This is a genomic window from Alphaproteobacteria bacterium (assembly GCA_040220875.1).
Taxonomy (GTDB): domain Bacteria; phylum Pseudomonadota; class Alphaproteobacteria; order JAVJVX01; family JAVJVX01; genus JAVJVX01.
On sequence record JAVJVX010000006.1, the window covers coordinates 286257 to 514563 of the forward strand.

Sequence of the window (228307 nt, forward strand, 5' to 3'; positions counted from 1 at the left end):
GAGAATTCGCCCGCGATAAAGGGATTCTCGGTTAATTCGCGCTCCAGCATCTCCATCCTGTACGCGTACTTTTGCCGCGCTGCTTTCTGCGCTTCAGGACTGTCTTTTGTGCCAACGATGACGGTCGGAAAGGCGGTTGGATCAGTCGCAGCCTCTGTCGCATTCAGATAAAAGAGGTTGATCATGTCCGAGTTGTAATCTTCTGCCTCCCAACTGAGCCATTGCTGGACCAGCGCCTTTTCCCTGGGATCCTCCGGAAATATTTTTCCCCGTGTGTCGCCGAGATACCGGAGAATCGCGACCGAGTCCCAAAGGACGAAGCCATCGTCGTCAATCGCCGGGACAAGCCCATTTGGATTTATGGTTTTCCTGTACCACGAGTCCTTGGGCCGCAGATCTTTCTCTCTATCAAGATCAACCCGTTCGCGCTGTTCGCCCAGTTCCGACAGCGCGATTTCGATTTTCGCTGCGTTTCTGGCGCCGCCGACCGGATCGGTCTCGGCCGGGACGTAATAGAGCTTCAACATTTCTCGGTATCCCTCAGCAACCAGCATCTCTCCCGTGACATCAGTCTATGCCGGATGATTTGGGCCGGTTGTCGTAGAACGACCTCTTGCTTATGAAGCGCCGTGGGTCCCCGGCCTCGGGGAGCGTGACCGTGCGCCATTTCGAAACGGGGTCATCGACCTCACACATGGCGAGCGCCGCATTCGCCAGCTTCTCGTACCGGGCGGGAATTTCGTCGAGCCTGTACTGGTTGAGGAACTGAATTATCTCCTCGAGCCGGGGCATCATGGCCGCATGAAAACTCTCCAGCTCCTCGAACGTGCTGTTGAGGCGCTTGCGCATGCGGTCTTCCGTAGTCGGCAGGCCCCATTCCTCGACGAACGGTGCAAGATCTGAAAAATCCGGGTCGCCCGTTCTTTTGGCAGATTGCCGTTTCATTCGGTTGCCCCCGTGCCCGGTGCCGCGCCGGTCAAGCCGGAGCGCTGCTTGTAGCTCTCCACCGCCTCGAAAACACGGTTCTGGAACCCGCGGACCGAGGTTTCGACCGCCGAAAGGATCTGGCCGTCCACGGCGCCCGAAAGATAGGTGCGCTGCATGCCCTCGACGGTGCTTACGTCCTCGGTCGTGATGTTTCGCAGGGTCAGATAGGCCTGCTCCCATGAAAACCTTTCACCGAAATTTTCCGGTGGCTTGGAGCAGAACCACCAGTCCCACTCCCAGGCGGTTTCATGAGCGGATAAAGGCCAGACCCGCTGGATCCACATATGGTCGCGCTGCGGGAATATGACCGTGTTGGGAAAGAGAGACCAATCGTCGAAGATCCAGTCGGAACGACCCTTGCGATTGAGTGCGCCAGGATACTTGTCGGCCGCCACTTTGTGACTGCTGGCCTTGTCTTTATCCGTGTATGGCGCGTCCTTGCCGTATTTCACCGCCAGTTCGGCGACGGGGGTTTGCTTGATGCGGCCCGCCTCATCAGAGGGCATGCACCATTCCAGCTTCCCGCCAACGCCAAGACTGTTCGGGAAAGCCAGGGTTTGCATGTCGCCCGGCGAAAATACCCCCGTAATGGTCGGGCGGTGCAGGGAGTTCACGTGATAGCCTTCGATCTGGTTATCGACCAGAATTTTCCAGTTGCACTTGAAGATCTCTTTGTACCCGGCGCGCCAGTACCAGGTTTCGTTCGCGAAATATTCCCGCAGGGCGGCCGGCAACGGTTCCAGCCATTCATCCAGCGAGTATTCGGGGGACGGGTTGAAATTGATGAAAACCCATCCGCCCCAGATACCCAGCCGGACCTCCTTCAGGCCAAGGCAGGACTTGTCCAGATTCTCGAACTGTTCCTCGAGAGGCACGTTTACGAGCGTGCCATCCAGGTCATAGACCCAGCCGTGGAAGGAGCACCGCAGATATTTGCGAGATCCCTCATTTTCGAAGAGAACGGGCGAGCCCCGGTGCCGGCAGGAGTTATGAAAGGCGCGGACCTGACCATCCTTGCCCCGGATGACGATGACAGCGCTATGCAGAAGGTCGAATTCGAAGACAAAGAAGTTGCCTGGTTCCGGTATGTCGCTGGCGCGCCCGACCCAGAGCCATGAGTCTTTCCAGATCGCCTCCTTCTCCAGCTCGAAGAAGTTTTCAGAGACGTAATGGTCCACCGGGATCGTTTGCGATCCGAGATCATGTCCCGTCACGAATTGAGATCTGTCTTTGGAAACCAGTTTCATTGCTTCAGACATTTCTGCCACCCGGGTTCAGAATTTGGGTTGTCAGGAGGCCGCCGCCGAAGTTGATGTTTTCCCCGCCCGGCCGTCGACCCCTTCCAGGGGGAGCCCCAGTTGCCGGTACTGCCCGGCGATATCCATATAGATGGATTCGCTCTCGATTTTTTCCGATACGAAACGGAAGACAACGACGATCCGGCATTTGAATTTCCGGTTTGTCGGTGCGTGTCCATTGAGCGGCCCCTTGTGGGTCCCCGTATAATCCGCCTCGATCATCACGGTATTGTCACCCTCGATCATCAGGGTTGGACTGACGTTGAAATCGGGGAAGGCAGTCCATAACTCGGCGTAGCGCGCGGCGACTTCGTTCTGTCCACGATAGACCTTGCCGCTGATCTCGTCACGGACCGGGTTTTCGTCGGCCAACGTCGCAAGCATGGCTTCCATGTCGTGATGATTTTCGACGGTCAGGTGTTCTTTGACCATTTCTAGGCGTGGTGACATTCGCCCGCTCTCTTTCGATTCTCATGGGGTTTGCCAAGGGGACTGTCCGTGCCCCCGTCTCGAGGTACTGGCCCGGAGGGACCATAGAAAGGGCCATTTTTTTGTCACATAACTGGTCCGCTCTATTTTTCTTTGTATTCCCAATAGGTTAATTCGTGTTTTCGCGCCTCTTTACTTCAGCCACTTCGAAGTCGACGGGTTCTCTTCTAAGATCGTCCGGGACGGCGATCGACACCGCACCGGGCCGGCCGAGAACTGAGAGGTTTTGATGGGCGAAAGCGCCAGAAAGATCGGGTCTGCCGGACAGCAGGCGGCCCATTACGGCGCCCCGGAGGCGGCGGATGGCCTGCCCCGGTACCAGCAGATTTTCCGGGCCCTGCAGAAACAGATCCTCAACGGAGAGTTGAAGGCCGGCGCACGCTTGCCGTCGACCCGGGCGCTGGCCGAACAACTCGGCGTCGCGCGCAATACTGTCGTGGTGGCGTATGACCGCCTTCTGGCCGAGGGGTATCTCGAGACGCGGACGGGCTCCGGGACCTATGTTGCAGAGCAGTTCCTGTCCCTTACCGAACACGGCTTTTCACGGTCCGGCGAGAAGGATGGGGGCGAGAATTTTCAGCCCCGGCTTTCGGCATATATCCGCCGGGCCTTGTCTATTTCCCTTCACCCGCCCCCCATACCCGGAAAATCGCACCCGCAGCGAAAGATCGATTTCCGTTACGGTCATCCAGATATCGATCATTTTCCGAGGGAGATCTGGAGGCGGCTGACTTCGAGACACTTGCGCTACGATGCGCGCGCCAGCTTCGTTTATGGAGAGCCCGAAGGCCTGCCGGAGCTGCGTGAAGCGATTTCGGCATACATCTACCGCAATCGGGCCGTTTCCTGCGACCCAAGCCAGGTCATCATCGTGAACGGGTCGCAGCAGGGAATCGATCTGACCTTGCGGACCCTGATCGATCCCGGTGACCGGGTCGCCATCGAGGAACCTCATTACCCCGGGACGCGCCTGCCGATCGAGGCCCTGGGCGCCCGGGTTTTCGGCGTTCCGGTGGACGATGACGGCTTGCAGGTGGAATCTCTCCCCTCCTTTGCGGACGCGCCCCGGCTGGTCTGCGTCACGCCATCCCACCAGTACCCGACGGGTGTGGTGATGTCCCTGGCGCGGCGGCTGGGGCTGATTTCATGGGCTGACAAGAACGATGCCTTCATTCTCGAGGACGATTATGACGGCGAATTCAATTATCAGGCGCGGCCCATGGAGGCGCTGCAGGCGCTCGATCATCGCGACCGGGTGATCTATCTGGGAACTTTCTCGAAGGTTCTGGCACCGGCGCTGCGAATTGGCTATGTGGTCGTGCCGCGGAGCCTTGCCCTGCCGACGGCCACCGCGAAGTGGCTTGCGGACCGGCATTCTCCCACGCTTGAACAGGCGGTGCTCGCGGATTTCATCCGCGAGGGGCATTTTGAACGGCATCTGAGGCGCAGCCGGGTCAGGAACGCTCGCAAGCGCAAGATACTGATCCAGGCCCTGAAGAAGGCCTTTGGCACCACCGCCGAGATTCAGGGAATCAGCGCCGGTGTCCACCTTCTGCTGAAACTGAAGGACCTGACCTGGGGCAATGTGCAGGAGCTTCTGTCGCTGGCGGCGGCGGAGAATATATCTCTTTACACCACGGAGGGCTGCTATCTGAGGCGCCCGGACCAGCCCCATCTCGTGATGGGGTATGCGGGCCTGTCGGAAGAGGCGATCAGGACGGGCGTGAGATCGCTGAGGAGAATCTACGGGCGGATCGCCTGAACGCCCCGGGCGACGATCGGGCCGGACACCCACCCTTGGCCAGCCCGCGAGGAACTCGTTCTCGAGATATCGGGACGCCCCCGCATCCGGCCCCCTTGTCGCGGCCAGGGCAGCGATTTACGCTTCTGCCTCCCCCGCTCCCATTGTCGCCTGTAAACCAGAGGGCGGCCGTGCGTAGGCCGGGTTAGGGTTAACCCCTTCCCGTCCACCGGGGGAACCTTCCCCGGACTTGGGGAACTTCCTGCCGCCGGTGATCACCCGGGTTGCTCGCTCGCTGCCCACCGGGGAGGGCGCGGGCAGCCGGGTGGCGGAGGGAGGGGGATTCGAACCCCCGACACCTTTCGGTGAACACGCTTTCCAGGCGTGCGCCTTAAGCCGCTCGGCCATCCCTCCACGGCGGCCGACCTTACTCAACCGGCCCCGGCCGGGCAACCTGCCAGCACAGCGGTAAACCAATGGTTTCCCCGGCCCGGTGAGCCGGACCCCCTGCCCTAATTTTGCCCCACCAAAGCCTAGGATCGGGAGAGAGGGAGGCGCCGCCATGAAGATCATCCGCTTTCTCGGCTGGCTCGTTCTCGTCCTGGGCATGAGCCTTCTCGTCTACCAGGCGACGCTTTACCTCGGGAGCGGTGTCTGGCGGCCCATCGCCATCGGCCAGCTCTGGTACGATCTCTCGCCCGCCAGCCTCAACCTCAGCCAGGCCGTCGTGCAACGCCACCTGCATCCCGATCTGTGGACCGACTGGCTCGCTCCGGTGCTGCGCTGGAACGCGGTCCGCGCCACGCTGATCCTGGGCGCGCTTCTGGTGATCGTCTCGTATTTTTCGGGCCGCCGGAAGCCGCGCCCGCCCGCGGGCTGACCCGCCGGAGGCGATGCGCTAGTCTCGCAGGCGGGGCGAAAGAAGACGGGAGGACAGGACATGCTGACGCTGTATGGCAAGGCGGGCTCGCGCGCGCTGCGCTGCCTGTGGGCCCTGGACGAGGTCGGGGCGGCCTATCGACACGTACCGACGGATTATGCCGATGGCGGCACGAAGACGGCCGAGTTCCTTGCCCTCAACCCGACCGGCACCATCCCCACCCTGACCGATGGCGATGTCACGGTCTGGGAAGCGTCGGCCATCACCTTCTATATCGCGGCCAAATTCGGAGACGCCGATTTCTGGCCGCGCGAGACGGGCCGGCAGGCGCGCATCCTGCAATGGACGTCCTGGGCGCAATGGTCGATCGAGCGTCCGATCGACCCCCTCATCGTCGAAGCGTTTTTCGGCCCGGATCACCCGATGACCAGTGCCGATCTCCGCGCCCGCGGGCGCGACGAATTGCGCCGGGCCTGCGCGATCCTCGATGGCGAGTTGCGCAAGAATCCTTGGCTCGCGGGCGAGAAGTTTTCCCTGGCCGACCTCAATGTCGGCTTCAACGTCCTCTTCGGCCGGAATTACGGACTCGACGTCGCGGGCTGGCCCGCGCTCGAGGACTGGACGGCCCGGCTCGAGGCGCGCCCCCACTGGCAGGCGCAGCTCACCCGGCTGGGGTGAGGCACGCGGCCTATTCCTGGTCCGTCTTGAGGGCGGCGAGAAAGGCCGATTGCGGGATTTCCACGCTGCCGAACTGGCGCATGCGCTTCTTGCCCTTCTTCTGTTTCTCGAGCAGCTTGCGCTTGCGCGAGATGTCGCCGCCATAACACTTGGAAAGAACATCCTTGCGCATGGCCGAGATGGTCTCGCGCGCCACCACCTTGCCGCCAATCGCTGCCTGCAGCGGAATCTTGAAAAGATGGCGCGGGATAAGGTCCTTGAGCTTCGTGATGATCGAACGCCCCCGGATTTCCGCCTGGCTGCGGTGGACGATGATGGAGAGCGCGTCCACCGCCTCGCCATTGACGAGGATGGAGAGTTTCACCAGATCGCCCGAGATGTAATCGTCCATCTGGTAATCGAAGCTGGCGTAGCCCCGCGTGACCGATTTGAGCCGGTCGTAAAAATCGAACACCACCTCGTTCAGCGGCAAGCGATAGGCAACCAGGGCCCGGTTGCCGAGATACGTCAGATCAATCTGCTCGCCCCGCCGCTCCTCGCACAGCGCCAGCACGCCCCCCAGATACTCGTCGGGCGTCATGATCGTGGCCTTGATCCAGGGCTCCTCCATCCGGTCGATATGCACGGAATCCGGCATGTCGGCCGGATTGTGCAACTCGATCACCGACCCGTCGGTCTTGTGGATCCGATAGACGACGCTGGGCGCGGTGGTGACGAGATCGAGATCGAATTCCCGCTCGAGGCGTTCCTGCACGATTTCGAGATGCAGCAGACCGAGGAAACCGCAGCGAAACCCGAAGCCCAGCGCGGCCGAGGTTTCGGGCTCGAACTCGAAGCTGGCGTCGTTCAGCCGAAGCTTGGCCATGCTCTCGCGCAGTTGCGGATAGTCGGCCGCGTCCTGCGGGAAAATGCCGCAAAACACGACCGGCACGCTGGGCTTGAAGCCGGGCAGCGGCGCGTCCGTCGGTTTGGCGGGCGTGGTCAGCGTGTCACCCACCTGACAGTCCGAGACCGATTTGATGGAGGCGGTGATGAAACCCACCTCGCCGAGGCCGAGCCGATCCACCAGCGCCCCCTTGGGCAGCATGACACCCACGCGATCGATTTCGTGTTCGGCGCCGGTGGCCATCATGCGGATCTTCAGACCCTTCCTGAGGGTCCCGTCGATCACGCGCACCAGGATCACGACGCCGAGATAGGCGTCATACCAGGAATCAACCAGAAGCGCCTTGAGCGGGCGCGCGGCCTCCCCCCGGGGCGGCGGCAGGCGGTGGACGAGGGCCTCGAGAACGTCCCCGATCCCGAGCCCCGTCTTGGCCGAGATCAACACCGCGTCCGAGGCATCCAGCCCGATCACCTCCTCGATCTGGGCAGAGACCTGTGCGGGCTCGGCCGCGGGCAGATCTATCTTGTTGAGCACGGGAATGATCTCGTGACCCGCATCGATCGCGAGATAAGCGTTCGCCAGCGTCTGGGCCTCCACGCCCTGGGTCGCATCCACAACCAGAAGCGAGCCCTCGCAGGCGGCGAGCGACCGGCTGACTTCGTAGGTGAAATCGACATGGCCGGGCGTATCCATCAGATTGAGGATATAGGTCTCGCCGTTCTTTGCCTTGTAGGTGAGCCGGGCCGTCTGGGCCTTGATGGTGATGCCGCGCTCGCGCTCGATATCCATGGAATCGAGAATCTGGTCGCGCATCTCGCGCTGTTCCACGCCGCCGCAAAGCTGGATCAGGCGATCGGCGAGGGTCGACTTGCCGTGATCGATGTGAGCGATGATCGCGAAATTACGGATATGGGAGATGTCGGTCATGATGCGCGGCCGCGGCCTATCCTCGCAACACGCCACCCGTCGCCTTGGCGACGGCGGCGGTAATCCGGGCGGAAATCTCCTCGATCTCCTCGTCGCGGAACGTACGGCTTTCGGGCTGCAACGTCACGGCAATCGCCAGCGATTTCTTGCCCTCCGGCACGTGCTCGCCCTCGTAGACGTCGAAGACCTCGACCTGGCGGACCAGCCTCTTCTCGGCACTTGTCGCCGCGCGCACGACATCGGCCGCGGCCACCTCGCGATCGACCACGAAGGCGAAGTCGCGCCCAACCGCCTGCAGGTTGGACGGGTGAAAGGGCGGACGCGCCTTGCCCGATTTTGCTTTGGGCGCCGGGATGGCATCGAGATGGATCTCGAAAGCCACGACCGGTCCCGCGACGTCAAGCCGTAGCAGAACACCCGGATGCAGTTCGCCAAAGCTGGCCAGAACCTGTTTCGGACCACGACGCAACAGGCCCGAGCGGCCAGGATGGTAATAGGGCGGCGCGTCGCGCGTCGCCTGGACGCTGTCCGCCGGAATCCCTGCGGCCTCCAGCGCCGCCAGCGCGTCGGCCTTGGCATCAAAACAATCCACTTGCCGCCGCGCCTCGCTCCAGTGGCGCGGGACGGCCGCACCCGCGCGCAGCCCCGCCGCCGCCAGCGACTGGCCTGTCGGCGTGTCATCGGCATAGACGGGGCCGACCTCGAAAAGCCCGAACCCGTCGGCACCGCGCGCCAGGTTGCGTCCGGCTGCGAGGATCAGGTTAGGCAAGATCGAGGGCCGCATCTGATCGAGATCGGCGCTGATGGGATTGGCGAGCGTCAGGGTCGCTGGCGCATCGGCGAACAGCCGGGCCGCGCCTTTTTCCATGAAGGACCAGGTGACGGCTTCCATCAGGCCGCGCGTCGCAAGAAGCCGGCGCACGAGATCGGCCCTGAGATGCCCGGCCGACCAGGCCGCGGCAGGCAGACTCGATTCGCGCCTGAGTGGCGTTTCGGGTATCGCGTCATAGCCGACGACGCGCACCACCTCCTCCACGAGATCCGCCTCGCCCGCCACGTCGTGACGCCAGCTTGGCACAGATACCCGCCAGGCCTCGCCCGCTTCCTCGATGGCGAAACCGAGATCAGCCAGAATCCGGCGCTGGTCCGCCGGCGGTACGGTGACGCCCGCCAGGCTCTCGACGCGTTGGCAGTGGAAGACGATGGTCCGCTCCGCCAGTGGCGGCGCGCCCGCGACGGTCACCGGCCCCGCCTCGCCGCCGCAAAGTTCGAGGATCAGCCGGGTTGCAAGCTCCATGCCCGGCCGCGCAAAGGCAGGATCGACGCCGCGCTCGAAGCGGTAGCGGGCGTCGCTGTCGATCCCAAGCCGCCGGCCGGTCTCGGCCGTGCGCACGGGATCGAACAGTGCGACCTCGAGAACGACGTCCACCGTCGCCATTCCGCAGCCGCTGGCCTCACCCCCCATGATGCCGGCGAGGCTTAGCGGTCCTGTATCGTCGGCGATCACCGTCATGCCGTCGGCCAGGGTGTATTCGCGCCCGTCGAGCGCCTGCAGCGTTTCGCCCGGCCGGGCGAACCGCACTGTCAATCCGCCGCCGTTTTCCGCGCGGATCTTCGCCAGATCGAAAACATGCAGCGGCCGGGCGCGGTCGAGCGTGAGGAAATTTGTGATGTCCACCAGCGCCGAAATCGGACGGAGCCCCACGGCCCTGAGCCGGTTCTGCAGCCAGGCCGGACTTTCGGCATTACGCACCCCCCTGATCACCCGAGCGAGGAAAAGAGGGCAGGCGTCTTCATTCTCTGCCGGAAAGTCGAGCGCGATCCCAATGGCTGCATCCGTTGTCGGCGCGACTTCGGTAATTTCGCGGTGCATGTGCCGGCCAAGTCCGGCGGCCGCCAGATCGCGCGCGATGCCGTCGACCCCAAGACAATCCGCGCGATCGGGTGTGATTCCAATATCGATCACCGGATCGTCGAGCCCCATCAGGGCGGCAAAGGGGGTCCCTGTCGGCGCGTCCGGCGCGAGTTCGATGATGCCCTCATGATCGTCGGAAAGCCCCATCTCCCGTTCGGAGCAAAGCATTCCCGCACTCTCGACGCCCCGGATCACGCCCTTGCGCAATTCGTCACCCGTGCCGGGAATGATGCTGCCCGCCGGCGCGAAAACACCCTTCATGCCCTCGTGCGCATTGGGCGCGCCGCAGACCACCTGAACCCGCTCGTCCCCCGTATCGACAACACAGACCTTGAGCCGGTCGGCGTCCGGATGTTTCTTGCAACTCACCACGTGACCCACGATGAAATCGCGAAACGTGTCGGCCGGCGCACGCACGCTTTCCACCTCGAGGCCAAGCATGGTCAGTCGATGGGAAATCTGCTCGAGAGAGGCGTCGGTCTCGAGATGCTCCTTGAGCCAGGACAGCGTGAACTTCATGGCGTGCCCCGGACGAGGGACGGCACGTCGAGCGCGACAAAACCGTAATGACGCAACCAGCGCAGATCAGCCTCGAAAAAGGTGCGCAGGTCGGGGATACCGTATTTCAGCATCGCGATGCGCTCGATTCCCATGCCGAAGGCGAAGCCCTGGTATTGATCACCGTCGATACCGCACGCCGCGAGCACCTTGGGATGCACCATGCCGCAGCCGAGAATCTCGAGCCAGTCGGCGCCGGCACCGATCCTGAGCCCGTCCGCGTCGCGCGCGCAGCCGATATCCATTTCGGCCGAGGGTTCGGTGAACGGAAAGAAACTGGGCCGGAACCGGGTCGGCAAGTCATCCACCTCGAAATATGTGCGGCAGAATTCCACCAGGCACCCCTTGAGGTGCCCCATATGGGTCGTCCGGTCGACGATCAAGCCTTCCACCTGATGAAACATCGGCGTGTGGGTGATGTCGGAGTCCGAGCGATAGGTGCGCCCGGGCGCGATGATCCTGAGCGGCGGCTTGCGGGTCTGCATCGCCCGGATCTGAACCGGTGAGGTATGAGTGCGCAGGACCGGCCGCGAGCCATCGGGTTTTTCCGGCAGGTAGAAAGTGTCGTGCATCTGCCGGGCCGGATGCTCGGGCGGGATGTTGAGCGCCTCGAAATTGTGGAAATCGTCCTCGATATCGGGGCCCTCGGCGACCTCGAAGCCCATCTCGCCGAAGATTGCGAGGATTTCCGACAGGGTCTGGCTGATCGGGTGAAGCCGCCCCCCTGTCGCAGGGCTGCCGGGGCGAACCGGCAGGGTGATGTCCACCGTCTCGTGCGCAAGGCGGGCATCGAGCTCTGCTGCCTCGAGCGTCTGGCGGGCCTCGTCAAGCATCCGGGCCAGGCGATCCCTGACCTGGTTGAGGGCCGCGCCCGCCGCCTTGCGTTCCTCGGCCGGCAGCGCACCGATCCCCTTCATGCGTTCGGTGATCAGCCCTTTCCGGCCGAGCGCCGCGACGCGGATTTCCTCGAGCTCGGCAAGGGTTGTGGCCTCCGACACGCGGGCCAGGAGGTCTTGCTCCAGTGTTTCCGGACTTTCTGCCATCTCACGCCCAAAGCCGGGCCGGCCGGACCCTCGCGGCACCCGGCTGGCGGCCCCTTTTTGCAAACGGGCCCATCCGTCCGCCGGTGCTCTAGGACAGCGCCGACTGGGCCTTGGTCACGATATCCTTGAACGCGGCCGGTTCGCGGACGGCGATATCGGCCAGCACCTTGCGGTCCACTTCCAGCCCGGCCAGTTGCAGGCCGTTGATCAACTGGGAGTAGGTCATGCCATGCTCGCGGGCGGCGGCATTGATCCGCTGTATCCACAGACTGCGGAAATTACGCTTGCGAACCCGACGGTCGCGATAGGCGTATTCCATCGCCCGCTCGGTCCGCTCCACGGCGATCCGGTAGACGTTCTTGGCGCGGCCCCGGTAGCCCTTGGCACGGTCGGTCACCTTTTGGTGCCGGGCGCGGGCGGTGACCCCTCGCTTGATTCTTGCCATCTCAGATCCCTCCTACAAATACGGCAGGAAACGCCGCACGATCGCCTGATCGCTCGGGTCCATGACCTTGCTGCCACGGGCGCTCCGCTTCATTTTCTGCGGGCGTTTTCTGAGATTGTGACGCTTGAAGGCGTAGTTGTGGCGAAGCTTGCCACTGCCGGTCACGCGGAAGCGCTTCTTCGCTCCGCTCTTGGTCTTCATCTTGGGCATTTTCCATCCTTTCAGTCGGAATTTTCGGAGTCTGGCGGGTCGGCATGCCCTCGGACCTGGTCCGGCCTGGCCACCACGAAGTTGGCGGAGTTATACCGGGGGCCTCGCCCGCCCGCAAGGGGCGGGGTGCCAACGGTTTATCCGGTTATTTCAACAGCTTGTTACGAGCGCGCCGCGCTAATCGGTGCCCTCCGCCCGGGCCTCGGCCGCTGGCGTCTCCGGTGCGACCGTTTGCTGCTCCGAATCCGGTTGCTTGGCCTGGGTCTTTTTCCCGCCGGATTTCTGCTGCGTCACGGATTTGGCGGGGATCACCACCATCATCAACTGGCGCCCTTCCATCTTGGGCAGCTGCTGGATCTTGGCGGTCTCGCCGAGATCGTCCCGGACCCGGTCGAGCACATCCATGCCCTTTTCCCGGTGCATCATTTCACGGCCCCTGAAACGCAGGGTGACTTTCACCCAGTCCCCCTCCTCCAGGAACTCCCGCACGCGGCGCATCTTGATGTCGTAGTCATTGGTATCGATGCCGGGTCGCATCTTGATTTCCTTGACCTCGACGGTTTTTTGTTTCTTGCGCGCGTCGGCCTTCTTTTTCTGCTCGATATACTTGTACTTGCCGTAATCGAGGATTTTGCAGACCGGCGGATCCGCATTGGGCGAGACCTCCACGAGGTCGAGCCCCGCGTCCTCGGCACGCCGGATCGCGTCTCCGGTTGCAGTGATTCCGATCATGTTCCCTTCCTCGTCCACCAGGCGGACTGAGGGAACGCGGATCATGTCGTTAACACGCGGGCCCTCTTTCCCGGGCGGCGCGGTATTCTGATTTCTGGCTATCTATTCACTCCTTCTGTCTGGTTTGGACGACGCCTCGGTCCGGTCTTCCGGCTCCGGCCCGCCCCTCGAACGGATGACCCCGGGTCGACCTCGGTCGACCCCGCATCCCGGCACCCGCAGCATTCACGGCTTTGGCCATGCGCCGCGTGGCACATCTAATCCTGTATCTTGGCGCAAATCGCGCCCGTTTTGGACTCCTTCACCACAAATTTGGGTATTTTTCCCCGGATTTCCATCCCGGAACGCACGGCCGGCCGGCTAGGCCGGCGGCGCGGCCTCGGCGGCGAGGCTCCGGAGCCCCTCCTCAAGCGTCACGAGCTCCTGTGTCTCGCCGCCAAGACGGCGCAGCGCCAGGGTCTCTTCCGCCGCTTCGCGCTTACCAACCACGGCGATGACCGGGATCTTGGCGTGGCTGTGCTCGCGCACCTTGTAGTTGATTTTTTCGTTGCGTGTATCAGTCTCTGCCCTGAGCCCGACGGCGCGCAATCGGGCCGCGACCTCCGCGGCATAGGCATCGGCGTCGCTGGTGATGGTCGCCACCACGACCTGGAGTGGTGCCAGCCAGAGCGGAAAGCGCCCCGCATAATGCTCGATCAGGACACCAATAAACCGCTCGAGCGAACCCAGGATCGCGCGGTGGAGCATGACCGGGCGATGGCGCTCGCCATCCTCGCCCACATACTGGGCATCCAGTCGCTCGGGCAGAACGAAGTCCACCTGCAGTGTACCGCATTGCCAGTCGCGGCCGATGGCATCGCGCAGAACGAATTCCAGCTTGGGCCCATAAAAGGCGCCCTCGCCAGGATTGAGCGCGTAATCCAGGCCGGCCGCATCGACGGCCGCCTTGAGCGCCTCTTCCGCCTGGTCCCAGACCGCGTTCGAGCCGGCGCGCAACTCGGGCCGGTCCGAGAACTTGACCGCCACCTCCTCGAACCCGAAATCCTTATAGACCGCCAGCAGCAGATCGCAGAACGCCCTGGTCTCTGCCGTGATCTGGTCCTCGGTACAAAAGATATGGGCGTCGTCCTGCGTGAAGGCGCGCACGCGCATGAGACCGTGCAACGCGCCCGAAGGCTCGTAACGATGACAGGAGCCGAATTCAGCCATGCGCAGCGGCAGGTCGCGGTAGCTTTTCATTCCCTGACGGAAAATCTGCACGTGGCAGGGGCAGTTCATCGGCTTGAGAGCAAGAACGCGCTCGTCCTCCGTACGGGCCGTGAACATGTGCTCGCGGAACTTTTCCCAATGGCCCGATTTCTCCCAGAGCTCGCGATCCACGAGCTGGGGGGTGCGGACCTCGAAATAGCCGGCCTGATCCAGCCGGTTGCGGATATAGGTTTCGAGCGTGCGGTAAAGCGTCCATCCCTTGGCGTGCCAGAACACACTGCCGACCGCCTCTTCCTGCATGTGAAACAGGTCCATCTCTCGCCCGAGGCGGCGATGGTCACGCTTTTCAGCCTCTTCCAGGCGATGAAGGTAGGCCTTGAGCTCTTTTTCCGTTGCCCAGGCGGTGCCGTAAACGCGCTGCAGCATGGCGTTCTTCGCGTCGCCCCGCCAGTAGGCGCCCGCCACCTTCATCAACTTGAAGGCCTCGCCCAGCTTGCCCGTGGACGGCAGATGCGGCCCGCGGCAGAGATCGACGAAATCTCCCTGGCGATAGAGGCTGATCTGCTCTTGGCCCGGGATCGCCTCGATGATCTCGGCCTTGTAGTGCTCTCCCAGATCGTGGAAGAACTGGATCGCCTTCTGTCTGTCCCACACTTCGCGCGCCACCGGCTCGTCGCGCTTGACGATCTCGCGCATCCGCGCCTCGAGCTTTTCGAGATCGTCGGGCGTGAACGGCTCGTCGCGGGCGAAGTCGTAGTAAAACCCGTCCTCGATGGTGGGGCCGATCGTGACCTGGGTCTCGGGGAAGAGTTCCTTCACGGCTTCAGCCAGCACATGGGCCGCATCGTGGCGCAGGATTTCGATCCCGTCGGGGCTGTCGCGGGTGATGATCTCGACCCGGGCATCGCGCTCGATCTCGCGCGAAAGATCGCGCAATTCGTCGTCCACCCGTACGGCCACGGCGGCCTTTGCGAGGCCCTTGCCGATATCGGCTGCCAACGCGGCCCCGGATACGGGGCCGTCAAACTCACGCCGGGAGCCGTCTGGAAGGGTCAGAGAAATCATGAAAACGCGCCTTTCGGCGGCAGAATGGAGCCAAATTGGAAAGCGAGACTTAAGAAGCTGGCGGGGTGCTGTCAAGCGAGGGCGCAAGGCCGTCAAGCGCGGACACCACCTTGTCGAGCGGCAGATGGCCGAGATCGGCTACTCGGCAAATGCGCGTTTCAGCCCCCCGGGGCGCGCAAAGGGCCGGGTCCGATTCATGGGAATACAGGATCACCGCCGGGCAGCCCGACGCCGTGATCAGGTGCATGGGGCCGGTGTCGTTGCCACAGGCGAGGACGGCCCGGCGGGCGAGAGCGGCGATAGCGCCCAGGGTGGTTTCCCCCGTCAGATCGTGAAGACCTGGCGCGGCGGCCGCGATTTCCCGCCCGAGCGCTTTTTCCGCCGGGCCGCCAATAACCGCGACGGCATAGCCCCGGCCCAGGAGCCGGGCCGCCAGCGCGCCATACCGCCCGGCCGGCCAGCGCTTCTGCGGCCGGTGCGCGGCGCCGCCCGGCACCAGAAGGACGAGCGGCCGGTCCTTATCCAATTCGAAGGTCGACAAGTCGCCATCAAGCCAGGAAAGGTCCGGGCCGGGCACGTCCGCGATCCCCGCCAGGGCAAGCTGGGCACGCTGGCGCTCCACCGTATGCAGGCGAACGCGATCCGGCCCCGTATGACGATGGGACGCGCCGCGGGCGATGCCCGACCATTCGGGCCGGGGCCCCGGCCCCATCAGGCGGAAATACCAGCCCGAGCGATCCGAGGTCTGCAGATCATAGACCCGCGCGAAATTTCCCCGGCGCAACCGTCGTCGCAGCGCCAGCACGCGGCCGGGCTGCCAAAGGCGCGGGCGCGAATCGACCCACACCTCGTCGAAGAATGGCGCCGTGCGCGCCATTTCAGCGTAGGGCGCGGTGGTGAGCAGGACGATACGGGCACCCGGATGGGCCTGGCGGATGGCCTTGAAGGGGCCGGTGGCGAGAACGAAATCGCCCAACGCGCCCAGCTTGATGACGAGAATACGCTCAACCGCTGCCATAACGGCGGACCATAAGTTCGTCATAGACGGACAGGGTGGCCGTCCGCATCCGCGCCAGGCTGAACGTCTCGCGAATGAACTGCATCGCGGCCCCGGCAATACGGCCGCGCGCGGCCTCATCGAGGGAGAGCGCCGTTTCGAGCGCGGCAGCAAGCGCGTCACTGTCGCCCGGCCGGACGAGCCAGCCCGTCCTGTCGGGCAGCACGGTTTCGCGGGCGCCCCCATGGTCGGTCGCGATCACCGGCCGGCCCATGGCCTGGGCCTCGGCCGCAACGCGGCCAAAGGCTTCAGGATCGGTCGAGGCCGAAACCACAACGTCACTAAGCATGTAGGCTGCCGCCATGTCCCGGCAATGCCCGGCAATCTGCACCTGCGCCGCGACGCCGAGCCGCCGGGCGGTTTCTTCCAATTCACGCCTGTAGGCATGCCGTCCCTGATCGGACCCGACCAGCACGCAGCGCACATCGCCGCGCCCAAGCTTGGCGAGGGCCTCGATCAGGACAAGCTGGCCCTTCCAGCGCGTGAGCCGGCCGGGCAGCATTACCACCGGCACATCGTCCGGCAATCGCCAGGCGCGGGAAAGCTGGATCACGCGCTCTGCCGAGACATGCGCCGGATCGAACACCTCGAGGTCCACCCCGCGCGGAACAACGCGAATGCGAGCCGGATCGACGGCGTAGACCTGATACATGTGGCCGGCGATGAAGTTGGAAATTGCGATGATCAGCTCGCCCCTTGTCATCACCGAATTATAGGTGCGTTTGACCCGGTTGCCGGCGCCGTAAGTGCCATGAAACGTGGTCAGGAAAGCGCAGCCGGTCTGTCGCGCCGCGCCCAGGGCGCTCCAGGCCGGCGCGCGTGAGCGGGCATGGATGATGTCCGCGCCGCATTCCTGTATGACCTGCGCCAGTCGCGTCACATTACGATAGATGGTTGCGGGATTCTTGCTGTCGACGGGCAGCGTGATGTGCCGGGCGCCGGCACGCTCGACATCGCGGACCAGGAGGCCGCCGGCGGACACCACGACCGGCCGCGCCCCGGCCGCAGACAGGGCGGCGGCGATCTCGACCGTCCCGCGCTCCACCCCGCCCGTTTCCAGCGCAGGCAGCACCTGAAGCACCACGGGCGGGCGCACGGTCCAGGCGATGCCGGTTTTTTCGGCGGGCGCGGCGGCGGAAGGTTCCACGATGCGAGACAATCCGGTAAGGCTAAGCGGGTCAGGTGGATAGCACATATCATGCCCCCTGAAACCCATATTGCGAACCGTTTGCGGACCGGCCTGCCGGCCGGTCCCGTCATTCTTCCCGCCCCGCCTCGAGGTGAGTTTCATGGCCGATGACAATCTCCGTTTTCTGAAACGCGACGGCGGGCCGGACATCGCCTATCACCGGCATGCCGGCGACGGCGCTCGGCCGGGGGTGGTATTTCTTGGCGGCTACGCGTCCGACATGACCGGCACCAAGGCGATGGCGCTCGAAGCATTCTGCCGCGCGCGCGGGCAGGGTTTCCTGCGCTTCGACTATCAGGCGCACGGCGCGACGGGCGGCAGTTTCGAGGCCTGCACGATCGGCACCTGGCTGGACGATGCGCTGGCCGCCTTCGATGCGCTGACCGAGGGACCGCAGGTGGTTGTGGGCTCGAGCATGGGGGGCTGGATCATGGTGCTGCTCGCCCTCGCCCGGCGCGCCCGCATCCGGGGGCTGGTCGGGATTGCGGCTGCGCCGGATTTCACGGAAGACCTGATCTGGGAGACCCTGCCGGCCCCGGCGCGCGAAACCCTTGAACGGACCGGACGAATAAGCCGGCCCAACCAGTACAGCGACGAGCCCTACATCATTACCCGCAAGCTGATCGAGGACGGACGCAAGCGCCTGGTCCTGCGCGAGACGATCGACCTCGACTGTCCCGTCAGACTGATCCACGGCGTCCGGGACGCGGACGTGCCCTGGCAGGTATCGCTGAAACTGGCAGGCAAGCTCGCAGGCGACGATGTGCGGCTGACGCTGATCAAGGATGGCGAGCACCGTCTGTCGCGCGAGGGCGACCTTGCGCTCATTCAGGACTCCATCGCGGAACTTTGCGCCAACTGATATCTCCGCACCCGGCCTCGGCGTCTCAGATGAGCGAGGCCGGAAAGAGCGGCTCGATCGCCTGTCCGGTCCGGGCCGTCACGTGGCGCGCGACGAGCCGCCGGTGACATTGGGCGGGATCGCGCTCGAGACACATGAGCGCAGCCGGGCGGGCCGTCGCCAGCGCCGCCACCCGGTCGAGCGCGGCGCGCCCGGCGGGTGTGGCCATGTGCGCGTCGAAAATCTCGAGGAACTTTTCCGGTGCCCCCGCCCGGGCCGCGCCCCGGCCCGCCTCGGGGTTGCCGAGCGCCCGTTCCCACCGGTACTCGATCCCTGCCTCAGAGAGGCTCGCAGCAAGGCGCTGGCCGATAAATTCGGGGCGACGCGAATAGGGATTGGTCCGCACATCGATCAGATCGGCCACGCCGGCGCGGCGGAGCGTGGCGATCAGATCATCCATGACGGCCCCCTCATAACCGATCGTGTAAAGCGGGTGGCGCTTCGTCATCGTGCACCCCCCGCCTCACCCGCCTCACCCGCGTCAAACAGCGCTTTCAGCCCCGTGCGATAGTCGGGATAGGCCAGCGCGATCCCGAGCTCGGCCTTGATTCGCGCGTTCGAGACGCGCTTGCTGTCCTGGTAGAAACTCCGCGCCATGTGGGAGAGATCGGCCTCCTCGAACGGCACCTCGGGCGGCGGGTCGATGCCCATGAGCTCTGCCGCGTAAGTGATCACGTCGCTTTGCGGCGCCGGGGCGTCATCGGCCAGATTATAGACCCGCCCGGGATGGGGACGCGCCATCGAGGCGATCAGAACCGTCACGATATCCGCGACGTGAATACGCGAAAATATCTGCCCCGGCTTGCGGATGCGCTGGGCCTCGCCCGCGCGCAGCCGGGTGAACGCGTTCCGACCGGGGCCGTAAATCCCGGCGAGGCGAAAAACATGAACCGCCAGCCCTGCCTGCCGATGAAGGCGCAGCCAGCCAGCCTCCGCATCGAGGCGGCGGCGGCCGCGTTCGCCCGTCGGGTTAAGCGGCGAGTCCTCGTCCACCAGCGCGCCATCCCGATCGCCATAGACGCCGGTCGTCGAGAGATAGCCGATCCAGCGCAGCGGCCCGGCTTTGGCGAGCTCGGCCCCATGGCAGTCGAGGACCGGGTCGCCCGCCTCGTCGGGCGGCACGGAGGACAGGACATGGGTCACGCCGTCAAGGGCGGCGGCGAGATTGGCGAGCGGATGCGCGCGGTCGAAGACATGGGCGCTCGCACCCGCCTCGCCAATGCGCGCGAGCGAACGGGCGGACCGGCCGGTCCCGCTCACCCGCCAGCCCTGGGCCAGAAGCCGGGGGGCGAGGGCGCGGGCGGTAAAGCCGAAGCCAAAGCAGAAGAGATGTGGCGCTGCTGTCATATTCGGGGGTCGGATATTCGCTTCCTTGCACCGCGGGGCCGGTTACCTCGACCGCGCCCCACATGGTAGAACGCTCCCATGAAACGGCGATTGAATCCAGTTTTCGCGATGTTCGTTTCGATCCTCGCCCTCGGCGCGACCTCGCCGGCGGTGATGGGCCAGACGGGCGAGGACGCGAGCCCGAGCTACGCGCGCTGTATCGATCTCGTGAAAACGGCACCGGGCGCGGCCATGGATATGGGGCTTGCCCTTGACCGGAGCGGGGCCAAACTGGGATCGCGACATTGCCAGGCCATGGCGTTGATCCGGTTGCAGCAATACGCGACGGCCGCCGGCCTGCTGGAATCCCTGGCGCGCTCTGACGATCCGGCGATTGGAGACAGGCGCGCCGGCCTCTGGGCGCAAACGGGCCAGGCACTGTCCCTGGCGGGGCAGCCGGGCCGCGCCATCGCTGCCTTCAGCGAGGCCCTGCGCCTCAATCCGGCAGACCGGGAGCTTTTCATCGATCGCGCCATTGCCCGGTTCGATGCCGGCCAGTACCAGGCCTCTGCCGATGATCTGGGTCAGGCGATCGCCGCCTTTCCGACCCGGAGTCAGCCCTATCTTCTGCGCGCCCGGGCGCTGCGCAAGCTTGGCGAGATGGCGGCGGCCCTCGTTGATGTGGAGGAGGTTCTCGTCATGGAGCCGATGAACGCCCAGGCGTTTTTCGAGCGCGGCCTGATCCGCGAATTATCGGACGCCCACGAGGCCTCGCGCCTGGACTGGCAGCACGTGATCGAAATCGCACCGGCAAGCCGCTGGGCCGAGCTGGCGCGCGAGAACCTTCGCCGGAGCGACGCCGCAGAGATCACTCCGGTGGAATAGGGCCGGTGGATTAGGGCCGGTGGATTAGGGCCGGGCGCGAGGAGTCAAAAATCCAGGTCGGCGTAATGCTTGGGCGGTGGCGCGCCCGGAATGTGATCCGAGAGAAGGCTGCGAAAGCTCCGCCGCGACTTGATCCGGGTGTACCAGTCGCGCGCCTCGGGATGGTCGTCCCAGGGCACGTCGCCGATATAATCGACGCAGGACAGATGAGCCGCCGCCGCCATGTCCGCCACGGAGAACTCGGGCCCCGCCAGCCAGTTCCGCCGCTCGGCCAGATAGCCGATATAGTCGAGGTGATAGTGAATGTTGGCGAGGCCGGCGCGGATCGCGTCCGAGCTGGGCTGGCCCAGACCGAGGAAGCGCTTGTCGATCTTTTCACCCACCAGGTTGCTCGTGACCTCGGTGCGGAACTTATGATCAAACCAGGCACAAAGCCGGCGGATTTCCGCCCGCGCCGCGGGGCCGCCCGACAAGAGGGGCGGATCCGGCCTGGTCTCCTCTAGAAATTCGATGATGGCGCCACTATCGGCGATGACGAGTCCGTCGGGCTCGATCAAAACCGGCACATCCCCGGCGGGATTGAGCGCGAGGAAGTCGGTCCGCCGCTCCCAGATCTTTTCGACGCGCATCTCGAAATCGAGGCCCTTTTCGCTGAGCGCGAGACGCACCTTCCGGCTCTCGGGAGACAGCCAAAGGTGGTAGAGTACGCGCGGCGGCTGGGGTTCGGTCGAATCCATCGGCATTCCGCGACAACCGGTCGGAGGGTGGGATTATCTCCGATACGCGCCTATATTGCACCCGGTTTCCCCGCACCCGGAAAGACCGGAGAAAACGCCGGGGCGCCGCGCGGACAGATCATGGAGGTAGCCTTGCTGACCCTGCACCAGTTTCCCTACGCCAACGGCGTGCAGCCCTCGCCGCCCTGCGGAAAGGTCGCCGCCTATCTCGGCTTCGCCGGCATACCCTTCGAGGAAAATCTGAGCTGGGACCTCAAGAAGGCGCCCAAGGGCAAACTGCCCTGGATCGACGATAACGGGACCGTCGTCGCCGATAGCTGGTTTATCCTGCGTCACCTGCAGAACACCTATGGCCACCGGCTCAACGGCGATTTGACGCCCGCCCAGCAGGGGCTGGCCCATTTCATCGAGCGCACGCTTGATGAAAGCCTGTATTTTTCCGCGACCTATTCGCGCTGGATCGACCCCGAGGGTTTCGCGATCGCAGGCCGGCTGATGTTCGGCGCCATGCCGGCCGCGAAGGGCTGGATCCTGCAACGGATGCTCCGTCGCTACGTGCGCAAAATGCTCTACTTTCAAGGTATCGGCCGGCACAACGACGGCGAGATCTACGAACTGGCGGCGGCCGACTTCAAGGCGCTGGCTGATGTCCTCGGCGACAAACCCTTCCTGCTGGGCGACAGCCCGTCGACCGCCGACGCCACGGCCTATGGCCATCTGGCCGCGATCTACAAGGGGCCCGTCTCGACCCGCATGAAGGGGCTGATGACCGGACACGACAATCTGGTTGCATATACCGAGCGCATGCACGAGATGATCCGGCAGGACAGCGGCCCCGCCGGCCAGGCTTAAGCGGGGCGGGCGGCCGCCTCCTCGGTAACGGGATGCTCGAGCTTGTCGAGCATTTCCTTCGGCACGATCTGCCAGAAATGACCCATTTCGAGGCGCCAGTCGGCCAGGATCTGCTCGGCGAATTTCGACTGGGTTTCCTTGATGTGTTCGGCCAGAAGGTCGCGCACGACGCCTTCCCAGTAATCGGTGTGAATGCGCTGATAGATCACCGACTCGTCATTGACATAGACGCCAAGCTGATCGTCCGGATCGTAGACAAACGCGATACCGCCGGTCATGCCGGCTGCGAAGTTGTCGCCGACCGGTCCCAGGATCACGACCGTGCCGCCGGTCATGTATTCGCAGCCGTTCGAACCACAGCCTTCCACCACAGTGCTTGCGCCTGAATTGCGGACAGCAAAGCGTTCCGCTGCCTGACCGGCCGCGAACAGCTTGCCGGAAGTGGCCCCGTACAGCACCGTGTTGCCCACGATCGTGTTCTCGTTGGAGCGCAGCGGACTTGCGGTCATCGGGCGAATCACGATGGTCCCGCCCGAGAGGCCCTTGCCGACATAATCGTTGGCGTCGCCGAAAACCTCGATCTTCAGTCCCTGAACCGCGAAGGCGCCCAGCGACTGCCCGGCCGAGCCGCGCAAACGTACCGTGATGTGGCCGGGCTGCAGGCCCCGCGCGCCATATTCGCGGGCAATCAGGGCGGACAGGCGGGTGCCGACGGCGCGCTGGGTGTTGCGCACCGAATAGGTGAACTGCATTTTCTCGCCCGAACCCAGCGCCGGCAGCGCCTCGTCGATGATCTGCGCATCCAGCGTGTCGGGCACCTCGTTCCGGCCCTCGACGGTGCAATAGCCGGGCGCGTCGCCGGAATCCGCCTTGGTCAGAAGCGAGTTGAGATCGAGATCGTCGAGATGCGAGCTCCCGCGACTGACCTGATGCAGAAGATCGGTCCGCCCGACAACCTCGTTGAGCGAACTGTAGCCGAGCTCAGCCAGGATCTCGCGCGCTTCCTCGGCGATGAACGAGAAAAGGTTGACGACCTTTTCCGGTGTGCCGGTGAACTTCTGGCGCAGCTTTTCATCCTGCGTGCACACGCCGACGGGGCAGGTGTTGCTATGGCACTGGCGCACCATGATGCACCCGACCGAGACGAGCGAAAGCGTGCCCGCGTTGAACTCTTCGGCCCCCAGCATGGCCGCCACAACCACATCGCGGCCCGTCTTGATCCCGCCGTCGACGCGCAGCGTGACCGAATTGCGCAGCTTGTTGAGGGTCAGGACCTGATGGACTTCCGAAAGCCCCATCTCCCAGGGCAGGCCGGCATACTTGATGCTGGATTGCGGGCTGGCGCCGGTGCCGCCGTTATGGCCCGAGATCAGGATGACATCGGCCTTGGCCTTTGCGACGCCGGCCGCGATGGTGCCGATGCCGGAGCGCGAGACCAGCTTCACGCAGACCCGCGCCTTCGGATTGATCTGCTTCAGATCATAGATGAGCTGGGCGAGATCCTCGATCGAGTAGATATCATGATGAGGCGGCGGCGAGATCAGCGTGACGCCCGGGGTTGAATGGCGCAACCAGGCGATCTCGGCCGTGACCTTGAAGCCGGGCAATTGCCCGCCCTCGCCGGGCTTGGCGCCCTGGGCGATCTTGATCTCGATTTCCTTGCAGTTGTTGAGATATTCGGCTGTCACGCCGAACCGGGCCGAGGCGACCTGCTTGATGACCGAGTTGGCGTTATCCCCGTTGGCGCGTGGCTTGGCCCGCTCCGGGTCTTCGCCCCCTTCGCCGCTGCACGAGGAACCGCCGATCCGGTTCATGGCAATGGCAAGCGCCTCGTGCGCTTCACGTGACAGTGCCCCATGGGACATGCTGCCGGTGCCGAAACGCTTGCGCAACTGCGTGATCGATTCCACCTCGTCCACCGAGATGGGGTCTCGATCCGAGCGGAAATCCAGAAGGTCGCGCAAGTGGATCGGCGGCAGACGATAAATCATCTGCGCGTATTTCTTGAAAGTAGCAAAGGAATCGGTCGCCACCGCCGCCTGCAGCGTATGGATTGCATTGCCCGTCAGACCGTGTGCCTCGCCACTGCGCCGGTACTTGTAAAACCCGCCAACGGGCAGCGTGGTCACATTTTCGCGGTACGCCTTCTTGAACTGAGCCACGACATTGCGCTGGATGCCAGGCAGGCCAATGCCTGAAATCCGCGAAATCATGCCGGGGAAAAATTCGCTCACCAGCGCACGAGACAGACCCACGGCCTCGAAATTAAGGCCGCCCCGATAGGAGCTGAGGACCGAGATCCCCATCTTGGACATGATTTTCAGAAGCCCGGCGTCGACGGCTTTCTTGTAATTCGCGAGGCAATCCTCCAGCGACTTGCCGGGGAACAGCCCCCTGGCGTGACGATAGGCGATCGCTTCCTGCGCGAGGTAGGCGTTGACCGTCGTGGCCCCGAGACCGATCAGCACCGCGTAGTAGTGCACGTCCATGCATTCGCCGCAGCGCACGTTGAGCGACGTGAAGGTGCGCAGGCTCTGGCGCACGAGATGGGTGTGCACGGCGCCGGTCGCCAGGATCATCGGGATCGGCGCCCGGTCGGGGCCGCTGCTCTTGTCGCTCAGGATCACATGGACGGCGCCGCCGCGCACCGCATCCTCGGCCTGCCGCTGAATCCGGTCGATTGCCTCCCGAAGGGCGTGATTGCCGCTGTCGGGATCGAAAGTGCAGTCGATCTCGACCACCGCATCGCCCATGTGACGGCGCATGCGCTCGAACTCGCCGTTGGTAAGGACCGGCGACTTGAGCTGCAGCAGCCGGCACTGGGACTCGTCCTCGTCGAGGATATTGCCCAGGTTGCCGAGCCGCGTCGTCAACGTCATGACCCGCCATTCGCGCAGGGAATCGATGGGCGGGTTGGTGACCTGGCTGAAATTCTGCCGGAAGAAATTATGAAGGCCCCGATAATAGCCCGACAGCACCGCCGTCGGCGTGTCGTCCCCCATGGAGCCGGTGGCTTCCTTGCCGTCCTCGGCCATGGGGTGGAGGATCATCTCGATCTCCTCCATGGTCCAGCCAACCTGGATCTGGCGCCGGCGCAATTCGTCCGGATCGAGCTGCGAGCCGCTATCGGCCGCCTGTTCCGGGCCTTCCTGGATGATCTCGTCGATCGGCTTTATGTTCTTGACCCACTCGCCGTACGGCTTGCGGGCGGCGAGGAGGTCCTTGATCTCGCGGTCGTGAAAGAGCCGCCCCTCGCGCAGGTCGACCGCGATCATCTGGCCCGGACCGATGCGGCCCTTCTCGCGCACATGTGCCTCGTTCACCGGCACCATGCCCGTCTCCGACCCGACGAACAGCAGGTCGTCGCCGGTAATCGTGTAACGCATCGGCCGCAGGCCGTTACGATCCATCCCGGCGACGACCCACTTGCCGTCCGTGGCCGCGATCGCGGCCGGACCGTCCCAGGGCTCCATCACCGAGTTGCAATAGCTGTAAAAATCGCGGTGATGCTGGGGTACGGTGCGCGACTTTCCCCAGGCTTCCGGAATGAGCATGCTCTTGACGAGCGGCAGCGGATGGCCACCCTGCGCCATCACCTCGAACGCGGCATCAAGGGCAGCGGAGTCCGAGCTGCCATCCTGGATGATGGGCTTGATGTCCTCGATGTATTCGCCGAAAACCGGCGAGGACAGGCGCGTCTCGTGGCTGCGCATCCAGTTGACATTGCCGCTGAGCGTGTTGATCTCGCCATTATGGGCGAGTTTGCGAAACGGCTGTGCCAGCCACCATTGCGGAAAGGTGTTGGTGGAATAACGCTGGTGGAAGACCGCAAAACTTGAGACGAAGCGTTCGTCCAGAAGATCGGGATAAAAGGCGGTGAGCTGCTCGGCCAGGAACATGCCCTTGTAGATGAGCGACCGGCATGACAGCGAGCAGATGTAAAAACCGGTGATATGCGCCGACAGGACCGCCTTCTCGATGCGCCGGCGGATGATGTAGAGATCGCGCTCGAAGGAATCCTCGTCCGTGCCCTTGGTGTTCTCCACCATGATCTGCTCGATCTCGGGGCGCGTTGCATTCGCCTTTTCACCAATGACGCCGGTATTCACCGGCACCTGCCGCCAGCCGTAGATCCCGTAGCCGAAGCGCAGGATTTCGCTTTCCACGATCGTACGGCAGCGCTCCTGCGCGGCCATATCCACACGCGGCAGGAAGATCTGGCCGACGGCGAAACGCATCTCGCTCGGCTCGTGCCCCGTCGCCGCCACATGCTCGCGGAAAAAATCGTGAGGGATCTCGACATGAATACCCGCGCCGTCGCCGGTTTTCCCATCGGCATCCACGGCCCCCCGGTGCCAGACCGCCTTCAGCGCATTGATCCCGGCCACGACAACCGAGCGGCGCGGCATCCCGTCCAGTGCAGCGACCAGCCCGACGCCACAGGCATCGTGTTCCTGGGAGGGGTGATACGCACCGCTGGCCTGGAGGCGGGCCGAGTTGCGGATCCAGTCCGCGACGAATGTCGCACCAGCATCCTTGGTGACTTCGGTCATGCTTGCACTTCCCTGCGTTCGGGCGTCGTCAGGACGCCGTCGCCATGTCGTCACGCCGGGACTGTCCCGCCCCCGCGTGCGCGCTCAGATATGTGTGAATGTTTCGCGCCGCATCGCGTCCGTCGCGGATGGCCCAGACAACCAGCGAGGCGCCCCGGACGATATCGCCGGCGGCGAACACGCCGTCCACCTCGGTCATCATGGTGCGGTGGTTGATCTTGATGGTGCCCCACCGGCTGACCGCAAGCTCCGGCGCGCCGAACAGGGTGGGCACGTCTTCAGGATCGAAGCCGAGAGCCTTGATGACCATGTCCGCGTCGACCGTGAAGCTCGAACCCTCGATGATCTTGGGCGACTGCCGGCCGGAACTGTCGGGAACGCCAAGATGCACCCGGGCGGCGCGTACGCCGGTCACGACCTCGTCACCGAGGAAAGCCTCGGGCGCCGACAGCCAGAGGAATTCGACACCTTCCTCCTCGGCGTGCTGCACTTCCCGCAGCGAGCCCGGCATGTTGGCGCGGTCCCGGCGGTACAGGCATTGCACCGATTTGGCGCCCTGACGCACCGAGGTGCGGACGCAGTCCATCGCCGTATCCCCGCCCCCGATCACCACCACGCGCTTGCCTGCGGCATCGAGCGCGCCATTGTCGAACTCCGGCACCTTGTCACCCAGCCCCTTGCGGTTGGAGGCGATGAGAAAATCAAGTGCGGGGAAAATGTTGCCAAGCCCGACACCCGGCGCCTTGATGTCGCGGGCCTTGTAGACGCCCGTCGCAATCAAAATCGCATCGTGCCGATCACGCAACTCCTCGAGCGTGGCATTGCGGCCGACCTCGAACTCGCACCTGAACTTGACGCCGGCCTCCGCGAGAAGGTCGACCCGCCGTTCGACAACGTATTTCTCCAGCTTGAAATTCGGGATGCCGTAGATCATCAGGCCGCCCATCCGGTCATAGCGGTCGTAGACCGTGACCTGATAGCCTTGCTTGCGCAATTCTTCCGCCGCCGCGAGCCCGCCCGGGCCGCCGCCGATGATGCCGACGGTCTCTTCACGCTCCTGCGCCGGCTTCACCGGTTTGACCCAGCCCTTTTCCCACGCGGTGTCGGTGATGTATTTCTCGACTGAACCGATCGTCACCGTGCCGTGGGTCGATTGCTCGAGCACGCAACTGCCCTCACAAAGCCGGTCCTGCGGACAGATGCGGCCGCAGATCTCGGGAAAATTGTTGGTCGCCTGGGAAACCTCGTAAGCTTCCTCCAGCCGGCCATTGGCGGTCAGCATCAGCCAGTCGGGAATGTTGTTCGATACCGGGCAATGCACCTGGCAGAACGGGATCCCGCACTGCTCGCAGCGCGAGGACTGGGCCGCCGCCTCGTCGGCGGAGAACTCCTCGTAGATCTCGCCGAAATCGGCGCGCCGTGTCTCGGCCGCCCGCTTGTCCGGCATCCGCGACGGGAGATCGACGAATTTGAGCATCTTTTCGGCCATCGGATCGGGTCCTCCGGTCTGTCGTTCCTGCGCGCCGGCTCACCGGCGCCACAGTCGACGGTATCGGTCTCGGTTGGGTTGCGTTGAGTTTCGCTTCTCGGTCTTGCTTTATCGGTTCCAGCCGCGTTGCCTGTCCCGGCGGCAAGCCCCGCTGCCATCCGCGCCAGGCACGCCGGCCGCCTTGCTTTCCGGGCCCGCTTTCGGGGGCCGGGGCCGCGTTTCGCCCCCATGCTGGATCGGTATCATCATTTGCTGCCGCCCCGCTTGCGCCCCAATCTAGCTTTCCAGGGCGGCGGACGCTATCTAAAACCAGATGATAGGTCAAGGTTTCTGACTTATTTCAGAGTCTTCACAGCAATTCGGTATTTCAGAGGCGGTTTCATGCCGTTTTTTAGAAGATACCCCATCTTGATAGTCCTGTTTCGAGACTATCAAGATGGCCGGTCGCATGGGAACATCGAACCGTCCGGACTATGGCCGGCGCGGCGGGGGTGCTAAAAGGCGACCGCGCCGGTTGCGGGAGACGGGAAACCGGGGCTGCGGAAAAGGGGGGACATGTCGGATCTTCAACTCGCCGTGCTGGCGCTGGTCCAGGGGATAACGGAATTCCTGCCGATCAGCTCCTCGGGGCATCTCGTGCTGGTGCCGGTCTTCATGCGCTGGCCCGATCAGGGGCTGACCATCGATGTTGCGGTTCATGTCGGGACCCTCGCGGCGGTGGTGCTCTATTTCCGGCGGGATGTGGCCCGGCTTTTCCTTGGCGCCTGGACGGCCGTGCGCGGCCGGCGGGGGCCGGAGGCCCGTCTTCTCGGGTTCTGGCTTCTGGCCAGCCTGCCGGTGATGGTGGCGGGCTTCTTCCTCGCCAAATATGCCGGCGAGATTCTCCGCAGCGCCGCCCTGATTGGCTGGACCACCCTGATCTTCGGACTGGTCCTATACCTGGCCGACCGGTTCACGCTGCGTATCCGGCGCCTCGAACACCTGACGATGGCTCATGCCCTGGTGATCGGCCTGCTGCAATGCCTGGCCCTGGTGCCGGGGACCAGTCGGGCGGGCATCACCATCACGGCGGCCCGGCTTCTGGGTTACGAGCGCACCGAGGCGGCACGATTTTCGATGCTGCTTTCCATACCGGCCATTCTGGGGGCGGGCGTTCTCCTGGGCGAGAGGATCGTCGCCTCGGGCGACGTTGCCCTCGGGCTGGACGCTCTCGTGGCGGCCGCGCTCGCGGGCGTGGCGGCGCTGGTCGCGATATCGCTGATGATGGCCTGGCTGCGCCGGGCGAGTTACACGCCCTTTGTCCTCTATCGTATCGCCCTGGGCGGGGTCATCCTGTGGTTTGTATACGGTGGCGCCCTCTAGGTGACCGGCGCGCGGGTCAGTCGGCCGCCCGGCCGAGACGCTCCGCATTGCCCCCGCCCCGCCGGTAGCGCGCGAGATAGGCCGGCACAAACCCCTCGATGGCATTCGCGGTCAGTCCAAGCTCTTTCAGGCCCGGGCTGCCGGGGCTGGCCACATTGTCCGATTTGAGCAACTCCACCTGATCGCGGGTTAGCGGCGGCACGGGCAGGAATTCAGCGAAAAACGCCATGATGCGGGCGAGACGGTACGGAACCGGCACGAGAAACCGGCGCCGGCGCGTCCATCTCAGAACGAGCCGCATGAGCTCGGTGAAGGTGTAGGTGTTGGGGCCGCCGAGTTCATAAATACGTCCCCGGGCCGCCGGGTCCGCGAGCGCCGCCGACACCGCATCGGCCACATCGCCCACATAGACAGGCTGAAATTTGGTGTGGCCGCCACCGATCAGGGGCAGGGCCGGAAGGAACTGCGCCATCAGCGCGAAGCGATTAAAGAAATCGTCTTCCGGCCCGACCAGGATGCTGGGTCGCAGGATGGTGGCTTCGGGAAAAGCTTCCCGGATCGCTCGCTCGCCGCCCGCCTTGCTGCGGGCATACGCGGCGGGCGAGCGCAAATCCGCGCCGATGGCGGAGACGTGCACGAGCCGCCGGACATTGGCCCGGGCCGCCGCCTCGGCGACATGGGCCGCTCCGTCACGCTGGACGGCATCAAACCCGTACCTGCCCGTCTCATAGAGAATTCCCACCAGGTTCACGACCTCGTCCGCGCCGGCCAGGGCGGCGGCGACCGATCCCGGATGGAGCAGATCGGTCCGGCGCAACACCACCTGACCGACATTGCCGGCGGTTTTCAGATAGAGCCCTTCCTCGGGATGGCGCACGGCCACGGTCACCACCTTCCCCTCGGCCGCGAGCTGGCGGACGACGTAGCGCCCGAGAAAGCCCGTACCGCCGAAAACCGTGACCTTTGTGGCTGACCCGACCATACCCTGCACCCTATCAGAAAAAGCCCCGGCCAGGCTGCCGGGCCGTGGTTGGCATCCGGGAAACCGGGTCCCGTGACGGTTCAGGGTTATATAAGGGTTCCGGCGCGAGGTGAGAACCGTCGATTGACAGGCCAGCCGCGGCGGCCTACCACCCGCCGGACCCGGGCGGCGCGGCAAGTCTGTCGTCTGCCCGGATTTAGCCATATCATCGGGCTAGTTCATACCCGACGGTCAGGAAAGCGCGGTCAGGACAGCGCGCGTAGGAAAGCCATGTCGAAGCCAAGCGGACAATACACCCTGCATCGGGGCGACCTGCCGGCCGGGCTGGTTTTCGGTGCCAGCGTCGCGGTCGATACCGAGACCCTCGGGCTCAACCTGGCGCGGGACAAGCTGTGCCTGGTTCAGCTTTCCTCGGGCGACGGCACAGCCCACCTCGTCCAGCTCGACCGCGCCACCTATGACGCGCCGCGCCTCCGGGCCCTGATGGCCGACCCCGATGTGACCAAGATATTCCATTTCGCCCGGTTCGACATGGCCGCCTTCGCCCATTATCTCGACGTGATGCCCGCGCCCGTCTTTTGCACCAAGATCGCCTCGCGCCTCGTCCGCACCTATACGGACCGTCACGGGCTGAAGGATCTTTGCCGCGAGATCCTTGGCCAGGAGATTTCCAAGCAGCAGCAATCCTCCGATTGGGGAGCCGACCAGCTTACGGATGAACAGATGCGCTATGCGGCGAGCGATGTGCTCTTTCTTCACAAACTGAAGAGCTGGCTGGAGGACCGTCTCGCGCGCGAGGGGCGGAGCGAGCTGGCGGCGGCGTGTTTCGATTTCCTGCCGGCGCGGGTCCGGCTTGACCTGACGGGCTGGCCGGAAGAGGACATTTTCGCCCATTGATCCGGGCAGAACCGGGCGACGGGCCGATTGACGCCGAGGGATGAGGGGGGCAGATTGAGCGCGGGCCCGCCACGTGACCGAGCGGCCCGCCACACGAAAGGTGGCAGCGACCTTATGAGGGGCAGAAGCACAACCAACCCATCGGCCGGGGCGCAGTCTGCGGCACCGGCATCGCCGGATGCGGACATCGCGGCCGGCGCCCGCGTGCTCATGCTCGAAGCCTCGGCCCTCACCCGCCTTGCCGAAACGCTGGGCGACAGCTTTGTCGCGGCGCTCGACCGGCTTGGCGCCGTCAAGGGGCGCGTGGTCATCACCGGAATCGGAAAGAGCGGTCATGTCGGGCGCAAGATCGCGGCCACCCTGGCATCCACCGGCACGCCGGCAATGTTCGTTCACACCGCCGAGGCCAATCACGGTGATCTGGGCATGATCACGGCCGGGGACGCGGTTCTCGTTCTGTCGAACAGTGGCGAGACGGAGGAGTTGCAACCCCTGATGGCCTTCACGCGCCGCTTCAAGATTCCGCTGATCGCCATCACAAGCCGCCCCGACAGCTCGCTGGCCCGCTATGCCGACACGGTCCTGGCCCTGCCCGACGCGGCGGAGGCCTGCCCCATGGGGCTGGCTCCAACCACATCGACGACCCTGATGCTCGCGCTGGGCGACGCGATCGCCATCAGCCTGCTGGAACGCAAACTGGCGCGCAACGAATTCTCGCCAAACAAATTCCGCATTTTTCACCCCGGTGGCAAGCTGGGCCGCAGCCTCCTGCCGGTGTGCGATCTGATGCACGGCGCGGACGAATTGCCCCTCGTCACCGACGAGCAGGCCATGTCCGACACACTTCTCGTGATGACGCAAAAGAGGTTCGGATGTGCCGGCGTGGTGGACGGCGCCGGCCGGCTTATCGGCATCATCACCGACGGTGACCTCCGGCGCCACATGGACAACCGCCTGCTGGATCTCGGCGTGCGCGAAGTCATGACCCCCTCTCCCAAGACCATCGCCCCGGATGCGCTCGCGGCTGAAGCACTCGGCCTGATGAATGAAAGCGCCATCACCAGCCTGTTTGTGGTCGAGAGTGAAAAACCCGTGGGCATCCTGCACATCCATGACTGCCTCAGGGCCGGCGTCGCCTGATATGTCCAAGACGACTGAACGCGAGAGGTCCGGCGAAGGCAGGCCACCCTCGCGGCGCCCGGGCGCACGGGGACTTCTCGTCTACAGCCGGTTCGTCGGCGCCATGCGGTGGCTGTTACCGGTCGTCGCCCTCGGCCTCATTCTCCTTGTCGCACTCTGGCCGCAACTGAAGATGGACGAGGACGAGTTCCGGATCGGGTTTGCCGCGCTCGACATGATGGATGTCACCCGCGACGAAATGTTAAACCCGCGCTACACGGGCGTGGACGAGGAGGACCAGCCTTTTTCCGTCACAGCCAGCAAAGCCATTCGGGCGCAGAACGACGCGAGCCTGATCGAACTGGACAAACCGCAGGCGGACATGACGCTGGACAATCAGGCCTGGGTCTCGGTCACGGCGCGGGAAGGCATCTACAATCAGGACAGCCAGGTTCTGGACCTGTCTGGAGAAGTCGCGATCTTTCATGACGGCGGCTACCAGTTCCACACGGAAAGCGCGCGTCTCGACCTGAACCGGAAGACCGCCAGAGGCGAGGACCCGGTCACCGGACACGGCCCGCTGGGTCAGATCGTCTCGGACGGGTTTTTTATCGACCACAACAAGAGTCGGGTCCATTTTACCGGGCAGGCGAAGCTGATCGGCCGCTTTGGCCAGTCCCGCAGCAACAAGAGTTGACGTCAGGATGACCGACATGCGACCGCGAAACCGCCGCTTGCTGCCGGCCCTGTTCCTGGGCCTGGGGCTGGCCCTGGCCTGGACACCCGGCGCGACTCCCACGCGGCCCGCCCTGGCCCAGGGTGTCGGGCTGGAGGCGCTCGGCAGCGCGGACGCGCCCATCGAGATCAACGCGGAAAACGGCATCGAATGGCACCGCGACCAGAAGGCCTATTTCGCCCGCGGCAATGCATCGGCGAAACGGGGCGAGGTCACGGTGTTTGGCGATACGCTGACGGCGCATTATCGCGAGCTCGCTTCGGGCGATACGGAAATCTGGCGCCTCGAGGCGGACGGCAATGTGCGAATCACTTCCCCCGACGAGACCGCCTATGGCGACCACGCGATCTATGACGTCGACACCAGCGTCCTTGTGCTGACGGGCGACGGGCTGAAGCTGGTTTCCGCCGATTCCGTCGTCACGGCGGAAGATTCGCTGGAATACTGGCAGGCCCGCCAGATGGCGGTCGCGCGGGGCGACGGGACGGCGGTTCGCGACGGCCGGACCCTGTCGGCGGAAGTGCTGGTTTCATTCTTCCGAAAGACCGAGGCGGGCGAGACGGTACTCGAGCGGATCGAAGCCTTTGACAATGTGGTCGTCAACACGGACCAGGACCGGGCCGCCGGCAACCGGGGTGTTTATGACACTGCCTCGGGCGTGGCCCATCTTTATGGCGATGTGGTTCTCACCCGAGGCAAGAGCCGGCTAAGCGGCGAATACGGGACAATCGACCTCGATAGCGGCGTGAGTCGCCTGCTGCCCGCCCCGGATCAGGCCGGCGGGAACCGGGTCACGGGGGTCATCGTCCCCCCGCCCCGCAAGGCGCCGGACGCCGCGCCCGCGGCCGAAGCCGCTGAATAGGGCCACGACTCGGCGAGACCAAGCTTGATCCCGGGCGCAAAGCCTTGCAAAGATGCTGTTAACCGCTTCTCTGCAAACTTGGTGCCAACCTGCGCTATACCCCTTTTTAGGGACAAGGACGCCGATCGCATGACATCTGGACCGCCATGCCGGATTTAGCCGCAACGCCGCCCGCAGCAGCCTCGGGCGCGGACCAGGGGCCTCATCTGGTGCGCGAGAACCTCGGACTCGTCGCCCATAACCTGGGCAAGTCTTTCAAGAAACGGCCCGTGGTGCGCGGTGTCAGCTATTCGGTCCAGCGCGGCGAGGCGGTGGGGCTTCTCGGCCCCAACGGCGCGGGCAAGACCACCTCGTTCTACATGATCACCGGCCTGATCTCTCCCGATTACGGGACCGTCACCCTGGACGGCTACGATATCACCCGGCTGCCGATGTACCGCCGCGCCCGGCTGGGCATCGGGTATCTGCCCCAGGAGGCCTCCATCTTCCGTGGCCTGACGGTGGAACAGAACATCCGTGCCGTTCTCGAGCTGACCGAGCCCCTGCCTGAACGCCGCGAGGGGCTGCTCGACCAGTTGCTCGGCGAATTTTCCATCACCCATCTCCGGCGCACGCCGGCGCTGGCCCTGTCGGGCGGTGAGCGGCGGCGCGTGGAGATCGCCCGCGCCCTCGCCGCGCAGCCGCGTTTCATCCTTCTCGATGAGCCGCTGGCCGGCATCGACCCTATTGCCGTCGCCGAAATCCGGGATCTGGTCTCGCATCTCAAGGACCGGGGCATCGGCGTGCTGATCACGGATCACAATGTGCGCGAAACACTCGACATCGTCGATCGGGCCTACATCATGTTCGAGGGGGCCGTGCTGATGGAGGGGGAACCGTCCGAGATCGTCGCCCATCAGGACGTGCGCCGCGTCTATCTCGGCGAAAAATTCAGTCTTTGACGGCGGTGTAACGCACATGGCGATCACCACTCGCTTGGACCTGAGGCAAAGCCAGTCGCTGGTGATGACGCCGCAACTGCAGCAGGCGATCAAGCTGCTGCAGCTTTCAAACATCGAGCTGGCCGCGTATGTCGAGCAGCAGCTCGAGGAAAACCCTCTGCTGGAACGCCAGGGCGATGACGGCGACCGCCAGGACCGAGGCGATGGACCCGAGGCCGGGGCCGTGCGGGAAACGGAGCGGGACGGCCCCGATGAGGGGGTGATGGCTACCACTTCCGATTTCGAAAGCACCGAGACGGCGGGCGATAATCTGTGGAGCGGCGACAACGATGCCGCGAGTTTCCGCGAGGAAGACTCGTTCCTTTCCCTCGCGAACTGGGGCCCGGCCGGGGCCGCCGGTCCCGGCGGCGGGCGAATGGATTTCTCCGCGCCGACGGGTGGCCTCGAGGACAATCTCACTGAAGGCCTTTCGCTTCGCGACCACCTGATGGCCCAGGTAAATATGGACCTCACCGATCCGGTCGATCGCCTGATCGCGGCCGATCTGGTCGAGCGGCTGGACGAGGCCGGCTATCTGACGGGAGAGCTTGAGGCGACCGCGGAGCGCCTGGGCTGCCCCGTCGCGCGGGTCGCGGAAACCCTGGAGAGGCTGCAGCGCTTCGACCCGCCCGGCATTTTCGCGCGCAACCTCGCCGAATGCCTGGCGATCCAGCTCAAGGACCGGGACAGGTTCGATCCGGCAATGGCCGCCCTGGTCGCGCATCTCGACCTCCTGGGCAAGCGGGACAAAAAAGCACTCATGAAATGCTGCGGCGTGGATGCGGAGGATTTCGCCGACATGGTCGCCGAAATCCGGGCACTCAACCCCAAGCCGGCGCTCGCTTTCGACACGATCAGCGCCGAGCCGGTCACGCCGGATATCCTGATGCGTCCGCGCCAGGATGGTGGCTGGCACATCGAACTCAATACGGACACGCTGCCGCGCGTTCTCGTCAACAATCGCTATTATTCCCAGATAAGCAACAGCACGAGCGACAGGAAAGCCAAGCAATACATTACCGAACAGCTTCATTCGGCAAATTGGCTCGTCAAGGCGCTGCACCAACGGGCCAAGACGGTCTTGCGCGTGGCCGAGGAAATCGTGCGCCAGCAGGAAAAGTTTTTCACAAATGGCGTCGGTGGCCTCAAGCCGCTCGTGCTGCGGGACATCGCGGAAGCGATCGAAATGCACGAAAGCACAGTCAGCCGCGTTACCACGAACAAGTATATCGAAACACCGCGCGGCATTTACGAGCTTAAATATTTCTTTACCACGGCAATTCCGGGCGCGGCGGGCGAGAGCGCCCATTCGGCTGAAGCAATCCGCCACCGGATCAAGATGCTGATCGATAAAGAGACCGCCGAGACCGTCCTGTCCGACGATCGCATCGTGGCGATCCTCAGGGGGGAAGGGGTCGAGATCGCCCGGCGGACGGTGGCCAAATATCGCGAGGCCCTGCGGATTCCCTCGTCGGTGGCCCGGCGGCGCGAGAAAATGTCTGCATTCTGAATGAGTTAGGCAAAGCCAAGCGAGAGTTGACTCCCCCTCGCCCCGCACCTATGGTCGCGCCGCCCTGGCCAGGGGCCCCCTGGCGGCACCCGGCCTGTCGAGCCAATCTTCGAGCAAGTCATCCATGCAGGTTTCTGTCAAAGGCAAGCAGCTTGACGTCGGGGACGCTTTGCGCACCCACATCACCGAGGCGGTCGAAGCCGTCACGGCGAAATACTTCGAGAACCCGATGGAATGCACCGTGGTGCTCTCCAAGGAGGCGCACCTCTTCCGATCGGACATTCAAGCGCATATCGGGCGAGGAATCCTGATTCAAGCCCACGGCGAGGCGGCCGATCCCTATGCAGCGTTCGACGCGGGGGCAAGCCGCATCGCGAAGCAGCTCAGGCGGTACAAGCGCCGCCTGCGCGACCATCACAGAAACCACGGCGACGTGGTGGGGCTGCCCGCACAGCAACGCGTGATCGCGCCACACCAGGACGAAGACGAAAACGAAACGGCGGAAGAGGCCGGCAACGACGGACCGGTCATCGTGGCCGACATGGAAACGGCCGTGGAGACGTTGAGCGTGAGCGAAGCCGTGATGCGGATGGAACTCGCAGATCTGCCGGCAATGATGTTCCGCAATAAGCAAACCGGGGGGATCGGTATGGTCTTCCACCGGCCTGACGGCAATATCGGCTGGGTCGAGACGGACCTCGCAAAACTGTCGTAGCGGAAAACCGGAAAGGTTTTATCCTTGGATATGCACGACCTGATTACGCCCGATGGCGTCATCTCGGACCTGAAGGCAGGCAGCAAGAAGCAGGCCCTGCAAGAGCTCGCCCGCAAGGGGGCCGACCTGACGGGGCTCGATGAGCGCGAAATTTTCGAGGTCCTGCTGGAGCGCGAGAGGCTGGGGACAACCGGCATCGGTTCCGGCGTGGCGATCCCGCACGGGAAGCTGAAAGGGCTGGACAGGATCTATGCCATCTTCGCGCGGCTGGAACGGCCGATCGACTTCGATTCGATCGACGATCAGCCGGTCGACGTCATCTTTCTTCTGCTGGCGCCGGAAACCGCGAGCGCCGATCACCTCAAGGCGCTGGCGCGAATCTCCCGCCTGCTGCGCAATCAGGGCATCTGCGACAAGCTGCGCGGATCGAGTGGCGGGGATGCGCTCTATGCCGTGCTGACGAGCGAGGCGACCAGCAACGCCGCCTGACCCGCGCCAGGAACTGGCGCGGGCGGCGAGCCCTCTAGTCTCGTTTTTTCCGGAACCGCTAGTGGACGCTCACGGGATCGAGCCCGTGCTGCTTGACAGCGGCGAATGCGAGGTCGCGGCTTTCAGCCATCCCCACAGCGTTCCCGTCGGCCGTGTGAATGACGAACTGGATCCGGCCATCCACCATCTGCGGCGCCACGTAGGCGAGGCTTTCCATGCCCAGGGCAGCGAAATCCTGGGCCGTCAGACCCTTCAATGCGTCGGTCGTATTCAACATATCGTGCTCCTTTCAGGCCCTGTTACAGCGGCCTCTCTTTGCCGGCCCGCCCACGCGGCGCCGGCCTTCACTTTCGCCTCCCCATTTCGTTCGATTTGACGGCGTACGGTTTTGCTTCCCCCGGCGCTCAGCGCCGGACGCCGCCCTCGTTTGTCACGTTGAGCGCACGGCCCCGGCCGTCACCCGCGGCCGCGCCGGCCCGGATATGGATCGAGCGCGGCGCCTTTTCCACCACCGGCCGCACCAGCGTCACGTTCAAGAGACCGTCGGAGAGATCCGCGCTTTCCACCTCGATCCCGTCGGCCAGCACGAAGGCGCGCTTGAACTGCCGCGCCGCGATGCCGCGATGGATATAGACGCGGTCAGGCTCCTCGGCCTGCTGCCCGGCGATCACAAGCTGGTTGTCAACCACGGTCACCGCCAGGTCGTCCGCCCCGAACCCCGCCACGGCCAGCGTGATCCTGAGATGTTCGGGACCCACCTGTTCGACGTTGTAGGGCGGGTAGCCGTCGCTGGACGCCTTGCTCACCCTGTCCAGGGCGCGTTCGAACTGGTCGAACCCAAGAAGAAAGGGGCTATCGAATAAAGACATCCGCGCCATGCACCCGTTCCTCGATCATTGTCGTCGCTCGGCATTACATTTGGGAAAGAATGGCGCGTTTTCAAGTACCTATAAGGCACTGATTTATAATCTCTATTCCACGTTTCGCGTGAAACCGTGTCCTGAGCCCGGGCTTTCCGGCGGGCGGGATCCGGCAAGCCGCGCCGCCTCATCCAGGAGCCGGCGCACCTCGTCATCCCCGACCTGCGGGAAATTCTCGTAGAACATGCTGATCGCACCGAAACGCGATGGCTGTTCGAGACATTCAATCCGGTCCGCCTCGGATTCGAGTGCCGCTACGGTTTCGGGCGGCGCGACGGGAATGGCGAGGATGATTTCGCGCGGGCCCGCGGCTCGCACGCTTTGCAGCACCGCGCGCGTCGTTGCGCCGGTCGCGATGCCGTCGTCGGCGACGATGACGGTCCGGCCGGCCAGGGGAATACGCACCCGGCCGGCCAGATAGGCCCGGCGGCGACGTTCGATTTCCGCCAGTTTTTGTCGCTTTTCCATTTCGAGCCAAGTCTCGTCGATGTCCAGCAGGCGCGCGACATCCACGTTCACGATCATCTGCGGATTGTCCCCGTCCGCCACCGCCGCCACGGCGAGTTCCGGCTGCGCGGGGGCGCCGATCTTGCGCACCAGGACGAGGTCGAGCGGTGCGGCGAGGGCACGGGCGATCTCAAGGCCGATCGGCACACCGCCGCGCGGCACCGCCAGCACCACCGGCGATTTCGCGGCAAGCGGACGCAGGCGCTCGCCCAGCTCCCGGCCTGCTTCCTCCCGGTCCCTGAACATGTGCTAAACCTCCGTCGCCAGAACGAGATGGGCGCGAGACCCCGCGCCGGCCAGGCTCACGACCTCGTCCAGGGCGCCTGGCTTCGCAAAAAGATGGGGCGCACCGACCACGATCTCGAGCCGGCGGGCGCCATCTTTTTCCCTGCACGGCGGGGTGGGATGGATGCTCAACCCATGACAGCCGGCGGCACGTTCCGGAATGACCCAGATCATTTCGCTCCCCCGCGCCCCATGGCGAAGATGGCCCATGGCGAAGGTGGCCCATGGCGAAGGTGGCCCATGACGAAGACGGCGACGACATCGGCCCGGCCTGCCATCCCGGCCAGAGGGTCGATCAGGCCATCTCCTACGGTCGGGCGCATGGGAACGGATGAAGCGGCCCTGTTCGCGCTGAGCGAAAGCCGGGCCTTCGGCGAGGCGATGGCCGCACATCTCGGCCTCGGCCTCGCACGCCATGAAGAGCGGCACTTCGACGACGGCGAACACAAGATCCGGCCGCTCGAAACGGTCCGTGGCCGGGACGCCTACATCGTGCAGTCGCTCCATGGCGACCCGTGCCTGAGCGGTAATGACAAGCTTTGCCGGCTTTTGTTTTTCGCAGCCACGCTCAGGGATGCCGGCGCCCGACAGGTGACCCTCGTCACCCCCTATCTGTGCTATGCGCGCAAGGACCGCAGGACCAAGAGCCGTGATCCGGTGACGACGCGCTACGTCGCCCAGCTCGCGGAGGCGATGGGGGCGGACGCGATCGTGACGATCGATGTCCACAATCTTGCCGCCTTTCAGAACGCCTTCCGCTGCCCGACCGTGCATCTCGAGGCGGCCGGTCTGTTCGCGCGCCATTTCGCGGCACGCGAGTCAGATGCGCCCCTTGTCGTGGCCTCCCCCGATATCGGCGGCATCAAGCGCGCCGAATCCTTCCGCCTTGTTCTGGAGGCGGCAAGCGGGCAGCCCTGCGGCAGTGCCTTCATGGAAAAACGCCGCAGCGCGGGCGTGGTCAGCGGCGAGCGGCTCACCGGCGACGTCCGGAATGGGACGGTCATCATTCTCGACGATCTCATCAGCACCGGCGGCACGATGCTGCGCGCGGCCCGTGCCTGCCGCGACGGCGGCGCACGGCGCGTTTTCGCGGTCGCCACGCACGGGCTCTTCATGCCAGGCGCGACCGAGGTGGTCGCGGACCCGGCCTTTGACGGTTTTGTGATTACCGATACCGTTCCCCCCTTCCGGCTCGATCCAGCGCTCGGGCAGCGCAAGGTGACGGTCCTGACCGCCGCGCCGCTTTTTGCCGAGGCCATCGGGCGGATGCACGCCGGCGGGTCGGTGACCGCGTTGTTCGAACCCTGAGCGCAGCCGTTCGCCCGCAGGGGGTGAGCCGGGCGGTCAGGCCGCACCCTGGGCGAGCGCCATATCACGCCCGGCCAAAGTCAGGTAACGCCCGGCCAGACAGGACCATTTTGCGGGGTCGGGACCCGAGGCGTCATCGAGATGCCAGACCGAGATCTTGGCCCGGATGCCGGCCCGCACACTCTTGTGAAAATGGATCAGCGCGGGCGGGGGCCGGTCGCCGGTCTCGGCGCCGTAAGTCTCGAAAAGCCAGGGGCCGATTTCGGCCGCGCCCAGAAACGCGCATTCCATCGCCAGATAGGCAAGCTCGTCGGCCGGATCGATGATGCGGAACGCGCGATTGAATTCGAGACAATCGGTCACGAGCGGCCGGCGGCCGAGATAGACGTGCTCGGGACGCAGGTCGCCATGGCCCTCGACGATGCGCCCGGCCGCGACGCGGATGCGAAAGAGCTCCGCCGCGCCAGCGAGAAACGCCTGCTGCGCCGCCAGAACCGGCCTCGCCAGCTCGGCGCTTACGCCGTAGCGCCGGTCCGAGAGGACAGCCAGGTTCTCCTCGATCGTGTCATGAATCCGGCCCACATACACCTCGGCCGCGATCGGCTCGACCGGCGCCTTTTGATAGAACCCGGCAAGGAGACGGGCCAGGGCGACGATGTCGGGCCTGCGCACCTGCCCCGCACCGATCCGGCTTTTCAGCGTTCCCGCCTCAGGCAGCCGGCGCATCCGCACGAGCCAGTCCACGGCCACCCCCGGGCCGTCGAGCGCCAGCCCGCGGGGGCCCTCATCCGTCAGGGCAGCCACGCCCAGATAAACATCGGGCGCGAGCCGGCGATTGAGACGGACCTCCTCCTCGCAAAAGAACCGCCGTGCGGCGCTGGTCCCGAAATCCAGAAACGACCATGTGACCGGCTTCTTGAGCTTGTAGGCGTAATCGTCGGTAAGAAAGACCCAGGACATATGGGTTTCGACCACGTCGATCCGGCGGGGGTGGTCGGGATAGGCGCCGGGATCGCGCAGGAAGGCCACCTTTCGCGCCACCGGCACGGTTTCGCGGGCGGGATCACGCGCCGGCCCCGTCGGCTCAGGCATGCACCTGGATTTCGTTCAGCACCTTATCAACGCCAAAGACATACCAGGCATCGAATCCCGCCATATCGCGCTCCGAATCGGTCGGCACCAGCCCGGTCAGCCGCGCGACCCCGTGACGCGCGGCAATCCGGATCTGGGAAGCATCGACGAACGGGTCCTTCTCGAGAACGATGCGGACGGCCTCGACAATCGCATGATCCGAATCGGTCTCCTCCGGCTCGACGGCGATGCCGTTGATCACATCCCGGCTGCCCGGCACCCACCAGGCCAGCACCCCCGCGAGGCGCTTGCGGACGAGGCCGGGCAGGGCGCCGTTCAGCGTAACGACGCCGTCGGCAACGGCGATCTCGAGGTGGCCCCGGGGCGCAACGGGCGCGCGGGCCATCTCCCTCTCGCCGTTGCCAAGGATGCCTATGGCGCACTCGCCGAAGGCAGACTCCTGCAAAAAGGCGTCGCAGACATGCCGGGCGATTTCCCGGTCCCCCATCGGGGCCGCCGGGCGCACGTGGAGGCGGTCGAGGATGCCCTCGACCCCGGCCGTGCCAGCCGCCGCTTCGAGGGCCAGCTTCTTGACACTGATGTCGGCCACCTCGCCGGTCATGGTGAGGGTGCCGCCATCGAGCGCGAGCCGGATCGACGAGGCCCTGGCGCCGATCGCCGCTTCGCTCGCAAGCGCGTGGCGCACCCGATCGAGAATTTCCTGCCGTTCCACCACGCCTGGCCTTTCCGCGCACCCTGTTTTCAAGGATGAGCCGGCCGAGCCGATGTCGCGCTGATCTGCGTCAAAGGACGGGCGTCAGGCGTCAAATGCGGTTTGTCGAAGAATATTGAGGAGGAGGATGGAGGAGGATGGTGGTGGAGGAGGGGGATGGTGGAGCCAAGGGGATTCGAACCCCTGACCTCTACACTGCCAGTGTAGCGCTCTCCCAACTGAGCTATGGCCCCGTCCGCAATATCCGCCCCGACTTTAGCGGTTTTTTCCCCGGGCGGCTATTTTTCGTGATCGTGGACGCTGGGCTTGACCCCGACGCCGACATCGTCATCTTCGCCGAAGTCTGAGGTGTCTTCCATAACCGACTCTTCCTCGTCATCGTCCTGATCGTCGATATCGGCCTCCTCGAGATCGATATCGATACCGTCGTCACTATCGTCACTGTCCGCTTCCGGACGAGCCTTCTTGGGCTCCGCCTTTTCCACCGGCTTCGGCTTCTTCGGTTTGACGGCCTTGAACTTGAACTCCGCGCCGCATTTGGGACAGAGCGGCGGAACTTTGTTCAGGTCATAAAACGGAGCGCCGCAGGCCTGGCAACCGCGCTTCGTGCCTAGCTTGTCCTTGCCCAAAAGGTCCTCTCCAACTGTTTCCGGACAGAAGATTCCGGGCCAATCGAGTCCGGTAAGCCAATTGCCATGATCCGCCGCAAGTGTCAAAAGTAAAATCCGGGGCGCCGGCAAGCCGTCTGTTGGGCCATCTTGCCTGAACGTGAAAGGAGCGTTTCCCTGACTGCTCAGCCACTCACCGCCGCGCCGTCGGGCCCGCTTTCGGGCGATGCCGCCGTGCCGGGCGACAAGTCCATTTCGCACCGGGCGCTCATCATGGGCGCCCTCGCCATTGGCGACAGCGAGATCACGGGCCTGCTCGAGGGTGATGACGTGCGCCGGACCGCGCGCGCACTGGAAGCCTTCGGCGCGCGCATCGCGCGCGACCCGGATGGCGCCACGTGGCGGATCCGCGGTGTCGGCATAGGCGGGCTTCGCGAGCCGGCGGATGTACTCGATCTCGGTAATTCCGGTACCGGCGCGCGCCTGCTGATGGGTCTCGTCGCGAGCCATCCGATACAGGCGGTCTTTACTGGTGACCAGTCGTTGCGCCAGCGCCCGATGGGGCGCGTGACCGCACCGCTCGAGAAAATCGGCGCCGTTGCGATGACGCGCCAGGACGGGCGCATGCCGGTCACGATTCGGGGCACATCCAGCCCCGTGCCGATTGCCTACGCGAGCCCCGTCGCGTCTGCGCAGGTCAAATCGGCGGTGCTCCTGGCCGGTCTCAACATCCGCGGCCGCACCACGGTGATAGAGTCGATACCGACACGCGATCATACCGAACTGATGTTCCGTCATTTCGGCGTCGAGGTGACGACCGAGCCGGCGCCCGAAGCCGGCGACGCAGCGCTCGCGGTCACCGTAACGGGGCAGCCCGAGATCACCGGTCGGACGGTGACGGTGCCGGCCGATCCCAGCTCGGCCGCTTTCCCGATCGTTGCCGGGCTGGTGGTGCCGGGATCGTCGGTCCGGCTCGCCAATATCGGCCTCAACCCGCTGCGCACCGGCTTTCTGGATACGCTCGAGGAGATGGGCGCCCATATCGTCGTCGAGAACGACCGGCGGGCGGCGGGCGAGCCTGTGGGCGATTTGCACGTCAGCTTCGGGGAACTGCGCGGTGTCGATGTGCCGGCGAGCCAGGCCGCGCGCATGATCGACGAGTATCCCGTCCTCGCCGTCGCCGCCGCCTATGCGCGGGGGACGACGCGCTTCAACGGGATCGGCGAATTGCGGGTCAAGGAAAGCGACCGGATCGCCGCCATGATGAAGGGGCTGGTCGCCGCCGGTGTCCGGGCCGAGGCGGGCGAGGATTGGATGGAGATTCACGGCACCGGCCAGCCGCCGCGTGGCATTGCGGAAGGCGCTCCGCCCATCGAGACCCGCCACGACCACCGGATCGCGATGGCCTTCCTCACGCTGGGGCTGGGCGCCGAAAACGCCGTCACCGTCGATGACGGGGCAATGATCGAAACCAGTTTTCCCGGTTTCCAGGCGGTCATGCGCGGGCTGGGGGCGAAGATCACCGACGGCCGGAAGGAACCCTAGGCCATGGGGACAACAGACGGCCAGGAGCCGCCCCTGGTGATCGCCATCGACGGCCCCTCGGCCGCGGGCAAGGGCACGGTGGCGCGAAAGCTCGCGGCTCATTACCGGCTCGCCTATCTCGACACGGGCAGCCTGTACCGCGCCACGGCCCTCAGGCTGCGCCGCGCGGGGCACCCGGCCGGGTCCGACCCCGCCCCGGCCGAGGCGGCCCTGGCGGCCAGGTGCGTCGAGCCGGCTGATCTGGTGGATCCGGAACTCCGCCACGAGGATACGGGCCGGCTGGCCTCGCGGGTGGCCGCGATCCCCGAGGTGCGCGCGGCGTTGCGCGATTATCAGCGGGATTTCGCCCGAAACCCGCCGAAATCAGCCCTTTTGCCGGCGGAAGCGGGAAACGGCCCGTCCGGCCGGCCCCGGGGCGCGGTGCTGGACGGGCGCGATATCGGCACCGTGGTCTGGCCCGAGGCGTCCATCAAACTGTTCGTGACGGCGCGCCCGGAAGTTCGGGCGGACCGGCGGCTCAAGGAGTTGCAGGACCGCGGGGTCGCCGCTATAAAGGCCCGCGTTCTGGCGGACCTCGTGGACCGCGACAGTCGGGATAGCGAGCGGGCCGTATCGCCCCTCAAGCCCGCGGAAGACGCGTTCGTTCTCGACACCAGCGAGATGGACGCAAACCAAGTCTTCGACATGGCTGTGCAGCATATCTCCGCCACGCTGGACCAGGACATCTGATCCCCTCTTTGCTCCGGATCACACCTGCCGCCCGACAGGCGCGCCGGTCGCCCGACTGGCGAGAGGGAGACAACCGCAACCCAAGACCCCCGGAGACAACCGGGTGGCCCGAATAGAAACGAACAAAGGAAATTTTATGTCTGACAGTTCCACCATTCCCGCCGAGGCGCCCAAGCCTTCGGAAAGTTTTGAAGACCTTCTCAACGAATCGCTCGATGACAGCGGCAGCTTCGAGGGCCAGGTCGTCGCCGGCCGGATCATTTCGGTCGAGAACGACGCCGTTCTCGTCGATGTCGGCCTCAAGTCGGAAGGCCGCGTGCCGCTCCGCGAGTTCGGACCGCCCGCGATCCGCCCCGAACTGAAACCGGGCGACGAAGTCGAAGTCTTTATCGAGCGTATGGAAGACCGCAACGGTGAAGCCGTGCTCAGCCGCGAACGCGCGCGTCGCGAAGAGGCCTGGACCGTGCTGGAAAAAGCCTTCGCCGACAGTGAACGCGTCACCGGCACGATTTTCGGCCGCGTCAAGGGCGGGTTCACCGTGGACCTGTCAGGGGCCGTGGCCTTCCTGCCTGGCAGCCAGGTGGATATCAGGCCGATCCGCGACATCACACCCCTGCTGGGTCAGCCTCAGCCGTTCCAGATTCTCAAGATGGATCGCCAGCGCGGCAATATCGTCGTCTCCCGCCGCGTGGTTCTGGAAGAATCGCGCGCGGAGGAGCGCTCCAAGCTGGTCGCAGATCTGCGCGAGGGCGACGTGCTCAAGGGCGTGGTCAAGAATATCACCGATTATGGCGCCTTCATCGATCTGGGCGGCGTCGACGGACTGTTGCACGTGACCGACATCGCCTGGAAACGGGTCAATCATCCGACCGAAGTCCTCAATGTCGGCGAGACGGTGGAAGTAAAGGTCATTCGCTTCAACCCCGAGACCGAGCGGATCAGCCTTGGCATGAAGCAGCTTCAGCCCGACCCCTGGGACGGCGTGGCCGCGAAATATGTCATTGGCGGACGCTACACCGGCCGGGTGACGAACATCACGGACTACGGCGCGTTCGTCGAGCTGGAGCCCGGCGTCGAGGGCCTTGTCCATGTTTCCGAGATGAGCTGGACGAAGAAAAACATTCATCCGGGCAAGATCGTGTCGACCAGCCAGGAAGTCGAAGTGATGGTGCTGGACATCGATCCGGAGAAGCGGCGCATCAGCCTCGGCCTCAAGCAGACCCAGGAAAACCCCTGGACCGATTTCGAGAAGAAGTACCAGGTCGATTCGATCATCGAGGGCGAAATCAAGAACATCACCGAATTCGGTCTCTTCGTCGGCCTGACTGACGATATCGACGGGATGGTTCACCTTTCCGATCTGGACTGGCACGAGCCGGGCGAGGAAGCCCTCAAGAGGTACAACAAGGGCGACGTCATCAAAGCCAAGGTACTTGACGTGGACGTCGACAAAGAACGTGTCAGCCTGGGCGTCAAGCAGCTTGAGGACGACCCGATGGAAGGGGCTTTCGAGGGCATCCGGCGAGGCAATGTGGTGACCTGCACGGTATCGGCCATCACCGAGGGCGGAATCGAGGTCATGGTGAATGACAAGGTGCCGGGCTTCATCCGCCGGACCGACCTGTCCAAGGAGCGGAGCGAGCAGCGCCCTGACCGGTTTGCCGTGGGCGAAAAAGTGGATGCCCGCATCACGTCGATCGACCGCAAGGACCGCCGGCTCAGCCTGTCCATCAAGGCGCAGGAAGCGGCTGAGGAAAAAGAAGCCATGCAGCAATATGGCTCGTCCGACAGCGGGGCCAGCCTGGGTGACATCCTGGGGCCGGCAATTTCCAAGGCGACCGAGAACGCCACGGAAGACTCGCGCTCGGACGAGAATTCCGAGGCCGACGCGGAAGAGGATACGGACGGGGGCGACAAGGCCTAGCCGCGCCCTTCCCGCCCGAAACGGCCGGCCCGAACCGAAAACCCGTTCCGGCCACGCGCCCGGCCGATTTCTGCCGGGCCGATTTCTGAAAGCCGCCCCGGTGTCACGCCGGGGCGGTTTTTTTTGCTGCGACCCGGATCCGGATTCTTGGCGCGATATCAGCGGCTTCGGTCCGCCAGGCCGGCTCCCCGGAAATGTGGCGAAAACTACCGGATTTCAGCCATTTCCCCCCGGCCATGAACCCCCGCCAGCCCAAAAAGTCCAGTTTTCTGAGAGACTTAGACTTGACGGGCTGGGGGGGCTTTGGCACGCTCAGCCCAAGCTCGCAAGACGGCCTCAGGCCCGCCGGCGGGCATAACGCCGGCGGGCACAGATCATCGCGCCAGCCGGCCTCGGGGAAGTAGGAATGACCAAGTCGCAACTGATCGCGCGGTTGGCGGAGATGAATCCGCATCTGTTTCAGAGAGACGTGGAACGCATCGTCAACACGATTTTTGACGAGATTACCGAGGCTCTGGCACGGGGCGACCGGGTTGAGTTGCGCGGTTTCGGAGCGTTCTCGGTAAAAAAGCGCGACGAGCGCGTCGGACGCAACCCTCGCACCGGTCAGACTGTCCATGTGCCGTCCAAATTCACCCCGTTTTTCAAGACCGGAAAGGAGCTGCGCGAACGCCTGAACCATGGCGATTAGTGCAGCCGGTAAGCTAAGGTGAAAGCCGCATCCTGGCTTTTCTTGATCGTCGTCGCGCTGGTCATGGTCTTTGCCGTGACCAATCGCGAGGCCGTGGGCGTCAATCTCTGGCCCCTCCCCTGGGCGCTGGAAGTGCCACTCTTCGTCACCTGGATCGTGGCCTTCGCCGCCGGCTTTCTGGCCGGCGGGCTGGTAATGATAGCGCCGCTCTGGCGCTGGCGGCGGCTGGCGAAGCAGCGCAAGCGCGAACTGGCCCGGCTGGATGCGGCGCGCGCCGAATTTCGCGTCGACAGGCCGGCGGGCGAGCCGGCAACCACCGATGACGACGGCCGCCTGATCTCGATCCCCCATCGTTGAGGATGCGGCCCGATCAGAGCGCGTCGGGTGTGGGGTTTTCAATTTCGAGGCGACGGTCTAAAGGAGACCGCCCGGCTCCGGAACTGCCCCAGAGCCACCCCAGAACCGGCCTGGAACGCCCATGATCAGCCCGTCACCTGTCTTCGTCGCCATCGACACGCCGGACCTCGAGCGGGCGCGGGGCCTGGCGAGAAGCCTGGCAGGGGCTGTTGGCGGGCTGAAACTGGGCAAGGAGTTCTTTACCGCCCACGGGCCGGCGGGCGTCCGGGAACTTCGGGAGACCGGGCTGCCGGTTTTCCTCGACCTCAAGTTTCACGATATCCCCAATACTGTCGCCGGCGCCGTCAGGGCGGCGACGGCACTCGATATCGATATGCTGACCGTGCACGCCAGCGGCGGCCCGGCCATGATCGCAGCCGCCCGGGAAGCTGCCCGCGACGGCGCGGCGGCGGCGGGCTGCCGGCAACCGCTTGTCCTCGCGGTGACGGTTCTCACCTCGCTCGATGAGGCGGATCTCGAGGCCGTCGGCCAGACGGGACCCGTGGCGGACCAGGTCGAAAGACTGGCCGTGTTGGCTGCCGGCGCGGGCGCCGACGGCATCGTCGCCTCGCCGCGCGAGATCAAGCGGCTGCGCGCCCGGATGGGGGCGGGTATCCGGCTGGTCGTGCCTGGCATCCGGCCCGGCTGGGCGGTGGCGGGCGATCAGAAACGGGTGACGACGCCCCGTGAGGCCATGGATATGGGCGCCGATATCCTGGTGATCGGCCGGCCCATCACCGAAGCGGAAGATCCGGCGGCGGCGGCGCGCAAGATCGCAGCCGAAATCTCCGCCGCGCACCCCCCCAGGGGCTGAGACATGCCGCTTGACGTCAAGATCTGTGGCCTGACCAGCGCCGACGCCGTGGATGCGGCCGTTACCGGGGGCGCCGCCTTTACCGGGTTCGTCTTTGTCGAGAAATCACCCCGCTTCGTCACGGCCGAGACGGCCGCGGCGCTGGCTGCCCGCGTCCCCCCGCCCATCGGCCGGATCGGGGTTTTCGTCGATCCCGACGACACGCTGATCGACAGCGTGCTGGCCGCCGTGAAGCTGACGGCCCTTCAGCTTCATGGCCGGGAAACTCCTCAACGCGTGGCTGCCCTGCGTGCGCGCACCGGGCTCGGAATCTGGCGCGCGCTGCCCGTACATGAGGCGGGCGACCTGGCCCGCACAAGGCTCTTCGACCGCGGCGCCGGCGCCGTGGACCGGTTCCTGTTCGACGCCCGCCCGCCCGCAGCGGCGAGCCGAACGGGGGGCCACGGCCGGACTTTCGACTGGCGATTGCTGCGCGACCTGGAAACGACCCGACCCTGGCTTCTGGCGGGTGGTCTTACCGCCCGCAATCTGGCCGAGGCCGTGGCGACGAGCGGCGCGAAAGGGGTAGACGTGTCGTCCGGCGTGGAGGACCGGCCCGGCCACAAGGATCCCGGCCGCGTGGCCGAGTTCCTCGCCGCCGCCGCCGTGATCCGGGCCGGGAAATAGCACCCTCTCGGCCGGCTGGACCCCGGCGCCGGCTTTGATTTTTTTCCCCGCCTGTGGTTCATTCCGGCCTCGATCCTCCGGCACCCCAGGCCGAACCCTGAAAACGGAAACAAGCGTGCCCCGAGAACCCGGCCCGAACCCACGGACCCCACCCAACAGCTTTCGAGGCGGCCCCGACGAGATGGGCCATTTTGGAATTTACGGCGGGCGATATGTGGCCGAAACGCTGATGCCGCTTGTTGGCGAGGTGACGGAGGCCTACGCGGCGGCGCGCCGGGATCCAGCCTTCGCCGACGAGCTTGCCTGGTATCTCAAACATTACGTCGGCCGCCCCAGCCCGCTGTATCTGGCGAAGCGTCTTACCGAGGAACTTGGCGGCGCCAGGATCTATTTCAAGCGCGACGAGTTGAACCACACCGGCGCGCACAAGGTGAACAATACGCTCGGCCAGATCCTGCTGGCACGGCGCATGGGCAAGACCCGCATCATCGCCGAGACCGGCGCAGGCCAGCACGGCGTGGCGACGGCAACGGTCTGCGCCCTCTTCGATCTCCCCTGCGTTGTCTATATGGGTGAGGAGGATATCCGCCGCCAGCGCCCCAACGTGTTTCGCATGGAATTGCTGGGCGCCGAGGTCAGAAGCGTGTCGAGCGGATCGGGCACCCTCAAGGATGCCATGAACGCAGCGCTGCGCGATTGGGTCGCCCATGTGGACGATACCTATTACCTCATCGGAACCGCGGCCGGACCACATCCCTTCCCCGAAATGGTGCGCAATTTCCAGTCTGTGATCGGCGAGGAGGTGCGCGCACAGATGGCCGAGGCGGAAGGCCGCCTGCCGGATTCTCTGGTTGCGTGTATCGGGGGCGGATCGAATGCGATCGGGCTGTTTTATCCGTTTCTGGACGAGCCGGACGTCGCCATGATCGCCGTCGAGGCGGCAGGCGAGGGGCTGGAGACGGCCCGCCACGCCGCCTCGCTCAACCGGGGCAGGCCCGGCGTGCTGCATGGCAACCGCACCTATCTGCTTCAGGATGCCGACGGCCAGATCACGGAGGCGCACTCGATTTCGGCCGGGCTGGATTATCCTGGCATCGGGCCCGAACACGCCTGGCTGCACGATGCGGGCCGGGTGCGCTACGTCGCGGCCACCGACGATGAGGCGCTCGACGCGTTCCAGCGCTGTGCCCGGCTCGAGGGAATTCTTCCAGCGCTCGAGCCCGCCCACGCGCTGGCGCATGTCTTGAAGACGGCGGGCGATCTGCCGAAGGATCACCTGCTGGTCATGAACATGTGCGGCCGGGGCGACAAGGATATTTTCACGGTCGCCGACGCTTTGGGTACGGGGCTGGACCGGACGGCGCAAGAATGACGCCCGAACCGACTCCCGGCAGCGGACGCCTGGCCAGAACATTCGCCCGTCTGAAGCAGGAAGGGCGCGGCGGGCTCGTGACCTTCACCATGGCGGGCGATCCGGATGCGGAAACTTCTCTCGAACTCCTGAACGGATTGCCTGGCGCCGGCGCGGACATCGTCGAACTTGGCATGCCGTTTTCCGATCCCATGGCCGATGGGCCCGTGATCGAGGCCGCCGGGCTGCGCGCCCGCAAGGCCGGCACGACGATGCGCACGACCCTCGAAATCGTGCGCCGGTTTCGCAGCGCAAACACGACAACGCCGCTGGTTCTCATGGGATATTTCAATCCGATCTACGCCTATGGTGTCACGCGCTTCGCCAGGGACGCGGCCGAAGCAGGGGCCGACGGGCTGATCGTCGTCGATCTGCCGCCCGAAGAAGACGCGGAGCTGCGCCATCCCGCGGCCGAATACGGCCTCGCGGTGATCCGGCTGGCATCGCCAACGACGCGGGGCGCGCGCCTGTCGCGGGTCCTAGATGGCGCGGCCGGGTTTCTCTATTACGTCGCGGTCGCCGGGATCACCGGCACACATTCGGCGCCGGCTGAAGATATCGCCCGCGCCCTCGCACCCATTCGCGCGCAGACGGACCTGCCCGTCGTGGTCGGTTTTGGCATCAAGACGCCGGGCCAGGCGCGTGATATTGTCCGCCACGCCGATGCAGCGGTCGTGGGCTCGGCCCTGGTCGGCCGGCTGGCGCAAAACCTGACGCCAGCCGGCGCCGCCGGCGCCGATCTGGTCGCGGATACGCTGGCGTTCGTCGGCGAGCTGGCGGCCGGGATTCGGGACGCCCGGAGCAACTAGGAGGCGAGAGACGATGAACTGGCTCAAGAATTTCGTACGCCCGAAGGTGCGGGCTTTCGTTTCCAAGAAAGAAGTGCCGGACAATCTCTGGCGCAAGTGCCCCGCCTGCGGACAGATGATTTTCCATCGCGAGCTGGAGGAAAACCTCTTTGTCTGTACCCATTGCGATCATCATCTCCGGCTCAAGCCCGAACTGCGCCTGGCCCAGATTTTCGACGACGGGCAATATCGGACTATCGAGTTGCCCGATACGATTCAGGATCCGCTCAAGTTCCGGGACCGCCAGCGCTACCCCGACCGCCTGAAGAAGGCCCAGGCCGCGACGGGAGCCAGGGACGCGCTGGAAGTGGCGCATGGCAAGGTCGGCGGCAATCCGGTGGTCGCGGCAGTGTTCAATTTCGATTTCATGGGCGGCTCCATGGGTCTTGCCGTGGGGGAAGCCCTGATCGCGGCCGCGCGGCTGGCCGTCCTGCAAGAGGCGGCGCTGATCGCCATCCCGTCCTCTGGCGGCGCACGCATGCAGGAAGGCATCCTCTCGCTGATGCAATTGCCGCGCACCGTTATTGCGGTGGAGGAAATCAAGGAAGCCGGCCTGCCTTATATCGTGGTTCTGGCCGATCCTACGACCGGTGGCGTATCGGCCTCGTTTGCGATGCTGGGCGATATCGCGGTCGCGGAACCCGGCGCGGTGATCGGCTTTGCCGGCGCGCGGGTGATCGAGGAAACGATCCGCGAGACCCTGCCGGAAGGGTTTCAGCGTTCCGAATATCTCCTGCAGCATGGCATGGTGGACATGGTGGTCCACCGGCGCGATCTGCGCGACACGCTGGGACGCCTAGTGGATATGCTGCGCAATCCGGCGCCGGGCGGCGAAGTGGTGGCCCTGCGCGGACGGAGCCAGCGGCAGTCGCTGCTTCAGGCCGGACCGGCAACTTCCTGACGCCGACCGCCGGGATGGAAACTTCGCCGTGACCCGGGACGCGCCAGGCGAACTCGCGGACATTCTGGCCCGGCTCGCCCGGCTCCACCCGAAGGTCATCGACCTGTCTCTCGGCCGGATCGAACGGCTCGTGGCCGCGCTCGGCCACCCCGAACAGCATCTGCCGCCCGTGGTTCACGTCGCCGGCACCAATGGCAAGGGATCGGTTCTCGCCTTTCTCCGGGCCATGCTGGAGGCGGCAGGACAGCGCGTCCATGTCTATACATCGCCCCATCTGGTCCGGTTCAACGAAAGGTTCCGGCTGGCCGGCGAGATCGTGGACGATGCAACGCTGATCGATGCCCTGCGACGCACAGAGGCCACGAATGACGGACACCCCATCACATTTTTTGAAATCACCACGGCGGCCGCCTTTCTGATGTTCCGCGAACACGCCGCCGATATCGTCCTGCTGGAGACCGGCCTCGGCGGACGTCTCGATGCCACCAATCTGATCGCCCGGCCGGCCGCGGTTGCGATCACACCCGTCAGCATCGATCACACGCAATTTCTGGGCGACACCCTCGAAGAGATCGCCGGCGAGAAAGCCGGCATTCTGAAGCCGGGCGTGCCGGCCGTCATTGCCCGTCAGGACCCGGTCGCCGCAGCGGTGATCGAGGCACGCGCCCGCGACATCGACGCACCGCTGTTTCGCGCCGACATCGAGTGGCGGGCGACAGCCCCCACAGCCCAGGCGCTGACGTGGCAGTATGAAGATGCTGCCGGCCAGCTCGTGCTGCCGCAACCGCGCCTTCCGGGTGCTCACCAGGCCGAAAACGCTGCCTGCGCAGTCGCGCTCGCGCGCCGCCTGCCTGCACCCGGCCTGCCGGCCGGCGCGATCGCGGACGGCCTGCGCCGGGCCGACTGGCCGGCCCGCCTGCAGCGGCTGACGCGCGGCCCGCTCGCCGGACTCATGACGGAAACGGGCGGCGAATTATGGCTCGATGGCGGACACAATCCGGCCGCCGGCCGGGTCCTCGCCGACAGCTTCCGCGCCATGGCGCCGGCCCCTCTCTATCTGGTCTTCGCCATGTTGTCGGTGAAGGATCCGGTCGGGTTTCTAACCCCCTTTGCCGGGCTTGCCGAGGGCGTCATCCAGATCCCCCTTCCGCCCGATCACGAGCAGGTACCGGACGCGCGGACGCGGGCGGTCTGCCACGACCTCGGCCTCAGGTTCGAGACCGCGCCGGATTCACGGGCGGCGGTCAGGGCGGTAACCGGGCGTGCGCGAGCGCCGCGCGTCCTGATCACCGGCTCGCTCTATCTGGCGGGGGATGTCTTGCGGGACAACAGCTAGGGCCCCGACAGCAAACGGCCCCGGACACGCCGGGGCCGCCTGCAACACATCCTGTCTCGGATGCGTCAAATCTTGGATTCGACCCACTCGTAAAGCTCGGACCGCGGCATGCTGCCGACCTTGGTGGCAGCGACCTGCCCGTCTTTCACGAGGAGCAGCGTCGGAATGCCGCGCACACCGTACTTCGTCGGCGTCTGCGGGTTATCGTCGATATTGACCTTGGCGACGGTGACCCGACCATCCATCTCGGCCGCCAGCTCGTCGAGGATCGGGCCGATCTGCTTGCACGGGCCGCACCATTCGGCCCAGAAATCTACAACGGTGGCGCCTTTGGACTTGAGAACCTCGTCTTCGAAACTCGCGTCTGTGACGTGAATGACAGCCATGTTTCCTACCTTGATCTGTGCCGAGCCGGACGGCGCGACGTGTTAAGGGGTATGCGCAGTCGCCACGATCTGTCGGGGGACGTAAAACGGCCCGTCAGGGCCGGGCCGGTGCGTGGGACCGATCTTGAAGCCGAATCTAGGTAGCCCCGCCACCCCCGTCAAGCAGCGCGGACCGGGGTCCGGGACGGCAGCGAAATCAAATGAACCTGTTTTCAATTACTTGCCTTCGGGCAGGTCCGGCGTGATCGTCGCGCCCGCCTGGTCCAGCAATTCATCGTCGAGCCAGAGGGCGCGGGCGGTCTCGGTCCATAACAGGGCCGTCCGGATACAATGGCGCGGATACAGATCGCGCAGCAGGGCGCGATACAGGAACATCTGCTTGAGATAGGCCGGGTCGACGTCCTGCGGTGCTTCGGGTGCCGGACGTTGCGTCTTGTAATCAATGACCAGCACGGCCTCCGCGCTGACCACCAGCCGATCCACCTGCCCGGCCACGAGATGGTCCCCGACGGTGCCGGTCAGCGGCACCTCGGCGCGCGAGCCCGGCCCGAACAGGGTTTCGAACTCGGGATCGTCGACCACGCCCATGACCTCGCCCGTGATCTGGTTGACCTCGTCCTGCGACAGGCCGTGCACCGGGCGAGAGAGAAAGCGGTGACAGGCATTGATGCGGTCGGCCTCGCCAATATCGGGCAGAATCTGCAACAGCCGGTGGATAAGCGTGCCCCGGCGAAACCTCGCCTCGCCCGCCGCGCGGCCGGGCTGGCGGCCCCCGGCCTCGCCCGCTGCCAGCGGCGAGTCTGGAGGCGCCGGCGCCAGCGACAGGCGGGAGGGGGCAAGCGGACGCGCGCGCGGCGCATCGGCCGGGGCGGGTCGCGCCAGCCAGTCGGGCGTGAGGGTCGCCGGGCGCCGGGCGCGGCCCGTGTCCGATTTCTCCGGCTTCGCTTGCTGCGGCGCGCGGAGCCGCAGCCCCTGGCCCATTTCGAGGGTCACGGGTTCGGCCAGGCCCTCGAGCCCCGCTTCGATCAGTTCGTACCAGGAGCCGGGCGGCACGCGAGGCCGGTTTTTTCCTGAAGCCTTTTGCCAGCCCGCGACATAGAGCCGGTCGCACGCGCGAGTCATCGCGACATAGAGCAACCGGCGATACTCGTCGGCCTGCTGCGCGTTGTATTTTTCGCGGGCGGCGCGCGACACCGCCACGTCCAGCCCTTTTGTCCCCGGCCAAACCGGCGGATCATTTGTCCCGTCGCCGCGCCAAAAGAGTTTTGGATCACTGTTTTTGTTGGAGACGCTGCAGGTGTCAGGCAGGAACACGATCGGCGCCTGCAACCCCTTCGCGCCGTGCACCGTCATGATTCGCACCTCGTCGCTGCCCTGTTCCAGATCGCGCTTGATCTCGGTTGTCGCCGAGGCCAGCCAGTGAAGGAATCCTTCCAGCGAGGGCGGCGCCAGGCGTTCGTGATCGAGCGCGCGCGCGAGGAACTCGTCGACCGGATCATGACTCTCGGCGCCCAGGCGTGCGGCCAATTGCGCCCGCCCCCCCATGGGGCCGAGGAGATTGGAAAAGAACTCGAACGGTGGCACGAGATCCGCACTTCCGAGAAGAGTGTCGAGACGCTCGTAAGCGGCCGCAAAAACAGTGTCGCCCCCCGCCATCTCCTGAAGCCGGCGCCACAGCGACTTGCGGCCGCGATCATGGGCAAGAACGAACAGCGCCTCCTCGCTGAGGCCCATCAAGGGCGAGCGCAGGAGAATGGCGAGGTTGAGATCGTCCTCGGGCAAAAGTGCGAAGCGTCCGGCGGCGATGAGATCCTTCACCGCCAACTCCTCCGTCAGGACCATTCGGTCGGATCCCGCGACCGGCACGCCGTGACGCTTGAGGGCGGCGACCACCGCATTGAAAATGTCCCCGCGCTTGCGCACCAGAACCAGCACATCCCCCGGACGCACCGGACGGGCCGCGCTTTCCAGAATCTCGGGATTATCGGGGTCGAGCCAGCGCGCGATCGTGGCCGCGATCCGGTCCGCCAGACGTTCGCACGGGTCGTCGGTCGCCACCAGTCGGGTGGGCGGCACCCAGGCCCGATCATCGGCCGCGCCTGATTCCACTGGCTCGAACACCGGCCAAAGCTCCACCAGCCCGGCCTGGCCCTTGCGGATCAGCAGATGATCGGGAAACGCCTCGCCGTCGGTGACGCCCGGCTGAGCGGCAGGCCGGGCGAAGACCGCGTTGACGGCGTCAAGGATCGGCTTGGTGGAGCGAAACGAGGCCTCAAGCCCGAGAGTTTGCCAATCCCGCGCGGCCGCCTTGACACGCGCGCTGAACCAGTCGCGATTGTCGCGAAACGCGACGGGATCGGCACCCTGGAAGCCGAAGATGGACTGCTTGATATCGCCCACGGCGAAGACCGTGCGGATATCCGGCCGCACGCCTTCGCCGGCGAAGAATTCGTTGGCCAGCGCACGCACGATATCCCATTGCGCCGGGCTCGTGTCCTGCGCCTCGTCCACCAGAATATGGTCCAGCCGGCCGTCCAGCTTGAACAACACCCAGGCGGCGCCGTTTTCCTCCTCGCTCAGAAGGCGGCGGGTCAGAAAGATGAGATCATCGTAATCGAGCCGCCCCTGAAGCGCCTTCTCGCGCGCATAATCGCCAAGCAGCCGGTGGGCAAACCGCAACAGCGCCGACGTCGCCTCGAACACGGCGAGGGCCTTGCGCTTCTCCCGCAAGGCCTCGAGCCGCGCGACTTCGGCCGCCACGATGCCGGCCGCCTGGGGAAAAGACTCCTCCACGCTCTTCGACCTCGGAGATTTTTTCGGCGCGCCGTCATTTTTGAAGAAGGCGTCAAGATACCCGGCCAGCGCCGACCGGCGTTGTTCCGACGCCGCCGTCAGCCAGGCGGAGATTTTTTCGGCCACCTCCTGATCCAGTTTGCCGCCCTTGGCAAGCGCCCCGGCGAGCGCGGTCAGCCCATGCTTGTCGAAGGCTTCGTCCTGGCAGGCGTTGGCGAGGATCTCGGCCTCATTTTCGTCCTGACGAAGTTCCAGCAGCCGGCGCAATTGAGCGATTGCGCCCCCGAGGCCCGCGCCGTCACGGCCCAGAGCCCGATGCAGGCGGTTCCGATGTTTGGTCAGCTCCGTCAGGGTAGTGAGAAAATCCTGCTCGTTCACATGGCGCGCGATAACGGCGAGGTTGGGATCCACGGCACCCTCTTTATCGAGGGCCATCGCCAGAAGCCGGTCGCGAAGATCGCTCAGAAGCTCGCTGGCGCTGCGCTCGTCCATCACCGCCGCGCCCGGCGGGATTCCCGCCTCGACCGGAAAGCGCGAGAGGACGGATTCGCAGAATGCGTGGATGGTCTGGATCCTGAGTCCGCCCGGCAGGTCGAGCACCCGGGCGAAAAGCTGGCGCGCGCGCTCGAAATCCGCCGCCGCGAGATCCGCGCGCCCTGTGAGGCGGCGGAGCTTTTCGCCCAGCGCCGCGTCATCCAGGACAGCCCACTCGCCAAGCACCTTGTAAATGCGCGTTGCCATTTGCGCGGCCGCCGCCTTGGTGTAAGTCAGACAAAGAATGCCCTCGGGCCGGCTTCCTGCCAGCAGCAGGCGCAGCACCCTTTGCGTCAGCACATGGGTCTTGCCCGAGCCGGCCGAGGCCTCGACCCAGATGGACGATTCGGGATGGCTCGCCGCCTGCTGGACCGCGTTGACGTCGGCCTCGCTGGCTTCTCCAGGGGATGGCCGGTGATCGGGCGGCCCGGCGGTCATGGGGCCTCTCTTTCGGACTCGTCATCGACGGGCCATTCGCCCCAGCGCGCGAGGTGATCGTAACCGTCATATGTAAGCGGCTCGCCATGCGGGGCGGAAAAATAGGGCGTCGCCGGGTCGTCGAAGGCGCGGATGAGGGCGAGGAGGCCATCCCTCGCCTCGGCTGCCAGGGCGGACGGATCCAGCTTATAGGCGGTCTCTTCCCCGGGGGGATTGCCGCCATTGAGACGGAGATAGACAAGCGCACCGGTTTCGGCGGCGGTCAGATCGGCAAACCCGCCCTCGGCCGCGATCAGCGCTTCAAGCGGCAATTGCGGCGCGCGCCCCGCCTCGACATTGATTTTTGTCGGCGGCTGGCCTGTCTTGTAATCCAGGATCGCAAGCCGCCCATCGGGCAGCCGGTCGATCCGGTCGGCCCGCGCGGTCAGGGTAAAATCGCCCGCCGGCCCGGGCAGCACCAGCCGCCCCGGCACTTCGGTCACAAGGGGCCGAATGCCCGTTTCGCGCCGGGTCTTTTCGTATTCGACGAACCACTCGGCGATTTTCTCGAAGCGTGGCAACCAATAGGCCGCCACGGCGGGACGCTGAAGGCTCGCTCTGAACTTCTCCCTGCCCAGAGCAAGCAGAATGTCGAGCGCGTCCGCCGGCAGCGTGTCGGGGCAGCGCGAGATGAACTCATCCAGCACATCGTGAACGAGCCGCCCGCGTTCGGCGGCGCCCGGTGCTTCATCAATCGGATCGAGCTTTTCAAGGCCAAGGACATAGCGCGCATAGATCACGTAAGGATCCTTTACCCAGCTCTCGACCCGGGTCACCGACAGGCGGCGCGGCCGCGCGGCGACGGGCGGGGTCGGCGCCGGCCGCGAGACCGGCCCCGGCAACGCGCCGCTGCCTGCGTCGAGCGCCGCTTGCCAGGCAAGCGCCGGCGCATGTTCGGGCGCGGCCCAGCGTGCCAGGACCGGTCCCGGCGTGCCTTCCGCCGCGTCCCGGTGGAGCACGGCGTCGAGCCGCATGAGCCAGCGGGACGGCACAGTCGGCGCACCGTCAACACGCTGGGCGCGGGTCAGCCAGACCTCGGGCGCAGCCAGGGCCTGCGCGAAATCATGGGCCGACAGACCGGTGCGCCGGTCGACCGGCGAGAGGCCGAACTGATGGCGCATCTCCCGGCTCATCCACGGATCGACCGCGGGCTCGGGCGGCCAGGTGCCCTCGTTCAGCCCACCCAGCACCAGCCGGTCGGCGCTTTGCAGGCGCGCCTCGAGAGGTCCCCAGATAAAGAGGCGCGGATGCGTCCCGTAACGCGGCCGGACGCGTTGGCCCGCCATCAGCCCGTCGAGAAGGCTCGGGTAATCGGCCACGGCGACGTCGCCGAACCGGGCCGCGCCAGCGAGAAGTTCACAAAGAAATCCGTTGAGCGCCTCGCCCGCCTCGCCGGCCCAAAGGCGCTGGGCGCCCGGCTCGTCGGCGCTGGCGGCCAGCGCCTCGGCAGTCCGGATATGGGCTGTAAGCAATCGGGTCAGCGGCACCCGGTCATCGCGGGCGAAAAGATCGGCCAGCGGGCGATAGCATGCTTCGAGACGGTCGATCAGCGCGAGGAGTTCGGCCCTCGCGAGCGCCTCGTGGCCCTCCTTTCCCTCTGCTCGGGAGGCGGCGTCGACAAAGTCGCAGAGCCCGGCAAAACTGCTGGCGGGACGCACGCCACGGAGCGCGATACGTTCCAAAGCCCTGACACGCGTGCGAAAGACCGCCGGCGTATATCCCGCCAGGGCGAGGGGATGCTTGAGTGCGGCGAGGAACGCGACCGGCGCCAGCCGGTCGGCCATCAGCCTCAGGACATGGCGGAAAAACGCGCCGGGCACCGTGTCGGACAGGGCCTGGCCGGCCGAATCGTCGACCCGGATATCCCAGCGGCGAAGCTCGGCCGCGACCCGGCGGGCAAGGCGGCGATCGGGCGTGACGAGAGCCGCTGTACGCCCCGGGCTCTCGAGAACTTCGCGCAAGGCGAGCGCGATCACGGTGGCCTCTTCCTTTTGTCCCGGCGTCACCACGCGGGTCACACCACTGAGGGCGGCCTCGCTGTCCAGACGGACCAAGCGCCAGTTTGCCGTCGCGGCCGCCGGACGCATGGCTTCGGAAATCAGCTTGAGACGCCAAGGGGATGCCACCGGCGGCGCGGCCGCCTCGACCGGCCAATCGCCAATATCCGCGCGGGATAATTCGAACCGCGCAAGAAGGGCCGCCAGATTATATTGCGGGTGACTGGGCTCGAGCGCGGCCCAGGCATCGTCATCCAAATGACGATCGAGCCCCGGCAGCACCACCCGGCCTTGCGGCAGCCGCGCGACGGCCGCCAGGAGATCGGCCGTCACCGGCACGCTGCCGGTGGAACCGGCGGCGATCACCGGCGCGCGGGGCGGGTCGGTCCGCCACAGGGCGATCAGCGTTTCGGTCACGCGGATGCGCCGGGCCACCGGGTCCATGGCGCCCTCGGCTTCGAGAAATTTCGGCCAGGTCTCGTAAACATGACGCAGCAAGTCGAGCGTCTTCTGCCAGTGCGCCGCGAAGTCTTCGGGCACAAGCGCCTGCAGGCTATCGAAGGAGAGTTTTTCCGCCTGCACCTGATCCACCAGCCGTGCCAGCTCGGTGGCGAGAAGCAGCGCCTGGTCGGCCCCCATCGGCCCGTCCTCCGTGGCCGACGGATCGGCCATCTCGAGGATCATCCGGGCCAGGGTGAGGCGACGGCTCGTCTCGGAAACCGGTGGCGGCAGATCGGCGACGGCGGCGAGTCCGCTCGCGGCTGCCTCCGAGAACGCGGTCAGCGCGAGTTCGTCATCATCGATATCGCCGAGCGGCGCCAGCCGGGGCAAAAGCAGGGCCCGGCCGTCGGATTGGCGCAGAAACGCTCCCTGGAGCGCGCGGCACGCTCGCCGTGTCGGCAGCAGCACCAAATAATCCGAAAGCCGGAGCGGATCGTCGGCTGTCTCGGCGAGAAGGCCGCGCGCCAGCAGATCGAGGAATGGCCGGCCCGGCGCGATGGTAAGGACGTTCGACCGTGTCTTTTCGCTCACGCGCCGCCTGCCCGGCTGTCTTTCGATGGGCGCTCGGCGCTGCCCGCTTCGGCCGCGAGCCAGGCTTCCACGGCCGCGATATCGGCGGGCCGGCTCACATGACACCAGTCACCGTCGTGAACGAGACCGTAGAGACGCCCCGCCGCCTCGGCCTTTCGATACAGGAGATTGAGAGAGAACGCGCCCTGGGGCGCGCCGGTGAAGAGAGATTTCGCCAGCACCTGAATGCCAGCGAAGACATAGGGCGCAACGCCATCCGCCGCGCGCCAGCTCAGAGGGGCGGGGCCACACCCGTCTGCGGTCAGCTCAAAATCGCCCGGCCCATCATACCCGAGGGCACCCGCCCGGGGGTAGATCAGCAGCAGCGCGTCCATCCGGCCGGGATCGAAGGCCTGCGCCAGACGGTCGAGCGCCGGCGTCGCGCCGTCGCGCCAGTAGATGTCGCCATTGAGGACGAAGAACGGGTCATCAAGAAGATCGAGCGCCTTTTTCACGCCACCCCCGGTCTCGAGCAGTTCACTCTCGTGAGACAGCTCGACCGGCACCTGGCCCGGGCGGCGGACCAGATAGGCCTCGATCTCACCGGCAAGGTGATGAGTATTGACGACGATCGTCTGCACGCCCGCTCGTTCGAGCGGCCTGAGGGCGCGGTCAAGCAGAGGTTCGCCCGCGACGGTCACAAGCGGCTTGGGCGTGTGCGTGGTAATGGGCGCCATACGCCGGCCATAGCCGGCGGCAAGCACCATGGCACTGGAAAGAGGTTCCCTCATGCGGCCGGTCCGCGCGCGCATGCCGGGGCAATGCGTGCCTCAGCCGGCAGGGTCGCGTCCAGCCACGCGCGGACCGGAGCCAGGGCGGGATTTTCGAGATGGCGCGCGAGCAACCGCCAGACACGCGGGATATGGACCAGGTAACCGGGTTTGGCGTCGCGTTCAAAAAGCCGGGTGAAGATTCCGATCACCTTGCAATGGCGCTGGGCGGCGAGGATGGCGAAGGAACGCTCGAAGGCCGTGGGATCGAAACCGGGCACCCCGTCGCGAAACCGGGCAACCATGCGTTGGCGCAGAAATTCCGGCACATCGCGCCGGGCATCCTCCACCAGCGACATGAGGTCATAGGTAAGGGGTCCCATGACTGCATCCTGAAAGTCGAGCAAGCCGCAAGCGGCCACACCCCGGCGCCCCGACAGGCGCATGAGATTGTCCACATGAAAGTCGCGCAGAACCAGCCCGTGCGGCACCTCAAGCGCGGGCGGCAGGACGGCCTGCCATGCGGCGAGAAAGGCATCGCGCGCCCCGGGCGCGGCCGGCCGGCCTGTCACGGCCGGGAGATACCAGTCCACGAACAGCGCTGTCTCGGCCAGAAGCAGGGTCGAATCGTAGGGCGCGAGATCCCGGCAGGCGGTCTCGGCGGGGGCGCTCGCGATCCGGATCAGCACATCGACGGCGAGCGTATAAAGCTGTTCGGCGTCAGCGCCACTATCCAAAAGCCGGGTGAAGGTATCATCGCCCAGATCCTCGAGCACCAGCACGCCGCGGTCCTGATCGGCCGCCAGGATCCGGGGCGCGCTGAGACCCAGCGCATGGAGGCAGTCCGCGACCTGGAGGAACGGCGTGACGTCCTCGGCCGGCGGGGGAGCGTCCATGACAATGGCCCGCAGGCCGGGCGCCGAAAGGCGCAGATAGCGGCGAAACGAGGCGTCGGCCGGCAGCGCGACAAGCTCGCCATCGCCCCAGCCCCACCCGTCGAGCGCGGCACGGATGATCGCGTCCCGCCCGCTCACGGGGCCACCTCCTGATCCGCCGCAAGGCCCGCGCCCGCCAGAGTGCGAAGGCGATGCCCCCAGCTCCCCCGGTCGGGCGCTGTCAGGGCGATGCGCCTGAGATCCGGGCACCGCACCTCGTCGATCGGCGCGAAGACGAGATCGAGGCGATCCGCCGGCAAAAATGGCGCCATGCGTTCGGGCCATTCAATCAGCGAAATCCCCTTTCCCTCAGCTTCTTCAATGCCAAGCTCCCAGACCTCGCCCGGATCGGCCAGGCGATAGAGATCGAAGTGCCAGATCGCCGCCGCGCCGATCTCGTAGCATTGCACCAGCGTGAAGGTCGGGCTGGGCACCTCGCCGAGCAGCACGCCCGCCCCCTCGGCGCGGGCGCGGATAAAGGCGCGGGCGAAGCTCGTCTTGCCGGCACCGACCGGCCCCGTCAGGGTAATCACGTCGCCGGGCTCGGCCATCGCCGCCAGGGTCGCGGCCAGCCGACCCGTCGCCGCCTCGTCCCGCGTATCCACGCGGCGCCGGACCAAGCCGGATGGCTGGCCGCGCGCGCCGGCGCCTGCGGTATCATCCTTCGTCATGCAACTATCTAAAGCCTATTCCGGCGTGATGACAACGCTGCCCCGGTTACGCCGGGCCGGAGGCCCGACGGGATGATCCGGCCTCAGCGCCCGGCGGCATCGGTATTTGCGCCGACCGCCAGCGAGCCGGCGGCGAAGCCGGCCACGTCGGTTGCGGCGGCGGGGGGGCGAAGGGGCAGGTAAATCGTGACTGTCGTCCCCTTGCCCTGCTCGGAAAAGAGCTCCACCCGCCCGTCATGCAGTTCCACCAGCTTGCGGACAAGGGCGAGGCCAAGCCCGGCACCGGTTGGCCGGCGAATATATTGAGAGCCGCGCTCGAATTTTTCGAACACGCGGGTCTGCTCGTCGGCCGGGATACCGATCCCGGTGTCGCTCACGACGAAGACCATATCCTGGTCCGATCGTCTGGCGGTGATCTCGATCCTGCCGTCGGGTGGGGTAAACTTGATCGCGTTACTAACGACATTGAACAGCGCCTGACGTATGCGCCGGTCGTCACACACAACGGTGCCGGCCTGATCGGACGACGATGCCTTGATCTCGAGCCCGTGCTCGCGGGCGCGTTCCTTGCTCAGGGTCACCACATTGGCGAGAATCTCGTCCACCACCGCTTCATCCAGATCGAGAATCATATGACCCGCCTCGATTGTCGCAAGATCGAGAATATCGTTGATGAGCGCCATGAGCTGTTGTGAGGATTCAAGCAGGCCGCGACTGTATTCCGCCTGACGCCGGTTGAGCTCGCCGAAATACTGGTTGTTGAGAATTTCCGCGAAGCCCATGATCGTGTTGAGGGGTGTGCGAAGCTCGTAGGAGACGTTGGCGACGAATTCCGATTTCAGCCGGTCTGCCGTTTCGAGCGCTTCGTTCCGGTCGAGCAGGGCCTGCTCGACCCGCACGCTGTCGGTCACATCGAGATATGACAGCAGCACGTTGCCGTCGGGCAGCGGGACGACGGCATAATCGAGCACTGAGTTATCGGCCCGCTCCATCCGGCCGGTGTGGGGGCGGGGATCGGTCACGCGGGCGATCTCGCGACGGCGCGCCTCTTCCCATTCCATGCCGTCGCCGAAGAACCCGCGGGAATTATCGACAATTTCCGCGATATGCGGGTCACCCTGCAGGTCATCGTCGGACAGGAGCCACATGCGCGCATAAACGGGATTGTACAATTTGAGCCGCCCGTCGCTGCCGAACACCGCGACGCCCTCGTAAAGATTGTCGAGTGTCGCGCGCTGAACGGCGTTCAGGGTGTTGTAAGAGCTTTCCAGGGCCAGACGGTCGGTGACGTCCTCATAGGCAAACATCAGGCCGCCGAAGGGATGCGGCGTCACGACCAGGCGAAGCGTCTGCCCGTCCGGCAGATAGACGAGCTCTTCATGCCGCCCGATCAGGGACCGGAACATGCCCAGCCGGGCCTTCTTGTAGGCGACGAAATCCGCGACCTCGGGCAGGCGCCGCTTTTCACGCAATGCCTCGAATTCCTCTTCGTAGGTCGGCGCCGATTGGAGGAATTTTCTGTCGAGATATGACAGGGTGCGGTAGGCGTCGTTGAAATAGCTGATGCGCTTGTCCGGCCCGTAAATAACGATCGCGGTCGAGAGCTGCTCGAACACCTCGGCATGGGCTGCGATATGCTGCGAGAGCTGGCTTTGGACGCCCTCGAGGTCGGTCTGGTCGAGGGCAATGCCGAGGAGGCGGCCGCCATCGGGATCGTTGGGCACCGGCATCTCGCTGAATTCGATCAGGCGGCGCTCTTCCCCGATTACGATGTGATGACTTTCCGCCTGGAGGCGATCGACGTCCCGCGCCATTCTGGCAAGCGACTTGCCTTTGTCACTGATAGCGCTTGCGCCAAGCTCGACCTGCCGCGAAAGGACATCTTCTGGCGCCATTTCGACGGCGCGGGCGTAGGCTGCATTGACATAGCGCAGCGACAGATCGGCATTGCGCTCCCAAAGCGGAAACGGCAGCAGATCGAGCACACAGAGAAGGTCGTCACGCTGACGGATGACGCTGGCCAGTTCTTCCTGCAATTGCGCCTGCATTTCCGCGATACGGCTGCGATCGCGCAGCCAGACGATATCGACACTGTCGCCGCCCCGGAGTTTCAACCGCCGGCCGCGCACCCGAAAGGCACCGGCCCCGTCGGCACTGTCGCAATTGAGTTCAAAATCCCGCCCCGTCTGAACGAGATCGGCCAGACTCATGGCCAGCTCCTCGCGTTCCGCGGCAGCGACCAGCGGTACCAGCGCCGTCGGGCTTTCCGGCATTTCGTTCAGGCGTCGCTCGAGATTTGTGGCCAGGAGCGTGCGATCTCGGGTGGACCAGCAGCCGAAGAGTTCGCTGCCCTGCGTCTCGGCGGGGGTGCCTGCCTTGGCGTCAATGACCGCGAGATGGATGTCGAGCCGGCGGCGGGCGCGCCGCAGCCGATGCGCCAGCCAGAGAACCACGGCGGCGAGCGCGATAATGGCCAGTAGTGTTGTCAGTCCGCCTGGCGCGACGGCAACCGCGCCCGGGGCGCCCGGCACGACAACGTCGGCCCGCGCGGTGTCCGCCGCCAGCGACGTTGCGGCGGCAACGACAGAGAGAAGTCTCAAGCCCTACCCCTCGCGATGGAGTCCCGTTGGGCGCCGGCCCCTTGACGGAGTCTCGATTGCGCCCAGCCTCCCCGGGCGCATTCTAGGCTGCCCCGGCTGGCGGAAACAAGGTGGCCATGACGGATTTCCGCCGCTTTCCGGCATGATCCGGACTCGTTAACAGGCCGTCTAGTAGCGGTAGTGATCCGGCTTGAATGGACCCGACGGGCTGAGGCCGAGGTAATCCGCCTGCGCCCCGGACAGCGCCGTCAGCTTCACGCCCAGGCGGTCGAGATGAAGCGCCGCCACTTTTTCATCGAGATGCTTGGGCAGGACGTAGACCCTGTTTTCGTAGTTCTTGTAATTGCGCCAGATTTCGATCTGTGCCAGCACCTGGTTGGTAAAGGAGGCGCTCATCACGAAGCTCGGGTGGCCGGTGGCACAGCCCAGGTTCACGAGCCGCCCCTTGGCCAGCACGATGAGGCGCTTGCCGTCGGGGAACACCACCTCGTCCACCTGCGGCTTGACTTCTTCCCAACGATAATTCTTGAGGGCTTCGATCTGAATCTCACTGTCGAAGTGGCCGATATTGCAGACGATGGCCCGATCCTTCATCTCGCGCATATGGTCGAGCGTGATGACGTCAATATTGCCGGTGGCGGTGACGAAAATATCGCCCACCGGCGCCGCTTCATCCATGGTCACGACCTGGTAGCCCTCCATCGCGGCCTGAAGGGCACAGATGGGATCGATCTCGGTCACCACGACGCGGGCGCCCTGGGCGCGGAGGCTTTCGGCCGAGCCCTTGCCGACATCGCCGTATCCGGCGACCACGGCGACCTTGCCCGCCAGCATCACGTCGGTGGCACGCTTGATGCCATCGACGAGCGATTCGCGGCATCCGTAGAGATTGTCGAACTTCGACTTGGTGACTGAATCGTTGACATTGATGGCCGGCACCAGAAGCGTGCCCGCCTTTTCCATTTCATAGAGCCGGTGCACGCCGGTCGTGGTCTCTTCCGAAAGCCCGCGCACGTCCTTCATCAGTTCGGCAAACTTCTCATGCATGACAGTGGTGAGATCGCCGCCGTCATCCAGAATCATGTTGGGCCGCCAGCCATCGGGGCCTTCGATCGTCTGGTCGATCGCCCACCAGAATTCCTCTTCCGTCATCCCCTTCCAGGCGAAGACCGGCACCCCCGTCACCGCGATCGCAGCCGCGGCATGGTCCTGGGTGGAGAAAATATTGCACGAGCTCCAGCGCACTTCGGCCCCGAGCTCGGCGAGGGTCTCGATCAGGACGGCAGTCTGAATCGTCATGTGCAGACAGCCCGCGATCCGGGCGCCCTTGAGCGGCTTCGTCGCGCCGAATTCTTCGCGGAGGGCGACAAGCCCGGGCATTTCGGTTTCCGCGATGGCAATCTCGCGCCGGCCCCAATCGGCCAGCTCGATGTCCTTGACCTTGTAATCCTCGGAAGACGCCACGGTATTCGCTCCTCGTTTCTTCAAAAATGGGGCTCCGGCAGGCAGGCCTGGATCCGGAGCCTTCGGGCACGCACAGCGCTGTAAATCGGCGCCCTATTGATACCCGAGCCCGGCAAAAGGGCAAGCGTTTCCCCGGTCGGGCCGTCCGGATCGGCAGATGAGCGATAGCCGCTGCGTCCGGCCGGGTCAACCTCCGGCCGTGTCCCCGCTCACTCTTCCTCCTCGAAACGCGCGGCCACGAGTTTTTCCAGCGCATCCAGCGCCGCCCCCGCCTCGGGACCATCAGCCTGAAGATCGATATGCGTCCCCTGGGCGGCGGCCAGCATCATCAGGCCCACAATGGAAAGGCCTGAGACTTCCGTCCCATCGCGCGAGACCAGGATGTCGGCCTTGAATTTCGCCGCCTCCTTGACGAAGCGCGCGGCGGCGCGGGCATGGAGACCGCGTCGATTGACGATTTCCAGGCGCCGGGATTCCATGGATCAGCGACCGGGAAGTGCCGTTCGGCCCGGCATGCAGGACCCCATCACCCTGTTTTGTCGGCGAGAAGGCGCGAGGCGACGTTGATGTATTTGCGCCCGGCTTCCTGGGCGCTGACGACCGCCTCTTCGAGCGAAACCTGGTCGCGGACGCTGACGAGCTTGATCAGCATGGGCAGGTTGACGCCGGCAAGAACCTCCACCTTGCCGCTCTCCATGATGGAGATGGCGAGGTTCGAGGGCGTGCCGCCGAACATGTCCGTCAGCACCACGACGCCGTCCCCCTGATCCACCTTTTCGATCTCGGCGACGATATCCTTGCGCCGGACCTCCATGTCATCGTCCGGACCGATCGAGACGGCGGCGATATGCTCCTGGCGCCCGACCACGTGCTCGAGGGCCGCGATGAATTCCTCCGCCAGGCGTCCATGCGTAACGAGAACCAATCCGATCATCAGGCATCCCAATCTTTTCCGGCTCCGGCCGCTTGCGGTCGTCCCCGGCCCGGAGGGCATCCGGGCCCGAAGCTGCGTGGCCCGCCCCTAGCCGTGCGCGGCCGCGCCGATATCCCTGTGCAGGACATTTGCCCTGTAACCCAAATCCTTCATCCAGGCGACCAGTTTTTCCACCACCATGACGGATCGGTGGCGCCCGCCCGTGCACCCGAAGGCGATGGTAAGGTAGCTCTTGCCCTCGCGACTGTAGCGGGGCAGGAGGCAATTTAGCATTTGTGTCAGGGTCTGGAAAAACCGCTCGAAATCGGGATCGCTGGCGATAAAGTCCTGCACCCGCGGGTCCTGGCCGGTAAGCGGCTGCAGATCCGGATTGTAATGGGGGTTCTCCAGAAACCGGACGTCGAAGACGAGATCCGCATCGCGCGGCAGCCCGCGGCGATAGGCGAAGGACGTGACGAAAATGGCGAGCCCCTGCTCGGCGTCGTCGAAATTCGCCTGAATCAGGCGGCGCAGGTCGCGCGTATGCAGATGGGAGGTGTCGATCACCAGATCGGCCCTGTCGCGAATGGGAGCGATCAGTTCGCGTTCAAGGCGAATGCCGTCGGTCACGGAACGATCCACGGCCAGCGGATGCCGCCGGCGGGTCTCGGTAAAGCGGCGGACGAGGACTTCGTCATCACAGTCCAAAAACAAGACCGTGGTGGTCAGGTCCTGGCGCGGGGCAAGCTTGTCGATCTCGGCAATGAAATCCGCGGCCGCGAAGTCGCGCGTGCGGATATCGAGACCAATGGCGATGGTCCGTCTGCCAGCCGTCGTCTCCTCGAAAGCCGGGCCGAGCAGTTGGGGCAGCAGAGATAGCGGCAGGTTGTCGACCGCCTCGCAGCCCATATCCTCCAGGACCTTGAGGCTGCTGGTGCGCCCGGCACCCGAAAGCCCGGTCACCAGGATAATGTGGCGATGCGCGCCGGCCGGATCAGACGCCATGGGTCGCCTCCGCCCGGGGCCGGAGAACAGCGGCAGAGGCCGGCGATCCCATCCTGTCGAGCGCCAGGGCGAGCTTGGCGGCAGCCGATGCCTCGAACGGCGCGAGGCGGATGAGAGGCGCGGTAAACCGCCCGCCGTCAAGCTCGACCGCCCATAGCGCACTGTCCGGCAGACGCTCGACATCGGCCGGCGCGACGAGATCGACCACCAGGCAGAGCGGCACGTCCTGGGCCGGATCGACATCGACGATCCCGATGCCGCGGACTTCCAGCTTGCCGGTGATTGCGGCCGGCGCTGTCAGCAAAAGCGTTTCCGGCGTCGCGACAAGGCAGGTCTGATCATCGGCGATGAGCCGCGCGCCGCGATCGAGGAGACGCAGCGCCAGGTCCGACTTGCCGCTGGCTGAGGCGCCGCGCAGCAGCACGCCCTTACCGCCCAGTTCGACACTCGTCGCGTAAATCGGCTTCATGGCCGGGCTAAGGTGAGCCGTTGCCGGGGCGGAGTCAACGCCGCCCCCCGGCCCTGGCCGGGCCGCTCTCCGCCGCCTTGTCCCGCGCCCGACGGAGCCGCACGGTAAAGCGCGCGCCGAGGACTTCTCGCGCCGGACCCTGGCGGTTCTCTGCCGCGATGGTCCCGCCATGGACCGAAACGATCTGGCGCGAGATGCTGAGGCCCAGTCCCGAATGAATGCCGAACTGCTCATCCTTGGGCCGCTCGCTGTAGAACCGGTTGAAAATCTTGTCCTCGGTGCCGGGCGGGATTCCCGGCCCCTCATCATCGACGGTAATCACGATGTCGTCCTTCTGCGCCCGGCCCGTGATAACGATCTCGCCGCCGGGCGGGCTGAACGAGGTCGCGTTATCGATGAGATTTCGAAAGATCTGGGTCAGCCTGTCTGGCTGGCCCATGACCAGGAGCGGCTCGTCCGCCGGCAGGTCGAGGCGGATGTCGGCCTGGCCCGGCTTCAATATTTCCCGGCGCATGGCGGCGATAGCGCGCAGGTTCTCGGAGAGGTCGACCAGCTCGAACCGGCCGCGGGACAATTCCGCATCGAGCCGGGAGGCATCGGAGATATCCGAGATCAACCGGTCCAGGCGCTTCACGTCGGCCACCAGTATATCCATGAGTTTCTCGCGCCGGACGGGGTCATCGATACGCGAGACAGTCTCGACCGCGCTTCGGAGCGAGGTCAGCGGGTTCTTGATTTCGTGGGCGACATCGGCCGCGAACTGCTCGATTGCCTCCATCCGGTTCCAGAGCGTTTCCGTCATCTGCCGCAGGTCGAAGGACAGATCCCCGATCTCGTCATTGCGGTCGGAATAATCCGGTATTTGCGGCCGCTGGCCGAGACCGAAGCGCACTCTCTCGGCGGCCAGTGCGAGGTTGCGGATCGGGCGCGCGATCGTTCGGGCGAGATAGAGGGACAGGAGGACCGTGATGCCGAAGGCGACGAGGAAAACCTGCAGGATTCCGAGCCGGACCTCGCGCAGGGAGGATTCGATCCCGTGACCGATGGATGAGAGCATGACCGCACCCACCACCTGCTTGTAGCGCTGGATCGGCACCGCGACCGAGAGAACCATCTCGCCCGAGCGGGCCATACGCACCGCCCTCGCGGTCTCGCCATTCAGCGCCGCCGCCACTTCGCCATAATCGGATGCCGTCTGCGGCGCGCGCTCGACATATGCCGGCAGATCGTCCTGAAAGACGGTCAGCCCGGCGAAGAAATCATAGGCATTGGTCAGCAGGCGTGTAACGAGCCCCGTCTGATGCGGCGGCAGCTCCTCGGCATAGACAAGACCGCCCACGCCGGGGAGCGAGCTGGTGTCGCCGATCAGGGCGCCGTCGAGATTGAACAATCGCGCGCGGCTTTGCATCGGCTCCACGAGCCGGCGCAGCAGCACGCGTGCCTGCCGGATACGCAGGCGCTGGCCTTCGGGCGGACCGATGATCACCGCCGTCTCACCCACGGCCGAGGCGAGCATCTCGGCCTGCACTTTGAGGCCCTCGAGTTCGGCCCGGATCAGGTTCTGCTTGTACTGACCGAGGAACAGAAGCCCGGCCACCAGGAGGCCAAGGGCGAGGACGTTGACGGCCAGTATCCGCTGGGTCAGCGGCGAGAACAGCCGATCGGGCGCGCGGGCCGGCCAGTTTTCGCGCCGCGCGCGGCGGCGGGAGGCATCCTCCGCCGGCCCGGCGGGGTTCTGCTGGTCCGCCTCCGTCGCCATTCAACCGCGCCCCTCAGGTTTCGCGATAACGGTAGCCGACCCCGTACAAGGTTTCGATCTCGTTGAAGTTCTCGTCCACCATTCGAAATTTCTTCCGCAGCCGCTTGATATGACTGTCGATCGTCCGGTCATCCACGTAGACGTGTTCGCCATAGGCCGCGTCCATCAGCTGTTCCCGGCTTTTCACATGGCCGGGGCGCTGGGCCAGGGATTTCAGAATGAGAAACTCCGTCACCGTCAGGTTCACCGGCGCCTCTTTCCAACTGCAAACGTGGCGCGACGGGTCGAGCACGAGATCGCCACGCGCCATGGGCGGCTCGCCGGGCGCGTCGTCGGGGCCGGCCTCCTCCAGCGCGCCACTCCGGCGCAGCAGCGCATTGATCCGCTCTATCAGGAGACGCTGGGAAAACGGTTTCTTGATGTAATCGTCGGCCCCCATGCGCAGGCCGATCACCTCGTCGATCTCGTCATCCTTCGAGGTCAGGAAAATCACCGGAAGCTGACTGACCCGGCGCAGACGGCTGAGAAGCTCCATGCCGTCCATGCGAGGCATCTTGATATCGAGGACCGCCAGGTCCACCGGGTCGGCGGTAATCCCGCGCAGCGCCTCCGAGCCGTCGGCATAGCTGCGGACCCTGAAGCCTTCGGCTTCGAGAGCCATGGAGACCGAGGCCAGGATGTTCCGGTCGTCATCGACCAATGCGATTGTCGCGCTCACTTATATGCCGTCTTCCGTTCTGTTGCGCCTGTCGGGACCGTCCGCCTGAACCGGCGCGCGCCGGTCCCACGGACACCTCCGGCATTCCAGCGCGGTTTGGACGCGCCATCAAGCGTCGAAACGGGCCTTGGCCCGCTCGTCTCAGTGGGCGTGCGCGTCGGGCGCGTCCGGGGCCATCATCCGAACCTCGAAATCGGCCTCAACCGTGCCCGCAACGGCGAATTCGAGGACGACGCGAAGCCTTTCGTCCTTCCAATGGCCGGCGGCGGACGAGTCCATCAGACCGTCGGCCAGATCGAACAACATGAGATGATCGCCGCCGGGCGCCAGGATCGCGCTGCCGCCCGGGGAGATGTCGATTCCCTCAATGCGACGCATGCGGGCCACGCCGTCTTCGAGGATATGGGTGTGAATTTCCGCGCGACCGGCCGCCGGGCTGGAGACCGCGACCAGGCGATCCGCCACATCTGCCGCATTGTGAATGGTCAGATATATGGCCGCCGCGCCGCGATTGCCGAGCGGCGGACGCATCCAGACATCCTCGACCGTAATTTCCTGTGCGGCCGCGGCAGGTGCCGCCGCCAGCAGGACCAGAAGCAGGACCAGGAAGCGTCCGCAGGCCGGAGCCCGCCATGCCGGGGTGCCAAACACTTTTGTCATTCTCCTTGCATTCGTCCGGACGTGCTGCCCCGCACGGGTCGGGGCAGCTGACCGTCAGACTGTGGCAGGCTTGAGGCAGGCCCGTTTCATCCCGCCAACTGGGTTTCGCGGTACCAGTCGTTGATTTCGCCCGCCGTGGCCAGCCAGACCTTCTTGTGGCTGGTGATATAGCGCAACGCCTCATCGAGATATTTCGCCCGGAACGGCTGGCCGATCAGGAAATTATGGAGGCAGATCGGCATGACCCGGGCATTCGTCTTGCCCTCCTCATACAGCCAGTCGAACTGATCCACAATCTGCTTGCCGAAGGCTTCCGCGCTGAGGCCGAGAGAGAGGAAGGCCGGGATGTCGTTCAGCTCCACCGTGTAGGGCATGGAGAGAAGGGAACCCTTCTTCACCTTCATGGGAAACGGCTGGTCATCGCAAGTGAAATCACAAAGATATTCGATCCCGTTCTCGGCCAGGATGTCGGGCGTGTTGAAAGTCTCCGAGAGGAACGGACCGAGCCATCCCTTGGGGGCCTTGCCGGTCTTCTCCTTGATAACCTTGACGACGCCCGAGATCAGTTCGCGCTCCTCGTCCTCCGGCATGTCATTGATCATGACGGTATTGTTGTGGCCGTGGCCCATCCACTCCCAGTTTCGCTCGTTGCCTGCGGTGATGATCTGCGGGTACTCGTTACAGACATCCGAATTGAGACATACCGTGCCCCGAATCTTGTACTTGTCGAGAATGTCGAAGAGACGCCATTGACCGACACGGGTGCCGTAATCGCGCCAGCCGTAGTTGAGCACGTCCGGCACCATATTGGCGGTCATGGGCACCATGGGCGTTCCCGGCCGGTTTTCGGGGAAATGTTCTATATTCATGTAGACGAGCAATGCGACGCGCTCGCCATTGGGAAATTTCAGCGGCTTGCGCTCGCTGATGGGGACGTAATCGTAACGGCTTGTCTGCGTAAGCATCGTACCCTCCCTTTCGTGTTATCCATCGATTCGTGTCAGATGTTAATTCGCCGGTCCAGCGCCGGGGGTTACTTCAGAAATGGTCAATGGGCGTCCGACCAGTTGGCGCCGGCGCCGGTATCCGCCACAAGCGGCACATCGAGCTGAATTGCCGGCAGCGTCGCGTGCTCCATCACTGTTTTGACGAGAGCGCTGGTTTCTTCCAGTTCGGCCCTGGGGACCTCGAATAACAGCTCGTCATGCACCTGGAGCAGCATTCTGGCCTGCAAGCCTGCTTCAGCCAATGCCGGCGGCACCCGGATCATGGCGCGGCGGATGATATCGGCGGCCGCGCCCTGAAGCGGGGCATTGATCGCGGCGCGCTCGGAAAAATTCCGCCGGGCGGCGCTCTTGTCGCGGATTCCGGGCACGTGGCATTTGCGCCCGAAAATGGTTTTGACGTAGCCATGCTCGCGGCAATAGGCCTTCATGCCTTCCATATAGTCCTGAATGCCCGGATAGCGCTCGAAATAGGTTTCGATATAGGCCCTGGCCTCAGACTGGGGAATGGCGAGCTGGCGCGCGAGGCCGAACGGGCTGATGCCGTAGATGATTCCGAAATTTATCGCCTTGGCGCGTCGTCGGGTCTGCGGATCCATCGCCGCCATGTCGACGCCGAAAACCTGCGAGGCGGTCATGGCATGAATGTCGGCGCCGTCGCGAAAGGCCTCCTGCAGTTTTTCGATTCCCGCCACATGGGCCAGAAGGCGGAGCTCGATCTGGGAATAATCGACCGATAGCAGCACATGGCCTTTTTCGGCCACGAAGGCCTTGCGGATCTTGCGGCCTTCCTCGGTGCGGATCGGGATGTTCTGGAGATTGGGTTCCGTCGACGCGAGGCGTCCCGTCGAAGTCGCGGCCAGAGAATAGGACGTATGCACCCGTCCGGTCTCGGGGTTGATCTGTGCCACCAGCGCGTCGGAATAGGTGCTCTTGAGCTTGGCCAGTTGCCGCCAGTCGAGGATGCGCTGGGGAAACTCGTGACCCTCGGCCGCGAGGTCTTCCAGAATATCCGCGCCGGTCGAATGCCCGCCGGACTTGGTTTTCTTGCCCCCCGCGAAGCCCATTTCATCGAACAGAATTTCGCCAAGCTGCTTGGGCGAGGCGATGGTGAACTCGCGGCCCGCCAGGCGATAGATCTCATCGGCCAGCCCATCCATGCGCGCCGCGAAGTCTGTGCTCAGCCGTTCCAGCTCGTCCCGGTCGACCTTGATGCCGGCGCGTTCCATCTCGACGACGACGGGCACGAGCGGGCGGTCCATCGTCTCGTAAACGGTCGTCACCTTCTCGGGCGAGAGGCGCGGCTTCAGCAGGTCATGGAGTCGCAGGGTGATGTCCGCATCCTCGGCCGCATACTCGCATGCCTTCTCGAGAGGAACGAAATCGAACGTCACCTGCTGGCGTCCGATACCGGCGACATCCTTGAACTTGATCGTCGTATGACCGAGGTGAAGTTGCGCAAGCTCGTCCATGCCATGGCCATGCGCGCCCCCCTCGAGCACGTAGGAAAGGATCATCGTGTCATCGAAGGGGTGAAGCTCGAGACCGTGGCGCGCCAGCACGAGGGCGTCGTATTTGAGATTATGCCCGATCTTGAGAACGCCCGGGTCGGCCAGGAGTGGGCGCAGGCGATCGAGCGCGTCCTCGCGGGAGATCTGCCCGGCGACGAGCCGGGCCGCGCCGGCCCCGTCCTTCGCATCGTCATCCGTTCCCTCGCCGGCAAAATCGAGCTGGCCCTGTCCGGCCCTTTCCTTGTGGGCCAGCGGCACATAGCAGGCCGCGCCCGGCTCTACGCTGAGCGACACGCCCACAAGCTCCGCCCGGACGGCGTCGAGAGAGGTGGTCTCGGTATCCACCGCCACGCGTCCCGCCTGGTAGGCGCGCGCGATCCAGGCATCGAGCCGGTCGAGCGTATCGACCAGCTCGTAATCCCCCTTGTCCACGGCGGAGGCTGTCCCGCCGGATTTGTCGTCCGTTGCCGCCGCGGGTTGTCCGCTCGCGCCGCCGCCCTGCCCGGGACCGGAACCGGGACCATTATTGACGATATGCAGGGCCTCGACGCGCTTGAGGATGGATTTGAACCCCTGTTGCTCGAGAAAGGCGCGCAGCCTGGCCGGATCCGGCTTGCGGACGGCCAGCGCCTCGAACGGCGGGTCGATATCGAGATCGACCCGCAGGCGCACGAGTTCGCGCGACAGCCGTGCCTGGTCGGCATATTCGATCAGGTTCTCGCGCCGCTTCTTCTGCTTGATTTCGTCCGCGCGCGCCAGGAGCGAGTCGAGATCGCCGTATTCCAGGATGAGCTGCGCCGCCGTCTTGACGCCAATCCCGGGAACCCCGGGCACATTATCGGTCGAATCGCCGGCGAGCGCCTGCACGTCGACCACCTTGTCGGGCGGGACGCCGAATTTCTTGTTCACCTTCTCCAGATCGATCACCGAATTGTCCTTCGGGTCCTGCATGAGGACGCGGTCCCGAAGGAGCTGCATGAGATCCTTGTCCGAGGAAACGATCGTCACCTCGGCCCCGGTCTCGGCCGCGGCTCCGGCATAGCTTGCGATCAAATCGTCGGCCTCGAACCCCTCGCGCTCCAGCATGGCGACGTTGTAGGCTTCGGTCGCCTCCCGGATGAGCGGGAATTGCGGCACCAGGTCCTCTGGCGGCTCGCTCCGGTTGGCCTTGTACGCGGGATAAATCTCGTTGCGAAACGTCTTGCGTCCGGCATCGAAAACCACCGCCACGTGATCGGCATCGGTCGCGCCGAGCGTCTGGGTCAGCATGTTGACGAAACCGTAGACGGCGTTGACCGGCGTGCCGTCCGGCCGGGTCATGGGCGGCAGGGCATAGAAGGCCCGGAAGATGAATCCCGAGCCGTCGATCAGGAAAAGATGTTTGAGGGCACTCAAGACCGGGCGGGCGCGGTCTGCTGCCCGGCCGCGTCGCGTCCCCGAAGAATGTAGCGCCGCCCGCAATACGGGCAGTCCACCCGGCCCGACTTGTCGATCGTGAGATAAACCATGGGATGGCCGAGCGGCCCCACCCCGCCGTCACACCCAACCGTCGCGCCGGTCACCTCGATCGTCTCCGGGGGCTGGGCCGGGCCTTCGTTTTCGGAACTTGCGAAGGAGTCGTGGGGGCTGGTCATGGTCGTTCCCGTGGCGTTCGAGTGGGTGTTGAGGCGGGCAGAACTGCCGGCCCCGGCGGCGGGCGCCGGCGTGTTTGGGCGCCCGAAAATTTTGGCGACACAAAAGCCCTGAAATCCGCTAAAAACCAGGAGCCAGCCGGATCCGGCATTTGACCGGGCGGCCAGACGGATGATAGCCATTCGCTCCCCGGACGCAACCAAATCCCTTGGTACCCCGGCCCGGCGGCAGGCCATCCCGCCGTATCAAGCGAGTGTTTCATGAGCCGATTTCCCAACTGGCGCGAGTCGCCCCGAGACGCCCTGCCACAGTTCGCGATCACCGCGCGGGGCGTGGCCAAGCGCTATCGGGGCGTGGACGGCAGCCCGCCGGTCCAGGCGCTTTCGGATGTCGATCTCGCCGTCCCGCGCGGGGAGATTTTCGGCCTGCTCGGCCCGAACGGCGCCGGCAAGTCCACCTTTATCAACATCCTGGCCGGGCTGGTGCGCAAATCGGCCGGCGGGGTCGAAATCTGGGGCCATGATATCGACGCGGACCCGCGCCTGGCGCGGGCGTCGATCGGGATCGTCCCCCAGGAACTCAACATGGACCCGTTTTTCACCGCACGCGAGTTGCTCGACGTGCAGGCGGGCTATTACGGCGTGCCGCGCGCCCGGCGGCGGACCCAAGAGCTGCTCAGCATCATGGGGCTGACGAGCAAGGCGAATACCCGCGGACGCGATCTCTCGGGCGGACAGAAGCGCCGGCTGATGATGGCCAAGGCCATGGTGCACAGCCCGCCGGTCCTGGTTCTCGACGAGCCCACGGCCGGGGTCGATATCGAGCTGCGCCAGCAGATCTACCGCTACATCCGCCACCTTCAGTCCGAAGGCACCACCATCGTGCTGACCACGCATTATCTGGAAGAGGCGGAAAATCTCTGCAAGCGTATCGCCATCATCAACGAGGGGCGGGTCGTGGCCTGCGATACGACGGACGCGCTGCTCGACCGTCTCGACCACAAGGAGCTGGTACTCACGCTGAGCGAAGACATGCACCGCCTGCCGGCCGAGCTCGAAAGTTTGGGCGCCACCCTGCCCGCGCCGCGGCGCATCGTCTTTCATTACGGCGACAAGGAACACAAGGTGAGTGATATCCTCGATGCGGTCCACCGGGCGGGGATCGATGTGGCGGACCTGTCCACCGACGAGACCGATCTCGAGGATATCTTCCTGCTCCTGACCAAACAGCCCGAGGACGCGGCCGGGCAGCCGGCGGGGCAGAACGCCTATGGCAGCGTGACGGCCTGAGCGCCCGCCACCACCGGATCGAGATGATGCGACACAGCCTGACCTTGCTGGCATTGGCCCTGGCGGGGCTCCTGGCGGCCTGCATGCCCGTCGTGCAGCCGGCAGGCCCGTTCGAGGGGACCGCGCGGGTCGTGCCGGCGCCCGACGGCGCCGGCACGGGCACCTTCTTCGAGGCCGGCGACGGCGCGATCCTGCCCCTACGGGTCTGGGGTGAGGGCGAGGCGGCGGGCGGTGACACCCGACCCCGGGCGGTGATCGCCGCGCTTCACGGCTTCAACGATTACGGCCATGCCTTCGAGGCCGCGGCGCGGGACTGGGCGGCGCGGGGCATCCTCACCTACGCGATCGACCAGCGCGGGTTCGGCGAGGCGCCACAGCCCGGCATCTGGCCGGGCGCGGCGACGCTGACGCGCGACGCGGCCGACCTCATCACCTCCCTTCGCCGTCGTCACCCCGAGGCTCCCGTCTACCTTCTCGGCCACAGCCTGGGCGCGGCCGTCGCCATCGAGACGGTCGTCCGCCAAGGCCCGCGCGTGGCGGGGCTGATTTTGGTGGCGCCCGCCACCTGGGGCGGCGATTCGATGAATGTCTTTTACCGCGCGAGCCTGTGGCTCGGTGCCCATACCTTTCCCGGGCTCAAGCTCACGGGCCGGCGCCTTGGCCGGCAGGCGAGCGACAATCTCGAGATGTTGCGCGCGCTCGGCCGCGACCCGCTGTTCATCAAGGAAACGCGCGTGGATGCGGTTTATGGCGCCGTCAACCTGATGGGCCGGGCGCTCGAGTCGGCCGGCGCGCTTTCCCTGCCCACACTGCTGCTTTACGGCGAGCGGGACGAGATCATTCCGCGCCAGTCGTTCGAGGCCCTGCACGCGCGCCTGGCCGGCAACGGCCATCTGCGCGTGGCCGTCTACGAGACCGGCTGGCACATGCTGATGCGCGATCTCGCGGCCGAAACCGTGCGCCAGGACGTGGCCGCTTTTGTCCTCGACCCCGGCGGCGAGTTGCCCTCGGGTGCCGAGATGGCCCGGCGCGAGTGAGGACGGCCGGCCATCAGCCCATTTGCGCGCCCCCGCCGATTTGAGTATGGTGCCGGCCATTCCCGCCCGCGCGGGACCCGGCACCCGTAGCTCAGCTGGATAGAGCGCTGCCCTCCGAAGGCAGAGGTCAGAGGTTCGAATCCTCTCGGGTGCGCCATTTCTCCAAAAAAATCAGTGCTCTAGATGAGCGCCCTTTCGCTGGCTTGACGCTTACGTTGGAAACTCGCGCAAGCAGCCGGGTCATCGCGGCGTGCTCAAGCAGTGTCGACGACTCGTCGCGCCGTGCCCCTTGTTCGAATCTCACTTGCCCCAGCGGATGGTCGTCGAAGTGTCGGCGGCGAGATCGCATCGTGGGGGGCTGCGGCGTGCTGGCGCAAGCCGTTTCGCAGATGGCGGGTCGCACGAGAATAGCACTAAGATTATATGAGAGTCCGAGCCTCAGATCTCCATTGTGCTACATTTCGGATGACCGCCGCTGACGGATCCCGATGCGTCACGGCCACGGAAAGAGGAAAGAGGAATGCTGCCGGCAGACATAAATGCGCAGAGATCCATGTTCGGAACTCGCGCACCCATTCACAGTGGAAATTGCGGCACCGACGTTCCGGAAGATTTCCATTATCGCGGCTGGACGCTGCGGCGAGGACTCCACGACCTTGACGCCGCGCTTGCGTGGGCTGGCTCCATACTGAGCTCGTTGACGCCGTCAAGCTACGGTCCGTTGGGGGCTGCATTGCCGCGCCTCGAACTCGCAAAATGCGATAGACTGCCCTGTCGCGAACCTGACATCCAGGAGACGTTCCAAGCGCTGCATTTCGACATGGGTCTGCCGCTGGCCGAGCGCAGCGAGCAGTCGGGCTATCTCTTTACCATGCTGTACTTTCCGGCGGACGGGGAGCCCGGTCGCGCGCAGACCCGAATCGTCGAGACAGACCAGCTCCTGCGTCAAAGGCGTTTCCACTCCGAGCGCGTCCGCGACGAGCGGCTGCGCGACTATGCCGATCGGTTCGGGGACGGATGGACGGAACCGGAACCCTACGTAACAGGACGGCTCGGATGCTTTGCGAGAGTGGTGGATGGGATGCTGGAGAGCCACGAGCTTCTCTCGTTCCACGACAAGGGCACGTGGGAATGGTTCAAGGATGGTCCGGCGTCGCCGGACGGACAGCGCGAAGCGTCCGCGGAGATCGAGTGGTGGCGCAGGCATGGGTTCCGCATAGAGGAGATCGAGGAACGACTCACGCTCGAACCGGGCAACGCACTGCTCTTCGACAATGTGCGATGCGCGCATGGCCGTATCGGCGCACGGCGATCCGAAGAGATTTGGCAGATCATGTGGGGGGTGCCGCATTTGGACGCGTCGGAAGTGGCGCTCATTCGGCGCCATCTCGCGAGCGCGCTCGCCAAAGCCGCAGTCTAAACTGGAACCGTGGACGCGCAGGGCAAGACGCTCTGGTAGGTTTCAGTGCGGAAGATCAGCCTTATAACATAATGCTTCCCGGTTTCATCTTCTCCGGCGCGCCGCGGTGCCGCTCCCGCCCCGAGCCCGTATCGCAGCCCGCGTCATAACCCTGACATCTGCCAGCGGATATGACAGTTCCGTGGCCCGGAAACGGTCCAGAGGGGGAAAACGCGCGGCAAAAGCCGCAGGGGGCAGGGGGCAGGGGAATGCGCGAGCATCATACCGGACCGCTCGAGAGCGCGCACGAGCGCCTCGCGACCACACCTGCCGGGCTCAGCACCGCCGAGGCGGCCCGCCGGCGCGGGCAGGCCGGCCCCAACCGGCTCGAGGCACGCCGGCGCGCGCCCGAATTCATCAAGTTTCTCCGCCAGTTCAAGAATTTCTTCGCCCTGCTGCTGATCGTCGGCGGTGCGCTCGCGATGACGGCCGAGGAGCTCGATCCCGACCAGGGCAACCTCTATATCGCCATCGCCCTTCTCGCCGTCGTCGTGCTCAACGCCGCCTTCACCTATTTCCAGGAGCACCAGAGCGAAAAGATCATGGACAGCTTCCGCAACATGCTGCCCGCCATGATCACCGCCCGGCGCGACGGGCGGCCCCTCGAAATCCCGGCCGACGATCTCGTGCCCGGCGATGTCATCGTCCTGAACGAGGGCGACCGCGTGCCGGCGGACGCCCGGTTGATCGAGGCCAGGGAGCTCAAGGTCGACAACTCGAGCCTGACCGGCGAGAGCGAACCGCAGCCCCGGGATTCCGGCGCGTTTCACCAAAACCTGCTGGAAAGCCCCAACATGGTGTTTTCGGGCAGCCTGGTGCAAAGCGGCGAAGGGGTGGCGGTCGTGTGCGAAACCGGCATGCGCACGGAGATCGGCCGCATCGTGACGCTGACCGAGGAGACCGCGGCGGTCGAAACGCCGATCCACAAGGAGCTCAAATACTTCATCAAGGTGATCAGCATCATCGCCGTCTTCCTCGGCGTTTCCTTCTTCGCGATCTCGGTGCTGATCGGCAATGGCGTTCTCGGCAGCCTCATCTTCGCGATCGGCATCATCGTCGCCAACGTGCCGGAAGGGTTGCTGCCGACGGTGACTCTCAGCCTCACCATGGCAAGCCGGCGCATGGCGCAGAAAAACGCGCTCATCAAGAATCTCGAAAGCGTCGAGACACTGGGCTCCACCACCGTCATCTGCACCGACAAGACCGGCACCCTGACCCAGAACCGGCTGGGGGTGAATACTGTCCTGATCGGCGGGCATGAATTCGCGGCCGACGATGGCCGGGTCGCCGGCGAGCCGGTTTTCGAAGAGTTGATGAAGGTGATGTGCGTCTGCAACAACGCCTATCTGAGCGATGGCGGATTTGCCGGCGACGCGACCGAGGGGGCGCTGCTGATGTTCGCGCGCCGCCATGTCGATGTTGCCGCCCTGCGCCAGGTCACACAGATCGCCGAGCAGCCGTTCAACTCCAATACCAAACGCATGATCACCGTGACCGACACGGGCGCAGGCGAGGGCCCGCGCGCCTATCTCAAGGGCGCTCCCGAAGTGGTGCTCGATATGTGCGACCGGATCGCGCTGAACGGCGATATCCTCGCCCTCTCGGCCGAGCGCCGGGCGGAAGTCATCGATGCCTATCGCAAATTGGCCGGACGCGGCGAGCGCGGCCTCGCCTTCGCGGCGAGGGCCGCCTCGCGCGACGGGGTGCCCGAAGGGGGCTACGTCTTCCTCGGCCTCACCGGAATGATCGATCCGCCACGGCCCGAGGTGCCGGAAGCGCTCGCGCGCTGCCGGTCCGCCGGTGTGCGGGTCATCATGTTGACCGGCGATTTTGGCCTGACCGCGAAAACCATCGCCCGCCAGATCGGAATGATCACAGGACATGGCCGGGTGGTGCAGGGCGACGAGCTGGCCGTCATGGGGGAGAACGATTTGCGCCGGCTTCTCGCCGACGAGCCTGAAATCCTGTTCGCGCGGATCGCGCCCGCGCAGAAGCTGCGCGTCGTCCAAGCGCTTCAGGCGAATGGCGACATCGTCACCGTGACGGGCGATGGCGTCAATGATGCCCCCGCCCTCAAGAATGCCGATATGGGGGTCGCGATGGGTGTCGGTGGGACCGAGGTGGCGAAAGAAGCCTCCAACATGGTGCTGATGGATGACAACTTCGCCACCATCGTCAGCGCGGTCGAGGAAGGGCGGACCATCTTCGACAACATCAAGAAGTTCGTCGCCTATATCCTCACCTCCAACGTGCCGGAAATTCTGCCCTTCATCGCCTATGTACTGCTCGATATCCCGTTGCCACTGACGGTGATCCTGATTCTGGCGATCGATCTTGGCACCGATATCGTCCCCGCGCTGGGTCTTGGCGCCGAACGGCCGGAGACCGATGTCATGCACCGCCGGCCCAGGCCCCGGGGCGAGCGCCTGTTGAGTCGCAACCTGCTGCTGATGAGCTACGGAATCGTGGGCGTGCTGCAGGCGGCAGCCGGATTCTTCACCTATTTCGTGATTCTCTATGATGGGGGCTGGTCGTGGGGCGAGACACTGGCCTATGACGACCCGCTCTACCGCACAGCGATCACGGGCTTCTTCGCCTCCATCATCATCTGCCAGGTGGCCGACGTGATCATCTGCCGCACCCGGACGCAGAGCCTCTTCACCGTGGGTGTCTTCTCGAACCGGCTGGTGCTTCTCGGCATTGCGACGGAACTCGCCCTGCTGGCGGCGATCTCCTATATTCCGGCCTGCAACACCTTCTTCGGGACGGCGCCGCTCGCCGCCTGGCATCTTGCGCTCTCGATCCCCTTCGCCCTCCTCATCCTGCTGGGTGACGAATTGCGCCGTGTCTTCGTCCGGCGCGAGAATCGCTTCGTCCTCAAATGGCTGCGCTGGTAGACCGCGGCGGTCGGACGCCTCAATTGCCGCGTCGGCGCCGGGCGGTGGCGAAAAGGGATTTCGCGAGCACGGGAACGCGCCCCACCCGGTAGAACCGGATGTCCTCGAACCCGGCCTCGCTGATCAGCCGGCCGAGCGAGGCTTCCGACCAGAACTTGATATGGCCGCCGTCCCAGAGCGGGTCCCAGTGGCGATCCATGCGTCCCGAGAGGGCAAGGGCGAGGTTCTTCCAGTAGCCGTGAAACGGTGTCGAGAGGATCAGCCGCCCGCCCGGCGCCAGGAGATCCCGCGCCCGGCGCATGAATTGCCGCGGGTCGAAAAGATGCTCCACGACCTCGAGACTGTAGACCACGGGGAAACGGCCGTAATGAGCCGCCAGATCGTCATAGGCCGAGGCCTGGGCGAGATCGAGTTGGGGAAAATTCGCCTGCGCGAAGGCGATGCCCTCGGCCGAGGGGTCGATACCCCGCACCTCGAAACCGCGCCGCGTCAGTTCGTTCGCGACCCAGCCATTGCCGCAGCCGATCTCGAACAGGTGGCGGCTGCCGGTATCTTCCAGCAGGTGCAGCAGCGTGGGCAGGAGATAGGCGTGGGCCGCCGTCGCATCGCCATGGGCATAGGCGTAGCCCGCGAGCGCCGGATCGGGGGCGGGGGGCGGCGTTCCGACCCTGGCGGACAAGCGCCGCGCCTCAGCTGTACCGGGGGTCGGGCAGGTCCATCTGGAGAATGGTCAGGTGAAAATCGTAGGAAACATCACCATCCTCATCATCGCGGAACACCACACCGATAAACTCGTCGCCGATCAGCACTTCGGCCGAGGGATCCTTGGCGCGAGGCATCACCCGCAGGTTGGCCGTGCCGAATTTTTGCCGGAGATAGGCCTGCACCGCCGCCGCTTCACTCGCCTCCACGCTCTTCTCCCTTCTTGTAGCAATTTTTCGGGTCTTGCGACCGCGCCCCGCGACCCTAGCGGATGGGCGCGGGGACTGCAAAGCCTCTTGGCCGGGGCGACAGCGGGCCGGCACTTTGCTATTCCTGGGCTATTGCTGGTTCAGATCCGGACGAAATCCCCATGGCCATCGAAATCACGGGAATTGACCACGTCGTACTGCGCGTCCGCGACACCGATCGCGCGTGCGCCTTTTATATCGGGGTGCTGGGCCTGACGGAGGAGCGCCGGCTTGAGGAGGTCGGCCTGATCCAGCTTCGCGCGGGAACGGCGCTGATCGATCTGGTCCCGATCGCCTCACCCCTGGGCAAGGCGGGCGGCGCACCGCCCGCGCCCGATGGCTCGGGACAGAACATGGCCCATCTCTGCCTGACGACCGCAAGCCGCGATGCGGGCACGTTGCTGAGCCATCTCGCGCGTCACGGCGTCAGCACGAGCGGGGTGGCGGTACGCTACGGGGCGGACGGGTTCGGGCCGAGCGTGTACGTGAAGGATCCCGACGGCAACACGATCGAGCTGAAGCTGTCGGCGAAAGCCTGAGGCGTTATTCCGCCATCCGGGCGATGGTGGCGGTGGTGCTGAACCCGTCCTCGAGCCGGGCGAGAAACACGCGGCCGCCATAGGATTCGACGATGTCGGCGCCGACCACCTCGGCCCGGCTGTAATCGGCGCCCTTGACCAGCACGTCGGGCTTCAGCGTGGCGATCAGCTCGATCGGCGTATCGGCGCCGAAAATCACAACGAGATCCACATTGGCGAGAGAGGCGAGAACGGCGGCGCGCGCCGCTTCGGACTGGACCGGCCGGCCCCGGCCCTTGAGCCGGGTGACAGAGGCATCGCTGTTCAGCCCCACCACCAGACGGTCGCACGCGCCCCGCGCCTGGGCCAGAAGCGAGACGTGGCCCGGATGCAGCAGATCGAAGCAGCCATTGGTGAAGCCCACCGACAGACCTTCCTGCCGCCAGGCCGCCACCCGGCGGGCGGCCTCCTCGATCGAGACAATCTTTCCCGCCCCCGTCATCAGCGTGGCCGCATGCAGCGCGGCCACCAGTTCGTCATGCGCGACCGAGGCGGTGCCGCGCCGGCCCACCACGATCCCCGCTGCGAGATTGGCAAGTGCCATGGCATCGCCGGGCGTCATGCGCCGGGCCAGCGCCGCGCCCATCACCGCCGCCACGGTATCGCCCGCGCCCGAGACATCGAACACTTCCCGCGCTTCGGCCGGCCGGTGCAGGACCTCGCCCGAGTGGGTGACGAGGGTCATGCCGTCGGCGCTGCGCGTGACCAGAACGGCGCCCAGATCGTGCGCCCGACAAAGCTCCCCGGCGGCCGCGACCAGCGCCCCGGTCTCGCCGAGGGTCGAGGGCGGTTGCCCGCTGGCGGCCGCGAGTTCCCGGAGATTGGGCGTGACCAGGCTGGCGCCGCGATAGCGGGCATAATCGTCGCCCTTGGGATCGACGATCACGGGTGTGCCGGCCTGGCGTGCCATCCCGATGACGTCGACCGCCATCCCGTCCGCCAGCACGCCCTTGCCGTAATCGGACAGGATCACGGCATCCGCGCGCCCGAGCTGGGTGCGGATATCGGCGCGTAGCCGGTCGGCGCTTTCGCTGTCCAGAGCGCCGGTCTCCTCCCGATCGGCGCGCAGCATCTGCTGGCTGCCCGCGAAATAGCGCGTCTTGATCGTGGTCGCCCGGTGGGCCAGCGAGAGAAGGGCCGGACGGACCCCCGCGAGCGCGCCGATACGCGCCAAGAGCTCCTCACCGGCCGGATCCGCGCCGATTACCCCCGCGAGCGTGACCCGTGCGCCCAGAGATGAAAGATTGGCCGCCACATTGCCCGCCCCGCCCGGCATCGCGGCCTCGCGCGTGATCCGGACAACCGGAATGGGGGCTTCCGGCGAAATGCGCTCCGCCTCGCCATAGACGAAGCGATCCAGCATCACATCGCCCAGGCAGAGCACCTCGATATCGCGAAACCCCGCCAGCGCTGCGGCAAGATCAGACTGATCGGTCATCCTGTCCCCGCTATTCCCTGACGAGGCCGAGCTCGATTTCGAGCGCGCCACACAGCATTTGTCCCAGCATGATGTGCATTTCCTGAATACGCGCGGTCACCCGAGACGGCACGATCAGGAGCGGATCGGCCAGGCCCGGCAGATCGCCCCCGTCCTTGCCGCTCAGCGCGGCTGCGCCAAGGCCCCGGTCGCGCGCCGCCTCGAGGCCGCGAATGACATTGGCGCTCTTGCCGGAAGTGCTGATGCCGATGGCGAGGTCACCCGGTCGGCCCAGCGCCTCGACCTGGCGGCTGAAGATTTCCTCGAAGGCAAAATCGTTGGCCGCCGCCGTGAGTGCGGATGTGTCCGTGGTCAGCGCTAGAGCCGCGATGGGCGCGCGGTTGGTCGAGTAACGGATCGTGAGTTCCGTGGCGAGGTGCTGCGCGTCAGCCGCGCTGCCGCCATTGCCGAAGAAGAGGATTTTGCCATCGTGCCGGATCGTCCGGACAGCGGCGGCGACAAGATCGGCGAACGGCGCGCCGAGCTCTGCCCTGGTGCGTTCGGCCGTGGCCAGATGCTCCGCCAGCTCGTTCTCGAAAAACCTGTCCAGTTCCATGATCGCCTTTCCGGTGCCGGACTTCCGTGGCCGGCCTGTCATGTTATCGCCATTGCCCGGCCGGCGCGACAACAAGCCCGGACCGGGCATAGCCGAGCGCCCCTCTGAACACAAGGCCGGGGCCCTAAAGCGCAGCCTTTTCGGGGGCGGCTTCGCCGTCGACCAGGATGCGAAGATCGCGCTCGAAATTCTCGAGTAGCCGCGCCTTGTCCCAGCCGGCCTGCGCCCTTTCCCGTGCGGCCTGGCCAAGTCGCCGGCGCTCGTCCGGCAGCCGGGCGAGGCGCGACAGGGCAGCGGCCATCGCGGCCCCGTCCTGCGGCGCGACGACACTGCCGCAGCCGGCCACCTCCTCGGCGATCTGTGTGCCCCGCGCAGCGGCAGCGATCACGGGCCGCCCGCTGGCGAGCATGCCGCCCAACTTGGACGGCATTACCAGATCGGCCGCGTCGGCGCGTTGCGGCAAAAGGTGAATATCGGCGAGATTGAGGAGCACATTCAGCCGGTCCGCCGGTTGCAGGGGCAGCAGGCGGACATTGCTGATCTGCCGGGCGATCCGCGCGATGTCCTTTTTCACGGACCCCTCGCCCGAGAGCACCAGGACCACGCGCCGTTCTTCAGGATCGCCCTGACGCAATCGCGCCGCCACATCGAGCAATACCTCGATGCCCTGCTTTTCGCCGAGATTGCCCGCGTAAAGTGCCACTATCGCGTCCTCGGGCAGGTCCAGCTCGGCCCGCAGCGCACCGGGCGCGGCCATCGGGAAAATCTCGGACGTGTCGACCCAGTTGGGAAACAGGACGGTCCTTTCGGGTGCCACGCCTTTTTGCAGCAGCCGCTCACGCATGCGGGGCGAAATGGTCGAGACGCGATCGAAGGCCCCGAGAATATGACGCTCGAGAAACTGGCCGACGCGCTTGCGCAAGCCGGTATCTGTCTTGAGAAGGCCCAGGCCATAGGCGGCGTCCAGCTCGAAATCCTGAACGTGCAGCCACGACCGCGCGCCGGCCAGCGCTGCGGCCAGGCGGGCCGCCGGCGCGGAAGCCAGGGTGGGGGCGACGCTGATCACCACATCGGGGCGCCAGATCACGGCCTGCCACCAGGCGGGCGGCGCACTCGACAGGGCGAAGCTCGCGAGATGCACGGTGCGGGCCGCGCCCGAGCGAAAGCGGGGCACCCAGAGCGGGCAGCGCTGGACCCGAACATTCGCGACCGTCTCGCGCTGCCAGCGCGTCGCGCGATAGGGCGCCATCACCGTCCAGGCGGGATAATAGGGTGGCGCCGTCACGACGCGCACCTCATGCCCGCGCCCGGCCAGCCAGGCACCCATTTCCCCCGAATACTTGCCGACCCCGATGAGTTCCGGTGCGTAGTTGATTCCGTAGAGAAGAATTTTCACCGGCCGGCCTCCTCCGTGGACAGGGCCCTGTAGAAATCTTCCAGCCCCGCCGTCAAAGCCTCGAGCGAAAATCGCTTCGCGGCCAGAGCCCGCCCCTTTTCCCCCATGGCGGCCGCGCCGACCGGGTCCGCAAGGATCGTGCATATGGCCTCGGCCAGGGGCGCGGTTTCAAGTGCAACCACGAGCCCCGCCCCGGCCGCGCCCACCTCGTCCGCGATGCCCACCTGATCCGAGACGACCACCGGGCGCCCCGCGGCCATCGCCTCGACCACCGCAAGTCCGAAATTCTCGCCATAGGACGGCAGGACCAGGAGCGCGGCGTCGGCCAGCGCGGCGTCGGCCTCGTCCCGGTCAAGCGGCCCCGTCAGGGTGACGCGACTGGCGAGGCCGTTCTCATCGATCAGCCTGCGAAGGGTCGCGCCGAAACCCGTGTCATCGCCCCCTGCCAGAACGAGGTGCGCGTCCTCGTGAACTTCGCGCACCCGGGCCATGGCCTGGCACAGCAGGTCGAGCCCCTTGACGAAATGCAGCCGGCCCAAAAACAGGACGAGGTGCCGGCCCGCGAGTTTGGGCCGGTGCTGCCGGAACGATCCGGCCGGCAGGTTGCGAAACCGCGCCACGTCGATCCCGAGCGGCAGGATCCAGTGCCGCGTCGGCGGCAGATGCGGCAGGGACAGCCGTTCCTCGCGGGAGCTGGTAAAGACCACCCCCCGGCTCCCGCGCAGGAGCCGGTTCTGGAAAAGGAGGTTCATCAGCCCCTTCAGCCAGCCGTGACGCCGGCGCACGCTGGGCAGCAGCCCGCCATGGGTGTGCACAAGCACCGTCGCTCGCGTGGCCGGCGTCGTCGCGGCAAGACACCGGGCAACGACCCAGTCGTGAAAGAGATAGAGGCCATGCACGTGGACGACATCGAATTCATGGAAGTCACGCCAGAGCCGGCGTGCCAGGCGGGGCGATGTCTTGAGGATGCGGGGAAAGCCCACGGGAAAATAAACCACCCGGACTCCGTCCTCTTCCCGCGGCGTTTCGGGCGTCACGTCAAGCCGGCCGGGGCCGTCCCAATCGGTGGTGTAAATGGTCACCGCATGCCCGGCGCGGGCGGCGGCGCGCGCCATGTCGCGACAGGCCACGGGCGGGCCGCCATCGCGCGGGGCGAGGCTGGCGATGACATGCAGGATTTTCATGTCCCCGTCCCCGTCCCCGTCCCTGTCCCTGCCCTCGCCCTGAGGCGCGCAACATGGGTGAAGAGATTTTCGGCCCAGAGACGGGGCGTGAACTGGCCGGACAACCGGTTCGCGTTTTCGCCCATCCGGCGCCGGCGCGCCGCCGGCAGGCCCGCATACCACCCCATCGCATCGGCCAGCGCGGCCACATCACCCGTGGGTACGACCCAGCCGTTGAACCCGTCGCGCACGAGATGGACCGTCGCGCCCGCTGCCGCGGTGGAAAGAATGGAAAGCCCGGCGGCAGCCGCCTCGTGAATGGCGATTCCCCAGGCCTCGTAATGGCTCGGCACGAGAAGGCAATCGTGCTCGGCGAGCGCACGGGGAAGATCTCCCGGCTGGGTGAAGCCCTTGAGGCTGATCCCGTCCTCGCCCCGCAACAGGTGCTCGAGCGGCCCCGCTCCATAGACGCTGAGCGGCCAGGGACGGGCCGCGCCCGCCCGATACCGCCGATAAGCCTCGACCAGCAGGTCGACGCCTTTTTCAGATGACAGGCGACCGACATAACAAAAACTGTCCGCGAGTTTTCCGCCGCGTGCCCGGCAGACAGCGTCGAACGGCCCGTGATCGCAGGTAAGCACGCCCTGCCACACCCTGTCTTCGGCGAAGCCGAGGCGGCGGGCGAACTGCGCCTGGCGCTCGCCCGCAACGAAGGCGGCATCGAAGCGCGGGGCCAGAAAAAACGGTGCACTCAGCACGCCCAGATACTGGCGAGGCGTGCCCAGCCAGGGATTATCCATGCAGAGAACGCGGATCGTGTCTTTTGGCAGCCGGCGCATCATCTTCAAATAGCCGGCGTGGTTCCACGAACTCACGAGCACCACCTCGGGCGCGAAATCCTCGAGCTCCCGCCACAGGCGATCATCATCCACGATGCCGTCATGCGCATAGGCGTGAGGAAACCAGTCGAACAAGTCAGAATCGAAAGGCGACTGCGCGCCGGGCTTTTGGTAAGCGACGTACAGATCGTTTGTCCCGCGGCCGCCGCTGTCCTCTCCCGGCCCGTCCATCGCCGCGCGAAAACAGGCATCGAGATAGCCCGACAGCTCGCTCCAGAGGACCGCCAGCCTCATGGCTGACGCCCTGCGGGCTCGAGGTCCGGCAGGTCCGGGCGGGGCGGACTCAACAGATGATCGTGCACGCGCGTCGCGAGACCGGCCGGGTCGCGCGCCCATTTGGCGAGCCGGGCGGCCAGCCGGCAGGCGGGTTCAAACGGCCCCGGCGCATGACCCAATAGGCGCGCCTGCAGCGGGCGCAGGTCGGCCAGATATTTCTCCGTGAGCCGGCCGCTGCCGGAAATCGAGTCCTCATGCAGGGTGAAAAGCGACCAGTATTCGTCGATCACCTGGAACCGGCTGCCGGCACAGGCCATGTCAACGAACAATTCGGCATCCCAGCACGTCCGGTTCGCCGTGTTGAAACCGCCCACGCGTTCATAGGCTTGACGGCGAAAGAAACTGGATTGCTGCATCAGCAGCACCCCGCCATAGGCGTAAAGCCAGGGGTGGAAGCGGTCGGACCGCCGGCGCGCCAGCACCCTGCCGGTCCCGTCCACGACATAGCCATGACCGGAGATGACATCCACTTCCGGGCGGGCGGCGAATTCCGCCGCCACACGGGCCAGGGCGCCGGGCAGGAGGGCGTCATCGGCGTTGATATAGCCGCAAACATCACCCGTGACGCGGGCGAATCCCTTCTTGAGACCGTCCGCCGGCCCCTCATCGGGCTCGTCGATCAGGACGGCGATGCGGTCGGCGTATTGCCGGATGATCTCGCGGCTGCCATCGGTGGAGCCCGGGTCCACCACGATATACTCGATATCCGGGTGATCCTGCTCCGCGACCGAATTGAGGGCGCGGGCCAGGAACGGCGCCTGATTATAGGAGATGGTGACGATCGATATTTTCATGGCGCACCTCACTCCGTGACCCGGCCCTTGAGCAGATGGTCGCGGGCAAAGAGCAGGAACACGATGGAAAACGCCACGATCAGCCGCCGCTCCATTCCGAAGGGCGAGAACAGCACGTCCCACACATAGGCGATCCCGATAAAGGCGATGAGCGGCACGATGGGATGACGGATGAGAAACATACTGGTCAGCACGCTCAGGCACAGAACGACGTTCCAGCCCCAGAAGACCGCCCCCAGCACGCCCGCCTCGACCCACGCGCCGAAGAAATGGGAATGGCTCGGGATAAGATCGGAAAAGAACACCGTATCGCTGACCTCGTAGCCCTTGCGGCGCAAATCCAGCAGCATGGCGACATATTTGCGGTCCTTCGCCCACGACCCGTGGCCGATGATGGGTGAATCCATGATCGCGTGCGACGAGGCGTAAATCTCCATCCGCCCGCCCAGCAGGATTCCGTATTCGCCGCGGGCCTGGTCGAAGTATTTTTCCCGGGCGGTTTCGCCGAGCGCGCCCGACATGGCGGCATAGGAATAGACCTCCTGCATCAGCATGGCGACCAACGCGCCACCTGCCAGAATGACCGCTGCGCGGCCCGGTGAAAAACTGACACGGCGAACCCTGTTGCGGGCCAGGAACATCTGGACGGAAATATAGGCGACCGTCGCCAGTGTGATCGCGCCCAGCGCGCGGGCGCCCTCGAACAGCAAAAACATCGACATGGCGAAGAGTGCCAGGACCGGGATCGCCATGTGCCCCCGCCGGTACGCGGGCTCGATGAAAACGGTGATCGCCATGACCGACGCGAAGCCGAGGCCGAACTTCCACGGTTTTTCGACCATGTAGTCCGTGGGATTGAATTGAACCATCAGGAATGTGCCGAGCGCGAAGCCAAGGGCCAGGATGGACATGCGCCGCGGCCGGTTATCGATGAGGATGTAGAGCACGGCGAAATTGATCATCAGAAAGATGATCTTGGACCAGCCGCGGCTGTAATCGCCGAACGGCGTGTCGCGGATGATATCGGTCGCGATCTGGGACATCAGCCAGATGACGCCGAGCAACAGCACCATGGCCGGGCCGCGCTCCACAAGTTTCTGACCCCGGAACAGCACGAGGAACGGGAAGGCCGCGATCATCAGCACTTCCGAGAAGAGCAGGCGGCCGACAAGATTGATTTCGAGAAAGAGCACGGCCGGAATCAGGAAGAGGAAGGCCTCGGTGGCGATTTCCTGCCCGTCCCGGCGCGGCCGGTTCGCATCCGGCGCCCCGGCCGGATCGGACCGGGTCGCGCCGGACATGCGTGACAGTCTCGTATCCAAGGACGGTTCCCCCTGCTTTCCCGACCCCCGCGGCCGGGCGGCGGCCGGTCGCCGCGCGCGAGACTAGCACCCTGCCCCGCGGCGCAACAGGGCGGCTAGGCCAGTCTCCCGGCGCGGAGACGGCGCAGGATTCCCGGCAGCCAGAGGGCCATCGGGATCCCGGCGAACACGTAGAGCGCCAGCACATTGCCCCAGGCGATACCGGCGACGCCGAGCGTGCCGGCCAAGACCAGCTTCGCGATCACCGCGCTTATGGCGACCGCGATCAGTACCGCGAGTTCGAATTTCAGTTCGTGGATCCCGTTGAGAAGCACTGTCACGCAGAGCCAGGCGGCACTGCCAATGGCATAGAGGGCCAGCGCGATCAGGAACGACAGCGAAACAGTGACCGCGTCGCCGACCCAGAGACGCAGAATATCGGAGCCGAAGACGACAAAGACGATGGCAAAACCTGTCGTCAGCACGAGCGCCAGCTTGACCGTGCGGCCGAATGCGCGCGCCGCCCAGGCGCCTTCGCCCCGTGCCTGCGCCTCGCCGAAAGCCGGCCAGAACGGATTGACGAGCAGCGCCACCACGACCGCGGCGAGCGAGAACATGCGGAAGGCGACCGCGTAATCCGTGACCGCTTCCGGGCCGAGGATGTGAGCGGCGATCAGGTTATCGGACCAGAAGGCGACGGCGTTGACGGCGATCAGGCTGAAAAACAACACCCCCTGGCGGGTCAGGTCGAGAGCTTCGCCCCAGTGAAAGAGATCGAGGCGCGGTCGCAAATGCGGGCGCCGGCGGCCGAACAGGACAAGGCCATTGACGAAACTGGCAACCAGCGGGATTCCTGCGGTCGCCAGCACCAGCCAGACGAGACCGCCTTCGAGATAAATCACCAGGAGAATACCCGCCAGGCTGGCGAGGCGGCCGGCACTTTCCCAAATCCCGTTGATAAAGCCTTCCTGAAATCCCACCTGGGTCTGGGTCACGACGCCAAGGGGCAGGCCCGCGAGCACGCAAGCCACGAAGGCGAGCATCGCGGGGCCCGCCTCACGCGCCGCCTGATCCGTCGTGACATTGAAGACCTGCGCCCAGGGCACATAAGGGTAGACGGCGAGGAAAAGCATCGCCATCACCAGGGCGATGCCGCAGAGAAGCACGAAGGCGTTGCTGATCGCGCGGTGCTGGCCGGCCGTATCGTCCCGGCCATGTGCCGCCGTCAGCCTGTTGAGAAGGCTGGTATCGAGACCGAGATTGGCGAGCGCGAGAAAGAACACGAGCGAGCTGATGGTCATCCAGAGCCCGTAACGCTCCGCACCGAGATAATCGACGGTAAGCGGCACGGTGATCAGGATCGTGATCATCCCGATGACGCGCGAGAGCGCGCCGGCGAGACCGAACAGCGTCGTCCGGCGGTAGCGATCGCGCGAACGGCCTCTGGCGCTGTCCCCGCCCACCCCCTCGCCACGCATGATCCCGGCCAGTTCGCGCAGCTTCTGGATAAAGGGAGCTATCACGGGCCAGCCAACCATGCCGCGCTGCCCTCAGGCTTCCGCCTGAAGAACGCGCTCGAAATAGGCGATGGTGTTCTTGAGACCGGTCTCGAGATCGACGGCGGGCGACCAGCCGAGCGCGGACTTGGCCAGCGTGATATCGGGACGGCGCTGCCTCGGGTCATCCTCGGGCAGGGGACGGCGCTCGATTTCCGAGCGCGAGCCGGTCATCTCGATGATTTTCTCGGCCATCTCGCGAATGGTCATTTCCGCCGGATTGCCCAGATTTATGGGTCCGGTGACCGAGGCCGGTGTCTCCATGAGGCGCACGAGGCCCTGGACCAGGTCCGAGACATAGCAGAACGAGCGCGTCTGGGTTCCTTCACCATAAATCGTGATGGGCTCGTTCCTGAGTGCCTGGACGATGAAATTCGATACCACCCGCCCGTCATTCAGGTGCATGCGCGGGCCAAACGTGTTGAAGATGCGCGCCACCTTGATTTCCAGCCTGTGCTGGCGCCAGTAGTCGAAAAACAGCGTCTCGGCGCACCGCTTGCCCTCGTCATAGCAGGCGCGCACGCCTACGGGGTTGACGCGGCCGACATAGGATTCCGGCTGCGGGTGCACATCCGGATCACCATACACCTCGCTGGTCGATGCCTGCAGGATGCGCCCGCGAATCCGTTTGGCAAGGCCCAGCATGTTGATGGCGCCATGGACATTCGTCTTGGTCGTCTGCACCGGATCGCGCTGGTATTGAATGGGCGAGGCCGGGCAGGCGAGGTTATAAATTTCGTCGACTTCGACATAGAGCGGAAAAGTGACGTCATGCCGGATCAGTTCGAAATAGGGATGGCCCAGCAGATGGGCGATGTTGGCCTTGGTGCCAGTGTAAAAATTGTCGACGCATAGGACATCGTGCCCCTTTGCCACGAGGTCGTCGCAAAGATGGGACCCAAGAAATCCCGCGCCGCCGGTTACCAGTATTCTCTTTCTTTCGTGCACCACACCCCCTGTCCAGTTACCTGTCCTGTTACCTGGCCTGTTACCTGGCCTGTCACCCGGCCGTCGCCGTCCGGATCAGGTTGACAGAAATTCCTGCGTATCGTCTTCCAGAACCAGGCAGGTCAACCGCCCGGTTGCGAAAGCGCCTGTATCTATGCCGATGCGATTGTGACGTATTTCGGGATCGTCTGTAATGGTGTGGCCGTGGATGACAACCTGACCGAAATCGGCATCGCTCGACAGGAAGGGCCCGCGAATCCACAAGAGGTCGTCGGCCACCTGATCGTCCAGCGCCACGCCGGGACGGATGCCGGCATGCACGAAGGCGAAATCGCCCTCGACATGGCTGAGCCGAAGATTCTGCAGGAATGACAGATGCGGTTTGGGGAGGACCCGGCGAAACTCCGCCTGAAGCTGGCGCAGGGACTCGTCAGTCGGATCGAAGCGCCTCGGTTTCAGCCCGTAACTCATGAGGGTGGCGTCGCCGCCATATTGCAGCCAGCCCCGCGCCACCTCGTAGTCATCGAGGAAATCGAGCAGGATGATTTCGTGATTGCCCATGAGATGCACGGTCTCGAAATCGGGCAGGGGGTCGCTCAGCAGCAGATCGATGACCGCGCGGCTCTGCTCGCCGCGGTCGACGTAATCGCCCAGAAATACGACGACCGCCTCGGGGGCCGCCCGGTGCTGGCGGACCTCTCGAATCCGGTCCAGCAGTTCCGCCAAAAGGTCCGCGCGGCCATGAATGTCGCCGATCACGAACACCACCCGGCCTGGCGGAATTTTCGGGCGCGACGATTGCGGACGGTTTTTTCTCCTGGCTGCGGATTGCTTCGAGTCCATGACCCATCGATAGCAGAATTCCGGCCCCCCGAACACGCCCTAACGCTATGATCCAGTGGCATTTTTCTTGTTTTTGGCAGCCCGTGGCCGAGGCTGCGAGCCAGCGCCGCAAATTTTCCTATGGCCCGGTCATAGGAATTGCCGAGATTTTTCAAACCTGTAGGTTTAGGGTCCCGAACTGGCCTCCCGGTGACAATCACGGCTTCTCAAGGCGGTTCCATGGACGCGGAAACAAAGCGCAGCGCCCCTGGCTTTCCCGAGAAGGAAGGCGCCGCACGAGACAACGGCAAACAGGCCGGCCCGGCCCAGCGCCGGCGGGTGGGCCTGGCCTCGAGCCTGGAGACGATCCTCTCGGGCTCGCTCCGCGGCCTTGAATTCCTCATCGTGCTGGGCGCCGGCTCGCTCGCCTACATCCTGCGCCACGATGCGGTGCCCCCCACCTCCTACCAGCTCGCCATGCTGATCGGCGCCGTGCTGGCGGTCTATTTCATGCAGGTGGCGCGGCTTTACGATTTCCGGTTGCTGCGCGACGTGACCGGGCAGGTGGGACCGCTGACGGCAAGCTGGCTGGGTGTGACGCTGACCCTGATCGCGGCCGCGTTCTTCACCAAGACTTCCGAGGATTTTTCCCGCATCTGGGGCGGGCTGTGGCTGCTTGGCAGTTTCGTCGGCTTCATCGTCGCGCGCGTCTGGGTCGCCTCGCTCATTGCCCACTGGCAGAATTCCGGCCGGCTGGTGACCCAGACAGCGGTTGTCGGAACACCCGATTTCGCCCGGCGACTTGCCCGGCTGATCGGTACCAAGGAAGCCCTCGGCATCAAGGTCCTGGGGCTTTTCCGCGGGCCGGGCGCCAGCGCACAGGCGGCCGACCCGGACGCACCGCTTGCCGATTTCGAACACCTTCTCGCGATGATCCGCAGCAACCAGGTCGACCAGGTCATCCTCGCCTTTGCCGGCGACGATACCGGCCTGCGCGCAAGCCTGGACCGTCTGAAGGAGTTGCCCGTGCCGGTAAGGCTGTGCCCGGGGCCCACCGTGCTGGATGTGCCGTCACTTCAGTTCAGCGACGTGTCGGGCGTGCCGGTCCTGAATGTCTACGACCAGCCCTTCCGGGGCTGGAGCCGGGTCTTCAAGCTTCTGGAAGACCGGATCGGCGGCGCGATTCTGACCGTGCTCGTCCTGCCGCTCGCCCTTCTGATCGCCCTGGTGGTCAAAATCACCAGTCCCGGACCGGTCCTCTTCCGGCAAAAAAGATATGGTTTCAACAATAACGAAATCACCGTGCTGAAATTCCGCACCATGTATATCGAGAGTGACGAGGGGCGGGGCAGCGACCTGAAACAGGCAACGCGCGGCGATCCACGTGTGACCCCCTTTGGCCGATTTCTCCGCCGGACGAGCCTTGATGAAATCCCGCAACTCTGGAACGTGTTGCGCGGGGACATGTCGCTGGTGGGCCCGCGGCCACACGCCGTGCCGCATAACAAGTATTATGCCCGGCTGATCGGCGAATATCTGAGCCGTCACCGGGTCAAGCCCGGCATCACCGGCTGGGCGCAGGTCAACGGCTTCCGGGGCGAGACGGAAACAACCGAACAAATGCACAAGCGTGTCGAATATGATCTCTACTACATCGAGAACTGGTCACCCTTTCTGGACCTGAAAATACTTTTCCTCACGCCCTTCGTCGGGCTGGTGCACAAGAACGCGTATTGATATGGCTCCTGTGACTCGAAGAGCGACTGCCCCATCGGCCGGGCGCCTGGCGGAACGGATCGTCCTCTACGGATTTCTCGCCATCGTCTTTCTGGCGCCCCTGCCCTTCGGCAGCAACCGTCCCTGGTCATGGAGCATGCTGAGTCTGTCCGTGGGCGGGCTGCTCTTCCTCTGGGCGGTGGCCGCATGGCGCGCGCCCGGCCTTGTCCGCGTGCCGGCGACCTGGCACCTGCCACTGACCATTCCCTTCGTCCTCTTCCTGCTTTGGGTCGCGGTCCAGGCGGCGAGCTGGACGCCGGCATCCTGGCATCATGAAGCCTGGGCCGAGTTCGAGGCCATGCTGGGCCACGATTTCGCCGGCGCCATCAGCCTCAACCCCGAAGACAGCTGGACCGAGATGATGCGGATCATCGCCTATGGCGGCGCCTTCTGGCTTGCCATGCAACTGGGCCGGGAACGCGCGAACGCCGTCTTGCTGACCGAAACGATTGTCGCCGCAACCGGCCTTTATGCTTTTTACGGTCTTGTCGTTTATTTTTCCGGCAACGATTTTGTCCTCTGGTATCCCAAATGGGCTTATCCCGAGGTGCTCACAAGCACCTTTGTCGGCCGGAACAACTACGCCACCTATGCCGGCATGGGGGTCGTCGTCGGGCTGGCGATGGTCTTTCGCGAAATCCGCAATACGGCGCGACACGACGTCCTGACCAGGCACAGTTTTTTCGATCTGACCGAAAAATTGCGGCTGCGCGCATTTCTGCTGGGACTGGCGGTGCTCCTCAACGGATTCGCGTTGTTGCTGACACAATCGAGAGGCGGCTTCCTCGCGACATTGGCCGGCGTCATGACGTTTGGTTTCGTCATCATGCGGCGCCGGCAAGTCGGGTTGAGAACATGGATTTTGTCACTTGGTGGCCTTCTGGTTGCGGTCGCGTTTTTCATGCAGATCGCCGGGGCGGGCCTGGTGTCGCGGCTGGGGCAGACGGAAACGGGCGAAGCCGATTCGCGCTCGGAAGCGTATGCCCTGTCGCTTGAAGTGATCCGCGACCATCCCTGGATAGGGACCGGGCTGGGAACATACCAGGAAGTGTTTCACCGCTACCGCGACCGCGACATGTCCTCGCTGACACCTGATTCGGATCACGCGCACAACACCTATCTCGAGCTTTGGCTGGAGACGGGCCTGATCGGCTTCGTTCTGCTGATGAGTCCGATTGTGTTGGTGACGCTGGCGGTCGCACGCGCAGCCATCACGCGTCGGCGCAGCTATACCTTCCCGGCCGCCGCACTGGGTGTGGCGGTCCTTGTGGGCGTGCACGCGCTGGCTGATTTCAGCGTCGAGATGCCGGCCGTGGCGCTGACATTCGTGGCCCTCCTCGGGCTCGGTTACAGCCAGTCGCGTCACGTGGGTGAGGAGTTCACCTGAGCGCCGGCCCTGCCGCGCCCTGTCGGGGTGAAGAACAGACGCTTCTAGAAATCGCGCCGCATGAGATAGATCCGGTCGAATTCGGCGCGGAGGGCGGGCTCCTCCACCAGAGCCGGCCGGATCATGTGGCCGGCCGTATGGCGACGGGCCAGACGGCCGAGGTCATAAATATCGTGGCGCGCGGCCGCAAGGAACTGGGTTTGCAGCAATCGGCGTGTCTCCGGGCCAAGGAACGGCCACAGCACGACCCCCAGCCGCGCGCGTTGCCAGACCAGTTTCGGCGAATAGGGCGCGACCAGAATGGCGTTGCGGAGCAGGCGGTCAGTGTCGGGCCCGATTCCGTCGAGCCGGAGGCTGGTCTCGAGCAGATGCGCCCACGCGTAGGGTTGGCTCGGGTTCAACTCGAGAGCCCAGAGATCGATCGCCCGCGCCGCCGCCAGAAATTCCTGCCCCCTGGGCGTCGTGTATCCGGCGAGGCGGGCCTGCGCCAGGCGAAGCGCACCCAGTTCGGCCGCCATGCCGCCTTCCTGGTGCCATTTGAGCCCGCGCACATAACCGTCAGTCGCGTCATTCAGATCTTCGACCGCGACCGTCTCGTCGGCCGCCAGCCGGGCGACCACGGCGCGGTGTGAGGCGGTGAACCCGCCGCCCATCATGCGCGGGAGTGCCAGGGCGATGAGCGCGACCGACAGAAGCAGAAGCCCGATAAGTCCCGATTTCCCCATCGTCCAATCCGGCCCGGCGATCAATCCGCGTAATACTTGTGATAGGAATCGAAGTAGTGGCTGGTGCGCCCGTGATCATAGGATGCGTGTTGATGGGCATCCACCTGGGTGAGCACCACGCCCGCCATGTCTGCCCCCGCCTCGATAAGCTGGCGGGCCGCGACGACGGACGAGTCCCGCCGCGTCTTCGCCCAGCGCACGCAAAAGACCACTTTATCCGCAAGCCGGGCCAGGATCAGCGTATCGGAGACCGCGAGCAGGGGCGGCGAGTCCAGAACGACGAGGTCGTAGTTGCGTGTAAATTGGTGGATCAGGCTGGTCATGTGCATCGATCCCAGCATGTCGGCCGGGTTGGGGGCGTGCGCGCCCGCGGTCAGAATATGAACGCCGGATTTCGTATCGAATTCGAGCACGTCGTCAAGCGTCACCTCTCCCAGGAGATAATCCGTCAGGCCCCGTTCGTTCGGAAGGCCGAGATATTCATGCACGGACGGGCTGCGCAGATCGCAATCCACAATGATTGCACGCTGGCCGGCCTTGGCGGCCGAGCAGGCAAGGGAAAGAGAGACCGATGACTTGCCTTCACGCGGCACGGCCGAAGAAACGACGACCGATTTCGGCGCCTTGTCGACATTACTGAGCATGAGCCCGGTTCGCAGCGATCGGACCGCCTCGCCAAAGACGGAATTGGGTCGTTCGACCGCGATTTCGTGGGGCATTTTCGCCGTGCCCCGACGGCGACTGGACGTACCGACCGCGGGCAGCACGCCGATGACCGGCAGCCCGAGCACCGTCTCGACCTGAGAAACGCTGCGGAAGCCTGCGTCGAGATACTCGACGACAAAGGCACCGAACACGCCCACACCGAGGGACACGATGAAGGCCAGCAGCACCAGGCCGCGCTTGTTCGGGAAATAGGGCCGGCCCGGCACCACGGCACGCGAGATGATCCGCGCATCCGCCTGCTGGAGGCTTTCATCCTGGATACGCGTTTCCTTGAGGCGCGTGAGCATGGTTTCATACAGGCGCTCGTTCGCTTCCACCTCGGTCTCGAGGGCGCGAATCGTAACCTCCGCCTCACTCTGCTGATCGATCCGGACGCGTAACCGTTCCAGCTCGTTCTCGATATTGGCTTCTCGCACACGGGCGAGCTCGGCCTCGTTCTCAAGATTTCGGGCGATCTTGACAACTTCGGTCTGAATGCTGTCGCGCAGTTCCTTGAGTTCGTTGGTCGCCAGGTCCAGCTTGGGATGGCCGTCACGCAACTGGGTGCGCAACTCGGCGATTTTCCGGGCCACCTGGGCTTCCTGTTCACGAAGGCGCTGGATAAGGGTCGAATCCAGAACCGCGGCGGCGGTTTCGAGACCGCCCTCGGACTCCATCAACTCGCCAACCTGTGACGCGCGGGCCTCTGCCTCGGCTCGCGCCGTGCGTGCCTTCGACAGATCGGCGCTGAGCTCGGCAAGCTGGGTTTGCAGAACGGAGGTGCCGGCCACCTCAACATAGCCCGAATCGCGACGGAACTCCTCAAGCCGACGCTTGGTCTCGACCAGCCGCTGGCGCAGATCCTCGACCCGCGTATCGAGCCAGGCCGTTGCCTGACGAGTGACGTCGGTCTTGCGGTTCAATTGGTCGAGAATGTAAACCTCGGCCAGGGTGTTGGCGGCCAGGGCGGCGAACTCGGGATCGGTCGAGATATATTCGATCGTGATCACGCGCGAACGCTCGGACGGCGTGATTTCGAGACCCGAGAGGAAATAATCGATCACATCCTCACGCCACTCGGCCTCCTCGGCCGCCACCTCGGCCTCGGACGGCTCGTCGTCGATATCGAGGCGATCACCATTAAGCACGTCCGGGGCGGGCAGGATCGCATCCACAACCGCGTCGCTCACGCCCTTGAGCCAGGTCTTGACGGTCCCGATCACGGCGCGGAACGCGCTTTCCGGCTCGTCCTCGCCGGTAAACAAAGGGTGCTCGGTCAGGTTCAACCGGTCCACGATCTGGGCCGCGAGTTCGCGCGACGACAATACGGCGGCCTGGGTTTCCTGGGTGTAGTAATCGTTGGACAGGCCCTGCGCGACGGAATCGATGTCGACCACGTTCTGCTTGCCGCTCTCCACGATGATATCGGCATCGGCGCTGTAAAGCGGCGTGAGCTGGTTTACATAGACCGCCGCCACGGCGGTGATGAACACGACGACGGCGGCGATCAGGACCTTGCGTCGCAGGAGGACCTCGAAGAGCGCCTTCAGGTTGAGAGCGGACTCGTCATCCTCCTGGCCGCCGAACCCGCGCGCGACTGCCGGCCGGCCGCGCCCGGCCGGGTCGTGGTGCTCCGGATCCTGGCCCGGACTTTCGAAGGGAATCGTGTTCGCCACGTGCCTGATCGTCCCTTGGCGGGACGACACGGGTCGCCCTCGCTCATGTTTCGCTGCCCGCGTCCGGGCCCCAGCCTCCGAGCAAGTTCCGGGCCAGGCCCGACCCGCAGGCCGGGGTCATCGCCCCCTTGCCGATCAAGCCGGCCTTCCCGAAAAAATCGGGTTAACCTAAGTATTTACCAAGGAAAATTAAATAGTTAATTGGACTATCTAAACTAAAAATGAAGATTAACTCTAAGATTACAATAAATTGTGTCTTTTACTCTTCAGGCCTACCAGAACTGGGGCGATCGGTCAGAACAGCCGGCGCTCCACCTCGAGCGTGTCACCTGGCAGGACGAGGTCTTCGAGATCGAGATAGTCGAAATCCGAGCCGTCAGCCTCGAGTCCGTCGCGCACGAGGACCACGTCGCTGGTCCGTGCCCGGCGGGTGAAACCACCCGCAATCGCCACCGCCTGGCGCACCGTCAGCCCGTTGACATAATCGTACCGGCCGGGCCGGTTGACCTCGCCCAGAATATAGAACGGGCGGTAATTGACGACATCGACGCTGACCCGCGGATTGACGAGAAAATCGCGATCGAGGACCGTGCTCAGCTTTTCATGAAATTGCGCGACCGTAAGCCCTCCCGCCTGGAGTTGGCCCACGAGGGGGATGGACAGGTTGCCCTGGCCGTCGACCTCGAATTCGCCCGAAAGATCGGCCTGGCCAAAAACCGTGACCTTGAGCTTGTCGCCCGGCCCGAGCTTGTAAGCTGTCGCAAGCCCCTGCCCGGCGTTCGAGCGAGCCGGGGGCGAAGCCGATTCCTGGGCCCGCGCGCCGGCCGGGCCGAGCCCGGTCGTCAGGCTGGCCCACACAAAAATCGTGGCAACGAGAAAAAGGCTGACTGTTTTCATTGGGATCATCAATCCTGCCTGACCTTGGCCTGACCTTGGCCAGATTTTGGCCAGATTTGGCCGGATTTGGCCGGATTTGGCCAGACTTGGCGAGACTTGGCCGGATTGGCTCGGCATCACCGCTAAGCCTGTGACGCGCCCGCTTGTCGGCGCCCGGCACAGCGGCCCAACTTATGTTTTCCTTTGCCGGTCCAAGTCAAGGGCCGCTCATGTCCGGGCGCCTGCCAAGCGCTCAATAAATCGTTACAGCTGGCTCCCCAAACTCAGGGTGATGCGGTTATTGGTGAAATTTGAGGTGGGGGAGTCCGACTCCCGCTCGTCGAACTCGTAATTCAGCCGCGCGAAAAAGAACCGGTTAATGAGGTATTTCACCCCGAGGGCCCCCGCGAAATTCTTGTCGACACGTCCGATGCCGCGGAATTCGTCGTGCTCGAACCCGACAAGACCATCAAAAATCACATTATGGAGAGGCGCGTAATCGACGCTCAACTCCACCATGTCGATCACGCGGCCCGACTGGGTGCTGGCGGTCGTCTCGCCGATCTCCCGCCCGAACTGAAGATCGAGCGTCATGAGATCCGTCGGGTTCCACAGGACCCGCCCCTCATAGGACAGCCCGCCGATATCCTTGAGGCTGGGGGATTCAAAGAGTTCGCGTTCCCAGCCCACGCCGACCTCGACGAAGGTGACACCGGATGCGTCCCAGGTCACGCCGGCGCGCGCGCGGTAGCTTTTCGAGTCCTTGTCCAGCCCGCTGCGGTCCGTTCCCAGAACGAACTGATCGGTCCCGACGGCTGGCTCGATGAACAGGGTCGTGCCGGGTGAGACGGTGTAGCCGACACGCTGGACCAGCTCCAGCGTGTCCTCGTCGCGCGTATCGTTGTCGATATCCCCCGTGTCCCGCCAGTCTGCGCGCCGGCCGCTCAGGCGGGTGCGCAACAGGCCGACATCCGAATCGTATTCGAGCGTGGATTCGAATCCGTAATTCAACTGGCGCGCTGGCGACGGCGAGGCGCGCAGGGAATCCAGGGATGAGCGCGATTCCGTCTCGCGTTCGACGAAGACCGAGGATCGCAGTGTGGTGAAGAGCCCGATATCCAGCCGGTTTTCGAACGCTGCCCGGTAATCGAAGTAATCCTCGCTGTTGAAATCGCGGTGCCGCGCGTATTCCGAGGACAGTTTCAGCGCGACGCTGTGATTTACCCAGTCCGATTCGATCTCGATCTCGGGATTGGCGATAAAGATGACGTCATCGGACTCGTTGGCGTTCTCGCGGAAAATGTTGTCGTCATAAACGGTTTCAAGCTCGAGCTTGGGCCTGATCTCGAAACTCGCAAGCTTGGGCATGAGGTACATGGATTGCGGCCGGCGCGGCTGGCCGAGAGTTTCGCCGACCGCGTACCAGAGTTGGCGTGCGTTCACGCCGATGGGGTCGTATTCCGGACGCGGTTCGTTGCGAACCGATTCCCTCTCCGCCGTGCCCGCTTCGATCGCCTGGGCCCAGCCCGGTGATTCCGGCATGGCGAGAAAGAGCGCCAGAGCGAGGATCGGGATCCGGACGCTGGCCGGCCGGGGCGCGGACACCGGCGGCGGCGCGGTCGTGGCGATAGGGGGACGCAGTGACACCCGGTTCACCGCGGTCCTTGCCGCCGCGACAGGGCGCACATCTTAGTTCGGGCTTGGAACGGCCACATCCGCGAATTCCGGGTCAGGCAATCCCAGGGCATCGAGCAGTTGTTCCTGACCGGTATCGGGCAGGACGTCCGTCAGTGTCTCCGACACGGCCTGGGCGACCTGGGATTCCAGCTCGTAAATCTCGTTCAGGTTCACCATGTATTCTTCTGCTTCTGCGCTGGGCGCAAACTGGCTCTCCTGGTCGGCCGGCTCGATCACGGCGCCGGTCAGGTAGCTCTTCAGCTGATTGCGGTTAAATCCCGGGATTTCAAGATCGAGCTCGCCATTGGTGACCACCACCTCAATGACGATCGCCCCGCCCTGGTCACCCGAGAAACTGCGCGAGCCTTCGATTACACTCCGGGAATCGTTCCCCAGGATCGACATCGGCGTCCACTGGTCGGGCCGTGTCGTCTGAATCCGGATGGGCACTCCATTGACCCGGATGCCCGATCCGAAGGGCGCGAAGAGCGTTGGATCGCCAATGTCTTCCGTCAGCAGCACGAGACGATAGGTACCGTTCTTCAGCGCCACCTTGAACCCCTCGAGCCCGATGATACCGTCATCCAGCACGCTGCCCTCGCCGGGGCGGCGAATGGCCGAGCCACCCTCGGCATTGAGGCGGATCCGCGGATCGTTCGCCGCGATTCGTTCGAACCCTGCGGCCGCCGGCGCGTCGGGCGGGCCGAAATCGAAAGCGAAGGTCCCTTCGCGCGGTCGAAAATCGCGTTCCACGCCGACCTGAATCACACGCGACGAGCTCAGCCCCGTGGCCGCGACCTGGGCGACCCGGCTCACGGCTGCCGTCACCTGCTCCGCGTTACCGCCCGCATCCTTGAGTGCGAGCAGAAGCTGGCGGGCCCGGCGCGCGACCACCTTCGGGCTTGCTTCGCCCTGGCGCAGATAGGAATCAACCAGCGCCATGCCGTCCTCCGAGCCGGAAAGCGCGCCGGTCAATGCGGCCGGCGGCACCGGTTCGAGCGCGGGATCGCCTTCGGGCGCGGTCTGGGCCAGTACCGGCCCGGCAAGGCCGAGGATGAGGGACAGGACGAGAGCGAGGGACAGACGGGCCCCGGCAAGTCCCGAGCCCGTGTTGATCCGTCGAAGACGTGTCCCAGCGTGAGGCGAAGCCATGATCCGATCCCTTCCCGTCCGAACATTCCCCGGAACTCGTTTCGGCCCGGTAAACGGGCCCAAATTCGCCCGGCCCGGCCGCGCGCATCGATGCGCCGCGCGCAAGGCGCCGCAAGTATAGTGCCACTGGCCCCGCCGAGGATAGATTCTTGACGCTATTCCCGGCACTTAAGAAACGCCCGGCCGGCCTGGCCCGGCCGCCTTGCGGCAAGGACGTCTGAGACGTCCCGTCTCCTCATACACATTCATTTTGACTTGCAAAATGGGAATTTTTGCCATTTTGCAGGATCGGAACCGGGTCTGGCGCCTGGCTGAACCCCGAATTTCGGCATATTCAGCGGATATTAAGAAATAAATCCGAATGTTAACCATCCCGCGGGGTGAGCCGCGGGACGGACCGCCGGACCGAGGCTGTCGGCCGGAAAACATGGGCCGGAAAACGTGGCCGGAAAACATGGGCCGGAAAACGTCGGCCGGAAAACATGGGCCGGAAAAAGGGGACGAGGATGCAGGACGGCCTGACTGACATTGAACCGGGCATGACCGAGGGCGCGCCCGGGCTGGAGCGGCGCATGGTACTGCGCGTCCTGCACCGCTGGCGGGAGGTCTCGGGCGAGCACGCCATGCCGCTGATCGGGGACGTCAGCGCCGAGGCGTTCCGGGAGTTCTGGCCTTATTGCTTCGTCCTGGATTTCACCCGGGGCGAGGAAAATCCGGTATTCCTTGAATTCGGCGAGGAGCTTGAAGAGATCTGCGGACGCAATATGGCGCGACGGCCGGCGAAAGAGACCCCGGCCCCCACGGTGATGAGCGAAAGCTTCCGCTACTGCTACGAGGTATTGCGCAAGAAGGTCCCCGTCACTCGCGGCGGGGAGTTGCGCCAGGGAAACGGAACCCTGGTTCTCTATCGGTCCGTGCTCCTGCCGATCACCACCGGGGGCGAGGACGTAACGCATATTCTGGGCGCAGCCAACTGCCGCGTTGCCGCCACCGGCAGCGCGGAATAAACGGAGCAACTTTTGGGCAAGATCGTCTCATACGAGCTTCAGACCTACCGCATGGGGACTTGGAAGATTGATTCAATCTTCGATGACAAGGAGCTCGCGCTTTTTGAAGCCCGGCGCGTGGCCGAAAGCCGGCGGCACAGTGCGGTGCGCGTCGTGCAGGAAGACTACGACGAAAACACCAACGACACGACGAACCGCATCGTCTATCGCAGTTCAAGCGTCGCCGAGAGCAATAATCAGGCGGCCGAAAAACAGCGCCAGATGAAGCGGCCGGCGGCCGCCAGGCCGACCGGCGGCGGCGAGATCATGGGCAAGCGCCGGGCCGCGGCGCCGCAGAAAGACAACACCTTTTCTTTTGGAATCATCCTGACGGCGGGCAGCATCCTGCTTCTCGGCATCGCCGCCATGCTGGCGCTCCACTACGTCGCCAACTCTCTCTGAGCCGGTAGGCTCGGCCTTCATCTCTGAGCCGGTAGGCTCGCCCTCGCCTGCTATTGCGGCGCGCGCTTCGCCAGAATCCGTTGCAGGGTGCGGCGATGCATGTTCAAGCGCCGCGCCGTTTCCGAAACATTGCGATCGCACTGATTGTAGACGCGCTGGATATGTTCCCAGCGCACCCGGTCGGCCGACATCGGTTGTTCGGGCGGCGGCGGTAACGGATCGGCCGTGGCAAGAAGCGCCGATTGGACTGCGTCGGCATCCGCGGGCTTGGGCAAGTAGTCGACGAAGCCCGCCTTGACCGCCACCACGGCCGTCGCGATATTTCCATAGCCCGTAAGCACGATGGCCCGCACATCAGGGCGCGCGGCACGCAACTCGCCGACCACATCGAGTCCGCTGCCGTCCTCCAGCCTCAAATCGACGACGGCATAGGCCGGGCGGAATTCGCGGGCCACGACCACGCCCTCTGTCTTGCTGCCGGCGGTCCGCACATCGAAGCCGCGGCGCTCCATCGCGCGGCCGAGCCGCTCGCGCAGGGGACCGTCATCATCCACGATGAGAAGCGACATATCGCGGCCGGCCGCCCGGTGATCGGCCGCCGCCCGGCGCGTCACATTATCCGCCGTGTCCTGGTCCGCCGCGTCCTGGTCCGCCGTGTCCTGGTCCGTCATGTCCCCGTCCGTCGTGCGCTGGCTGTTCCTGTGGCGATATCGCACCCTTTCGGGCGCGGCGCGGTAGAGTATACGTCGGATTTATATGGGCCGATCACGGCGTCACGTCCAGAGCCTCGCGCGGCCAGAGTATGGTGACCCGGGCGCCCCCCAGCCCCTTGCGGCTGGCGGGTGACGGGTTGGCGAAATCAAGCGTCGCACCCATGCGCCCCAGCAGGGTTTCGGCGATGAAAATGCCCAGACCCAAATGTTCTCCCGTGCCGGACCGGCTCGAGAGATAGGGCTCGCCGAGGCGCGCCAGGATGGCCGGCGGAAACCCGGGGCCATCATCCAAGAGGCGAACTTCCACGGACGTGGCCGACCAACGGATCTCGGCGACCACGCGGTGACGGGCAAACTGCAGGGCATTTTGCACCAGATTTCCGAGTCCGTGCATCAGTTCGGGTGTTCGCCGGACAACGGGTTCGGGGTTGTCTTTGTCGGCGTGGCGGTCCACGTCGAAAGCCACCCCAGGACCGGTGCCATCGTCCGCGAATTTTTGACCAAGCTCCGCCATGAGTTGGGAGAGTGGCAGGGTCTCGAAACGCAGGAGTGCTTCTCCGGCATTGGCGCTCGAGAGCCGTCCGAGGCTGGCCAGGATATCGCGGCACCGCGCGACCTGTTCCGTCAGAAGCTGCAAATCGTCGCGCACGTGGTCGGGCGCATCGGCCAGCGCCTCGCTGCTCAATTCCTTGACCGCGACCGCGATAGTCGAGAGCGGACTGCCCAGCTCATGCGCCGTGGCCGCAGCCATTGCCCCCAGTTCCGACACGCGATGTTCGCGATCGAGCGCCAGTTGCGTCGCGCCGAGCGCGTTGGACAGGCGCCGCGCGTCCTCGGCCACCCGCCAGCCATAGGCGGCGATCAGGCTGGCACCAAGCACCAGCGCCACCCAGAGGCCGAGGACATAGACCGTCGGGATGGGCGGCGCGGCACCTTGCCAAGGCAGCGGCTCGTGCCAGACCGCCAGCACCGAGATACAGGCAACGCAAAGTGCCCACAACAGGATCATGCGAAAGCGCGACAGGATTGTCGCCGCGATCGTCAACGGCCCCATCAGGAGAATTGAAAAGGGGTTTAGCAGGCCGCCCGTCAATTGCAGCAGGGTCGCAAGCTGCAACACATCGAAGGCGAGATACCATGTGGCTTCCCGGTCGCCCAGATGAAGATGGCGTTGCGTGCGCCAGGTCAGCACCAGGTTGAGCGCGGCCGACGCGGCCACCGTCATCATGGCGAGGTCGATGGGCAGATGGAAGCCCATCAGATAATGCACCACGAGGACGGTGATCGCCTGGCCGGTGACAGCGATCCAGCGGATCAGAACCAGCGTGCGGGCGCGCACCCGCGCCGGGCGGCCCATGTCGATCTGGCTCTTGTCCAGCGCGGTGGCCGCCACCGCGGGCGCACCATTCCCCCCTGTCGCGGAATTGGCCGGATCGGAAAAAGACGCCATTGGCACCGGACCCCGAATAATCAGTTGATCGAACTACCGCGCAGGCCGCCATCAATGATGTTATAACGCGCACGCAGTCACCAGACCAGAAACCGCCTCCTTGCCCGCTAGAAAGTCCTCTCACCCATGTCCGACGTTCCGTTTGCCGTGATCGATGTCCGAAACCTGGTCAAACATTTTGGCTCAACAGCCGCGGTAGACGGCATCAGCTTCACCGTCTCGGCCGGTAGCACCACGGCGCTTCTGGGCGGCAATGGCGCGGGCAAGACGACAACCATTTCGATGCTGCTGGGGCTCCTGCTGCCGACCAGCGGCGAAATCCGGATTCTGGACCAGGACATGCTGCGCCATCGCTTTCGCGTTCTGCCACGGCTCAATTTTTCCTCACCCTATGTCGATCTCCCCCACCGGCTTACGGTGTATGAAAACCTGCGCATCTACGCGAACCTCTATGGCGTCCCCGACCCGGACGCGCGGATCGACGGCCTCGCATCCGATCTCGATCTCACCCCGCTTCTGACACGGCCGACCGGACGACTTTCTTCGGGACAGAAAACCCGCGTCGCCCTCGCCAAGGCACTCCTGAACGAGCCCGACGTGCTGCTCCTCGATGAACCCACCGCCTCGCTCGATCCCGACACGGCGGATTTCGTTCGCCGCTATCTCAGCGACTACCAGAACCGGACCGGCGCCACCATCCTGCTCGCATCGCACAACATGACCGAGGTGGAGCGGCTGTGCGACCGGGTGCTGATGATGAAGAACGGCACGATCGTGGATCGCGGCGCGCCCGACGAGCTGATCCGGCGCTATGGCCGGCGTGATATGGAGGAGGTGTTCCTGCATATCGCGCGGGACACGCCCGAAGCCGATCGGGCGGAGGCAGGATCATGACCGCCGAGTTCGACCGCGGCCCAGGCGGCTCCCCGCTCCGGCGCATCGGGGCGATGGTGATGCGCTATGTCTATCTGCTGCGTGGCTCATGGCCGCGAATTCTCGAGCTCTGCTACTGGCCCACGGTGCAGATCATCCTCTGGGGCTTCATCACCCAGTTCTTCATGACCAACAGTTCCTGGGTCGCGCAGGCAACCGGCATCCTGCTTGCGGCGGTCCTGCTATGGGACATCATGTTCCGCAGCCAGCTCGGCCTGTCCCTGTCTTTCATGGAGGAAATGTGGTCGCGCAACCTGGGTCAGCTCATGGTCACGCCCCTCCGCCCGCACGAGCTCATTCTCTCGCTCATGACCATGAGCCTCATCCGCACCCTGATCGGCATCACGCCGGCCGCGCTGCTGGCCATCCCCCTCTATCAGTTCTCGATTTTCGAACTGGGCCTGCCGCTGGTGGCCTTCTTCGTCAATCTCATGGTGATGGGCTGGGCCATCGGGCTCCTGGTCTCGGCCCTGGTGCTGCGCCTGGGGCTGGGCGCGGAAAGCCTCGCCTGGCTGACAATTTTCGCCGTCGCCCCCGTCAGCGGAATCTATTATCCGATTTCCGTTCTGCCCGGCTGGCTGCAGCCGGTTGCCTGGGCGCTCCCCTCGGCCCATGTCTTCGAAGGAATGCGCGCGGTGCTGATCGAGGGGGTGTTTCGCACTGATTTGTTCGCGAGTGCCATGGCGCTGAACGTCGTCTATATCGTCGCCGCGGCCGGATTCTTTCTGTGGATTTTCGAGATTGCGCGCAAGCGCGGCCTGCTTCTGAATATCGGCGAGTAACCGCCGGCCGCGCCGGCATCACCAGTACTTCATGGTGGCCGAGACCGTCGTTTCAGGCCCTTCGAGCGTGATTGCGGCGTCTTCAAAATCCGGCGCCGAGAGAAAGACGACGGGATCGCGGGAAAACCCGAATCCCTCGCGCGGCAGGCCCAGAAAATTTGTCCGGAACCTGTCGTCTCCGTCAGCGTCATGGAAAAACGCGATGGCATAGCGCCCGGGCGCCAGCCCGTTCGTCACCACCTGCAGGCTGCCTGGCGTCGCCGGTACGGCGATCTTGCGAATTTCCTCACCCTCGGGAAACTCCCCGGCCCGGTCGAAGATGGCGATCCGCACGAGACCGTTCGCGTTTCTGATCCCATGCAGATCAAGCACGAGCCGGGCGCCGGTTTCGCGCGCGGCCGGTTCCGGCCTCTCCGTCTGCCCCCGCACCGCACCGCCCGCAGGCGTCGCCCCGAGAAAGACCGCAAGCAGAACCACGGCCAGCCGGCACCGGCACCTGGGCCATGCCTGGCGGATCATGACGCAGCCTCCCGTGGCCGGCCATCGCCAACGCCCATATCGCGGAGTACCGCCGCCACCGCCTCGACGGCGCGGGCCATGTCGTCCGGCGTCAGGTGCCCGATACATCCCATGCGAAAACTTTCGGCCGCGGTAAGCTTGCCCGGATAGATCACAAATCCCCGCGCGGCCAGCGCATCGTAAAATTCGGGGAAGCTGAAACCGGGCGCGGCCGGCATGCGAAAGGTCACGATGATCGGCGCCTGCAAGGCCGGGGGCAGAAGCGGCACGAAGCCTAGTCTGCCCATGCCTTCCACCAGGGTCCGGCAGTTCATGGCATAGCGTCGAAAGCGCCCGGCGACACCGCCCTCCGCCTCGTGCTCGGCAAGCGCTTCGGCCAGCGCGGCCAGGACATGCGTGGGCGGCGTGAACCGCCACTGGCCTGTCGCCTCCAGCACCTGATTCTGCTCGTAAAGATCGAACGAGAGCGAGGCCGAATTCCCCGCGCAGCCTGCCAGCTCCTCGCGCCGGATAACCGCGAAGCCGAGCCCCGGCACGCCTTCGAGGCATTTATTGGATGAGGCGATGACCGCCGCCAGCCCGAGCCGGGCGGCATCCAGCGGCAGCGCGCCAAAGCTGCTCATGGCATCGACAATGAGCGCCCGGCCGGCCGCGCGACAGACGCGCGCCACATCGGCGAGCGGATTGAGAATGCCCGAAGTCGTCTCGCAATGGACCATCACCACATGGGTGATGTCGGCCTCGCGCTCGAGTGTGCGTGCCACGTCCCTCGGTGCGATGGGGACGTCCTCCGCCCAGGTCAGGGTGACGACGCGCTTCCTCTGGCGCTGGAGGATGGTTTCGATGCGCCGGCCGTACGCGCCGTTGATCAGGACCAGGGTCCTGTTCTCCGGCGCGATCAGCGTGGCGAGCGTCGCCTCGACGGCAAACGTGCCCGAGCCCTGGACCGGAACGGCAACAAAGGCATCCGTCGCGGCCGGCCGGCCGGGCAGCGACGCCCGGCGCGTTTCGAGGCAGGCGATCCGGACGAGCCGGTCGAGAACGTCGCGGGTGAGGCGGATGAAGTCGCCATCGCGCGAGCCCCAATCGCGCAGCATCGCCCGGCGCGTCGCCGGCGCGGTCGTGAGCGGGCCGGGCGTCAGCAGCAGCCGCGCTTGGCCGGGCGGGATATCTTGTGTCGGGTCGTGAGACATGTTTATTGACCTATCACGGGGTGGCCGACACATCATCATCGCCGGCCGCCCGCGGCGCAAGACCGGGACGAAAGGGCCGGCAAGGAGCGAGGAACTGTCATGAGCGGGCCAAACGGGAAGCGGAATTGAGCGTCACCACCGGCCTCTGGCTTGTCCGGCATGCCCCCGTCATCGACCCCGAAGGTCGCGACCCGGCCCGCAAGGCCTACGGTCATCTGGACGTGTCGGCCGATGTTTCCGATTCGGCCTGGCTCGCGCGCGTGGCCGACTGCCTGCCGCCGGACGCGTTGTGGATCACCAGCCATCTGAAGCGGACCAAGGAAACGGCGGCGGCTCTCCGCGAAATCATGACCCCGCGCCCGGACAGTCCGGTGGCGGAAGACCCGGATCTGGCGGAACAGCATTTCGGTCACTGGCAGGGTTTGGGTTATGAGGCCATCGCAACCTGGCAGGACGAGCAGTCCGAGCGGTTCTGGGCCAACCCGGCACGCGAGCCGCCGCCGGGCGGCGAGAGTTTCGAGTCCCAGTTGCGGCGCACGACGGCCGCAATCGACCGACTGTTGCACCACCACGGCGGACGCGAGATCGTGGTCGTGGTGCATGGCGGGACGGTCCGGGCGGCGCTGGGCCGGGCCATGGAGCTCACACCCGAGCAGGCGCTCGCCTTCGAGGTTGATAATCTTTCCATCACCCATCTGCGCCATATCGAACCCGATCCGGCGGAGGCCAAATTCCTTACGGCGCGCGGCGTCTGGCGCGTGCATGTCACGAATTTATCGCTGCGGTACCCCGATTTTTCCACCCGCGGATGATCCCTCTCGCCGCCCGCCGCCCGCCATCCGCCATCCGCCCATGAACAGCCGCAATTTCCGGTTATGAGAAGCTCAAGCCTTACCGGCACCCTCACCGCAGGAGCCCCGTCATGATTCACACCCGTCACGCCTCCGGCAGGCTGATTGGAGCCTCCCTCGTCATCATAATCGTTCTGTGCACCGCCCTTGCGAGTGGCCGCGCCCGGGCCGAGTCGAGCCAGCCCCAGATTCTCGTGGACCGGGCGACCGTCGCCCTCCAGGACCTGCTGCGTGGTCCCGATCAGCGTGAACTGGGACCGATGCTGGACACGGCGGCAGGCGTGCTGATCGTGCCCAACATGCTGAAGGCCGGCTTCTTCTTCGGCGCCGAGGGCGGTAGCGGGGTGCTGCTGGCGCGCCATCAGACCGGCGAGTGGAGCGCGCCCGCCTTCTACACCGTGGGCAGCGCAAGTTTCGGCCTGCAATTCGGCGCCGAGACCTCCGATGTGGTTTTTGTCATTCGCAATCAGGGGGCGCTCGAGGCGGTGCTCAGTCACAAGGTGAAGCTGGGCGCCGATGTGAGCGCCGCGCTTGGCCCCATCGGGGTCGGGCGCGAGGCGGCCGCGACAACCAATGTCGGCGCCGACATCGTGGCCTTCGCCAAGTCCGCTGGCCTGTTTGCCGGGGGCTCCGTCGAGGGCTCCGTGATCGCGGACCGCAACGACTGGAACCGCATCTATTATGGCGGCGATACGGAACCGGTGGCGATCATCCAGGGCAGGATCTCGAATCCGGGTGCTGACCGGCTGCGCCAGGCGCTGATGCGCTAGGCGATCTTGCGCCTCAGCTCCCGGTGAACAGCAGGGCCAGGGCGAGCCCCGCCGCCAGAAACAGATTGGCGACGGCATAAAGATAGGCCGCGCGGGTGATATCCGCGACCGTGGCCATCGCGCGACCTTCGCCGATCCATTCTCCCCCGCGCTGATGCCCGTCGACCCGTTGCGGCCCGGCCAGCGTCAGCCCCAGCGCGCCCGCCAGGGCGGCGATCACCGGGCCGAGCGACAGTGACGGATGACGGCGCGCGTCGCGCAGAATGACGCGAAACACTTCGCCCGGGCGGGTCGTCGGCGCGATCAACGTGGCCAGGGCGAACAGACCGGCGGCAAGCCAGGCCGGCAGGTAGTTCACGGCGTCGTCGAGTCCGCGCACGAGCGAGCCGAAGGCGAGATGACGATGCTGATAACTGGCCATGGTATGCGTCGATTCGCAGATCGCCACATAGGCGAACAGACCCGGCAATCCGAGCAGCACGTACCAGAAGACCGGCCCCGCAAGGCGCGACAGGCTGGCCCGCGCGGCGGCCTCGATGGCGCGGCGCGAGATGAGGTGCTCGTCAAGCGTGTCGTCGTCGGGACCGAGGAACTCCCGGAGCGCGGCCGCGCCCGCGTTCAGCCCTCCCCACCGGAGTGCGCGGGCGATCTTGCGCAGATGGCCGAGCGCGTAACGCGGCGACAGCATCGCCGTCACCGCCAGCAATTCGATGACAAAGCCGAATGGCAGCTCGGGCGGCAGGTTGAGCGCGAGGAGATGCAGCAGGCTGCCAATCGCCGCGCCCGCAAGGGCGAGACTGACCACCGCAAGGAAGCCCCGCACCTGGCGGTCGCGGGCGCTGCGCTTGGAGCGGTTCAGCCGGCGCTCGAGCCCCGCCGCCCAGCCCTGGAAAATCTGCCGCGGTCCCGGCGTCACGGTGCGCAGACCCCGGGGCCCGCCAAACAGGAGATCGAGGCCGAGCGCGGCCAGCACCACGACCAGCGCATCCGGCACAGCCGCGAGGCTGAGCGCGCCCAGGTCGCCGAGGCCAAGATCGAGCGCGGCGGTCAGCGCCGGGAGAAGCGCGATTTCGGGGACGGGGGACAGCGGGTTCATGGCGCGCAGAATGGGAGGCAGGCCCGGGGGCGTCAACGCCGGAAACCGGACGCGCCGGATGCCGGCTCGGCCTCGCTGGAAGCCTCGCTGGGGCCACGCTGGGGGCCGCTCTGGCGGCCCCCTCTGGCGAGCCCGGGCAAAAACGGCTAAAGAGCCGCCATGGCCCCGTCCTCAGATGTGCCAAGCGATCGGCCCGTCCCGGTGGAATTTCCGCCGGGTAGCGTGTGGCTCGTGGGCGCGGGGCCGGGCGATCCGGGCCTGCTCACGCTTCTCGCTGTTGAGGGGCTGCGCCAGGCGGATGTGATCATCTATGACGCATTGGTGGATGAACGGGTCCTCGCGCTGGCCCGTGCCGATGCCGTGCGCGAATTTGCCGGCAAGCGGGCGGGCGCGCCCCAGCCCAGCCAGGCGGAGATCTCCGAGCGTCTCGTGGCACTCGCGGGCGAGGGATACCGGGTGCTGCGCCTCAAGGGGGGCGACCCGTTCGTTTTCGGCCGGGGTGGCGACGAGGCCCTGGCCCTGGCGGCGGCGCATGTCCCGTTTCGCGTGGTGCCCGGCATCACGGCCGGGATCGGCGGGCTCGCCTATGCCGGCATTCCCGTAACCCAGCGCGGCATCAATACCGCCGTAACCTTCGTCACCGGACATATGGCGGGCGGCGACGTGCCGGATCTTGTGGACTGGGAAGGGCTCGCCCGATCGTCGCCGGTGATCGTGATCTATATGGGACTGAACCGGCTGCAGCGGATCGCCGCGCGGCTCATGGCTGGTGGCCGCGCGCGTGACGAGGCGGTGGCGATCGTCAGCCGGGCGACCGGCCCGGGCCAGCGCGTTATTGAGACCACGCTGCAACACGCGGCCGCCGATGCGGAAACGGCTGCACTCACCCCGCCCGCCATTATCGTCGTGGGTCAGGTGGCGCGGTTGCACCCGCTTCTGGCTTGGGCCAACGAAGTTGCCACCACGCCGCCCGAGACCGGGCCGGGAGAAGAAATCGATGACGAAAGCCTCGACTGATGCCCGGACACCGGCGGCCGCGAGCGGCCGCGAGACGGTGGCGCGCTTCACCGAACGAGCCGCGCTGGTCCGTCTCTTCAGCCTTTTCCGGGCCGCCGGGATCGGCCGCGCGGATTTCGCCCTGCTGACGACCGAGGCGGGGGCCGACCGGCTGCTCACCGATTTCTACGAAAAACTCGACCCGGCCTGGCGCGCGAGTCCGGACGGATTCTGCGCGAACTTTCTCGCCCGTCCGGACCCGGCCGAAGCGGCCCCGCCCCTGGCTGCCCTCATGGGGCTGGGCGTGATCGCGTCCGAAAGCGAGGTCCTCGCCAATGGCGGCGCGCTCGCGGGCTGGATCTATGCCGCCGGCCTGGCGCCGCCCGGGCGCCAGCCGTCGCCTGCGGGCGAACCCGATTTCCCGCCGGCAGGTTCGACGCGCGCTGGCGTGCCGCGGTGGGACCCCGGGCCGGACAGCCGGAGTCCGGCGGACTCCCCGGCCGCCTGGATCGCGGCCGGCTTCGCGGCCGAGGATGTTTTCGTGATCGTCGATGAGGCGGTTGCGCCGGCATCGGCGATCTCGGCGCTCCGCGAGGCGGGTCCCCGCGAGATCGCCCCGGTTATACTTGGCCCGGCCCCGGCCGGCCTTTAGTGGAGATGTGCAAATGAACAAGAAACCACTTGTCCTGTCGTCGCTGGCGCTCCTGACGGCCCTCGCCGTCGGCGCCTGGTTCTACACCTATGTCCGAACGCATACGCCGGCACCGGACCAGACCGCGCCGGAGGTGACAATCGGCGGCCCGTTTACGCTGACGGACGAAACCGGCGAGAAATTCTCGAGCGCCGAGCTCACCGGGAAATACTGGCTGGTCTATTTCGGCTTCACCTTCTGCCCCGATATCTGCCCGATGACACTGCAGACGATGACCCAGGCGCTTTTCGCGCTGGAAGAGCGCCGGCCCCAACTGGCGGTGCAAACGGTGCCGGTCTTCATCACCATCGACCCGGAGCGCGATGATGTGGCCGAGATGAGGGCTTACGCGAGCCACTTCCATCCACGCCTCAAGGCGCTCACGGGAACCCCGGCAGAAATCCGGGACGTGGCCCGCGCGTTCAAGATCTATTACGCCAAGGCTGATCCCGAAGGCGGCGCCTATGAGCCCGGGCTGACGGATTACGTGATGGATCACAGTTCGGCCGTTTATCTGATGGGGCCCGATGGCGAGTTCCAGAGCTTTTTCAGCCACACCGCCACCGCGGAAGAGATCGCGGCCGGGATCGAGACTGCGGCCGGCGGGTGAGCGGGCCGGCCGTGCCTAGCCGCAGGGCCGTCCCTCCCCTATAAGGACGGGACTCGCGTTTTCCGGGATCTGCTCCATGCCCCGCCCCGAATCTCTTGCCGTCAGCATCCTGCTGACGGCATTGGTCTCCCTCGGCCCCCTGTCGACAGACATGTATCTGCCGTCCATGCCCGCACTGCGCCAGGTTTTCGGCGCCAGCGTGCCCGAGATCCAGCTGACCCTTTCTGTTTTTCTCGCCGGTTTCGCGATTTCACAGCTCGTCTACGGCCCTCTCTCCGACCGGTTCGGGCGCCGGCCTGTAGTGCTGGGCGGCCTCATGATCTTTGCCGCCGCGAGCACGGCCTGTTCCTTCGCGCCCGATATCGAATGGCTGGTTTTGGGCCGGTTCTTCCAGGCGCTGGGCGCGTGCTGCGGACCGGTCGTGGGGCGCGCCATCGTGCGCGACATCTACGGTCCCACGCGCGCCGCAACCATGCTTGCCTATATGGGCACCGCCATGGGGCTGGCCCCGATGGTCGCCCCGCTGATCGGTGGCTACGTAACAGTGACCTTCGGCTGGCAAGGCAATTTTCTCGTTCTCCTGTTCATCGGGCTGGTCATCCTTGGCGGGATCGGGACGATGCTGAGCGAAACCAACAAATGGCGCGATCACGACGCGCTGCGCCCCGCGACCATTATCCGCAACAGCGCTCTGCTGCTCGGCCATGGCGCATATCTCGGCTATGTCGTGACAGCGGCCCTCGTCTTTTCCGGCCTGTTCGCCTTTATTTCCGGCGCCGCTTTCGTCCTGATCGAGGTGCTGGGCGTGCCGGTCGCCTATTTCGGTTACGCTTTTGGCGCCGTCGTGATCGGCTATATGATCGGGGCCTTCATCCTTGCCCGGCTCAACCACCGGATGGGCATCGACCGGATGATCCTGATCGGCAGCACCACCTGCCTCCTCGCGGGTCTCGCCCTCATCCTGCTGCTCGCCCAGGGGATCGTCACGGTATTCTCCGTCATCCTGCCCATGATGATCTACCTGATGGGGACCGGCATGGTGCTGCCGGCGGCCCAGGCGGGCGCCGTGGGTCCCTTTCCCCGCACGGCCGGGCTGGCCTCGGCGCTTCTGGGGTTCATCCAGATGGCGTCGGCCGCCTTCACGGGCTTCATGGTCGGTGTTTTCGATAACGGCACCGCCTGGCCCATGTCGCTGACCATCGCGCTCATGGGGGGCCTGACCTTCGCCTGGTTCCGGTTCCGGGTGTGGCCGCGACGAGCGGAGAATCCGGGCGCGGGCTAGACGTCGAGATTGACCACTTTCAGGGCATTGTCCTGGATGAACTCGCGACGCGGCTCCACGATATCGCCCATCAGGGTCGAGAAGAGCTGCTGCGCGTCATCGGCATGGTCCACCTTGACCTGCAGAAGCGAGCGCGCGTTGGGGTCGAGCGTGGTTTCCCAGAGCTGGTCGGGATTCATTTCGCCGAGCCCCTTGTAGCGCTGCACCTGGGTCCCCTTGCGCCCCACCTCGGTCACCGCGTCGAACAGGCTGATCGGGCCGGTGATGGTGTATTCCTTGTCCTTGGCGACAAGTTTGCCATGCTTGGCATAGGCTTTTTGCAGTTCGCCAACCATCTCGTCGAGCGCGCGGGCCTCCTGGCTGGGGACGAGAGAGGCGTCGATCTCGATCCGCTCGGTGACACCGCGCAGCGTTCGCGTGAAGGTGAGCGCGTCCGCGTCGCCCACCCGCCCGGTCCAGCCGCGCTCCAGCGGCGGCGCGAGCGCGTCGAGGCGCTTGGCGGTATAATCGGCAACCTGGGCGGCCTGATCGCGATCGGCCAGCAATTCGGCGTTGAGTGCACCCAGGATGGCCGCCTGCTCCACCACGTCGCTGTTACCCACCTTGCGTGCCAGCGGTTCGATCAATTGCTTGGCGCGTCGCGCGCGCTCGACGAAGTGCCGAAGATCCTCGCCTGACATCTGTGTGCCGTCGAACAGCGTGAGGACGGCTTCCTCCATCGCCGCGCCGATCAGGTAATCCTGAAGCAGCCGATCATCCTTGAGATAGGTTTCGGACTTGCCGCGCTTGACGCGGTAGAGGGGCGGCTGGGCGATGAAAAGATGGCCGCGCTCGATGATCTCGGGCATCTGGCGGAAAAAGAATGTCAGCAACAGGGTCCGGATATGGCTGCCGTCGACATCGGCGTCCGTCATGATGATGATCTTGTGGTAGCGCAGCTTCGAGATGCTGAACTCCTCGCTGCCGATGCCCGTGCCCAGGGCCGCGATCAGCGTGCCGATTTCAGCCGAGCCGAGCATCTTGTCGAACCGTGCGCGTTCGACGTTGAGGATTTTGCCACGCAGCGGCAGGATCGCCTGGTTGGCCCGCGCGCGACCCTGCTTGGCCGAGCCGCCGGCCGAATCGCCCTCGACGATGAAGAGCTCGCTCTTGGCCGGGTCGCGCTCCTGACAGTCAGCCAGCTTGCCCGGCAGGTTGGCGATATCAAGCGCCCCCTTGCGCCGGGTCAATTCGCGCGCCTTGCGCGCGGCCTCACGCGCGGCCGCCGCCTCGACTGCCTTGGCGATGACGCGCCTGGCGTCCGCCGGGTGCTCCTCGAACCAGCGATCCAGCGCTTCGCCGATCACGCTTTCGACCGCGGGCCTGACCTCGCTCGAGACCAGTTTTTCCTTGGTCTGGGAGGAGAATTTGGGGTCCGGCACCTTGATAGAAAGGACACAGGTAAGGCCCTCGCGCGCATCGTCGCCCGACAGCGATACCTTTTCGCGCTTGGCGATTCCCGATTCGGTGGCGAAGCGGTTGACGGTGCGTGTCAGCGCGCCGCGGAAGCCGGCCAGATGGGTGCCGCCATCACGCTGGGGAATGTTGTTGGTGAAGCAAAGCATGGTCTCGTGATAGCTGTCCGTCCACTCCATGGCCGCTTCGACGGTAATGCCGTCACGCTCGCTGCTGGTGTAGATAGCGGGGCTGTGAAGCGGCTGACGGCTACGATCGAGATAGGAGACGAACGCCTTGACGCCGCCGTCGTAGTGAAGCTCCACGACCTTGGGGTCAACCCGGCGCGCGTCGGTAAGAATGATCGTCACGCCCGAGTTCAGAAAGGCCAGTTCGCGCAGGCGATGCTCGAGCGTGTCGAAGTTGAACTCGGTGATGCTGAACACCTCGTCCGAAGGCTTGAAGGTGATCTCCGTCCCGGTGCGACCCTCGCTGTCGGCGACCACGGCCAGGGGAGCGTCCGGATCGCCGTTGGAGAATCGCATCTTGTGGGTTTTGCCGCCGCGCGAGATCGTCAGGTCGAGCCGCGAGGACAGCGCGTTGACCACGGAGACGCCGACACCATGCAGCCCGCCCGAAACCTTGTACGAGTTCTGATCGAATTTGCCGCCGGCGTGAAGCTGGGTCATGATGACCTGCGCCGCCGAGACGCCTTCTTCGGAGTGCATTTCGGTGGGAATGCCGCGCCCGTCATCCACGACCGTGACCGAGCCGTCGCCGTTCAGCGTCACCGAAATGGCCGTGCAATGGCCCGCCAGCGCCTCGTCGATGGAATTGTCGACAACCTCGTAGACCATGTGGTGCAGGCCCGAGCCGTCGTCGGTGTCCCCGATATACATGCCGGGCCGTTTGCGCACGGCCTCCAGGCCACGCAGCACCTTGATCGATTCCGCGCCGTATTCACCCTGCTCGCGCGATGGCTCGGCTGTCGCTTCACTCATGTTCTCAGTCCCGTTATCCCTGCTCACTTGCAACCGTATCTTTTTGGCGCCCTCGTCTTCGACTGACCGCTTCAGGTCGCCGCGCGCGGCTGGATGGCGCCCTCGGCGACACGGAAGAACTGGCCCCGCCCCTTGAGCCCGTCAAACAGCGCCTCGTCCGTGCCCGTCAGCCAGGCCTGACCCCCAAGGCCCTCGAGTTCCCGGAACAGCGCCTCGCGGCGTGTCCCGTCGAGATGCGCCACCACCTCGTCGAGCAGCAGCACCGGCGGCAGGGCATGCTCGAGAGCCTGCAGGCGCGCGACGGACAGCACGATCGAAATCAGAAGCGCCTTCTGCTCGCCGGTGGAGCATTGATCGGCCGGCATGTCCTTCGCCCGGTGGTGCGCCAGCAGATCGGCGCGGTGCGGCCCGTCACACGCGCCGCCCGTCTCGCCATCGATACGCCGGGTCCGGTTCAGGCTCCCGCGATACGAATCTTCCGCCTCCAGGGCGGGGCCATGCGCGAGCGCGTTTTCGAGAAACCCCGTGACCGCCAGCCGCACGCCCGGAAACGCACCCGAATTCTCGGCCGAAGCCCTGTCCAGCCGCGCCACCACCGCCCGCCGGCTGGCCGCGATCGCGACTCCTTCGGCCGCCATGCGCTCCTCGAGCGCGCTCAGCCAGGGACCGTCTACCGGGCGGCCGAACCGCACCCAATCGCGCAGCAGGCGCGATCTTTCGCGCAGCGCGTGCTCGAAAGTGGCGACGCGCCCGGCGTGGTTGGCGTCGAACCCGGCCACGATCCGGTCAAGAAACCGCCGGCGCTGCGCCGCCGATTCGGCAAAGATCCGATCCATATCCGGGGTCAGCCATAATGCGTTCATCACATCGGCGAGCGGGGCCTGGCCGCGCCTCAACCGGCCATCGATCCGGACCACCCGGCGCCCGCTCCTTTCACGTGCCGCCGTTTCCCGCGCCGCATGCCCCTCTCCCGCACGCGTGTCGTCGCCCGCGTCCGCATCGTCACGACCGTCCGCCGGGCCCGGCCTTTCGCCGGTGCCGATCTCGACCGGACCGAGCGGCCCCTCGATCCTGGCCGCAATCGCCCAGGGGCTGGCGCCGCCCCGCGTGCGCAGTTCCGAAATTCGCGCCCGGCGCAGGCCGCGGCCCGGCACCAGCAGCGAGAGCGCCTCGAGCAGGTTGGTCTTGCCCGCCCCGTTCGGCCCCGTCAGCACCACCGGTCCCGGCCCCATTTCGAAGCGCAGCCCCGGGTAGCAGCGGAAGTTGGCGAGATCGAGACGGCTGACCGTCAGGCTTTCGAACGCACCCGCGGCGCTGGCGCCGGTCGATCGTTCCGGGCTGACCCGGACCTGACTCTGGTTTTGGTTCGGACTCGTCACACGCGCATCGGCATCAGGACGTAAAGGGCGCCGGGGTCGGACAGGTCACGCACCACCGTGGGCGAGGCCGCGTCGGCCATGGCGAATTGTGCCCCGTTGGCGTCAATCTGCTGAGCGATATCAAGCAGGTAGCGGGAATTGAATCCGATCTCGATGGCATCCGACTCATAACTCACCTCGAGCTCTTCCGAGGCCGTACCGTTCTCCGGGCTGGTCGCCGAGATGGTCAGCCCCTTGGGCTGCACCGCCAGCTTCACGGCGCGCGATTTTTCCGTCGAGATGGTCGCTACCCGATCCACCGCTTCGGCGAACAGCTTGCAATCGAGTTCGAGAATTTTGTCGTTGTCGGGCGGAATGACCCGGTTGTAATCGGGGAAGGTGCCGTCGATCAGCTTCGAGGTCAGCACCACGTGATCGAAGGCGAAGGAAATCTTGATGTCGGAAAGCGCGACTTCCACCTCGCCGTCGGTGTCCTCGATCAGCTTGCGCAATTCGCCCACCGTCTTGCGCGGAATGATAATACCGGGCATGTCGGCCGCGCCGTCGGGCAGCGCGGCATCGACGCGCGCCAGCCGGTGACCGTCGGTCGCCACGGCGCGCAGGGCCGGCTTGCCATCCTCCGTCTCGGCCGCATGAAGGTATATGCCGTTGAGGTAATAGCGCGTTTCCTCGGTCGAAATGGCGAAGCGCGTGCGGTCGATCAGACTGCGCAGATCAGCCGCCGGAATGGTGAATTTATGCGGCAGGTCGCCTGCGCTGAGCGACGGAAAATCCCCCACCGGCAGGCAGGCGAGACGGAATTTCGAGCGCCCGGCCTGCAGGTGGAGCTGGCCCTTCTCGCCGTCCTGGCTGATCTGGATTTCCGAGCCGTCCGGCAGCTTGCGCACGATATCGTAGAGCGTATGGGCCGGTGCCGTCGTGGTCCCGCCCTGGCTCACCTTGGCCGTGGCGGTTTCGACAATCGCGATATCCATATCCGTCGCCGTCAGGCCGAGACCATCCTCGCCCGCCTCTATGCGCACGTTGGAGAGGATTGGTATCGTGGTCCGGCGCTCGACGACGCTTTGGACATGCGCCAGGGATTTCAGAAGTTCGGAGCGTTCGATTGTGAGTTTCATATCTGAGAACGTACTTTCAAGAACACACGAGCAAGGGGCGCAGCGGATAGCCCTGGTCACCCGGCCACCGCCCGCGACGGAGGAACGGCACCCCCGGAACGGCGCCGGCAGGTCGGCCGTTGCAACGGGGGCTGTTGCCGGGCGGCATTATAGCAGAATCTGGCTAAAACCCTACGGATTTCAGCCCCCTGAGCCGGCTATAACCTATTGAAATATATTAATGAATCCGGCCCGCCTTTTGCCCTTGCCCGGCGCCGGGACGTGCCGCCCGCCAGGGCCGCGAAGCGGGCCCCGGAAAGCCGGCGGGCGGGTCAGTTTTCGAGCATCCGGCGAAGCAGGTGCACGTCCTCGGCGAAGGAATTGTCGCTTCCCACAAGCTCGTCCACCTTGCGCACCGCGTGCATGACGGTGGTGTGGTCGCGCCCGCCGAATTTGCGTCCGATTTCAGGTAGCGAGCGCTGGGTGAGCTGCTTGCACAGATACATCGCCACCTGGCGCGGGCGGGCCACCGCCCGCGCGCGGCGGGCCGAGTGCATGTCGGAAAGACGGATATTGAAGTGCTCGGCGACGCGTTTCTGAATCTCCTCGATGGTAATCCGCCGTTCATTCGCCCGCAGCAGGTCGTGCAGCACTTCCTGGGTGTGTTCCAGCGTGACCGGCCGGCCGACGAGCTGGGCGTGGGCGGCGATGCGGTTAAGCGCGCCCTCGAGCTCGCGCACGTTTGAGGTGATCTTGTGGCCGAGAAATTCGAGCACCTTTTCCGGCACATCGATTTTGAGCTCTTCCGCCTTGGCCTGGAGGATGCCCATGCGCAGCTCGTAAGTGGTGGGGTGGATATCGGCGACGAGCCCCCAGCCGAGGCGCGAGCGCAGCCGCTCCTCCATGCCCTCAAGGTCAGTCGGCGACTTGTCCGCCGAGATCACAACCTGATGGTTCTGATCCACCAGTGCATTGAAAGTATGGAAGAATTCTTCCTGTGTGGATTCCTTGCCGATGATGAACTGAACGTCGTCGATCATCAGCACGTCCACCTGGCGGAACTGTTCCTTGAACGCCATGGTGTCGCGGAAGCGCAGCGCGCGGATGAACAGATACATGAATTTTTCGGCCGAAAGATACACCACCCGCCGATTGGGATCGCGCGCCCGGATATGCCAGGCGATGGCATGCATCAGATGGGTCTTGCCGAGCCCGACGCCGCCATAGAGGAAGAGCGGATTAAACGGCACGACAGGCGACTCGGCGCAGCGCCGGGCCGCGGCAAAGGCCAACTCGTTGGAATTGCCGACGACAAAATTGGCAAAGGTGAAGCGCGAATCGAGAGGTCCGCCGAAATCGGCATAATTTGCGCCGTCGCCCCGGACTTCGGCTCTGAAATCCGCCTTGATGCCAGCCTGATGGCGCCCGCCATCGGCGCCCGCCTGACCGCCGGCCAAGACCTGGCCATCGATGGTTTGCGGACCGGCTGCCTGGGCGGCGATCGTCGCGACGTCGAATTCGATCACCTCGATTTCGGGACGCTCGGCCCGCCACAGCTCCCGGATCCGGTCGCCGTAATGGTCACTCACCCAATCGCGAATGAAGCGGGTTGGCGCCGCAAGGTGGATTTCGCCCGCGCCGTCGCCCACCAGGACCAGCGGCTTGAGCCAGCTCCTGTAGGTTTCCTCTCCGACTTCCTTGCGGATCACCGCCCGGACGCGAGCCCACTCACCCTGGATATCCCGACCTTCGACAGACTTGACCATCTGCAACTCTTACAGCCCCCTCAAAACCCGCCGCCGTCTGAAACCGGCGCGCAGCGTACTTGTCTCAGCTTCCCGGCTTCCCAGCTTCCCGGTCTCCGGCCTGTCCGCGCTGGACGGCCTCTCGGTATCCTGTCCAGCCGTGTCTGGCTCCTCGATTCGCGCCTGATATTCCCAAACCGTCATTTTTGTATCCAGGGCAGACCGGCGGCTTTCCAGCCAGCGAGCCGTCCCCGATGGTGCTGATCATCCGGCGGCCCCTCGAAGCCGTCGGAGATGTTGAAGCACTTGGTCAGCCCGGCCGCCGTCAGCGCCTTCGCGGCCGCTTCCGAGCGCGCTCCGGACCGGCACAGGAAGAGGACCGGCGCATCCCGATCCGGTGCCTGTGCCTTGACCGCGTCAACGAAATTCGGATTGAGATCGCCCGACGGGAACTGCTGCCACTCGATGAAGGCGGGCTCCTTGCCGATGTCACTCAGCGCCGGCACACCGACCCAGTTCCATTCCGCTCGGGTCCGGACGTCCACGAGAAGCGCATCCTCATGTTCCTTGAGAATCCGCCAGGCTTCCTGGACTGTCACGTCCCCGGCGTAACTGCCGTCTGAAGCCGCACCGTGGCTCACTCCGCGATCCCCCAAAAACAACCGGTCCCAGCCGGGACCACCCCAGAGACAAATGAAGACACGGGCAAATTCCGAGACGACGCCTTTTGGCGAAAAGATTGTTCCCGATCAGATCATGGGCGGGTGGCGGGTGGCGGGTGGCAAGTGCCGGTGGCGGGAACGCTTCCGAACGCTTCTGGTGTCTCCGCCCGCGTCCGCTGTCCCTGCCGTATTTGTTACCGTCGACTTCCCGCCGCAAGCGAACCCGTTGCAAGCGAACCCATCGCAAGCGAGCCCATCAATGTCGGCTCTTTATATTTTTTGCAGTCCCCAGCTTCGTCTCTCGTGTTCAGTATTTGCGTCTCGTGCGTCCGTGCCCTCAAGCGAGTGTCGAGTCTTCCTGCAGAGGAGTCGAAGTCGCGTCCGACATTGGCGAACTCTTAAAAAAGATCGACACCAACTTTCCCTGAATTGCGGTCCTGAAATCCTGGGCGGGATCCTCCCGCCCCCAGATGAGGATCGACAATCTAAACTCACTCCCCGGGAGGGACAACGCGTTAGACTGCGTTCAGGGGAAAAAAATTTTATCCGAATCGATTCTTCCCGGTTGACATAATCGGACTCATTTTCAGTACAGCGGGTTAGCGCCGCCGTGAACCGGCGGGCTATTCCGATGTCCCCCGATTAGGAGCGGGATCCGTTCTTCGCGAACGAAAACGACCGCCCGTCAGGTTGCGGGCGGTCGGTCTGGTGTTTGCGCCGCGAAAGGCAAAAGGCGGCGCGCGTTATCAGGTCTTGAATATCAAAGCGCCGCTATGCGCTTGGCCAGTCGTGAAACGTTGCGGCTGGCCGTGCGCCAATGCAGCACGCCGCGACGAACGCCGCGGGCCAGTTCCGGTTCCGCCGCGCGAAGCGCCGCTGTCGCAGCCGCCTTGTCGCCGGTTGCGATAGCGGTCTGCACGTTCTTCACGTAGGTACGAATGCGCGTTGTTCGGGCGCGGTTCTCGGCCGTGCGCCGTTCGTCCTGACGGATGCGTTTGCGGGCGGATTTGATGTTGGCCATCTTTGGAAGATCCGAGTCTGCTGGCGTTGAGGCGCGGTTTATAGCCGCCGTGCCCGGCGGCGTCAACGGGCGGGATAGCCCCCTGAAAACAGGCGGAAATACGGGCGCTGGCCGGCCGGGCGCGCCCGTGTCGCGGGCTGGCCCGGCGGCCCGTCAGCGATGACGGAAATCCGGCTTTCTCTTTTCCATAAAGGCGCGCATGCCTTCTTTTTGATCTTCGGTCGCAAAAGTTGCGTGGAAAAGACGGCGCTCCAGCCGGATTCCCTCCGCCAGGGATGTTTCGAACGCGGCATTGACGGCCTCCTTTGCCATCATGACCGACGGCCGCGAAAAGGCGGCGATCTTTCCGGCCAGTCTGACTGCTTCGTCCACCAGCTCCCCCGACGGCACGATGCGCGCGACCAGCCCGGCCCGTTCGGCCTCCTCGGCCTCCATCATCCGGCCCGTCAGGCAGAGTTCCATCGCCTTGGATTTGCCGACCGCGCGGGTAAGACGCTGGGTACCCCCGGCGCCAGGCAGAATACCAAGTGTTATTTCGGGCTGTCCGAATTTGGCCGTGTCGCCGGCGAGAATGAGATCGCACATCATGGCCAGTTCGCATCCGCCTCCAAGCGCGAACCCGGCGACGGCTGCAATGACCGGTTTGCGGCAGCGCGTGATGCGTTCCCAATCCCTGGTAATGAAATCTTCACCATAAGCTTCGGCAAAGCTCTTGCCGGCCATCTCCTTGATATCGGCCCCGGCGGCAAAGGCCTTCTCGCCGCCCGTGAGGACGATGGCGCCAATCGCGTCATCCGCTTCGAAAGCGTCGAGCACGGTATTGAGTTCGCCGATCAGCGCGCTGTTGAGCGCGTTCAGCGCCTCCGGCCGGTTCAGCGTGATCAGGCCGACCCGCTCGCGGGTTTCTACAATCAGAGTTTCGTAAGTGGCTGTCGTCATTTCCGTCTCCGGCTGATGGGCGGCGCGCCGGACCCCGGCGGTCCGTCACCGCTGCTTTTGCAGTGCAATATTGTGCTTCTGCCTAAGCGCTCGCCGCGCCCAGCGCAAGGCTCGGGTGAGGGGCGAGCGGTCAGCCGCCCTGACCGGCGGCGGGCCCGAGGCGGAAGGACACGGTGGCAAGGCCCTCGCCCGCCTCGACCGTGAGCTCGAGGATCTCATCCTCGCGGCGAAAGCGCCGGGGCGCCACTTCGCGCCACCCGAGCTGGGGCAGGGTGGTGCGGTAGAATGCGAGAATTTCGGCCGGCTCGATCGGGCCCGCGGCAACGCCCTGCACGATCCGTCCGGCCGGGCTGTCGAACACCATTCCCGCCTCCGCCACCGGCGACAGGCCCTGCATGAGCGGCAGGTCGTCCACCCCCTCGACGAACTCGACGGCCGCGGAAGAGCCGGCCAGCAAGGCAATGGCCAGGGCGGCCGCGAGGGCGAGGGTTGCGGTCAGCGGGGCGGCGGGATACCGGAGCCGGAAAGGGCGGGTCATGGGAGACAGTCTAACGCTGGCGTTCGGCACAATAAAAGGTCGACCGGCCCGACTGAACGATCCGTCGGATCACACGCCCGCACCGACAGTCCGGGCAGGTCTCCCCGGCCCGGCCATAGACGGCGAAGCGGTGCTGGAAATAGCCCAGTTCGCCCGTCGGGCTCACATGATCGCGCAGCGAGGAGCCACCGGCGCCGATCGCCTCGACCAGCACATCGTGAATGGCGCCGGCGAGCCTGTCCGCCCGTTTGCCCTGCACGCTCGCCGCCTGGCGGCGGGGCGAGAGACCGGCGCGGAACAATGCCTCGCAGACATAGATATTGCCGAGACCGGCGATTACCCGCTGATCGAGCAATGCCGCCTTGATCGGCGTGCGCTTGCCCTTGAGCCGCGGCGCCAGAATCGCGCCCGAAAGGGTTCGTTCGCCCGCCAGACCGATGGGCTCGGGACCGAGGGCGCGAAAAAAACGGTGCTCGGCGAGGGCCCCCGGCAGAGCGTAATCCAGCAGGCCGAAGCGGCGCGCATCGTTGAAGCGCCACTCCGTGCCATCATCCATGGTGAAGATGACGTGATCGTGCTTGCCGGGCGGGGACAGGCGGGCCGCCTCGGCCGGCCCGCTCACGCGCATCCGCCCCGACATGCCGAGATGCGCGATCAGCACCCCGCCATCGTCGAGATGGAGGAGAAGATACTTTGCCCGCCGGCCGAAGCGCGCGATGCGCCGCCCGGCCAACGTCTCGCCAAGCCCGGGCGGAAAGGGAAAGCGCAGATCCGCGCGGCGCAACTTCACGCAGGCGAAACGCCTGCCCGCGAGGCCGGCTTCGAGGGCAAGACGAACGGTTTCGACTTCGGGCAACTCGGGCATGCGCCGTAACGTAGCCTGAACCCGAACCCTGCGCTATGGTCCGACCATGACCGAGCCGCCATCCCAAAGCCCGCCCGAACACCCGGCCCGACAGCCGGGCGGACCGGCTTCGCCCGGCATCCTCGCCGGCGAGGAGGAGGTCGTCGATTTCGGCTTTGCCCGCGTGCCCCGGGCTGCGCGCGACCGGCTGGTCGGCGACGTCTTCCAGCGCGTCGCCAACCGCTACGACCTGATGAACGATCTCATGAGCGCAGGGCTGCACCGGCTCTGGAAAAACGCCATGGTCTCCTGGCTGGCGCCGCGCGCGGGACGGCGATATGTCGATCTGGCGGGTGGGACGGGCGATATCGCCTTTCGCATCCGGGACCGCATCGCGGAAACCCGCCGCGCCCTTCCGGCCTCTGCCGGGACCGGGACAGAACCGCCCGTCTGGGTCACCGACATCAATCCCGCCATGCTGGCCCAGGGGCGCGCGCGGGCCGAAAAACGGCTGGACGCAGCGAGCTTCGCCTGGGTGGTCGCCAGCGCCGAGGACCTCCCCTTTGCCCCCGCCTCGGTCGACGGAATCACCATGGCCTTCGGCCTGCGGAATGTGACACGCATTTCGCGCGCACTCCGCGAGGCAAGGCGCGTGCTCCGGCCGGGCGGGCGGTTCCTGTGCCTCGAGTTCAGCCGCGTCACCGTGCCGGTCCTGAGTGAGCTGTATGAACGATACTCCTTTGGAGTCGTGCCCTGGATGGGCGAAATGGTCGCTCATGACCGCGCCGCCTACCAGTATCTGGTGGAAAGCATCCGCCGGTTTCCGGCGCAGGACCGCCTGGCCGACATGATGGCCGAGGCCGGGCTCGCACGGGTTTCCTACCGCAACCTGTCGGGCGGGATCGTGGCCATGCATTCCGGCTGGCGGCTCTAGGCACATGTTTGCGGGCCTTACCCATGCCGTGCGCATCGCCCGGATGGCGGTCACGCTGGCCCGTCACGACGCGCTCTTTCCGCTCACCTTGCTGGGCGCGCCGCGCTGGATCGAGCGCACGCTTATCCGGTTGATCCCGCCGCGCGCCGCCCGCGGCCGGCGGCCGGGCCAGCGTCTCGCGGCCGCGCTGCAGGCGCTTGGGCCGAGCTTCATCAAGTTCGGCCAGAGCCTGGCCACCCGTTCGGACCTGATCGGCGAGGACGTGGCGCGCGACCTGTCGGAATTGCAGGACAAGCTGCCGCCCTTCGCCTTCAGCCATGTCCGGGAAATCATCGGGCTCGAACTGGATCATCCGATCGACGAGATCTTCGAATCCTTCGATCACCGCCCCGTGGCCGCCGCCAGCATCGCGCAGGTTCATTTCGCCGAGCTGAAATCGGGCGAACCGGTCGCCGTCAAGGTGCTGCGCCCCGATATCGCCCGCGCCTTTGCCCGCGACATCGCCTTCTTCCGCTGGCTGGCCCGGCGGATCGAGCGCTTTCAGCCGGATTACCGCCGCCTCAAGCCGGTTGAGGTGGTGGAAACCTTCGCCCATATGGTCACCCTCGAGATGGACCTGCGATATGAGGCGGCCGCGGCTTCGGAGCTGGCCGAGAACTTCGCCGGCGATGCGCGGGTGCACATCCCGAAAATCTACTGGACCCATACCGGGCACAGCGTGCTGACGCTGGAACGAATCGAGGGGATTGCCGTCGACGAGGTGGAGCGGCTGCGTGCCTCGGGACTGGACCCGCGCGAGGTGCTTACCACCGCGTCATCGGTTTTTTTCACTCAGGTCTTCCGCGACGGTTTTTTTCATGCCGATCTGCACCCCGGCAATATCTTCATCGAGTCCGACGGCACTTTCGCGCTGGTCGATTTCGGGATTACCGGCCGGCTCGACCGCGAGACGCGCTATTACCTCGCCGACATGCTGCTCGGCTTTCTCCAGCGTGACTACCGCCGCGTGGCGGAAGTGCATTTCGAGGCCGGCTATATTCCGGCCGACCAGTCGATCGATGCCTTCACCCAGGCCTGCCGCTCCATTGCCGAGCCTATCCTGGGCCTGCCCATGAACCAGATCTCCGTGGCCCGCCTGCTGGGCCAACTGTTCCAGATCACCGAGACGTTCGAGATGGAAGCGCAGCCGCAATTGCTGCTGCTGCAGAAATCCATGCTCGTGGCCGAAGGCATCGGCCGCCGGCTCGATCCGTCGGTGAACATGTGGGAATTGACCCGTCCGTTGATCGAGGACTGGATGCGCGCCCATCGCGGGCCCGAGGCGCGGCTGCGCGATGCGGCCGGAGAGGTCGGGGCCTCCGTGTCGCGGCTGCCCGGCCTTCTTACCGATTTGGAGCGGGCGGTGCGCGACATGATCGCCCATGGTATCCGGCTGCACCCGGAGACGGTAGCGCGGCTGAGAGGGGCTGACGGCGCGAAAGACGGCCGATCCACGCACCGCGCACCGGGCGGTGGCCTTACCCTCGGCCTGGCGCTCGGCCTCTCGGCGGCGGCGCTGCTCCTCGCCCTGGCGGCGCTGTTCTAGGCGCGTCGCCGGGTTCGAGAGCGCCACCTCCTTCGGCCACCCACATATATATGTAGCATTCATTATCAACCCCTATATCTGGAATGAAGGGGATGACGACCGCACGCGCGCGGCCGGCGCTTGCAGAGGACGCGCGCGCTCCCTACAGTCTCGGCGCATTTAACATGCCGAACTTGGAATTTGGGAATGGACCCGATGCTGGCCGGCAAGCGCATCCTTCTGGTCATCACGGGCGGCATCGCTGCCTATAAGAGCCTTTTCCTGATCCGTCGCCTCAAGGAGGCCGGCGCGGAGCTGCGCTGCATCCTGACCCCGGCGGGGGCCGAGTTCGTCACACCCCTGTCGGTGCAGGCCCTTTCGGGCGCCCCCGTTTATCGCGATCTCTTCTCATTGACGGACGAGCACGAGATGGGGCACATCCGCCTCACTCGCGAGACCGATCTCGTTGTCGTGGCGCCGGCCAGCGCCGATTTCCTCGCCAAGATGGCGCTTGGCCGAAGCGACGACCTTGCGTCCACCGTGCTGCTTGCGAATCCGCGCCCGGTCCTCGTGGCCCCGGCCATGAACCATGTCATGTGGGCGCATCCCGCAACGGAAGCCCATCTGGCGACGCTGGTCACGCGCGGGGTGATGATCGCGCCCCCCGGCAAGGGCGAGATGGCCTGCGGCGAGTTCGGTCCCGGCCGGATGGCGGAACCGGAAGAAATCCTCGCCCGGATCACGGATTTTTTTACCTCCGACGCGCCGCTCTCGGGCCGCCACGCGCTCGTGACCAGCGGCCCCACGCATGAGGCGATCGATCCGGTACGATTTATCGCCAATCGCTCCTCCGGCAAGCAGGGCCACGCTATCGCGAAGGCTTTGGCCAGGCTGGGCGCGCGCACGACCCTCGTTTCCGGACCGACATCCCAGCCGGACCCGGCGGGCGTCACGGTGATCCGCGCCGAATCGGCCGAGGACATGCTCGCTGCCTGCCTCGGCGCGCTGCCGGCCGATATCGCCGTCTGTGCCGCCGCCGTGAGCGACTGGCGGCCGAGCGCGGCAGCGCCCGAGAAAATCAAGAAGGGCGGCAACACGGCGCCGCCCGCCATCCGGCTCGCGCCCAACCCGGACATCCTCTGCGAACTCGCCCACGCCGCGAGGCGCCCTGGCCTCGTCATCGGGTTCGCGGCCGAGACGTCGCGGGTGGTCGAGAACGCGCGCGAGAAGCGCCGCAGAAAAGGCTGCGACTGGATCGTGGCCAATGACGTTTCGCACGGGACAGGCGTCTTCGGCGGCGACAGCAATACCGTTCATGTCATTACCGCCGACGGGGTCGAGGACTGGCCGAAACTGACCAAGGACGAGGTGGCCGGGCGCCTGGCCGGGCGCATCGCCGACCATTTCGCCACGTCCGCCGCCTGATCCGCCCGACCCGTCCCGACTGACCCGTCCCGACTGCCCCAAGGAGTTGCCATGGCCGCGCCTGCCCGAGACGACCAGAGTGTGATCGTTTGCCTCCAACGCCTCCCCCATGGCGCCGATCTCCCACTCCCGGCTTATGGCAGCGAGGAGGCGGCGGGCTGCGACGTCGTCGCGGCAGTGACAGAGGACCTGGTTTTGGCGCCGGGGGCGCGGGCCCTGATCCCGACCGGGTTTTGCCTCGATTTGCCGGCCGGCTTCGAGATACAGGTGCGCCCGCGATCGGGCCTCGCGCTCAAGCACGGTATTACGGTGCTGAACGCGCCGGGGACGGTCGATTCCGATTACCGGGGCGAGGTGGGTGTCATCCTGGTCAATCTCGGCGAGGCGCCGTTCACCATCAGCCGCGGCATGCGCATCGCCCAGCTGGTCCTGGCCCCGGTGCTGCGCGCCGGTTGGCGGGAGGTGGCCGAGGTTTCCCCGACCCGGCGGGGCGAGGGCGGATTTGGATCGACGGGCAGCTGACGGGCGGACGCGATGCTGACCCTGCCGAGGAAGCTCATGTTCGCGATCGAGGCGGTCACCGACATCGCCCGCCAGCCGCTTGACCGGCCGGTGCCGAGCCGCGATATCACGAGCCGCCAGGGTATTCCGCCACGCTATCTCGAACAGGTGCTCCAGAAACTGGTGAAGGCCGGCATCCTTTCCGGTATTCGGGGGCCGAAGGGCGGCTACCGGCTGGCGCGCGAAAGGCGGCGCATCACGCTGGCCGACATCGTGCGCGCGGTCGAGGAGGTGGCGCCGGGGCGCGAAGCGACGGCCGGAGGAACGGTGCTGCATCGCCAGGTGATCGCCCCGGTCTGGCAGGACGTGCAGGCGGGGACGCTCGAGCGGCTGGACGAAATTTCGATCGAAGATCTCTGCCTGCGCGCGCAGGCGGCGGGACTTGACGAGGGGGTGGAAAACCCGCTCGACTTCATCATCTAGACAGGATTTGGATCCGGGCCGGGCGAACGCCGTAGGCGGGCCGCAAAATCACGGTATAGTGCGGGACCAGCGGAGGTCGGGAGCCCGCATGCGCGGGCGGGCATGAGGGGCGCGAACACCACACCGAGGCCGAGGCCGTGGCCGCAGCCGCGACCGAGACCGAGACCGAGCTGAAACGATCGAGGAAACAGGGAGACGAATATGGCCGCGAACGGTTCCGCGGAATTCCGGGGACACATCTACGAGAACATCATCGAAACGGTGGGCGCCACGCCGCTGGTCCGACTGTCGCGAATCGCCGAGGCGGAGAACTGCCCGGCCGATATCGTCGGCAAGCTGGAATTCTTTAACCCCCTCGCCTCAGTCAAGGACCGTATCGGATCGGCCATGATCGAAGACGCCGAGAAATCCGGCAAGATCACACCAGGCAAGACGGTGCTGATCGAGCCGACCTCGGGCAATACCGGCATCGCGCTCGCCTTCGTGGCCGCGGCCAAGGGCTACCGGCTGATCCTGACCATGCCGGAAAGCATGTCGATCGAGCGGCGCAAGATGCTCAAGCTGCTTGGGGCCGAACTGGATCTGACGCCGGCGGCGCAGGGGATGCGGGGCGCCATCGAACGGGCCGAGGAATTGCAACGCGAGCTGCCCGACGCCTACATGCTTCAGCAATTCAAGAACCCTGCCAATCCCGAAATTCATCGGCGCACGACGGCGGAGGAAATCTGGAAGGACACCGGCGGCAAGGTGGATGCGGTCATCTCGGGTGTCGGCACGGGCGGCACGATCACCGGCGTCGGCGAGGTCTTGAAGTCGCGCAAGGAGAGCGTCCAGATGATCGCGGTCGAGCCTGAGGACAGCCCGGTCCTGTCGGGCGGCGCGCCGGGGCCGCACAAGATCCAGGGTATTGGCGCCGGTTTCGTGCCGGATATTCTCAAGACGGACCTGATCGACCAGGTCATCACCGTATCCAACGAGACCGCCTTTCAGATGGCGCGCAAGCTCGCCAGGCTCGAAGGCATCCCGGTCGGAATCTCATCCGGCGCGGCGCTCGCCGCCGCTCTCGAGGTGGGTAAACAGGACGGCATGGCCGGCAAAATGATCGTGGCGATCATTCCCTCCTTCGCCGAACGCTACCTGTCCACGGCGCTCTTCGAAGACCTCTAGGCGCCGACGGACCATTGCCATGGCACGGGCGGGCGCGGGAACAGCGCCGCGTCCGGCAGAGGAAGGCATGGATTTTACGGACACCCAGCTTCGCCGCTATGCCCGCCATATCGTGCTGCCCGAAATCGGCGGCGCCGGACAGGAACGCCTGAACCGGGCGAGCGTGCTCGTGATCGGTGCCGGCGGGCTGGGCTCTCCCCTTCTCATGTATCTCGCCGCCGCAGGCGTCGGCCGCCTCGGCATCGTGGATGACGACCGCGTGGAGCTGACCAATCTTCACCGTCAGATCATCCACCGCGAATCGGCGCTGGGCCAATCCAAGCTGGAGAGTGCCCGGCGGACCCTGGCCGACATCAACCCCGATACGCGGGTCGAGCTTCACGAAACCAGATTCTCGGCCGCGAACGCGCTCGATATTCTGGCCGGTTACGACCTCGTAGCCGATGGCAGCGATAATTTCGCGACCCGCTACCTCGCGAATGACGCGGCGATGCTCTCAAAAAAACCGCTGGTGAGTGCCTCCGTTCTCAAATTCGAGGCACAGATCGCGACCTTTCGGGCGTTCGACGGCGGCGGCCGGCCCTGCTATCGCTGCCTTTATCCCGAGGCGCCGGCGCCGGGCACGGTGCCGAGCTGCGCCGAGGGTGGCGTCATGGGGGCCGTGGTCGGCGTGGCCGGATCGCTGCAGGCGAGCGAAGTCATCAAGGAGATTCTCGGCCTGGGCGAAAGCCTGGCCGGACATCTGTTGCTCTATGATGCGCTCGGCACCCGCTTCCGGAAGATTCGCGTGCCGGCCGACCCGGCCTGCCCGCTTTGCGGCGCCAACCCGACGATCCGGGATCTCGGTCACCATGGCGCGTGAGCCACACGCCGAACATGCGATGTCGCCCCTTGCCCTGGTGCTGCATGATGGCGCCTTCGAGCGGGTCCACTACGCCCTCGTCATGGCCAGCGCCGCCTGCGCCCTCGGCCGGCCGGTCATGCTGTTCGTGACGGGCCGGGCACTGCACGCCTTCCGGCGGCCAAAACCTGGCGGCGTGCCGGGCTGGGTCGGGCTGACGAGCAGGGATGGCAGCGAAACCGCGGTCGGGATCGATGACGGCCATGGCCGGCGCGGGCTGGGACGGTTCGAGGAGCTCCTCGCCGCAACGGCGGAGCTCGAGGCGCGGTTCATTGCGTGCGAGATGGGCTTGCTGGGCGAAGATCTGGCGATTTCCGATCTCAGGCCCGATATTCCGTTCGAGGTGGCGGGGATCGTGACGCTCTACAACTGGGCGGGACCTGCCGGCCAGATCGTCTTTATCTAGGCTGACCGGCATCCAGGCCGGCCGGCCGGCGGACCGCGATTCAGATCAGGGTTTCGAGCACGCGGTCGGGCGGGGTGTGGCCATCCACGTAGGTCCGGATATTCACGATCACCTTCTCGCCCATCTCGATCCGGGCCTCGATGGTCGAGGATGAGAGATGGGGCAGCAGTACAACGTTGGGGAGCTCGAGCAGGGCCGGGTTGACGTCGGGCTCGTGCTCGAACACGTCGAGCCCCGCCCCCGCGATCCGGCCCTCGCGCAGGAGCGAGACCAGCGCCGTCTCGTCCACCACCTCGCCGCGCGACGTGTTGATCAGATAGCTTTCCCGTCGGAGCAGACCGAGACGGCGCGCCGAGAGAAGATGGAAGGTGGCGGGCGTGTGCGGGCAGTTGATCGAAACGATGTCCATATGGGCGAGCATCTGGTCGAGGCTTTCCCAGTAGGTCGCCTCGAGCTCGCGCTCGGTATCGGGCGCCACGGGCCGGCGGTTGTGATAATGGATCGAAAGCCCGAAGCCGCGCGCGCGACGGGCCACCGCGGTGCCAATGCGGCCCATTCCGATGATGCCAAGTCGTTTGCCCGAAATGCGGTGACCCATCATGAAGGTGGGACTCCAGCCGCGCCACTCATGGGCGCGCACCAGCCTGTCCCCCTCGGCCAGGCGCCGCGGCACGGACAGGATCAGCGCCATCGTCATATCGGCCGTATCTTCCGTCAGCACGCCGGGCGTGTTTGTAACCGCAATTCGGCGATCGGCGGCGGCCTCAAGATCGATGTGATCGACGCCGTTTCCAAAATTGGCGAGCAGGCGGAGCTTGGGGCCGGCATGGTCGAGAAGCCCGGCATCGATCCGGTCGGTCAGAGTAGGAACCACCACATCGGCGTTGGCCAGCGCCTCGGCAAGTTCCGCCCGGCTCAACCGGTGATCATCGAGATTGAGCCGGGTGTCGAAAAGCTCCATCATCCGCGTCTCGATGACGTCAGGCAGCTTGCGCGTGACGACGACCAGGGGACGTTTCTGGGCCATATCCTCCTCGACGTTTCCTCCGCCCGCGCGGCGCCAGGCTCGCCGGACCGTTCGGACGGCGCCTGCCCCTCTCCGCTCGATGTTGCGGGGTTTTGAACGGGGTCCTTGAAATAGGAACCGCAGGCGGATTATGGGATTAGCGAAAACGGGCGCGCCTGTCCACGGGGGTCGCGGGGCCGGGCTCGCGAAAAGTGGGAAATATCGGAAAAGTTGGGACCGGTCTTGATTTCACCTGAACATCGCCAGCGCCCTGCCGGGGCTCCCCGCCGGACCGGCCGGCGCCAGCCCCGGCGCGGTCCCGTCGCCTGGCTGCTGATTGCCGCCCTCGGATTTCTGGCCCAGGCCCCCAGCGCCGGGAACACCGGGGCGGCCGACGACGCTCTCGGGCCCAGCGGGCTCAGTCTGCCCCGCTACGTCTCGCTCAGGGCCGATGAGGTCAATCTCCGGACCGGGCCAGGCATCCAGTATCCGATCGAATGGGTTTATCACCGCCGGCATTATCCGATCGAGATTATCGCCGAATTCGACACCTGGCGGCGTATCCGCGACCCCGAGGGGACGGAGGGCTGGGTGCACCAGTCCATGCTCTCCGGACGGCGATTTGCCCTGGTCACGGCGGAACAGGCCGTGCTGCGCCATCGGCCCGAGGCCGATGCGGCGCCTGTCGCGCGGCTCGAGCGGGGGGTCATCGCCGAGATCGGCGATTGCCGGGCCGCCTGGTGCCGGATCGCGGTGGCGGGACTGCGCGGCTGGCTCATGCGCCAGCAGATCTGGGGCATCTACCCCGGCGAAAGCCCGGACTGACCCGGACTGAAAGGCCGACGGGCCAAATCTAGGATTTGAAATCCCGGGCCAGGTTGGCGCGGACATTCTCGGGCAGGACCGCCATATGGCTGTAATTGGGATGGCTGAATCCGAGGACGACCTGGGTATCGGGGGCCGAGAACTTTTCGACCTGTGCCGCGGTAAAGGGGAAGGTGATGAACTGCACGGAGGATGCCTTTCCTTCCGCCGTTGTCCGGTCGACATCCTCTTCCGGCACGCCTTTGACGGTTTCGCCCGCGAAGGTCATCGTCGCCGTTTCCTCGAAGCCGCCCAGCCTGGCGAGCGCCCGCCGGCGACGCGTTTCGTCCTCGATCTCCAGCATGACCGTCGCCACGAGCTCGCCCTCGCCCGGGATCAGCGGATTATAGGCCTCGAGCTCGCCGGCGATCTGGTCTTCGCCGCCGCGTTCGATGTACAGCATCTCGTGCACCTGGTGCCACATCGTGTCGTAATTCTCGAAATAGAACGTGGCGAAGGGCCCCACCTCGACCCGGCGGTTCTTCTTGATTTCACTGACTTTGGCGCGGCGCTCCTTGCGGTTGGCCGCGTATTCCTCCATCGGAAGAATATCGTCACGGGTGATTTCGCGCTTCATGACAACTTCCCGTTCGTGATTGCGTTATGGTCGGGCTGACGGACCTGCCTGTCGCGGCCAGTCGCCGGTTCCTTTCGGCACGCCATTTCCTACGTCTTGCGATGACACCTAGATCAGCCCGTAGGATTGCGCCATGAGCTGAACAGGGTGCCGGCTCTGATCGATCTCGAGTGTATTGTCCTCCAGCCGGTCGAGACCCTGACGGATATGGTCGCCCGCCAGCGGACATTCGGCGCACAGATACTTCTTTCCCGCCTTGGCCGTCTGCCGGGCAACGGGCTTGCCCACTTTGAGGGCAATTTCGAAATTCTCCTTGAGGACCCCCCAGGAGCCGCCGTGGCCCGAGCAACGCTCGATCGGGGTGACGTCGGCCTCGGGCAGAAGACGCAGCATTTCCGTCGCCTTCTGTCCCATATTCTGGGCCCGCGAATGGCATGAGATATGGACCGTTACCCCGCCGTCGAGCGGCTGCATGCCTGGTGCCAGCCCCTCCCTCTTGCTGATGTCGACGATGTATTCCGCGACGTCGCGGGTATTGGCTGAAAGCAGCTTTACGTCCTCGTTCTCCGGCACGATGAGCGGCCATTCAAATTTGAGCATCAGGGCGCAACTCGGCACCAGAGCGATGACCTCGTAACCTTTCTCAATCCAGGGCTTCATTTCGGCCGCGACCTTTTCGGCACGCCGCGCCACTTCCTCGAAATCGCCATGCTCGAGCTTGGGCATACCGCAGCAAACGGGATAGACCACTTCGGTCTCGACGCCGTTCCGGGCCAGCACCGCGCGCGTCGCCATGCCGATTTCGGGGTTGTTGTAATTGGAAAAACAGGTGGCGTAGATCACCGCCTTGCGTCCGTAGGCGGGCGCATCCTTGTTGACCTCGACCGGGTTGCGCCGGGCACGGGTTTCAAAGGTCTGGCCATGAAATTTGGGAAGCGCCGCGTTGCGGTCGACGCCAGCCACCATCTCGAGCACCGGTCGCGTCAGGGCATTGCCCTCACGGCTGGCCCAGTTGGCCAGTCCCGCCACAGGCGCCGCCAGCTTGCCGTTGCGGTCGGTCTCGGTGAGCTGTTTCTGGGTAAAGGGCACCTCGCCCTTTTTCAGCTCGACCGCGCGGGCGCGCAGCATGAGATGGGGGAAATCAAGGTCGAACTCGTGCGGCGGCACATAGGGACACTTCGTCATGAAACACATGTCACACAGGGTGCACGCCTCCACGACGGGGCCGAACCCTTCGGAATCGACCGAATCGAGTTCGCCTGTCTTCGATTCGTCGATCAGGTCGAAGAGTCGCGGAAAACTGTCGCAAAGATTGAAGCATCGCCGGCAGCCGTGACAGATATCGAAGACACGCCGAAATTCTTCGTCGAGCTTTTCCTCGTCGTAGAAATCCGGATTACGCCAATCGATCGGGTGGCGTGTCGGCGCTTGCAGGGAACCTTCGGTCATCGTTTGCCTGTCCGGTTTGTTGCGTGACGGGTCTGAGGGGGGCGGGACGGCGCGGCGGCGGCAGTGCCGGAACCTCCGCCGGCGCAGCCGGTCGCGTGACTGCGGCGGGTCAGGTGGCAGCCACGTGGGGGAGAGAAGCTCCCCCCCACCGCGGCCCGCTGGAGAGCCTGACCTTACAGCTCGTCGAGCGACTTCTGGAAGCGGCCGGCATGCGACTTCTCGGCCTTGGCGAGAGTCTCGAACCAGTCGGCGATTTCGTCGAAACCTTCCTCGCGGGCGGTCCGCGCCATGCCGGGATACATGTCGGTGTATTCGTGGGTCTCACCGGCAACGGCGGCCTTGAGGTTCTTGTCGGTCGAACCGATCGGCTCGCCCGTGGCCGGATCGCCGACTTCCTCGAGGAATTCGAGATGGCCGTGAGCGTGACCCGTTTCGCCTTCGGCGGTGGAGCGAAAGACTGCGGCAACGTCGTTAAAGCCTTCGACATCGGCTTTCTGAGCGAAATAGAGATAGCGACGGTTGGCCTGGGATTCGCCCGCAAAGGCGTCTTTCAGATTCTGTTCTGTCTTGGATCCTTTAAGTGACATCGTGGGACTCCCTTGTCCTGTCCTTCAGTTTCGGTAGGCAGATCGTTTTTATCGACCCCGCTTTTTGTTTTTCAGTCCGGCACCACGATCGGATTGCGCCCGACCGGGGCTCGGTTACGTCATGGCGCGACTGGCGCCTGGCCCTAATATGAGCGCGTCGGGAGGGAGAGTCAATAGTTTGGAATAATTCCAAAGTATTTTACACGGGTATGACAGGAAAGGATAAAACTGGTCGGAAAGCCCGTCGGATCCGGGCGTGTCTGCCGGACGTGTCTGCCGGACGTGTCTGGCCGACGTATCTAACAGGGGCGCGGCGCCCGGCCGGAATCAGGAGTTGCGCACGCGTACGATGACGTCGACACGTTCCACCGCCTCACCCCGGGGCGGGGCGGGCAGGTTCTGCACCACGACGTGATCGGCCGGGATATCCCGCAACGTACCGTCCGACACGTTGTAGAAATGGTGATGGTCGGTCACGTTGGTGTCGAAATACGAGCGGCCCGACTCGACCACGACCTCGCGCAGCAGGCCCGCCTCTGTGAACTGGTGCAGCGTGTTGTAGACCGTGGCGAGAGAGACCGCGAGCTTGGCGTCGCGTGCCTCGGAGTGCAGCGCCTCGGCCGAAAGATGGCGGTTGCCGCCATCGAACAGCAGGCGCGCCAGGCCGAGCCGCTGGCGGGTCGGGCGCAACCCGGCCGCCTTCAGTCGGTCCACGGAGCTGGTATACGGTCGATCTGTCATCAGGCCTCAAATATAGCGTGAAATTTCCTGATGTTAAGTGGTTTTTTCGAACGTTTCTTAACTTTTTGCAACGCCGAAGCCGGACATATTCGCCAGCACCCCTAGTCGCCGGAGCGGATCCGGTCGACGAGTTGCTTAACGGAGGGGATAAATCCGTTGGAGTAGAACGGGTCCTGGGCAAAGCGGAACACGTTGTGACCGGCAAACATGAGCTGATCCTCGATGTCGTCGCTGTGGGAGATCACCTGCAGGGTTTTCTGGATGCAGTAAGACCGCGGGTCCGCCTTGCGGCCGGTGGTGTGGCCCTCATTCTGCGCCCAGTTGGAGAACTGGCAGGCGCTCAGGCACCCCATGCAATCGATCTGATCGGTCCGGATCTCGCCCGCCTTTTCCGGCGTGACGAAGATCAGTGTCGAATCCGGCGTGCGCAGTGCCTCGGTGAACCCCGCGCGCATCCAGTCCTCGGCGCGGAGCTTGTCGGCCGGCGCCACGAAGACGGTGCGTCGGCCCGCACTGATCGGCAGGGGCGTATCCAGCTCGCCCACCGCTTCAGGCGCGAAGGCGATCTGGCGCTGGGAGCGGTCGGCCAGTTCCTGGAGGAAGCCGTTGCGGACGGCCGACGAATAGAACCCCGTCGGGCTGAACCGGTTGAGCCAGACATCGCCTGACTCGAGGTGCAGAAGACGATCCTTCCACGCATCCGAAATCGGACTCTCCTTGGTCAGCAGCGGCCGGGTGCCGAACTGAAAGGCGATCGGGCCGAGTTCCGGATTGTCGATCCAGTCTTCCCATTCGCGCAGGAACCACACGCCGCCCGCCATGATGATCGGCGTGCTCTCAAGGCCCATCTCGTTCATCAGGCTCCGCAGCTCGCGCACCCGCGGATACGGGTCCTGCGGCTCCTCCGGATTCTCACTGTTGCTGAGCCCGTTATGGCCGCCGGCGCGCCAGGGATCCTCGTAGACGACCGCGCCGAGCCATTCGGCATATCTATGATACGCGCGCTTCCAGAGCGCCCGGAAGGCGCGGCTCGAAGAGACGATCGGATAATAAAAGACACGAAACCGCGCACAGGCTTCGGCCAGCTTGTAGGGCATGCCGGCGCCACAGGTGACGCCGTGGATCAGCCCCCTCGCCCCTTCGAGGGCACGATTCAGAATGGTTTCCGCCGCGCCCATCTCCCAGAGAATGTTCATGTGCAGCCGGCCCTTGCCCCCTGCCATGTCATGCGCGATACGGGCCTGGGTAATGGCGCCGCGGACGGAATATTCGATCAGTTCGAGATGACGCTCGAACCGTGTCTTGCCGTGATAGACCTGCGGGATGGGGTTGCCGTCCGCGTCATAGGAATCCGCGTTGACGCCCGAAAACGTGCCCACGCCCCCGCTGGCCGCCCAGGCGCCGGAGCTTTCGCCATTGGTCACGGAAATGCCCTTGCCGCCTTCGATGATCGGCAGCACCTCGGCACCCGATAGCCATACTGGATTCAACGCTTTCAAAGCCTGCGCCTTTCGTCGTCGTGTGCGTTTCAGAGAGTCAGGCTATTTTCGAGGGGATTCAACCCCGCCATTTCCCTAAAGGCCTTCTGGTTTTTTGGACCGTGGCCGTCGCCTCTTCCTGATGATATGGGGTGCTCGATCGGTAAAAAAACCCCCGACCGCAAATCCGGCCGGGGGTTCCGGGTTCGACTTAGGCGCCCGTTTCCGCCGCCGGAGCGGGATCGGGAACCAGGTCCTTCATGGAAAGCTTGACCTTGCCCCGGTCATCGAAGCCGATCACCTTGACCTTCACGATATCGCCCTCCTTGACAACATCGGTGACTTTTTCCGTGCGGCCTTCCTGCAACTGGCTGATGTGTACGAGCCCGTCGCGCGTGCCGAGGAAATTAACGAAGGCGCCGAAATCGACGACCTTGACGACCTTGCCCTCGTAGATAGCGCCAAGTTCCGGATCAGCCGCAATGCCCATGATCCAGTCCACCGCCTTCTTGGAGGCATCGACTTCGCGCGAGGCGATCTTGATCGTCCCGTCATCGTCGATGTCGATCTTGGTGCCGGTCACTTCGCAGATCTCACGGATGACCTTGCCGCCCGAACCGATCACGTCGCGGATCTTGTCCTTGTTGATCTTGATCGTGGTAATCCGGGGTGCATGCTCGCTGACATCGGCGCGGGCATTTTCGAGCGCCCGGTTCATGGCATCCAGAATATGAAGCCGGCCGTCACGTGCCTGGTTCAGGGCGGTTTTCATGATATCGACGGTGATGGAAGGAATTTTGATATCCATCTGTAGAGAGGTCACGCCTTCCGTCGTCCCGGCCACCTTGAAATCCATGTCGCCGAGATGATCCTCGTCTCCAAGAATATCGGAGAGAACGGCGAAGTCGTCACCTTCCTTGATCAGGCCCATGGCGATGCCGGCCACCGAACGCTTGAGCGGCACGCCCGCATCCATCATCGCCAGGGACGAGCCGCATACGGTCGCCATGGAGGAGGAACCATTCGATTCGGTGATTTCCGAAACGATGCGCACGGTATAGGGGAAATCTTCCTTTCGCGGCATCAGCGGGCGCACGGCGCGCCAGGCCAGCTTGCCGTGGCCTATTTCGCGCCGGCCGGGCGACCGCAGGAAGGAGGCCTCGCCGACGGAATAGGGCGGAAAGTTGTAATGAAGCATGAAGTGCTCGCGGGATTCGCCCTCGAGCGCGTCGATTATCTGCTCGTCCTGACCGGTGCCCAGCGTCGTGACGACCATGGCCTGGGTTTCTCCACGGGTGAAGATCGCGCTGCCATGGGCGCGGGGCAGAAAGCCCACCTCGCAATCGAGGGCCCGAACGGTCTTGGTGTCGCGGCCATCGATACGCTGGCCGGTCTTGAGGATGCCGCCCCGGACGATGTCCTTCTCGAGCTTCTTGAAGGCACCATCCACGAGACCGCGTTCGACCTCGTCGGCCTCCTGAAAGGCCTCGACCACCTTCGCCTTGACCTCGGCGATGCGGTCGCGCCGCTCGCCCTTGGCGACGATCTTGTAGGCCTCACGCAGTTCGCTCTCGGCCACCTCGCGGACCCGGCCGGCGACGCTTTCGGCCTGTGCCGGCGGCTGCGGCAGGTCGTAGGGCTCCTTTGCCGCCTTCTCGGCCAGCTTGATGATCGCGTCGATTACCGGCTGGAAGCCCTGGTGGCCGAATTCGACCGCACCCAGCATGAGTTCCTCGGACAACTCGGAGGCTTCCGATTCCACCATCATCACACCCGTGCCGGTCCCGGCCACGATGAGATCGAGCTCGGAATCGGCCGCGTCCGCCAGGACCGGGTTTAGGATGTACTGGCCGTCGACATAGCCGACCCGCGCACCCCCGATGGGGCCAAGGAACGGCGCGCCCGACAGCGTCAGCGCCGCGGAGGCGCCGACCATGGCGACGATATCGGGATCGTTTTCAAGATCGTGGCCGAGAACGGTGCAGATGACCTGTGTCTCGTTGACAAAGCCGCTCGCGAAAAGCGGTCGGATCGGCCGATCGATGAGGCGCGAGGTCAGCGTTTCCTTTTCCGAGGGGCGCCCTTCGCGCTTGAAAAAACCGCCGGGAATCTTGCCGGCGGCAAAAGCCTTTTCCTGATAATTCACCGTGAGTGGAAAGAAATCCACGCCCGGCTTCGGCTCGCGCTGGTAGACGGCGGTGCAAAGAACCACCGTATCGCCGTAGCGGGCCAGGACGGCGCCATCCGCCTGGCGGGCGATTTTTCCCGTTTCCAGGGAAAGGGTCCGGCCACCCCACTCGATTTCAACTTTATGGACATCAAACATATCTATCTTCCTTGCCTACAAATTATCTTCACCCACCACCGGCCTTGCATCACGTCTATCAACCAACATGCACAGATGGGCCGTCGGGCTCGATGTCGACCCCTGACAGCTCCAACAGTTTATTCCGGACCACGGACGGGAAATGATTTCCTAGCGCCTCAGGCCAAGCCGCTTGATCAACCCTTCATACCGGCTGCGGTCCTTCCGCTTCAGGTAATCGAGCAGACGGCGGCGGCGGCCCACCATCATGACAAGCCCACGACGCGAATGAACATCTTTCTGGTGCGTCTGAAGGTGCTGGCTGACATTCTGAATGCGCTCGCTCAGAATCGCCACCTGCACTTCCGGGGACCCCGTGTCCCCGCCGGCCTGCGCATATTCCTTGATAACTTCCTGTTTACGCTCTGGCGTAATCGACATCGTGGGCCTCCTTATTCAGAGAGGTTGAATCCTCGCACCGACCGAAGCTGGCCCTTATCGAAACGCGCCAGGGCAATCAATCGCTCCCCCTGTTTCGCGCGTACCATATCCCCCGGGCCGATGGCGCCGATCCTTTCGAGATCGGACTTCTTCAACAGGGGGACGGGCTGCCCATTTTTGATGAGACGGGCTTCGGCCTCCGTCATGGCCAGCGCCGGGATGTCGTCCAGCGCGGTCTCGACCGGAAGCAGGTGCTCTAACGCGGCGGCACTATGCCCGAGGGCGTTGCCGCTTTCCAGCGAAATTTCCGCCAATTTTACCGCCTGATCCACGGAAAACGGCCCGTCGCGGAGGCGGCGGAGCCGGGCCACGTGACCGACCGTCCCGAGATGGCGGGCGAGGTCGCGCGCCAGGCTGCGAATATAGACCCCCTTGCCGGTCCGCGCGGTGAAAACCGCCCGATCCGGCCCCTCGATCGCCTCCAGGCGGAAATCGTGGACGGTCACGATCCGCGGGCGCATTTCCGGCTCTTTCCCGGCCCGGGCGAGGGCATAGGCCCGTTTTCCGTCGATCTTGATGGCCGAATAGCTGGGCGGCACCTGCTCGATCTCGCCGATGAACCCGGGCAGGGCCGCCCGGATCGCCGCCGCGCCGGGGCGCCCGGCGCTCTCCGCCACGATCCTGCCTTCGGCATCGTCGGTATCGCGGGCCGTGCCCCAGGCCACCATGAACCGGTAGGTTTTTTCGCCGTTCACGATATGAGCCACCGTCTTTGTGGCCTCGCCCACCGCAACGGGCAGCACGCCAGTGGCAAGCGGATCGAGCGTGCCGGCATGGCCGACCCGGGGCGTGCCCAGACACCGGCGCAGATGGCGCACGACATCGTGGGAGGTGGGGCCTTCAGGCTTGTCGATGATCAGCCAGCCGGACGGACCAGCCGTCCCGCGCCGGTTTCGGCGCCCCATCGCCTATTCCTCCGGCCCGATATCCGGGTCCGTTTCGGGCGCCGGATGGCGGGGCCGGGTCTCGCGGAGAACCTCGTCGATGCGCCGGGCGGCATCGAAGGCGAGATCCTCCTTGAATCGCAGGCGTGGCACGAAACGCAGACTGAGCCGGCGGGCGACCTCACCCTGCAGAAACGGGGCGGCGCGCTCAAGAGCGGCCAGGACCGCCTCGCGGTCCGCCTGATTCTCGGACGTTTCGAGGCCGAGGCCGAGGCCGAGCGGCAGCACATAGGCGATGGCCAATTTGAGATCGGGGGTCATGCGCACTTCCGTCACGGTGAGCGACGTGTCGCGCAGGACCGGGTCGCGCAGATCACCACGCTGGAAGATTTCCGCCAGCGCGTGACGCATTTCCTCGCCTACCCGCAATTGGCGTTGGCTCGGCGGTTTGTTCTTGTGCCGCGTCATCTGATTCTTTTCATGAAGACCGCGCCGGCACCTGATCTCCGGCGGCGAGGGAAGACGGCGCCTATAGCTGGCGCGCCGTCTCGATCACCTCGTAACATTCGATGACATCGCCTGGCTGGATATCCTGATAGTTCTCCAGAGCGATGCCACATTCGGTATCGGCCTTGACCTCGCGCACCTCGTCCTTGAAACGCTTGAGCGAGGCCAGCTTGCCTTCATGCACCACTATGTCGTCGCGCAAGAGACGCACACGGGTATCGCGGCGGATCACGCCCTCCGCCACCTTGCAGCCCGCGACCCTGCCTACCTTGGTGATGTTGAATACTTCAAGCACGTTGGCGGTGCCGATCAGGTTTTCGGTGATCGTCGGCGACAGCAGGCCCGAAAGGACCGCCTTCATGTCGTCGATCACTTCGTAGATGATCGAGTATGTCCGGATTTCCACGTTCCCTGCGCGGGCCGCCTCGCGCGCCTGCGGATTGGGACGTACGTTGAAGGCGATGACCATCGCATTGGACGAGACAGCGAGATTGACATCCGATTCGCTGATGCCGCCGACACCGGCATAGAGAACACGTGGCTTGACCTCGTCGGTGGCGATCTGTTCCAGGCTGGCCTTGATCGCCTCGGCCGAGCCCTGCACGTCCGCCTTGATGATGACGGGCACTTCCGTCGCCTCGCCTTCCGAGATTCTGGCGAATTGCTGCTCCAGCGTTCCCCGCCCGAGGCCCGCCGCCTGCACGTCGCGCTTCTGGCGCTGGCGGTATTCCGTGATTTCCCGTGCGCGGCTTTCGTTATCCACGACGACGAAATCATCACCGGCGTCAGGCTGGCCGTTCAGACCCAGCACCTCGACCGGCACAGACGGGCCGGCGCTTTTGATATGGTTCCCGTGATCGCCGATCAGCGCCCGGACCCGGCCCCATTCGGTGCCGGAAATAAAGATGTCGCCCTGCTTCAGGGTACCGCGCTGGATGAGCACCGTGGCGACGGGACCGCGGCCGCGCTCCAGCTTGGACTCGATGACCACGCCTTCCGCCTCGCGGTCCGGATTGGCCTTGAGTTCGAGCACATCGGCCTGCAGCAGAATCGCTTCTTCGAGCTTGTCCAGATTGGTTCTCTTGGTGGCCGAAACATCCACCGCCAGCACATCGCCGCCGTATTCCTCCACCACCACATCGTGATTGAGAAGTTCCTGCCGGCAGCGGGTCGGGTCCGCCCCTTCCTTGTCGATCTTGTTGACGGCGACAATGATCGGCACTTCCGCCGCCTTGGCATGCTTGATCGCCTCGACGGTCTGGTCCTTGATGCCGTCATCAGCCGCAACGACCAGAACGACAATATCCGTTACCGTCGCACCTCGCGCGCGCATGGCGGAAAAAGCGGCATGGCCCGGCGTGTCGATGAACGTGATCGCCTGCCCGGAAGGCACCCTCACCTGATAGGCGCCGATATGCTGGGTGATGCCTCCCGCTTCATGGGCGACGACATCGGTTTCGCGCAGCGCATCGAGCAGCGACGTCTTGCCGTGATCGACATGGCCCATCACGGTCACGACCGGAGCACGTGGATGCATCTGCCCGTCCTTGTCCGGCTCGCCACCGATGCCGAGTTCGACGTCCGCCTCGCTGACCCGACGCACCTTGTGGCCGAATTCCTCCACGATGAGTTCCGCCGTGTCGGCGTCGATGGTCTGGGTGATGGTCGCCATGACGCCCATTTTCATCAATGACTTGATCACGTCGGCGGCTCGTTCGGCCATCCGGTTTGACAGCTCCTGCACCGTGATGACTTCGGGAACCGTCACATCGCGCACGACCCGCGTGGGCGGCTCGTGACTCTTCGTCATGGCCTTGACTTTTTCGCGCTGGCGGGCGCGACGCACGGAGGCCAGGCTGCGTACCCGTTCCTCGCCATCGCCGAGCGCCTGGCCGATGGTCAGCTTGCCTGACCGCCGGCGCGATTCGCCACGGCGTGACGGCGTGCTTTTCTTGGCTTCGACCTTGCCTTTCCGGCGCTTGGTTTCCTCGTCATCCTCGTCCTCGACGCGCGCCGGCTCTTCCTTGGCCCGCGACACGAAGGTCAGGCCGACACCCGCCACATCCGGAATTTCGGGCGCCGCCGGCTGGTCCTCGCCGTCCGTCGGCGCGGCGACTTCGGCGGGCGCTTCGCCAGCCGCTTCGGCGGATGCCGCCTGCAGTTCCTCCTCGCGCTCGCGCTCGGGCGCGGGCCGCTTGCGGGCGGCAGCGGCCAGGCGCTCCGCCTCGTCCCGCCGGCGGGCTTCCTCCTCGACCTGGCGTGCCAGCCCATGGGCCGCGCGGCTGCGAGAGGCGCGCTCGGCCTCGGTCAGGTGGCTGGCGGGCGCCGTCTCGGGTTCGGGCGTGGCCGGCTTGGCCTTGGGTCCGGTTGCCGCTTCGGCGAGCGCCTCTTCGGCTGCCGTCTTTTCGGAGACTTTCTGCAGCCGGCCGCCGGCGCCGCGCTCATAGGTGCGGCTCCGTTTCACCTCGACGGTGACGGTCTTGGACCGGCCATGGGAGAAGCTTTGCCGGACCTGACCGCCCTCGACGGTCTTTTTCAGTTCCAGCTTCCCGGGGCGGCTCAGCTTAAGCGGCTTTTTGCCTTCGTTTTTCTCGGTCGCCATGTGTTCCTAGCTCTACTCGTTACGCGTCGCGCCGGGCCCATTCGCCTCACGCGCGTCGTCGGGCCCGCGAAATCCTTCCAGCCGCCGCGCCTCGAACTCGATCTTTCCGGCCAGACCCCCCGGGCCGACCGCAACATGCACCGCGCGGTCACGCCCGAAGGCTGCACCCAGCTCGGCGGCGGTGAGGCACTGGAAAACCGGCAGAGACCCCCCTGGCGCTTCCCGGCGCGCCGCAAGAGCGGGACGTCGCAGCTTGGCCTTTCCCCCCTCGGCGCCGTCGCCGGCCTCGAAGAGGAGCGCGGCCCTGCCTTGTTCCAGCCAGGCCTTGACCTGCTCGAATCCGAGCACCGCTTCTCCCGCCTTCCGTGCGAGGCCGAGATAGGCGCGGCACCGCGCGGCCAGGAGTGTCGCCACATCCTGGGCCAGCCCGTCGGGAACGGTCACGGTCTGGCGGGCTGCCCTGGCAAACACCCCCTTCGCCACGGCGAGCGCTATTATATCCTTCCGGGCGGACAGCCACAAACCCCGCCCCGGCAGTTTTTCCGCCACATCGGGGGTGATCCGTCCATCCGGCCCGACAACGAAGCGCACCAGGCCCGAGCGGGGCCGGCGGGCGCGGGTCACGAGACAACGGCGCAGCCCCGCCGCCTCGTCCGGCGCGAGCCGGTCCGGGCGGTCCCCCGCATCTCGTGCGGTCGCCTTGGCGGCAGTGGCTGCATTCATGGGCTCTGCTCCTGTCCCTATCGCCCTTATCCCTCGGTGCCAGTGCCCGTTTTGGGGTCCGTTTCAGTGCCCGTTTCCTCCGGCTCGGCCACGGGCGCCGTCAGGTCCTCATCGGGAAACCAGTGGGCGCGGGCGGCGAGAATGATCCGGTCGGCCTCTTCCGCGCTCATTTCGCCGGCGCCAACAATATCGAGCAGCTCGTCGCGCGCCAGGTCGCCGAGATCATCGAGGGTCTTCACCCCGGCCTCGCCCAGCTTGACGAGAAGCGGCGTCGTCAGCCCCTCGATAGCCGCAACCTCGTCGGTGACGCCAAGCTCCCGGCGCTTCTGGGTTTGCGTTTCCTCGATCTGTTCGAGATAGGCGCGCGCCCGGGCGCGAAGTTCTTCCGCAACCTCTTCATCAAAGCCTTCGATCCCGGCGAGATCCTCGACCGGGACGAAGGCCACGTCCTCGATCGTGGTGAAACCTTCGGTGACCAGCAGGTGGGCAATCACATCATCGACATCAAGGGCGTCGAAATACATTTGCGAGCGCTGGCGGAACTCCTCGTTGCGGCGCTCCGATTCTTCCGCCTCGGTCATGATATCGATATCCCAGCCGGTGAGAATCGAGGCGAGGCGCACGTTCTGTCCACGCCGCCCGATGGCCAGGCTGAGCTGGTCGTCGGGGACGATCACCTCGATCCGGCCCGCGCCCTCATCGAGGACGATCTTGCTCACCTCGGCCGGCGCCAGGGCATTCACCACGAAGGTGGCGGGATCGATCGACCAGGGAATGATGTCGATCTTCTCGCCCTGCAATTCGCTCACCACGGCCTGCACGCGCGAGCCGCGCATGCCGACGCAGGCGCCCACCGGATCGATGCTTGAATCGTTGGAAATGACGGCGATTTTGGCACGGCTGCCCGGGTCACGGGCGACCGCCTTGATTTCTATGATGCCGTCATAGATTTCGGGAACCTCCTGACCGAAGAGGGCGGCCATGAATTCGGGCCGCGTCCGGGTCATGAAGATCTGCGGGCCGCGCGGTTCCTCGCGTACATCGTAAATGAAGCCGCGCACACGGTCGCCGCGCTTGAGATTTTCGCGCGGCAGGATGTCGTCCCGGCGCATCATGGCTTCGGCCTTGCCAAGATCGATCACGGCGTTGCCGAATTCGACCCGCTTGACAATGCCGTTGACCACCTCGCCCTTGCGATCCTTGTATTCCTCATACTGCCGCTTGCGTTCCGCCTCGCGAACTTTCTGCACGATGACCTGCTTGGCGGTCTGGGCCGCTATGCGGCCGAAATCTATTGGCGGCAGGGTCTCGGTGAAGAAGTCGCCCACCTGTTTTTCCGGATCCCGCGCCTGGGCGTCCTCGAGCGAAATCTGCGTCGCCTCGTTCTCCACCTCGTCCACCACCTCGACGAAACGGCGCAACTGGATCTCACCCGTGTCACGATTCACTTCTGCGCGAATATCGTATTCGTGCCCGTATTTGGAGCGCCCGGCCTTCTGGATGGCCTGCTCCATCGCCTCGAGAACTTCGTCGCGCTCAATGCCCTTTTCGCGCGCGACGGTATCGGCGACCTGAATGAGTTCCAAACGTGACTGAATGGTTTGCATCGTCTTTTTCCGATTCGGCTTCGTAACAGGGTCTAAAAATCCGTCCGCCCGCTTCTCGCAGGGCCGGACGCTCGGTGCTAGTGATGCCTCTCCGGGGCATCGGGGTTCCCGGCATCGGGGTCAATATCCTCGGGCCGCGGTTTAAGTCGCGCCGATTTGATGTCTTCGAAAGGCAGGGCAACCTCGCCCTCTTCCGTTTGCAGGACCAGCGTCCCGTCCACCGGGGCGCCCAGCCAGCCGGTGAACCGCCGCCGGCCGTCCCGTAACGCGATCAGCTCCACCCTTACCTCCCGGCCGGCATACCGGCGGAACTGGGATTCCCGCACCAGTGGCCGGTCGATGCCGGGCGAGCTGACCTCCAGCGTATACCGGCCCCGAACGGTCTCCTCGACATCGAGCGCCGGCGACAGGGCTCGGCTGATCTCGGCGCAATCATCGACCGTCATGCTGCCATCCGCATTTTCGGCCATGACCTGCAGGACGCTGCGCGCCCCGTTCCAGTCGATCCGCCAGAGGACGTAGCCGAGCCCCTCGACAATGGGCCGGATAACCGGGTCGAGGGCCTCCGCCAGGCCCGATACGCCACCGATCGCCCGGTCGCCGTCGCCCGCTTCCCTCGTCCCTGTCGTGGCCCGCGGATCTCTCAAGGTTTCCCGTGCGCCCCGGTTGGAAGATGCCGCAAATAAAAAGTGGGCCAGCGGCCCACCCTGCGAACTCGATGATCGACCGGATCCCATCAGCATCCAGCCGACCGCTGTAACAGGGGGAATGTAGTCTTTCGCCCGGGATCTGCAAGGGGTTTCAGCAGGTTTTTGGGTTCTGGCGCGGGAATCGGCCGTCTGGCCTCAGCGCCGGCGATAGGTGAGATAGATGGCCCGCCGGCCGGCGGATGCTGCCTTGGCCTCGTAGCGCGTCGGCGGCCAGTCGGGCGGGCGCTCCCGCCAGTCCCGCGCGTGCTCCGCCAACCAGAGGAATTCGGGGCGGGCGGCCATATGGGCGAGGATCCAGGCCAGATAATCGGCGTGATCCGTGGCCAGGCGCAACTCGCCCCCCGGTTTCAGGAGCCGGGCGAACTCTTCCAGCGTGGCATGATTGATCAGCCGGCGCTTATGGTGGCGCGTCTTGGGCCAGGGATCCGGGAAAAGGACGAAGATCCGCTCGAACGCGCTGACGGGAAGCCGGGACATGAGCGCGCGCGCGTCGCCCGGAAAGACCCGGATGTTTTCGCAGCCCCCGGCCTCGATTTTTTCGAGGAGATGCAGGACTCCGGTCCGGAAGGGCTCGACGCCGACAAAGCCGGTGTCGGCATGATGCGCTGCTTGCCAGATGAGATGCTCGCCGTCGCCGAAGCCAATTTCCAGCGCCGCGCGGGCGACAGGCGCGCCGAACATCGTCTCGAGTGAGAGGGGCCGGGTGCCGTCCGGGATACCGAACCGCGCCAACCCCGCGGCCAGGGCCGCCTTCTGGGCCGCGCTGAAGGGCCGGCCCTGGCGCCGGCCATAATACCGGAAGCCCCCCGTCGCGACTTCGCCCTTTCCGGTGGAAGCCGCCTGGTCCCGGTTGTCTGCCCGCTTTCCCGTCATGTCCCGCGTTTCCCGACCGGCATGCGCCGGGGGCCGGCCGCGATCCGGCCTTGCATCAGCGCCAAAGAAAGATTGAAGACTGTTACAGAAAAGCCGCCGGATTAAGAAGGCCGAACTCTGCGGGAAGCCGGGCAGTAAGCTGGACGGGAATCTGGACGGGAATCTGGACGGGAATCTGGGCGGGAATCTGGGCGGCGCGGCGCGCGGCTAATCGGACGCGCCGAGCGACTTGACCAGATCGAAGACCCGCCGGCGCGCCTTTTCGTCCCTGATCTGGTAGTAGGCGCGGACCAGTTCGAGGGTTTCGCGCCGGCCCATGGGATCGGTCTCGTACCCCGCGCCCTCCTCGGCGAGACCCGACGCGCGCGCCGGCAGCGCGCTCATTTCCTCGAAGAAATATGAGACCGGCACGTTCATCACCCGGCTGATTTCGAACAACCGGCTGGCACCCACCCGGTTGGTGCCCCGTTCGTATTTCTGGATCTGCTGGAACGTCAGGCCCAGCGCCTTGGCGAGCTTTTCCTGCGTCATGCCGATCAGGGTCCGGCGCTGGCGGATGCGGCCACCGACATGCACGTCGATCGGATTGGGTCCTGAGGTGCGGGATCTGGTATCGCTTTCCATGATCGAGACTCCTGGTCCTCCCCTTGCCTCCGGTCCTGGCGTGGCCGGCGTTTCCGTTATCGGCCCCTGTGGCCCAATCTAGAGCGCGGATGGTTAATAAATGTTAACAATGAACATTATTGTAGGTAATGTTGTCTGACAGGATCATACCTTGGGAGACCAATCCCCGATAGGTTGCGCTCCCGCCCTTACCCCCGCCGGCAGCGCCACGAAAACAACATAGCGCACAAAATCAGCCCAAAAAGAGGAACATCTCCCCATCGCGCATAGGTTGTCATTTCCCTGGCGGGCTTCGGCAGGTCCCGAGTGAGAACGCCGGTCTCGCCCAACCCGAGCCGGCCGATGATCCGGCCGAGCGGGTCGATCACCGCCGAAATGCCGGTATTGGCGGCCCGGATGACGGGCAGGCCCTGCTCGACAGCGCGCAAGCGGGCGGCGGCGAAATGCTGGTACGGCCCCGCCGTCAGGCCGAACCACGCGTCGTTGGTGACGTTGAGCAGCCAGTCGGGCCGGTTTTCCCGATCCACCACGGCATCGGGAAAGATGATTTCGAAACAGACGAGCGGCCCGACCGGCGGCACCCCGGGCAGCGTCAGCGTCCGTGGCCCGGTGCCGCGCGAGAAATCGCCGGTGCCTGCCGTCAGTTTTTCGAAAGGCAGCCAGTCGCGCAGCGGCATGAATTCACCAAATGGAACGAGGTGAAACTTGTCATAGGTATCGACCACCGTGCCGCCGCCGCCTATGGCGAAGACACTGTTCCAGATATCCTCGATCGGCCCGTCCCCCGGCGTTACCCGAAGCGCGCCGGTCAGAACATAACGCGCCCGCCCGTCGTCACCATCGCGCGCCGCCGCCGCCGCCAGCACGTCGGCGATCGCACCCCGGGCCGCGGCATCTCGATTGAGTGCGTAGGGCACCGCCGTTTCCGGCCAGACAAACAGGGTCGGGACCCGATCGTCACCGGTACTGCCGGCCAGCGGGCCGAGCGACATCTCGGCATGACGCCGGAACAGGCGCCGGCGCAGGTCGGGCGACCATTTATGGGTTTGCGCGACATTGGCCTGCACGATGCGCAGGCGCAGATCGGGCTGGTACGCGGTCGGCTGGGCGGCGAGGCGCCCCGCCCCCCAGCCGATCAGCGCCAGCGGCAACACCAGACTGAAAGCGAGGGTTGCGCCAAGCGCCCGCCGCCGCCCGGACGGGTTTGCCAGCGCGGCCGGCAGGCCCGCCGCGAGCGCGGTCACGGCCGAGAGGCCGAAAACTCCCACGAGGGCGGCCGGTTGCAGCGTCGCCGGCGCGGCCGCCCAGAGAGAGCCGAGCGGGTTCCAGGGAAACCCGGTGAGGACCTGGCCGCGCACCCATTCGGCGAGGGTCCAGAAGCCCGCGAAAAGAAACACGCGGCCCAGCGGCGCCAGGGCGAAGCGGCGCAAGATCGCCTCCGTCAGCCCCGCCGCCAGGGCGATGAAAAAGGCCAGCCCCGCCGCCAGCGCCGGTACCGCGAGCGGAACCAGCCAGGGGAGACGGTCGGCCTCGAGCATTACGGCGAAAGTGATCCAGTAAAGCCCAAAGGCGAAAAACCCGAACCCGAACAGCCAGCCGCGCCAGAAAGCAGCGGCGGCGGTCGGGGCGGCGGCAAGGGCCCAGAGGAGCCCCGGGAGGGAGACGAAGAGCACGGGCGCCACGAAGGCGGGCGGCAGCGCCAGCGTCGCGAGCGCGCCCAGGGCGATCAGGCTGATGACCCGGCGGGGCGTCGTGGCGAGAAAAAGACGGAAGAAGGGGGCCGGGCAATCCGCGCCAACGGCGCCGGGCGGCGCGATCCGGGCGTTCACGGGCTCTGTTCGGCGGCCGCCCGGCCCACCGGCCGGACCCGGAGGCGCTTGACCCGCCGCTCATCCGCGTCCAGCACCTCGAAGCGCACGCCCGAGCCATGGCTGAGCCGTTCCCCCCGGCGGGGCACATGGCCGAGCAGTTCGACGACCAGCCCGCCCAGCGTATCGATATCCGCGCGCTCCTCGGTGGTAACAAAGGGGCCGGTCGCCGCCTCGAACTCCTCGATCTGCATGGTGCCCGAAACATCGAAACTGCCATCGGGCCGGCGGACGATGCGTTCCGTCTGCGCCTTTTCCTGATCGTGCTCGTCCTCGATCTGGCCGACGATCTCCTCCACGAGGTCCTCGATCGTCACCAGCCCATCGGTACCGCCGAATTCATCCACGACGATCGCCATGTGAATCCGCGTGTCCCGCATTTCGAGCAGCAGTTCGAGAACCCCCATGCTGGGAGCCACGAACAACACCGGACGCAGAATGTTTTTCATGTTGAAGGAATCGGGCGCGCTGGTGACAGGCAGCACATCCTTGATGTGGACCATGCCGGTCACCTGATCGAGCGTCTCACGGAAAACGGGCAGCCGCGAATGGTAGCGATCGCCCATGAGCTGGACGATATCAGCAAGCCCCGCGCCCTCGTCGATGGCGATGATGTGCGCGCGGGGCACCATGAGGTCCCATACTTCGAGGTCGCGCAACTTTGTGACGTTGGTCAGGAGTGCCTTCTCGTGAACATCGAGGGTGACATCCTCATCCTCGATCAGTTCGGTCAGCGCCTCGCTGAGGGTGGTATCGGGCTGACGGCCCCGAAACTTGTTCCTGAGCCACCCGAGAAGCCCGGTTGTGCCATTCCCGCCCGCGCGGCCGACGCCGGGGGAGGGGCGGTTCTCAGCCATGGCTTCGGGGCGGGAGGCCTTCATGAGCCGGCTCCGTCCGTCCTGTCGAGAAGCGCATAGGGGTCGGCGATGCCGAGCCGGGCCAGCGCCGCGACCTCGAGGTTTTCCATCTCCGCCGCCGCGCCATCGCTTTCGTGATCAAAACCCAGAAGGTGCAGCACACCATGAACCACGAGGTGCCTGGTATGATCGGACGCGGCTTTGCCCTGACGCTCTGCTTCCCCGATAACGGTTTCCAGCGCGAGCGCGATGTCGCCCAGCAGGCCCGGAGCGGCGGCCGGAAACGCGAGGACGTTGGTTGGCCTGTCCTGGCCGCGATAGGCGCGGTTGAGATTCTGGACGAACTCGTCGCCGCCAAGAAGAACCGTCAGCTCTCCGCGATCCCTCGCGGCCGCCGGCGCGACGGCGAATGCCGCCTCGACAGCGGCGATCACGCAGGCCTCCGGATCGCCGAGGTGACCGTGCCAGCCCGCGTGATCCACGCGCACCACGGTCTCGGCCGGCATGGGCACGGAGTCCGGTTCCGGCCCCGATATCGCATCAATCCTCATCGGTCTGCAGTTTCGGCAGGGTCCCCGCCGGGCTGGTCATAGGCGCGGACAATCCGCGCCACGAGCGAATGACGCACGACATCCTTGTCCGTGAAATGGCAGAAGGCGATTCCGGAGACCGACTGCAACCGGTCCACCGCTTCGCGCAGACCAGAGGCCTGACCCGCCGGCAGGTCGATCTGGGTCAGGTCGCCGGTGACCACCATGCGCGAATTCTCGCCAAGCCGCGTCAGCAGCATTTTCATCTGCATCGAGGTCGTGTTCTGTGCCTCGTCCGCAATGATGAAGCTGTTGGACAGGGTGCGGCCGCGCATGAAGGCGAGTGGCGCGATTTCGAAGTCGCCGTTGGCGAGGCGCTTGGAGACCTGATCCCCCGGCATCATGTCGTGCAGCGCGTCGTAGAGGGGACGCAGGTATGGGTCCACCTTCTCGCGCAGGTCCCCCGGCAAAAAGCCCAGTCGTTCGCCTGCCTCGACGGCCGGCCGGCACAGGATCAGCCGTTCGACCTCGCCGCGAAGAAACATCGAGACCGCCTGGGCCACCGCCAGATAGGTCTTGCCGGTGCCCGCCGGCCCAATTCCGAAGACCAGGTCGTGATCGAGGATCGCCCTGAGGTATGTGGACTGGTTTTTCGAGCGCGGTGTGATGTGGCGCCGGCGTGTCGCGATGACGAGCGCCTCGTCCTCATCCGTTCGATCGGCCTCCGGAATTTCGTCGCTCATGCGAATCGCCGCATCCACCTCTGCCAATCCCACTTCTTGCCCCTGATTGAGACGGCGGTAAAGCTTCTCGAGCGTCTCGCGGGCCGTGACGCGCGCATCCTCGGGCCCGGTAATGGCGATCACATTGCCGCGCGGCACGAGCCCGACGTCGAGCGCCTGCTCGATCCGGGCCAGATGCCGGTCGTGCTCGCCGTAAAGCAGCGACAGCAACCTGTTGTCATCGAACTGCACGAAGGTGGGCTCGGCGGCAGACCCGGACGCGGAACCAGGTGTCGGCCTGTGCCTGTCCGGCGTTTTAGCATCCAGCAGCGAGGGGCCAGTCGACGGCGAATCTGGCGAAGGCCCCGTAGACGGTGATCTCACCCGCAGGCTCTCTCTCCGGTTGATCCAGTCTTGCCGGGCCCGGGCCCCGTTCGCGCGAGACCCGGGGACGCGATGCATCCCTGCAAGGAGTTGGATAGCGCCGCCTCGATTGTCACATCAACGAGGCGGCCATACAAATCCTCATTCCCGGCCACGTGGACCGGCTGCAAAAACGGACTCCGGCCCGCCATCTGGCCGTCACGGCGGCCGGGGCGGTCGAACAGCACGGCCAGGGTAGTGCCGACGAGGGCCCTGTTAAAACGACGCTGCTGCACCGCGAGGCGGGCCTGGAGTTCGGCCAGCCGCTGCTGCTTCACGCTGTCGTCGATCGCCGTCGCCCCGCGTTCCGCCTCCGCCGCCGGCGTCCCCGGCCGGGCGCTGTATTTGAATGAAAATGCCTGCGCGTAAGCGATTTCGCCGACCAGCTCGAGCGTGGCCTGGAAATCGGCCTCCGTCTCGCCCGGAAATCCGACGATGAAATCGGAGGACAGGGCCAGATCGGGCCGCGCCTGGCGCAGCCGATCCACCAGGCGGCGATATTCGTCGGCCGTATAGCGCCGGTTCATGGCCGCGAGGATCCGGTCCGAGCCGGACTGCACGGGCAGGTGGAGATAGGGCATGAGCTGGGGGACGTCGCCATGGGCGCGGATCAACTCGTCGTCCATATCCGCCGGGTGGCTCGTCGTGTAGCGGATCCGGTCGAGTCCGTCGATCTCGGCCAGGGCCAGGATCAGCCGGCCCAGCCCCCAGTCGCCTTTGGCCGCACCGGGGGCGGCGCCGTGATAGGCATTGACGTTCTGACCCAGAAGCGTGATCTCGCGCGCGCCACCGGCCACCTGGCGCCGGGCCTCGGCGATCACATCGGCCGCCGGACGCGAATATTCGGCCCCGCGCGTGTAGGGGACGACACAAAAGCTGCAGAACTTGTCGCAGCCCTCCTGCACCGTCAGGAAGGCGGAAAGCCCCTGGGACTTGCGCTCTTCCGGGAGAAAATCGAACTTGGTCTCGGCCGGAAATTCGGTGTCGATCAGATGGCCGGTCTGTCCCGCCGCCTCTCCCCGTGCCTCGGCGACGAGAGCCCCCAGCCGGTGATAGGCCTGCGGACCCAGCACGACATCGACGAAGGGCGCACGGCGCTGCATTTCCTCGCCCTCCGCCTGGGCAACGCAGCCGGCAACGGCGATCGTCATATTGTCGCCCGCCGCCGCACGAGAATTTTTCAGAGGCCGCAGCCGGCCCAGTTCCGAATAAACCTTTTCCGCCGCCTTCTCGCGAATATGGCATGTGTTGAGGACGACGACGTCCGCCTCCTCGGGGCGATCGACCGCGTCATACCCGTCCGCCGCCATGACATCCGCCATCCGGGCGGAGTCATAAACATTCATCTGGCAGCCGTAGGTTTTGACGAAAAGTTTTTTGGCCAAAGTCACCAAGCCCTCAGCGGGCGATTGTCGGGCGGCCCGTTGCCGCCCGCGCCGGTCCTCGGCCGGCACCGTTCCGGTTCCGGACCCTAGCACCGGCTTTTGGCGAGTCAAGAAGGCGGGCGGGTGCGAAGGGCCCGGCCACAGTCAGGCGGCGGCCGGCATCGCGGGAGGACGCCCGGCCAGGGCCCGCGACAGGCCAACGGCAACTTCGCGATGACAATGGCGCGCCAGCGCCTTCCGGTCGGCGAAGGCGTCGATGGTGGTCGGCTGATGGAAGGCGATCCGGACCTCGATGGCGCCGAAACTGGCCACGCGCCAAAAATGGGCGGCGAGGGCCATGTCCGCGTACCACGCGAAAAGTGGGCGCAGCCCGCGCCCGATCGGCACGCCGTCGAGCCGGGTATAGGCGACCGAGACCGGTTGCACCTTGAGCGGCTTTCCCGACGGCCGGTACTCGGCGACGCTGAAGAGCGCGCTCTTGAACGGCAACGTGCGGTTCCCGTCATTGCTGGTGCCTTCGGGGAACAGGATCAGCCGGTCCCCGCTTTCGAGCCGGCCGAGGATGCCGTCCCGGTGCTCGTGGGTCTTGTGACGCCGTCGGTCGATGAACACTGTCCGGCAAAGCCGCGCCAGGACGCCGACCACCGGCCAGTCCCGGACATCGGCCTTGGACACAAACGAGCCTTCGATCTGCGATCCCAGCACGACGATGTCGAGATAGGAGGCGTGGTTGCAGACAAAAAGCATGGGCCGCTCTTCCGTCTGCAGCCCGTCGGTTTTTACGGTGATTCCGAGAATGGTGCAGGTCCAGCGGAAATACGCCTTGGGCAGGCGGGACGCCAGCCGGCTGCGGAACACGAGCGCCACGAGCTGCACGGGCAGCAGCAGCACCGTCATGGTGGCAATGACGGTCAGCTTGAGGGCCGCGCGGATGTGGGAGCCGAACATCGCACCGAACATGCCCGCCTCCTATGCGGACCGGTCCGGCAACGGATCAGCCCGGCCGTCATTCTCCCGCAGGTAATGGCGGTGGTATTTCTCGGTCACGAGATCCGTCTTGACCACAATGCAAACGTCGGTCGTGTTGAACTGGTCGTCGACCACGGCGCCGTTCCCGACGAAGCCGCCGAGACGCAGATAGCCCTTGATGAGCGGCGGCAACTCGGCCAGTGCGCGGCGGGAATCCAGTTCGTCCGGTTCCAGAATGTCCATTTCGACGAACCGGTCGGCGATCGCCTGGGGACGCAGTGCGGCCGGCGCGAGATGATGGTGATACAGATACGACAGCGGCACAGCCAGGCTTTCGGGATCGGTGCCGGGCAGACTGCCGCAACCGAACATCAGCTCGATATCATGATGAAAGACGTAGGACGCGATCCCGCGCCAGAGAAGCTGCATGGTGGCGCGGTTGCGATAGGCGCGGTCGACGCAGGACCGGCCGAGTTCCAGAATCTCCCCCGGCAGATCGACGAGGCAGGAGATATCGAACTCGTCCGCGGTATAGAACTGTCCGGCCTGCGCCGCCGCGCTTCGGCGGAGCAATCGATAGGTCCCGACCACCTGCCCGGCGCCGGCCGCCTCGGGGTGGTCGTGATCGATCACAAGAAGGTGGTCCGCAAAATCGTCGAAATGATCGAAATCACAGCGGGCCTCCACCATTTCCAGGGTCGGCTCGGCGGCCATCTCCTCGTAGAAAACGCGATAGCGCAGAGCCTGTGCCGCCCTGATCTCGGCCGTGTCGCGCGCCAGCCGCACTTCGAGTGACTGGGCCCGAACGTCCTCGAGGCCGGGGAGCGGGGCGGAGAAGCGGGCCGGGCCGGGGCGGGCCGCGGCGGCGAAGGCCGGCATGGGCACGGTTTTTTTCATGACAGACAGAAGCTGTTTCCGTTCGGGGTGGCGAGCCCGGTCAACCTAACTTCAAAATATTACAGTTTGTCGGCATTTGCCGTACCGGGCCAGATCAATCCTGTCGACGCGACCGGAGCTTGGCGCGCTAGGGCTTTTTGGGCCGGACGTAGAGTTCGAGCCGATGGCTGAGAATCTCATAGCCGTGTGCTTCGGCGACCCGGCGCTGGAGCTCCTCGATCTCGTCATTGCGAAACTCGATCACCTTCCCCGACTGGACGTCGATGAGGTGGTCGTGATGCTCCTCGGGCGCTTCCTCGTAGCGCGATCTGCCGTCGCCAAAATCGTGACGCTCGATCACGCTGACCTCTTCCAGGAGACGCACGGTCCGGTACACGGTCGCGATGGAGATATTGGGATCGATCTCAAGCGCCCGGTTATAGACCTGCTCCACATCCGGGTGATCATCTGAATCGGACAGAACCTGCGCAATGACCCGACGCTGTTCGGTCATCTTCACACCGCGATCGATGCAAAGTTGTTCAATCCGGGATTTTATTGCCGTGTCCGTCATCTCTGTTTCAACGACCGGGGTCTCGTGGACCAGGGTGAACGGTTCGAATTCCGGCCGCCTGTCCCCGGGCGGCGACGGCCGGACCCGGATCCTGACGGCGGTCTCTCGGCGCTAGGATACCCGCTTGTCGCCGCCTTATGAAGAAGGCTTTCGCGCCGGTGCCGCGAACTCCCGTTTCTTGCGGAAACTCCGGGATTTGTGGAATGTGCCGGGGGCGCGCCTAGCGCTTGCGGCGCGGCTGCGTGCCGAGGCCGATTTCTTTCGCCAGTTTGCTGCGCTGCCGGGCGTAGTTCGGCGCGACCATGGGGTAATCGGCCGGCAGGCCCCATTTTTCACGATATTCCTCGGGGCTCATGCCATAGGCGGTCTTGAGGTGGCGCTTCAGCATCTTGAGCTTCTTGCCATCCTCGAGGCAGATCAGGTAGTCGGGCGTGATCGAGCGCCGCACCGGCACCGCGGGCTGCTGCTTCTGGGCTTCCAGCCGCACCGCCCCCTCGCCGACATTGGACAGGGTACGAAAAACCTGCTGAATCAGGGCCGGCAGATCACCCACCGCCACCGTGTTGTTCGAAACATGGGCAGCCACGATGTCGCTGGTCAGGGACAAAAGATCGTTCTTGTTGCTGGTATCGGCCATCTTCGCTTTCATGTCCGCGGCGGGCCGGGCCCTGCCACAAGTCTTCGCGGGTAAATTGATTTCGTGCGGTGCCGCTTGGGCGCTTCTATATATAGTATTTACTCCGATTTTCGCAATATTACTGGCCGCCCCAAAAAAATATTTCCGGATTTTCTTATTTTGTTCAGTAAAAGGACCTTGACAGTCCGGGGCCGAACCGTCTTGCGCAGGGGGCCGGGCGCGGCCCTATAGTGATGATATGGCAGACCATTTTCTCGACATCACGGGCGAGACCTGCCCGCTCACTTTCGTCAAGACCAAGCTGGCGCTGGAGCGCGCGCGTCCGGGCGATCGCCTGGAGATACGCCTGAAAGGCGCGGAACCGCTGGAAAATGTCCCTCGCTCCGTGACCGAACACGGGCACGAGGTCCTGTCCCTCACGGTCGAGTCGGAGGGCGGGTCGGGCGGTCCCGACGATGTCTGGCGCCTCGTCATCGCACGCCGCTAGGCCGGTACGCGCCCGGCCGGCCCCAGTCAGTCGAGAGACTTCGCAAGTAATAACGCATCCTCACGACTTGCCGCTTCGCGCGGGCGATCGGACACGGCGTAATAGCCGGGCCGGCGCCCCACCTGACGGAATCCTGCGCGCCGATAGAGGTTTCTGGCGGCGATGTTGTGTTCGTTCACTTCCAGCACGATCCGGCTGATGCCGGCGCCGGGCATGGCGGCGCAGAACGCCTCCATCATGAACGTGCCGAGCCCTCGACCGCGGCATTCGGGAAGAATGGCGAGGCTTATGATATCCGCTTCGCCGCCGACGCAGCGCGCGAGGATGAACCCCGCCGGCCTCCCGCCGTCGCGCAGGAGAAATCCCGTCCCGCCCCGGAGAGCGAGCACTTCCATGATGGTCGCGGCGGTCCAGGGTTCAGCGAAACTTGCCCGATGCAACTTTGCAATCACCTTGGCAAAGGTCCCGGTCACGGGCTCGAGACGGCGGCCCCGCATGCTAGATCACTCTGCCGCCGTTCAACGGGGTCTTGGCATAGGGCGGGTGCAGGTAGACCGGGCCCGGCGCACGGTCCGGCGCCGGCGCGCGCGCGCCGAGCCGGGCCAGGGCCGCGGCATCGGGATAGGGCCCGCAGCGCGCCGGATCGGGCAGAGAGGCCCGCGCGGCCAACCCGGCCGGCAGCGCGGCCTTCAGTTTTTCGGCGCCGTTTCCGGCCAGCAGCATGGGCCCCGGCGGCAGCACATCGGCCGCCTCGTCCGCAAGCCGCGAGACGGTCTCGCGCCCGGGATCGCACGCCAGATAGAGATCGCGCCGCCCGCCATCGATCGCCACAACCACGTTCTGGCCACCCGCCTTCGCGATCGGCTGCGCCATCTCGAAAAAAACCGCTGTCGTCTCGATGCCGACCACGGCGAGATCGTCCGGCAGGGCCAGCCCCTGGGCGGCGGCGAGACCGATGCGAACGCCGGTAAAGGAGCCTGGCCCCGTCGTCACCACGATGCGCTCGAGCGCACCGACCGCCAACCCCGCTTCCGCCATCAGTTCGGCCACGAGCGGCACGATCGCCTCCGCCTGGCCTCGGCCCATCGCCACGTGACGCGTGTGGGTGACCTGCCCGCCATCCAGCAGGGCGACGGAACAGGCTCCGAGAGACGTATCGAGGGCGAGGAGACGCACGGAACAGGCACTCCGAAAATCGGATTCAGGAGCCCGGCACGGGACCGGGGCACGGAACTGGGGCACGGGACCGGGGCACGAACCCGTTTCTAGAATACCCCGTGGCAGCCTGCTATAGGGGAGCGAAGAAGGGGTCACACGGAAGGGGCCACACAGATTGGGCGACCGGCACCGGGAACTTGTGGAGATCGAGGCGACCGCCCCCGGCATTCGCCTCAGCCTTGCCTATGCCACGGCCGGCAATTTCACCGGCCGGCCGGTCTATGCCCGGCCCCGCTGCTATCTTCATTCCCGGGCGGCGGACTGCCTTTTCCATGCCCGTGATCTCGCCGCCGCCGAGGAGCTGGAGCTCCTGATCTTCGATGCGTTTCGCCCGACCGAGGCGCAGGAGCGTCTGTGGGCCCACACGCCCGATCCCGAATTCCTGGCCCCGCCCGAGCGCGGCTCCCCGCATTCGCGCGGGGTGGCGGTGGACCTCACCCTGGTGGACCAGGCCGGGCGGCCGCTCGATATGGGGACGGATTTTGACGCTTTCACGCCGCTTTCCCATCATGGGGCGGCGGGCATATCGGCCGAGGTCGCGCGAAACCGCTACCTGCTTCTGGGACTGATGACCACGGCGGGCTGGGATTTCTTCCGAAATGAATGGTGGCACTATCAATTGTTCAACGCGCGCGACTATCCGCTGCTTTCCGATCGCGACCTGCCCGCCCCCATGATGGCGCCGGCGGCAAGCTAAGGTTCCTTGCTTTTTCCGCGCCGCCGGGCCTAAGCTCCGCCATTCTTGGGGGTCGCCTTTGCTCGCATCTTTCCTGACACGGGCCGGCGTTCCGGTATGCCTGGCGCTGGGCCTTCTTCTGACATCGCCCGCCGCGCAACCCGGCCGCGCCGCCATCGCGGCCGAGGCCGACGCGCGCCACGCGGTGATCCTGATGTATCACAGGTTCGGGGAAAGCGAATTCCCCACGACCAATACCACGCTGGAACAGTTCGAGGCCCATCTGGCGGAGCTGCGCCAGGGCAAGTACAACGTCCTTCCCCTGCCCCGGATTGTCGAGCATCTGAAATCGGGGATGCCACTGCCGGATCGCGCCATTGCGATCACCGTCGACGATGCGTTCATCTCGGTCTACCGCGAAGCCTGGCCCCGGCTGAAAGCGGAGGGCCTGCCCCTTACCCTGTTCGTCGCGACGGACGCCATCGATTCCGGGCTTCCCGGCTATATGAGCTGGGACCAGTTGCGCGAGCTGGCCGCCGCAGGCGTGACCATCGGTTCGCAAACGGCCTCCCACCCGCACATGACGACGCTTTCGGCCGAGGCGATCCGGCGCGAGCTTCAGGCCTCCAATCAGCGCTTTCGCGAGGAGCTCGGCCAGGAGCCACGGCTTTTCGCCTACCCTTACGGCGAGTTCGACAGGTTGAGCCGGCGCGTGGTCGAGGAAGAAGGATTCATGGCCGCCTTCGGCCAGCATTCAGGGGTCGCCTATACCGGGCATGACCCCATGTGGCTGCCGCGCTTCACCTTCAATGAACGATATGGCGATCTGGATCGCTTCATCATGGCGGCGAATGCCCTGCCCCTCAAACTCAGCGATCTCACGCCGGAAGATACCCAGCTTTCCCGAAGCAACAATCCGCCCGCCTTCGGCTTCACCGTGGCCCCGGAGATGGGCGCTCTCGGCCCGTTGGCCTGCTACGCCTCAGGCCAGGGTCAGGCCGCGCTCGAGGTTCTTGGCGATCGGCGGATCGAAGTGCGCGTGGCGGCACCGTTCCCGGCCGGGCGGGCGCGAATCAATTGCACCCTGCCGGGACCGGATCGACGCTGGCGCTGGTTCGGCATCCAGTTTTACGTCCCGGCCGAAGCCGGCGCGCCCGGCCCGGCGGAGGACGCGGACTAGCCGGGACGAAACACCGGCTCAGGCTCAGGCCGAGGGTGAATCGAAAGCCGCCTGGTCGAGCTGGCGCAGCCGGTTTACGCGGATGATCGTCTTGATGGAGGCGACGTAGTCTTCGCCCCGCTCCGAATAGCTCTTGAGATCCTCCACCAGGGCCACGCTGTCGAGCCGGCCGGACTCCGCACGCTGCTCGGCGCGGGTCAGGCGAAACTGCCGGTAGGCGCGATGGGTGTTGAGGTTGTGAAGGTATGCAGCGACGGCGTCGTGCAGCTCGTCGAAGACCCGCACCTTGTGGCTGGCCTCCGCCTCACGCCGGCGCGGCACAAGACCCTCGCCCTCCGCGGTTGTCCACTGTCCGAAAAGCGCGTTGCCTTCCTGCGCAAAGCGCGATGTGCCCCAGCCGCTTTCTTCCGCCGCCTGCGCCAGCGCCAGGGACGCCGGCACCGTGTCCACGCGCCGCATCAGCACATTCATGTCGTCGTCCTTGACGCGGTATTGCCAGAAAATTTTGTCCAGCCACGCGCGATCGTCGCCCGACAGGGCGGTGCCCGCCTCGAGTTGCTTGCGCAGTGCGGTCAGTCGCGCACGGGTCGCGCGGATATCCTCGTTCGCGCGCAGGATCAGTGGCAGCATCGTCTTGATGAAGACGATTTTACGGTCCTGCACCGAGTTCAGCTTGTGAAGGTCACCGGGCAGGCTGACAACATACAGACGCGGCACGGCCCGCTCGCCCCGGCGCACCTCATCAAGGCTGTAGCCCTGCGAGGTGAATACGGAAAACAGCTTTTTCGAGCTGTTGACCATCTCGATCCCGTCCTGCTTCTGAACCCTAATCACACGATCGGGATTGGGCGCGTACCGGGCCACCTGTGCCGTCGTATCGCCCTGTGAACCGGTGCTGGCGAGCAAGTAAAGGCCAAGCACGGCTGCGGCCAGCACGCCCAGCGCAACGCCGTTGAAATACGAGCGCCGTCTCGCGCGTTCGCTGTAAGGGGTGGCACCCTGCCTGGTCACACCGTTGTCCTTTTTTGTCATGGAGCTCGTGGGATGTGCCGACCCGGGAGACACCGGTCCGAGACCGGGATCGCGGCGCGGGTGGCGGGTTGGTTTACAGTACCTGCCGGACTTCCGTTACCTCGGGCACGTAATGGCGCAGCATGTTTTCCACGCCTGCCTTCAGTGTCGCCGAAGAGCTGGGGCAGCCCTGACAGGCGCCCTGCATGTGCAGATACACAACACCTTCTTCGAAACGGTCGAATACGATATCGCCGCCGTCCTGCGCGACCACAGGCCGGACGCGGGTATCGAGGAGTTCCCTGATCTGGCGAACCACATCAGACTCTCCATCTCCATCATCGGGTCCGGTGCTGTCTTCGGCCGGCGCGGTCAGTACGGGCTGGCCGGATGTGTAGTGTTCGATGATCGCACTCAGTACCAGCGGCTTGAGCGCATGCCATTCGAGATTGTCGTCGCGACTGACCGAGATGAAGTCCTGGCCGAGAAAAACCCGGCGCACGCCATCGACATTGAAAAGCCGCTGGGCGAGGGGCGAGCGCCCGGCCTGCGCGGCATCTCCGAAATCGACCGAGCCCTGTCCCGTCACGGGCTGGCCCGGCAGGAATTTGAGCGTCTGGGGGTTTGGCGTCTCTTCCGTCTGGATGAACACCGCATAGCCTCCTTGAAAACCGGCCCCGGGGAAATGGGGGGATGTGGCCCGGGGTGGCGCCGTATTTTCAGCGCGCGTACAGGCTACCTAGGACTTCGAAGGGAAGTGATCAAGCCCCGACAGAGAAAATGATGCTAAAATTTTCGTAAAATTGTTCCGATGCCGTCAGTGCCATTCACCCCGGGTTAACCGAATAAAATATTGATACTGAACGGTTTTCTGGCAGCACCCCGGTTCCGCGCCGGAAGCCCCTCACGGCAACAGGGTTAAGAGATGGCATCCACCTCTTCGAGGCTGAGGGACCCCGGGACGATGGTCACCGGGATGCGCAGGCGACCCGCCGCCTTGCCGATGATATGGCTGACCAGGGGGCCGGGCCCTTTCGATTTGGGTGAGGCGGCAAGCACGAGGATCGAGATCGCCGGCTCTTCATCGATGAGAGAGAGAAGCTCCTCACGCAGTTGTCCTTCACGCACGTAGATGATGGGCATCGAGCCCGCCCAGTTATTCACCCGCGCCGATAACGAGTTCAGCAGATTCTCGGCCTTCTCGCGATTTTCCTTGGCGATGAGATCATCGACCGTCGCCCAATGTGAGAAGTCCGCCGGCTCGATCACATGCAGTAACGCGACCCGTCCGCCCGTATGCAGTGCCCGACGGCAGGCATATCGGAGCGCTACCGTCATCTCGTCGCTGGCATCGACCGCGACAAGAAACACGCGATCCTGCGACGCCTGGGCGGACACGATGTTTTCCTGGCTGTCGTCGCCTGACTTCGGAGCGTCACCCGGCATTTCTAGACCCTCCTGAACGCCCAGCTACCCAGCCATCCTGCCAGAGCGGCGCAAAACACCGCAAGCAGGCCGTAGAGGGCCGGATGTTGATGAGCGAGCCTGTAAAGCCACGCCTCAAGGCCGATTTTTGCGACCGTGAGGGGCGTGGTCTGCGCGGTCACGATCTCGCCGTCGCGTACCAGATAGGTTTCCACCACATAATTTCCTGTCGGCACGTCCGCGGGAAAGTAGATGTTGGTCCGAAACAGCCGCCCGCCGAGAAACGCCACATCGCCGGTCCGGTCCACATAAAGGCCCTTGCGGGTCTTGAGAGCGATGAGTGCCGCGCGAAATTTGCCGGCATCCGTCGCCGGGCCCCGCGCCGGGTCAAGGGACAGATGGTCGAACCCCATTCGGTGGCGCGACCGCAGATCGGCCGACAGGATATGGTCGAGAGGGCGGGTCGTGGCGAAAAGATAAAAAGACGGCGCATTCGTGAATTCGACGCTTTCGGCGTTGACCCAGAGCCCGGCCATGCGCGCTTTCTGGTGGACATTGACCGGTGTCTCCGGGCCGCGCACCAGGACCACCACATCACCCGCCTCCTCGACGGACCCGAACAGCACGACCTTGGTGCCGATGAACCCTGTCGAAATCCGGATCACATGATCGGTGATATCGGCGACCAGCGGCGTCGCCGCGCGGGCGAGCGGCGGGCTCGTTGCCGCAAGGCCATAAAGCGTTGCGGCCACAAGGGTGAGGGCGAGGGCGAGAAACCCGACCCGCCGGCGGCGTCCTTGATAGTCCGGTCCGACCATCAGCCGCGTACCTCCATAACCGTGAAGAGCGACGCCGGGCTCGAGACCAGCGTGTACAGCAGGGTCACGCCCACCATCAGCACCAGGATGCCAAGGAGCGCGCGCAGCTCCTCGCTTTTCAGCCGGAGCCCCGCCCGGGCGCCGAACTGGGCGCCGATCACCGCCCCCACCATCAACAGCAGTGCCAGAATGAGATCCACCGTCTGGTGGTTATAGGCCTGCAGGAAGGTCACCATCGCGGTGACGAAAATCACCTGGAAAAGGGATGTGCCGGCAACCATGGCCGTAGGCATGCCGAGCAGATAGATCATCGCCGGCACCATGAAGAAGCCGCCGCCCACGCCCATGATCGCGGCCAGTATGCCGACGAGGAAACCCAGCCCGACAGGCAGGAGCGCGCTGATATAGAGGCGCGACTTGCGAAACCGTATCTTCAATGGCAGGCGGTGAAAAATCGTCTTGGGATTGAGCCGGCTTCGGCTGGCCCCAGGCTTGCGCAGCGTAAGGCGGACGCTTTCCACCACCATCAGGATGCCGATTACGCCAAGAAAGATCACGTAAGTAAGGCGGATCACGAAATCGATCTGCCCCAGTTCGCGCAGGATGCCGAACAGCCAGATGCCGAAGGCGGCGCCCACGATGCCGCCGGCCAGCAGAATGCCGCCCATGAGAAAATCCACCCGCCCCCGTCGCCAGTGAGCGATCACGCCCGACATGGAGGACGCGACCACCTGGTTGGCCTCCGAGGCGACCGCGATGGCGGGGGGGATGCCCACGAAAATCAGGAGAGGCGTCATGAGGAAGCCGCCGCCCACGCCGAAGACACCCGAGAGGAAACCGACCGCGCCGCCCATGCCGAGAAGCAGGAACACGTCGATGGAGACTTCGGCGATCGGCAGATAGATCTGCATGCCTTCTTCCGTTTTGCCGAACCCGCTCTCCCCGTCCGGATCTCCCGGAAGGGGCCGGATTCGCTGTCAGGGTCGCAATAATCCGATCAGATCATGCACCTCGGCCAGATGTTTCTCGGCGATGGCGCGGGCGCGCGCACTTCCGGCGCGCAGAATTTCGTCGAGATGGGCCTGATCCGCCATCAGTTCGCGCATCCGCCGGGTGATGGGCGACAACCGGTCCACAGCGAGATCAGTGAGCACGCCCTTGAACTCGGAGAACTGCCTGCCGCCAAACTCCTGGCAGACCTGCGCCGGTGTCCGGTCCGAGAGGGACGCGAAGATGGATACGAGATTGAGCGCCTCGGGGCGGGTTTCGAGACCGCTGAGCTGTTCTGAGATCGGCTCGGGATCGGTGCGCGCCTTGCGGATTTTCTGGGCGATCGTATCGGCGTCGTCCGTAAGGTTGATTCGCGAATAATCGGACGGGTCAGACTTGCTCATCTTTTTCGTCCCGTCGCGAAGGCTCATGACTCGTGTCGCCGCGCCGTAAATCAGCGGCTCGGGCAAAGGGAAGTATTCCTGGCCGAACTGCATGTTGAAGGCGCCCGCAATATCACGCGACAACTCCAGATGCTGCTTCTGGTCGTGGCCGACGGGAACGTGGGTCGCCTTATAAAGCAGGATATCGGCGGCCATCAGTACCGGATAGGCAAACAGGCCCAGCGCGGCCGTCTCGCGCGCCTTGCCCGCCTTTTCCTTGAACTGGGTCATACGGTTGAGCCAGCCGAGCGGCGTCAGACATCCGAGCAGCCAGGCAAGCACGCTATGGCCGGCCACCGTGCTCTGGTTGAAAATGATGGCGCGGGTCGGATCGACCCCGGCGGCAAGGAAGGCGGCGGCCGTTTCGCGGATATGGCGGGTCAGCTCCTTCGGGTCCTGGGGCACCGTGATCGCATGCAGGTCCACGATGCAGTAGATGCAGTCATGGTCCGCCTGCAGCTCCACCCAGTTTCGGATCGCCCCCAGATAATTGCCAAGATGCAGATTGCCGGTGGGCTGCACGCCCGAAAAGATCGTTCCCATCAGCCGATGTCCCAAGCTCGCCGATCGCGCCACGTCGCCGGCGCTGACGGCGCGGTTATGGCGGCTCGCCCGATAGGGGTCAAGGCCCGCTCCCCGGACCGGCCGCGGACTCGCCCGGGAGCGACGCGCGCGGGCGGAGCAAATGCCGGATTTCGGAAAGACGGGCCGCGCCGAACGCCGTGGCGGCGAGGGCGAAGCCCAGCCCGCCGGCGCCGACCAGGAGGGCGAGCGCCGGAAGGGCTCGGGCCGGGCCGGCCTGGAACCAGGGCGCGAGCGCACCCTCGACCAGCAGCAGCACCCCGACCATGACGAGGACAGCGAGTACGATTCGCCAGAGCCGGTCGCGCAAGCGAAGATCGGGTTGAAGGTGACCGCGGCGCCGGAGGGTCAGGGCGAGGAGCACGGCATTGAGCCAGCTTGCCAGCGATGTGGCGGCGGCGATGCCGACATGACCGAAGGGGAACACCAGCGCCAGGCTGAGCATGATATTGGCGGCTACCGCTAGGGCCGCGATCCGGACCGGCGTCACTGTATCCTCGCGCGCGAAGAACCCTGGCGCCAGCACGCGGACCAGGACGTAGGCCGGCAGACCGACCGCGAAGGCTGCGAGGGTCTGGCTGGTCTCCGTCGTCGCGCGCGCGCTGAAGGCGCCTCTTTCGAACAGGACCCCGATCATGGGCTCGGGCACGATCATCAGCGCCGCCGCGGCCGGCAGGGTGAAAAAAAGCCCGAGTTCGAGTGCGCGATTCTGCGCCGCCCGACCGCCGGCCTCATCACCCGCCTTGAGCCGGCGCGACAGCATCGGCAGGAGAGCGGTGCCGATTGCCACGCCGACGACCCCAAGGGGTAGCTGATTCACGCGATCGGCATAATAAAGATAGGAAATCGCCCCCGTGGGCAGGAGGGACGCGATGATCGTCCCGGCCAGAAGGTTGATCTGAAGCACCCCGGCCCCCACCAGGCCAGGCCCCATCAGCCGGAGCCAGCGGCGGATTTGAGGCGTGAGGCGGGGGCGGACCGGGCGGATGGCGACCCCGGCGCGGCGGCAGGCAACCACCATCAGCGCGAGCTGGGCAACGCCACCCAGTGTGACACCGAGGGCAAGCGCGTGGCCGGGGGTGGCGAAGGCATCCATCGCCGTCAGCATCATCGCGATCATCACGATATTGAGCAGAATCGGGGCCGCCGCGGCGGCGGCGAAGCGCATCATGGCGTTGAGCACCGCCCCCAGTATTGCCATCAGCGAGACCAGCAGCAGATAGGGAAAGGTGAGGCGGGTGAAGGTGACCGCCAGATCGAATTTGTCCGGATCGTCGATGAAGCCGGGGGCGATGGCCATGATCACCCAGGGCATCGCCGCCTCGGCCAGAAGCGTGAGGCCGGCGAGCACGAGGATCATGATGCTCAGCACCTGTCCCGCGAAATATTCCGCCGCCGGCCGGCCGTCCCTTTCGATGAGCCCCGCGAAAACGGGGACGAAAGCGGCGTTGAAGGCGCCTTCGCCGGTCAGGCGGCGAAACAGGTTGGGGATCCGGAACGCGACGAAGAATGCGTCCGCCACCGGCGATGTGCCGAGCACAGCGGCGATCAGCAGATCCCGCAGAAACCCGAGCACGCGGCTGATCAGCGTGTAGCCACCGACGGTGGCCGATGAGCGGAACAGGCTCATCGCGCGGGCGCGCCGCAGGTAAAAAAGCGGCGCCGGGGCCGCGCGCCGGCGCTCACTGGCGCAATCGCGGCGCCATTTGCAGCACCACCGCCCCAATGCCGCCCAGGAGCAGAAGAAGCGCGATCAGCCAGCCGACGAAGGGAAGCTGGCCCGCGAGCAGCAGCAACGCGCCGCCCAGCACCAGCCAGAGGTAGCGCGCGCCCGCGCCAAGCTGGTCCCAGTTGCGCCCGAGCCGCCGGCCAAGGAACTGTGCGATCCAGCCGGCCGAGACGGTTACCGCCATCAGCCACAACAGGCCGTAGAGCGCGACCAGAAGGAAGGCGATCGGCATGCCCACAAGGGTCAGCACCAGGATGAAGGCGGCCAGCGGCAGGCCCAGGGCGAGGGCGAATCCAAGCCCGATACTGCCGGCGGGAAAATCGTTGAGCGTCCGCGCCGCGCCCCAGAGCAGGCCCGGCACCGCAAAATGGAAGAACGCCGCCAGCACCGCAAAGGCGATGAGCGAGCCGAGAAGGGCGGTGACGAGAAATCCGATCCCGATCGCGGCGCCGGCCGCCGCCCCCTGGACCCAGCCGGCGCTCGTCTCCTGTTCTATGCCGCCCGCAATCTCGACATCGGGTGGCACCGTCAGCCTCTCCTCGCCCCGGTAATGGAGCGTTCCGCCGACGCGCAGCCCCGGCCCCAGCGCCAGACTGCTGGACCGGACCCGGACATCGCCCCGGATGACGCCCTCCAGCGTGACATGCCGCCCGGCGATGAACAGGTCGCCATCGATTTCGCCGGCGGTCCGGATCGCGCCGCCGAAAAGCTTGACCGAGCCGCCGGCCGACATGTTGCGCCCGAAGCGGATGCGGCCACCGGAGAGCAGCACGTCATCGGAAACGGTCGCGTTGACAATCAGGTTGCCCGCGGCAGCAAACAGATCCTCATGGAACACGCCGCTCAGTTCCACGTCTCCGCCGGCGACGATGACATCGTCATGGACGACGGCATCGATATCGACATACTCGCCCGCCGTGATCAGCAGATCCCTGATTTCACCCCGGAACACCTTCGCCTGGTCACCCAGGCCGTCGAAGGCGGGCCCGTCCGCGCCTCTCTCTACGGGCGCCGTGTTTTCGGGGATGGGCGTGATCTGGGCCAGGCCCGTGCCGGCGGCCGTCATCAGCATCAGCAGCGCCAGGCAGAACGCCACCTTTCGCCGGTTTCCTGCCTCGCGTATCGGGAACAGCGTCATGATGAAATCTCCGTCGGCGCGCCCGTGTCCGGCCCTGCCTCATCCTCCAGCGGATCCTGCAGGGCCGCCATCAGTTTTTCACGAATGACGGCCAGTTTTTCCGGGCGTTCCACTTTCATGCCAAACACGTCACGTACATAAAACACGTCTACCGCCCGCTCGCCATAGGTGGCGATCTTGGCGCTGGAAATCTGCAGGTTTGCCTCGGTCAGGGCCCGCGTTACATCGCTTAGCAGCCCGGGCCGGTCACGGCCATTGACCTCGATCACGGTATTGGTGCGCGACGCATTGTTATCAACGAGCACCCGCGGCGGCACGCGGAACACATGGGTGCGGGTCGGCAGTGTGCGCCGGGGTGCGAGTTCGCGCATTGGCGACACGCGGCCGCCCAGCACCTGCTCGAGCTGCACGGAAAGCCGGGCCAGCTTATCGCCTCGATCGAACGGGCCGCCGGTTTCATCCTGAATCCAGAATGTATCGAGCGCCATACCATTGTTCAGCGTCACGATGCGTGCGTTGACCACCGTCGCGCCCGAGAGGGCGATGGCGCCCGCGATCTTCGAAAACAGGCCTGCATTGTCGGGCGTGTAGATCGTGACTTCGGTAATCGCCAGTTCCGGGACAACCCGCTTGGCGACTGTCAAAGGCGCCTTTTCGCGCTCAGCCTCGCGGATCATCCGGGCGTGGCGCTCCAGCTCGTCCGGCTGGAAAGCCAGCCAGTAGGCGCGTGGTCCGCGCTCGAAATGAGACTCGATATCCTCCTCCGACCAGTCGCTCAGCGCGTCGCGCAACCGCGCCTGAATATTCTCGATCTCCGCCGCCGCCACTTCTTCGAAACTCTCGCCCAGCATGACCTTCTCGGCGCTGGCGTAAAGCTGGCGCATCAGATTGCCTTTCCAGGCATTGAACACGCTCGGCCCTGTGGCCCGCATATCGGCCACTGTCAGTACCAGCAGGAGGCGCAGACGTTCGGGCGATTGAACGATCGCGATGAAATCCTCGATGGTCTTGGGATCGTTCAGATCGCGCTTTTGCGCAACCGCGCTGAACACCAGATGATGACGCACCAACCAGGCCACGGTCTCGGTTTCCGCCTCGTCGAGTCCGAGACGCGGGCAGAGTTCCTCAGCCACCTCGGCCCCCAATTCCGAATGGCTGCCGCCCCGCCCCTTGGCAATATCGTGAAGCATCAGCGCGGTGTAGAGGACCCGGCGCGAGACGATCTTGTGAATGATCCGGGTCGCCAGCGGATGATCTTCGGCCAGCGCGCCGGATTCGATACCGTGCAGGATGCCGAGGGCGCGGATCGTATGCTCGTCGACCGTGTAGACGTGATACATGTCATGCTGTGTCTGCGCGACGATCCGCCCGAAGTCGGGGATGAACCGTCCGAGCACGCCCGCCTCGTTCATCAGGCGAAGGATCCGCTCGGGGCCACGCGTGTCGGTCAGCATCTCCATGAAATAGGCGTTGGCCTCTCCATGGTTGCGAAGCCGGGGGTTGATGCGATCGAGGTTCCGGGTAATCGCCCGGAGCGCCCGGGGATGGATATCGAGATCGCGCTCCTGCGCGATCCGGAAGACGCGGATAAGATTGACCGGCTTTTCGCGGAAGATGCTGGCTGTTCGCGCTGACAGGCGCCCGCCATCGATGACGAAATCCTCCTCCACTTTTCGCTGGAAGCCGAACCGGCTAAGGCTGAGCAGCGGCTTGCTTTCCTTCTCGGCCAGGATAGCGGCGGTAAAGATGCGGGTCAGGTCTCCCACATCCTTGGCAGTCAGGTAGTAATGCTTCATGAAGCGCTCCACCTGGCTGGTGCCGGCATGATCGGTATAGCCCATGCGCGCCGCGATCTCGGGCTGAAGATCGAAGGTGAGACGTTCCTCGGCCCGGCCGCTCAAGTAGTGGAGATGACAGCGCAGCGTGACGAGAAATTCCTCGGCCCGGCGAAAAAGACGCGCCTCACGCTTGGTCAGCACGCGCTTGTCCACGAGGGCGGCAACATCATCGACGCCGTGAACATATTTGGCGATCCAGAACAGGGTTTGCAGGTCGCGCAGTCCGCCCTTGCCTTCCTTGATATTCGGCTCCAGCACGTAACGTGAATCGCCCAGCCGCTGATGACGCTTGTCGCGCTCCGCCAGTTTGCCCTCGACAAAATCTTTCCACGACCCGGAGAGGAACTCGCTCTCGAACCGCGCCCTGAAGTCGTCGAAAATATCCTTTTCGCCGTAGATGAACCTGGCCTCCATCAGCGATGTGCGGATGACATAGTCATCCTTCGAGAGTCGGATGCAGTCATCGATCGAACGGATCGCCTGCCCGACCTTCAGCTTCAGGTCCCAGAGGAGATAGAGAATGAATTCGATCACCTGCTCGTGGCGGGCCGTGCGCTTGTAGGGAATGAGAAACAGCAGATCGATGTCGGAATAGGGCGCGAGGCCGCCGCGGCCGTAGCCGCCCAGCGCCACGAGGGCGAGACGGTCGCCGGCCGTCGGATTGGGCGAGGGATAGGCGTAGTCGAGCGCGAAGGTGAGGAGCACCCTGAGCAGCCCGTCCATGAGCTCCGCCTGCCAGGCGAGCACGCTGGCCCCGGCTGCGCCCGCCTCGAAAGCGCGCCGGATCCGGTCGCGCCCCGCCTCGCGCGTGGTGGTGAGCGCATCGAGGAGTTGTGCCCGCCTTGCCTCGTCCGACAATTCGCCATCCTGCGCGATCGCGATCATCCGCGCCTCGAGGTCGTCGAGGCCGAAATCCATCACGGCATCGTCGGGGCGGGGGCTGTCCTCAGGGTCCACAATCGTGGTCATCAGCTTTCCGGGTCCGGGGCGACGGTCTGGTTATTCTCGGGCGAGGCCGGTCAGTTCGTAAAGGAGATCGAGGGCCGCCCTGGGGGACAATTCGTCGACCCGCAGCGCGCGCAGTCGCTGCCGGAGCTCGCCATCATCCGCGCCGCCGCCCGGCCCCCCATCCGGCGCGCCCGGCCGGCCGGCCCCTGGCGCCTGAAAGAGCGGCAGATCGTCGGCGAGGCTGGCCGTCTGGCCCCGCTCGCGCTGGGCTTCGAGGCGGCCGAGCACCTCGCGGGCGCGCTCGATCACCGCCGGCGGCAGTCCCGCGAGACGGGCCACGTGGATACCGTAGGAGCGATCGGCCGCACCCGGCGCCACCTCGTGCAGGAAAACCACGTCGCCCTGCCATTCCTTGACCGCCATCGTATGGGTCGAAAGCGCGTCGAGCCGGCCCTGCAGGGCGGTCAGCTCGTGGTAGTGGGTGGCGAAAAGTGCGCGACAGCGATTGACGTCATGAAGATGCTCCACCGCCGCCCAGGCAATGGAGAGCCCGTCGAAGGTCGCCGTGCCGCGCCCCATCTCATCGAAGATGACGAGGGATTTCGGCCCCGCCTGGTTGAGAATGAGAGCGGTTTCCACCATCTCCACCATAAAGGTGGAGCGCCCGCGGGCCAGATCGTCCGACGCGCCGACACGGGAGAAGAGCTTGTCCACGATGCCGATGCGGGCGGATGAGGCCGGCACGAAACTGCCCGTCTGGGCGAGAATGGCGATCACCGCGTTCTGGCGCAGGAACGTGCTCTTGCCGGCCATGTTCGGGCCGGTCACGAGCCAGAGCCGGTTGTCCGCGGAAAGCCCGCAGTCGTTGGGCGTGAATGCCTGGCCTTCGGCCCCGCCGAGCGCCCGTTCCACCACCGGATGGCGGCCATCGCGAATGTCGAAATCGGTGCCGTCGTCGATCTCGGGCCGGGTATACCCTGCCTCCACCGCCAGTTCGGCCAGCGCACTCGCGACATCCAGGACGGCCAGGGCATGGGCGGTGGCGGCGATCGCATCGCCACCCTCGACGATACGGGCGACCAGTTCGTCGAAAATCTCGAGCTCCAGCGCGAGCGCCTTTTCCGCCGCGGCGCGGATCTTGCCCTCCAGCTCACCCAGCTCCACCGTCGTGAACCGTACTGCGCTCGCCAGCGTCTGGCGGTGGATGAACCGGCCGCCCGCTTCCTGCCCGAAGCGGCTCATCAGCTTGTCACCGTGGGTGGAGGTCACTTCGACGAAATAGCCCAGCACATTATTGTGCCGGACTTTCAGCGAGGGGATCCCGGTCTCGCGCGCGTATTTTTCCTGAAGGGCGCGGACGAGCCGCTCGCTCTCGTCCCGCAGGGTTATCAGCTCATCGAGGCGTGGCGCATAGCCGCGCGCGACAAACCCGCCATCGCGCGCCAGAAGAGGCAGCTTGTCGGAGAGTGCCCGGGCGAGAAGATCGATCAACACTTCCCGCCCCGACAGGGCCGCGCGCTCGCGTCCGATCTCCCCGCCAAGCCCGGGCGCGCCGGCCGCGTGATCGTGGAGCACCCCCGCGATCTCACCGGCAACAACGAGCCCGTCGCGAATGGCTGCCAGGTCGCGCGGCCCGCCCCGCCCGAGAGAGAGGCGCGCCAGCGCGCGGGCCATGTCGGGCGCGCCCTGCAGGCGCCGGCGCAGATCGGCGCGCAAATCCGCGTGATCCACGAAAAGCGCGACGCCATCGAGCCGGGCGCCGATCTCGTCCAGCTCGGTCAGGGGGGCAGCGAGCCGTTCGGCCAGGAGGCGGCCGCCGGCGCTGGTGCGCGTGCGATCAATCGTGGCCAGAAGACTGCCACGACGTTCGCCCGACAGGCTGCGCGTGATTTCGAGATTGCGCCGCGTGGCGGCGTCGATCGCCATGCCGCTCCGGTCATGCTCGCGCACCGGCGGATCGAGACGCACGTCCCTTCCCTGCTGGGTGAGGGTGACGTAATCGAGGAGCGCGCCCGCGGCCGCGATTTCAGCGCGCGAAAAATCACCGAAAGCATCCAGCGTCTCGACGCCAAACCTGTCCTCGATGCGCTTGCGGCCATTCGTGCTGTCGAACCGTGCGTCCGGCTCCACGGTCGCGGCGCCGTCGCGTTCCTCGAAAAGGGCGGACAGGGCCGGTTTGCTCCAGAGCCGCTCGGGGAGAACCACTTCGCCCGGGTCGAGCCGGGCCAGAACATTGGCCAGTTCATCGTCGGCGATGGGGCGGGTGCGGAAATCCCCCGTCGACATGTCGATCCAGGCCAGCCCGAGCCGCCCTTCCGCGTCGGCCAGCGCGGCAAGATAATTATGCCGCCCGGCTTCCAGCAGCGCGTCTTCCGTCAGCGTGCCGGGGGTGACCACGCGCACCACTTCGCGCCGGATGAGCGCCTTGCCGCCCCGGCGCCGCGCCACCCCCGGGTCTTCCATCTGTTCGCAAATGGCGACCCTGAAGCCTTTCTTGATCAGCGTATGCAGATATGAATCCGCCGCGTGGTACGGGACGCCGCACATGGCGACATCCTCGCCCGCATGTTTGCCGCGCCGGGTGAGGGTGATGGACAGCGCCGCCGCCGCCTTGACGGCATCGTCGAAGAAAAGTTCGTAGAAATCGCCCGAACGAAAAAACAGCAGCGCGTCGGGATGGGCCGCCTTGATCTCGAGGAACTGGGCCATCATCGGCGTCGCGCCGGCCGAATCGGATGCCGCGGCGGCCCTGTCGTTTTGCTTCCGGTTGTCGAGCGTATCCGTGGGCATGATCCGTCCGGATGAGGCGGCGGGACCGGGCCTCGCCGCCGTATCGGGGCCTTGCGCGCCAGCCGATATATTTCCGTTTGTTTTCAGTTGTTTAATAGACATTCCCGCCGGCCACCCTGGCCCGATCGGCGCCCCAACCTACCATCTTCGCCCTGGGACTGTCATGCCGGCCGGCGCCAGGCGGGGCCCGAATGTCCGGGGACTCAGCTAGGAATTCCCCCGCCGTTGCGGCACCATGACCGGCAGGCCCCTGGGAACCGCCGCGCCGGGACAGGGAACAATCGAGGGAAGCCAGAGCCATGGAGAAAACCACGCCCCCGGCCGATATCGCCGAAGAATCCCTTGCCATGCACGCATCGGGCAGGCCGGGAAAGCTGGAGACGGGGTTGACCAAGCCGCTGACCACCCAGCGCGATCTGGCTCTGGCCTATTCCCCGGGTGTGGCCGCGCCCTGCCTGCGCATCGCCGAAAATCCTGACGAGGCCTATGACTACACCACGCGCGGCAACATGGTGGCGGTCATCTCGAACGGAACCGCGGTTCTCGGCCTCGGCAACCTCGGTGCACTCGCCTCCAAGCCGGTGATGGAAGGCAAGGTCGTGCTGTTCAAGCGCTTCGCCGATATCGACGGCATCGATCTGGAGATCGATACCGATGACGTGGACGAGTTCGTCAATTGCGTGCGCTATCTGGGTCCGTCGTTCGGCGGCATCAATCTCGAGGACATAAAGGCCCCGGAATGTTTCGTCATCGAACAGCGGCTCCGCGAGCTGCTCGACATTCCGGTTTTTCATGACGATCAGCACGGCACGGCGATCATTGCGGCCGCCGGGCTGATCAACTCCCTGCACCTTACCGGCCGGGATATCCGCGATACCCGGATGGTGGTGAACGGGGCGGGCGCCTCGGCGATTGCGTGTGTCGAGCTCATCAAGGCACTTGGTATGCCGCACGGGAACGTCATCATGTGCGACAGCAAGGGTGTCATCTATCAGGGCCGCGAGGCCGGCATGAACCAGTGGAAGTCGGCTCATGCGGCCGACACGCCGGCGCGCAGTCTGGCCGAGGCCGTGGCCGGGTCCGACGTGTTTATGGGGCTTTCCATGGCCGGCGCGATGAGCGAGGACATGGTGGCCAGCATGGCCGACAGGCCGATCATCTTCGCCATGGCCAATCCTGAGCCCGAGATCCGCCCCGAACTGGCGAGGAAAATCCGGCCCGACTGCATCATGGCGACGGGCCGCTCGGATTATCCCAACCAGGTGAACAACGTCCTCGGGTTTCCCTATATCTTTCGCGGCGCCCTCGACGTGCGCGCCAGCACGATCAACGACGAAATGAAAATCGCTGCCGCAGAAGCCATCGCAAAGCTGGCGCGCGAGGACGTGCCGGATGAGGTCGGCGCGGCCTATGCCGGTCAGGCGCTCCGGTTCGGACCGGATTACATCATTCCGGTGCCGTTCGACCCGCGCCTGATTTCATGCGTGCCTCCCGCCGTCGCGCGGGCCGCGGTCGAGACCGGCGTCGCCCGCAAGCCCATCGAGGACATGGAAACCTACTCCAAGGGCCTGGCCGCCCGTCGCGATCCCACCTTTGCCACGTTGCAGGCGATTTTCGACAAGGTCAAAGCGCATCCGCAGCGGGTTGTCTTCGCGGAGGGCGAGGAGGAAAAGACCATTCGTGCCGCCGTCGCATTCTTTAACGCGGGCTACGGCAGGCCGGTCCTGATCGGCCGCGAGGACCGGATCACCGAGAAAATGCGGACGCTGGGCCTGTCTAACGGCGGCGCCATCGAAATCACCAACGCGCGGTTGAGCGAGCATCGCGAGGCCTATTACGAGCTGGTCTATGACCGGCTCAAACGCCAGGGATCGCTGATGCGCGACTGCCAGCGGATGGTCAACCAGGGCCGCAACATCTTCGGCGCGTGCATGGTGAAGATGGGGCATGCGGATGCCATGGTTACCGGCCTGACCCGCGGCACGACGGTGAGTTTCGACGAAATCACCCGCGTCCTGGACCCCAGGCCGGGCGAGCGGATTTTCGGCATGATGATGATGGCCGCCAAGGGGCGCACCGTCTTTATCGCCGATACCAGCCTGCACGAGTTGCCGGAAGCCGACGAGCTGGCCGATTTCGCCCAGCAATCGGCCGCCCGCGTCCGCCAGATGGGCTACGAGCCGCGGGTGGCGCTCCTCTCCTACTCGAATTTCGGCGCGCCGATGCGGACCAAGGCGGACCGCGTGCGCGAGGCCGTTCGGGTGCTCGACGCCCGCCATGTGGATTTCGAATACGATGGAGAGATGAGCGTCGACACGGCCCTCGATTTCGACCAGCAGCGCCAGCTTTATCCCTTTACGCGACTGACGGGCTCGGCCAACGTCCTGATCATGCCGGGCCTGCACAGCGCGAACATATCGACCAAGCTGATGAAAATGCTTGGCGGCGGCACCATCATCGGACCAATGCTGATCGGGATCGACAAACCGGTACAGATCAGCAATATGCGTTCGACCGTCTCGGACCTCGTCAATCTCGCTGCCCTGGCGGCACATGAGGCCATCGGCTAGGGCACGCACGGGCGCCGCTGCGGCAACGCACCAACAATAAAGTCGGGATCCGGAAGCGGCATGAACCGAGTTCATCTCAACAGGCGCGTATTCGTCACGACCTTTCTGGCAGTGTTCGCGCCGGTCGCCACGGTCCTTTTCGTCCTGGTGTCGATCAGCCAGCTCGAGCCCCTTCCGGCGCTGGCAGCGGGCCTGGCCGCAGGCCTGGCGCTCGTGTTCCTGGTCCGCACCCATCTGCGCCGGCTCGAACGGGCGCGCAGCTTCGCCGAACAACTGGCGAGCGGCCGCATGCCCGCCGATGTAGCGAATACCGATGACGAAACAGACCTCTCCTCCTCGCTGCGCCGTCTTGGCATGTCCTGGGCGGAACGGGCCGCGGAATTGGAAAGCCTGGTCGCCGAGAACCGGATCATTACCGATGCCGTTCCCTTTCCACTCCTCCGCATCAGCCAGCGCCGCCAGGTCGTGCGCGGCAACCGGGCCGCCCACGAACTTCTTGGGGACGATCTGGAGGACCACGATCTGTCCGCCGTCATCCGCAATCCCGATGTCGCGTCAACAGCCGACCGGACCCTTGGGACGCGCGAAGCGCAGCAGGTGCGCTTCGATCTGGCGGCGCCGATGGAACGCAGTTTCCTCGCCTATCTGGTGCCGCTGGAAAAGAAACTGAGCGACGGCACGGTCATGGTGGCGACGCTGCATGACATCACCGATCTGCGCCGGGCCGAGGAAATGCGCGCCGATTTCGTCGCCAACGCGAGCCACGAACTGCGGACGCCCCTGACTTCGTTCACCGGATATATCGAGACGCTGCGGGGCCCCGCCAGATCCGACGAAGCGGCGCGCGAAAGGTTCCTCGAGATCATGTACGGGCAGGCCAGCCGCATGGTCCGGCTCGTGGACGATCTGATGTCGCTCTCCAAGATCGAGCTGCTGGAAGGACAGCGGCCGAAATCGGCCGTGCGGGTGGAAAACACACTGTCCAACGTGGTGGAGTTTCTGGAGCCCGAGGCGGAGAAACTCGGCATGTCGATCGAAATGACCATCGCGCATGATGACGCCGGCCGCTCGCCCGCCGTGATCGGGGACAGCGATCAACTGGCCCAGGTGTTCCAGAACCTGCTCGATAACGCCATCAAATACGGGCATGACGACACGCCCATCGAAATCGAGGTGGCCTATGTGAGCGATCCGCCGCCCGGTGTCGATATCCGGTTGAGCCCGCCCGCCCATCGGGCGGTGGCGATTGCGGTTCGGGACCACGGGCCGGGCATCGCGCCCCAGCATATTCCCCGGCTGACCGAACGCTTTTACCGTGTGGACCAGGCCCGCTCCCGATCGCTCGGCGGCACCGGCCTCGGCCTGGCCATCGTCAAGCATATCGTCTCGCGCCATCGCGGCGTGCTGCAGGTGGAGAGCGAGCTGAACAAGGGCAGCGTCTTTCGCGTCATCCTGCCGGGGGAAACACCCCTCTGACGCTGTCGCCACCGATTTGTCACGGAACGACCCTAGCCTAGCCCCGAATCACTCCCTGTCCGTCACAGGTCGCGGACCCCATCCGCCCCGCGCCGGACCCTTCCGAAAAAAGGGGCTCCCATGCCAGAAAAATCTCGTCCCACTCCCCGCCGGCCGGCCCGGCGGGCCCGTCTCACCCTCACGGCCGCGTCTCTTCTTCTGTTGCAGGCGGCCCCGATGGCCCGGGCCGACAGCGCCGGTGACACGATCTCGCTCACCCCGCTCGGCAGCCACGCCACGGGCCAGTTCGACGAGGGATCGGCCGAAATCGTCGTCTTCGATCCGGCCACCAGCCACGCTTTCGTCGTGAATAACGGCGCCGCCGCCATCGACGTCATCGATTTTTCGAACCCTTCCCGGCCGGTGCAGGCAAACAGGCTGTCCGTTGCCGCTTACGGCAAGGCGCCCAACAGCGTCGCGCTCCATGGCGGAATCATGGCCGTCGCGGTCGAGGCGCCAGCAAAGAATGAGCGCGGCAAGGTGGTCTTCTTCACCACTTCGGGCGAATTCCTCAAATCAGTCACCGTCGGCTATCTGCCCGATATGCTGACCTTCACACCCGACGGCCGGACATTGCTGGTCGCCAATGAAGGCGAGCCGATGGACGATTATTCGTTCGATCCGGAAGGGTCGGTTTCGATCATCGATCTTTCCGGCGGGATCACCGGGCTCGATCAGAAGAGCGTGCGGGAAGCGGGGTTCGCCCATCTGACTGCGGCCGACCTCGACGGCTCGACCCGGATTTTCGGACCGGACGGTACGGTCGCGCAGAATCTGGAGCCGGAATACATCGCTGTCTCGCCAGATTCGCGCACCGCCTGGGTCACGTTGCAGGAAAACAACGCCCTCGCCCATATCGACATCGCCGGCGCCCGGATCACAAAAGTCACCGGGCTGGGTTTCAAGGATCACAGCCGGCCGGGCAACGGGATCGACGCCAGCGACAAGGATGACGGCATCTCGATCGCCACTTACCCGGTGCTGGGCATGTATCAGCCCGATTCCATCGCGGCCTTTTCGGCCGGCGGCAAGGTCTATCTCATCACCGCCAATGAGGGGGATGCGCGGGACTACGAGAAAACCGGCGGCTATTCCGAGGAAACCCGCGTCGCCAAGCTGACGCTCGACCCCGCAGCCTTTCCTGACGCAGCAAAGCTTCAGGAAAAATCCGTCCTCGGGCGGCTCAAGGTCACGACCGCGAATGGCGATACGGATGGTGATGGCGATTACGATGCGCTTTACAGTTACGGCGCGCGGTCCTTTGCCATCTGGGGAGCCGATGGAGAGCTGGTTTACGACAGCGGTGACGCGCTGGAACGGTTGAGCGCGCAACATCTCCCGGGCGGGTTCAATTCCGACAATGACGAGAATGGCTCCTTCGACAGCCGCAGCGACGACAAGGGCCCCGAGCCCGAGGCGCTGGCCGTGGGCGAAGCCCATGGCCGGTCCCTCGCCTTCGTCGGGCTCGAGCGCACGGGCGGCATCGTCGTCGTTGATATCGGCGACCCGAGGCGCCCCGAGATCCTCTCATACATCAACACGCGGGATTTCGAGGGTGATCCGAAGGCCGGGACGGCGGGCGATCTCGGCCCCGAAGGCATCGCGTTCGTGGCCGCCGGGGACAGCCCCACGGGCAGCCCCCTGATCATCGTCGCCAACGAGATCAGTGGCACCACCACGGCCTATGAAGTGACGGCCGGCACGCCGCGCCAGGTCGGCCAGCGCTGACCCGCGCCAAACCGGCATGACAGACCGGCGTGCCAGACCGGCATGCCAAACCCCCGGACGCGTCGCCTGGCGGTGCCTCCGGGGGTTTTTCTTGACCCGTGAATGAAGGCAGGCGCGCCGGGGCATCGCGTTTGGGGCTTAAAGCCCGGTCAGATAGCCCGCCAGGTCGTCGGCGTGCTCTTCCTCCATCTTCAGGATGTCCTCGATCATGCGGCGGGTCGTCGGATCGTCATTGCCGAGCCAGCGGATGATCTCGGAATAGGTTTCGATCGCGATCCGTTCGGCAACAAGGTCCTCCTCGATCATCTCCTTCAGATCGTCGCCGCCTTCGTGATATTCGGCATGGGCGCGGGTCGCCAGGCCTTCCGGGTTGAAGTCGGGGACACCGCCGAGCTGGGTGATTCGCTCCGCCGCCCAGTCGGCATGCATCTGCTCTTCATTCGCATGGGTGAGGAATTCCTGTGCGATCGGCCCGGCACTGATGCCGCTGGCCATGTAGAAGTGGTTCTTGTAACGCAGCACGCAAACGATCTCGGTCGCGAGAACCTCGTTGAGAACGGCAAGGACCTTTTGCACATCGGCCTGATAGGCCCCGGTCAGCGCGCCGTCGCTCATCTTCTCGCGCGCCCGCTTGCGGATTTTTTCAAGATCGCTCCGGAACGGTTCTTTCATCACTCACTCCTTTTGCCGGCGTTACGCTGTCCGGAAGTTACTTCAGCTTTTGCGGGCCATCCAGCCTGCCCGGCGGCAAGCGCAAGAAAAACCCCGCCCGGCAAAGCCGGGCGGGGTCCATGTCTCCCGCTAGGGGGAAGCGGTTCACATCCGCTTAGAAGTCAAGCTGGATCCGGGCCATGAAGGCGCCGACATCTTCGTCCGGCGAACCCGGGACCTCGATATCGGACTGCGAGTAGTTCAGCTTCGCGACCACATAGGGGTTGAAATAATAGTTCAGCCCGAAGGTGTAGCTGTCCTGCTCGCCGCCATCGACGCCTGAGTCCGTGAGATCCAGCGTGTCGTAGCTGAACGCCACTTCAACGGCGTTGAACACCTTGGGACGGCCGAATTCGCCGTCATCGTAAGGCTTGAACAGATCGCCTTCACCGAACAGGAAGGCACCCACGTTGATGTAGGCACCATCGAAATCCGGCTCGTTGCCGGCGATGCGGCTCACGTCGGCACGCTGGTACTCCGCCTGGATCCAGACCTGGTCGTAGACACCGGCGAACTCGGCACCGAAGCGCGTGATATCGTCGATAGCGCTGATGGTGCCCGTGTCGATGAGCCGGGTGCTGGTCAGATGCGAGCGGGCCGGGCGGGCGCGGAAGCGGTTGCCCCGTTCGGAATTCAGGTTCTGGTAGATGAACCCACCGCCGATATGGATTGTGCGTGCTTTTTCGTTGACCGGGGCGGCGAACAGGCGGCCGGCGATGATGATGTCATCGTCAGCGGTCGCGTCACTGCCATCGGTATCGGCCGTATCATCACCGAGGAAGACACCGAAGGCAGCGCCGAACATGCCGCTGCCACCATTCAGCATCGCGCCGCGCTGGCGGCCGAGGCCGAGGGTTTCGGTAACGGCCGACTGCTCGATGAATGTATCGTATTTCGAGCTGGTGAGCTCTTCAAAGCTGAAGGGCACCTTGAACTGGCCGACCGTCACGTTGACCGGGCTGAAGCCCTTGTACTTGATGTACATGTCCTTGATGTCGAGGCCGTTATCGGCGACGTCGACCTGGAACTTGTATTCCCAGTCCTTGTAGAGCTTGCCGCGCAGGAAGAAACGGGCCCGGCGCATCTCGTGGCCGAAGCCGGTCAGCGCCGTCACGTCGTCGTCATAGGCGGTGATATCGTACATGATCCGGCCGCCGGCGCGGAACTGGAACATCTTGTCGAGACTGTCGATGCGAAGGCCGTTATCCTTGATTTTGACCTTGCCGACATTCTTTTCGAGCGTCTCGAGGCGTTCCTCGAGCTGCTTCATCTTGTCTTCGGGCAGACTGCCCTGCAATTGCGCTGCGGCCGGGCTGGCAAAGGCCAACGCCGATCCGGCGGCGATTCCCGCCGACAGCAGCAGGGACGGAAGCGTCCTGAAACCTGTCATATGTCAAGTCCCCCTGACTGGGTTTGAGTGATCGATGTTTTAAGTCAAGCATCTGGTGGCCCGTCTGCTGCGGGCTTGCTTGTGGCGGGCAAGCTAGGTGGCCGAGGTTACGCATCGGCGGCATTTCTGTGACAAAACGATGACGGGCAGCTTTCCGGCGGGGCTTGTTGTATCCCTGCAACACCTGCCCGGGCGGGGTGCCGCGCTGCCGTGTGACGCTGGCGAGAGACGCTGGCGAGTGACCCTGGCATGTGACAAGGCGGGCCGCGCGGCCGGGGCCGTCGCGGCACCGGCCGAAAATCTTATCTGTCTGTTTCTTTTCGGTTCTTGTGGGTTCTTGTTGTTTTTAGGGCGGTTTTCCGGCGCCGCGTCGGCGAGGGCCCCGGCCTGTGCCGCCGGCCGCCCTGTCACGCCCTGTCATAAGACTGAAAAGAAACTGTCCTATTTCTGACCCCGGCGCTGATTAGGGTCCGCTTGCGCCCGGCACGCTCCACTGGGGCGCGCCACGCTCACCTAAATCAGACCTTTCGGGAGGCCTAATCGTGCTTCGTAAGACCTTTTTCGCGTCCGCGCTTTTCGCCGTTGCCCTTTCGGGCGCGGCCGAGGCGCGGGACCAGATCCGCATCGTCGGATCGTCCACCGTGTTTCCGTTTTCCACGGCCGTTGCCGAAGAGTTCGGCCGGTCCACCGATTTCAAGACGCCGATCGTCGAAAGCACCGGTAGCGGTGGCGGCTTGAAACTGTTCTGCGCCGGCGTCGGCGTCGAGCACCCTGACATCACCAACGCCTCGCGCGCCATCAAGAGCAGCGAAGTCGAGCGGTGCGAAAAGAACGGCGTGAAGACCGTAACAGAATTCAAGATCGGATTTGACGGCATCGTGCTGGCCAACTCCAAGACCGCCGAACCGGTCGAATTGACGCTGCGCCATATCTGGCTGGCGCTGGCCGAGAAGGTTCCGGTCAATGGCGAGATGGTCAAGAACCCCTACACAAAATGGTCCGACGTCGATCCGTCATTGCCCAGCAAGAAGATCGAGGTTCTGGGGCCGCCGCCGACCTCGGGCACGCGCGATGCCTTCGCCGAGCTCGCCCTTGAAGGCGGCTGCAAGACCTTCCCCGACATCAAGGCGATGAAGGGCCAGGACAAGAAAAAGTACAAGGAAGTCTGCCACACGGTCCGTGAAGACGGTGCCTATGTGGAAGCCGGCGAGAACGACAACCTGATCGTGCAGAAGCTCGAGGCAAACAAGGACGCCTTCGGCGTGTTCGGCTTCAGCTTCCTCGACCAGAACTCGGACAAGGTGCAGGGCAACATCGTGGACGGCGTTGCGCCGACTTTCGACTCGATCTCCTCGGGTGCCTATCCGGTGTCGCGGTCGCTGTACTTCTACGTCAAGAATGCGCATGTCGGCGTCATTCCGGGCATGAAGGAATACGTCCTCGAATTCACCAGCGAGCGGGCCTTCGGTCCGGAGGGATATCTGGCTGACAAGGGCCTGATCCCGCTGCCGGAAGACGCGCGCAAGCAGGTGCGCCGGAATGCAGAAGAGCTCCTCAAGGGGACGATGTAACCGCAGTTGCCGAGCTTGAGTAACGGGGCGGCATCCATCGGATGCCGCCCTCTCTTTCCGCCGGGGATCGGGCCCGGCACGTGATACGGGGGAATTGACAGCCGATGCCGGTCTATCTGATTGCCGCCATTGTCCTCGCCTTCGCGGCCTACGCCTTTCATCTAGGGCGGGGCCGGGTCATGTCGGCGGCCACTTCCGGGTTTCATCTGAACTCGCTGCCCCGCTATTACGGTGTGTATGCCATCCTGGCCTGCGTCGTGCCCGCCAGCATCGTGCTCGTCCTCTGGCTGATCCTCGAGCCGCGGATCATCGAATCCATGGTGGTCGCCAGCCTGCCGGCTGACATGCAGGCCCTGTCCGAGGCGCGCCTCGGTCTGCTTCTCAATGATATTCGCAACCTCGCCAGTGACGGGATTTCCAGCGGCACGCCCGATGCCGCGACGCTGGGTGCGGTCGCCTATTACCAGCACCTCAAGATGATCGGCGACGCCGCGATGTTCGTCGTGGTGCTGGTCGTGGTCAGCCTGGGGCTGCTTTACGCCCGGACCCGGATTACGCCCGCCCTGAAGGCGCGCGAGCGGGTCGAGCGGGCGATCAAGATATTCCTGATCGCCAGTTCCACCGTGGCGATCATGACAACCATCGGCATTGTGCTGTCGCTGCTGTTCGAATCCATGCGCTTTTTCAATACCGTTTCCGTGACTGAGTTCCTTTTCGGCCTCAACTGGAGTCCGCAGACAGCGTTGCGCGCCGACCAGGTGGGCAGCTCGGGCGCGTTTGGTGCCATCCCGCTTTTTGCCGGCACACTGCTCATTACCCTTATCGCCATGTGCGTCGCAGTCCCGGTCGGGCTGATGTCGGCCGTCTACATGGCCGATTATGCCTCGAACCATGTGCGCGCCATCGCCAAGCCGATCCTCGAGATTCTGGCCGGCATACCGACGGTGGTTTACGGTCTTTTCGCCGCGCTGGTCGTCGCGCCGCACATCCGTGACATGGGTCAGGCCATCGGGCTCGATGTCGCCTCGGAAAGCGCGCTCGCGGCCGGCCTCGTCATGGGGATCATGATCATACCTTTCGTGTCCTCCCTTTCGGACGACGTGATCAATGCCGTCCCCCAATCATTACGCGACGGGTCCTACGGCATGGGCGCCACCAAATCGGAGACCATTCGCAAGGTTGTCCTGCCGGCGGCGCTGCCGGGAATTGTCGGCGCCGTTCTTCTGGCCGTGTCGCGTGCCATCGGCGAGACCATGATCGTGGTGATGGCCGCCGGCCTCGCCGCCAATCTCACGGCAAATCCGCTCGAAGCCGTCACCACTGTAACCGTGCAGATTGTGACGCTGCTTGTGGGAGATCAGGAATTCGACAGCGCCAAGACCCTCTCGGCCTTCGCGCTGGGACTCACGCTTTTCACAATCACCCTGTCGCTCAATATCCTGGCCCTCAATGTCGTTCGGAAATATCGGGAAAAGTATGACTGACATGGCTATCAAGACGGCTGAGACAAACGAACGCGTGTCCGACACGGACACTCCTGCCCGTGTCCGCAACCTGAAGCAGCGTCGTCGCGCCGAGCTGCGTTTTCAGGGGTACGGCATTCTGGCCGTCACCGTTGCCGGGATTTTCCTGGTCATCATGCTGGGCAGCATCTTCATTCGCGGCTATTCGGCCTTCTGGACCTATGAAGTACAGATGCCGATCTTCTTCGATCCCGCGGTCATCGATCCGGACGGAACGCGTGATCCGACCGACTTGCGCCGGGCCAATTATGCGGCGCTCATCCGGGACAGCCTGTACGACACATTTCCCGACGTGACCTCGCGAGGCGACCGCCGCACGCTGGGCAGCCTCATCAGCCGGGGGGCGGCGGCAGAACTGCAGAACATGGTGACCGCAGACCCCGGGCTGATCGGCACCCGGCAGACCGTGTCCGTGCCGGTCGCGAGTGATGTGGCAATGATCCTGAAGGGCCAGATTGACCGCACCCTGCCGGAGTCCGACCGGACCATAACGGATCAGCAACTGGGCTGGATCGACCAGCTCGACGCGGCGGGCAACATCGATGCGGTCCTCAATACCCGGTTTCTCTCAACGGGCGATTCGCGCGAGCCCGAGCTCGCCGGCGTCTGGGGGGCCGTGGTCGGATCCTTCTACGCGCTTCTCGTCTGTTTCCTGATTTCGTTCCCGATTGCGGTGATGGCCGCCGTCTATCTCGAGGAATTCGCGCCCCATAACCGCTGGACCGATCTTATCGAGGTCAACATCAACAACCTCGCCGCCGTGCCCTCGATCGTTTTCGGGCTTCTGGGCCTGGCGGTGTTTCTGAATTTCTTCACGATGCCGCGCTCGGCGCCGCTCGTGGGCGGCATGACGCTCGCGCTGATGACGCTGCCCACGATCATCATTGCCTCGCGTGCCGCCCTGAAAGCCGTGCCGCCGTCCATTCGCGAAGCCGCGCGTGGTCTTGGTGCGTCCGATACCCAGACGACCGGCCACCATGTCCTGCCGCTCGCCATGCCGGGAATTTTGACCGGGACCATCATCGGCATGGCTCAGGCGCTGGGCGAAACCGCCCCGCTGCTGATGATCGGCATGGTCGCCTTCGTCGTCGACATTCCGGGCTCGCCGACCGATGCGGCGACGGCTCTGCCGGTTCAGGTCTATCTCTGGGCCGACAGCCCCGAACGCGGCTTCGTCGAGAAAACTTCTGCCGCCGCGCTCATTCTAGTGTTTTTCCTTGTGCTCATGAATGCGCTTGCGGTCATGCTGCGTAAACGGTTCGAGAGGAGATGGTAGATCTCATGTCTGTTCAAGAAGCTGTAGATAACCGGATCAAGACGCCCCGGCGGACCAAGATGGCCGCGCGCCACACCAACGTCTTTTACGGCGAAAAGCAGGCGTTGAACGACGTTTCGCTCGATATTTATGAGCACGAGGTCACGGCGCTGATCGGTCCTTCCGGGTGTGGCAAATCCACCTTTCTGCGCTGCCTCAACCGGATGAATGACACAATTGACGATTGCCGCGTAACCGGCACCGTCATGCTGGACGGGGGCGATATCTACGACAAGGACGTTGACGTCGTCCGCCTTCGCGCCCGGGTCGGGATGGTATTCCAGAAGCCCAACCCGTTCCCGAAATCCATCTACGACAATGTGGCCTACGGTCCGCGCATCCACGGCCTCGTCCGCTCCCGCGCCGAACTCGACGACATCGTTTACACCAGCCTGGGCAAGGCGGGCCTGCTGGCCGAGGTGGAGGATCGCCTGGGCGAGCCGGGAACGAGCCTTTCGGGCGGCCAGCAACAGCGGCTTTGCATCGCCCGGGCGATCGCCGTCAGCCCCGAGATCATCCTGATGGACGAGCCCTGCTCGGCCCTCGATCCCATCGCCACGGCCCGGATCGAGGAGCTGATCGACGAATTGCGGGAGAATTACACGATCGTCATCGTGACCCACAACATGCAGCAGGCCGCGCGCGTCTCTCAGCGCACCGCCTTTTTTCACCTTGGCATTCTGGTGGAAACCGACGAGACCGAGACCATTTTCACAAATCCCCACGACGACCGGACACAAGGCTACATCACGGGGCGGTTTGGATGATCTGGTATACTGATGCCGCGACGGCGCGCTGAGCCGGCCTCCGTCCACCGCAACCCCTTTCGGGAATCTCACAATGAGCCAAGATCATATTGTCAAATCCTACGACGAAGAGCTGAACGTGCTGGACGATACGCTGGCGCGCATGGGTGGTCTGGCGGAATCCCAGATTGCGGGCGCTCTGCAGGCGATCGTTAAACGCGACAGCGAACTGGGCCAGCGCATCGTCGCCGGGGATCAGAAGATCGACGAACTGGAGAACGAGATCGATGCCATGGGCATCCGCCTGCTCGCGCTGCGTCAGCCGATGGCAAAGGATCTTCGCAACATTGTGGCGGCGGTCAGGATCGCGGGCGATCTGGAGCGCGTCGCCGATCACGCGGCCAATATCGCGAAACGGGCAGCCCCGTTAAGCCGCGTGCCCGAGCTGGCGCCCGTCGGCTCCGTGCCCCGCCTGAGCCAGATGGTGCAGGGCATGATCAAGGACGTGCTGGACGCCTATCGCACCCGCGACATCACCAAGGCACGCGCGGTGTGGCGCAAGGACAGCGAGCTGGACGACATGTATATGAGCCTCTTTCGCGAACTCCTGACCTACATGATGGAGGACCCGCGCAATATCGGCCCGTGCCTTCACGTCGTTTTCATTGCCAAGAACATCGAGCGGATCGGTGACCACGCGACCAATATCGCGGAAGCGATCCTTTACATGGTCGAAGGTCACCTGATGACGGAGGCCCGGCCCAAGGGCAAGCAGCCCGATATCGAGGTTACCGACGAGACGGGTCGGGAGTAGTTGGTTTAGCGTCTGGAATGGAAGAGAGACAATGAAACCGGTCGTATTGGTCGTTGATGACGAAGAATCAATCCTCCCGCTGATCCGGTACAATCTGGAGGACGCCGGCTACGACGTTCTCGAGGCGACCGACGGCGAGGAAGCCCTGACCGTTGTGTCAGAGGCGAAGCCGGACGTCGTGATCCTGGACTGGATGCTGCCTCACGTATCGGGAATCGAGGTCTGCCGCCAGCTTCGCCGATCGACCGACAGCCGGCGCATGCCCATCATCATGCTGACCGCCCGGGGCGAGGAGGGCGATCGTATCCGGGGGCTCGATTCGGGCGCCGACGATTACGTGACCAAGCCGTTTTCGCCGACCGAGCTTGTGGCTCGGGTGCGGGCCGTGCTGCGCCGGAGCCGCCCGGCACTCGACGAAGATGTCCTGACCTTCAACGATATCGAGATGGACCTCGGCGCCCACCGGGTGCGCCGGGGCAATCACGAAATTCATCTCGGACCGACCGAATTCCGGCTGCTCCAATATCTGATGGAGCATCCGGGACGAGTTTTCTCGCGCGAAAGACTGCTCGACGCTGTCTGGGGACAGGATGTCTATGTCGAGCCCCGCACGGTGGACGTGAATGTCCGGCGCCTGCGCAAGGCACTCAACCAGTTCAATGGCCTGGATGTGATCAGAACGGTCCGCTCGGCCGGGTACGCCCTCGAGGAGCCCCGGCCACAAGGCCATCAGGCCCGTCATCAGGCCAGCGCCGGCTGACCCCGCCCTCGCCCGAACGCTGCCCGAACGCTGCCCGGGCGCGCCCCTAGGCGCGGCCGGGGCGCTGTGCTACCAACAGGATCACGCCCCGGCCGGCCCGGAACCCGTCCCGACGATGCACGAAGCTTCTGCCCCGCCCCTTTTCGGTCGCCCGCTCGCGACGGCACCCGACACCATACTGGTGTTCACCAGCAGCGATCTCGTGGGCGACGGGCTCATCAAGTACCCCTTTGTCCAGGCCGTGCGCGCCGCCTGGCCCGCGGCGCACGTGACCTGGGTCACCGGTAACGGCGAAAGCGCCTACAAGGATGTGCTGGCACCGTTGGTGGCGGGATTGATCGACGAGGTGATCTCCAATGCCGGCATCGGCCTCGGCTGGCACCAGCTCTGCCGCCGGCCCCTGAAGGGCCGGCACTTCGACCTCGTGATCGACGCCCAGCGCCGCGTCCCCGCCAGTTGCCATATCCGGCGGGTCCCGCACGGGACTTTCGTCTCGGGCGCCTTCGGGTTCCTGCTGTCCGACATCGTGCCGCGCCGGCCATTTGCCAAACCGCCACGCTTCATTGACCAGCTTCTGCGCCTGGTGGCGGTGGCCTCGGGCCGCCCGCCACAGACCGGCCAGACGCCCCGCCTTGATCCCGCCATGCGTGACCTGGCCCGGCGGTTGCTGCCCCCGGCGGGCGGACCGTATCTGGGCCTCGCCCCGGGCGCGCGGGGCATCCATAAATGCTGGCCGCGCGACCGGTTCGTCGCCCTCGCGCGCGCGGTCGCACAAGACAGCGTGACGCCGGTTTTTCTGCTCGGGCCGATGGAAGCCGATCAGCAGACGCAGCTCGCCGCCGATGTCGAAGGCGCCCTCTTTCCGCTCCAGGACACAGCCGCTATTCAGGCATTCGGCACGACACCCCTTCTGACCATCGCGGTGGCCGAGCATCTCGATGCGGCGCTCGCCAATGACAGCGGCACCAGCCACATGATCGCCCTCGCCGACCGGCCCCTCGTCTCGCTGTTCGGCCCGACCAGCCCCGCTAAATTCGCGCCCGCCGCGCGCCGTCTCACCGTGATCCGGGCGCAGGATTTCGGCGGGCGGGAGATGACCGATATCCCCTTCGCGCCCGTGCTGGACAGGGTTCGCGAGGCCCTCGGATGATGTTGGCGAGACGCGCGGGTCCGGAATCTTTCCTTTTCGTGCTGGTTGTGCTGGCGCTTTCGGCCTGTGTGCCCCCGCGCGGTGCCGAACCGGTGCGCGGCAATGCGCCGGGGACGGTAGCCTCGCCCGCCCCAGCCCCAGCCCCAGCCCCAGCCCCAGCCCCGGCCGGTCCGCCGGGCGAGACGCTTGTGCCCCCTCTTGCAGGCGGCGATGTTATCGGGCTTGGCGAAAGCGATTTGACCCGGCTCCTCGGGGCGCCCCGACTTCGCCGCCGGGAAGGGCCGGGCGAGTTGTGGCAATATGCCGGACGTGACTGCCTGGTACAGCTCTACCTGTATCGTGAGCCCGTGGCGGAAGCTGACACGGTCGGGGACGGGGCGCCGCAAGCGCCGGCCCGGGTCACACATATGGATGCGGTCGGCAGGAATGCCGCCGCCATGGCGCCGGCGGACTGCCTGGCGACGATTTCCCGGCCCGCGCCGTCGGGCGACCGGACGGGGGGTTAGGCGGAGGCCGGGGTTTTTTCCTTGTAGGCGCAGAGCTCGCGCACGATGCAATCCGGGCATTTCGGCTTGCGTGCGGTGCAGACATAGCGCCCGTGCAGGATCAGGTAGTGATGGGCATGGCGCTTGTATGTTTCGGGCGTGACCTTCTCAAGCTTCTGTTCAACTGCAAGCGGGGTCTTGCCCGGGGCGAGACCGGTCCGGTTGGAGACGCGGAAAATATGCGTGTCCACAGCGATCGTGGGTTCGCCGAAAGCGATGTTAAGCACGACATTCGCCGTTTTTCGTCCAACCCCGGGCAGGGTTTCCAGCCCGGCCCGCTCGCGCGGTACCTGGCCGCCGAACGCGTCGATCAGCCGGCGGCTGAGTGCGATGATGTTCTTTGCCTTGTTATTGAAAAGGCCGATTGTCCTGATGTGCTTCTTGAGACCGGCCTCGCCCAGCCGAAGCATTTTTTCGGGCGTGTCCGCCACCTTGAAAAGCGGCCCCGTCGCCTTGTTGACGCCCTTGTCCGTTGCCTGGGCAGAGAGCACGACCGCCACCAGCAGCGTATAGGGTGTCGTGTATTGAAGTTCGCTCTTGGGGCTCGGAATCGCCTTCGCGAGGCGGGCGAAAAAGGTCTCGATATCGGCTTTTTTCATGGCCGGCCGACCTTAGCCGGAATAGCCGCCCCTGGCAGCCGGTTTTCAGCGCTTTACAGCGCGGGCGCGCCGGCGATACCTATAGAAGAAGAGGACGCCCCATGCGCGAGAACACAGAGACCGCCCCCGTGACGGCCGCCCCGGCGGCGCGGGAGGACGAATCGGCCGGAACCGCGCCCGCGCCTTTTTTCGACGCCATCCTGACCCCCCATCGCAGCCTGACGCCGCTGGGCTTCACCCTGCTGATGACCGGCGTCGCCCTCGTCAGCTTCACGGCCGGGCTGTTCTTTCTTCTGCAGGGCGCCTGGCCGGTCTTCGGGTTCTTCGGCCTCGACGTGCTGCTGATTTATCTCGCTTTCCGTGCCAATTTCCGCGCCGGGCGAGCCTATGAGACAGTCACGCTGACCGCGCGCGACCTGCTGGTGCGCCGGGTGGATGCGAAGGGCCGCCAGCAGAGTTGGCGCTTCGAGCCTTACTGGGTCGGGGTCGAGGTGCGCAAGCCCGACCACCCCGACAGCCGCGTGGTGCTCTCGTCCCACGGCGACCGGCTCGCCCTGGCCGCAAGCCTGACACCGGGGGAGCGGATCGAGTTCGCCGAGGCGCTGCGCCGGGCTCTGGCCCGATGGCGCCGGCCCCCTGACTCCGTCTGATGCGCCGGACAGAACCCGTCGATATCGGCCTGCTTCTCGTTCTCGCCGCCCTTTGGGGCAGCGCCTTCATGTTTATCAAGATCGGTGTCAGCGGGTTCCCGCCACTGACCCTTGTGCTCGTGCGCATGGGCGTGACCGCGCTGGCGCTCGCCTCGTTCTCGCTCGCCATGGGTCACGGCCTGCCCCGGGGCATTCATGTCTGGCGCGCCCTCGTCGTTGTCGGGGCGATCTCCTCCGCCATTCCCTTCACGATGGTGGCGTGGAGCGAGAAGCGGATCGACAGCGGCGCGGCCGCGATCATCATCGGCATGACGCCCGTCACCACGGTGGTGATCGCGCATTTCCTGCGTCACGACGAGCGGCTCAGCCCAAGCAAGATCCTGGGCGCCGCCGTGGCTTTCTCCGGCCTCGTCGTTCTGGTCGGGCCCCGCGCGCTCGCCGGGCTTGAGCTCGAGGTCGCCTCGTTCCTGACGGCCGCGCTGGCGACGCTGTTCTACGCCGCGACCACCGTCTATGTGCGTTTCCTCGGCCATATTTCGGCGATCCATATCGCCACCGGCTCGGCGATCTCGGCAACGGTGATGGTGTTGCCGTTCAGCCTGATTATTGATGCCCCCTGGACTCTCGACCCGTCAGGCGAGGCGTGGTTCGGCGCGCTGGCCCTCGCGCTTCTGCCCACGGCGGCGGGGACGGCGCTGTATTACCATCTGGTGGCGCGCACCAGCGCCACCTTCGGCTCGTCGGTGAATTACCTCATTCCGCTGGCCGGCGTGCTTTGGGGGATGGCCTTTCTGGGTGAGCGGCCGGGCTGGGAGGCGCTGGCGGCGCTGGCGCTCATTCTGGCCGGTGTCACGCTGATCAGCCTGGGTGGCCGGGTCCGGCGCGCCCGACTCACCTGACCCTGGCCTGATCCTGGCCTGATCCTGGCCTGACCCCGGCCCCGGACGTCCCCGCGATCAGCGATCGCCGAGGCCGAGGACGTCTTCCATCGAATAGAGACCGGGCCCGGCGGCGGCGGCCCAGAGCGCTGCGCGCACCGCGCCGCGCGCGAAGACGCGCCGGCTCGAAGCCTTGTGGGAGAGTTCGATCCGTTCGCCATCGGCCGCGAAGATCACGCTGTGATCGCCCACCACATCTCCGCCCCGCAGCACGGCAAAGCCGATATCCCCCGCCTGGCGCGGGCCCGTTTCGCCAAACCGTCCGGCCACGGTCGCGGCCTCGAGATCGACGCCCCGTCCCGCCGCGGCCGACCGGCCCAGCGCGAGCGCCGTACCCGAGGGCGCGTCCACCTTGTGGCGGTGATGCATTTCGACGATCTCGATATCGTAGGACTCGTCAAGAATGCGCGCGACCTGCTCGGTAAGTGCGCGCAACAGGGTGACGCCGACGCTCATATTGGGGGCCTGGACAATCGCGGATTTTTCGGCCGCCTGCCGGATCGCCGCCTCGTGTTCGCCGGCCAGCCCCGTCGTGCCGATCACGAGCGCGGTTCCGGTCCGGGCGGCGAGTTCGGCGTGGCGCCGGGTCGGCTCGGGGCGGGTGAAATCGATCACCACATCACTGGCCTCGAACACGGCCAGCGCATCCTCGCTGGCCTGCAGGCCGAGGGTGCCGATCCCGGCAAGCTCGCCCAGGTCGCGGCCGAGGGTGGGCGCGCCGGGGCTTTCCGTGCCGCCGGCGAGCTCGGCGCCCGTCGTTGCCGTGACCTCGGAAATGAGTGCCCGGCCCATGCGCCCGGCGCAGCCGGTAATACCGATCTTCACGGAAGCCGTCCTTCCTTGGCCTGCGTCTGTCGCACCTTCTTTCGGTCCGGGTGCCCGCCCGGACCTTATCGAAAGCCCCGGGGCGAATCCATAGGCACGAAAAAGGGCCCCGGCGGGGCCCTGCTCTCATCTTTCGGAGCCGGCTAGTCCTTCAGGTCCTCCCACAACTCCTTGACCTTGGAAAAGAAGCCGGCCGATTCCGGGCTCGTGGTGTTATCGGGCTGGGCATCATGAAACTCGTTCAGCAACTCGCGCTGACGCTCGGTCAGGTTGACCGGGGTTTCCACCGACACCTGCACCATGAGGTCGCCAAAGGACTTGGAGCGCAGCACCGGCATGCCCTTCCCCTTGAGGCGGAACTGCTGCCCGCTCTGCGTGCCCTTGGGGATGTTCACACGTGCCCGGCTGCCCGAAGGCGTGGGCACTTCGATGGTGCCGCCCAACGCCGCCGTCGTCATGGGGATCGGGACCTTGCAGCGAAGATTTGCGCCCTCGCGCTGAAACAGCGGGTGGGGACGGATGGTGAGAAAAATATAGAGATCGCCTGGAGGCCCGGCGCGCAAACCCGCCTCGCCTTCGCCCGACAGGCGGATCCGATTGCCATCCTCGACGCCCGCCGGAATCGTGACCTGCAGCTTCTTTTCCCGCTGCACGCGCCCCTGGCCGCGACAGGCGGGGCAGGGATCTTCGATCACCTGGCCCTGGCCGCCGCAAGCGGGACAGGTGCGCTCCACGGTAAAGAACCCCTGCTGGGAACGGACCGAACCGTAGCCCTGGCAGGTCGGGCAGGCGGTCGGCCCCGACCCTTCCTTTGCGCCGGTCCCCTTGCAGGTTTCGCAACCGGCCCAGCTCGGCACCTTGATGTCAATCTGGCGCCCGCGATAGGCGTCATCCAGCGTTATTTCGAGATCGTAGCGAAGATCGGCGCCGCGTTGCGGCCCCTGGCGGCGCGCGCCCCGCCGGCCGCCGAGATCGCCGAACATCTCGTCGAAAATATCGGAGAAGGAACCGCCGAAATCGAAGCCCGCGGCACCGGCGCCCGCGCCCGGCCCGCCCGGTCCGCCCTGCTCGAAGGCGGCATGGCCGAACTGGTCGTATTGCTGGCGCTTCTCGTCGTCCTTGAGGACCTCGTAAGCCTCGTTAACTTCGCGGAATTTTTGCTCGGCCGTCTTGTCACCCGGATTGGCGTCGGGATGATATTTCTTGGCCAGTTTGCGGAAAGCGGACTTGACCTCGTCGGAGGATGCGCCGCGCTTCAGCCCCAGGACTTCATAGTAATCGCGTTTCGCCATGTTCACTCGGCCTCAATGCAGGCCGCCCCGACACGCACGGTCGGAAAGGGTGCGTGCCGGGGCGTTCAGGAACCAGATACCGATACCCGGCCGCCTCAGGCAGACCGCTTTTCGTCGTTGCCCTTGTCGTTGCTGTCGGGGTCGACTTCCTCGAAATCCGCATCGACGACCGAGTCGTCACTCGAGGCCGACGCGCCGCTCGAGGAGCCGCCTTCGCCGCCCTCGGAAGAGCCGGCACCCGCCGCCTCCTCTTCCTGCTGCGCCTTGTAGATGGCCTCGCCCAGCTTCATGCTGGCCTGTGCCAGCGCCTGGATCTTCTGCTCGATGGCCTCCACATCCTCGCCCTCGGCCGCGCTCTTGAGATCGGCGATGCCGGTTTCGATGGCCGTCTTGTCCTCGGCCGCGACCTTGTCGCCATGCTCTTCGAGATTCTTCTCGGTCGAGTGGATGAGGTGCTCCGCCTGATTGCGGGTATCCACGAGCGCGCGGCGCTTCTTGTCCTCTTCCGCGTGCTCCTCGGCCTCCTTCACCATCCGTTCGATGTCCTCGTCATTCAGCCCGCCCGACGCCTGAATGCGGATCTGCTGCTCCTTGCCCGTCGCCTTGTCCTTCGCGGACACGTTGACGATGCCGTTGGCATCGATATCGAACGTCACCTCGATCTGGGGCATGCCGCGCGGGGCGGATGGAAGCCCGACCAGATCGAATTGGCCCAGCAGCTTGTTGTCCGCCGCCATTTCGCGTTCGCCCTGGAAGACGCGGATGGTGACCGCCGTCTGGTTATCTTCGGCGGTCGAAAAAACCTGGCTCTTGCGCGTCGGAATCGTGGTGTTGCGATCGATAAGCCGGGTGAAAACCCCGCCCAGCGTTTCGATGCCGAGCGAGAGCGGCGTCACGTCGAGAAGCAGGACATCCTTCACGTCACCCTGCAGCACGCCGGCCTGAATGGCGGCCCCGACGGCGACCACCTCGTCGGGATTGACGCCCCGATGCGGTTCGCGGCCGAAAAACTCCTTCACCGTCTCGATAATCTTGGGCATGCGCGTCTGACCGCCCACCAGGATCACCTCGTCGATGTCGCTCGCCTTGACGCCGGCATCCTTGAGCGCCGCCTTGCACGGCTCGACCGTGCGCTTGACGAGATCCTCGACCAGGCTTTCCAGCTTGGCGCGCGAAAGCTTGAGGTTGAGATGCTTCGGCCCGGACTGGTCAGCGGTGATAAAGGGCAGGTTCACTTCGGTCTGGGTCGAGCTGGACAGTTCGATCTTGGCCTTTTCCGCTGCTTCCTTGAGCCGTTGCAGCGCCAGCCGGTCCTTGCGCAGGTCGATGCCCTGTTCCTTTTTGAACTCTTCGGCCAGGTAATCGATGATGCGTGCATCGAAATCCTCGCCGCCAAGGAACGTGTCGCCATTGGTGGACTTCACCTCGAACACGCCGTCGCCGATTTCGAGCACCGAGACGTCGAACGTGCCGCCGCCCAGGTCATAGACGGCCACGGTGCCGGTGCCCTTTTTCTCCATGCCATAGGCCAGCGCCGCCGCCGTCGGCTCATTGATGATACGCAGCACCTCGAGTCCGGCGATCTTGCCGGCATCCTTGGTGGCCTGGCGCTGGGAATCATTGAAATAGGCCGGCACTGTGATGACGGCCTGATCGACAGTCTCGCCCAGATAGGCTTCCGCGGTTTCCTTCATCTTCTGCAACACGAAGGCGCTGATCTGGCTGGGTGAATATTTTTTGCCCTGTGCCTCGACCCAGGCATCGCCATTGTCGCCCGGCACGATGCTGTAAGAGACGAGCCCCTTGTCCTTCTCGGTCAGCGGGTCATCGTAGCGCCGCCCGATCAGCCGCTTGATCGCGAACAATGTGTTCGTCGGATTGGTGACCGCCTGGCGCTTCGCCGACTGGCCAACCAGACGCTCGTCATCATCCGTGAAGGCGACCATCGAGGGGGTCGTGCGCGCGCCCTCGCTGTTTTCTATGACCTTGGCACTCTTGCCGTCCATGACGGCGACGCAGCTGTTTGTCGTCCCAAGGTCGATACCAATGACTTTGCTCATAGCTCACCTCTTCTCAAGCAAGCCGCCCTGGCCCGATTGCGGCGCTCGCTGGCGACTTCTTTCCAAATTTCCTGTCGGCTCCGCCCGTCCTGTTGCCGGGCGAAATTTCCCCAGTCTTCTGAGGGCTTATATAAGGGCTGTTTCAAGGACGACAACCCCGGGGGCGGAAATCGCCCCGCTTTTCCCCGCTCTTCGGCGCCGGTCCCGCCCCCCGGTCGGGCGGGTCCCGGCAGGAACAGGAATATTAATTATAAATCAATGGCTTGTTAGATCAGGCGGTGGTGTCGACCCCGGACCCGGCCTCCCCCTGTTCATCCGGCCCCCGCGCCGGGCCGCCCTTGGCGACGCCCACCATGGCCGCGCGCAGCAGCCGGTCGTGGATCATGTAGCCGGTTTGCATCACCTGAATGACCGACCCGGCTGGCACGCTCGGGTCTTCCACCTCGAACATCGCCTGGTGCTGGTGCGGATCGAACCTGTCCCCGGCGCTGGGCTGGATGGCGGTGACGCCGTGACGCTCGAGCGCGGTGATGAGCTCGCGCTCCGTCAGGTCCACGCCTTCGGCCAGAGACTGGAGCGCGTCATTTCCCTCGAGCGCCTCGTCCGGCACGCTGTCTATGGCGCGGCGCAGATTGTCGGCCACCGCCAGTATGTCGCGCGCGAAGTTCGAGACAGCATATTTGGCCGTGTCCTGGCGTTCCTTCTCGGCCCGCTTGCGGAAATTCTCGTTCTCGGCCAGCGCCCGGAGAAGCTGGTCCTTAAGCGTCGCCACTTCCTCTGCCAAGCTGACTTCGGCCGCTTGTGCCGCATCGTCGCCATCCGTGCCGGGCGCGTTCACGCCAGCTTCGTCGTTTTCCGTGTCGTTCTGTGTGTTTTCGTCGCTCATAAGCCGTCAATTTTCCCAAGACACTGTTCGAGGCGCTGATTGCGCAATCAGTTTCCCATCACCTTGTTGACCACCTTGGCGGTGAAATCAACCATGGGGATGATGCGCGAGTAGTTCAACCGCGTCGGGCCGATCACGCCGATTGCGCCCACGAGGTTCTCGTTACCCTGGCTGAACGGCGCCACGATCATCGAGCATCCCGCGTTCTGAAAAAGCGGATTCTCGGAACCGATGAAAATCTGCACCCCGTCACCGCGATGCGTCTCGTCGAGAAGCGTAACGAAGTCGCGCTTGGTCTCCAGCACTTCGAACAGGTCACGGATGCGCTCGAGCTGATCGACCGCATGGATATCGGACAGCAGGTGCGACTGGCCGCGCACGATGAGATAGCTGTCATCGTCATCGCCCGTGCGCATGGCGAGACCTTCCTGCACGACCGCTGCTGTGAGTTTGTCGAGATGGGCGCGTTCTTCCGCGATTTCATCCAGGATCACGTCGCGCGCCTCGCTCAATGTACGCCCGGCGAGGCGGCTGCTCAGATAGTTGCCTGCCTCGACCAGCGCGGCCGCGGGCATGCCCTTGGGGGTATTTATGACGCGATTTTCGACCAGCCCGTTCTGAAAGACCATCACCACCAGCGCCTCGCCGGGGCCGAGCGAAACGAAATCGATCTGGCGCAGCGGCTTTTCCGCCTTCGGCGCCAGCACCAGACCGGCACAGTGCGAGAGTTGCGAGAGGATGCCCGTGGCATGACGCAGCACCTGCTCTGTCTGCATGCCGCGGGCCGCACATTCGCTTTCGATGCTCGCGCGCTCCTCCTTGCCAAGCGAGCCCACTTCCATGAGGCCGTCCACGAAGAGTCTGAGGCCGCGCTCCGTCGGCAACCGGCCGGCCGAGGTGTGAGGCGCGTACAGCAGCCCCGCTTCCTGCAGTTCGGCCATGGTATTGCGGATCGTCGCCGATGACAGGGGAGAGGCGAGCCGCGCGGCGATCGCCTGGGAGCCGATGGGGTCGCCGGTCTCGAGATACGCATCGACCACCTGGCGAAACACGTCCCGCGAGCGCTCGTTCAGTTCGGATATGAGCCCGCCCTGGACGAACGGGGCCGATGGCGCGCGGCCAGTGGTGCTGGCCGGGCCGGGCGTGGGCTCGGGACGGGGTTTCGATGTGACCATGATCCGATCCGCCGAAATGCTGGGCCCGGCCCGGCGCAGCGCGTCGGGCGGGGCGTGTTCTGGCGGCGCGCGAGGCGCGCGACCCAGATGGCTATTTTATGTAAGGACTCGCCTCGAAGGCGTCAATGCAGCCCAAGAGCCTTGAAAATCAACGGCTTGTCAAATGATCCCGAGCTCTCCTGCTGGACGGCGCGGCGGCAATCGTCTAAGTGTGGCGCCGGCCATCCGTCGCCAGAGGACCCGACATGACAAATGACCCCCTCGCCACCCGGGCCGACGGGCGCGCGCGCGATGCGCTCCGCCCCGTCTCGCTGGAAACCGGCGTCAGCAAGCACGCCGAAGGCAGTTGTCTGGCGCGGTTCGGGGATACCCATGTCCTGATCACCGCGAGCGTGGAGAATCGCGTGCCCGGTTTTCTGAAGGATACCGGACGGGGCTGGGTCACGGCCGAATACGGGATGCTGCCGCGCTCCACCGGCAGCCGGATGGACCGTGAGGCGGCCAAGGGCCGGCAGAGCGGGCGCACGCAGGAAATCCAGCGCCTGATCGGGCGGTCGCTGCGCGCGGTGACCGATCTGGAGGCGCTCGGCGAAATCAGTATCCGGGTGGATTGCGATGTGATTCAGGCCGACGGCGGCACCCGCACCGCCGCCATCACGGGCGCCTTCGTCGCGCTGCACGAGGCCATGACGCATCTGTGCCGCCTGGGCGCGGTCGCCTCAATTCCCCTCACCGATCATGTGGCGGCCGTCTCGGCCGGACTCGTCGGCGGCACCCCTTTGCTCGATCTCGATTACGAGGAGGACAGCCAGGCCGATGCCGACGCCAATTTCGTCCTGACCGGGCAAGGCCGCATTGTCGAGATCCAGGCGACAGCCGAAAGCGAGGCGTTCGAGGAGGCGGCCTTTCACGACCTGCTCAGCCTCGCGCGCCAGGGCATCAGCGAACTGACACAGCTGCAGACGGCGGCACTGGGCGAGGGAGCCATGCGGTCCGGGGCGGCGAAAGGATAGGTCGTGACGACGGCTGACATCCCGGCCGCGGAGAAGGCGGCGTTGCGCGCGGGACCGCTGGTCGTGGCCTCCCATAACGACGGCAAGGTGCGTGAGATTTCGGATCTGCTCCGGCCCTACGGGCTTGATGTCGTCTCGGCCAAGGGCCTCAACCTGCCCGAGCCCGAGGAAACCGGGTCGAGCTTTCGGGAAAACGCGATACTGAAAGCCGTCGCAGCGGCGGAGGCGGCGGGCAGGGTCGCGCTGGCGGACGATTCCGGGCTGAGTGTGACCGCACTTGGCGGCGCCCCCGGCATCTATTCCGCGCGCTGGGCCGAGGGGCCCGACGGCAGCCGGGATTTCACCAGCGCCATGGAAAGGGTGCATCGCGAGTTGGGCGCCTCGGCGGATCGTGGCGCCGCCTTCGTCTGCGTCCTCGCCCTTGCCTGGCCCTCGGGCCAGGTAAACTGTTTCGAGGGCCGGGTCACGGGCGAGATCACCTGGCCGCCGCGCGGCAGCCACGGTTTCGGCTACGATCCCGTCTTCATCCCGGCCGGGCACGACATGACCTTTGGCGAAATGGACCCGCAGGACAAGCACGCCATCAGCCACCGGGCGGCGGCGTTTCGCAAGCTGGTCCGGGCCTGTTTCGAGACGGGCGCGAAGTGATGCGGGGCTCTTTCATTGCCCCGCCGAAATCGGCCGCGGCGGACAACCATGCGCTGGCTCTTTACGTGCATTGGCCTTTCTGCGAACACAAATGCCCTTATTGCGATTTCAACAGTCATGTCCGCCCCGAGGTGGATCAGGCGGCGTGGCGCGAGGCGTTGCTTGCGGAGTTGTCCCATTATGCGAGCGCGCTCGGTCCGCGCATCCTGACCAGCATTTTTTTCGGCGGCGGCACGCCCTCTCTCATGGCGCCCGAGACGGTGGCGGACGTGATCGAGGCGGCGGGGCGGCACTTCGGCCCCGTTCCCGATCTGGAGGTCACGCTCGAAGCCAATCCGGGTTCGGTCGAGGCGGGGCGGTTTCGCGCCTACCGTGGCGCCGGGGTCAACCGCCTGTCGCTCGGGGTGCAGAGTCTGGATGATCCGGCGCTCGCATTTCTTGGCCGGATCCATTCGGCCGATGAGGCGATCGCGGCGCTCTGCCTGGCGCGCGACACCTTCGCGCGCTTTTCCTTCGATCTGATTTACGGCCGGCCCGGTCAGACGCTCGCCGCCTGGCGCGCGGAGCTCGCCCGGGCGCTTGCCTTCGGCCCCGAGCACCTGTCGCTTTACCAGCTCACGATCGAGGACGGGACGCCCTTCTCCGCGCGCCACCGGGCGGGCGAATTTGGCCTGCCCGATGACGAGACGGCCGCGTGCCTGTTCGAGGAAACACGGCGCGTGCTCGACCAGGCGGGATTGCCCGCTTACGAAGTGTCCAATCACGCAGCGCCGGGCCAGGAGTCTCGCCACAACCTCGCCTATTGGCGCTATGGCGATTATGTCGGAATCGGCCCGGGCGCCCATGGCCGTTTTCGCCGCCGGCCGGAAGACCCTGCCTCACGCATCGCCACGGCAGGCTGGCGCCGGCCCGAAACATGGCTGGCCCGCGTGCGTGATTTCGGCCACGGGGCCGAGACGACACAGCCGATTGCGCCGGCCGAAGCGTTCGAAGAGTGCCTCATGATGGGGTTGCGTCTGACCGAGGGCCTGCGGTGGGCCCGTCTCGAAGCGGCGACCGGCCGGGCCGTGCCGGCCCCGGCAAGGGAGGCGATGGAGCGGCTCGCAGACTCGGGCGACCTCGTGCTCGACGACGAGACGGTTGCCGCGAGCCCCCGGGGGCTGCTCAGACTGAACAGCGTGCTGGGGGCCATTCTGGCCGATCTGCCGGAACCGGCCGGCGCCTGACCGCCCTTCAGTTGGAGAGATCTTCGAAGCGCTGCGGGGCCGGGCTCACCGTCCGGATCCCCTTGGGCCGGACCTCGAGAACGGCCAGCCGGCGCTCCGACAGGCCGTTCGCCTTCAGCCGAAAAACCCCGTCCAGCCCGGCGAACCCCTTGGCCGATTGCAGTTGTGTCCGCGAAAAATCGGGACCGTCCGTGCCGCGGCCGAGAAACGCGGCCAGCGCGGTGGCGTCATAGGCGAGCGTGGCGAGCCGGGGCGGAGGGGCGCCGAAAAGTTGGGCGTAGTCGGTTTCGAACCGTGCCCGATCATCGGGATCGGGCGCGGCGAACCAGCCGCCGACCAGCGCAGGCTCATTGCCGAGATTGGGCGTGTCCCACTGACTCGTGCCGATGAACTTCACCTTGTTCGGGTCGATATCGTAATACGACAACAAGGGGGCGATCTGCAGCACGCGATCGTTCGCCAGCGGCAGGACCAGGGCGTCAAAATTCACGTCACCCAGCGTGTCCTGCTCCTTGAGCTTCTTCAGTTCGGCCTCGATCCGGGCGAGATCGTCCTCGGTCAGGGAAGCGAGATCGAGACCGTGCGCCGCAGCCAGCCGGTCGGCCTTCTGCCGTTCGCCCGCCGCCAGCGCCTCGGCGGCGGCGAGTGTATCGGCGAGTTCGCCGCGTGCTTCCTCGAGCGCCTTCTGACGCGCCTCGTAATCCGCGAGCTGCTTGACCTGCGGGGTCACGTCCGCCGTCGAGTCGGGAAACAGCTCCACCTGCACCAGAACGCCGCCCTTGCGCGTCAATGTCTCCGAAAGCGCCTCGACCACCGCCCGGCCCAGCGGCGTGTCGGGCGCGAAAACGGCAAATCGTTCGTAGCCCTGCTCGCGGGCGTAGGAGACGGCACGCCTGATCTGCTCGCCCGGGAAGAGGCCGAGCGGATAGATGCCGGGTTCGGCCACCAGGCGGTCCGAGGAGAAGGCGAGCACCGGGACCTCCAGGCCGCGAATGGTCCGGGCCACGGCGGCGACGGAGGTCGAGAAGAGCGGCCCCAATATGATCGTGGCCCCGTCATCCAGCGCGGAAAGCGCTGCCTGGCGCGCCCCCTCGGGCGTGCCGGCGGTGTCGTAGGGGATGAGAATGAAGCGCCGGTCGGCGACATCGAACAGCGCCATCTGTGCGGCGTTGAGCAGCGCCTGCCCCAGCTCGCCATGGGCCCCCGAGAGGGGCACGAGCAACGCGGCCCGGGCCGGGCGGGGCTTGGCCGGTGCCGTCCCTTCGTAAGTCCTGCCACCGTAGCGCCCGGAAATTCCGTCCTCGGGGAGCGTCGTGCGGCCATAGACATCGGAAGGGAAGACTGTCCCCGGTGCGCGGGGCGACGGGCGGTCCAGCGGCTCGGCCGCCTCCCCGTCGGCCGGCTGGTCCGCCGGCGCGCGTTCGCTCGGTTGCCGCAGCCCGCCCAGCTCGCCTAAGCTCACGCGCGAACAGCCCGGCAAGACCAGCGCCACCAGGAGAACGAGAACAAGAGCCGGAACCGGGAACTGGCGAGGGTCCACCGATAGGCGCGGAACGCGGACCGCCGGGCGGCGTGACGGGCGTGCCGAACGTGACCAGAAACGGCGCAGGGCCGATCCCCCGAAAAGGAATAAAGAGTGGTGCAGCCTACTGACGGCCCCAAGCAAAGTAAACGCCCGCCCGCATCCGGGGACGGTCCCGGTGAGGCGGAATCGGGGCGGCTTCCCGGCGGGCTTTATATCGTTGCCACGCCCATCGGCAATGCCGGGGACATCACCCTTCGCGCACTCGACGTACTGGGCCGGGCCGATGTCGTCGCGGCCGAGGATACACGGCGATCGGCAACCCTGATGGCGATCCACGGTCTTTCCCCATCGCTGACGCCGTATCACGAACACAATGCCCGCGCCGCCGGCAGCGCCCTGATGAAACGTCTCGAGAAGGGCGAAAGCGTGGCGCTGATTTCCGACGGCGGCACGCCGCTCGTCTCCGACCCCGGTTTCCGGCTCGTCGCAGCCGCCCGGGCGGCGGGCATCCCGGTGACCCCCGTGCCCGGCGCCTCGGCCCCGATGGCGGCGCTCTCGGCCGCGGGGCTGGCGACGGACCGGTTTTTCTTCGAGGGCTTCCTGCCGGCAAAACAGGCGGCCCGGCGCGCCCGGCTGAAGGAACTCGCCGGTGTACCGGCGACGCTTGTGATATTCGAGGCGCCGGGGCGGCTGGCCGGGAGCCTCGCCGACATGGCGGCCATCCTGGGCGACCGGCCGGCGGTGGTGGCGCGCGAACTGACCAAGAAATTCGAGACCTTCTATCGCGGCTCCCTGCCCGATCTGGCGGAGCGCCTCTCGGGCGAGGCGGTCCGGGGCGAGGTGGTCGTGCTGGTGGAAGCCGGGGCTGCGGACGCGACATCGGTCCCGCCGGGCGACATCGACGATGCTCTCGCCCTCGCGCTCAAGCGTCTTCCGGTGAAAGAGGCGGCGCAGATTCTGGCGCGCGCAACGGGCTTGCCGAGGCGGGCGCTGTACCAACGGGCGCTGGCGCTATCGGACGCGGTGGAGGACGCGCGACGGACGGGGGCGATCGAGGAGGACGGAGCATGACGATCGGCGCCGTGCGCGCCCGGGCGCGTCGCCGCCAGACATACGAGCGCGGCTTGCGCGCCGAATGGGTTGCCGCCTGGTGGCTGCGGTGCCACGGCTATCGGGTTCTGGCCCGGCGCCTGCGCACCCCGGCGGGAGAGATCGACCTCGTGATCCGGCGCGGGCATACTCTCGCCATTGTCGAGGTGAAGCGCCGCGAGACGGAGGAAGCCGCCCTCTATGCCGTCTCGCCCCGCCAGCAACGCCGCCTCGCCCGGGCGGCGCGCTTCGCCCTCGCCCGGTTTGCCGGACGGTCCGGGACCGGCCCCCTTCCCGATCTGCGTTTCGATCTCGTAACGATCCGCCCCTGGCGCCTGCCCCGGCATTATCCGGATGCTTGGCGGCCCGCGCCCGACGGCGCAATATAGGATCGCATGACCGCGACCGCCCGCTCTTCCCCTCTCCCCGTTCGCGCCGGTCCGCGAGACCCCGCCGCCCGACGGGTCGGCTGCGCCCTCGCAGTCCTGCTCGCCCTTTGCGCCTGCACGCCCATTGGTGCCGGCGTCGGCGTCGCCGCCACCGCGGGCGTCGCCGCCTCGCAGGAGCGCGGCTTCCGACGGGCGGTGGATGACAATGTGATCGCAGCCGATATCGGCCGCCGTCTCCTGGCTTACGATGTGGGCGCCTTCGCCCGGCTCCGCGTCGACGTGCATGAAGGCCAGGTGCTTCTGACCGGCGCGGTCACGGACCCCGAGACGCGGATCGAGGCGGTGCGGCTTGCCTGGCAGGCCGAGGGCGTGGACCGGGTCTTGAACGAGATACAGGTGACGGATCAGTCGAGCCTGCTGAACCGAAGCCGCGACAAGCTGATCCTGGGCAATTTGCGCTCGGACCTGCTGCTCGACAGCGAGATCCAGTCGATCAATTACAATATCGATGTCGTCAACGGCACGGTCTATCTGCTGGGCGTCGCCCAGTCGCAGAACGAGCTGGCCCGCGTCGAGGCGCATGCGAGAAACCAGTCCTACGTGCGCCGGGTCATCTCCCACGTACGCGTCAAATCCGGCGCATCCGCCGCGCCCGCATTCTGATCCGCGCGAGGACACCGGCACCCGGCCATGTCTGCTCTTCCCCGTCCAGCGCCGACAGAGTCCGGCCGGCGGCCCGCCGCCCGGCCCGGGACGCTTGGCGTGGCGCGGGATGCGCGGCAGAATTGGGCCGGTCCGCTGACCGGCCCCCGACATCGCCATCAGGCGGCAGCGCTGCTACAACTGATCCGCCCGGCACGACCCTCGAGACCCGTCCGATAAACCAAGGCGAGAAAACGACCATGAGCCTTTGCGTCGCGATCCAGATGGACCCCATCGAGGGCATCGACATCGAAGCCGACAGCACCTTTGTGCTTGCGCTGGAAGCACAGGCGCGCGGACACGCACTTTTTCATTACCTGCCGCAGGACCTGATTTTCCGCGAAGGCCGTCTTTACGCCCGGGTGCGGGAACTCACGGTCCGGCGCCAGGCGGGCAGTCACTTCTCTTTGAGCGATGTTTCGGTGGTCGATCTGGCGACGATGGATGTTGTGCTGATGCGCCAGGACCCGCCGTTCGACATGGCCTATATCACCGCGACCCATCTGCTCGAACACATCCACCCCGATACGCTGGTCGTGAATGACCCGGTTCATGTGCGCAACGCGCCTGAAAAACTTTTCGTCACCCATTTTCCCGATGTGATGCCGCCCACGCTGATCACCAGCAGTCGCGAGGATATTCTGGCCTTTCGCCGCGAGTACAACGACATCATCGTCAAGCCGCTTTTCGGCAATGGCGGGGCCGGCGTGTTTCACCTCAAGCCCGACGACGAGAATCTGGGCGCGCTGCTCGAACTCTTTACCGAGCTCTACCGCGAACCGGTCATCGTGCAGCGCTACCTGCCGGAAATCCGCGCGGGCGACAAACGCATCATTCTGGTGGATGGCAAGCCGGCGGGCGGCGTCAGCCGCGTCCCGCCCGAGGGTGAGGCGCGCGCCAATTTTCACGCCGGCGGCGCGGCCCGGGCCACGACGCTGACTGAGCGGGAAAAGGAAATCTGCGCCGCCATCGGCCCCGCCCTGCGCGAGCGCGGCCTGATCTTCGTCGGCATCGACGTGATCGGCGATTACCTGACGGAAATCAACGTGACCTCGCCCACCGGAATCCAGGAGATCAACCGGCTCGACGGGATCAGGATCGAGACCCAGATCTGGGACGCGATCGAACGGCGCTATCACAGGCGCCATGCCGAACGTCCCGTCTAGACGGACGCCGCCAGCCGATGGTCGCCCGCGTCCAAACCGTCGCCTTTCAGGGGATCGAGGTGCTCGATGTGGACGTGCAGGTGCACGTGGCCGGCGGCCTGCCCGCCTTCTCCATCGTCGGCCTGCCCGACAAGGCGGTCGCCGAATCGCGCGAGCGCGTGCGCGCCGCCCTCTCGGCCCTCGGCCTCGCCCTGCCGCCCAAGCGCATCACCATCAACCTCGCCCCGGCCGACCTGGCCAAGGAGGGCAGTCATTTCGACCTGCCCATCGCGCTCGGCCTGCTGATCGCCATGGAGGTGCTGCCGGCCGATGCGCTGGACGGGATGATTGCGCTCGGTGAGCTGTCGCTCGACGGCCGCATCGCCGCCGTCGCGGGCGTGCTGCCCGCCGCCATTCACGCGGCGGCGCGGGAATCGGGGCTCGTCTGTGCCGCCGCTTCGGGGGGCGAGGCGGCCTGGGCGGAGGGTCTCGAAATTCTGGCGCCGGCGACTCTGCTTGCGCTCATCAACCATCTCAAGGGCATGCAGGTTCTTTCCCCGCCCCGCCCAGCCCTGGTCGAGGCGGCCGACGGCGCCCCGGATCTGCGCGACATCAAGGGCCAGGAGCACGCCAAGCGCGCCCTCGAAGTGGCGGCGGCGGGCGGACACAACCTGCTGATGACGGGCCCGCCCGGCGCGGGCAAGTCGATGCTGGCCCGTCGGCTGCCGGGGATTCTGCCGCCGCTCGCGGCCGATGAGGCGCTCGAGATCACGATGATCCATTCCGTCGCCGGCGCGCTCGAGGCAAGCGGGCTGGTCCGCAACCGCCCCTATCGCGCGCCCCATCACTCGGCCTCGATGGTGGCGCTGGTTGGGGGCGGGGCCAAGGCACGGCCCGGCGAAATCTCGCTCGCCCATCTCGGCGTGCTGTTTCTCGATGAACTGCCGGAGTTTCCCCGCGCCGCCCTCGAAGCCCTGCGCCAGCCGCTCGAGACCGGCGAGGTGAGCATCGCGCGGGCCAACAGCCACACCACCTATCCCGCCCGCGTACAACTCGTGGCGGCGATGAACCCGTGCCGCTGCGGACATCTCGGCGATCCCGAGCTCGCCTGCGCGCGGGCACCGGCCTGCGCCATCGAATACCAGAACAAGATCTCCGGCCCGCTGCTCGACCGGATCGATCTGCATGTCGAGGTCGGCGCCGTCAGCGCCGCCGAGCTGAGCCTGCCGCCGCCGGCCGAGGGCTCGGCCGAAATGGCCGCCCGCGTCGCCCGGGCGCGCGACATCCAGCGCCAGCGTTTCGCGCCCCATGGCATCCGCATCAATGCCGAAGCCGATGGCGAGCTGCTCGACGAGGTCGCGCGGCCCGATGCGGCCGGGCGCGCGCTCCTGACGGAGGCGGTGGAAAAAATGCGTCTCTCGGCGCGCGGCTATCACCGCATCCTGCGCGTGGCGCGCACCATCGCCGATCTCGCGGCAGCGCCCGACCTGGACCGCACCCATATCGCCGAGGCGCTCTCCTATCGCCGGGCCCGGCCGAGGGGCTAGCAATGCCTAGTCCGGCAAAAATCCGAGGCCGAGTCCGGCCACGGCCGCGGCCACGATCAGGGCCACGATTCCCATCCGGAAGATGAAGACGGCCGCGAGGGCGGCGAGGGCGATCAGCGCCGCCGCGGGATCGAGACTGGCCACGACCGGCAGCTCGAGCCGGCCGAGCCCCGCCGGCAGCGCGGCCACGCGCGTCTCGGTGAAGAGCACGTGCAGCGCGAACCAGAGGGAGAGATTCGCCATGACGCCGACCACGGCCGCCGTCAGCGCGCGAAGCGCGGCCGAGAGCGCCGGGCTGCTGCGCAACTGCTCCGCCCAGGGCGCGCCCAGGAAGATCCAGAGAAAACAGGGCACGAAGGTCACCCAGCTCGTCACCAGCACACCCAGCGTGCCGGCGAGCACGGGATCGAGCGGGCCCGGCGCCCGGTAGGCCGCGAGATATCCGACGAAATTCAGGACGAGGATGAGCGGACCGGGCGTGGTTTCGGCGAGCCCCAGCCCGTCCACCATTTCGCCAGCGCCGAGCCAGCCGTAGCCCTGCACCGCTTCCTGCGCGACATAGGCCAGCACGGCATAGGCGCCGCCGAAGGTGACCACGGCCATCTGGCTGAAGAAGAGCGCCAGGCGGGTGAAGACGTTTTCCGGCCCGAGAATGAGGAAGAGCGCGGCCACCGGCACCAGCCAGAGGGCCAGCCAGACCGCCCCCGTCGCCAGCGCGCTGCGCCGGCGGCCGGCCGGCGGCGGCGGGCTCGCGGGCGGGCCGTCCCCCAGGACGCCCGGACGCCGGCCGGCAATCGCGCCCGCCAGGGCCGCGCCGATCACGACGAAGGGAAACGGCACGTTCAGCGCATACATGAGGAAAAAGGCGAGCAGGGCGAGGGCGGCGAGGGGCCAGGTGGTCAGGGTGCGCCGCGAGAGACCGAGGAGGGCCTGAACCACGATGGCGAGCACGGCCATCTTCACGCCGAGGAATGCCGACTGGACCGGGGCGAGATGGAAGAACGCGCCGTACAGAATACTGAGCGCCAGAATGATGACGAGGCCCGGCAGGATGAAAAGCAGCCCCGCGACGAGCCCGCCCCGGGCGCCGTGCAGCAGCCAGCCGATATAGGTCGCAAGCTGTTGCGCCTCGGGACCCGGCAGCAGCATGCAGTAATTGAGCGCGTGCAGGAAACGCGCTTCGTCCAGCCAGCGCTTCTCCTCGACGATGAGCCGGTGCATCAGCGCGATCTGGCCGGCCGGTCCGCCGAAGCTCAGAAACCCGATTTTGATCCAGACGCGGAGGGCGGCGCCAAAGGGCACCGGAGGCGGGAGCCGTGCGGGGCCGGGTTCAGCCATGGCGCGGGCCCGCCGGGCGGGCCCGTCAGCCGCGCGAGATCATGGGGCCGAGCTTGCGGCCGGCGAAGATATGGACATGGAGATGGGGAACCTCCTGCCCGCCATCCTCGCCATGGTTCGCGAGGATGCGATAGCCCCCGTCTTCAAGATCGAGGTCGCGCGCCACCTGGCCCACGGTGCGGATGAAGGCCGCGATTTCGGGGTCGCTGGCCCTGGCGGAGAAATCCGCCATCGAGACATATTTGCCCTTGGGTATGACCAGCACGTGGACGGGCGCCTGCGGATTGATGTCGTGAAACGCCAGAGTGTGCTCATCCTCGAAGACCTTGTCGCACGGCAGGTCACCGCGCAGGATTTTCGCGAACACGTTGTTTTCGTCATAGGCCATGGGCTGGGTTTCCCTTCCGGTCCGGCGCCGTTATTCGCCCCGTATGCCCGATTTTTTCGTGCGCGCCTGAAGCTCGCTCCAGATTTCGGCCGGATCGAGGCCCGCCTCGGCCCAGAGCACAAGAAGGTGGTAGAGCAGATCGGCGCTTTCCTGCACGAGGGCCGCGCGGTCGCCCCTGATGGCGTCGATCACGGTCTCGATCGCCTCTTCGCCCAGCTTCTGGGCGATCCTGTCCCGGCCCGCCCCGAACAGGCTGGCGGTATAGGAGGTTTCGGGATCGGCCCCGCGGCGCTTTTCGATCGTCTCGAACAGCCGGGTCAGGATCTCGGGTGATGGGGCTTCCGCCATGGGGCGATTCCTTCGTCTGCCAGGGGCCCATTCAGCTAGCAGATTTGCCGCCGCCCGTCACTAAAGCCGCACCGGGACACCCTGTGCCGCCATATATGCCTTGGCCTCGTGAATGGTGTGCGTGCCGAAATGGAAGATCGAGGCGGCGAGCACCGCGCTCGCATGACCGTCGCGCACCCCTTCTACCAGATGGGCGAGCGTGCCGACCCCGCCCGAGGCGATCACCGGCACCCTGATGCGGTCGGTGACGGCGCGGGTCAGCGCGATATCGAAGCCGGATTTCGTGCCGTCGCGATCCATCGAGGTGAGAAGAATCTCGCCCGCCCCCAGATTGACCATGCGGGCCGCCCAGTCGAGCGCGTCCAGCCCGGTTCCCCGCCGGCCGCCATGGGTAAAGACTTCCCATTTGTGGCCGCTGCCGGGAGAGTTGACCGCCTTGGCGTCGATCGCCACCACGATGCACTGGCTGCCGAACTTGCGCGCCGCCTCGGCCACGAATTCAGGGTTGTGCACGGCGGCGGTATTGATCGAAACCTTGTCGGCCCCGGCCAGAAGCAGGCGGCGAATATCCTCGACGGTCCGCACACCGCCGCCCACCGTCAGCGGCATGAAACACCGCTCGGCCGTGCGCTCCACCACCTCGTAAAGCGTATCGCGCCCCTCATGACTGGCGGTGATATCGAGAAAACAAAGCTCGTCCGCGCCGGCCGCGTCATAGAGCGCGGCCTGTTCCACCGGGTCGCCCGCGTCCCTGAGGTCGATGAAGTTCACTCCCTTGACGACGCGGCCGTCCTTGACGTCGAGGCAGGGGATGATCCGCGCCTTCAGCATCAGACGTCCCCGGCGGAAAGAAGATCGAGCGCAGCCTCGGGATCTATGCGGCCGTCATAAAGCGCGCGGCCGCAGATCACGCCCTCGATTCCCGCGCTTTCATGGTTCTTCAACTCGCGCAGATCATCCATCGTCGACACGCCGCCCGAGGCGATGACGGGCGTGGTCAGTGCCCAGGCGAGGTCGACCGTTGCCTCGATATTGGCGCCGCGCATCATGCCGTCGCGATCGATATCGGTATAGATGATCGCGGCCGCGCCGGCGTTCTCGAATTTGAGCGCGAGATCGAGTGCTTTTACCCGCGACGTTTCGGCCCAGCCCTCGACCGCGACGAATCCCTGGCGCGCGTCGATGCCGACGGCGATGCGGCCCGGAAAATCGCGGCACGCCTGGATCACGAGGTCGGGGTCACGCAGCGCGGCGGTGCCGAGAATGACTCGATCCACGCCCTTGTCGAGCCAGGCCGCGATCGTCTCGCGATCGCGAATGCCGCCGCCAAGCTGAAGCCGGATATCCACGGCCGCGCGAATCGCCTCGACCGCGGCCGCATTGGCCGGCCGGCCCGCGAAGGCGCCATCGAGATCGACGATATGGAGCCAATCGAACCCGGTCTCGGAGAACTGCCGGGCCTGATCGCGGGGACTGGTGTTGAAGACCGTCGCGCGAGCCATGTCGCCCTGAAGCAGCCGGACGCAAGCGCCCTCCTTGAGGTCGATCGCCGGAAACAGGATCATCGGATGCGCCCCTTCCTAGCCTTGCGGCTGCCAACCGAGAAAATTGGCGAGCAGCCGCAATCCTGCCCGCTGGCTTTTTTCGGGATGGAACTGCGTGCCGGCGATGTTGTCCCGCGCCACCATGGCGGCGATTTCCTGGCCGTAGGCGACGGTCGCGACAACGGGCGCGGGATTTTCAGGCACGAAATGGTAACCGTGGACAAAATACATATGTGACCCGGCCTCCAACCCGGCGAGAAGCGGATGCGGGGTCCCGCGCCAGGCGAGATCGTTCCAGCCCATATGGGGAATGTCGAGGGGCTGGCCGGTGGCATCCTCTTGCGCCAGCGCGACCACCTCGCCCGGAATCCAGCCGAGCCCCGGCGTGACCCCGTGCTCGAGCCCGCGCGTCGCAAGAAGCTGCATGCCGACGCAGATCCCGAGGAAGGGCCGGCCGCCGTCCACGACCGCCGCCTCGAGCGCCTCGATCATGCCCGGCAGAGCCTCGAGCCCCGCCTTGCAATCCGCGAAGGCGCCAACGCCGGGCAGCACGATCCGGTCTGCCCCGGCGACGGCGCGGGGATCGTCGCTGACCACGACCCGCGCGGCGCTGCCGGCTTCGCGGCTGGCGTGCTCCAGCGCCTTCGCCGCCGAGCGCAGATTGCCCGAGCCGTAATCCACCACAAGCACTGTCATCGAGAATTCCTGTCGCGAAAGTGGCTGGCGCCGGTGCGCCTAGAGCTTGCCCTTCGTGGACGGCACGTCATCCGCCCGGCGCGGATCAATCTCGACCGCCTGACGCAGCGCGCGGGCAAGGCCCTTGAAGCACGATTCCACAATATGGTGATTGTTCTCGCCATACAGGTTTTCCACGTGCAGCGTGATCCCGGCATTCTGGGCAAAGGCCTGAAACCATTCCTTGAAAAGCTCGGTGTCCATGTCGCCCAGCTTGGGCTTGCTGAAGGTGACCCGCCAGATGAGGTAGGGCCGGTTGGACACGTCGAGCGCCACCCGCGACAGGGTCTCGTCCATGGGGATCATGGCCGCGCCCCAGCGCGTGATCCCCTTGCGCTCACCCAGCGCGCGCGCCACCGCCTCGCCAATGGCGATACCGGTATCCTCGGTGGTGTGATGAAAATCGATATGCAGATCACCGCGCGCCCGCACGCGGAGGTCGATCAGCCCGTGACGGGCGAGCTGCTCGAGCATGTGATCGAGGAAGCCGATGCCGGTCTCGATTTCGGCAACGCCTGTCCCGTCGAGATCGACGGTGACGCTGATCTCGGTTTCCTTGGTTTTGCGGTCCACCGTGGCGCGGCGCATGATGCTGCTCTCCGTTGCGGGCCCGGTTTCGGCCCGGTTTCCGCCTTCTCCTACCACCTCCGGCAGGGCAGCGCCAGTGGAGCGCCGGCAATCCGCGAGAACGCCCGTGAGCACGGCCAGGCCACAGAGGGGCTTGAATTTGCGCCAAAAACACCCAGATTCGGAAAGCCGTCCACCCTCACCCCGGAGTCCCCATGCCCCCCGCACCTGCCACCGACCTTGCCCGAATGCACGGCACCACGATTCTCTCCGTGCGCAAGAACGGCAAAGTGGTCATCGCGGGCGACGGCCAGGTCACGCTGGGGCAGACCGTGCTCAAATCCAACGCGCGAAAGGTGCGTCGGCTGGGCGGCGGCGAGGTGATCGCCGGCTTCGCCGGGGCCACGGCGGATGCCTTTACCCTCTTCGAGCGCCTCGAAAGCAAACTCGAAAGCCATCCGGGCCAGCTCATGCGGGCCTGCGTGGAACTCGCCAAGGACTGGCGCACCGACCGCTATCTGCGCCGTCTCGAGGCAATGATGATCGTCGCCGATCGCGACGTCTCCCTCGTCCTCAGTGGCACCGGCGACGTGCTGGAGCCGGAGGACGGCGTGATGGGGATCGGTTCGGGCGGCATGTACGCGCTGGCCGCCGCCCGCGCGCTGACCGAGGTGGACGGGCTCGAGGCGCGGGAGGTGGCCGAGCGGGCCATGAGAATCGCCGCGAAGATCTGCGTCTATACCAACGAGTCGGTCGTCGTCGAACAACTTTAGCGCCGCCTGATTTTTTTCCCCTAACCTGTCGAGCCCCGTATGAGCATACCCTTGCCCACATTCAGCCCCCGCGAAATCGTCTCCGAACTCGACCGCTATATCGTCGGCCAGGCGGATGCCAAGCGGGCGGTGGCGATCGCGTTGCGCAATCGCTGGCGCCGGCAGCAGCTGGACGAACAGCTGCGCGAGGAAGTCCTGCCGAAGAACATCCTGATGATCGGCCCGACCGGCGTGGGCAAGACCGAGATCGCCCGGCGCCTGGCAAGGCTGGCCCAGGCACCCTTTATCAAGATCGAGGCAACGAAGTTTACCGAGGTCGGCTATGTCGGGCGCGATGTGGAACAGATCGTGCGCGACCTTCTGGAAGTATCGATTCACGAAACCCGCGAGCGCCTGCGCAAGGACGTGCGTGCCAAGTCTGAGGCGGCGGCGGAGGACCGCGTGCTCGACGCGCTGGTCGGCCAGGGCGCGGGCAGCGAGACGCGGCACAAGTTTCGAACCATGCTGCGCGCGGGCGAACTGGACGACAAGGAAGTGGAGCTGGAACTGCGCGATGGTTCGGGCCTGCAGATGCCGATGATGGATATCCCCGGCATGCAGGGCGGCCAGATGGGGATGATCAATCTCAACGATATTCTGGGCAAAGCCTTCGGCGGCCAGACCAAAAAGCGACGCATGATCGTGGCCGAGGCCCATGACGTGCTGGTCGAGGAAGAGGCCGACCGCCTGCTCGATCAGGACAAGGTCGTCAGCGAGGCCATCGAGGCGGTGGAGCAGAACGGCATTGTGTTTCTGGACGAGGTCGACAAGATCTGCGCGCGCAGTGACCGGGCGGGCGCGGATGTCAGTCGCGAAGGCGTCCAGCGCGACCTGCTGCCGCTGATCGAGGGCACGACGGTCACGACGCGTCATGGCTCGGTCAAGACGGATCACATCCTGTTCATCGCCTCGGGCGCGTTCCATATTTCGAAACCGTCCGATCTTCTGCCGGAGCTTCAGGGCCGGCTGCCCATCCGCGTCGAGCTCAAGGCGCTGACCAAGGATGACTTCGTCCGTATCCTGACCGAGCCCGAAGCGAGCCTCATCAAGCAATACGCGGCGCTGATGGCGACCGAGGATTTCACCCTCGAATTTACCGAGGATGGCGTGGCGGAAATTGCGGCCCTTTCGACGGAAATCAACAGCAATGTCGAGAATATCGGCGCCCGGCGCCTGCACACGGTGATGGAGCGCCTGTTGGACGAGGTGAGTTTCACCGCGAGCGACCGGCAGGGCGAGCACATGACCGTGGACGGCGATTACGTGCGCCTACACGTGGCCGAGCTCGCGCGCAATACGGACCTGTCCAAATTCATTCTTTAGGGCGGGTCCCGGCGCCGTCGCCACGCAGGATCCCGAGCAGGACGTCGAGCGTCTCCGGATCGAGTCCGCCGATGCGCTCGGCCAGAAGATTGGCCACAAGGGTCGCTTCGGGCGCCAGGCCCTGGGTGTCCACCGTCACACGCGGATGGGAGAGGACGGCGAGGCGTTCGATTTCGTCCTGTTCGTCCCAGTCGAGGCCGAGCACGCCCACCACCTGAATGAGAAACACCCGGTTGGGCCGGCCCCGCTTGCCATGCTCGAGCGCCGAGAGATAGGCGGCCGAGACGTCGAGTCGGGCCGCCATTTCCTTGAGTGTCAGCCCCTGCGCCTGGCGCAGTTCACGCATCCGGCGCCCGAAAGGGGTCATTGCCCGATCCCATCGCTGCCTGGAGCCCGCCGGCGGCGCAGCAGCACATAGAATGCGCCGTCGCCGCCATGCTGCGGCCGCGCCGGCACGAACGCGAGAACCCGTCTCCGATTGGGCGCCTGGCCGAGCCAGCCCGGCAGTTCGCGGCGCAACACCCCGCCCTCGCCAAGCCGGCCGCGCCCGGTGATCACCAGTACCAGGCGCAGGCCCCGCCCCTCGGACTCCGCCAGGAAATCGGCCAGCCGGGGCGCCGCCTCGGCACGGCTCAGCCCGTGCAGGTCGATCTCGTCCTCGATCGCCATAAGGCCGCGCCGCAGCCGCATCTCGGTCCGCTTGTCGAGCCCCGCCGCCCGCGCATCCCGGAGATCCTGCGGGCCGGGACCGGGTTCGGCCGGAGACGCCGCTTGGGGCGCGGGGACCGGGTCTCCGGGCCAGGGCCGGGGGGGGATCATTGCGCGCGCCGGGGGCGCCGCCGGCGGGACCGAGTCGGGGGACGCCAGGGGGGACGGCACGGGGGACGGCACGATTTTGTTTCGCTTGCGTAACGGCTTGGTGGCGGCCGAGATTTCCTGCCAGAGCGCCCGGTCGGCCGGGACAGGCGGGGCGGGCGGGCGCCGGCGGGCCATCAGAGCTCATCCACCAGAAGGATATGGAGCCGCCGCGGCCCGTGGGCCCCGAGGAGGATCTTCTGCTCGATATCGGCGCTGCGCGACGGGCCGGTGATGAAATGCACACCGCGCGGCAGTACCGGGGCATTCCGGCCCGATTGCGCGTGGCGCTCTCGAAGCGTGTCCCAGGCAGTCTCGTAATGCCGGGCGAGATCTTGCGCCGGGAGCAGCACGAGAAGGGTTTCCGGCAGAAAATTCAGGCTTGCCGGCGCGGCCGGACCGGAGAAAAAGACCAGCGTCCCGGTTTCGCCGACGCCGAGCGCGGCACGGGTCAGCACCGGCACATCGCCCCGACCGACCCAGCCGGGGCGACCGGCGGGCTCGCGCGTGTCGGCGAGACGCTCGACCGTCGTCACCGCGAATGGCGATTGGAGCTTCCAGGGGATGCGCGCAAGGTCGGGATCGGGGCCCTGTATGATTTCGCCCGGCAGGTTTTCCTTGGCGAGATACGTGGCCACCGCCTGGGGCACGGCATGCAGGTCGGCCAGCTCGGCCACGCTCGCGGATGCCGCCTCGGCCATGGCGATGAAGGACCGGCGCAGCGCCGCCTGATCGCCGCCGGCCCGGTCGGGACGCAGGTGAACGGGCGGGTGCTCAAGCCGTTCGCGCACCCGGGCGGCGCGCGCGGGATCCGGGCCGTCCGCCCCGTTGGCCGCGCGCACCCGCGCCAGTATGTCGGACCGCCCGCCGGTCATACCGATGATTTCCGCTTTTGGTTACGCGCGGCAAGAAGCGCGGCGAGGCTCGCTTTCTCGGGCGGCGGCAAATCGCGCACGCTCGTCCAGCCGCCGAAAAACGGCACTGCCCGTCCGCCGGCCCTGGCGGCGAGGCGCAGCGCCCGGCGCGCCAGGTTCTCCCCAAGCCGGTAGAGCCGGGGCCGGCGGGCGGCCAGGCGCCAGAACCGAAGCGCCAGCTTGTCCCGGCGCACGGGGCCGGCGCGGGCGAAATCCCGGTCGCGCCAGAACCGCATGAGCCTGGGCAGCGGTATCTGCACCGGGCAAACCGCCTCGCAGCGCCCGCAGAAGCTGGACGCGTGGGGCAGGTGCGCGCCCGCCTCGATCCCGATGAACTGCGGCGTGAGCACGGCGCCCATGGGGCCCGGATAGACCCAGCCATAGGCGTGCCCGCCGACCGAGGCATAGACCGGGCAGTGGTTCATGCAGGCGGCGCACTTGATGCAGCGAAGCATGTCGCGCATCGGGCCGGCCAGCAGGTCGCTGCGCCCGTTATCGAGCAGCACGACGTGGAATTCGCGCGGCCCGTCGAGATCGTCGGCCCGTCGGGGCCCCGTCGTGAAGCTGGTATAGACCGACATTTCCTGACCCGTTGCCGAGCGCGCCAGCAGCCGGGTCAGCGTCATGGCGTCTTCAAGGGTCGGCACTATTTTTTCGATGCTGGCGACCACAATCTGCACCGGCGGGAGAGTCTGGGACAGATCGCCATTTCCTTCATTGGTGACGATGGTCGCGGTCCCGGTTTCGGCGATGAGAAAATTCGCGCCCGTGATGCCGACATCGGCCGCGAGAAATTCTTCCCGCAAAATCTGCCGCGCCTCCGACAACAGGCTTTCCGGCGCCTCAAGGTCGCGCGCCGCGTCGAGTGCCGTGTGATTCGCGCGAAACGTATCGGCGACATGCTCCTTGTTGAGATGAATGGCCGGCGCAATGATGTGGCTTGGCGGTTCGTGGCGCAGCTGGATGATGTATTCACCAAGATCGGTCTCGACGGGCCGGATCCCTGCCGCCTCGAGCGCATCGTTGAGCGCGATCTCCTCCGTCACCATGCTCTTGCCCTTGGCCACGCTGCGCGCTCCGGCCGCGCGGCAGAGCGCGATGATCGTCTCGCGCGCTCCGGCCGCATCGCTGCACCAGTGAACCTGCCCGCCCGCCTCGTGCACGCGAGATTCGAATGCCTCGAGATAGAGATCCAGATGGTCGAGCGTGTGATTCTTGATCTCGACGGCAAGATCGCTGAGCCGGTCGAATTCGGGCAGGGCGTCGCGCGCCCGCGCGCGCTTCTTCTGGAAGCCTTCGGGCACATTGCCGAGGGCGCGCTGCAGTTCGCCATCGGCCAGCGCGCGGCGAGCATTGGCGGGGAAATCGGGCGAGGTGATTTTCATCTCACCCCTCCGCCTCTTCGCCGATTGCCGGCGTATCGAGCCGACCCGCGAGCATTTCGGCGACGTGACGGAACCGGAGCGCCAGGCCCCGGCGCCGGCTGCGCCCGGCCATGTTGAGGAGGCAGCCGAGATCGCCGGACAGCACCAGCCCGGCCCCGGTCCGGCTCAAATGATCGAGTTTCTCGTCCACCATATGGGCCGAGATATCGGGATACTTGACGCAGAACGTGCCGCCAAATCCGCAGCACTCCTCGCCGCCCGAGGCTTCGCGCAGACCGAGCCCGTCGATCCGGCCGAGCAGCCGGCGCGGTTGCTCGCGGATCTTCAATTCGCGCAGCCCGGCACAGGCGTCGTGAAAGGTCACGTCGCCCGCGTAGCTGCCCGACAGGTCCACGCCCATCGCCTCGTCCAGAAACGCCGTCAACTCCCAGGTCTTCGCCGCGAGAACTCGGGCGCGGTCCGCCATATCGGGCTCGTCCTCGAAGAGTTCGGGAAAATGGGTCCGGATCATCCCGGCGCAAGAACCCGAGGGAAGGACGATATGATCGAACGGCTCGAAGGCACGGATCACGTCCCGCGCAACCGCTTCCGCCCCGTCGCGGTCTCCGCTGTTATAGGCCGGCTGGCCACAGCAGACCTGAAGATCGGGGATGGACACGCGGCAGCCCGCCTGTTCGAGGAGATCGAGTGCAGCCACGGCCACGGACGGACGGAACAGCCGCACGAGACAGGTGGTGAAGAGGGCCACATGGGGGCGGGAGACGGGATCAGCCATGGAACGGTATATCTCGGACGATTGATGATGGGCGATTTGCTGTCGGCCGCCGGCGGGTTACCGGGGCCGGGTTCAGCATCCCGGCTTGCGGATACGAGCGCAAGGGGGAGCCGGTTTCCTAGCGGGAGTCCATCCTCCGCGGCAAGAGGGCGAAAATTCCGCCCTCGGCGTGCATGGCCCCCGCTTCGTGCCAGGCCTGCTCGCCCGCGCCCCAGAAAATATCGCCCCGGATCGGCCCGGTGATGGCCGCGCCCGTATCCTGGCTGATCATGAGCCGGCGCAGCGCTCCCCCGTCAGCGCCGGGCGTGTCCAGATCGGGCCTGCGGGTATCCACCCAGACCGGCACGCCATAGGCCCAGAACCCCGGGTCCACTGCAAGGCTGCGGCCGGGTGTCAGGGCGACCCCGGCAGCGCCGATGGGGCCCGCCCCGTCGATCGGGCGAAAGAATATGTAGCGCGCATTGAGCGCCATCAGGGCCGCGGCCTCCTCGGGGTGGGATTTGAGCCAGCGCGCGATCTTGTCGGAGGTCAGGCCGTTGACGCCCCGGTCGCGCAGTTCGGCGCCGACCGAGCGATAGGCGTGCCCGTTATGGGCGGCATAGCCCACGCGCAGCGCGCTGCCATCGGGCAGGCGAATTTGCCCCGAGCCCTGAATGTGAAGAAAGAAGAGA

Annotated in this window: 212 protein-coding genes, 3 tRNA genes and 1 pseudogene (2 of these 216 only partly in view); 80 read left to right on the forward strand and 136 right to left on the reverse strand. The window is 65.4% G+C overall.

Going from position 1 to position 228307, the window contains the following annotated elements; genetic code table 11:
- The 4 genes in view from RLQ26_07360 to RLQ26_07375 are tightly spaced (at most 40 nt apart) and all read right to left on the reverse strand, a layout consistent with a single transcriptional unit that may run on beyond the window.
- On the reverse strand, nt 1–527 hold the 5' portion of the coding sequence (locus tag RLQ26_07360) for a glutathione S-transferase family protein (protein MEQ9088543.1). It extends 178 nt beyond the left edge of the window; 527 of the gene's 705 nt are visible here — the first part of the coding sequence; the start codon lies at nt 525–527; the stop codon falls past the left edge of the window.
- Nucleotides 528–567: 40 nt separating this feature from the next.
- The gene (locus RLQ26_07365) at nt 568–945 is read right to left on the reverse strand and encodes a hypothetical protein (protein MEQ9088544.1); all 378 of its coding nucleotides are present in this window, start codon (nt 943–945) and stop codon (nt 568–570) included.
- Nucleotides 942–2246, reverse strand: a complete 1305-nt coding sequence (locus RLQ26_07370) for an aromatic ring-hydroxylating dioxygenase subunit alpha (protein MEQ9088545.1) — start codon at nt 2244–2246, stop codon at nt 942–944. Before RLQ26_07370 ends, RLQ26_07365 begins: the two co-directional genes overlap by 4 nt.
- A gap of 30 nt (nt 2247–2276) precedes the next feature.
- Entirely contained in the window at nt 2277–2735 is a 459-nt protein-coding gene (locus RLQ26_07375) for an ester cyclase (GenBank protein ID MEQ9088546.1), read from the reverse strand.
- Between the two features lie 268 nt (nt 2736–3003).
- Between RLQ26_07375 and RLQ26_07380 the strand changes: the two genes are divergently transcribed.
- Nucleotides 3004–4536 (forward strand): PLP-dependent aminotransferase family protein, encoded by a 1533-nt coding sequence (locus RLQ26_07380; protein MEQ9088547.1) that lies wholly within the window; start codon nt 3004–3006, stop codon nt 4534–4536.
- A 305-nt stretch (nt 4537–4841) separates the two neighbouring features.
- On the opposite strand, the gene RLQ26_07385 is transcribed toward RLQ26_07380, so the two are convergent.
- Nucleotides 4842–4929 (reverse strand) — tRNA-Ser (locus tag RLQ26_07385).
- Between the two features lie 148 nt (nt 4930–5077).
- Between RLQ26_07385 and RLQ26_07390 the strand changes: the two genes are divergently transcribed.
- Both RLQ26_07390 and RLQ26_07395 read left to right on the forward strand, forming a co-directional pair.
- Nucleotides 5078–5395 (forward strand): hypothetical protein, encoded by a 318-nt coding sequence (locus tag RLQ26_07390; protein MEQ9088548.1) that lies wholly within the window; start codon nt 5078–5080, stop codon nt 5393–5395.
- Nucleotides 5396–5455: 60 nt separating this feature from the next.
- Complete coding sequence (locus tag RLQ26_07395; protein ID MEQ9088549.1) at nt 5456–6073, forward strand: glutathione S-transferase family protein; 618 nt, start codon at nt 5456–5458, stop codon at nt 6071–6073.
- 10 nt (nt 6074–6083) lie between these two features.
- Here the strand turns inward: RLQ26_07395 and lepA are convergent, their stop codons facing one another.
- The 9 genes and pseudogenes from lepA to RLQ26_07440 form a co-directional block, all read right to left on the reverse strand.
- Entirely contained in the window at nt 6084–7886 is a 1803-nt protein-coding gene (gene lepA, locus RLQ26_07400) for a translation elongation factor 4 (protein ID MEQ9088550.1), read from the reverse strand.
- 16 nt (nt 7887–7902) lie between these two features.
- On the reverse strand, nt 7903–10320 hold the full coding sequence (gene pheT, locus RLQ26_07405) for a phenylalanine--tRNA ligase subunit beta (GenBank protein ID MEQ9088551.1): 2418 nt from the start codon (nt 10318–10320) through the stop codon (nt 7903–7905).
- Nucleotides 10317–11402, reverse strand: coding sequence for a phenylalanine--tRNA ligase subunit alpha (pheS, locus tag RLQ26_07410; GenBank protein MEQ9088552.1), 1086 nt, complete (start codon nt 11400–11402; stop codon nt 10317–10319). The genes pheT and pheS overlap by 4 nt, the downstream gene beginning before the upstream one ends.
- An 88-nt stretch (nt 11403–11490) precedes the next feature.
- Nucleotides 11491–11847 carry a 50S ribosomal protein L20 gene (gene rplT / locus RLQ26_07415; GenBank protein ID MEQ9088553.1) on the reverse strand — a complete coding sequence of 119 codons (357 nt, stop codon included), beginning with the start codon at nt 11845–11847 and terminating at the stop codon, nt 11491–11493.
- Nucleotides 11848–11859: 12 nt separating this feature from the next.
- Nucleotides 11860–12057 (reverse strand): 50S ribosomal protein L35, encoded by a 198-nt coding sequence (gene rpmI / locus RLQ26_07420; protein MEQ9088554.1) that lies wholly within the window; start codon nt 12055–12057, stop codon nt 11860–11862.
- A gap of 303 nt (nt 12058–12360) precedes the next feature.
- Nucleotides 12361–12891 (reverse strand): annotated as a pseudogene (gene infC, locus RLQ26_07425) (translation initiation factor IF-3).
- A 258-nt stretch (nt 12892–13149) separates the two neighbouring features.
- On the reverse strand, nt 13150–15063 hold the full coding sequence (thrS, locus tag RLQ26_07430) for a threonine--tRNA ligase (GenBank protein MEQ9088555.1): 1914 nt from the start codon (nt 15061–15063) through the stop codon (nt 13150–13152).
- A 49-nt stretch (nt 15064–15112) separates the two neighbouring features.
- The gene (locus RLQ26_07435) at nt 15113–16081 is read right to left on the reverse strand and encodes a glycosyltransferase family 9 protein (GenBank protein ID MEQ9088556.1); all 969 of its coding nucleotides are present in this window, start codon (nt 16079–16081) and stop codon (nt 15113–15115) included.
- The gene (locus RLQ26_07440; GenBank protein MEQ9088557.1) at nt 16068–17267 is read right to left on the reverse strand and encodes a glycosyltransferase family 4 protein; all 1200 of its coding nucleotides are present in this window, start codon (nt 17265–17267) and stop codon (nt 16068–16070) included. The genes RLQ26_07435 and RLQ26_07440 overlap by 14 nt, the downstream gene beginning before the upstream one ends.
- Before the next feature lie 142 nt (nt 17268–17409).
- Between RLQ26_07440 and RLQ26_07445 the strand changes: the two genes are divergently transcribed.
- Nucleotides 17410–18171 (forward strand): alpha/beta hydrolase, encoded by a 762-nt coding sequence (locus tag RLQ26_07445; GenBank protein MEQ9088558.1) that lies wholly within the window; start codon nt 17410–17412, stop codon nt 18169–18171.
- A 25-nt stretch (nt 18172–18196) separates the two neighbouring features.
- Here RLQ26_07445 and RLQ26_07450 read toward each other — a convergent pair whose 3' ends face one another.
- Entirely contained in the window at nt 18197–18658 is a 462-nt protein-coding gene (locus tag RLQ26_07450) for a DUF488 domain-containing protein (GenBank protein MEQ9088559.1), read from the reverse strand.
- Nucleotides 18655–19557, reverse strand: a complete 903-nt coding sequence (locus tag RLQ26_07455; protein MEQ9088560.1) for an SDR family oxidoreductase — start codon at nt 19555–19557, stop codon at nt 18655–18657. The genes RLQ26_07450 and RLQ26_07455 overlap by 4 nt, the downstream gene beginning before the upstream one ends.
- Nucleotides 19558–19635: 78 nt before the next feature.
- Here RLQ26_07455 and RLQ26_07460 point away from each other — a divergent pair, with 78 nt between their 5' ends.
- Nucleotides 19636–20421 carry a tetratricopeptide repeat protein gene (locus RLQ26_07460; protein ID MEQ9088561.1) on the forward strand — a complete coding sequence of 262 codons (786 nt, stop codon included), beginning with the start codon at nt 19636–19638 and terminating at the stop codon, nt 20419–20421.
- Between the two features lie 44 nt (nt 20422–20465).
- Here the strand turns inward: RLQ26_07460 and RLQ26_07465 are convergent, their stop codons facing one another.
- Nucleotides 20466–21158, reverse strand: coding sequence for a glutathione S-transferase family protein (locus RLQ26_07465; GenBank protein ID MEQ9088562.1), 693 nt, complete (start codon nt 21156–21158; stop codon nt 20466–20468).
- A gap of 120 nt (nt 21159–21278) precedes the next feature.
- Between RLQ26_07465 and RLQ26_07470 the strand changes: the two genes are divergently transcribed.
- On the forward strand, nt 21279–22010 hold the full coding sequence (locus tag RLQ26_07470) for a glutathione S-transferase family protein (GenBank protein ID MEQ9088563.1): 732 nt from the start codon (nt 21279–21281) through the stop codon (nt 22008–22010).
- On the opposite strand, the gene gltB is transcribed toward RLQ26_07470, so the two are convergent.
- Nucleotides 22007–26563 carry a glutamate synthase large subunit gene (gene gltB / locus RLQ26_07475; protein MEQ9088564.1) on the reverse strand — a complete coding sequence of 1519 codons (4557 nt, stop codon included), beginning with the start codon at nt 26561–26563 and terminating at the stop codon, nt 22007–22009. The two genes, RLQ26_07470 and gltB, sit on opposite strands and share 4 nt — an antisense overlap.
- Before the next feature lie 28 nt (nt 26564–26591).
- A complete protein-coding gene (locus RLQ26_07480; protein MEQ9088565.1) occupies nt 26592–28052 on the reverse strand; it encodes an NAD(P)-dependent oxidoreductase in 1461 nt (486 codons plus the stop codon).
- A 555-nt stretch (nt 28053–28607) separates the two neighbouring features.
- Between RLQ26_07480 and RLQ26_07485 the strand changes: the two genes are divergently transcribed.
- Complete coding sequence (locus RLQ26_07485) at nt 28608–29414, forward strand: undecaprenyl-diphosphate phosphatase (protein MEQ9088566.1); 807 nt, start codon at nt 28608–28610, stop codon at nt 29412–29414.
- A gap of 16 nt (nt 29415–29430) precedes the next feature.
- Here RLQ26_07485 and RLQ26_07490 read toward each other — a convergent pair whose 3' ends face one another.
- Nucleotides 29431–30396 carry a complex I NDUFA9 subunit family protein gene (locus tag RLQ26_07490; GenBank protein MEQ9088567.1) on the reverse strand — a complete coding sequence of 322 codons (966 nt, stop codon included), beginning with the start codon at nt 30394–30396 and terminating at the stop codon, nt 29431–29433.
- A gap of 270 nt (nt 30397–30666) precedes the next feature.
- On the opposite strand from RLQ26_07490, the gene RLQ26_07495 reads away from it, so the two are divergent.
- From RLQ26_07495 to ptsN, 8 genes are all read left to right on the forward strand, one after another.
- Nucleotides 30667–31293 carry a ribonuclease D gene (locus RLQ26_07495; protein ID MEQ9088568.1) on the forward strand — a complete coding sequence of 209 codons (627 nt, stop codon included), beginning with the start codon at nt 30667–30669 and terminating at the stop codon, nt 31291–31293.
- Nucleotides 31294–31407: 114 nt separating this feature from the next.
- A complete protein-coding gene (locus RLQ26_07500) occupies nt 31408–32433 on the forward strand; it encodes a KpsF/GutQ family sugar-phosphate isomerase (GenBank protein MEQ9088569.1) in 1026 nt (341 codons plus the stop codon).
- Between the two features lies 1 nt (nt 32434).
- Nucleotides 32435–33109, forward strand: coding sequence for an LPS export ABC transporter periplasmic protein LptC (gene lptC / locus RLQ26_07505; GenBank protein ID MEQ9088570.1), 675 nt, complete (start codon nt 32435–32437; stop codon nt 33107–33109).
- Nucleotides 33110–33125: 16 nt separating this feature from the next.
- On the forward strand, nt 33126–34010 hold the full coding sequence (locus RLQ26_07510) for an LptA/OstA family protein (protein ID MEQ9088571.1): 885 nt from the start codon (nt 33126–33128) through the stop codon (nt 34008–34010).
- A gap of 146 nt (nt 34011–34156) precedes the next feature.
- A complete protein-coding gene (gene lptB / locus RLQ26_07515) occupies nt 34157–34951 on the forward strand; it encodes an LPS export ABC transporter ATP-binding protein (GenBank protein MEQ9088572.1) in 795 nt (264 codons plus the stop codon).
- A gap of 16 nt (nt 34952–34967) precedes the next feature.
- Nucleotides 34968–36500, forward strand: a complete 1533-nt coding sequence (gene rpoN, locus RLQ26_07520; protein MEQ9088573.1) for an RNA polymerase factor sigma-54 — start codon at nt 34968–34970, stop codon at nt 36498–36500.
- Nucleotides 36501–36624: 124 nt separating this feature from the next.
- The gene (gene raiA, locus RLQ26_07525) at nt 36625–37215 is read left to right on the forward strand and encodes a ribosome-associated translation inhibitor RaiA (protein ID MEQ9088574.1); all 591 of its coding nucleotides are present in this window, start codon (nt 36625–36627) and stop codon (nt 37213–37215) included.
- 24 nt (nt 37216–37239) lie between these two features.
- Nucleotides 37240–37704, forward strand: coding sequence for a PTS IIA-like nitrogen regulatory protein PtsN (gene ptsN, locus RLQ26_07530; protein ID MEQ9088575.1), 465 nt, complete (start codon nt 37240–37242; stop codon nt 37702–37704).
- Nucleotides 37705–37762: 58 nt separating this feature from the next.
- Here ptsN and RLQ26_07535 read toward each other — a convergent pair whose 3' ends face one another.
- The 4 genes from RLQ26_07535 to RLQ26_07550 form a co-directional block, all read right to left on the reverse strand.
- Nucleotides 37763–37981 (reverse strand): DUF1150 family protein, encoded by a 219-nt coding sequence (locus tag RLQ26_07535; GenBank protein ID MEQ9088576.1) that lies wholly within the window; start codon nt 37979–37981, stop codon nt 37763–37765.
- Between the two features lie 127 nt (nt 37982–38108).
- Nucleotides 38109–38582, reverse strand: coding sequence for an Hsp20 family protein (locus RLQ26_07540; protein ID MEQ9088577.1), 474 nt, complete (start codon nt 38580–38582; stop codon nt 38109–38111).
- 93 nt (nt 38583–38675) lie between these two features.
- A complete protein-coding gene (locus tag RLQ26_07545; protein ID MEQ9088578.1) occupies nt 38676–39377 on the reverse strand; it encodes a phosphoribosyltransferase in 702 nt (233 codons plus the stop codon).
- Nucleotides 39378–39380: 3 nt separating this feature from the next.
- A complete protein-coding gene (locus tag RLQ26_07550; protein MEQ9088579.1) occupies nt 39381–39590 on the reverse strand; it encodes a hypothetical protein in 210 nt (69 codons plus the stop codon).
- Nucleotides 39591–39737: 147 nt separating this feature from the next.
- Here RLQ26_07550 and RLQ26_07555 point away from each other — a divergent pair, with 147 nt between their 5' ends.
- Nucleotides 39738–40724: a ribose-phosphate pyrophosphokinase gene (locus RLQ26_07555; protein ID MEQ9088580.1), complete on the forward strand. Its 987-nt coding sequence runs from the start codon at nt 39738–39740 to the stop codon at nt 40722–40724.
- Nucleotides 40725–40760: 36 nt separating this feature from the next.
- Here the strand turns inward: RLQ26_07555 and RLQ26_07560 are convergent, their stop codons facing one another.
- The 4 genes from RLQ26_07560 to RLQ26_07575 all read right to left on the reverse strand — a co-directional run bounded on the left by RLQ26_07560 (nt 40761) and on the right by RLQ26_07575 (nt 43244).
- The gene (locus RLQ26_07560; GenBank protein MEQ9088581.1) at nt 40761–41816 is read right to left on the reverse strand and encodes a hypothetical protein; all 1056 of its coding nucleotides are present in this window, start codon (nt 41814–41816) and stop codon (nt 40761–40763) included.
- Nucleotides 41809–42528 carry a BON domain-containing protein gene (locus RLQ26_07565; protein MEQ9088582.1) on the reverse strand — a complete coding sequence of 240 codons (720 nt, stop codon included), beginning with the start codon at nt 42526–42528 and terminating at the stop codon, nt 41809–41811. The genes RLQ26_07560 and RLQ26_07565 overlap by 8 nt, the downstream gene beginning before the upstream one ends.
- 157 nt (nt 42529–42685) lie before the next feature.
- Nucleotides 42686–42761 (reverse strand) — tRNA-Ala (locus RLQ26_07570).
- 45 nt (nt 42762–42806) lie between these two features.
- The gene (locus tag RLQ26_07575) at nt 42807–43244 is read right to left on the reverse strand and encodes an FYDLN acid domain-containing protein (GenBank protein ID MEQ9088583.1); all 438 of its coding nucleotides are present in this window, start codon (nt 43242–43244) and stop codon (nt 42807–42809) included.
- Nucleotides 43245–43286: 42 nt separating this feature from the next.
- Between RLQ26_07575 and aroA the strand changes: the two genes are divergently transcribed.
- From aroA to RLQ26_07630, 11 genes are all read left to right on the forward strand, one after another.
- Nucleotides 43287–44681, forward strand: coding sequence for a 3-phosphoshikimate 1-carboxyvinyltransferase (gene aroA / locus RLQ26_07580; GenBank protein ID MEQ9088584.1), 1395 nt, complete (start codon nt 43287–43289; stop codon nt 44679–44681).
- 3 nt (nt 44682–44684) lie between these two features.
- Nucleotides 44685–45410 (forward strand): d(CMP) kinase, encoded by a 726-nt coding sequence (locus RLQ26_07585; protein MEQ9088585.1) that lies wholly within the window; start codon nt 44685–44687, stop codon nt 45408–45410.
- A 136-nt stretch (nt 45411–45546) separates the two neighbouring features.
- The gene (rpsA, locus tag RLQ26_07590; GenBank protein ID MEQ9088586.1) at nt 45547–47334 is read left to right on the forward strand and encodes a 30S ribosomal protein S1; all 1788 of its coding nucleotides are present in this window, start codon (nt 45547–45549) and stop codon (nt 47332–47334) included.
- Nucleotides 47335–47740: 406 nt separating this feature from the next.
- Nucleotides 47741–48025, forward strand: coding sequence for an integration host factor subunit beta (gene ihfB / locus RLQ26_07595; protein ID MEQ9088587.1), 285 nt, complete (start codon nt 47741–47743; stop codon nt 48023–48025).
- 18 nt (nt 48026–48043) lie between these two features.
- The gene (locus RLQ26_07600; protein MEQ9088588.1) at nt 48044–48382 is read left to right on the forward strand and encodes a LapA family protein; all 339 of its coding nucleotides are present in this window, start codon (nt 48044–48046) and stop codon (nt 48380–48382) included.
- A gap of 121 nt (nt 48383–48503) precedes the next feature.
- Complete coding sequence (gene pyrF / locus RLQ26_07605; protein MEQ9088589.1) at nt 48504–49235, forward strand: orotidine-5'-phosphate decarboxylase; 732 nt, start codon at nt 48504–48506, stop codon at nt 49233–49235.
- Between the two features lie 3 nt (nt 49236–49238).
- Entirely contained in the window at nt 49239–49901 is a 663-nt protein-coding gene (locus tag RLQ26_07610) for a phosphoribosylanthranilate isomerase (protein ID MEQ9088590.1), read from the forward strand.
- Nucleotides 49902–50082: 181 nt separating this feature from the next.
- Nucleotides 50083–51273, forward strand: a complete 1191-nt coding sequence (gene trpB, locus RLQ26_07615; protein ID MEQ9088591.1) for a tryptophan synthase subunit beta — start codon at nt 50083–50085, stop codon at nt 51271–51273.
- A complete protein-coding gene (trpA, locus tag RLQ26_07620) occupies nt 51270–52121 on the forward strand; it encodes a tryptophan synthase subunit alpha (GenBank protein ID MEQ9088592.1) in 852 nt (283 codons plus the stop codon). The genes trpB and trpA overlap by 4 nt, the downstream gene beginning before the upstream one ends.
- A 13-nt stretch (nt 52122–52134) precedes the next feature.
- Nucleotides 52135–53061: an acetyl-CoA carboxylase, carboxyltransferase subunit beta gene (gene accD, locus RLQ26_07625; protein MEQ9088593.1), complete on the forward strand. Its 927-nt coding sequence runs from the start codon at nt 52135–52137 to the stop codon at nt 53059–53061.
- Between the two features lie 28 nt (nt 53062–53089).
- A complete protein-coding gene (locus RLQ26_07630) occupies nt 53090–54397 on the forward strand; it encodes a folylpolyglutamate synthase/dihydrofolate synthase family protein (GenBank protein ID MEQ9088594.1) in 1308 nt (435 codons plus the stop codon).
- Nucleotides 54398–54462: 65 nt separating this feature from the next.
- Here RLQ26_07630 and trxA read toward each other — a convergent pair whose 3' ends face one another.
- From trxA to RLQ26_07720, 18 genes are all read right to left on the reverse strand, one after another.
- On the reverse strand, nt 54463–54783 hold the full coding sequence (trxA, locus tag RLQ26_07635; GenBank protein MEQ9088595.1) for a thioredoxin TrxA: 321 nt from the start codon (nt 54781–54783) through the stop codon (nt 54463–54465).
- Between the two features lie 216 nt (nt 54784–54999).
- Complete coding sequence (gene addA, locus RLQ26_07640) at nt 55000–58548, reverse strand: double-strand break repair helicase AddA (GenBank protein MEQ9088596.1); 3549 nt, start codon at nt 58546–58548, stop codon at nt 55000–55002.
- Entirely contained in the window at nt 58545–61616 is a 3072-nt protein-coding gene (gene addB / locus RLQ26_07645) for a double-strand break repair protein AddB (protein MEQ9088597.1), read from the reverse strand. Before addB ends, addA begins: the two co-directional genes overlap by 4 nt.
- Nucleotides 61613–62386, reverse strand: coding sequence for a nucleotidyltransferase family protein (locus RLQ26_07650; protein MEQ9088598.1), 774 nt, complete (start codon nt 62384–62386; stop codon nt 61613–61615). The genes addB and RLQ26_07650 overlap by 4 nt, the downstream gene beginning before the upstream one ends.
- Complete coding sequence (locus RLQ26_07655) at nt 62383–63399, reverse strand: phosphotransferase (protein ID MEQ9088599.1); 1017 nt, start codon at nt 63397–63399, stop codon at nt 62383–62385. The genes RLQ26_07650 and RLQ26_07655 overlap by 4 nt, the downstream gene beginning before the upstream one ends.
- Nucleotides 63396–63971, reverse strand: a complete 576-nt coding sequence (tsaE, locus tag RLQ26_07660; GenBank protein MEQ9088600.1) for a tRNA (adenosine(37)-N6)-threonylcarbamoyltransferase complex ATPase subunit type 1 TsaE — start codon at nt 63969–63971, stop codon at nt 63396–63398. Before tsaE ends, RLQ26_07655 begins: the two co-directional genes overlap by 4 nt.
- Nucleotides 63972–64054: 83 nt before the next feature.
- Entirely contained in the window at nt 64055–66571 is a 2517-nt protein-coding gene (locus RLQ26_07665) for an ATP-binding protein (protein ID MEQ9088601.1), read from the reverse strand.
- A gap of 168 nt (nt 66572–66739) precedes the next feature.
- Nucleotides 66740–68035, reverse strand: coding sequence for an adenosylhomocysteinase (gene ahcY, locus RLQ26_07670; GenBank protein ID MEQ9088602.1), 1296 nt, complete (start codon nt 68033–68035; stop codon nt 66740–66742).
- 209 nt (nt 68036–68244) lie between these two features.
- On the reverse strand, nt 68245–68514 hold the full coding sequence (locus RLQ26_07675; protein MEQ9088603.1) for an HPr family phosphocarrier protein: 270 nt from the start codon (nt 68512–68514) through the stop codon (nt 68245–68247).
- Between the two features lie 47 nt (nt 68515–68561).
- Nucleotides 68562–68969, reverse strand: a complete 408-nt coding sequence (locus tag RLQ26_07680; GenBank protein MEQ9088604.1) for a PTS sugar transporter subunit IIA — start codon at nt 68967–68969, stop codon at nt 68562–68564.
- A gap of 87 nt (nt 68970–69056) precedes the next feature.
- Nucleotides 69057–69953, reverse strand: a complete 897-nt coding sequence (rapZ, locus tag RLQ26_07685) for an RNase adapter RapZ (GenBank protein ID MEQ9088605.1) — start codon at nt 69951–69953, stop codon at nt 69057–69059.
- Complete coding sequence (locus RLQ26_07690) at nt 69943–70422, reverse strand: HPr kinase/phosphatase C-terminal domain-containing protein (GenBank protein ID MEQ9088606.1); 480 nt, start codon at nt 70420–70422, stop codon at nt 69943–69945. Before RLQ26_07690 ends, rapZ begins: the two co-directional genes overlap by 11 nt.
- A gap of 34 nt (nt 70423–70456) precedes the next feature.
- A complete protein-coding gene (locus tag RLQ26_07695; GenBank protein MEQ9088607.1) occupies nt 70457–72181 on the reverse strand; it encodes a stimulus-sensing domain-containing protein in 1725 nt (574 codons plus the stop codon).
- Nucleotides 72182–72194: 13 nt separating this feature from the next.
- Nucleotides 72195–72899: a response regulator transcription factor gene (locus RLQ26_07700; protein ID MEQ9088608.1), complete on the reverse strand. Its 705-nt coding sequence runs from the start codon at nt 72897–72899 to the stop codon at nt 72195–72197.
- Nucleotides 72900–73040: 141 nt separating this feature from the next.
- Nucleotides 73041–73559, reverse strand: coding sequence for a copper chaperone PCu(A)C (locus tag RLQ26_07705; GenBank protein MEQ9088609.1), 519 nt, complete (start codon nt 73557–73559; stop codon nt 73041–73043).
- A gap of 86 nt (nt 73560–73645) precedes the next feature.
- A complete protein-coding gene (locus RLQ26_07710) occupies nt 73646–74524 on the reverse strand; it encodes a polysaccharide deacetylase family protein (GenBank protein ID MEQ9088610.1) in 879 nt (292 codons plus the stop codon).
- An 83-nt stretch (nt 74525–74607) separates the two neighbouring features.
- Nucleotides 74608–77469, reverse strand: a complete 2862-nt coding sequence (polA, locus tag RLQ26_07715) for a DNA polymerase I (GenBank protein MEQ9088611.1) — start codon at nt 77467–77469, stop codon at nt 74608–74610.
- Complete coding sequence (locus RLQ26_07720; GenBank protein ID MEQ9088612.1) at nt 77466–77708, reverse strand: zinc-finger domain-containing protein; 243 nt, start codon at nt 77706–77708, stop codon at nt 77466–77468. Before RLQ26_07720 ends, polA begins: the two co-directional genes overlap by 4 nt.
- A gap of 258 nt (nt 77709–77966) precedes the next feature.
- Here RLQ26_07720 and RLQ26_07725 point away from each other — a divergent pair, with 258 nt between their 5' ends.
- The 5 genes from RLQ26_07725 to RLQ26_07745 all read left to right on the forward strand — a co-directional run bounded on the left by RLQ26_07725 (nt 77967) and on the right by RLQ26_07745 (nt 84388).
- A complete protein-coding gene (locus RLQ26_07725) occupies nt 77967–78995 on the forward strand; it encodes an ABC transporter ATP-binding protein (GenBank protein MEQ9088613.1) in 1029 nt (342 codons plus the stop codon).
- A 23-nt stretch (nt 78996–79018) separates the two neighbouring features.
- Nucleotides 79019–80032: an alpha/beta hydrolase gene (locus tag RLQ26_07730; protein MEQ9088614.1), complete on the forward strand. Its 1014-nt coding sequence runs from the start codon at nt 79019–79021 to the stop codon at nt 80030–80032.
- A gap of 80 nt (nt 80033–80112) precedes the next feature.
- Nucleotides 80113–80189: transfer RNA gene (locus tag RLQ26_07735), tRNA-Arg, on the forward strand.
- 396 nt (nt 80190–80585) lie between these two features.
- Nucleotides 80586–81452, forward strand: a complete 867-nt coding sequence (locus tag RLQ26_07740) for a hypothetical protein (GenBank protein MEQ9088615.1) — start codon at nt 80586–80588, stop codon at nt 81450–81452.
- Nucleotides 81453–81700: 248 nt separating this feature from the next.
- Nucleotides 81701–84388, forward strand: coding sequence for an HAD-IC family P-type ATPase (locus tag RLQ26_07745; GenBank protein MEQ9088616.1), 2688 nt, complete (start codon nt 81701–81703; stop codon nt 84386–84388).
- A 19-nt stretch (nt 84389–84407) separates the two neighbouring features.
- On the opposite strand, the gene RLQ26_07750 is transcribed toward RLQ26_07745, so the two are convergent.
- Both RLQ26_07750 and RLQ26_07755 read right to left on the reverse strand, forming a co-directional pair.
- Nucleotides 84408–85067 carry a methyltransferase domain-containing protein gene (locus RLQ26_07750; protein MEQ9088617.1) on the reverse strand — a complete coding sequence of 220 codons (660 nt, stop codon included), beginning with the start codon at nt 85065–85067 and terminating at the stop codon, nt 84408–84410.
- A gap of 10 nt (nt 85068–85077) precedes the next feature.
- Nucleotides 85078–85299: a DUF3126 family protein gene (locus RLQ26_07755; GenBank protein MEQ9088618.1), complete on the reverse strand. Its 222-nt coding sequence runs from the start codon at nt 85297–85299 to the stop codon at nt 85078–85080.
- A 161-nt stretch (nt 85300–85460) separates the two neighbouring features.
- Here RLQ26_07755 and RLQ26_07760 point away from each other — a divergent pair, with 161 nt between their 5' ends.
- Nucleotides 85461–85877: a VOC family protein gene (locus RLQ26_07760; protein ID MEQ9088619.1), complete on the forward strand. Its 417-nt coding sequence runs from the start codon at nt 85461–85463 to the stop codon at nt 85875–85877.
- A 4-nt stretch (nt 85878–85881) separates the two neighbouring features.
- Here the strand turns inward: RLQ26_07760 and rfaE1 are convergent, their stop codons facing one another.
- The 10 genes from rfaE1 to RLQ26_07810 form a co-directional block, all read right to left on the reverse strand.
- A complete protein-coding gene (gene rfaE1 / locus RLQ26_07765) occupies nt 85882–87354 on the reverse strand; it encodes a D-glycero-beta-D-manno-heptose-7-phosphate kinase (protein ID MEQ9088620.1) in 1473 nt (490 codons plus the stop codon).
- Nucleotides 87355–87364: 10 nt separating this feature from the next.
- Entirely contained in the window at nt 87365–87949 is a 585-nt protein-coding gene (locus RLQ26_07770; protein ID MEQ9088621.1) for a D-sedoheptulose 7-phosphate isomerase, read from the reverse strand.
- Between the two features lie 124 nt (nt 87950–88073).
- Nucleotides 88074–89345 carry a WcaI family glycosyltransferase gene (locus tag RLQ26_07775; protein ID MEQ9088622.1) on the reverse strand — a complete coding sequence of 424 codons (1272 nt, stop codon included), beginning with the start codon at nt 89343–89345 and terminating at the stop codon, nt 88074–88076.
- A complete protein-coding gene (locus tag RLQ26_07780; GenBank protein ID MEQ9088623.1) occupies nt 89342–90529 on the reverse strand; it encodes a glycosyltransferase in 1188 nt (395 codons plus the stop codon). The genes RLQ26_07775 and RLQ26_07780 overlap by 4 nt, the downstream gene beginning before the upstream one ends.
- Nucleotides 90526–91641 carry a glycosyltransferase family 4 protein gene (locus RLQ26_07785; protein ID MEQ9088624.1) on the reverse strand — a complete coding sequence of 372 codons (1116 nt, stop codon included), beginning with the start codon at nt 91639–91641 and terminating at the stop codon, nt 90526–90528. The genes RLQ26_07780 and RLQ26_07785 overlap by 4 nt, the downstream gene beginning before the upstream one ends.
- Nucleotides 91638–92477 carry a glycosyltransferase family 2 protein gene (locus RLQ26_07790; protein MEQ9088625.1) on the reverse strand — a complete coding sequence of 280 codons (840 nt, stop codon included), beginning with the start codon at nt 92475–92477 and terminating at the stop codon, nt 91638–91640. Before RLQ26_07790 ends, RLQ26_07785 begins: the two co-directional genes overlap by 4 nt.
- Before the next feature lie 8 nt (nt 92478–92485).
- A complete protein-coding gene (locus tag RLQ26_07795; GenBank protein ID MEQ9088626.1) occupies nt 92486–93799 on the reverse strand; it encodes an O-antigen ligase family protein in 1314 nt (437 codons plus the stop codon).
- A 95-nt stretch (nt 93800–93894) separates the two neighbouring features.
- Entirely contained in the window at nt 93895–95316 is a 1422-nt protein-coding gene (locus RLQ26_07800) for a hypothetical protein (protein MEQ9088627.1), read from the reverse strand.
- A gap of 12 nt (nt 95317–95328) precedes the next feature.
- Nucleotides 95329–96285, reverse strand: coding sequence for an SDR family oxidoreductase (locus tag RLQ26_07805; GenBank protein ID MEQ9088628.1), 957 nt, complete (start codon nt 96283–96285; stop codon nt 95329–95331).
- Nucleotides 96286–96357: 72 nt separating this feature from the next.
- On the reverse strand, nt 96358–97041 hold the full coding sequence (locus RLQ26_07810; protein ID MEQ9088629.1) for a metallophosphoesterase family protein: 684 nt from the start codon (nt 97039–97041) through the stop codon (nt 96358–96360).
- Nucleotides 97042–97344: 303 nt separating this feature from the next.
- On the opposite strand from RLQ26_07810, the gene RLQ26_07815 reads away from it, so the two are divergent.
- Nucleotides 97345–98841 (forward strand): undecaprenyl-phosphate glucose phosphotransferase, encoded by a 1497-nt coding sequence (locus RLQ26_07815; GenBank protein MEQ9088630.1) that lies wholly within the window; start codon nt 97345–97347, stop codon nt 98839–98841.
- A 1-nt stretch (nt 98842) separates the two neighbouring features.
- Nucleotides 98843–100267, forward strand: a complete 1425-nt coding sequence (locus tag RLQ26_07820) for an O-antigen ligase family protein (GenBank protein ID MEQ9088631.1) — start codon at nt 98843–98845, stop codon at nt 100265–100267.
- Nucleotides 100268–100311: 44 nt separating this feature from the next.
- On the opposite strand, the gene RLQ26_07825 is transcribed toward RLQ26_07820, so the two are convergent.
- The 5 genes from RLQ26_07825 to RLQ26_07845 all read right to left on the reverse strand — a co-directional run bounded on the left by RLQ26_07825 (nt 100312) and on the right by RLQ26_07845 (nt 107078).
- Nucleotides 100312–100992: a hypothetical protein gene (locus RLQ26_07825; GenBank protein ID MEQ9088632.1), complete on the reverse strand. Its 681-nt coding sequence runs from the start codon at nt 100990–100992 to the stop codon at nt 100312–100314.
- A gap of 20 nt (nt 100993–101012) precedes the next feature.
- Nucleotides 101013–103373, reverse strand: coding sequence for a polysaccharide biosynthesis tyrosine autokinase (locus tag RLQ26_07830; protein MEQ9088633.1), 2361 nt, complete (start codon nt 103371–103373; stop codon nt 101013–101015).
- 294 nt (nt 103374–103667) lie between these two features.
- Complete coding sequence (locus RLQ26_07835; protein MEQ9088634.1) at nt 103668–104270, reverse strand: polysaccharide biosynthesis/export family protein; 603 nt, start codon at nt 104268–104270, stop codon at nt 103668–103670.
- A 243-nt stretch (nt 104271–104513) separates the two neighbouring features.
- Complete coding sequence (locus RLQ26_07840) at nt 104514–105896, reverse strand: outer membrane beta-barrel protein (protein ID MEQ9088635.1); 1383 nt, start codon at nt 105894–105896, stop codon at nt 104514–104516.
- Between the two features lie 42 nt (nt 105897–105938).
- Nucleotides 105939–107078, reverse strand: a complete 1140-nt coding sequence (locus RLQ26_07845) for a hypothetical protein (protein MEQ9088636.1) — start codon at nt 107076–107078, stop codon at nt 105939–105941.
- Between the two features lie 506 nt (nt 107079–107584).
- Here RLQ26_07845 and RLQ26_07850 point away from each other — a divergent pair.
- A complete protein-coding gene (locus RLQ26_07850) occupies nt 107585–108085 on the forward strand; it encodes a PAS domain-containing protein (GenBank protein ID MEQ9088637.1) in 501 nt (166 codons plus the stop codon).
- Nucleotides 108086–108097: 12 nt separating this feature from the next.
- Nucleotides 108098–108526, forward strand: coding sequence for a hypothetical protein (locus RLQ26_07855; GenBank protein MEQ9088638.1), 429 nt, complete (start codon nt 108098–108100; stop codon nt 108524–108526).
- A gap of 50 nt (nt 108527–108576) precedes the next feature.
- Here RLQ26_07855 and RLQ26_07860 read toward each other — a convergent pair whose 3' ends face one another.
- Together RLQ26_07860 and RLQ26_07865 are read right to left on the reverse strand one after the other, a co-directional pair.
- Nucleotides 108577–109095: an ActR/PrrA/RegA family redox response regulator transcription factor gene (locus tag RLQ26_07860; protein ID MEQ9088639.1), complete on the reverse strand. Its 519-nt coding sequence runs from the start codon at nt 109093–109095 to the stop codon at nt 108577–108579.
- A gap of 196 nt (nt 109096–109291) precedes the next feature.
- A complete protein-coding gene (locus tag RLQ26_07865) occupies nt 109292–110689 on the reverse strand; it encodes an ActS/PrrB/RegB family redox-sensitive histidine kinase (GenBank protein ID MEQ9088640.1) in 1398 nt (465 codons plus the stop codon).
- Nucleotides 110690–110815: 126 nt separating this feature from the next.
- Here RLQ26_07865 and RLQ26_07870 point away from each other — a divergent pair, with 126 nt between their 5' ends.
- Nucleotides 110816–111583 (forward strand): ABC transporter ATP-binding protein, encoded by a 768-nt coding sequence (locus RLQ26_07870; GenBank protein MEQ9088641.1) that lies wholly within the window; start codon nt 110816–110818, stop codon nt 111581–111583.
- Complete coding sequence (locus RLQ26_07875) at nt 111580–112404, forward strand: ABC transporter permease (GenBank protein MEQ9088642.1); 825 nt, start codon at nt 111580–111582, stop codon at nt 112402–112404. The genes RLQ26_07870 and RLQ26_07875 overlap by 4 nt, the downstream gene beginning before the upstream one ends.
- Before the next feature lie 18 nt (nt 112405–112422).
- On the opposite strand, the gene RLQ26_07880 is transcribed toward RLQ26_07875, so the two are convergent.
- On the reverse strand, nt 112423–112923 hold the full coding sequence (locus tag RLQ26_07880) for a DUF2141 domain-containing protein (protein ID MEQ9088643.1): 501 nt from the start codon (nt 112921–112923) through the stop codon (nt 112423–112425).
- Nucleotides 112920–114116, reverse strand: a complete 1197-nt coding sequence (locus RLQ26_07885; GenBank protein ID MEQ9088644.1) for a 2-aminoethylphosphonate--pyruvate transaminase — start codon at nt 114114–114116, stop codon at nt 112920–112922. Before RLQ26_07885 ends, RLQ26_07880 begins: the two co-directional genes overlap by 4 nt.
- 125 nt (nt 114117–114241) lie before the next feature.
- Between RLQ26_07885 and RLQ26_07890 the strand changes: the two genes are divergently transcribed.
- Both RLQ26_07890 and RLQ26_07895 read left to right on the forward strand, forming a co-directional pair.
- Nucleotides 114242–114928, forward strand: coding sequence for a histidine phosphatase family protein (locus RLQ26_07890; GenBank protein MEQ9088645.1), 687 nt, complete (start codon nt 114242–114244; stop codon nt 114926–114928).
- Nucleotides 114929–115038: 110 nt separating this feature from the next.
- Nucleotides 115039–115737 (forward strand): lipid-binding SYLF domain-containing protein, encoded by a 699-nt coding sequence (locus RLQ26_07895; GenBank protein MEQ9088646.1) that lies wholly within the window; start codon nt 115039–115041, stop codon nt 115735–115737.
- Between the two features lie 13 nt (nt 115738–115750).
- On the opposite strand, the gene RLQ26_07900 is transcribed toward RLQ26_07895, so the two are convergent.
- Complete coding sequence (locus RLQ26_07900; GenBank protein MEQ9088647.1) at nt 115751–116869, reverse strand: CobD/CbiB family cobalamin biosynthesis protein; 1119 nt, start codon at nt 116867–116869, stop codon at nt 115751–115753.
- Nucleotides 116870–116992: 123 nt separating this feature from the next.
- Here RLQ26_07900 and cobA point away from each other — a divergent pair, with 123 nt between their 5' ends.
- The 4 genes from cobA to RLQ26_07920 all read left to right on the forward strand — a co-directional run bounded on the left by cobA (nt 116993) and on the right by RLQ26_07920 (nt 120412).
- The gene (cobA, locus tag RLQ26_07905) at nt 116993–117850 is read left to right on the forward strand and encodes a uroporphyrinogen-III C-methyltransferase (GenBank protein ID MEQ9088648.1); all 858 of its coding nucleotides are present in this window, start codon (nt 116993–116995) and stop codon (nt 117848–117850) included.
- Complete coding sequence (locus RLQ26_07910) at nt 117831–118481, forward strand: hypothetical protein (protein ID MEQ9088649.1); 651 nt, start codon at nt 117831–117833, stop codon at nt 118479–118481. Before cobA ends, RLQ26_07910 begins: the two co-directional genes overlap by 20 nt.
- Nucleotides 118482–118494: 13 nt before the next feature.
- Nucleotides 118495–119130 (forward strand): SCO family protein, encoded by a 636-nt coding sequence (locus tag RLQ26_07915; GenBank protein MEQ9088650.1) that lies wholly within the window; start codon nt 118495–118497, stop codon nt 119128–119130.
- 76 nt (nt 119131–119206) lie between these two features.
- A complete protein-coding gene (locus tag RLQ26_07920; protein ID MEQ9088651.1) occupies nt 119207–120412 on the forward strand; it encodes a multidrug effflux MFS transporter in 1206 nt (401 codons plus the stop codon).
- On the opposite strand, the gene gyrB is transcribed toward RLQ26_07920, so the two are convergent.
- The 9 genes from gyrB to mutM all read right to left on the reverse strand — a co-directional run bounded on the left by gyrB (nt 120409) and on the right by mutM (nt 131093).
- Entirely contained in the window at nt 120409–122922 is a 2514-nt protein-coding gene (gyrB, locus tag RLQ26_07925) for a DNA topoisomerase (ATP-hydrolyzing) subunit B (GenBank protein MEQ9088652.1), read from the reverse strand. The genes RLQ26_07920 and gyrB overlap by 4 nt on opposite strands.
- Nucleotides 122919–124226 carry a DNA replication/repair protein RecF gene (locus RLQ26_07930; GenBank protein MEQ9088653.1) on the reverse strand — a complete coding sequence of 436 codons (1308 nt, stop codon included), beginning with the start codon at nt 124224–124226 and terminating at the stop codon, nt 122919–122921. The genes gyrB and RLQ26_07930 overlap by 4 nt, the downstream gene beginning before the upstream one ends.
- The gene (gene dnaN / locus RLQ26_07935; GenBank protein ID MEQ9088654.1) at nt 124223–125344 is read right to left on the reverse strand and encodes a DNA polymerase III subunit beta; all 1122 of its coding nucleotides are present in this window, start codon (nt 125342–125344) and stop codon (nt 124223–124225) included. Before dnaN ends, RLQ26_07930 begins: the two co-directional genes overlap by 4 nt.
- A gap of 311 nt (nt 125345–125655) precedes the next feature.
- A complete protein-coding gene (gene dnaA / locus RLQ26_07940; protein MEQ9088655.1) occupies nt 125656–127089 on the reverse strand; it encodes a chromosomal replication initiator protein DnaA in 1434 nt (477 codons plus the stop codon).
- Between the two features lie 179 nt (nt 127090–127268).
- Nucleotides 127269–127709 (reverse strand): rhodanese-like domain-containing protein, encoded by a 441-nt coding sequence (locus tag RLQ26_07945; protein ID MEQ9088656.1) that lies wholly within the window; start codon nt 127707–127709, stop codon nt 127269–127271.
- Nucleotides 127710–128490: 781 nt separating this feature from the next.
- Nucleotides 128491–128751: a 30S ribosomal protein S20 gene (gene rpsT, locus RLQ26_07950; GenBank protein ID MEQ9088657.1), complete on the reverse strand. Its 261-nt coding sequence runs from the start codon at nt 128749–128751 to the stop codon at nt 128491–128493.
- Nucleotides 128752–128904: 153 nt separating this feature from the next.
- Nucleotides 128905–129690, reverse strand: coding sequence for an enoyl-CoA hydratase (locus RLQ26_07955; GenBank protein MEQ9088658.1), 786 nt, complete (start codon nt 129688–129690; stop codon nt 128905–128907).
- Between the two features lie 130 nt (nt 129691–129820).
- Complete coding sequence (locus RLQ26_07960) at nt 129821–130228, reverse strand: hypothetical protein (GenBank protein MEQ9088659.1); 408 nt, start codon at nt 130226–130228, stop codon at nt 129821–129823.
- Between the two features lie 10 nt (nt 130229–130238).
- A complete protein-coding gene (gene mutM / locus RLQ26_07965; protein MEQ9088660.1) occupies nt 130239–131093 on the reverse strand; it encodes a bifunctional DNA-formamidopyrimidine glycosylase/DNA-(apurinic or apyrimidinic site) lyase in 855 nt (284 codons plus the stop codon).
- Between the two features lie 46 nt (nt 131094–131139).
- On the opposite strand from mutM, the gene RLQ26_07970 reads away from it, so the two are divergent.
- The 8 genes from RLQ26_07970 (at nt 131140) to RLQ26_08005 (ending at nt 138453) form a co-directional block, all read left to right on the forward strand.
- A complete protein-coding gene (locus RLQ26_07970; GenBank protein MEQ9088661.1) occupies nt 131140–132006 on the forward strand; it encodes a class I SAM-dependent methyltransferase in 867 nt (288 codons plus the stop codon).
- Between the two features lie 4 nt (nt 132007–132010).
- Nucleotides 132011–133591, forward strand: coding sequence for a 2-polyprenylphenol 6-hydroxylase (gene ubiB, locus RLQ26_07975; protein ID MEQ9088662.1), 1581 nt, complete (start codon nt 132011–132013; stop codon nt 133589–133591).
- 195 nt (nt 133592–133786) lie between these two features.
- On the forward strand, nt 133787–134995 hold the full coding sequence (coaBC, locus tag RLQ26_07980) for a bifunctional phosphopantothenoylcysteine decarboxylase/phosphopantothenate--cysteine ligase CoaBC (GenBank protein ID MEQ9088663.1): 1209 nt from the start codon (nt 133787–133789) through the stop codon (nt 134993–134995).
- Nucleotides 134996–135046: 51 nt separating this feature from the next.
- Complete coding sequence (gene dut / locus RLQ26_07985) at nt 135047–135517, forward strand: dUTP diphosphatase (GenBank protein ID MEQ9088664.1); 471 nt, start codon at nt 135047–135049, stop codon at nt 135515–135517.
- A 12-nt stretch (nt 135518–135529) separates the two neighbouring features.
- Nucleotides 135530–135979, forward strand: a complete 450-nt coding sequence (locus tag RLQ26_07990; GenBank protein MEQ9088665.1) for an Rrf2 family transcriptional regulator — start codon at nt 135530–135532, stop codon at nt 135977–135979.
- A 201-nt stretch (nt 135980–136180) separates the two neighbouring features.
- Nucleotides 136181–137146: a cysteine synthase A gene (gene cysK, locus RLQ26_07995; GenBank protein ID MEQ9088666.1), complete on the forward strand. Its 966-nt coding sequence runs from the start codon at nt 136181–136183 to the stop codon at nt 137144–137146.
- A 67-nt stretch (nt 137147–137213) separates the two neighbouring features.
- Complete coding sequence (moeB, locus tag RLQ26_08000) at nt 137214–138008, forward strand: molybdopterin-synthase adenylyltransferase MoeB (GenBank protein MEQ9088667.1); 795 nt, start codon at nt 137214–137216, stop codon at nt 138006–138008.
- Nucleotides 137998–138453 carry a hypothetical protein gene (locus RLQ26_08005; GenBank protein ID MEQ9088668.1) on the forward strand — a complete coding sequence of 152 codons (456 nt, stop codon included), beginning with the start codon at nt 137998–138000 and terminating at the stop codon, nt 138451–138453. The genes moeB and RLQ26_08005 overlap by 11 nt, the downstream gene beginning before the upstream one ends.
- Nucleotides 138454–138493: 40 nt before the next feature.
- On the opposite strand, the gene RLQ26_08010 is transcribed toward RLQ26_08005, so the two are convergent.
- Nucleotides 138494–139480 carry a D-glycerate dehydrogenase gene (locus tag RLQ26_08010; protein MEQ9088669.1) on the reverse strand — a complete coding sequence of 329 codons (987 nt, stop codon included), beginning with the start codon at nt 139478–139480 and terminating at the stop codon, nt 138494–138496.
- A gap of 222 nt (nt 139481–139702) precedes the next feature.
- Between RLQ26_08010 and RLQ26_08015 the strand changes: the two genes are divergently transcribed.
- The gene (locus RLQ26_08015; protein ID MEQ9088670.1) at nt 139703–140284 is read left to right on the forward strand and encodes an SH3 domain-containing protein; all 582 of its coding nucleotides are present in this window, start codon (nt 139703–139705) and stop codon (nt 140282–140284) included.
- 28 nt (nt 140285–140312) lie between these two features.
- On the opposite strand, the gene RLQ26_08020 is transcribed toward RLQ26_08015, so the two are convergent.
- From RLQ26_08020 to RLQ26_08135, 24 genes are all read right to left on the reverse strand, one after another.
- On the reverse strand, nt 140313–140900 hold the full coding sequence (locus RLQ26_08020; protein ID MEQ9088671.1) for a DUF3501 family protein: 588 nt from the start codon (nt 140898–140900) through the stop codon (nt 140313–140315).
- A 108-nt stretch (nt 140901–141008) separates the two neighbouring features.
- Nucleotides 141009–142349 (reverse strand): heterodisulfide reductase-related iron-sulfur binding cluster, encoded by a 1341-nt coding sequence (locus RLQ26_08025; GenBank protein ID MEQ9088672.1) that lies wholly within the window; start codon nt 142347–142349, stop codon nt 141009–141011.
- Nucleotides 142350–142522: 173 nt separating this feature from the next.
- Nucleotides 142523–142936: a rubrerythrin family protein gene (locus RLQ26_08030; protein MEQ9088673.1), complete on the reverse strand. Its 414-nt coding sequence runs from the start codon at nt 142934–142936 to the stop codon at nt 142523–142525.
- Nucleotides 142937–143263: 327 nt separating this feature from the next.
- Nucleotides 143264–143677: a Fur family transcriptional regulator gene (locus RLQ26_08035; protein ID MEQ9088674.1), complete on the reverse strand. Its 414-nt coding sequence runs from the start codon at nt 143675–143677 to the stop codon at nt 143264–143266.
- Between the two features lie 101 nt (nt 143678–143778).
- The gene (locus RLQ26_08040; GenBank protein ID MEQ9088675.1) at nt 143779–145176 is read right to left on the reverse strand and encodes a nitronate monooxygenase; all 1398 of its coding nucleotides are present in this window, start codon (nt 145174–145176) and stop codon (nt 143779–143781) included.
- 190 nt (nt 145177–145366) lie between these two features.
- Complete coding sequence (gene pnp / locus RLQ26_08045) at nt 145367–147487, reverse strand: polyribonucleotide nucleotidyltransferase (protein MEQ9088676.1); 2121 nt, start codon at nt 147485–147487, stop codon at nt 145367–145369.
- Between the two features lie 144 nt (nt 147488–147631).
- Nucleotides 147632–147901, reverse strand: coding sequence for a 30S ribosomal protein S15 (gene rpsO, locus RLQ26_08050; GenBank protein ID MEQ9088677.1), 270 nt, complete (start codon nt 147899–147901; stop codon nt 147632–147634).
- An 11-nt stretch (nt 147902–147912) separates the two neighbouring features.
- Complete coding sequence (gene truB, locus RLQ26_08055) at nt 147913–148866, reverse strand: tRNA pseudouridine(55) synthase TruB (protein ID MEQ9088678.1); 954 nt, start codon at nt 148864–148866, stop codon at nt 147913–147915.
- 3 nt (nt 148867–148869) lie between these two features.
- Entirely contained in the window at nt 148870–149313 is a 444-nt protein-coding gene (gene rbfA, locus RLQ26_08060; protein ID MEQ9088679.1) for a 30S ribosome-binding factor RbfA, read from the reverse strand.
- Nucleotides 149314–149374: 61 nt separating this feature from the next.
- Entirely contained in the window at nt 149375–151954 is a 2580-nt protein-coding gene (infB, locus tag RLQ26_08065) for a translation initiation factor IF-2 (GenBank protein MEQ9088680.1), read from the reverse strand.
- Nucleotides 151955–151966: 12 nt separating this feature from the next.
- Nucleotides 151967–152677 carry an RNA-binding protein gene (locus RLQ26_08070; GenBank protein MEQ9088681.1) on the reverse strand — a complete coding sequence of 237 codons (711 nt, stop codon included), beginning with the start codon at nt 152675–152677 and terminating at the stop codon, nt 151967–151969.
- Between the two features lie 26 nt (nt 152678–152703).
- On the reverse strand, nt 152704–154284 hold the full coding sequence (gene nusA / locus RLQ26_08075; GenBank protein ID MEQ9088682.1) for a transcription termination factor NusA: 1581 nt from the start codon (nt 154282–154284) through the stop codon (nt 152704–152706).
- A 77-nt stretch (nt 154285–154361) separates the two neighbouring features.
- Nucleotides 154362–154931, reverse strand: a complete 570-nt coding sequence (gene rimP, locus RLQ26_08080; protein MEQ9088683.1) for a ribosome maturation factor RimP — start codon at nt 154929–154931, stop codon at nt 154362–154364.
- A gap of 198 nt (nt 154932–155129) precedes the next feature.
- Complete coding sequence (gene trmB / locus RLQ26_08085; protein MEQ9088684.1) at nt 155130–155867, reverse strand: tRNA (guanosine(46)-N7)-methyltransferase TrmB; 738 nt, start codon at nt 155865–155867, stop codon at nt 155130–155132.
- A gap of 207 nt (nt 155868–156074) precedes the next feature.
- Nucleotides 156075–156491: a helix-turn-helix transcriptional regulator gene (locus RLQ26_08090; GenBank protein MEQ9088685.1), complete on the reverse strand. Its 417-nt coding sequence runs from the start codon at nt 156489–156491 to the stop codon at nt 156075–156077.
- A gap of 188 nt (nt 156492–156679) precedes the next feature.
- A complete protein-coding gene (gene lnt, locus RLQ26_08095) occupies nt 156680–158320 on the reverse strand; it encodes an apolipoprotein N-acyltransferase (GenBank protein ID MEQ9088686.1) in 1641 nt (546 codons plus the stop codon).
- Entirely contained in the window at nt 158317–159240 is a 924-nt protein-coding gene (locus tag RLQ26_08100; GenBank protein MEQ9088687.1) for a hemolysin family protein, read from the reverse strand. The genes lnt and RLQ26_08100 overlap by 4 nt, the downstream gene beginning before the upstream one ends.
- Nucleotides 159237–159722, reverse strand: a complete 486-nt coding sequence (gene ybeY, locus RLQ26_08105) for an rRNA maturation RNase YbeY (protein MEQ9088688.1) — start codon at nt 159720–159722, stop codon at nt 159237–159239. Before ybeY ends, RLQ26_08100 begins: the two co-directional genes overlap by 4 nt.
- Before the next feature lie 41 nt (nt 159723–159763).
- A complete protein-coding gene (locus tag RLQ26_08110; protein MEQ9088689.1) occupies nt 159764–160720 on the reverse strand; it encodes a PhoH family protein in 957 nt (318 codons plus the stop codon).
- 128 nt (nt 160721–160848) lie between these two features.
- Nucleotides 160849–162276 (reverse strand): tRNA (N6-isopentenyl adenosine(37)-C2)-methylthiotransferase MiaB, encoded by a 1428-nt coding sequence (gene miaB / locus RLQ26_08115; GenBank protein MEQ9088690.1) that lies wholly within the window; start codon nt 162274–162276, stop codon nt 160849–160851.
- Between the two features lie 144 nt (nt 162277–162420).
- Complete coding sequence (locus tag RLQ26_08120) at nt 162421–163236, reverse strand: lysophospholipid acyltransferase family protein (GenBank protein MEQ9088691.1); 816 nt, start codon at nt 163234–163236, stop codon at nt 162421–162423.
- A 9-nt stretch (nt 163237–163245) separates the two neighbouring features.
- Nucleotides 163246–164142 (reverse strand): GNAT family N-acyltransferase, encoded by an 897-nt coding sequence (locus tag RLQ26_08125; GenBank protein MEQ9088692.1) that lies wholly within the window; start codon nt 164140–164142, stop codon nt 163246–163248.
- A 127-nt stretch (nt 164143–164269) separates the two neighbouring features.
- Nucleotides 164270–164695, reverse strand: a complete 426-nt coding sequence (locus tag RLQ26_08130; GenBank protein ID MEQ9088693.1) for a Fur family transcriptional regulator — start codon at nt 164693–164695, stop codon at nt 164270–164272.
- A 220-nt stretch (nt 164696–164915) separates the two neighbouring features.
- Nucleotides 164916–165332 carry a MucR family transcriptional regulator gene (locus RLQ26_08135; protein MEQ9088694.1) on the reverse strand — a complete coding sequence of 139 codons (417 nt, stop codon included), beginning with the start codon at nt 165330–165332 and terminating at the stop codon, nt 164916–164918.
- Between the two features lie 238 nt (nt 165333–165570).
- Between RLQ26_08135 and RLQ26_08140 the strand changes: the two genes are divergently transcribed.
- A complete protein-coding gene (locus RLQ26_08140; protein ID MEQ9088695.1) occupies nt 165571–165819 on the forward strand; it encodes a sulfurtransferase TusA family protein in 249 nt (82 codons plus the stop codon).
- A gap of 26 nt (nt 165820–165845) precedes the next feature.
- On the opposite strand, the gene rimI is transcribed toward RLQ26_08140, so the two are convergent.
- Nucleotides 165846–166316, reverse strand: a complete 471-nt coding sequence (gene rimI, locus RLQ26_08145) for a ribosomal protein S18-alanine N-acetyltransferase (protein MEQ9088696.1) — start codon at nt 166314–166316, stop codon at nt 165846–165848.
- A gap of 1 nt (nt 166317) precedes the next feature.
- Complete coding sequence (gene tsaB / locus RLQ26_08150) at nt 166318–166995, reverse strand: tRNA (adenosine(37)-N6)-threonylcarbamoyltransferase complex dimerization subunit type 1 TsaB (GenBank protein ID MEQ9088697.1); 678 nt, start codon at nt 166993–166995, stop codon at nt 166318–166320.
- Nucleotides 166996–167152: 157 nt separating this feature from the next.
- Here tsaB and ddpX point away from each other — a divergent pair, with 157 nt between their 5' ends.
- On the forward strand, nt 167153–167734 hold the full coding sequence (gene ddpX / locus RLQ26_08155) for a D-alanyl-D-alanine dipeptidase (GenBank protein ID MEQ9088698.1): 582 nt from the start codon (nt 167153–167155) through the stop codon (nt 167732–167734).
- A 58-nt stretch (nt 167735–167792) separates the two neighbouring features.
- Nucleotides 167793–168893, forward strand: a complete 1101-nt coding sequence (locus RLQ26_08160; protein MEQ9088699.1) for a polysaccharide deacetylase family protein — start codon at nt 167793–167795, stop codon at nt 168891–168893.
- Between the two features lie 24 nt (nt 168894–168917).
- On the opposite strand, the gene RLQ26_08165 is transcribed toward RLQ26_08160, so the two are convergent.
- From RLQ26_08165 to mutS, 10 genes are all read right to left on the reverse strand, one after another.
- Nucleotides 168918–169925, reverse strand: coding sequence for a glucosaminidase domain-containing protein (locus RLQ26_08165; GenBank protein MEQ9088700.1), 1008 nt, complete (start codon nt 169923–169925; stop codon nt 168918–168920).
- Between the two features lie 73 nt (nt 169926–169998).
- Nucleotides 169999–170556, reverse strand: coding sequence for a NifU family protein (locus tag RLQ26_08170; GenBank protein ID MEQ9088701.1), 558 nt, complete (start codon nt 170554–170556; stop codon nt 169999–170001).
- Nucleotides 170557–170822: 266 nt separating this feature from the next.
- Nucleotides 170823–171350, reverse strand: coding sequence for a universal stress protein (locus RLQ26_08175; GenBank protein MEQ9088702.1), 528 nt, complete (start codon nt 171348–171350; stop codon nt 170823–170825).
- A gap of 2 nt (nt 171351–171352) precedes the next feature.
- Nucleotides 171353–172147 carry a TIGR02186 family protein gene (locus tag RLQ26_08180; GenBank protein ID MEQ9088703.1) on the reverse strand — a complete coding sequence of 265 codons (795 nt, stop codon included), beginning with the start codon at nt 172145–172147 and terminating at the stop codon, nt 171353–171355.
- Nucleotides 172147–173058 carry a sulfite exporter TauE/SafE family protein gene (locus tag RLQ26_08185; protein MEQ9088704.1) on the reverse strand — a complete coding sequence of 304 codons (912 nt, stop codon included), beginning with the start codon at nt 173056–173058 and terminating at the stop codon, nt 172147–172149. Before RLQ26_08185 ends, RLQ26_08180 begins: the two co-directional genes overlap by 1 nt.
- 66 nt (nt 173059–173124) lie before the next feature.
- Nucleotides 173125–174123: a tryptophan--tRNA ligase gene (gene trpS / locus RLQ26_08190; GenBank protein MEQ9088705.1), complete on the reverse strand. Its 999-nt coding sequence runs from the start codon at nt 174121–174123 to the stop codon at nt 173125–173127.
- A 79-nt stretch (nt 174124–174202) separates the two neighbouring features.
- Nucleotides 174203–175792: a murein biosynthesis integral membrane protein MurJ gene (gene murJ / locus RLQ26_08195; protein MEQ9088706.1), complete on the reverse strand. Its 1590-nt coding sequence runs from the start codon at nt 175790–175792 to the stop codon at nt 174203–174205.
- A 52-nt stretch (nt 175793–175844) separates the two neighbouring features.
- The gene (locus tag RLQ26_08200) at nt 175845–177029 is read right to left on the reverse strand and encodes a hypothetical protein (GenBank protein MEQ9088707.1); all 1185 of its coding nucleotides are present in this window, start codon (nt 177027–177029) and stop codon (nt 175845–175847) included.
- The gene (locus tag RLQ26_08205; GenBank protein MEQ9088708.1) at nt 177026–179836 is read right to left on the reverse strand and encodes a [protein-PII] uridylyltransferase; all 2811 of its coding nucleotides are present in this window, start codon (nt 179834–179836) and stop codon (nt 177026–177028) included. Before RLQ26_08205 ends, RLQ26_08200 begins: the two co-directional genes overlap by 4 nt.
- A gap of 30 nt (nt 179837–179866) precedes the next feature.
- Nucleotides 179867–182527 (reverse strand): DNA mismatch repair protein MutS, encoded by a 2661-nt coding sequence (gene mutS / locus RLQ26_08210; protein ID MEQ9088709.1) that lies wholly within the window; start codon nt 182525–182527, stop codon nt 179867–179869.
- A gap of 377 nt (nt 182528–182904) precedes the next feature.
- Here mutS and RLQ26_08215 point away from each other — a divergent pair, with 377 nt between their 5' ends.
- The 3 genes from RLQ26_08215 (at nt 182905) to RLQ26_08225 (ending at nt 188418) form a co-directional block, all read left to right on the forward strand.
- Complete coding sequence (locus tag RLQ26_08215) at nt 182905–185175, forward strand: NADP-dependent malic enzyme (GenBank protein ID MEQ9088710.1); 2271 nt, start codon at nt 182905–182907, stop codon at nt 185173–185175.
- 60 nt (nt 185176–185235) lie between these two features.
- Nucleotides 185236–186651, forward strand: a complete 1416-nt coding sequence (locus RLQ26_08220) for an ATP-binding protein (GenBank protein ID MEQ9088711.1) — start codon at nt 185236–185238, stop codon at nt 186649–186651.
- Nucleotides 186652–186771: 120 nt separating this feature from the next.
- The gene (locus RLQ26_08225; protein ID MEQ9088712.1) at nt 186772–188418 is read left to right on the forward strand and encodes a choice-of-anchor I family protein; all 1647 of its coding nucleotides are present in this window, start codon (nt 186772–186774) and stop codon (nt 188416–188418) included.
- Nucleotides 188419–188556: 138 nt separating this feature from the next.
- Here the strand turns inward: RLQ26_08225 and RLQ26_08230 are convergent, their stop codons facing one another.
- Nucleotides 188557–189090 (reverse strand): ferritin-like domain-containing protein, encoded by a 534-nt coding sequence (locus tag RLQ26_08230; protein MEQ9088713.1) that lies wholly within the window; start codon nt 189088–189090, stop codon nt 188557–188559.
- 154 nt (nt 189091–189244) lie between these two features.
- A complete protein-coding gene (locus tag RLQ26_08235) occupies nt 189245–190519 on the reverse strand; it encodes a porin (GenBank protein ID MEQ9088714.1) in 1275 nt (424 codons plus the stop codon).
- A 542-nt stretch (nt 190520–191061) separates the two neighbouring features.
- On the opposite strand from RLQ26_08235, the gene RLQ26_08240 reads away from it, so the two are divergent.
- The 8 genes from RLQ26_08240 (at nt 191062) to RLQ26_08275 (ending at nt 198904) form a co-directional block, all read left to right on the forward strand.
- Nucleotides 191062–192090 carry a PstS family phosphate ABC transporter substrate-binding protein gene (locus RLQ26_08240; GenBank protein ID MEQ9088715.1) on the forward strand — a complete coding sequence of 343 codons (1029 nt, stop codon included), beginning with the start codon at nt 191062–191064 and terminating at the stop codon, nt 192088–192090.
- A gap of 104 nt (nt 192091–192194) precedes the next feature.
- Entirely contained in the window at nt 192195–193574 is a 1380-nt protein-coding gene (gene pstC, locus RLQ26_08245; protein ID MEQ9088716.1) for a phosphate ABC transporter permease subunit PstC, read from the forward strand.
- The gene (gene pstA / locus RLQ26_08250; GenBank protein ID MEQ9088717.1) at nt 193567–194889 is read left to right on the forward strand and encodes a phosphate ABC transporter permease PstA; all 1323 of its coding nucleotides are present in this window, start codon (nt 193567–193569) and stop codon (nt 194887–194889) included. The genes pstC and pstA overlap by 8 nt, the downstream gene beginning before the upstream one ends.
- 5 nt (nt 194890–194894) lie before the next feature.
- A complete protein-coding gene (gene pstB / locus RLQ26_08255) occupies nt 194895–195695 on the forward strand; it encodes a phosphate ABC transporter ATP-binding protein PstB (GenBank protein ID MEQ9088718.1) in 801 nt (266 codons plus the stop codon).
- Nucleotides 195696–195768: 73 nt separating this feature from the next.
- Entirely contained in the window at nt 195769–196488 is a 720-nt protein-coding gene (gene phoU / locus RLQ26_08260) for a phosphate signaling complex protein PhoU (GenBank protein ID MEQ9088719.1), read from the forward strand.
- A 31-nt stretch (nt 196489–196519) separates the two neighbouring features.
- Complete coding sequence (gene phoB / locus RLQ26_08265) at nt 196520–197248, forward strand: phosphate regulon transcriptional regulator PhoB (protein ID MEQ9088720.1); 729 nt, start codon at nt 196520–196522, stop codon at nt 197246–197248.
- A gap of 115 nt (nt 197249–197363) precedes the next feature.
- Nucleotides 197364–198398, forward strand: a complete 1035-nt coding sequence (locus RLQ26_08270) for a glycosyltransferase family 9 protein (GenBank protein MEQ9088721.1) — start codon at nt 197364–197366, stop codon at nt 198396–198398.
- 188 nt (nt 198399–198586) lie between these two features.
- Nucleotides 198587–198904, forward strand: coding sequence for a hypothetical protein (locus RLQ26_08275; protein ID MEQ9088722.1), 318 nt, complete (start codon nt 198587–198589; stop codon nt 198902–198904).
- On the opposite strand, the gene nth is transcribed toward RLQ26_08275, so the two are convergent.
- A complete protein-coding gene (nth, locus tag RLQ26_08280; GenBank protein MEQ9088723.1) occupies nt 198901–199542 on the reverse strand; it encodes an endonuclease III in 642 nt (213 codons plus the stop codon). The two genes, RLQ26_08275 and nth, sit on opposite strands and share 4 nt — an antisense overlap.
- A gap of 101 nt (nt 199543–199643) precedes the next feature.
- Here nth and RLQ26_08285 point away from each other — a divergent pair, with 101 nt between their 5' ends.
- Both RLQ26_08285 and RLQ26_08290 read left to right on the forward strand, forming a co-directional pair.
- Complete coding sequence (locus RLQ26_08285) at nt 199644–200192, forward strand: DUF2244 domain-containing protein (GenBank protein ID MEQ9088724.1); 549 nt, start codon at nt 199644–199646, stop codon at nt 200190–200192.
- Nucleotides 200192–201091 (forward strand): DMT family transporter, encoded by a 900-nt coding sequence (locus tag RLQ26_08290; GenBank protein ID MEQ9088725.1) that lies wholly within the window; start codon nt 200192–200194, stop codon nt 201089–201091. The genes RLQ26_08285 and RLQ26_08290 overlap by 1 nt, the downstream gene beginning before the upstream one ends.
- Nucleotides 201092–201148: 57 nt before the next feature.
- Here the strand turns inward: RLQ26_08290 and dapB are convergent, their stop codons facing one another.
- The 5 genes from dapB to hrcA form a co-directional block, all read right to left on the reverse strand.
- Nucleotides 201149–201955: a 4-hydroxy-tetrahydrodipicolinate reductase gene (gene dapB / locus RLQ26_08295; protein MEQ9088726.1), complete on the reverse strand. Its 807-nt coding sequence runs from the start codon at nt 201953–201955 to the stop codon at nt 201149–201151.
- 143 nt (nt 201956–202098) lie between these two features.
- On the reverse strand, nt 202099–203247 hold the full coding sequence (gene dnaJ / locus RLQ26_08300) for a molecular chaperone DnaJ (protein ID MEQ9088727.1): 1149 nt from the start codon (nt 203245–203247) through the stop codon (nt 202099–202101).
- A gap of 95 nt (nt 203248–203342) precedes the next feature.
- Entirely contained in the window at nt 203343–205307 is a 1965-nt protein-coding gene (gene dnaK, locus RLQ26_08305) for a molecular chaperone DnaK (GenBank protein MEQ9088728.1), read from the reverse strand.
- Nucleotides 205308–205578: 271 nt separating this feature from the next.
- On the reverse strand, nt 205579–206193 hold the full coding sequence (gene grpE / locus RLQ26_08310; GenBank protein MEQ9088729.1) for a nucleotide exchange factor GrpE: 615 nt from the start codon (nt 206191–206193) through the stop codon (nt 205579–205581).
- A gap of 47 nt (nt 206194–206240) precedes the next feature.
- Entirely contained in the window at nt 206241–207368 is a 1128-nt protein-coding gene (gene hrcA / locus RLQ26_08315; protein MEQ9088730.1) for a heat-inducible transcriptional repressor HrcA, read from the reverse strand.
- Between the two features lie 245 nt (nt 207369–207613).
- Between hrcA and rph the strand changes: the two genes are divergently transcribed.
- Genes rph through hemW form a run of 3 tightly spaced genes read left to right on the forward strand, consistent with a single transcriptional unit; the run spans nt 207614 to nt 210255 of the window.
- Nucleotides 207614–208381 (forward strand): ribonuclease PH, encoded by a 768-nt coding sequence (gene rph / locus RLQ26_08320; GenBank protein ID MEQ9088731.1) that lies wholly within the window; start codon nt 207614–207616, stop codon nt 208379–208381.
- 3 nt (nt 208382–208384) lie between these two features.
- Nucleotides 208385–209029 carry an RdgB/HAM1 family non-canonical purine NTP pyrophosphatase gene (gene rdgB / locus RLQ26_08325; protein ID MEQ9088732.1) on the forward strand — a complete coding sequence of 215 codons (645 nt, stop codon included), beginning with the start codon at nt 208385–208387 and terminating at the stop codon, nt 209027–209029.
- Nucleotides 209029–210255, forward strand: coding sequence for a radical SAM family heme chaperone HemW (hemW, locus tag RLQ26_08330; GenBank protein ID MEQ9088733.1), 1227 nt, complete (start codon nt 209029–209031; stop codon nt 210253–210255). Before rdgB ends, hemW begins: the two co-directional genes overlap by 1 nt.
- 7 nt (nt 210256–210262) lie before the next feature.
- Here hemW and RLQ26_08335 read toward each other — a convergent pair whose 3' ends face one another.
- Nucleotides 210263–211717, reverse strand: coding sequence for a penicillin-binding protein activator (locus RLQ26_08335; GenBank protein ID MEQ9088734.1), 1455 nt, complete (start codon nt 211715–211717; stop codon nt 210263–210265).
- Between the two features lie 174 nt (nt 211718–211891).
- Between RLQ26_08335 and rsmI the strand changes: the two genes are divergently transcribed.
- The 5 genes from rsmI to RLQ26_08360 all read left to right on the forward strand — a co-directional run bounded on the left by rsmI (nt 211892) and on the right by RLQ26_08360 (nt 216652).
- On the forward strand, nt 211892–212851 hold the full coding sequence (gene rsmI, locus RLQ26_08340) for a 16S rRNA (cytidine(1402)-2'-O)-methyltransferase (GenBank protein MEQ9088735.1): 960 nt from the start codon (nt 211892–211894) through the stop codon (nt 212849–212851).
- Nucleotides 212848–213258, forward strand: coding sequence for a YraN family protein (locus tag RLQ26_08345; protein ID MEQ9088736.1), 411 nt, complete (start codon nt 212848–212850; stop codon nt 213256–213258). Before rsmI ends, RLQ26_08345 begins: the two co-directional genes overlap by 4 nt.
- 6 nt (nt 213259–213264) lie before the next feature.
- The gene (locus RLQ26_08350) at nt 213265–213921 is read left to right on the forward strand and encodes a BON domain-containing protein (GenBank protein MEQ9088737.1); all 657 of its coding nucleotides are present in this window, start codon (nt 213265–213267) and stop codon (nt 213919–213921) included.
- Between the two features lie 239 nt (nt 213922–214160).
- Nucleotides 214161–215126, forward strand: coding sequence for a glutathione synthase (gshB, locus tag RLQ26_08355; protein ID MEQ9088738.1), 966 nt, complete (start codon nt 214161–214163; stop codon nt 215124–215126).
- Between the two features lie 17 nt (nt 215127–215143).
- Complete coding sequence (locus tag RLQ26_08360; GenBank protein ID MEQ9088739.1) at nt 215144–216652, forward strand: YifB family Mg chelatase-like AAA ATPase; 1509 nt, start codon at nt 215144–215146, stop codon at nt 216650–216652.
- Nucleotides 216653–216658: 6 nt separating this feature from the next.
- Here the strand turns inward: RLQ26_08360 and chrA are convergent, their stop codons facing one another.
- The 7 genes from chrA to hisB are packed head-to-tail and all read right to left on the reverse strand — an operon-like array spanning nt 216659 to nt 221593.
- On the reverse strand, nt 216659–217990 hold the full coding sequence (chrA, locus tag RLQ26_08365) for a chromate efflux transporter (protein ID MEQ9088740.1): 1332 nt from the start codon (nt 217988–217990) through the stop codon (nt 216659–216661).
- 25 nt (nt 217991–218015) lie between these two features.
- Entirely contained in the window at nt 218016–218378 is a 363-nt protein-coding gene (locus RLQ26_08370; GenBank protein ID MEQ9088741.1) for a histidine triad nucleotide-binding protein, read from the reverse strand.
- 30 nt (nt 218379–218408) lie between these two features.
- Nucleotides 218409–218726 (reverse strand): phosphoribosyl-ATP diphosphatase, encoded by a 318-nt coding sequence (locus tag RLQ26_08375; GenBank protein MEQ9088742.1) that lies wholly within the window; start codon nt 218724–218726, stop codon nt 218409–218411.
- A gap of 60 nt (nt 218727–218786) precedes the next feature.
- Nucleotides 218787–219557, reverse strand: a complete 771-nt coding sequence (gene hisF, locus RLQ26_08380) for an imidazole glycerol phosphate synthase subunit HisF (GenBank protein MEQ9088743.1) — start codon at nt 219555–219557, stop codon at nt 218787–218789.
- The gene (hisA, locus tag RLQ26_08385) at nt 219557–220291 is read right to left on the reverse strand and encodes a 1-(5-phosphoribosyl)-5-[(5-phosphoribosylamino)methylideneamino]imidazole-4-carboxamide isomerase (protein ID MEQ9088744.1); all 735 of its coding nucleotides are present in this window, start codon (nt 220289–220291) and stop codon (nt 219557–219559) included. Before hisA ends, hisF begins: the two co-directional genes overlap by 1 nt.
- A 15-nt stretch (nt 220292–220306) precedes the next feature.
- Nucleotides 220307–220966, reverse strand: a complete 660-nt coding sequence (gene hisH, locus RLQ26_08390; GenBank protein ID MEQ9088745.1) for an imidazole glycerol phosphate synthase subunit HisH — start codon at nt 220964–220966, stop codon at nt 220307–220309.
- Between the two features lie 39 nt (nt 220967–221005).
- Nucleotides 221006–221593: an imidazoleglycerol-phosphate dehydratase HisB gene (hisB, locus tag RLQ26_08395; GenBank protein ID MEQ9088746.1), complete on the reverse strand. Its 588-nt coding sequence runs from the start codon at nt 221591–221593 to the stop codon at nt 221006–221008.
- 194 nt (nt 221594–221787) lie between these two features.
- Between hisB and hslV the strand changes: the two genes are divergently transcribed.
- Both hslV and hslU read left to right on the forward strand, forming a co-directional pair.
- A complete protein-coding gene (gene hslV, locus RLQ26_08400) occupies nt 221788–222345 on the forward strand; it encodes an ATP-dependent protease subunit HslV (protein MEQ9088747.1) in 558 nt (185 codons plus the stop codon).
- Nucleotides 222346–222396: 51 nt separating this feature from the next.
- A complete protein-coding gene (hslU, locus tag RLQ26_08405) occupies nt 222397–223707 on the forward strand; it encodes an ATP-dependent protease ATPase subunit HslU (protein MEQ9088748.1) in 1311 nt (436 codons plus the stop codon).
- On the opposite strand, the gene RLQ26_08410 is transcribed toward hslU, so the two are convergent.
- The 6 genes from RLQ26_08410 to RLQ26_08435 all read right to left on the reverse strand — a co-directional run.
- The gene (locus RLQ26_08410; GenBank protein MEQ9088749.1) at nt 223697–224074 is read right to left on the reverse strand and encodes a helix-turn-helix domain-containing protein; all 378 of its coding nucleotides are present in this window, start codon (nt 224072–224074) and stop codon (nt 223697–223699) included. The genes hslU and RLQ26_08410 overlap by 11 nt on opposite strands.
- Nucleotides 224071–224700 (reverse strand): Smr/MutS family protein, encoded by a 630-nt coding sequence (locus RLQ26_08415; protein ID MEQ9088750.1) that lies wholly within the window; start codon nt 224698–224700, stop codon nt 224071–224073. The genes RLQ26_08410 and RLQ26_08415 overlap by 4 nt, the downstream gene beginning before the upstream one ends.
- Nucleotides 224700–225437 carry an LUD domain-containing protein gene (locus RLQ26_08420; protein ID MEQ9088751.1) on the reverse strand — a complete coding sequence of 246 codons (738 nt, stop codon included), beginning with the start codon at nt 225435–225437 and terminating at the stop codon, nt 224700–224702. The genes RLQ26_08415 and RLQ26_08420 overlap by 1 nt, the downstream gene beginning before the upstream one ends.
- On the reverse strand, nt 225434–226861 hold the full coding sequence (locus tag RLQ26_08425) for a LutB/LldF family L-lactate oxidation iron-sulfur protein (protein MEQ9088752.1): 1428 nt from the start codon (nt 226859–226861) through the stop codon (nt 225434–225436). The genes RLQ26_08420 and RLQ26_08425 overlap by 4 nt, the downstream gene beginning before the upstream one ends.
- Nucleotide 226862: 1 nt before the next feature.
- The gene (locus tag RLQ26_08430; GenBank protein ID MEQ9088753.1) at nt 226863–227636 is read right to left on the reverse strand and encodes a (Fe-S)-binding protein; all 774 of its coding nucleotides are present in this window, start codon (nt 227634–227636) and stop codon (nt 226863–226865) included.
- Nucleotides 227637–227754: 118 nt separating this feature from the next.
- On the reverse strand, nt 227755–228307 hold the 3' end of the coding sequence (locus RLQ26_08435) for an MltA domain-containing protein (protein MEQ9088754.1). It continues 722 nt past the right edge of the window; 553 of the gene's 1275 nt are visible here — the last part of the coding sequence; the start codon falls outside the window, past its right edge; it ends in the stop codon at nt 227755–227757.

Bases quoted from the DNA above. Each gene is read 5' to 3' on its own strand.
- RLQ26_07365 (MEQ9088544.1), bottom strand. From the start codon at position 945: ATGAAACGGCAATCTGCCAAAAGAACGGGCGACCCGGATTTTTCAGAT.
- RLQ26_07370 (MEQ9088545.1), bottom strand. From the start codon at position 2,246: ATGTCTGAAGCAATGAAACTGGTTTCCAAAGACAGATCTCAATTCGTG.
- RLQ26_07375 (MEQ9088546.1), bottom strand. From the start codon at position 2,735: ATGTCACCACGCCTAGAAATGGTCAAAGAACACCTGACCGTCGAAAAT.
- RLQ26_07380 (MEQ9088547.1), top strand. From the start codon at position 3,004: ATGGGCGAAAGCGCCAGAAAGATCGGGTCTGCCGGACAGCAGGCGGCC.
- RLQ26_07390 (MEQ9088548.1), top strand. From the start codon at position 5,078: ATGAAGATCATCCGCTTTCTCGGCTGGCTCGTTCTCGTCCTGGGCATG.
- RLQ26_07395 (MEQ9088549.1), top strand. From the start codon at position 5,456: ATGCTGACGCTGTATGGCAAGGCGGGCTCGCGCGCGCTGCGCTGCCTG.
- lepA (MEQ9088550.1), bottom strand. From the start codon at position 7,886: ATGACCGACATCTCCCATATCCGTAATTTCGCGATCATCGCTCACATC.
- pheT (MEQ9088551.1), bottom strand. From the start codon at position 10,320: ATGAAGTTCACGCTGTCCTGGCTCAAGGAGCATCTCGAGACCGACGCC.
- pheS (MEQ9088552.1), bottom strand. From the start codon at position 11,402: ATGGCAGAAAGTCCGGAAACACTGGAGCAAGACCTCCTGGCCCGCGTG.
- rplT (MEQ9088553.1), bottom strand. From the start codon at position 11,847: ATGGCAAGAATCAAGCGAGGGGTCACCGCCCGCGCCCGGCACCAAAAG.
- rpmI (MEQ9088554.1), bottom strand. From the start codon at position 12,057: ATGCCCAAGATGAAGACCAAGAGCGGAGCGAAGAAGCGCTTCCGCGTG.
- thrS (MEQ9088555.1), bottom strand. From the start codon at position 15,063: ATGATTTCTCTGACCCTTCCAGACGGCTCCCGGCGTGAGTTTGACGGC.
- RLQ26_07435 (MEQ9088556.1), bottom strand. From the start codon at position 16,081: ATGGCAGCGGTTGAGCGTATTCTCGTCATCAAGCTGGGCGCGTTGGGC.
- RLQ26_07445 (MEQ9088558.1), top strand. From the start codon at position 17,410: ATGGCCGATGACAATCTCCGTTTTCTGAAACGCGACGGCGGGCCGGAC.
- RLQ26_07450 (MEQ9088559.1), bottom strand. From the start codon at position 18,658: ATGACGAAGCGCCACCCGCTTTACACGATCGGTTATGAGGGGGCCGTC.
- RLQ26_07455 (MEQ9088560.1), bottom strand. From the start codon at position 19,557: ATGACAGCAGCGCCACATCTCTTCTGCTTTGGCTTCGGCTTTACCGCC.
- RLQ26_07460 (MEQ9088561.1), top strand. From the start codon at position 19,636: ATGAAACGGCGATTGAATCCAGTTTTCGCGATGTTCGTTTCGATCCTC.
- RLQ26_07465 (MEQ9088562.1), bottom strand. From the start codon at position 21,158: ATGGATTCGACCGAACCCCAGCCGCCGCGCGTACTCTACCACCTTTGG.
- RLQ26_07470 (MEQ9088563.1), top strand. From the start codon at position 21,279: ATGGAGGTAGCCTTGCTGACCCTGCACCAGTTTCCCTACGCCAACGGC.
- gltB (MEQ9088564.1), bottom strand. From the start codon at position 26,563: ATGACCGAAGTCACCAAGGATGCTGGTGCGACATTCGTCGCGGACTGG.
- RLQ26_07480 (MEQ9088565.1), bottom strand. From the start codon at position 28,052: ATGGCCGAAAAGATGCTCAAATTCGTCGATCTCCCGTCGCGGATGCCG.
- RLQ26_07485 (MEQ9088566.1), top strand. From the start codon at position 28,608: ATGTCGGATCTTCAACTCGCCGTGCTGGCGCTGGTCCAGGGGATAACG.
- RLQ26_07490 (MEQ9088567.1), bottom strand. From the start codon at position 30,396: ATGGTCGGGTCAGCCACAAAGGTCACGGTTTTCGGCGGTACGGGCTTT.
- RLQ26_07495 (MEQ9088568.1), top strand. From the start codon at position 30,667: ATGTCGAAGCCAAGCGGACAATACACCCTGCATCGGGGCGACCTGCCG.
- RLQ26_07500 (MEQ9088569.1), top strand. From the start codon at position 31,408: ATGAGGGGCAGAAGCACAACCAACCCATCGGCCGGGGCGCAGTCTGCG.
- lptC (MEQ9088570.1), top strand. From the start codon at position 32,435: ATGTCCAAGACGACTGAACGCGAGAGGTCCGGCGAAGGCAGGCCACCC.
- RLQ26_07510 (MEQ9088571.1), top strand. From the start codon at position 33,126: ATGCGACCGCGAAACCGCCGCTTGCTGCCGGCCCTGTTCCTGGGCCTG.
- lptB (MEQ9088572.1), top strand. From the start codon at position 34,157: ATGCCGGATTTAGCCGCAACGCCGCCCGCAGCAGCCTCGGGCGCGGAC.
- rpoN (MEQ9088573.1), top strand. From the start codon at position 34,968: ATGGCGATCACCACTCGCTTGGACCTGAGGCAAAGCCAGTCGCTGGTG.
- raiA (MEQ9088574.1), top strand. From the start codon at position 36,625: ATGCAGGTTTCTGTCAAAGGCAAGCAGCTTGACGTCGGGGACGCTTTG.
- RLQ26_07535 (MEQ9088576.1), bottom strand. From the start codon at position 37,981: ATGTTGAATACGACCGACGCATTGAAGGGTCTGACGGCCCAGGATTTC.
- RLQ26_07540 (MEQ9088577.1), bottom strand. From the start codon at position 38,582: ATGGCGCGGATGTCTTTATTCGATAGCCCCTTTCTTCTTGGGTTCGAC.
- RLQ26_07545 (MEQ9088578.1), bottom strand. From the start codon at position 39,377: ATGTTCAGGGACCGGGAGGAAGCAGGCCGGGAGCTGGGCGAGCGCCTG.
- RLQ26_07550 (MEQ9088579.1), bottom strand. From the start codon at position 39,590: ATGATCTGGGTCATTCCGGAACGTGCCGCCGGCTGTCATGGGTTGAGC.
- RLQ26_07555 (MEQ9088580.1), top strand. From the start codon at position 39,738: ATGGGAACGGATGAAGCGGCCCTGTTCGCGCTGAGCGAAAGCCGGGCC.
- RLQ26_07560 (MEQ9088581.1), bottom strand. From the start codon at position 41,816: ATGCCTGAGCCGACGGGGCCGGCGCGTGATCCCGCCCGCGAAACCGTG.
- RLQ26_07585 (MEQ9088585.1), top strand. From the start codon at position 44,685: ATGGGGACAACAGACGGCCAGGAGCCGCCCCTGGTGATCGCCATCGAC.
- rpsA (MEQ9088586.1), top strand. From the start codon at position 45,547: ATGTCTGACAGTTCCACCATTCCCGCCGAGGCGCCCAAGCCTTCGGAA.
- ihfB (MEQ9088587.1), top strand. From the start codon at position 47,741: ATGACCAAGTCGCAACTGATCGCGCGGTTGGCGGAGATGAATCCGCAT.
- pyrF (MEQ9088589.1), top strand. From the start codon at position 48,504: ATGATCAGCCCGTCACCTGTCTTCGTCGCCATCGACACGCCGGACCTC.
- RLQ26_07610 (MEQ9088590.1), top strand. From the start codon at position 49,239: ATGCCGCTTGACGTCAAGATCTGTGGCCTGACCAGCGCCGACGCCGTG.
- trpB (MEQ9088591.1), top strand. From the start codon at position 50,083: ATGGGCCATTTTGGAATTTACGGCGGGCGATATGTGGCCGAAACGCTG.
- trpA (MEQ9088592.1), top strand. From the start codon at position 51,270: ATGACGCCCGAACCGACTCCCGGCAGCGGACGCCTGGCCAGAACATTC.
- accD (MEQ9088593.1), top strand. From the start codon at position 52,135: ATGAACTGGCTCAAGAATTTCGTACGCCCGAAGGTGCGGGCTTTCGTT.
- trxA (MEQ9088595.1), bottom strand. From the start codon at position 54,783: ATGGCTGTCATTCACGTCACAGACGCGAGTTTCGAAGACGAGGTTCTC.
- addA (MEQ9088596.1), bottom strand. From the start codon at position 58,548: ATGACCGCCGGGCCGCCCGATCACCGGCCATCCCCTGGAGAAGCCAGC.
- RLQ26_07650 (MEQ9088598.1), bottom strand. From the start codon at position 62,386: ATGAGGGAACCTCTTTCCAGTGCCATGGTGCTTGCCGCCGGCTATGGC.
- tsaE (MEQ9088600.1), bottom strand. From the start codon at position 63,971: ATGACGAAGGATGATACCGCAGGCGCCGGCGCGCGCGGCCAGCCATCC.
- RLQ26_07675 (MEQ9088603.1), bottom strand. From the start codon at position 68,514: ATGGAATCCCGGCGCCTGGAAATCGTCAATCGACGCGGTCTCCATGCC.
- RLQ26_07680 (MEQ9088604.1), bottom strand. From the start codon at position 68,969: ATGATCGGATTGGTTCTCGTTACGCATGGACGCCTGGCGGAGGAATTC.
- rapZ (MEQ9088605.1), bottom strand. From the start codon at position 69,953: ATGGCGTCTGATCCGGCCGGCGCGCATCGCCACATTATCCTGGTGACC.
- RLQ26_07690 (MEQ9088606.1), bottom strand. From the start codon at position 70,422: ATGAAGCCGATTTACGCGACGAGTGTCGAACTGGGCGGTAAGGGCGTG.
- RLQ26_07695 (MEQ9088607.1), bottom strand. From the start codon at position 72,181: ATGGCGACGGAGGCGGACCAGCAGAACCCCGCCGGGCCGGCGGAGGAT.
- RLQ26_07705 (MEQ9088609.1), bottom strand. From the start codon at position 73,559: ATGACAAAAGTGTTTGGCACCCCGGCATGGCGGGCTCCGGCCTGCGGA.
- RLQ26_07710 (MEQ9088610.1), bottom strand. From the start codon at position 74,524: ATGCTTACGCAGACAAGCCGTTACGATTACGTCCCCATCAGCGAGCGC.
- RLQ26_07720 (MEQ9088612.1), bottom strand. From the start codon at position 77,708: ATGACCAGCCCCCACGACTCCTTCGCAAGTTCCGAAAACGAAGGCCCG.
- RLQ26_07725 (MEQ9088613.1), top strand. From the start codon at position 77,967: ATGAGCCGATTTCCCAACTGGCGCGAGTCGCCCCGAGACGCCCTGCCA.
- RLQ26_07730 (MEQ9088614.1), top strand. From the start codon at position 79,019: ATGATGCGACACAGCCTGACCTTGCTGGCATTGGCCCTGGCGGGGCTC.
- RLQ26_07740 (MEQ9088615.1), top strand. From the start codon at position 80,586: ATGTTCGGAACTCGCGCACCCATTCACAGTGGAAATTGCGGCACCGAC.
- RLQ26_07745 (MEQ9088616.1), top strand. From the start codon at position 81,701: ATGCGCGAGCATCATACCGGACCGCTCGAGAGCGCGCACGAGCGCCTC.
- RLQ26_07760 (MEQ9088619.1), top strand. From the start codon at position 85,461: ATGGCCATCGAAATCACGGGAATTGACCACGTCGTACTGCGCGTCCGC.
- rfaE1 (MEQ9088620.1), bottom strand. From the start codon at position 87,354: ATGACCGATCAGTCTGATCTTGCCGCAGCGCTGGCGGGGTTTCGCGAT.
- RLQ26_07770 (MEQ9088621.1), bottom strand. From the start codon at position 87,949: ATGGAACTGGACAGGTTTTTCGAGAACGAGCTGGCGGAGCATCTGGCC.
- RLQ26_07780 (MEQ9088623.1), bottom strand. From the start codon at position 90,529: ATGAAAATCCTGCATGTCATCGCCAGCCTCGCCCCGCGCGATGGCGGC.
- RLQ26_07785 (MEQ9088624.1), bottom strand. From the start codon at position 91,641: ATGAGGCTGGCGGTCCTCTGGAGCGAGCTGTCGGGCTATCTCGATGCC.
- RLQ26_07790 (MEQ9088625.1), bottom strand. From the start codon at position 92,477: ATGAAAATATCGATCGTCACCATCTCCTATAATCAGGCGCCGTTCCTG.
- RLQ26_07800 (MEQ9088627.1), bottom strand. From the start codon at position 95,316: ATGGTTGGCTGGCCCGTGATAGCTCCCTTTATCCAGAAGCTGCGCGAA.
- RLQ26_07815 (MEQ9088630.1), top strand. From the start codon at position 97,345: ATGGACGCGGAAACAAAGCGCAGCGCCCCTGGCTTTCCCGAGAAGGAA.
- RLQ26_07820 (MEQ9088631.1), top strand. From the start codon at position 98,843: ATGGCTCCTGTGACTCGAAGAGCGACTGCCCCATCGGCCGGGCGCCTG.
- RLQ26_07825 (MEQ9088632.1), bottom strand. From the start codon at position 100,992: ATGGGGAAATCGGGACTTATCGGGCTTCTGCTTCTGTCGGTCGCGCTC.
- RLQ26_07835 (MEQ9088634.1), bottom strand. From the start codon at position 104,270: ATGAAAACAGTCAGCCTTTTTCTCGTTGCCACGATTTTTGTGTGGGCC.
- RLQ26_07845 (MEQ9088636.1), bottom strand. From the start codon at position 107,078: ATGGCTTCGCCTCACGCTGGGACACGTCTTCGACGGATCAACACGGGC.
- RLQ26_07850 (MEQ9088637.1), top strand. From the start codon at position 107,585: ATGCAGGACGGCCTGACTGACATTGAACCGGGCATGACCGAGGGCGCG.
- RLQ26_07860 (MEQ9088639.1), bottom strand. From the start codon at position 109,095: ATGTCGCTTCTCATCGTGGATGATGACGGTCCCCTGCGCGAGCGGCTC.
- RLQ26_07865 (MEQ9088640.1), bottom strand. From the start codon at position 110,689: ATGGCGTCTTTTTCCGATCCGGCCAATTCCGCGACAGGGGGGAATGGT.
- RLQ26_07870 (MEQ9088641.1), top strand. From the start codon at position 110,816: ATGTCCGACGTTCCGTTTGCCGTGATCGATGTCCGAAACCTGGTCAAA.
- RLQ26_07875 (MEQ9088642.1), top strand. From the start codon at position 111,580: ATGACCGCCGAGTTCGACCGCGGCCCAGGCGGCTCCCCGCTCCGGCGC.
- RLQ26_07880 (MEQ9088643.1), bottom strand. From the start codon at position 112,923: ATGATCCGCCAGGCATGGCCCAGGTGCCGGTGCCGGCTGGCCGTGGTT.
- RLQ26_07885 (MEQ9088644.1), bottom strand. From the start codon at position 114,116: ATGTCTCACGACCCGACACAAGATATCCCGCCCGGCCAAGCGCGGCTG.
- RLQ26_07895 (MEQ9088646.1), top strand. From the start codon at position 115,039: ATGATTCACACCCGTCACGCCTCCGGCAGGCTGATTGGAGCCTCCCTC.
- cobA (MEQ9088648.1), top strand. From the start codon at position 116,993: ATGGCCCCGTCCTCAGATGTGCCAAGCGATCGGCCCGTCCCGGTGGAA.
- RLQ26_07910 (MEQ9088649.1), top strand. From the start codon at position 117,831: ATGACGAAAGCCTCGACTGATGCCCGGACACCGGCGGCCGCGAGCGGC.
- RLQ26_07915 (MEQ9088650.1), top strand. From the start codon at position 118,495: ATGAACAAGAAACCACTTGTCCTGTCGTCGCTGGCGCTCCTGACGGCC.
- RLQ26_07920 (MEQ9088651.1), top strand. From the start codon at position 119,207: ATGCCCCGCCCCGAATCTCTTGCCGTCAGCATCCTGCTGACGGCATTG.
- dnaN (MEQ9088654.1), bottom strand. From the start codon at position 125,344: ATGAAACTCACAATCGAACGCTCCGAACTTCTGAAATCCCTGGCGCAT.
- dnaA (MEQ9088655.1), bottom strand. From the start codon at position 127,089: ATGGTCAAGTCTGTCGAAGGTCGGGATATCCAGGGTGAGTGGGCTCGC.
- rpsT (MEQ9088657.1), bottom strand. From the start codon at position 128,751: ATGGCCAACATCAAATCCGCCCGCAAACGCATCCGTCAGGACGAACGG.
- RLQ26_07955 (MEQ9088658.1), bottom strand. From the start codon at position 129,690: ATGACGACAGCCACTTACGAAACTCTGATTGTAGAAACCCGCGAGCGG.
- RLQ26_07960 (MEQ9088659.1), bottom strand. From the start codon at position 130,228: ATGACCCGCCCTTTCCGGCTCCGGTATCCCGCCGCCCCGCTGACCGCA.
- mutM (MEQ9088660.1), bottom strand. From the start codon at position 131,093: ATGCCCGAGTTGCCCGAAGTCGAAACCGTTCGTCTTGCCCTCGAAGCC.
- RLQ26_07970 (MEQ9088661.1), top strand. From the start codon at position 131,140: ATGACCGAGCCGCCATCCCAAAGCCCGCCCGAACACCCGGCCCGACAG.
- ubiB (MEQ9088662.1), top strand. From the start codon at position 132,011: ATGTTTGCGGGCCTTACCCATGCCGTGCGCATCGCCCGGATGGCGGTC.
- coaBC (MEQ9088663.1), top strand. From the start codon at position 133,787: ATGCTGGCCGGCAAGCGCATCCTTCTGGTCATCACGGGCGGCATCGCT.
- dut (MEQ9088664.1), top strand. From the start codon at position 135,047: ATGGCCGCGCCTGCCCGAGACGACCAGAGTGTGATCGTTTGCCTCCAA.
- RLQ26_07990 (MEQ9088665.1), top strand. From the start codon at position 135,530: ATGCTGACCCTGCCGAGGAAGCTCATGTTCGCGATCGAGGCGGTCACC.
- cysK (MEQ9088666.1), top strand. From the start codon at position 136,181: ATGGCCGCGAACGGTTCCGCGGAATTCCGGGGACACATCTACGAGAAC.
- moeB (MEQ9088667.1), top strand. From the start codon at position 137,214: ATGGATTTTACGGACACCCAGCTTCGCCGCTATGCCCGCCATATCGTG.
- RLQ26_08005 (MEQ9088668.1), top strand. From the start codon at position 137,998: ATGGCGCGTGAGCCACACGCCGAACATGCGATGTCGCCCCTTGCCCTG.
- RLQ26_08010 (MEQ9088669.1), bottom strand. From the start codon at position 139,480: ATGGCCCAGAAACGTCCCCTGGTCGTCGTCACGCGCAAGCTGCCTGAC.
- RLQ26_08020 (MEQ9088671.1), bottom strand. From the start codon at position 140,900: ATGAAGCGCGAAATCACCCGTGACGATATTCTTCCGATGGAGGAATAC.
- RLQ26_08025 (MEQ9088672.1), bottom strand. From the start codon at position 142,349: ATGACCGAAGGTTCCCTGCAAGCGCCGACACGCCACCCGATCGATTGG.
- RLQ26_08030 (MEQ9088673.1), bottom strand. From the start codon at position 142,936: ATGTCACTTAAAGGATCCAAGACAGAACAGAATCTGAAAGACGCCTTT.
- RLQ26_08035 (MEQ9088674.1), bottom strand. From the start codon at position 143,677: ATGACAGATCGACCGTATACCAGCTCCGTGGACCGACTGAAGGCGGCC.
- rpsO (MEQ9088677.1), bottom strand. From the start codon at position 147,901: ATGTCGATTACGCCAGAGCGTAAACAGGAAGTTATCAAGGAATATGCG.
- truB (MEQ9088678.1), bottom strand. From the start codon at position 148,866: ATGGGGCGCCGAAACCGGCGCGGGACGGCTGGTCCGTCCGGCTGGCTG.
- rbfA (MEQ9088679.1), bottom strand. From the start codon at position 149,313: ATGACGCGGCACAAGAACAAACCGCCGAGCCAACGCCAATTGCGGGTA.
- infB (MEQ9088680.1), bottom strand. From the start codon at position 151,954: ATGGCGACCGAGAAAAACGAAGGCAAAAAGCCGCTTAAGCTGAGCCGC.
- RLQ26_08070 (MEQ9088681.1), bottom strand. From the start codon at position 152,677: ATGAATGCAGCCACTGCCGCCAAGGCGACCGCACGAGATGCGGGGGAC.
- nusA (MEQ9088682.1), bottom strand. From the start codon at position 154,284: ATGCAAACCATTCAGTCACGTTTGGAACTCATTCAGGTCGCCGATACC.
- trmB (MEQ9088684.1), bottom strand. From the start codon at position 155,867: ATGACGGGAAAGCGGGCAGACAACCGGGACCAGGCGGCTTCCACCGGA.
- RLQ26_08090 (MEQ9088685.1), bottom strand. From the start codon at position 156,491: ATGGAAAGCGATACCAGATCCCGCACCTCAGGACCCAATCCGATCGAC.
- RLQ26_08100 (MEQ9088687.1), bottom strand. From the start codon at position 159,240: ATGAAGGCCTCCCGCCCCGAAGCCATGGCTGAGAACCGCCCCTCCCCC.
- ybeY (MEQ9088688.1), bottom strand. From the start codon at position 159,722: ATGCCGGCCGAGACCGTGGTGCGCGTGGATCACGCGGGCTGGCACGGT.
- RLQ26_08120 (MEQ9088691.1), bottom strand. From the start codon at position 163,236: ATGTTCGGTGCGATGTTCGGCTCCCACATCCGCGCGGCCCTCAAGCTG.
- RLQ26_08125 (MEQ9088692.1), bottom strand. From the start codon at position 164,142: ATGAAAAAAACCGTGCCCATGCCGGCCTTCGCCGCCGCGGCCCGCCCC.
- RLQ26_08130 (MEQ9088693.1), bottom strand. From the start codon at position 164,695: ATGACGGACACGGCAATAAAATCCCGGATTGAACAACTTTGCATCGAT.
- RLQ26_08135 (MEQ9088694.1), bottom strand. From the start codon at position 165,332: ATGGCCGATACCAGCAACAAGAACGATCTTTTGTCCCTGACCAGCGAC.
- RLQ26_08140 (MEQ9088695.1), top strand. From the start codon at position 165,571: ATGGCAGACCATTTTCTCGACATCACGGGCGAGACCTGCCCGCTCACT.
- rimI (MEQ9088696.1), bottom strand. From the start codon at position 166,316: ATGCGGGGCCGCCGTCTCGAGCCCGTGACCGGGACCTTTGCCAAGGTG.
- RLQ26_08165 (MEQ9088700.1), bottom strand. From the start codon at position 169,925: ATGACAAAAAAGGACAACGGTGTGACCAGGCAGGGTGCCACCCCTTAC.
- RLQ26_08175 (MEQ9088702.1), bottom strand. From the start codon at position 171,350: ATGCCGGGTGACGCTCCGAAGTCAGGCGACGACAGCCAGGAAAACATC.
- RLQ26_08180 (MEQ9088703.1), bottom strand. From the start codon at position 172,147: ATGGTCGGACCGGACTATCAAGGACGCCGCCGGCGGGTCGGGTTTCTC.
- RLQ26_08185 (MEQ9088704.1), bottom strand. From the start codon at position 173,058: ATGCAGATCTATCTGCCGATCGCCGAAGTCTCCATCGACGTGTTCCTG.
- trpS (MEQ9088705.1), bottom strand. From the start codon at position 174,123: ATGGGAACGATCTTTTCGGGCGTGCAGCCCACCGGCAATCTGCATCTT.
- murJ (MEQ9088706.1), bottom strand. From the start codon at position 175,792: ATGAGCCTGTTCCGCTCATCGGCCACCGTCGGTGGCTACACGCTGATC.
- RLQ26_08200 (MEQ9088707.1), bottom strand. From the start codon at position 177,029: ATGACGCTGTTCCCGATACGCGAGGCAGGAAACCGGCGAAAGGTGGCG.
- RLQ26_08205 (MEQ9088708.1), bottom strand. From the start codon at position 179,836: ATGACCACGATTGTGGACCCTGAGGACAGCCCCCGCCCCGACGATGCC.
- mutS (MEQ9088709.1), bottom strand. From the start codon at position 182,527: ATGATGGCCCAGTTCCTCGAGATCAAGGCGGCCCATCCCGACGCGCTG.
- RLQ26_08215 (MEQ9088710.1), top strand. From the start codon at position 182,905: ATGGAGAAAACCACGCCCCCGGCCGATATCGCCGAAGAATCCCTTGCC.
- RLQ26_08220 (MEQ9088711.1), top strand. From the start codon at position 185,236: ATGAACCGAGTTCATCTCAACAGGCGCGTATTCGTCACGACCTTTCTG.
- RLQ26_08225 (MEQ9088712.1), top strand. From the start codon at position 186,772: ATGCCAGAAAAATCTCGTCCCACTCCCCGCCGGCCGGCCCGGCGGGCC.
- RLQ26_08230 (MEQ9088713.1), bottom strand. From the start codon at position 189,090: ATGAAAGAACCGTTCCGGAGCGATCTTGAAAAAATCCGCAAGCGGGCG.
- RLQ26_08235 (MEQ9088714.1), bottom strand. From the start codon at position 190,519: ATGACAGGTTTCAGGACGCTTCCGTCCCTGCTGCTGTCGGCGGGAATC.
- pstC (MEQ9088716.1), top strand. From the start codon at position 192,195: ATGCCGGTCTATCTGATTGCCGCCATTGTCCTCGCCTTCGCGGCCTAC.
- pstA (MEQ9088717.1), top strand. From the start codon at position 193,567: ATGACTGACATGGCTATCAAGACGGCTGAGACAAACGAACGCGTGTCC.
- pstB (MEQ9088718.1), top strand. From the start codon at position 194,895: ATGTCTGTTCAAGAAGCTGTAGATAACCGGATCAAGACGCCCCGGCGG.
- phoU (MEQ9088719.1), top strand. From the start codon at position 195,769: ATGAGCCAAGATCATATTGTCAAATCCTACGACGAAGAGCTGAACGTG.
- phoB (MEQ9088720.1), top strand. From the start codon at position 196,520: ATGAAACCGGTCGTATTGGTCGTTGATGACGAAGAATCAATCCTCCCG.
- RLQ26_08270 (MEQ9088721.1), top strand. From the start codon at position 197,364: ATGCACGAAGCTTCTGCCCCGCCCCTTTTCGGTCGCCCGCTCGCGACG.
- nth (MEQ9088723.1), bottom strand. From the start codon at position 199,542: ATGAAAAAAGCCGATATCGAGACCTTTTTCGCCCGCCTCGCGAAGGCG.
- RLQ26_08285 (MEQ9088724.1), top strand. From the start codon at position 199,644: ATGCGCGAGAACACAGAGACCGCCCCCGTGACGGCCGCCCCGGCGGCG.
- RLQ26_08290 (MEQ9088725.1), top strand. From the start codon at position 200,192: ATGCGCCGGACAGAACCCGTCGATATCGGCCTGCTTCTCGTTCTCGCC.
- dnaJ (MEQ9088727.1), bottom strand. From the start codon at position 203,247: ATGGCGAAACGCGATTACTATGAAGTCCTGGGGCTGAAGCGCGGCGCA.
- dnaK (MEQ9088728.1), bottom strand. From the start codon at position 205,307: ATGAGCAAAGTCATTGGTATCGACCTTGGGACGACAAACAGCTGCGTC.
- grpE (MEQ9088729.1), bottom strand. From the start codon at position 206,193: ATGAGCGACGAAAACACACAGAACGACACGGAAAACGACGAAGCTGGC.
- hrcA (MEQ9088730.1), bottom strand. From the start codon at position 207,368: ATGGTCACATCGAAACCCCGTCCCGAGCCCACGCCCGGCCCGGCCAGC.
- rph (MEQ9088731.1), top strand. From the start codon at position 207,614: ATGACAAATGACCCCCTCGCCACCCGGGCCGACGGGCGCGCGCGCGAT.
- hemW (MEQ9088733.1), top strand. From the start codon at position 209,029: ATGCGGGGCTCTTTCATTGCCCCGCCGAAATCGGCCGCGGCGGACAAC.
- RLQ26_08345 (MEQ9088736.1), top strand. From the start codon at position 212,848: ATGACGATCGGCGCCGTGCGCGCCCGGGCGCGTCGCCGCCAGACATAC.
- RLQ26_08350 (MEQ9088737.1), top strand. From the start codon at position 213,265: ATGACCGCGACCGCCCGCTCTTCCCCTCTCCCCGTTCGCGCCGGTCCG.
- gshB (MEQ9088738.1), top strand. From the start codon at position 214,161: ATGAGCCTTTGCGTCGCGATCCAGATGGACCCCATCGAGGGCATCGAC.
- RLQ26_08360 (MEQ9088739.1), top strand. From the start codon at position 215,144: ATGGTCGCCCGCGTCCAAACCGTCGCCTTTCAGGGGATCGAGGTGCTC.
- chrA (MEQ9088740.1), bottom strand. From the start codon at position 217,990: ATGGCTGAACCCGGCCCCGCACGGCTCCCGCCTCCGGTGCCCTTTGGC.
- RLQ26_08370 (MEQ9088741.1), bottom strand. From the start codon at position 218,378: ATGGCCTATGACGAAAACAACGTGTTCGCGAAAATCCTGCGCGGTGAC.
- RLQ26_08375 (MEQ9088742.1), bottom strand. From the start codon at position 218,726: ATGGCGGAAGCCCCATCACCCGAGATCCTGACCCGGCTGTTCGAGACG.
- hisF (MEQ9088743.1), bottom strand. From the start codon at position 219,557: ATGCTGAAGGCGCGGATCATCCCCTGCCTCGACGTCAAGGACGGCCGC.
- hisA (MEQ9088744.1), bottom strand. From the start codon at position 220,291: ATGATCCTGTTTCCGGCGATCGACCTCAAGGAGGGCGCTTGCGTCCGG.
- hisH (MEQ9088745.1), bottom strand. From the start codon at position 220,966: ATGACAGTGCTTGTGGTGGATTACGGCTCGGGCAATCTGCGCTCGGCG.
- hisB (MEQ9088746.1), bottom strand. From the start codon at position 221,593: ATGCGCCGCGCCACGGTGGACCGCAAAACCAAGGAAACCGAGATCAGC.
- hslV (MEQ9088747.1), top strand. From the start codon at position 221,788: ATGCCCCCCGCACCTGCCACCGACCTTGCCCGAATGCACGGCACCACG.
- RLQ26_08410 (MEQ9088749.1), bottom strand. From the start codon at position 224,074: ATGACCCCTTTCGGGCGCCGGATGCGTGAACTGCGCCAGGCGCAGGGG.
- RLQ26_08415 (MEQ9088750.1), bottom strand. From the start codon at position 224,700: ATGGCCCGCCGGCGCCCGCCCGCCCCGCCTGTCCCGGCCGACCGGGCG.
- RLQ26_08420 (MEQ9088751.1), bottom strand. From the start codon at position 225,437: ATGACCGGCGGGCGGTCCGACATACTGGCGCGGGTGCGCGCGGCCAAC.
- RLQ26_08425 (MEQ9088752.1), bottom strand. From the start codon at position 226,861: ATGAAAATCACCTCGCCCGATTTCCCCGCCAATGCTCGCCGCGCGCTG.
- RLQ26_08430 (MEQ9088753.1), bottom strand. From the start codon at position 227,636: ATGGCTGATCCCGTCTCCCGCCCCCATGTGGCCCTCTTCACCACCTGT.